This window comes from Pseudomonas sp. Pseusp9 (assembly GCF_059491265.1).
The window spans coordinates 5,222,214-5,451,302 of the sequence record NZ_CP168500.1 but is presented as its reverse complement, the minus strand read 5'-3'; the positions used below and the strand labels follow the sequence as shown (position 1 = coordinate 5,451,302).

At 59.9% G+C, this 229,089-nt stretch carries 193 protein-coding genes and 1 other RNA gene (2 of these 194 running past the window's edge); 99 read left to right on the top strand and 95 right to left on the bottom strand.

What is annotated here, in order from left to right; translation table 11 throughout:
* The 4 genes from ACEN8E_RS24750 to ACEN8E_RS24735 all read left to right on the top strand — a co-directional run.
* On the top strand, positions 1-320 hold the end of the coding sequence (locus tag ACEN8E_RS24750; protein WP_429365854.1) for a cytochrome b. 892 nt of this gene lie to the left of the window's left edge; only the last 320 of its 1,212 coding nucleotides appear in the window; its start codon lies beyond the left edge, outside the window; it ends in the stop codon at positions 318-320.
* Complete coding sequence (locus ACEN8E_RS24745) at positions 320-1,102, top strand: cytochrome c1 (RefSeq protein ID WP_495590234.1); 783 nt, start codon at positions 320-322, stop codon at positions 1,100-1,102. The genes ACEN8E_RS24750 and ACEN8E_RS24745 overlap by 1 nt, the downstream gene beginning before the upstream one ends.
* 150 nt (positions 1,103-1,252) lie before the next feature.
* The gene (locus tag ACEN8E_RS24740; RefSeq protein WP_495590233.1) at positions 1,253-1,870 is read left to right on the top strand and encodes a glutathione S-transferase N-terminal domain-containing protein; all 618 of its coding nucleotides are present in this window, start codon (positions 1,253-1,255) and stop codon (positions 1,868-1,870) included.
* 16 nt (positions 1,871-1,886) lie between these two features.
* Positions 1,887-2,300, top strand: coding sequence for a ClpXP protease specificity-enhancing factor (locus ACEN8E_RS24735; protein WP_495590232.1), 414 nt, complete (start codon positions 1,887-1,889; stop codon positions 2,298-2,300).
* 157 nt (positions 2,301-2,457) lie between these two features.
* Here the strand turns inward: ACEN8E_RS24735 and ACEN8E_RS24730 are convergent, their stop codons facing one another.
* The 4 genes from ACEN8E_RS24730 to ACEN8E_RS24715 form a co-directional block, all read right to left on the bottom strand.
* A complete protein-coding gene (locus ACEN8E_RS24730; protein ID WP_495590231.1) occupies positions 2,458-3,036 on the bottom strand; it encodes a BON domain-containing protein in 579 nt (192 codons plus the stop codon).
* On the bottom strand, positions 3,033-3,626 hold the full coding sequence (locus tag ACEN8E_RS24725; RefSeq protein ID WP_007972584.1) for a phosphoheptose isomerase: 594 nt from the start codon (positions 3,624-3,626) through the stop codon (positions 3,033-3,035). The genes ACEN8E_RS24730 and ACEN8E_RS24725 overlap by 4 nt, the downstream gene beginning before the upstream one ends.
* A gap of 104 nt (positions 3,627-3,730) precedes the next feature.
* Positions 3,731-4,093 (bottom strand): YraN family protein, encoded by a 363-nt coding sequence (locus ACEN8E_RS24720; RefSeq protein ID WP_495593391.1) that lies wholly within the window; start codon positions 4,091-4,093, stop codon positions 3,731-3,733.
* Positions 4,093-5,904: a penicillin-binding protein activator gene (locus tag ACEN8E_RS24715; RefSeq protein WP_495590230.1), complete on the bottom strand. Its 1,812-nt coding sequence runs from the start codon at positions 5,902-5,904 to the stop codon at positions 4,093-4,095. The genes ACEN8E_RS24720 and ACEN8E_RS24715 overlap by 1 nt, the downstream gene beginning before the upstream one ends.
* A gap of 177 nt (positions 5,905-6,081) precedes the next feature.
* On the opposite strand from ACEN8E_RS24715, the gene rsmI reads away from it, so the two are divergent.
* The 18 genes from rsmI (at position 6,082) to lpxC (ending at position 25,649) form a co-directional block, all read left to right on the top strand.
* Positions 6,082-6,987, top strand: a complete 906-nt coding sequence (rsmI, locus tag ACEN8E_RS24710) for a 16S rRNA (cytidine(1402)-2'-O)-methyltransferase (RefSeq protein ID WP_495590229.1) — start codon at positions 6,082-6,084, stop codon at positions 6,985-6,987.
* A 76-nt stretch (positions 6,988-7,063) separates the two neighbouring features.
* Positions 7,064-7,417: RNase P RNA component class A (rnpB, locus tag ACEN8E_RS24705), an RNA gene on the top strand.
* A gap of 401 nt (positions 7,418-7,818) precedes the next feature.
* Positions 7,819-8,274 carry a division/cell wall cluster transcriptional repressor MraZ gene (mraZ, locus tag ACEN8E_RS24700; RefSeq protein WP_007917012.1) on the top strand — a complete coding sequence of 152 codons (456 nt, stop codon included), beginning with the start codon at positions 7,819-7,821 and terminating at the stop codon, positions 8,272-8,274.
* Positions 8,271-9,218, top strand: coding sequence for a 16S rRNA (cytosine(1402)-N(4))-methyltransferase RsmH (gene rsmH, locus ACEN8E_RS24695; RefSeq protein WP_495590228.1), 948 nt, complete (start codon positions 8,271-8,273; stop codon positions 9,216-9,218). The genes mraZ and rsmH overlap by 4 nt, the downstream gene beginning before the upstream one ends.
* On the top strand, positions 9,215-9,508 hold the full coding sequence (gene ftsL / locus ACEN8E_RS24690; RefSeq protein WP_008016694.1) for a cell division protein FtsL: 294 nt from the start codon (positions 9,215-9,217) through the stop codon (positions 9,506-9,508). Before rsmH ends, ftsL begins: the two co-directional genes overlap by 4 nt.
* Positions 9,508-11,247 carry a peptidoglycan D,D-transpeptidase FtsI family protein gene (locus ACEN8E_RS24685; RefSeq protein WP_495593390.1) on the top strand — a complete coding sequence of 580 codons (1,740 nt, stop codon included), beginning with the start codon at positions 9,508-9,510 and terminating at the stop codon, positions 11,245-11,247. The genes ftsL and ACEN8E_RS24685 overlap by 1 nt, the downstream gene beginning before the upstream one ends.
* Positions 11,247-12,710: a UDP-N-acetylmuramoyl-L-alanyl-D-glutamate--2,6-diaminopimelate ligase gene (locus ACEN8E_RS24680; protein ID WP_495590227.1), complete on the top strand. Its 1,464-nt coding sequence runs from the start codon at positions 11,247-11,249 to the stop codon at positions 12,708-12,710. The genes ACEN8E_RS24685 and ACEN8E_RS24680 overlap by 1 nt, the downstream gene beginning before the upstream one ends.
* Positions 12,703-14,070, top strand: a complete 1,368-nt coding sequence (locus ACEN8E_RS24675) for a UDP-N-acetylmuramoyl-tripeptide--D-alanyl-D-alanine ligase (protein ID WP_495590226.1) — start codon at positions 12,703-12,705, stop codon at positions 14,068-14,070. Before ACEN8E_RS24680 ends, ACEN8E_RS24675 begins: the two co-directional genes overlap by 8 nt.
* Complete coding sequence (mraY, locus tag ACEN8E_RS24670) at positions 14,070-15,152, top strand: phospho-N-acetylmuramoyl-pentapeptide-transferase (RefSeq protein ID WP_007998264.1); 1,083 nt, start codon at positions 14,070-14,072, stop codon at positions 15,150-15,152. The genes ACEN8E_RS24675 and mraY overlap by 1 nt, the downstream gene beginning before the upstream one ends.
* A 6-nt stretch (positions 15,153-15,158) precedes the next feature.
* Positions 15,159-16,505: a UDP-N-acetylmuramoyl-L-alanine--D-glutamate ligase gene (murD, locus tag ACEN8E_RS24665; protein ID WP_495590225.1), complete on the top strand. Its 1,347-nt coding sequence runs from the start codon at positions 15,159-15,161 to the stop codon at positions 16,503-16,505.
* The gene (gene ftsW, locus ACEN8E_RS24660) at positions 16,502-17,719 is read left to right on the top strand and encodes a putative lipid II flippase FtsW (protein WP_495590224.1); all 1,218 of its coding nucleotides are present in this window, start codon (positions 16,502-16,504) and stop codon (positions 17,717-17,719) included. The genes murD and ftsW overlap by 4 nt, the downstream gene beginning before the upstream one ends.
* Positions 17,709-18,779: an undecaprenyldiphospho-muramoylpentapeptide beta-N-acetylglucosaminyltransferase gene (gene murG, locus ACEN8E_RS24655; protein ID WP_495590223.1), complete on the top strand. Its 1,071-nt coding sequence runs from the start codon at positions 17,709-17,711 to the stop codon at positions 18,777-18,779. The genes ftsW and murG overlap by 11 nt, the downstream gene beginning before the upstream one ends.
* A complete protein-coding gene (gene murC / locus ACEN8E_RS24650; protein ID WP_008016705.1) occupies positions 18,772-20,232 on the top strand; it encodes a UDP-N-acetylmuramate--L-alanine ligase in 1,461 nt (486 codons plus the stop codon). The genes murG and murC overlap by 8 nt, the downstream gene beginning before the upstream one ends.
* Positions 20,229-21,212, top strand: a complete 984-nt coding sequence (locus ACEN8E_RS24645; protein ID WP_495590222.1) for a D-alanine--D-alanine ligase — start codon at positions 20,229-20,231, stop codon at positions 21,210-21,212. The genes murC and ACEN8E_RS24645 overlap by 4 nt, the downstream gene beginning before the upstream one ends.
* Before the next feature lie 4 nt (positions 21,213-21,216).
* Positions 21,217-22,083, top strand: a complete 867-nt coding sequence (locus ACEN8E_RS24640) for a cell division protein FtsQ/DivIB (protein ID WP_495590221.1) — start codon at positions 21,217-21,219, stop codon at positions 22,081-22,083.
* Positions 22,084-22,098: 15 nt separating this feature from the next.
* Positions 22,099-23,358 (top strand): cell division protein FtsA, encoded by a 1,260-nt coding sequence (ftsA, locus tag ACEN8E_RS24635; RefSeq protein WP_007989901.1) that lies wholly within the window; start codon positions 22,099-22,101, stop codon positions 23,356-23,358.
* A 73-nt stretch (positions 23,359-23,431) separates the two neighbouring features.
* On the top strand, positions 23,432-24,625 hold the full coding sequence (ftsZ, locus tag ACEN8E_RS24630) for a cell division protein FtsZ (protein WP_057397991.1): 1,194 nt from the start codon (positions 23,432-23,434) through the stop codon (positions 24,623-24,625).
* Positions 24,626-24,737: 112 nt separating this feature from the next.
* Positions 24,738-25,649: a UDP-3-O-acyl-N-acetylglucosamine deacetylase gene (gene lpxC, locus ACEN8E_RS24625; protein ID WP_008016709.1), complete on the top strand. Its 912-nt coding sequence runs from the start codon at positions 24,738-24,740 to the stop codon at positions 25,647-25,649.
* Between the two features lie 174 nt (positions 25,650-25,823).
* On the opposite strand, the gene ACEN8E_RS24620 is transcribed toward lpxC, so the two are convergent.
* The 7 genes from ACEN8E_RS24620 to ACEN8E_RS24590 form a co-directional block, all read right to left on the bottom strand.
* On the bottom strand, positions 25,824-27,326 hold the full coding sequence (locus tag ACEN8E_RS24620; RefSeq protein WP_495590220.1) for a sensor domain-containing diguanylate cyclase: 1,503 nt from the start codon (positions 27,324-27,326) through the stop codon (positions 25,824-25,826).
* A 247-nt stretch (positions 27,327-27,573) separates the two neighbouring features.
* Positions 27,574-27,798, bottom strand: a complete 225-nt coding sequence (locus ACEN8E_RS24615; protein WP_495593389.1) for a hypothetical protein — start codon at positions 27,796-27,798, stop codon at positions 27,574-27,576.
* A gap of 246 nt (positions 27,799-28,044) precedes the next feature.
* Positions 28,045-29,409, bottom strand: a complete 1,365-nt coding sequence (locus tag ACEN8E_RS24610) for a heavy metal sensor histidine kinase (RefSeq protein ID WP_495590219.1) — start codon at positions 29,407-29,409, stop codon at positions 28,045-28,047.
* A complete protein-coding gene (locus ACEN8E_RS24605) occupies positions 29,399-30,076 on the bottom strand; it encodes a heavy metal response regulator transcription factor (protein WP_007972618.1) in 678 nt (225 codons plus the stop codon). The genes ACEN8E_RS24610 and ACEN8E_RS24605 overlap by 11 nt, the downstream gene beginning before the upstream one ends.
* A 9-nt stretch (positions 30,077-30,085) precedes the next feature.
* Positions 30,086-33,187 (bottom strand): multidrug efflux RND transporter permease subunit, encoded by a 3,102-nt coding sequence (locus tag ACEN8E_RS24600; protein ID WP_495590218.1) that lies wholly within the window; start codon positions 33,185-33,187, stop codon positions 30,086-30,088.
* Entirely contained in the window at positions 33,184-34,344 is a 1,161-nt protein-coding gene (locus ACEN8E_RS24595; protein ID WP_495590217.1) for an efflux RND transporter periplasmic adaptor subunit, read from the bottom strand. The genes ACEN8E_RS24600 and ACEN8E_RS24595 overlap by 4 nt, the downstream gene beginning before the upstream one ends.
* Positions 34,345-35,244: 900 nt before the next feature.
* Positions 35,245-36,213 (bottom strand): LysR family transcriptional regulator, encoded by a 969-nt coding sequence (locus tag ACEN8E_RS24590; protein ID WP_495590216.1) that lies wholly within the window; start codon positions 36,211-36,213, stop codon positions 35,245-35,247.
* A gap of 181 nt (positions 36,214-36,394) precedes the next feature.
* On the opposite strand from ACEN8E_RS24590, the gene ACEN8E_RS24585 reads away from it, so the two are divergent.
* The 4 genes from ACEN8E_RS24585 (at position 36,395) to ACEN8E_RS24570 (ending at position 41,316) form a co-directional block, all read left to right on the top strand.
* Entirely contained in the window at positions 36,395-37,894 is a 1,500-nt protein-coding gene (locus tag ACEN8E_RS24585) for an efflux transporter outer membrane subunit (protein WP_495590215.1), read from the top strand.
* A gap of 139 nt (positions 37,895-38,033) precedes the next feature.
* A complete protein-coding gene (locus ACEN8E_RS24580; RefSeq protein WP_495590214.1) occupies positions 38,034-40,238 on the top strand; it encodes an FUSC family protein in 2,205 nt (734 codons plus the stop codon).
* Complete coding sequence (locus ACEN8E_RS24575; RefSeq protein WP_495590213.1) at positions 40,228-40,428, top strand: DUF1656 domain-containing protein; 201 nt, start codon at positions 40,228-40,230, stop codon at positions 40,426-40,428. Before ACEN8E_RS24580 ends, ACEN8E_RS24575 begins: the two co-directional genes overlap by 11 nt.
* A 24-nt stretch (positions 40,429-40,452) precedes the next feature.
* The gene (locus ACEN8E_RS24570; protein ID WP_046041943.1) at positions 40,453-41,316 is read left to right on the top strand and encodes an efflux RND transporter periplasmic adaptor subunit; all 864 of its coding nucleotides are present in this window, start codon (positions 40,453-40,455) and stop codon (positions 41,314-41,316) included.
* Positions 41,317-41,430: 114 nt separating this feature from the next.
* Here the strand turns inward: ACEN8E_RS24570 and ACEN8E_RS24565 are convergent, their stop codons facing one another.
* The 3 genes from ACEN8E_RS24565 to ACEN8E_RS24555 all read right to left on the bottom strand — a co-directional run bounded on the left by ACEN8E_RS24565 (position 41,431) and on the right by ACEN8E_RS24555 (position 43,264).
* Positions 41,431-41,820: a DUF4440 domain-containing protein gene (locus ACEN8E_RS24565; protein WP_495590212.1), complete on the bottom strand. Its 390-nt coding sequence runs from the start codon at positions 41,818-41,820 to the stop codon at positions 41,431-41,433.
* A gap of 121 nt (positions 41,821-41,941) precedes the next feature.
* Complete coding sequence (locus ACEN8E_RS24560; protein WP_495590211.1) at positions 41,942-42,766, bottom strand: SDR family oxidoreductase; 825 nt, start codon at positions 42,764-42,766, stop codon at positions 41,942-41,944.
* Positions 42,767-42,799: 33 nt separating this feature from the next.
* Positions 42,800-43,264 carry a hypothetical protein gene (locus ACEN8E_RS24555; RefSeq protein ID WP_007998302.1) on the bottom strand — a complete coding sequence of 155 codons (465 nt, stop codon included), beginning with the start codon at positions 43,262-43,264 and terminating at the stop codon, positions 42,800-42,802.
* A gap of 251 nt (positions 43,265-43,515) precedes the next feature.
* On the opposite strand from ACEN8E_RS24555, the gene ACEN8E_RS24550 reads away from it, so the two are divergent.
* Positions 43,516-46,134 carry an RHS repeat domain-containing protein gene (locus ACEN8E_RS24550; protein ID WP_495590210.1) on the top strand — a complete coding sequence of 873 codons (2,619 nt, stop codon included), beginning with the start codon at positions 43,516-43,518 and terminating at the stop codon, positions 46,132-46,134.
* Between the two features lie 99 nt (positions 46,135-46,233).
* Here the strand turns inward: ACEN8E_RS24550 and ACEN8E_RS24545 are convergent, their stop codons facing one another.
* The 13 genes from ACEN8E_RS24545 to yaaA form a co-directional block, all read right to left on the bottom strand.
* Positions 46,234-47,685: a mannose-1-phosphate guanylyltransferase/mannose-6-phosphate isomerase gene (locus ACEN8E_RS24545; protein WP_495590209.1), complete on the bottom strand. Its 1,452-nt coding sequence runs from the start codon at positions 47,683-47,685 to the stop codon at positions 46,234-46,236.
* Positions 47,686-47,899: 214 nt separating this feature from the next.
* Positions 47,900-48,556, bottom strand: coding sequence for an alginate O-acetyltransferase AlgF (locus ACEN8E_RS24540; RefSeq protein WP_495590208.1), 657 nt, complete (start codon positions 48,554-48,556; stop codon positions 47,900-47,902).
* Positions 48,557-48,570: 14 nt separating this feature from the next.
* Positions 48,571-49,743: an alginate O-acetyltransferase gene (locus ACEN8E_RS24535; RefSeq protein WP_495590207.1), complete on the bottom strand. Its 1,173-nt coding sequence runs from the start codon at positions 49,741-49,743 to the stop codon at positions 48,571-48,573.
* A gap of 11 nt (positions 49,744-49,754) precedes the next feature.
* Positions 49,755-51,320, bottom strand: coding sequence for an MBOAT family O-acyltransferase (locus ACEN8E_RS24530; protein WP_495590206.1), 1,566 nt, complete (start codon positions 51,318-51,320; stop codon positions 49,755-49,757).
* A 194-nt stretch (positions 51,321-51,514) separates the two neighbouring features.
* The gene (locus tag ACEN8E_RS24525) at positions 51,515-52,639 is read right to left on the bottom strand and encodes a mannuronate-specific alginate lyase (RefSeq protein ID WP_495590205.1); all 1,125 of its coding nucleotides are present in this window, start codon (positions 52,637-52,639) and stop codon (positions 51,515-51,517) included.
* Positions 52,640-52,647: 8 nt separating this feature from the next.
* Positions 52,648-54,096: an alginate O-acetyltransferase gene (locus ACEN8E_RS24520; protein WP_495590204.1), complete on the bottom strand. Its 1,449-nt coding sequence runs from the start codon at positions 54,094-54,096 to the stop codon at positions 52,648-52,650.
* A 10-nt stretch (positions 54,097-54,106) separates the two neighbouring features.
* Positions 54,107-55,684: a mannuronan 5-epimerase AlgG gene (gene algG, locus ACEN8E_RS24515; RefSeq protein WP_495590203.1), complete on the bottom strand. Its 1,578-nt coding sequence runs from the start codon at positions 55,682-55,684 to the stop codon at positions 54,107-54,109.
* 26 nt (positions 55,685-55,710) lie between these two features.
* Positions 55,711-57,192, bottom strand: a complete 1,482-nt coding sequence (locus ACEN8E_RS24510) for an alginate export family protein (RefSeq protein WP_495590202.1) — start codon at positions 57,190-57,192, stop codon at positions 55,711-55,713.
* Entirely contained in the window at positions 57,189-58,697 is a 1,509-nt protein-coding gene (gene algK, locus ACEN8E_RS24505; protein ID WP_495590201.1) for an alginate biosynthesis TPR repeat lipoprotein AlgK, read from the bottom strand. Before algK ends, ACEN8E_RS24510 begins: the two co-directional genes overlap by 4 nt.
* Positions 58,698-58,706: 9 nt before the next feature.
* Complete coding sequence (locus tag ACEN8E_RS24500; RefSeq protein WP_495590200.1) at positions 58,707-59,876, bottom strand: PilZ domain-containing protein; 1,170 nt, start codon at positions 59,874-59,876, stop codon at positions 58,707-58,709.
* Positions 59,877-59,912: 36 nt separating this feature from the next.
* A complete protein-coding gene (gene alg8 / locus ACEN8E_RS24495) occupies positions 59,913-61,394 on the bottom strand; it encodes a mannuronan synthase (protein WP_495590199.1) in 1,482 nt (493 codons plus the stop codon).
* Positions 61,395-61,489: 95 nt separating this feature from the next.
* A complete protein-coding gene (locus ACEN8E_RS24490; protein WP_102671021.1) occupies positions 61,490-62,806 on the bottom strand; it encodes a nucleotide sugar dehydrogenase in 1,317 nt (438 codons plus the stop codon).
* A gap of 811 nt (positions 62,807-63,617) precedes the next feature.
* Entirely contained in the window at positions 63,618-64,397 is a 780-nt protein-coding gene (gene yaaA, locus ACEN8E_RS24485; RefSeq protein WP_495590198.1) for a peroxide stress protein YaaA, read from the bottom strand.
* A gap of 268 nt (positions 64,398-64,665) precedes the next feature.
* Between yaaA and ACEN8E_RS24480 the strand changes: the two genes are divergently transcribed.
* The 6 genes from ACEN8E_RS24480 to ACEN8E_RS24455 all read left to right on the top strand — a co-directional run bounded on the left by ACEN8E_RS24480 (position 64,666) and on the right by ACEN8E_RS24455 (position 69,993).
* Positions 64,666-65,790, top strand: a complete 1,125-nt coding sequence (locus tag ACEN8E_RS24480) for a polysaccharide deacetylase family protein (protein WP_495590197.1) — start codon at positions 64,666-64,668, stop codon at positions 65,788-65,790.
* 336 nt (positions 65,791-66,126) lie between these two features.
* Positions 66,127-67,521: a PhoH family protein gene (locus tag ACEN8E_RS24475; protein ID WP_477776982.1), complete on the top strand. Its 1,395-nt coding sequence runs from the start codon at positions 66,127-66,129 to the stop codon at positions 67,519-67,521.
* Between the two features lie 246 nt (positions 67,522-67,767).
* Positions 67,768-68,241, top strand: coding sequence for a cyclic pyranopterin monophosphate synthase MoaC (gene moaC, locus ACEN8E_RS24470; RefSeq protein WP_007972660.1), 474 nt, complete (start codon positions 67,768-67,770; stop codon positions 68,239-68,241).
* Positions 68,238-68,480, top strand: a complete 243-nt coding sequence (gene moaD, locus ACEN8E_RS24465) for a molybdopterin converting factor subunit 1 (protein WP_008018597.1) — start codon at positions 68,238-68,240, stop codon at positions 68,478-68,480. Before moaC ends, moaD begins: the two co-directional genes overlap by 4 nt.
* A 3-nt stretch (positions 68,481-68,483) precedes the next feature.
* Positions 68,484-68,936, top strand: coding sequence for a molybdopterin synthase catalytic subunit MoaE (gene moaE / locus ACEN8E_RS24460; protein ID WP_007989960.1), 453 nt, complete (start codon positions 68,484-68,486; stop codon positions 68,934-68,936).
* Between the two features lie 280 nt (positions 68,937-69,216).
* Complete coding sequence (locus tag ACEN8E_RS24455; RefSeq protein ID WP_495590196.1) at positions 69,217-69,993, top strand: ABC transporter substrate-binding protein; 777 nt, start codon at positions 69,217-69,219, stop codon at positions 69,991-69,993.
* A gap of 116 nt (positions 69,994-70,109) precedes the next feature.
* Here ACEN8E_RS24455 and ACEN8E_RS24450 read toward each other — a convergent pair whose 3' ends face one another.
* The 5 genes from ACEN8E_RS24450 to ACEN8E_RS24430 all read right to left on the bottom strand — a co-directional run bounded on the left by ACEN8E_RS24450 (position 70,110) and on the right by ACEN8E_RS24430 (position 75,420).
* Positions 70,110-70,751 (bottom strand): helix-turn-helix transcriptional regulator, encoded by a 642-nt coding sequence (locus ACEN8E_RS24450; RefSeq protein ID WP_495590195.1) that lies wholly within the window; start codon positions 70,749-70,751, stop codon positions 70,110-70,112.
* Between the two features lie 84 nt (positions 70,752-70,835).
* Positions 70,836-71,969, bottom strand: a complete 1,134-nt coding sequence (locus ACEN8E_RS24445) for an NAD(P)/FAD-dependent oxidoreductase (protein ID WP_495590194.1) — start codon at positions 71,967-71,969, stop codon at positions 70,836-70,838.
* Positions 71,970-72,107: 138 nt separating this feature from the next.
* The gene (locus ACEN8E_RS24440; protein ID WP_495590193.1) at positions 72,108-73,052 is read right to left on the bottom strand and encodes an ornithine cyclodeaminase family protein; all 945 of its coding nucleotides are present in this window, start codon (positions 73,050-73,052) and stop codon (positions 72,108-72,110) included.
* 122 nt (positions 73,053-73,174) lie between these two features.
* On the bottom strand, positions 73,175-74,665 hold the full coding sequence (rhlB, locus tag ACEN8E_RS24435; RefSeq protein ID WP_495590192.1) for an ATP-dependent RNA helicase RhlB: 1,491 nt from the start codon (positions 74,663-74,665) through the stop codon (positions 73,175-73,177).
* A 98-nt stretch (positions 74,666-74,763) separates the two neighbouring features.
* Complete coding sequence (locus ACEN8E_RS24430) at positions 74,764-75,420, bottom strand: alpha/beta hydrolase (protein ID WP_495590191.1); 657 nt, start codon at positions 75,418-75,420, stop codon at positions 74,764-74,766.
* A gap of 469 nt (positions 75,421-75,889) precedes the next feature.
* Between ACEN8E_RS24430 and ACEN8E_RS24425 the strand changes: the two genes are divergently transcribed.
* The 6 genes from ACEN8E_RS24425 (at position 75,890) to ACEN8E_RS24400 (ending at position 82,274) form a co-directional block, all read left to right on the top strand.
* Entirely contained in the window at positions 75,890-76,921 is a 1,032-nt protein-coding gene (locus ACEN8E_RS24425) for an amino acid ABC transporter substrate-binding protein (protein ID WP_495590190.1), read from the top strand.
* 65 nt (positions 76,922-76,986) lie between these two features.
* Positions 76,987-78,168, top strand: coding sequence for an amino acid ABC transporter permease (locus ACEN8E_RS24420; RefSeq protein WP_495590189.1), 1,182 nt, complete (start codon positions 76,987-76,989; stop codon positions 78,166-78,168).
* A 10-nt stretch (positions 78,169-78,178) separates the two neighbouring features.
* Entirely contained in the window at positions 78,179-79,276 is a 1,098-nt protein-coding gene (locus tag ACEN8E_RS24415; protein WP_495590188.1) for an amino acid ABC transporter permease, read from the top strand.
* 30 nt (positions 79,277-79,306) lie between these two features.
* On the top strand, positions 79,307-80,071 hold the full coding sequence (locus tag ACEN8E_RS24410; protein WP_057396720.1) for an amino acid ABC transporter ATP-binding protein: 765 nt from the start codon (positions 79,307-79,309) through the stop codon (positions 80,069-80,071).
* Positions 80,072-80,320: 249 nt separating this feature from the next.
* Positions 80,321-80,980, top strand: a complete 660-nt coding sequence (locus ACEN8E_RS24405; RefSeq protein WP_495590187.1) for a FadR/GntR family transcriptional regulator — start codon at positions 80,321-80,323, stop codon at positions 80,978-80,980.
* Positions 80,970-82,274, top strand: coding sequence for a CynX/NimT family MFS transporter (locus ACEN8E_RS24400; RefSeq protein WP_495590186.1), 1,305 nt, complete (start codon positions 80,970-80,972; stop codon positions 82,272-82,274). The genes ACEN8E_RS24405 and ACEN8E_RS24400 overlap by 11 nt, the downstream gene beginning before the upstream one ends.
* Before the next feature lie 13 nt (positions 82,275-82,287).
* Here ACEN8E_RS24400 and ACEN8E_RS24395 read toward each other — a convergent pair whose 3' ends face one another.
* The 5 genes from ACEN8E_RS24395 to ACEN8E_RS24375 all read right to left on the bottom strand — a co-directional run bounded on the left by ACEN8E_RS24395 (position 82,288) and on the right by ACEN8E_RS24375 (position 88,226).
* Positions 82,288-82,938 carry a DUF1120 domain-containing protein gene (locus tag ACEN8E_RS24395; protein ID WP_495590185.1) on the bottom strand — a complete coding sequence of 217 codons (651 nt, stop codon included), beginning with the start codon at positions 82,936-82,938 and terminating at the stop codon, positions 82,288-82,290.
* A gap of 82 nt (positions 82,939-83,020) precedes the next feature.
* A complete protein-coding gene (locus ACEN8E_RS24390; protein WP_495590184.1) occupies positions 83,021-83,635 on the bottom strand; it encodes a DUF1120 domain-containing protein in 615 nt (204 codons plus the stop codon).
* 85 nt (positions 83,636-83,720) lie between these two features.
* Positions 83,721-84,863, bottom strand: a complete 1,143-nt coding sequence (locus ACEN8E_RS24385) for a DUF1120 domain-containing protein (protein WP_495590183.1) — start codon at positions 84,861-84,863, stop codon at positions 83,721-83,723.
* 10 nt (positions 84,864-84,873) lie between these two features.
* Positions 84,874-87,357 carry a fimbria/pilus outer membrane usher protein gene (locus ACEN8E_RS24380; RefSeq protein WP_495590182.1) on the bottom strand — a complete coding sequence of 828 codons (2,484 nt, stop codon included), beginning with the start codon at positions 87,355-87,357 and terminating at the stop codon, positions 84,874-84,876.
* A gap of 140 nt (positions 87,358-87,497) precedes the next feature.
* On the bottom strand, positions 87,498-88,226 hold the full coding sequence (locus ACEN8E_RS24375; RefSeq protein WP_495590181.1) for a fimbria/pilus chaperone family protein: 729 nt from the start codon (positions 88,224-88,226) through the stop codon (positions 87,498-87,500).
* Between the two features lie 471 nt (positions 88,227-88,697).
* On the opposite strand from ACEN8E_RS24375, the gene ACEN8E_RS24370 reads away from it, so the two are divergent.
* The 4 genes from ACEN8E_RS24370 (at position 88,698) to ACEN8E_RS24355 (ending at position 91,300) form a co-directional block, all read left to right on the top strand.
* A complete protein-coding gene (locus ACEN8E_RS24370) occupies positions 88,698-89,324 on the top strand; it encodes a response regulator (RefSeq protein ID WP_495590180.1) in 627 nt (208 codons plus the stop codon).
* A gap of 120 nt (positions 89,325-89,444) precedes the next feature.
* Positions 89,445-89,915, top strand: coding sequence for a nuclear transport factor 2 family protein (locus ACEN8E_RS24365; RefSeq protein WP_495590179.1), 471 nt, complete (start codon positions 89,445-89,447; stop codon positions 89,913-89,915).
* A 40-nt stretch (positions 89,916-89,955) separates the two neighbouring features.
* Positions 89,956-90,276, top strand: a complete 321-nt coding sequence (locus tag ACEN8E_RS24360; RefSeq protein WP_495590178.1) for a GIY-YIG nuclease family protein — start codon at positions 89,956-89,958, stop codon at positions 90,274-90,276.
* Between the two features lie 88 nt (positions 90,277-90,364).
* Positions 90,365-91,300, top strand: a complete 936-nt coding sequence (locus ACEN8E_RS24355) for a glutathione S-transferase family protein (RefSeq protein ID WP_495590177.1) — start codon at positions 90,365-90,367, stop codon at positions 91,298-91,300.
* Positions 91,301-91,316: 16 nt separating this feature from the next.
* On the opposite strand, the gene ACEN8E_RS24350 is transcribed toward ACEN8E_RS24355, so the two are convergent.
* Together ACEN8E_RS24350 and yejK are read right to left on the bottom strand one after the other, a co-directional pair.
* On the bottom strand, positions 91,317-91,667 hold the full coding sequence (locus ACEN8E_RS24350) for a glutaredoxin family protein (protein ID WP_495590176.1): 351 nt from the start codon (positions 91,665-91,667) through the stop codon (positions 91,317-91,319).
* Positions 91,667-92,671 carry a nucleoid-associated protein YejK gene (gene yejK / locus ACEN8E_RS24345; protein WP_495590175.1) on the bottom strand — a complete coding sequence of 335 codons (1,005 nt, stop codon included), beginning with the start codon at positions 92,669-92,671 and terminating at the stop codon, positions 91,667-91,669. The genes ACEN8E_RS24350 and yejK overlap by 1 nt, the downstream gene beginning before the upstream one ends.
* Positions 92,672-93,067: 396 nt before the next feature.
* On the opposite strand from yejK, the gene ACEN8E_RS24340 reads away from it, so the two are divergent.
* Together ACEN8E_RS24340 and ACEN8E_RS24335 are read left to right on the top strand one after the other, a co-directional pair.
* Positions 93,068-93,349, top strand: coding sequence for an HU family DNA-binding protein (locus tag ACEN8E_RS24340; protein WP_007905514.1), 282 nt, complete (start codon positions 93,068-93,070; stop codon positions 93,347-93,349).
* A gap of 303 nt (positions 93,350-93,652) precedes the next feature.
* Positions 93,653-94,090 (top strand): DUF3757 domain-containing protein, encoded by a 438-nt coding sequence (locus ACEN8E_RS24335; protein ID WP_495590174.1) that lies wholly within the window; start codon positions 93,653-93,655, stop codon positions 94,088-94,090.
* A 156-nt stretch (positions 94,091-94,246) separates the two neighbouring features.
* On the opposite strand, the gene rlmF is transcribed toward ACEN8E_RS24335, so the two are convergent.
* The 6 genes from rlmF to ACEN8E_RS24305 form a co-directional block, all read right to left on the bottom strand.
* Complete coding sequence (gene rlmF / locus ACEN8E_RS24330; RefSeq protein ID WP_495590173.1) at positions 94,247-95,317, bottom strand: 23S rRNA (adenine(1618)-N(6))-methyltransferase RlmF; 1,071 nt, start codon at positions 95,315-95,317, stop codon at positions 94,247-94,249.
* 191 nt (positions 95,318-95,508) lie between these two features.
* Positions 95,509-98,355: a valine--tRNA ligase gene (locus tag ACEN8E_RS24325; RefSeq protein WP_495590172.1), complete on the bottom strand. Its 2,847-nt coding sequence runs from the start codon at positions 98,353-98,355 to the stop codon at positions 95,509-95,511.
* A gap of 182 nt (positions 98,356-98,537) precedes the next feature.
* Complete coding sequence (locus tag ACEN8E_RS24320) at positions 98,538-99,500, bottom strand: IS110 family transposase (RefSeq protein WP_495589505.1); 963 nt, start codon at positions 99,498-99,500, stop codon at positions 98,538-98,540.
* Between the two features lie 229 nt (positions 99,501-99,729).
* Positions 99,730-101,046 (bottom strand): MFS transporter, encoded by a 1,317-nt coding sequence (locus ACEN8E_RS24315; protein WP_495590171.1) that lies wholly within the window; start codon positions 101,044-101,046, stop codon positions 99,730-99,732.
* Positions 101,047-101,306: 260 nt separating this feature from the next.
* Positions 101,307-102,539 (bottom strand): transporter associated domain-containing protein, encoded by a 1,233-nt coding sequence (locus tag ACEN8E_RS24310; RefSeq protein WP_495590170.1) that lies wholly within the window; start codon positions 102,537-102,539, stop codon positions 101,307-101,309.
* Between the two features lie 12 nt (positions 102,540-102,551).
* Positions 102,552-103,364, bottom strand: a complete 813-nt coding sequence (locus ACEN8E_RS24305; RefSeq protein WP_495590169.1) for a cytochrome C assembly family protein — start codon at positions 103,362-103,364, stop codon at positions 102,552-102,554.
* A gap of 210 nt (positions 103,365-103,574) precedes the next feature.
* On the opposite strand from ACEN8E_RS24305, the gene ffh reads away from it, so the two are divergent.
* The 5 genes from ffh to rplS all read left to right on the top strand — a co-directional run bounded on the left by ffh (position 103,575) and on the right by rplS (position 107,145).
* Positions 103,575-104,951, top strand: coding sequence for a signal recognition particle protein (ffh, locus tag ACEN8E_RS24300; protein ID WP_495590168.1), 1,377 nt, complete (start codon positions 103,575-103,577; stop codon positions 104,949-104,951).
* A 249-nt stretch (positions 104,952-105,200) separates the two neighbouring features.
* Positions 105,201-105,452, top strand: coding sequence for a 30S ribosomal protein S16 (rpsP, locus tag ACEN8E_RS24295; protein WP_007972721.1), 252 nt, complete (start codon positions 105,201-105,203; stop codon positions 105,450-105,452).
* A 5-nt stretch (positions 105,453-105,457) separates the two neighbouring features.
* Positions 105,458-105,994, top strand: a complete 537-nt coding sequence (gene rimM / locus ACEN8E_RS24290; protein ID WP_429365792.1) for a ribosome maturation factor RimM — start codon at positions 105,458-105,460, stop codon at positions 105,992-105,994.
* Positions 105,995-105,996: 2 nt separating this feature from the next.
* The gene (gene trmD / locus ACEN8E_RS24285) at positions 105,997-106,749 is read left to right on the top strand and encodes a tRNA (guanosine(37)-N1)-methyltransferase TrmD (protein ID WP_007897583.1); all 753 of its coding nucleotides are present in this window, start codon (positions 105,997-105,999) and stop codon (positions 106,747-106,749) included.
* Between the two features lie 45 nt (positions 106,750-106,794).
* A complete protein-coding gene (rplS, locus tag ACEN8E_RS24280; protein WP_008018567.1) occupies positions 106,795-107,145 on the top strand; it encodes a 50S ribosomal protein L19 in 351 nt (116 codons plus the stop codon).
* A 186-nt stretch (positions 107,146-107,331) separates the two neighbouring features.
* Here the strand turns inward: rplS and ACEN8E_RS24275 are convergent, their stop codons facing one another.
* A complete protein-coding gene (locus ACEN8E_RS24275; protein ID WP_495590167.1) occupies positions 107,332-109,143 on the bottom strand; it encodes a cation:proton antiporter in 1,812 nt (603 codons plus the stop codon).
* 107 nt (positions 109,144-109,250) lie between these two features.
* Here ACEN8E_RS24275 and xerD point away from each other — a divergent pair, with 107 nt between their 5' ends.
* The 6 genes from xerD (at position 109,251) to ACEN8E_RS24245 (ending at position 115,978) form a co-directional block, all read left to right on the top strand.
* Entirely contained in the window at positions 109,251-110,147 is an 897-nt protein-coding gene (gene xerD, locus ACEN8E_RS24270) for a site-specific tyrosine recombinase XerD (protein WP_495590166.1), read from the top strand.
* A 262-nt stretch (positions 110,148-110,409) separates the two neighbouring features.
* Complete coding sequence (gene dsbC / locus ACEN8E_RS24265; RefSeq protein WP_495590165.1) at positions 110,410-111,141, top strand: bifunctional protein-disulfide isomerase/oxidoreductase DsbC; 732 nt, start codon at positions 110,410-110,412, stop codon at positions 111,139-111,141.
* Positions 111,142-111,273: 132 nt separating this feature from the next.
* The gene (locus tag ACEN8E_RS24260) at positions 111,274-112,578 is read left to right on the top strand and encodes a homoserine dehydrogenase (RefSeq protein WP_085715854.1); all 1,305 of its coding nucleotides are present in this window, start codon (positions 111,274-111,276) and stop codon (positions 112,576-112,578) included.
* Positions 112,579-112,644: 66 nt separating this feature from the next.
* Positions 112,645-114,054 carry a threonine synthase gene (gene thrC / locus ACEN8E_RS24255; RefSeq protein ID WP_495590164.1) on the top strand — a complete coding sequence of 470 codons (1,410 nt, stop codon included), beginning with the start codon at positions 112,645-112,647 and terminating at the stop codon, positions 114,052-114,054.
* A gap of 119 nt (positions 114,055-114,173) precedes the next feature.
* Positions 114,174-115,529 carry a transporter substrate-binding domain-containing protein gene (locus ACEN8E_RS24250; RefSeq protein WP_495590163.1) on the top strand — a complete coding sequence of 452 codons (1,356 nt, stop codon included), beginning with the start codon at positions 114,174-114,176 and terminating at the stop codon, positions 115,527-115,529.
* 161 nt (positions 115,530-115,690) lie between these two features.
* Entirely contained in the window at positions 115,691-115,978 is a 288-nt protein-coding gene (locus ACEN8E_RS24245; RefSeq protein WP_495590162.1) for a DUF3509 domain-containing protein, read from the top strand.
* A 170-nt stretch (positions 115,979-116,148) separates the two neighbouring features.
* Here ACEN8E_RS24245 and ACEN8E_RS24240 read toward each other — a convergent pair whose 3' ends face one another.
* Positions 116,149-117,114, bottom strand: a complete 966-nt coding sequence (locus ACEN8E_RS24240) for a TIGR02285 family protein (RefSeq protein ID WP_495590161.1) — start codon at positions 117,112-117,114, stop codon at positions 116,149-116,151.
* A complete protein-coding gene (locus ACEN8E_RS24235) occupies positions 117,068-118,267 on the bottom strand; it encodes a CaiB/BaiF CoA transferase family protein (protein ID WP_495590160.1) in 1,200 nt (399 codons plus the stop codon). The genes ACEN8E_RS24240 and ACEN8E_RS24235 overlap by 47 nt, the downstream gene beginning before the upstream one ends.
* Before the next feature lie 147 nt (positions 118,268-118,414).
* Between ACEN8E_RS24235 and ACEN8E_RS24230 the strand changes: the two genes are divergently transcribed.
* The 3 genes from ACEN8E_RS24230 (at position 118,415) to ACEN8E_RS24220 (ending at position 122,121) form a co-directional block, all read left to right on the top strand.
* Entirely contained in the window at positions 118,415-118,957 is a 543-nt protein-coding gene (locus tag ACEN8E_RS24230) for a YaeQ family protein (RefSeq protein WP_007971297.1), read from the top strand.
* 69 nt (positions 118,958-119,026) lie between these two features.
* Positions 119,027-120,736: a single-stranded-DNA-specific exonuclease RecJ gene (gene recJ, locus ACEN8E_RS24225; RefSeq protein ID WP_495590159.1), complete on the top strand. Its 1,710-nt coding sequence runs from the start codon at positions 119,027-119,029 to the stop codon at positions 120,734-120,736.
* Between the two features lie 278 nt (positions 120,737-121,014).
* Positions 121,015-122,121 carry an NADH:flavin oxidoreductase/NADH oxidase gene (locus ACEN8E_RS24220; RefSeq protein ID WP_495590158.1) on the top strand — a complete coding sequence of 369 codons (1,107 nt, stop codon included), beginning with the start codon at positions 121,015-121,017 and terminating at the stop codon, positions 122,119-122,121.
* 67 nt (positions 122,122-122,188) lie between these two features.
* On the opposite strand, the gene glpD is transcribed toward ACEN8E_RS24220, so the two are convergent.
* The 4 genes from glpD to ACEN8E_RS24200 all read right to left on the bottom strand — a co-directional run bounded on the left by glpD (position 122,189) and on the right by ACEN8E_RS24200 (position 127,305).
* On the bottom strand, positions 122,189-123,727 hold the full coding sequence (gene glpD, locus ACEN8E_RS24215; RefSeq protein WP_495590157.1) for a glycerol-3-phosphate dehydrogenase: 1,539 nt from the start codon (positions 123,725-123,727) through the stop codon (positions 122,189-122,191).
* Positions 123,728-124,022: 295 nt separating this feature from the next.
* Entirely contained in the window at positions 124,023-124,778 is a 756-nt protein-coding gene (locus tag ACEN8E_RS24210; RefSeq protein WP_007971301.1) for a DeoR/GlpR family transcriptional regulator, read from the bottom strand.
* A gap of 95 nt (positions 124,779-124,873) precedes the next feature.
* On the bottom strand, positions 124,874-126,379 hold the full coding sequence (gene glpK, locus ACEN8E_RS24205) for a glycerol kinase GlpK (protein WP_495590156.1): 1,506 nt from the start codon (positions 126,377-126,379) through the stop codon (positions 124,874-124,876).
* Between the two features lie 74 nt (positions 126,380-126,453).
* The gene (locus ACEN8E_RS24200) at positions 126,454-127,305 is read right to left on the bottom strand and encodes an MIP/aquaporin family protein (protein WP_495590155.1); all 852 of its coding nucleotides are present in this window, start codon (positions 127,303-127,305) and stop codon (positions 126,454-126,456) included.
* A 346-nt stretch (positions 127,306-127,651) separates the two neighbouring features.
* Between ACEN8E_RS24200 and ybaK the strand changes: the two genes are divergently transcribed.
* A complete protein-coding gene (ybaK, locus tag ACEN8E_RS24195; RefSeq protein ID WP_495590154.1) occupies positions 127,652-128,122 on the top strand; it encodes a Cys-tRNA(Pro) deacylase in 471 nt (156 codons plus the stop codon).
* 106 nt (positions 128,123-128,228) lie between these two features.
* A complete protein-coding gene (locus ACEN8E_RS24190) occupies positions 128,229-129,011 on the top strand; it encodes a PhzF family phenazine biosynthesis protein (RefSeq protein WP_495590153.1) in 783 nt (260 codons plus the stop codon).
* Positions 129,012-129,127: 116 nt separating this feature from the next.
* On the opposite strand, the gene ACEN8E_RS24185 is transcribed toward ACEN8E_RS24190, so the two are convergent.
* Positions 129,128-130,237 (bottom strand): ABC transporter ATP-binding protein, encoded by a 1,110-nt coding sequence (locus ACEN8E_RS24185; protein ID WP_495590152.1) that lies wholly within the window; start codon positions 130,235-130,237, stop codon positions 129,128-129,130.
* Positions 130,234-131,154, bottom strand: coding sequence for an ornithine carbamoyltransferase (argF, locus tag ACEN8E_RS24180; RefSeq protein WP_495590151.1), 921 nt, complete (start codon positions 131,152-131,154; stop codon positions 130,234-130,236). The genes ACEN8E_RS24185 and argF overlap by 4 nt, the downstream gene beginning before the upstream one ends.
* A gap of 630 nt (positions 131,155-131,784) precedes the next feature.
* Here argF and ACEN8E_RS24175 point away from each other — a divergent pair.
* Complete coding sequence (locus tag ACEN8E_RS24175; protein ID WP_495590150.1) at positions 131,785-133,893, top strand: molybdopterin oxidoreductase family protein; 2,109 nt, start codon at positions 131,785-131,787, stop codon at positions 133,891-133,893.
* A gap of 97 nt (positions 133,894-133,990) precedes the next feature.
* A complete protein-coding gene (grxD, locus tag ACEN8E_RS24170; protein WP_008018545.1) occupies positions 133,991-134,329 on the top strand; it encodes a Grx4 family monothiol glutaredoxin in 339 nt (112 codons plus the stop codon).
* Between the two features lie 193 nt (positions 134,330-134,522).
* On the opposite strand, the gene bfr is transcribed toward grxD, so the two are convergent.
* Together bfr and ACEN8E_RS24160 are read right to left on the bottom strand one after the other, a co-directional pair.
* Positions 134,523-134,999 (bottom strand): bacterioferritin, encoded by a 477-nt coding sequence (bfr, locus tag ACEN8E_RS24165; protein ID WP_007997488.1) that lies wholly within the window; start codon positions 134,997-134,999, stop codon positions 134,523-134,525.
* Positions 135,000-135,197: 198 nt separating this feature from the next.
* Positions 135,198-135,416: a bacterioferritin-associated ferredoxin gene (locus ACEN8E_RS24160; protein WP_421139367.1), complete on the bottom strand. Its 219-nt coding sequence runs from the start codon at positions 135,414-135,416 to the stop codon at positions 135,198-135,200.
* 313 nt (positions 135,417-135,729) lie between these two features.
* On the opposite strand from ACEN8E_RS24160, the gene ACEN8E_RS24155 reads away from it, so the two are divergent.
* Positions 135,730-136,332: a peroxiredoxin gene (locus tag ACEN8E_RS24155; RefSeq protein ID WP_007971324.1), complete on the top strand. Its 603-nt coding sequence runs from the start codon at positions 135,730-135,732 to the stop codon at positions 136,330-136,332.
* A gap of 192 nt (positions 136,333-136,524) precedes the next feature.
* Here the strand turns inward: ACEN8E_RS24155 and rnt are convergent, their stop codons facing one another.
* Positions 136,525-137,202 (bottom strand): ribonuclease T, encoded by a 678-nt coding sequence (gene rnt / locus ACEN8E_RS24150; protein ID WP_111279785.1) that lies wholly within the window; start codon positions 137,200-137,202, stop codon positions 136,525-136,527.
* Entirely contained in the window at positions 137,199-138,245 is a 1,047-nt protein-coding gene (gene pyrC / locus ACEN8E_RS24145; RefSeq protein WP_495590149.1) for a dihydroorotase, read from the bottom strand. Before pyrC ends, rnt begins: the two co-directional genes overlap by 4 nt.
* A gap of 159 nt (positions 138,246-138,404) precedes the next feature.
* Between pyrC and ACEN8E_RS24140 the strand changes: the two genes are divergently transcribed.
* Positions 138,405-139,310, top strand: coding sequence for a flagellar protein MotY (locus ACEN8E_RS24140; RefSeq protein ID WP_495590148.1), 906 nt, complete (start codon positions 138,405-138,407; stop codon positions 139,308-139,310).
* A 129-nt stretch (positions 139,311-139,439) separates the two neighbouring features.
* A complete protein-coding gene (locus tag ACEN8E_RS24135) occupies positions 139,440-140,657 on the top strand; it encodes an argininosuccinate synthase (RefSeq protein WP_007985864.1) in 1,218 nt (405 codons plus the stop codon).
* A 149-nt stretch (positions 140,658-140,806) separates the two neighbouring features.
* On the opposite strand, the gene ACEN8E_RS24130 is transcribed toward ACEN8E_RS24135, so the two are convergent.
* On the bottom strand, positions 140,807-141,517 hold the full coding sequence (locus ACEN8E_RS24130) for a hypothetical protein (RefSeq protein ID WP_495590147.1): 711 nt from the start codon (positions 141,515-141,517) through the stop codon (positions 140,807-140,809).
* Between the two features lie 530 nt (positions 141,518-142,047).
* On the opposite strand from ACEN8E_RS24130, the gene ACEN8E_RS24125 reads away from it, so the two are divergent.
* On the top strand, positions 142,048-142,674 hold the full coding sequence (locus tag ACEN8E_RS24125) for a response regulator transcription factor (RefSeq protein ID WP_056726139.1): 627 nt from the start codon (positions 142,048-142,050) through the stop codon (positions 142,672-142,674).
* An 81-nt stretch (positions 142,675-142,755) separates the two neighbouring features.
* Here ACEN8E_RS24125 and ACEN8E_RS24120 read toward each other — a convergent pair whose 3' ends face one another.
* From ACEN8E_RS24120 to metG, 8 genes are all read right to left on the bottom strand, one after another.
* Positions 142,756-142,935 (bottom strand): PA3496 family putative envelope integrity protein, encoded by a 180-nt coding sequence (locus tag ACEN8E_RS24120; protein ID WP_007972325.1) that lies wholly within the window; start codon positions 142,933-142,935, stop codon positions 142,756-142,758.
* Between the two features lie 106 nt (positions 142,936-143,041).
* Positions 143,042-143,680 carry an endonuclease III gene (gene nth, locus ACEN8E_RS24115; RefSeq protein ID WP_007985859.1) on the bottom strand — a complete coding sequence of 213 codons (639 nt, stop codon included), beginning with the start codon at positions 143,678-143,680 and terminating at the stop codon, positions 143,042-143,044.
* 25 nt (positions 143,681-143,705) lie between these two features.
* Positions 143,706-144,290 carry an Rnf-Nqr domain containing protein gene (locus ACEN8E_RS24110; protein ID WP_495590146.1) on the bottom strand — a complete coding sequence of 195 codons (585 nt, stop codon included), beginning with the start codon at positions 144,288-144,290 and terminating at the stop codon, positions 143,706-143,708.
* Positions 144,283-144,894 carry an RnfABCDGE type electron transport complex subunit G gene (locus ACEN8E_RS24105; protein WP_495590145.1) on the bottom strand — a complete coding sequence of 204 codons (612 nt, stop codon included), beginning with the start codon at positions 144,892-144,894 and terminating at the stop codon, positions 144,283-144,285. The genes ACEN8E_RS24110 and ACEN8E_RS24105 overlap by 8 nt, the downstream gene beginning before the upstream one ends.
* The gene (locus tag ACEN8E_RS24100; protein WP_495590144.1) at positions 144,891-145,877 is read right to left on the bottom strand and encodes an RnfABCDGE type electron transport complex subunit D; all 987 of its coding nucleotides are present in this window, start codon (positions 145,875-145,877) and stop codon (positions 144,891-144,893) included. The genes ACEN8E_RS24105 and ACEN8E_RS24100 overlap by 4 nt, the downstream gene beginning before the upstream one ends.
* Entirely contained in the window at positions 145,864-146,877 is a 1,014-nt protein-coding gene (rsxB, locus tag ACEN8E_RS24095; protein WP_495590143.1) for an electron transport complex subunit RsxB, read from the bottom strand. Before rsxB ends, ACEN8E_RS24100 begins: the two co-directional genes overlap by 14 nt.
* Positions 146,874-147,443 carry an electron transport complex protein RnfA gene (locus ACEN8E_RS24090; protein ID WP_495590142.1) on the bottom strand — a complete coding sequence of 190 codons (570 nt, stop codon included), beginning with the start codon at positions 147,441-147,443 and terminating at the stop codon, positions 146,874-146,876. The genes rsxB and ACEN8E_RS24090 overlap by 4 nt, the downstream gene beginning before the upstream one ends.
* Positions 147,444-147,683: 240 nt before the next feature.
* Positions 147,684-149,735 (bottom strand): methionine--tRNA ligase, encoded by a 2,052-nt coding sequence (gene metG / locus ACEN8E_RS24085; protein ID WP_495590141.1) that lies wholly within the window; start codon positions 149,733-149,735, stop codon positions 147,684-147,686.
* Positions 149,736-149,918: 183 nt separating this feature from the next.
* Between metG and apbC the strand changes: the two genes are divergently transcribed.
* Entirely contained in the window at positions 149,919-151,013 is a 1,095-nt protein-coding gene (gene apbC / locus ACEN8E_RS24080; RefSeq protein WP_008018529.1) for an iron-sulfur cluster carrier protein ApbC, read from the top strand.
* Between the two features lie 128 nt (positions 151,014-151,141).
* On the opposite strand, the gene ACEN8E_RS24075 is transcribed toward apbC, so the two are convergent.
* On the bottom strand, positions 151,142-151,900 hold the full coding sequence (locus ACEN8E_RS24075) for an SDR family oxidoreductase (RefSeq protein WP_495590140.1): 759 nt from the start codon (positions 151,898-151,900) through the stop codon (positions 151,142-151,144).
* Positions 151,901-152,064: 164 nt separating this feature from the next.
* Here ACEN8E_RS24075 and ACEN8E_RS24070 point away from each other — a divergent pair, with 164 nt between their 5' ends.
* The 4 genes from ACEN8E_RS24070 to groL all read left to right on the top strand — a co-directional run bounded on the left by ACEN8E_RS24070 (position 152,065) and on the right by groL (position 155,577).
* On the top strand, positions 152,065-152,796 hold the full coding sequence (locus tag ACEN8E_RS24070) for a HugZ family pyridoxamine 5'-phosphate oxidase (RefSeq protein ID WP_495590139.1): 732 nt from the start codon (positions 152,065-152,067) through the stop codon (positions 152,794-152,796).
* A 66-nt stretch (positions 152,797-152,862) separates the two neighbouring features.
* Positions 152,863-153,339, top strand: a complete 477-nt coding sequence (locus tag ACEN8E_RS24065) for an FxsA family protein (protein WP_057396774.1) — start codon at positions 152,863-152,865, stop codon at positions 153,337-153,339.
* Positions 153,340-153,587: 248 nt separating this feature from the next.
* Positions 153,588-153,881 carry a co-chaperone GroES gene (locus ACEN8E_RS24060; protein ID WP_007985847.1) on the top strand — a complete coding sequence of 98 codons (294 nt, stop codon included), beginning with the start codon at positions 153,588-153,590 and terminating at the stop codon, positions 153,879-153,881.
* 49 nt (positions 153,882-153,930) lie between these two features.
* Positions 153,931-155,577, top strand: coding sequence for a chaperonin GroEL (gene groL, locus ACEN8E_RS24055; protein WP_495590138.1), 1,647 nt, complete (start codon positions 153,931-153,933; stop codon positions 155,575-155,577).
* A 130-nt stretch (positions 155,578-155,707) separates the two neighbouring features.
* Here groL and ACEN8E_RS24050 read toward each other — a convergent pair whose 3' ends face one another.
* Positions 155,708-156,451 carry a phosphatase PAP2 family protein gene (locus ACEN8E_RS24050; RefSeq protein ID WP_495590137.1) on the bottom strand — a complete coding sequence of 248 codons (744 nt, stop codon included), beginning with the start codon at positions 156,449-156,451 and terminating at the stop codon, positions 155,708-155,710.
* Positions 156,452-156,505: 54 nt separating this feature from the next.
* Positions 156,506-158,455, bottom strand: a complete 1,950-nt coding sequence (locus ACEN8E_RS24045; RefSeq protein ID WP_495590136.1) for an LTA synthase family protein — start codon at positions 158,453-158,455, stop codon at positions 156,506-156,508.
* A 201-nt stretch (positions 158,456-158,656) separates the two neighbouring features.
* Here ACEN8E_RS24045 and colR point away from each other — a divergent pair, with 201 nt between their 5' ends.
* From colR to ACEN8E_RS24020, 5 genes are all read left to right on the top strand, one after another.
* Positions 158,657-159,340: a two-component system response regulator ColR gene (gene colR / locus ACEN8E_RS24040; RefSeq protein ID WP_007985839.1), complete on the top strand. Its 684-nt coding sequence runs from the start codon at positions 158,657-158,659 to the stop codon at positions 159,338-159,340.
* On the top strand, positions 159,330-160,604 hold the full coding sequence (locus ACEN8E_RS24035) for a sensor histidine kinase (protein WP_495590135.1): 1,275 nt from the start codon (positions 159,330-159,332) through the stop codon (positions 160,602-160,604). Before colR ends, ACEN8E_RS24035 begins: the two co-directional genes overlap by 11 nt.
* A gap of 154 nt (positions 160,605-160,758) precedes the next feature.
* Positions 160,759-161,427, top strand: a complete 669-nt coding sequence (locus ACEN8E_RS24030) for a class I SAM-dependent methyltransferase (RefSeq protein ID WP_495593388.1) — start codon at positions 160,759-160,761, stop codon at positions 161,425-161,427.
* 4 nt (positions 161,428-161,431) lie between these two features.
* Positions 161,432-162,145 carry a lipopolysaccharide kinase InaA family protein gene (locus ACEN8E_RS24025; protein ID WP_495590134.1) on the top strand — a complete coding sequence of 238 codons (714 nt, stop codon included), beginning with the start codon at positions 161,432-161,434 and terminating at the stop codon, positions 162,143-162,145.
* A 2-nt stretch (positions 162,146-162,147) separates the two neighbouring features.
* On the top strand, positions 162,148-162,375 hold the full coding sequence (locus ACEN8E_RS24020) for a hypothetical protein (protein WP_322614718.1): 228 nt from the start codon (positions 162,148-162,150) through the stop codon (positions 162,373-162,375).
* Between the two features lie 199 nt (positions 162,376-162,574).
* Here the strand turns inward: ACEN8E_RS24020 and ACEN8E_RS24015 are convergent, their stop codons facing one another.
* The 10 genes from ACEN8E_RS24015 to ACEN8E_RS23970 form a co-directional block, all read right to left on the bottom strand.
* Positions 162,575-165,601, bottom strand: coding sequence for a multidrug efflux RND transporter permease subunit (locus tag ACEN8E_RS24015; protein WP_495590133.1), 3,027 nt, complete (start codon positions 165,599-165,601; stop codon positions 162,575-162,577).
* A 13-nt stretch (positions 165,602-165,614) separates the two neighbouring features.
* Positions 165,615-166,763 (bottom strand): efflux RND transporter periplasmic adaptor subunit, encoded by a 1,149-nt coding sequence (locus ACEN8E_RS24010; RefSeq protein WP_495590132.1) that lies wholly within the window; start codon positions 166,761-166,763, stop codon positions 165,615-165,617.
* Positions 166,764-166,964: 201 nt separating this feature from the next.
* Complete coding sequence (locus tag ACEN8E_RS24005; RefSeq protein WP_495590131.1) at positions 166,965-168,065, bottom strand: DUF1513 domain-containing protein; 1,101 nt, start codon at positions 168,063-168,065, stop codon at positions 166,965-166,967.
* A 14-nt stretch (positions 168,066-168,079) separates the two neighbouring features.
* Positions 168,080-169,144: an imelysin family protein gene (locus tag ACEN8E_RS24000; RefSeq protein ID WP_495590130.1), complete on the bottom strand. Its 1,065-nt coding sequence runs from the start codon at positions 169,142-169,144 to the stop codon at positions 168,080-168,082.
* 27 nt (positions 169,145-169,171) lie between these two features.
* Positions 169,172-170,599, bottom strand: a complete 1,428-nt coding sequence (locus ACEN8E_RS23995) for a di-heme oxidoreductase family protein (protein WP_495590129.1) — start codon at positions 170,597-170,599, stop codon at positions 169,172-169,174.
* Positions 170,600-170,874: 275 nt separating this feature from the next.
* Positions 170,875-172,230 (bottom strand): imelysin family protein, encoded by a 1,356-nt coding sequence (locus ACEN8E_RS23990; protein WP_495590128.1) that lies wholly within the window; start codon positions 172,228-172,230, stop codon positions 170,875-170,877.
* Between the two features lie 259 nt (positions 172,231-172,489).
* A complete protein-coding gene (locus ACEN8E_RS23985; protein WP_495590127.1) occupies positions 172,490-174,541 on the bottom strand; it encodes a putative bifunctional diguanylate cyclase/phosphodiesterase in 2,052 nt (683 codons plus the stop codon).
* Between the two features lie 841 nt (positions 174,542-175,382).
* Positions 175,383-175,979, bottom strand: a complete 597-nt coding sequence (locus ACEN8E_RS23980; RefSeq protein WP_008022038.1) for a superoxide dismutase — start codon at positions 175,977-175,979, stop codon at positions 175,383-175,385.
* Between the two features lie 164 nt (positions 175,980-176,143).
* Positions 176,144-176,746: a LysE/ArgO family amino acid transporter gene (locus tag ACEN8E_RS23975; protein WP_111279814.1), complete on the bottom strand. Its 603-nt coding sequence runs from the start codon at positions 176,744-176,746 to the stop codon at positions 176,144-176,146.
* A gap of 6 nt (positions 176,747-176,752) precedes the next feature.
* Entirely contained in the window at positions 176,753-177,154 is a 402-nt protein-coding gene (locus ACEN8E_RS23970) for an ACT domain-containing protein (RefSeq protein WP_495590126.1), read from the bottom strand.
* A gap of 96 nt (positions 177,155-177,250) precedes the next feature.
* Between ACEN8E_RS23970 and ACEN8E_RS23965 the strand changes: the two genes are divergently transcribed.
* From ACEN8E_RS23965 to ACEN8E_RS23955, 3 genes are all read left to right on the top strand, one after another.
* On the top strand, positions 177,251-178,144 hold the full coding sequence (locus tag ACEN8E_RS23965; RefSeq protein ID WP_495590125.1) for a LysR family transcriptional regulator ArgP: 894 nt from the start codon (positions 177,251-177,253) through the stop codon (positions 178,142-178,144).
* Between the two features lie 54 nt (positions 178,145-178,198).
* On the top strand, positions 178,199-179,191 hold the full coding sequence (locus ACEN8E_RS23960) for an NAD-dependent epimerase/dehydratase family protein (RefSeq protein ID WP_495590124.1): 993 nt from the start codon (positions 178,199-178,201) through the stop codon (positions 179,189-179,191).
* Between the two features lie 116 nt (positions 179,192-179,307).
* Positions 179,308-180,180, top strand: a complete 873-nt coding sequence (locus ACEN8E_RS23955) for an ATPase (RefSeq protein WP_495590123.1) — start codon at positions 179,308-179,310, stop codon at positions 180,178-180,180.
* 210 nt (positions 180,181-180,390) lie between these two features.
* Here the strand turns inward: ACEN8E_RS23955 and ACEN8E_RS23950 are convergent, their stop codons facing one another.
* Together ACEN8E_RS23950 and pobA are read right to left on the bottom strand one after the other, a co-directional pair.
* A complete protein-coding gene (locus tag ACEN8E_RS23950; protein WP_495590122.1) occupies positions 180,391-181,908 on the bottom strand; it encodes an MDR family MFS transporter in 1,518 nt (505 codons plus the stop codon).
* Positions 181,909-181,985: 77 nt separating this feature from the next.
* On the bottom strand, positions 181,986-183,179 hold the full coding sequence (gene pobA, locus ACEN8E_RS23945) for a 4-hydroxybenzoate 3-monooxygenase (protein ID WP_495590121.1): 1,194 nt from the start codon (positions 183,177-183,179) through the stop codon (positions 181,986-181,988).
* Positions 183,180-183,360: 181 nt separating this feature from the next.
* On the opposite strand from pobA, the gene ACEN8E_RS23940 reads away from it, so the two are divergent.
* Positions 183,361-184,257, top strand: a complete 897-nt coding sequence (locus ACEN8E_RS23940) for a helix-turn-helix domain-containing protein (RefSeq protein ID WP_495590120.1) — start codon at positions 183,361-183,363, stop codon at positions 184,255-184,257.
* Between the two features lie 9 nt (positions 184,258-184,266).
* On the opposite strand, the gene ACEN8E_RS23935 is transcribed toward ACEN8E_RS23940, so the two are convergent.
* Both ACEN8E_RS23935 and ACEN8E_RS23930 read right to left on the bottom strand, forming a co-directional pair.
* Positions 184,267-184,443 (bottom strand): hypothetical protein, encoded by a 177-nt coding sequence (locus ACEN8E_RS23935; RefSeq protein ID WP_172901564.1) that lies wholly within the window; start codon positions 184,441-184,443, stop codon positions 184,267-184,269.
* 216 nt (positions 184,444-184,659) lie between these two features.
* Complete coding sequence (locus ACEN8E_RS23930) at positions 184,660-185,565, bottom strand: LysR family transcriptional regulator (protein ID WP_495590119.1); 906 nt, start codon at positions 185,563-185,565, stop codon at positions 184,660-184,662.
* A 225-nt stretch (positions 185,566-185,790) separates the two neighbouring features.
* Here ACEN8E_RS23930 and ACEN8E_RS23925 point away from each other — a divergent pair, with 225 nt between their 5' ends.
* Together ACEN8E_RS23925 and ACEN8E_RS23920 are read left to right on the top strand one after the other, a co-directional pair.
* Entirely contained in the window at positions 185,791-186,669 is an 879-nt protein-coding gene (locus tag ACEN8E_RS23925; protein ID WP_495590118.1) for an MBL fold metallo-hydrolase, read from the top strand.
* Positions 186,670-186,702: 33 nt separating this feature from the next.
* Positions 186,703-187,317 carry an NAD(P)-dependent oxidoreductase gene (locus ACEN8E_RS23920; RefSeq protein WP_495590117.1) on the top strand — a complete coding sequence of 205 codons (615 nt, stop codon included), beginning with the start codon at positions 186,703-186,705 and terminating at the stop codon, positions 187,315-187,317.
* Positions 187,318-187,440: 123 nt separating this feature from the next.
* On the opposite strand, the gene ACEN8E_RS23915 is transcribed toward ACEN8E_RS23920, so the two are convergent.
* Positions 187,441-188,322 carry a LysR substrate-binding domain-containing protein gene (locus tag ACEN8E_RS23915; protein WP_495590116.1) on the bottom strand — a complete coding sequence of 294 codons (882 nt, stop codon included), beginning with the start codon at positions 188,320-188,322 and terminating at the stop codon, positions 187,441-187,443.
* Between the two features lie 159 nt (positions 188,323-188,481).
* Between ACEN8E_RS23915 and ACEN8E_RS23910 the strand changes: the two genes are divergently transcribed.
* From ACEN8E_RS23910 to ACEN8E_RS23885, 6 genes are all read left to right on the top strand, one after another.
* Complete coding sequence (locus ACEN8E_RS23910) at positions 188,482-190,119, top strand: 5-guanidino-2-oxopentanoate decarboxylase (protein WP_495590115.1); 1,638 nt, start codon at positions 188,482-188,484, stop codon at positions 190,117-190,119.
* Positions 190,116-191,564 (top strand): aldehyde dehydrogenase family protein, encoded by a 1,449-nt coding sequence (locus tag ACEN8E_RS23905; protein WP_495590114.1) that lies wholly within the window; start codon positions 190,116-190,118, stop codon positions 191,562-191,564. Before ACEN8E_RS23910 ends, ACEN8E_RS23905 begins: the two co-directional genes overlap by 4 nt.
* Positions 191,565-191,860: 296 nt before the next feature.
* The gene (locus ACEN8E_RS23900; RefSeq protein WP_495590113.1) at positions 191,861-192,964 is read left to right on the top strand and encodes an extracellular solute-binding protein; all 1,104 of its coding nucleotides are present in this window, start codon (positions 191,861-191,863) and stop codon (positions 192,962-192,964) included.
* A gap of 192 nt (positions 192,965-193,156) precedes the next feature.
* Positions 193,157-194,065: an ABC transporter permease gene (locus ACEN8E_RS23895; RefSeq protein WP_429365733.1), complete on the top strand. Its 909-nt coding sequence runs from the start codon at positions 193,157-193,159 to the stop codon at positions 194,063-194,065.
* Positions 194,062-194,910 (top strand): ABC transporter permease, encoded by an 849-nt coding sequence (locus ACEN8E_RS23890; protein ID WP_495590112.1) that lies wholly within the window; start codon positions 194,062-194,064, stop codon positions 194,908-194,910. The genes ACEN8E_RS23895 and ACEN8E_RS23890 overlap by 4 nt, the downstream gene beginning before the upstream one ends.
* A 157-nt stretch (positions 194,911-195,067) precedes the next feature.
* Complete coding sequence (locus ACEN8E_RS23885; RefSeq protein WP_495590111.1) at positions 195,068-196,123, top strand: ABC transporter ATP-binding protein; 1,056 nt, start codon at positions 195,068-195,070, stop codon at positions 196,121-196,123.
* Positions 196,124-196,254: 131 nt separating this feature from the next.
* On the opposite strand, the gene ACEN8E_RS23880 is transcribed toward ACEN8E_RS23885, so the two are convergent.
* Positions 196,255-197,184, bottom strand: coding sequence for an AraC family transcriptional regulator (locus tag ACEN8E_RS23880; protein WP_495590110.1), 930 nt, complete (start codon positions 197,182-197,184; stop codon positions 196,255-196,257).
* Positions 197,185-197,523: 339 nt separating this feature from the next.
* Between ACEN8E_RS23880 and ACEN8E_RS23875 the strand changes: the two genes are divergently transcribed.
* Together ACEN8E_RS23875 and ACEN8E_RS23870 are read left to right on the top strand one after the other, a co-directional pair.
* Positions 197,524-197,877 carry a putative quinol monooxygenase gene (locus ACEN8E_RS23875; protein WP_495590109.1) on the top strand — a complete coding sequence of 118 codons (354 nt, stop codon included), beginning with the start codon at positions 197,524-197,526 and terminating at the stop codon, positions 197,875-197,877.
* Positions 197,878-197,918: 41 nt separating this feature from the next.
* Complete coding sequence (locus ACEN8E_RS23870; RefSeq protein WP_429365729.1) at positions 197,919-198,149, top strand: hypothetical protein; 231 nt, start codon at positions 197,919-197,921, stop codon at positions 198,147-198,149.
* On the opposite strand, the gene ACEN8E_RS23865 is transcribed toward ACEN8E_RS23870, so the two are convergent.
* Together ACEN8E_RS23865 and ACEN8E_RS23860 are read right to left on the bottom strand one after the other, a co-directional pair.
* Positions 198,150-198,779, bottom strand: a complete 630-nt coding sequence (locus ACEN8E_RS23865; protein WP_495590108.1) for a flavin reductase family protein — start codon at positions 198,777-198,779, stop codon at positions 198,150-198,152.
* A gap of 227 nt (positions 198,780-199,006) precedes the next feature.
* Complete coding sequence (locus ACEN8E_RS23860) at positions 199,007-199,198, bottom strand: hypothetical protein (protein ID WP_495590107.1); 192 nt, start codon at positions 199,196-199,198, stop codon at positions 199,007-199,009.
* A 335-nt stretch (positions 199,199-199,533) separates the two neighbouring features.
* On the opposite strand from ACEN8E_RS23860, the gene ACEN8E_RS23855 reads away from it, so the two are divergent.
* Positions 199,534-200,289 (top strand): COG4705 family protein, encoded by a 756-nt coding sequence (locus ACEN8E_RS23855; RefSeq protein ID WP_429365726.1) that lies wholly within the window; start codon positions 199,534-199,536, stop codon positions 200,287-200,289.
* A gap of 119 nt (positions 200,290-200,408) precedes the next feature.
* On the opposite strand, the gene ACEN8E_RS23850 is transcribed toward ACEN8E_RS23855, so the two are convergent.
* From ACEN8E_RS23850 to ACEN8E_RS23825, 6 genes are all read right to left on the bottom strand, one after another.
* Positions 200,409-201,728, bottom strand: a complete 1,320-nt coding sequence (locus ACEN8E_RS23850) for an MFS transporter (protein WP_413425228.1) — start codon at positions 201,726-201,728, stop codon at positions 200,409-200,411.
* A 301-nt stretch (positions 201,729-202,029) separates the two neighbouring features.
* On the bottom strand, positions 202,030-203,364 hold the full coding sequence (locus ACEN8E_RS23845; protein WP_495590106.1) for a sigma-54-dependent transcriptional regulator: 1,335 nt from the start codon (positions 203,362-203,364) through the stop codon (positions 202,030-202,032).
* A complete protein-coding gene (locus ACEN8E_RS23840) occupies positions 203,358-205,124 on the bottom strand; it encodes a sensor histidine kinase (RefSeq protein WP_495593387.1) in 1,767 nt (588 codons plus the stop codon). The genes ACEN8E_RS23845 and ACEN8E_RS23840 overlap by 7 nt, the downstream gene beginning before the upstream one ends.
* 99 nt (positions 205,125-205,223) lie before the next feature.
* The gene (locus ACEN8E_RS23835) at positions 205,224-207,716 is read right to left on the bottom strand and encodes an RHS repeat-associated core domain-containing protein (RefSeq protein ID WP_495593386.1); all 2,493 of its coding nucleotides are present in this window, start codon (positions 207,714-207,716) and stop codon (positions 205,224-205,226) included.
* 227 nt (positions 207,717-207,943) lie between these two features.
* Complete coding sequence (locus tag ACEN8E_RS23830) at positions 207,944-212,578, bottom strand: SpvB/TcaC N-terminal domain-containing protein (protein WP_495590105.1); 4,635 nt, start codon at positions 212,576-212,578, stop codon at positions 207,944-207,946.
* A 208-nt stretch (positions 212,579-212,786) separates the two neighbouring features.
* On the bottom strand, positions 212,787-214,310 hold the full coding sequence (locus ACEN8E_RS23825) for a fumarate hydratase (RefSeq protein WP_085714470.1): 1,524 nt from the start codon (positions 214,308-214,310) through the stop codon (positions 212,787-212,789).
* 290 nt (positions 214,311-214,600) lie between these two features.
* On the opposite strand from ACEN8E_RS23825, the gene ACEN8E_RS23820 reads away from it, so the two are divergent.
* The 3 genes from ACEN8E_RS23820 to ACEN8E_RS23810 are packed head-to-tail and all read left to right on the top strand — an operon-like array spanning position 214,601 to position 217,413.
* Positions 214,601-215,707 carry a GGDEF domain-containing protein gene (locus ACEN8E_RS23820; protein ID WP_495590104.1) on the top strand — a complete coding sequence of 369 codons (1,107 nt, stop codon included), beginning with the start codon at positions 214,601-214,603 and terminating at the stop codon, positions 215,705-215,707.
* Positions 215,700-216,635, top strand: a complete 936-nt coding sequence (locus ACEN8E_RS23815) for an iron-sulfur-binding ferredoxin reductase (RefSeq protein WP_495590103.1) — start codon at positions 215,700-215,702, stop codon at positions 216,633-216,635. The genes ACEN8E_RS23820 and ACEN8E_RS23815 overlap by 8 nt, the downstream gene beginning before the upstream one ends.
* Positions 216,636-216,663: 28 nt before the next feature.
* Complete coding sequence (locus tag ACEN8E_RS23810; RefSeq protein WP_495590102.1) at positions 216,664-217,413, top strand: enoyl-CoA hydratase-related protein; 750 nt, start codon at positions 216,664-216,666, stop codon at positions 217,411-217,413.
* 190 nt (positions 217,414-217,603) lie between these two features.
* Here ACEN8E_RS23810 and pyk read toward each other — a convergent pair whose 3' ends face one another.
* Complete coding sequence (gene pyk, locus ACEN8E_RS23805; protein ID WP_008023720.1) at positions 217,604-219,055, bottom strand: pyruvate kinase; 1,452 nt, start codon at positions 219,053-219,055, stop codon at positions 217,604-217,606.
* Between the two features lie 191 nt (positions 219,056-219,246).
* Here pyk and ACEN8E_RS23800 point away from each other — a divergent pair, with 191 nt between their 5' ends.
* From ACEN8E_RS23800 to ACEN8E_RS23785, 4 genes are all read left to right on the top strand, one after another.
* The gene (locus ACEN8E_RS23800; protein ID WP_495590101.1) at positions 219,247-219,630 is read left to right on the top strand and encodes a tetratricopeptide repeat protein; all 384 of its coding nucleotides are present in this window, start codon (positions 219,247-219,249) and stop codon (positions 219,628-219,630) included.
* A 232-nt stretch (positions 219,631-219,862) separates the two neighbouring features.
* The gene (locus tag ACEN8E_RS23795; RefSeq protein ID WP_495590100.1) at positions 219,863-220,222 is read left to right on the top strand and encodes a PilZ domain-containing protein; all 360 of its coding nucleotides are present in this window, start codon (positions 219,863-219,865) and stop codon (positions 220,220-220,222) included.
* A gap of 775 nt (positions 220,223-220,997) precedes the next feature.
* The gene (locus tag ACEN8E_RS23790; RefSeq protein ID WP_495590099.1) at positions 220,998-226,181 is read left to right on the top strand and encodes a Tc toxin subunit A; all 5,184 of its coding nucleotides are present in this window, start codon (positions 220,998-221,000) and stop codon (positions 226,179-226,181) included.
* A 102-nt stretch (positions 226,182-226,283) separates the two neighbouring features.
* Positions 226,284-229,089, top strand: partial view of a Tc toxin subunit A-related protein gene (locus tag ACEN8E_RS23785; RefSeq protein ID WP_495590098.1) — the 5' portion only. It continues 1,790 nt past the right edge of the window; the window shows 2,806 of its 4,596 coding nt (coding positions 1-2,806); its start codon is at positions 226,284-226,286; its stop codon lies off the right edge, out of view.

Below are 229,089 nucleotides of genomic sequence, written 5' to 3'. Positions count from 1 at the left end.
CCATCTTGCGTGCGATTCCCGACAAGCTCCTGGGTGTGATCGCCATGGGCGCAGCGATTGCCGTGCTGTTCGTCCTGCCATGGCTGGACCGTAGCCCGGTCAAGTCGATGCGCTACAAGGGCTGGCTGAGCAAGATCTGGCTCTGGGTGTTCTGCATCGCGTTCGTGATCCTGGGCGTGCTGGGCGTGCTGGCCCCAACCCCTGAGCGTACGTTGCTGTCGCAGGTATGTACCTTCCTGTACTTCGCCTACTTCATTCTGATGCCGTTCTACACCAGGCTCGAGAAGACCAAACCGGTTCCGGAAAGGGTGACTGGCTGATGAAAAAACTATTTGCTGTATTGATGCTTGCTGCGCTGCCAGTGTTCGCTTTCGCAGCAGAACACGGTGGCCCCGAGCTGGAAAAAGTCGACATCGACGTTTCCGATAAAGCAGCCATGCAGGATGGCGCACGTACGTTCTCCAACTACTGCATGGGTTGCCACAGTGCCAAGTTCCAGCGCTACGAGCGTGTTGCCGACGACCTGGGCATTCCCCATGAGCTGATGATGGAGAAGCTGATGTTCACCGGCGCCAAGATTGGCGACCACATGAGCATCGGCATGCAACCGGCGGACGCCAAGGCATGGTTCGGCGCGGCGCCACCGGACCTGACCCTGGTTGCCCGTGTTCGCGGTACTGACTGGCTCTACGGTTACCTGAGGTCGTTCTACGAAGATCCGGCGCGTCCATGGGGTGTGAACAACAAGGTCTTCCCGAACGTGGGTATGCCTAACGTCCTGGCCGGCCTGCAAGGTCGTCAGGTGGTTGGTTGCAAACAGGTTCAGATTGTCGAAGACGGCAAGAAGCAATATGACCCTCTGACCGGTACGGCGCTGACTCATGAAGCGTGCGATCAGTTGACCATCCTGCCGAAAAGCGGTGCCCTGACTGCAGAGCAGTTCGATGAGAAGGTCAAGAATCTGGTAACCTTCCTGGCTTACTCGGCTAACCCGGTTAAGCTGCAACATCAGCGCATCGGTACATACGTATTGCTGTACCTGGCGTTCTTCTTCGTATTCGCTTACCTGCTCAAGCGCGAATACTGGAAAGACGTGCACTGATAAAGCTTCAAGCTATTGCTGTTAATCGCGCGCGCCCAAGGGCGCCTCTGAGGATGTAGCGAAACTGGTGATCCAGTCGTTACGGGAGGCGCCCTCTGGGCGCGCTCGTTTTTCCGCGTTCGATTATTTCTACAAGCGAGGAGGATCGCCATGGGCGTGACCAATCGGTTGGCCTGTTACTCCGACCCCGCCGACCACTATTCCCACCGAGTGCGCATCGTACTGGCAGAGAAGGGTGTCAGCGCCGAGATCATTTACGTGGAAGCTGGACGCCAGCCACCTAAACTGATTGAAGTGAACCCTTACGGCAGCTTGCCCACCCTGGTCGATCGCGACCTGGCGTTGTGGGAGTCGACTGTGGTGATGGAATATCTGGATGAGCGTTACCCGCACCCGCCGCTGCTGCCGGTTTATCCTGTGGCGCGTGCCAATAGTCGCCTGCTGATGCACCGCATTCAGCGTGACTGGTGTGGTCTGGTGGATCTGATTCTGGATTCGCGGACCAAGGAGGCGGCCCGTGCCGTGGCCCGCAAAGAGTTGCGCGAAAGTCTGACGGGTGTGTCGCCGCTGTTCGCCGACAAACCGTTTTTCCTCAGTGAGGAACAAAGTCTGGTGGACTGCTGCCTACTGCCAATACTCTGGCGATTGCCGATTATGGGTATAGAACTGCCGCGGCCGGCCAAGCCGCTGCTTGATTATATGGAGCGCCAGTTTGCGCGTGAGGCTTTCCAGGCGAGTCTGTCTGGTGTCGAACGCGACATGCGCTGAGGCTTAAGGAGCCGCTATGAACTCCAGTCGACCTTATCTGGTCCGCGCGCTCTATGAGTGGATTGTGGACAATGATTGCACCCCGCACATGCTGGTCAATTCCGAGTACCCGTCGGTACAGGTGCCACAGGGGTTTGCCAGTGACGGGCAGATCGTCCTGAACGTATCGCCGCAAGCCGTGCGTCACTTGCACATGGATAACGAGGCGGTCACTTTCGAGGGGCGCTTTGGTGGCGTGCCGCACACCCTTTACGTGCCAATCGCTTCGATCTTGGGTATCTACGCCCGGGAGAATGGTCAGGGCATGGTGTTTGATCTGGAATCGCCGATGGGCGAGGACGATGAGATCGAACCGGATGACGATCTTCCACCACCGGACAGCGAGCCGCCGCGTCCGAGCGGTCGCCCGAGTTTGAAGGTGGTGAAATAAAAAAAAGGGTGATCCGCAAGGGTCACCCTTTTTTATTCCACCACCTTCAAACGATGTAGGAGCGAGCCTGCTCGCGATGGACGTTAACGATGACGCGTGCAGTCTGAATAAACGCGGTGTCATTGCGTTTTTCGCGAGCAAGCTCGCTCCTACAGGGTCAGTCGATGTATTCGAACAATTTCACAATCTTCTGCACACCGGAAACCCCTTGCACCAGGTTGGTCGCCTGCGCGGCTTCCTGTTTGGTCAGCAGGCCCAGCATGTAGACAATGCCGTTTTCAGTGACGACCTTGATGCGCGAACCAGGGATGTTCGCATCGGCGAGCATCTGGGTCTTGATCTTGGTGGTCAGCCAGGTGTCGTTCTGGCGTGCCAGCAACGAGGAGGGTGGCAGGACTTGCAGTTCGTTGTGCACCTGCTTCACGCGCTGGACCGCGGCAGCGGCCTGTTCGGCCTTGGCCTTGAGATCTGCGCGTGGCGTTTGCCCGGCAAGCAGCACGACACCGTTGAAGCTGGTGACGACGATGTGTGAATCCTTGTCCAGGGCCGGGTCGGCCTTGGCGACGTTCACGCCAACCTTGGTGTCGATCAGAGAGTCGTCGATCTTGCTGCCCAGTGTGCGAGTACCGCGGTCATCTTCAATCGGCGCCTCACGGCTGGCCGTCACTACCGAGGTGCAGCCGCTGATGCCGAGGCACAGGGTCAAGGCCAACAGGCCAAGGCGATTAGGGGTCATTCTTCACTCCCGAACAATTGGCTGTCGATCAAATCGCATAGGCAATGGATCGCCAGCAGGTGGACTTCTTGAATACGAGCGGTGACGTTGGCCGGTACGCGAATCTCGACGTCCTCGGGCAACAGCAGCGACGCCATGCCGCCGCCATCACGACCCGTTAATGCTACGACAATCATTTCGCGATCATGTGCGGCCTGGATCGCCTGAATTATGTTGGCCGAGTTGCCGCTGGTGGAGATAGCCAGCAGCACATCGCCCGGTTGGCCGAGTGCGCGGATCTGCTTGGAGAAGATTTCGTTGTAGCTGTAGTCGTTGGCGATCGAGGTGATCGTCGAGCTGTCGGTCGTCAGGGCGATGGCCGGCAGGCTCGGGCGTTCGCGCTCAAAGCGGTTGAGCAGCTCGGACGAGAAGTGCTGGGCGTCGCCGGCAGAGCCGCCGTTGCCACAGGAAAGCATTTTGCCTTCGTTGAGCAGGGCGTTGACCATGACCTGGCTGGCTTGCTCGATGTGCGGTGCAAGTACTTCCATCGCCTGTTGCTTGGTGTCGATACTGGCCTGAAAAAGCTGGCGAATTCGGGATTGCATGTCCATCTGTGTGACCTTAATTAGCGCGGCTGTTCGGCACGTGAATGTGCAGCCCGCAAAGCAAAGAGCAAAAGTGTTGGGTGATAGTGTCCGGTTCGCAATGCCGGCAATCAGCCGTCGAAGGCATTCTGTAGCCAGTTCAACTGATCGAGGTTGCTGTCGATGGCAATCACGTCGAAGCGGCAAGGGGAATTGGCCCAGCGCGACTCGCACTGAAGAAAATACTGCGCGGCGAAAATCAGTTTTTGCCGTTTACGCTCATCGATGCTATCGAGCGCGCCACCCCATTGAGTGTTTTTTCGGTAACGGACTTCAACGAATACTACTGTATCGCCATCTAGCATGACCAGATCAAGCTCGCCGCGTTTACACAACCAGTTCTGCGCCAGCAGGCGCAGACCCTGTTGTTGAAGATGCTCGAGCGCATGGCGCTCGGCATCCTTACCGCTTTGCCGGCGTGACCTGTCGGGCATCAGCGAGCGGTGTCCGGCAGGCGCTGAACCTGGCCATTGGCGAATTGGGCCCATGGCAACTGGCGCACGACACGCTGGCTCTGAGTCATGCCAAGGCTGCCCGATTCACCGTCGATTCGGCTGTTCGGCAGAGACTTGAGTTGGCCCAGGCGTGGTGCCAGTCGATAAGCATCCACGCCCATGGCATACAGACGACCCAGGCTGCCGGCGGCTTGTGGCCACTGGGCGGTGACCTGGCGGCGCAGTGGGTCGTTGGCGTCCAGCAACCATGGCGTCTCGCAGAAGCGGATGCCATTCATGTCGTTGTACTGGTTGACGTCACCGCTGGCACTGAACACGTGGGAGGTGGCGTAGACCGGAACATCACCAGCGTACTGGAAGTTCAGGGTCGGTTTGATCTGCTGGGCCTGTTGCGGTGTTGCTGCCAGGAAGATGAACTCGATGTCCTGGCGGCGCGATGGCTGGGCTGCTACTTGCGAGCCAACCGTGCTTTGCAGGCTCTTGGCGCGACCTTCGCTCTGACGCAGCTGGAACATGTCGGCAATCTGCTGGGCCAATTGGACCGGCTGATCGACGCGTTCAGTGGCGACGATGCTGCCGCCATTGGCTTGCCAGTCCTGGCTGAACGCCTTGAGCACGCGGTCGCCCCATTCGCCTTTCGGCACCATGATGGCTGCGCGATGCAGGCCGTCGGCACGAGCGCGGCGCGACACTTCGCGGGCTTCGTCTTCAGCGGCCAGGCCAAACTGGAACAGCTGCGCCGGGCCTTGATCGCCTTCGCTGTAGTTCAGCGCCAGCGTGGTGATCGGCAATTGCGGACGAGTGCTCAGCTGTTTGACCAGCGGCTTCTCCAGCGGTCCTACGACCAGTTGCACGCCATCGGCCTGGGCCTTGCGGTAGAACTCGTCCATGGAGGTCAGGTGCGAGCTGTCATAAAACTCGATGGCAGGTGGTTTCTGCCCGGCCTGTTGTGCCTGGTAGTGAGCGGCCATGAAACCGTCGCGCAGTGCTTTGCCGACCGAGGCCAAGGGGCCATCCTGAGGCAGCAGCAGGGCGATCTTGTTCAGGGGCTGGCTGGCCAGTTCCTTGAGTTGGGTCAGTGGCTGCGGCAATTGAAGGGCGGCCGGGTGCTTCGGATGCTGCGCACGCCAGTTATCGATGGCGGCCTGCTGCTGCTCAAGGGTGCCGGCGGATTTCACGGCCAGCGCCAGGGCCATCCAGCCGCCGAGGTCGTCGGTGGTGTTCGGCTGCAACTGGTCGGTCGGCAGCGAAGCGATCAGGGCCCAGATGGCTTCGTGGTTCTTGCTCGCGGCTTCACCTTTGAGCATCGGGGCAATGAAAATGCGCTCGCGAGCAGCGGCGAGGGTCTGGCCATCGGCTTCCAGTGCGCGGGCGTGAACGGTGCCGGTGCGCACCTGTTGCTCTACCGGCAGTTCGCTCAAGCGCTGCAGGCTTGGATGGCTCAAGGCCGTCAGCGCTGCCTTGGGCTGATTGCGGGTCATGGCCAGTTCAGCCGCCAGAGTGTTGGCGAAAACCTGTTGGCCCGGCTTGAGCTGCTCGATCGGAACCTGTTGCAGGATTTGCGCGGACTGGCCGGCATTGCCCTGGTGATAGGCCAGGTCGGCAGCGCTCAAGCGCAGCAGGGCGGCATCTTCCGGTGATTTGCTTTGGGCGGCCTTCGCAAGCAGTTGCTCGATACTGGCGTCCGGTGTCCGTGGAAGTTCGCCAAGGCTGGAGGAGGGCGAGCTGGCGCAAGCCGCCAGCAAGGCAGCGAGGCAGAGGGCAGATAACAGCCGCAGGCAAGCGATCATGTAAGCGTTCCTGATACTCGATCAAATTAGCGTGGAATTGTACCCAAGCACTGGCCGGGGCGCGATGTTAGTGGCGTGAATCGATCAATTTAGCTGGTGAAAATGTTGCGCCAGTGCGCAAACGGTCGGCGATACCTCGATTGCTTGCGCGTATCGTGTGTCTCGCTACGCGCTACAATGGCGACTTTTACCGATCATGAGGTGTGCGCTTTGACTGCTCCAGGTGCTTTGAATTCCGCTGCTGGCTCGCTTTATGTGGTGGCGACGCCCATCGGCAACCTGGATGACATCAGTGCGCGGGCGCTGAAGATTCTGCGTGAAGTGGCATTGATCGCCGCGGAAGACACCCGTCATTCCCAGCGTTTGATGCAACACTTCGGCATTTCGACACCATTGGCAGCCTGCCATGAGCATAACGAAAGGGATGAAGGTAGTCGTTTTATCACTCGTCTGCTTGCCGGTGACAATGTGGCGTTGATCTCCGACGCCGGGACGCCGCTGATTTCCGATCCGGGCTATCACCTGGTGCGGCAGGCTCGGGCCGCGGGTATTGATGTGGTGCCGGTTCCGGGTGCCTGCGCATTGATCGCAGCATTGTCCGCGGCGGGGCTGCCTTCCGACCGATTCATTTTCGAAGGTTTCCTGCCGGCCAAGGCGGTGGGGCGGCGGGTGCGCCTGGAGCAGGTAAAGGAAGAGCCTCGCACCTTGATCTTCTATGAGGCTCCCCATCGCATTCTGGAATGCCTGCAAGACATGGAACTGGTGTTCGGCCCCGAGCGCCCGGCGCTGCTTGCCCGTGAGTTGACCAAGACGTTTGAAACGCTCAAGGGGCTGCCGCTGGCTGAGTTGCGCGAATTCGTCGAGTCGGACAGCAATCAGCAGCGCGGCGAGTGCGTGGTGTTGGTGGCGGGCTGGTCTGCCCCCGAGGAGGAGGGCGCCGTCAGCAGCGAGGCGATGCGCATCCTCAACCTGTTGCTCGAAGAGATGCCGCTCAAGCGGGCGGCGGCTTTGGCGGCGCAAATCACCGGCGAACGAAAGAATGTGCTGTACCAGATTGCCCTGGATAAACAGAAAGCCGAGTAAAAACCCGACGCACAGGCGTGCTGAAGGGCGCTTGGCGCTTGTTCTTCGGGCGCTCTGCCGGTAACCTTCGCGGCGGAGAGTCGATCGGACAGTCGCTGCCCTCTATGAAAATTAGGGGGGGGAGGAAAGTCCGGGCTCCATAGGGCGAAGTGCCAGGTAATGCCTGGGAGGCGTGAGCCTACGGAAAGTGCCACAGAAAATAACCGCCTAAGCGCTTCGGCGCCGGTAAGGGTGAAAAGGTGCGGTAAGAGCGCACCGCACGTCTGGTAACAGTTCGTGGCTAGGTAAACCCCACTTGGAGCAAGACCAAATAGGGTCCCAAGGCGTGGCCCGCGCTGGGACCGGGTAGGTTGCTAAAGATGTCCAGTGATGGCCATCGTAGACGAATGACTGTTCAAGACAGAACCCGGCTTACAGATCGACTCTCCACCTTTTTTCACCCCTCTGCTTAAATTGTTGAGCAGGGTGCTGGTGGTAGCAATGAGCCCGTAATTGGGGTGGTCGCATAAACTCCGCATAGTAGCCATTTCCCTCCTTGCACAATCGTCAGCAGAACCTCTTTTGTAATACCGAAAAAATCTTACTCTTAATAAATTACTTTAACTTCCGAATGCAGCCTCCTGTGCTGATTCAAGTTATCGGGCAGTTTCATCTGCTGGATTCTCGTTGCCCCTCCGTTAATGCTCCTAAATCTCAGTTCTGTAAGGGTTTTCCTTTGATCCGCGCCTTGACGGTGTGGTGGGCGCATTCCTATAGTGTGCGCAAGTGGCGGAAAGTGGCATGAAGTGGGTTTTTTGAACTCAAAACGCTAGAATTTGGAGAAACGCTGACGTGTTTCGCGGAGCCAACGCTATCAGTCTCGATGCAAAGGGCCGTCTCGCCATGCCGAGCCGGTACCGTGACGAGCTCGATTCGCGTAGTTCCGGTCAATTGATCGTAACAATTGATGCCGTTGATCCTTGTTTGTGTGTTTATCCGCTCGATGAGTGGGAAATAATTGAAACCAAACTGCGCGCACTGCCTTCGCTTCGCGAAGAGAACCGCCGCCTGCAACGTTTACTGATTGGTAATGCCGTCGACCTCGAGCTCGATGGCAGTGGTCGTTTCCTGGTTCCGCCGCGTCTTCGTGAATATGCCAAGTTGGATAAGCGCGCGATGTTGGTAGGCCAGCTGAACAAGTTCCAATTGTGGGACGAGGATGCCTGGAACGCGGTTTCTGCCGCTGACCTGGCTGCTATTCAACAACCGGGCGCCATGCCTGACGAACTGCGTGATTTGATCCTGTGACTATTGATAGCGGCTTTAACCACATCACCGTACTGCTTGACGAAGCCGTCGAGGCTCTCGCCGTACGTCCTGATGGCTGCTATCTGGACGGCACGTTCGGACGCGGCGGGCACAGCCGGTTGATCCTCAGCCAACTCGGCCCCGATGGCCGGTTGCTCGGATTCGATAAAGATCCACAAGCGATTGCCACCGGGCAGACGCTAGCGGCCGAAGACGGCCGCTTTGTCGTTGTGCAGCGCAGCTTTGCCGAGCTTGGTTCGGAAGTCGCCGAGCGCGGTCTGGCCGGCAAGGTCAGCGGCGTTCTGCTGGATCTTGGCGTGTCCTCGCCACAGCTTGACGACCCTGAGCGCGGTTTCAGTTTCCTGAATGATGGTCCGCTGGACATGCGCATGGATCCGTCCCGTGGCATCAGCGCTGCCGAATTCGTCAACACCGCACCCGTGGAAGAAATCGCCCGCGTGTTCAAGGAATACGGCGAAGAGCGTTTCTCCGGTCGCATGGCCCGTGCCGTGGTCGAACGTCGCGACATCAAGCCATTCGAGCGCACCGGTGACCTGGCAGAAGTCCTGAAAGTCGCCAACCCTGCGTGGGAAAAGGGCAAGAACCCTGCAACCCGTGCTTTCCAGGGATTGCGTATTCACGTCAACAACGAACTGGGTGATCTGGAGGCCGGCCTCGAAGCCGCGCTGGAATGCCTGGAAGTGGGCGGTCGTCTGGTGGTGATCAGCTTCCATTCGCTGGAAGACCGCATCGTCAAACTGTTCATGCGCAAGCTGGTGAAAGGCGAAGCCGACAACCTGCCGCGCAACCTGCCGGTTCGGCACGTCGCCTTCGAACCGAAAATCAAAGTCCATGGCAAAGCGCAGACGGCCTCCGACGCCGAACTCAAAGCCAACCCACGTTCCCGTAGCGCTGTCATGCGTGTGGCGGAGAAGCTGCGGTGAGCAAGCTTTTCGCCAAGCCTTTGCCCGGCGGAAGCTTCTTCATGCTGCTGCTGTTTGTTGCCGTGCTCGTTTCGGCCATCGGCGTGTCTTATAGCGCCCACTGGAATCGCCAGTTATTGAATACGCTGTACAACGAATTGAGCGTGCGCGACAAGGCGCAAGCCGAGTGGGGCCGGTTGATTCTGGAGCAGAGTACCTGGACCGCCCACAGTCGTATCGAAGTGCTGGCCACCGAACAATTGAAAATGCACATACCCGGTGCCGCTGACGTGAAAATGGTGGCGCCATGATGAAACTCGAAGGTGCACTCTTTCCTTGGCGGTTCCGCGTGGTCCTGGGTTTGCTCGGCGTCATGGTGGTCGCGATTGCCTGGCGTATCATCGACCTGCAAGTCGTCGACCGTGACTTCCTTAAAGGTCAGGGCGATGCGCGCAGTGTCCGTCATATTCCGATTCCGGCTCACCGTGGTCTGATCACCGACCGTAACGGCGAGCCTCTGGCCGTCAGTACCCCGGTGACCACGCTGTGGGCCAACGCCAAAGAAATGCAGCTGGAGAAAGACAAGTGGCCAGCACTGGCTGCAGCGCTGGGGCAAGACCCCAAGGCCCTGACCGAGCGGCTTGAAGCCCAGGCCAACAAAGAATTCATCTACCTGGTGCGCGGGCTGACGCCGGAGCAGGGGCAAGCCGTGCTCGACCTGAAGGTGCCGGGTGTCTACGGCATCGAAGAGTTCCGGCGCTTTTATCCTGCCGGCGAAGTCACCGCTCATATGGTCGGGTTTACCGATATCGACGATCACGGTCGTGAAGGTGTCGAGCTGGCCTACGACGAGTGGCTGGCCGGGGTCCCTGGCAAGCGTCAGGTGATCAAGGACCGGCGCGGCCGGCTGATCAAGGATGTCCAGGTCACCAAAAACGCCAAGGCCGGCAAGCCCTTGGCGTTGTCCATTGATCTGCGCCTGCAATACCTGGCCAACCGCGAATTGCGCAACGCGATCATCGAGAACGGCGCCAAGGCCGGCAGCCTGGTGATCATGGATGTGAAGACCGGCGAGATTCTCGCGATGGTCAACCAGCCGACCTACAACCCGAACAACCGTCGCAACCTGCAGCCGGCGATGATGCGTAACCGCGCAATGATCGACGTGTTCGAACCCGGTTCGACCATGAAAGCGATCTCGATGAGCGCCGCGATCGAAACCGGCCGCTGGAAACCAAGCGACACGGTCGAGGTGTATCCGGGCTCGTTGCAGATCGGCAAGTACACCATCAAGGACGTATCCAAGACCGAAGGCCCGGTGCTCGACCTGACCGGCATTCTGATCAACTCCAGTAACGTCGGCATGAGCAAGGTCGCCTTCGACATCGGCGGCGAAACGATTTTCCGCCTGGCGCAGAAAGTCGGCCTCGGCCAGGACACCGGTCTGGGCTTCCCGGGCGAGCGCGTCGGCAACCTGCCGAACTACCGCGAATGGCGCAAGGCGGAAACCGCCACGCTGTCCTATGGCTACGGTATCTCCGTGACCGCGATCCAGTTGGTCCACGCCTTCTCGGCCCTGGCCAACAACGGTCGCCTCGCACCTTTGACGTTGATCAAGACCGACAAAGCGCCGCAAACCACCCAGGTGTTGCCGGAGGCCGTCGCGAAAACCATGCAAGGCATGTTGCAGCAAGTGATCGAGGCCCCGCGCGGTGTGTTCCGTGCGCAAGTGCCGGCGTATCACGTGGGCGGCAAGTCTGGTACTGCGCGTAAAACATCGGTTGGTACCAAGGGGTACGCCGAGAACTCCTATCGTTCGCTGTTCGCCGGTTTCGGCCCGATGAGCGATCCGCGTTACGCCATCGTGGTCGTCATCGATGAGCCGACCAAGGCCGGTTACTTCGGTGGCCTGGTTTCCGCGCCGGTGTTCAGCCGCGTGATGTCGGGCACCCTGCGCCTGATGAACATCACGCCGGACAACCTGCCACCTACTCAACAAGCGAACGCTACACCGGTCGTTCCGCTGAAAGCCAATGGAGGGCGCGGCTGATGTCTCTGAGCCTGAACAAGATTTTCCCTCACGCCGGCCACGATCTGCTGATTCGCGAGCTCGCCCTGGACAGCCGCAATGTGCGCGCAGGTGATCTGTTCCTCGCCGTGCCTGGCGGGAAGTTCGATGGGCGTGCGCACATTGCCGACGCCTTGCAACGCGGTGCTGCTGCAGTGGCCTATGAAGTCGAAGGCGTCACGGTCCTGCCGATCACTGAAGTGCCGCTGATTCCGGTCAAGGGGCTGGCGGCCCAGTTGTCGGACATCGCCGGGCGTTTTTATGGCGAGCCGAGTCATCACCTGAATCTGGTGGGTGTCACCGGTACCAACGGCAAGACCAGCGTGACCCAACTGGTCGCCCAGGCACTGGACCTGCTTGGCCAGCACTGCGGCCTGGTCGGCACGCTCGGTTGCGGTTTCTATGGCGCGCTGGAAAGCGGCCTGCATACCACGCCGAATCCGATTGCCATGCAAGCCACCCTGGCGGACCTGAAAAAGGCCGGGGCCAAAGCCGTGGCGATGGAAGTTTCTTCCCATGGCCTGGACCAGGGCCGTGTGACGGCATTGGCCTTCGATGTGGCGGTGATGACCAACCTGTCCCGCGATCACCTGGATTACCACGGCACCATGCAGGCCTATGGCGAAGCCAAGGCCAGGCTGTTTGCCTGGAATGATTTGAAATGCCGCGTGGTCAATCTCGACGACGGGTTCGGCAGGCAATTGGCCGCGGACAAGCGCGAGTCGCGACTGATCACCTATAGCCTGGAAGATTCCAGTGCCTACCTGTATTGCCGCCAGGCGCAATTCGACGACGAAGGCGTGCGCGCCACGCTGGTCACGCCGCAGGGCGAGCATCTGTTGCGTAGCGCTTTGCTCGGTCGCTTCAACCTGAGCAATGTCCTGGCGGCGGTCGGCGCGTTGCTCGGTCTGGATTACGCCCTTGACGAAATCCTCCAGGTGCTGCCGAAGCTCGAAGGCCCGGCCGGTCGCATGCAGCGTCTGGGTGGTGGCTCGCAGCCGTTGGTGGTGGTCGATTACGCCCACACCCCGGATGCCCTGGAAAAAGTGCTGCTGGCTCTGCGCCCACACGCCAAAGGCAAGCTGCTATGCCTGTTCGGCTGTGGCGGTGACCGTGATCGCGGCAAGCGTCCGCTGATGGCAGAGGTGGTCGAGCGTCTGGCCGATCGCGTGCTGGTCACCGATGACAATCCGCGTACGGAAGACCCCTCGGTGATTTTCGATGACATCCGAGCCGGTTTCACCGCTGTGGATAAAGTGGAGTTCGTTGCCGGTCGCGGTCAGGCGATTGCCCGCTTGATCGCCAGTGCCTCGGTGGATGACGTGATTGTCCTGGCCGGTAAAGGTCACGAGGACTATCAGGAAATCAACGGCGAGCGTCATGCCTTTTCCGATCTGGTCGAGGCTGATCGCGCCTTGACCGCGTGGGAGGTGGCCCATGCTTGAGGCCTTGAAACTGAGCGAGCTGGTTGGCGTGCTGAGTGCTCGCCTGGTGTCCACCGATGCCAGCTTCGACGGCGTCAGCATCGACAGTCGCGCGATCAAGCCGGGCCAACTGTTCATTGCCCTGGCCGGTCCGCGTTTTGACGGTCATGACTACCTGAATGAAGTCGCCGCCAAAGGTGCAGTCGCCGCATTGGTCGAGCGCGAAGTCGCCGATAGCACCTTGCCGCAATTGCTGGTCAAGGACGCCCGCCAGGCTCTCGGCCAGTTGGGCGCGCTGAATCGTGCGGCGTTCACCAAGCCTGTCGCCGCCGTCACCGGTTCCAGCGGCAAGACCACGGTCAAGGAAATGCTCGCAAGCATCCTGCGTACCCGCGGTTCGGTACTGGCGACCCGTGGCAACCTGAACAACGACCTCGGCGTGCCGCTGACCCTGCTCGAACTCGCCCCGGAACACGACGCGGCGGTGATCGAGTTGGGCGCATCGCGTCTGGGTGAAATCGCTTACACCGTTGGGCTGACCAAGCCACATGTGGCGATCCTCAACAACGCAGGAACCGCCCACGTAGGCGAGTTCGGCGGGCCGGAGAAAATCGTCGAGGCCAAGGGCGAAATCATCGAAGGGCTGGCGGCCGATGGCGTCGCCGTGCTCAATCTCGATGACAAGGCGTTTGGTATCTGGAAAGCCCGCGCAGGCGCCCGCAAGGTGCTGACGTTCGCCCTGAGCAACACTCAGGCGGATTTCCACGCCAGTGACCTGGCCACCGATGCCCGTGGTTGCCCGGCGTTCAATCTGCACAGCGCTGAAGGTGTGGAGCGCGTTCAACTGAATCTGCTCGGCACCCATAACGTCGCCAATGCCATGGCCGCCGCGGCGGCCGCTCATGCTCTGGGTGTGTCGCTGTTGGGCATCGCTACCGGCCTGGGCGCGGTGCAACCGGTCAAGGGGCGCACCGTAGCGCAATTGGCCAGCAACGGCATGCGCGTGATCGATGACACTTACAACGCGAACCCCACCTCCATGTGCGCTGCCGTTGATATACTGGCCGGCTTTTCCGGTCGCACCGTCCTGGTGCTCGGAGATATCGGCGAGTTGGGCGATTGGGCGGAGCAGGGGCACCGCGACGTGGGCGCGTACGCCCGTGGCAAGGTTTCTGCGCTGTACGCCGTCGGGCCAATGATGGCTCACGCCGTGAACGCATTCGGTCCTCAGGCTTTTCACTTCAGCACGCAGGCTGAACTGATCAAGGCCCTGGACGCCGAGCAAGACACAAACACCACCATTTTGATCAAGGGGTCGCGCAGCGCTGCGATGGAAAACGTCGTCGCCGCCTTGTGCGAGTCCAGTCTGGAGAAACATTAATGCTGCTGCTGCTAGCGGAGTATCTGCAACAGTTCTACAAAGGCTTCGCGGTCTTCCAGTACCTGACCCTGCGCGGGATTCTTGGTGTACTGACCGCGCTGGTCTTGTCGCTGTGCTATGGCCCCTGGATGATCCGCACGTTGCAGAACCGTCAGATCGGTCAATCCGTTCGCAACGACGGCCCGCAGTCGCACCTGTCCAAGTCGGGTACACCGACCATGGGTGGCGCGCTGATCCTGTCCTCCATCGGTGTCAGCACCCTGCTCTGGGCTGACCTGAGCAACCGTTACGTCTGGGTCGTACTGCTGGTGACCTTGCTGTTCGGCGCCATCGGCTGGGTCGACGACTACCGCAAGGTCATCGAGAAAAACTCCCGTGGCCTGCCAAGTCGCTGGAAGTATTTCTGGCAGTCGGTATTTGGCCTGGGCGCAGCGATCTTCCTGTATGTGACTGCCGCCACTCCAGTGGAAACCACGCTGATCCTGCCGATGCTCAAGGACTACAGCATTCCGCTGGGCGCAGGTTTCATCGTCCTGACCTATTTCGTGATTGTCGGTTCGAGCAATGCGGTCAACCTGACCGACGGCCTCGATGGCCTGGCGATCATGCCGACAGTGATGGTGGGCGGCGGCCTGGGCATTTTCTGCTACCTGTCGGGTAACGTGAAATTCGCCGAATACCTGCTGATTCCTTACGTACCGGGCGCGGGCGAATTGATCGTGTTCTGTGGTGCCCTGATCGGTGCGGGCCTTGGTTTCCTCTGGTTCAACACCTATCCGGCACAAGTCTTCATGGGCGACGTCGGCGCACTGGCGCTGGGCGCGGCCCTGGGCACCATCGCGGTGATTGTCCGTCAGGAAATCGTCCTGTTCATCATGGGCGGCGTGTTCGTGATGGAAACCCTGTCCGTGGTCATTCAGGTCGCCTCTTTCAAACTGACCGGTCGCCGCGTATTCCGCATGGCGCCCATTCACCACCACTTTGAACTCAAGGGCTGGCCCGAGCCACGCGTGATCGTCCGTTTCTGGATCATCACCGTGATTCTCGTGCTGATTGGCCTTGCCACCCTGAAGCTGAGGTAGAAATTCGTGTCTCTGATCGCTTCTGACCACTTCCGCATCGTTGTCGGCCTCGGCAAGAGCGGCATGTCCCTGGTTCGCTTCCTGGCGAACCGGGGCGTGGCGTTTGCGGTGGCCGATACGCGGGAAAATCCACCGGAACTGGCCACGCTCAAGCGTGACTATCCGCACGTGGAAGTGCGTTGTGGCGAGCTGGACGTCGAGTTCCTGTGCCGTGCCGATGAGCTCTACGTGAGCCCCGGCCTGGCCCTGGCGACCCCGGCCCTGCAGGCCGCCGCCGCCCGTGGCGTGAAACTGTCCGGCGACATCGAGCTGTTCGCGCGTAACGCGAAGGCGCCGATCGTGGCCATCAGCGGCTCCAACGCGAAAAGCACCGTCACCACCCTGGTCGGCGAAATGGCGGCTGCGGCCGGCAAGCGCGTCGCGGTGGGCGGCAACCTCGGCACCCCGGCGCTGGATCTGCTCAGTGACGACGTCGAGCTGTACGTGATGGAACTGTCGAGCTTCCAGCTGGAAACCACCGACCAGCTCAACGCCGAAGTGGCGACCGTGCTCAACATCAGCGAAGACCACATGGATCGCTACAGCGGTCTGCCGGCCTATCACCTGGCCAAACACCGAATCTTCCGTGGCGCGAAACAGTTCGTGGTCAATCGTCAGGATGCGCTGACCCGTCCGCTGGTCGGCGAGGGCCAGCCGTGCTGGACCTTCGGCCTGAACAAACCGGATTTCAAAGCCTTCGGCATCCGTGAAGAAGATGGCGAGAAATACCTGGCCTTCGAGTTCCAGAACCTGATGTCAGTGCGCGAGTTGAAGATTCGCGGCGCCCATAACCAGTCCAACGCCCTCGCGGCCCTGGCCCTGGGTCATGCCGTCGGCCTGCCGTTCGATGCCATGCTGTCGAGTCTGCGCACCTTCGCCGGCCTCGAGCATCGCTGCCAATGGGTCCGTGACCTCGATGGCGTGGGTTACTACAACGATTCCAAGGCCACCAACGTCGGTGCCGCGCTGGCCGCCATCGAAGGTCTGGGTGCGGACATCGAGGGCAAGGTCGTGCTGATCGCCGGTGGCGACGGCAAGGGTGCGGAGTTCAAGGACCTGCGGGCTCCGGTAGCGGCCAACTGCCGCGCCGTGGTGCTGATGGGCCGCGACTCCGACAAGATCGGCGAGGCCATCGGCGACGCCGTGCCGATGATCCGCGCCGGCTCCCTGATCGAAGCGGTCGAGCAGTGCCGCGCCGCCGCGCAACCGGGCGACGTGGTGCTGCTGTCGCCAGCCTGCGCCAGTTTCGACATGTTCAAGAACTACGAAGACCGTGGTCACCAGTTCGTCCAAGCCGTGGAGGATCTGGCATGAGCCTGAGAGGCATCATCAAACCGTACCCGTCGCCGATCATCACCGGGCGCGGTATCGACCTCGATTTCCCGATGCTCGCCGGTTGCCTGACGTTGCTCGGCCTGGGGCTGATCATGATTGCCTCGGCATCGACCGAAGTGGCGGCCGTGCAGTCGGGCAGCGCCTTGTACTACATGATTCGCCACCTTATCTACGTGGTGCTGGGCCTGGGTGCCTGCATCGTCACCATGATGATCCCGATTGCCACCTGGCAACGCCTGGGCTGGCTGATGCTGCTGGGTGCATTCGGTTTGCTGGTGATGGTGATCGTTCCGGGAATCGGCCGTGAGGTTAACGGCTCGATGCGCTGGATCGGCTTCAGTTTCTTCAACGTCCAGCCTTCCGAGATCGCCAAGGTGTTCGTGGTGATCTACCTCGCCGGTTATCTGGTGCGTCGCCAGAAAGAAGTGCGGGAAAGCTGGATGGGCTTTTTCAAGCCGTTCATCGTGCTGCTGCCGATGGCGGGCCTGCTGCTGATGGAGCCGGACTTCGGTGCCACCGTCGTGATGATGGGGGCGGCGGCGGCGATGCTGTTCCTTGGCGGCGTCGGGCTGTTCCGTTTTTCCCTGATGGTGGTCCTGGCTGTCGGAGCGGTGGTGCTGTTGATTCAAATGCAGCCGTATCGAATGGCGCGTCTGACCAACTTTGCCGATCCATGGGCGGACCAGTTCGGTGCCGGCTATCAGTTGTCCCAGGCATTGATCGCTTTCGGTCGGGGCGAATGGCTGGGCGTTGGCCTGGGCAACAGCGTACAGAAACAGTTCTACCTGCCGGAAGCCCACACCGACTTCGTGTTCTCGGTGCTGGCCGAAGAGTTGGGTGCCGTGGGTTCGCTGTGCACCGTGGCACTGTTCGTCTTCGTGTGTATTCGTGGCATGTACATCGGTTTGTGGGCTGAAAAGGCCAAGCAGTTTTTCGCCGCTTACGTCGCCTACGGCTTGTCGTTCCTGTGGATTGGTCAATTCCTGATCAACATCGGCGTGAACGTAGGCTTGTTGCCAACCAAGGGGCTGACCCTGCCGTTCCTCAGTTATGGCGGCAGTTCGCTGGTTATTTGCTGCGCCTGTCTCGGCTTGTTGCTGCGCATCGAGTGGGAAAGTCGAACCCACCTGGGCAGCGAAGAGATGGAGTTCCATGAAAGCGACTTCGCCGAGGAGCCGAACCATGGGCGCTAACGTGATGATCATGGCCGGCGGTACCGGTGGCCACGTGTTTCCGGCGCTGGCCTGTGCCCGGGAATTCCAGGCACGCGGCTACACCGTGCACTGGCTTGGCACTCCGCGTGGCATCGAGAACGACCTGGTGCCGGCGGCCGGTATCGAGCTGCACCGGATCAATGCCAGCGGTCTGCGCGGCAAGGGCAAGCTGTCGCTGCTCAAGGCACCGTTCATGTTGTTCAAGTCGGTCTGGCAGGCACGAGCGATCATTCGCCGTCTGCAACCGGTCTGCGTCGTGGGCTTTGGTGGTTTTGTGACCGGTCCTGGTGGTGTTGCGGCCAAACTGGCCGGTGTGCCGGTGATCGTTCACGAGCAGAACGCCGTGGCCGGTACCGCCAATCGGTTGCTGGTGCCGTTGGCCGCCCGAGTCTGTGAAGCGTTCCCCGACACCTTTACCCTGTCGGGCAGCCGCCGGACCACCGGTAATCCGGTGCGCAGCGAGCTGTTCCTCGAGACATCGCGACCTGCCCTGGCCGGTCGCAAGGCGCGTTTGCTGATTCTGGGCGGAAGCCTGGGCGCAGAACCGTTGAACAAGTTGCTGCCTGAAGCCCTGTCGCAAGTCGCTGCCGATTTGCGTCCGGAAGTGTTCCATCAGGCTGGCAAAAACCACGATGAAGTGACTGCAGAGCGCTATCGCGCGGCTGGCGTCGAGGCGCAGGTGCAGCCTTTCATCAAAGACATGGCCCAAGCCTATGGCTGGGCCGACCTGGTGGTCTGTCGCGCAGGCGCGCTGACCATCAGTGAACTGGCCGCCGCCGGTCTGCCCTCGATGCTGGTGCCTTTGCCTCACGCCATCGACGATCACCAGACCCGCAACGCCGAATATTTGGCCCGTGAAGGCGCAGCCTTCCTGATGCCGCAAAGAACGACTGGCGCAGCGGATCTTGCCGCTCGCCTGACAGAGGTCCTGATGCAACCACAACGACTCAACGAAATGGCTGCCGCGGCACGCCGCCTCGCCAAACCCGATGCCACCCGTAACGTGGTCGACAGCTGCCTGGAGGTGGCCCATGGTTGAGAGTCAGAAAGCCATGCCACAACCGGAAATGCGCCGTATCCGTCGCATCCACTTCGTCGGTATCGGCGGTGTGGGCATGTGCGGGATTGCCGAAGTGTTGCTGAACCTGGGTTATGCGGTGTCGGGTTCCGACCTCAAGGCTTCGCCTGTGACTGAACGCCTGGAGTCCTTCGGGGCGCAGATCTTCATCGGCCACCGTGCCGAGAACGCCGCTGCCGCCGACGTGCTGGTGGTGTCGAGTGCCGTGAACACGTCCAACCCGGAAGTCGCTACCGCGCTGGAGCGCCGTATTCCGGTGGTGCCGCGGGCAGAGATGCTGGCTGAGCTGATGCGTTATCGCCACGGTATCGCCGTTGCCGGTACCCACGGCAAAACCACCACCACCAGCCTGATCGCTTCGGTGTTCGCGGCCGGTGGCCTGGACCCGACGTTCGTCATCGGTGGCCGCCTGAATGCTGCGGGTACCAATGCCCAGCTTGGCACCAGCCGCTACCTGATTGCCGAAGCCGACGAGAGCGACGCCAGCTTCCTGCACTTGCAGCCGCTGGTGGCCGTGGTCACCAACATCGACGCCGATCACATGGCGACCTACGACGGTGACTTCAACAAACTGAAGAAAACCTTCGTCGAGTTCCTGCACAACCTGCCGTTCTACGGTCTGGCGGTGGTGTGCCTGGACGATCCGGTGGTGCGTGAAATCCTGCCATTGGTCAAGCGCCCGACAGTCACCTATGGCTTCGGCGAAGACTGCGACGTGCGTGCCATCAATGTACGCCAGCAAGGCATGCAGACCTTCTTCACCGTGCTGCGCCCCGACCGCGAGCCGCTGGATGTTTCGGTCAACATGCCGGGTAACCACAACGTATTGAACGCTCTGGCAACCATCTGCATTGCCACCGACGAAGGCGTCAGCGATGAAGCCATCGTCCAGGGCCTGTCCGGGTTCCAGGGTGTCGGCCGACGCTTCCAGGTCTACGGCGAACTGCCGGTGGACGGCGGCAATGTGATGCTGGTCGACGACTACGGTCACCACCCGACGGAAGTCGCGGCCGTGATCAAGGCCGTACGCGGTGGCTGGCCGGAGCGCCGCCTGGTGATGGTCTACCAGCCGCACCGTTACAGCCGCACCCGTGACCTGTACGACGATTTCGTCAATGTGCTGGCCGACGCCAACGTACTGCTGCTGATGGAAGTCTATCCGGCCGGCGAAGAGCCGATTCCGGGTGCCGACAGCCGCAAGCTGTGCAACAGCATCCGCCAGCGTGGCCAACTCGACCCGATCTACATCGAGCGTGGTGTCGACCTCGCGCCAGTGGTCAAGCCGCTGCTGCGCGCTGGCGACATCCTTTTGTGCCAGGGCGCCGGTGATATCGGCGGTCTCGCACCGAAACTGCTGAAGAGTGAGTTGTTCGCCGGGGCTGTTGCCGCGCCGGAGAAGGGGACATTGAAATGACTGCTGCCTACGCCAACCTGGTCTCCACGATCGCGCCGAAAGATTTCGGCCGCGTCGCCGTGCTGTTCGGCGGCAAGAGTGCCGAGCGTGAAGTCTCCCTGAAGTCGGGCAACGCCGTTCTCGACGCGCTGCTAAGCGCCGGTGTGGACGCATTCGGCCTCGACGTGGGCGATGACCTGCTGCAGCGGCTGTTGAGCGAAAAAATCGACCGCGCCTTCATCATCCTTCACGGTCGTGGCGGTGAGGACGGCAGCATGCAGGGCCTGCTCGAATGCCTGGGCATTCCGTACACCGGCAGTGGCATCCTGGCCTCGGCCCTGGCCATGGACAAACTGCGCACCAAGCAGGTCTGGCACAGCCTGGGCATTCCGACGCCACGTCACGCGGTCCTGTGCAGCGAGGCCGATTGTATTTCGGCGGCGACGGAACTGGGCTTCCCTTTGATCGTCAAACCGGCCCATGAAGGTTCAAGTATCGGGATGGCCAAAGTGATTTCTGCGTCCGAGTTGATCGACGCATGGAAAGCGGCCAGTACCTACGATTCGCAAGTGTTGGTCGAGCAATGGATCCACGGTCCGGAGTTCACCATCGCCACCCTGCGTGACCAGGTGTTGCCACCGATTGCCCTGGGCACGACGCACAGCTTCTACGACTACGACGCCAAGTACATCGCCAACGATACCCAGTACCGCATTCCGTGCGGACTGGACAGCGCCAAGGAACAGGAACTCATGGACCTCACGGCGAAAGCCTGTGAAGCGTTGGGTATCGCCGGTTGGGGTAGGGCAGACGTGATGCAGGACGCCGATGGACAGTTCTGGTTCCTGGAAGTCAACACTGCACCGGGCATGACCGATCACAGCCTGGTGCCGATGGCGGCCCGTGCCGCCGGTCTGGATTTCCAGCAACTGGTTCTGGCCATTCTGGCCGAGAGCGTTGCCGGCAACACTGCCGGTAACCAAGAGTCGACGAGAGGTTAAGGCCATGCAAGGCGCTCAGCTCAGACATCAGCCACCCGCACCCGGCCGCAAGCCGGTGCCACGGGGTGCCAGCCGAATGGTGGCCAAAGAGCCGATGTCCGTGCGCCTGCCGAAAGCCAATTTCGGCTTTCTGAAAAGCCTGTTCTGGCCGGTAGTGCTGGTGGCTTTGGGGTTCGGTACGTACGAAGGCGCGACACGGTTGTTGCCGTATGCCGACCGGCCGATCACCAGGATCAACGTGCAGGGCGACTTGAGTTACATCAGCCAGCAAGCGGTGCAGCAGCGGATCGCTCCGTACGTGGCGTCGAGCTTCTTCACCATCGACCTGGCGAGCATGCGCACCGAGCTGGAAACGATGCCATGGATTGCCCATGCCGAAGTGCGCAGGGTGTGGCCGGATCAGGTGGTGATCCGCCTGGAAGAACAACTGCCGGTGGCCCGTTGGGGCGACGAATCGCTGTTGAACAACCAGGGGCAGGCTTTTACGCCGCGTGAGCTGGCGAATTACGAACACTTGCCTCAACTGTTCGGCCCACAGCGGGCCCAGCAGCAAGTGATGCAGCAATACCAGGTATTGAGCCAGATGCTCAGGCCGCTGGGCTTCTCGATTGCGCGCCTGGAGTTGCGTGATCGCGGCAGCTGGTTCCTGACCACCGGCCCCGGCAGTGCCGGCCCGGGTATCGAACTGCTGCTGGGACGCGGCAACCAGGTGGAAAAGATGCGCCGCTTCATTGCCATCTATGACAAGACGCTCAAAGAACAGATTACGAACATTGCGCGCATCGATCTGCGCTACGCCAACGGCCTCGCCGTTGGCTGGCGGGAACCTGTAGCGCCTACGACAGCCCAACCCGCTGTCGCGAAGAATTAAGAGAGGCAGGACCCCATGGCAAACGTGCAAAGCGGCAAAATGATCGTCGGTCTCGATATCGGCACCTCCAAGGTGGTGGCGCTGGTGGGCGAGGTCGCGGACGACGGCACGCTGGAAATCGTCGGGATCGGCACCCATCCGTCCCGAGGTCTGAAAAAAGGCGTGGTGGTGAACATCGAGTCCACCGTGCAATCGATCCAGCGCGCGATCGAAGAAGCGCAGCTGATGGCTGGTTGCCGCATTCACTCGGCGTTCGTCGGCGTGGCTGGCAATCACATCCGCAGCCTGAACTCCCACGGCATCGTGGCGATTCGTGATCGCGAAGTCAGCTCGGCGGACCTTGAGCGCGTGCTCGATGCGGCCCAGGCCGTGGCGATCCCGGCTGACCAGCGCGTGCTGCACACCCTGCCGCAGGACTACGTGATCGATAACCAGGAAGGCGTCCGCGAGCCGCTGGGCATGTCCGGTGTGCGTCTGGAGGCCAAGGTCCACGTGGTCACCTGCGCCGTCAACGCCGCACAGAACATTGAAAAGTGCGTGCGTCGCTGCGGTCTGGAAATCGACGACATCATTCTCGAACAGCTGGCTTCCGCGTACTCGGTGCTGACCGATGACGAGAAAGAGCTGGGTGTGTGCCTGGTGGACATCGGTGGCGGAACCACCGACATCGCGATCTTCACCGAAGGCGCGATTCGTCACACCGCAGTGATCCCGATTGCCGGCGACCAGGTGACCAACGACATCGCCATGGCGTTGCGCACTCCGACCCAGTACGCCGAAGAAATCAAGATTCGCTACGCCTGCGCCCTGGCCAAGCTGGCCGGTGCCGGTGAAACCATCAAGGTGCCAAGCGTTGGCGACCGTCCGCCGCGCGAGCTGTCCCGCCAGGCCCTGGCCGAAGTGGTCGAGCCGCGCTACGACGAACTGTTCACGCTGATCCAGGCCGAGCTGCGCCGCAGCGGCTACGAAGACCTGATCCCGGCCGGCATTGTGCTGACCGGCGGTACGTCGAAGATGGAAGGCGCTACCGAACTGGCCGAGGAAATTTTCCACATGCCGGTCCGCCTGGGCGTGCCTCATGGCGTGAAAGGTCTGGATGACGTAGTACGCAACCCGATCTATTCCACCGGCGTCGGCCTGTTGATGTACGGCCTGCAGAAGCAGTCCGACGGCATCTCGTTCTCGGGCATCGGCAGCCGCGACAGCTACAGCAACGAAGAGCCACAGGCTCCGCTGCTGGACCGCCTGAAGAAGTGGGTCCAGGGCAATTTCTGAAGATTTACCGCTACACCGTTACACCGAAGCACGCAGTAGGCGAAAAAACTAGAGAATGTAAAGGAGAGGGAAAATGTTCGAACTCGTAGACAACATCCCCGCAAGCCCGGTAATCAAAGTTATCGGTGTCGGCGGTGGCGGCGGCAACGCTGTCAACCACATGGTCAAGAGCAACATCGAAGGCGTCGAGTTCATCTGCGCCAACACCGATGCTCAAGCGCTGAAAAACATTGGCGCGCGCACCATCCTGCAACTGGGCACCGGCGTGACCAAGGGCCTGGGCGCTGGCGCCAACCCTGAAGTCGGCCGTCAAGCCGCTCTGGAAGACCGTGAGCGCATTGCCGAAGTGCTGGCCGGCACCAACATGGTGTTCATCACCACTGGCATGGGCGGCGGTACCGGTACCGGTGCTGCGCCGATCATCGCCGAAGTGGCCAAGGAAATGGGCATCCTCACCGTTGCGGTGGTGACCCGTCCGTTCCCGTTCGAAGGCCGCAAGCGCATGCAGATCGCCGATGAAGGCATCCGCATGCTCTCCGAAAGCGTTGACTCGTTGATCACCATTCCCAACGAGAAGCTGCTGACCATCCTCGGTAAAGACGCAAGCCTGCTGTCGGCTTTCGCCAAGGCTGACGACGTACTGGCCGGTGCCGTTCGCGGTATCTCCGACATCATCAAGCGTCCGGGCATGATCAACGTCGACTTCGCCGACGTGCGTACCGTGATGAGCGAGATGGGCATGGCGATGATGGGCACTGGCTGCGCAAGCGGTCCGAACCGTGCACGCGAAGCCACCGAAGCGGCCATTCGCAACCCGCTGCTGGAAGACGTGAACCTGCAAGGCGCTCGCGGCATCCTGGTGAACATTACCGCCGGTCCGGATCTGTCCCTGGGTGAATACTCCGACGTGGGTAGCATCATCGAGGCATTCGCCTCCGAGCACGCGATGGTCAAGGTCGGTACCGTTATCGATCCGGACATGCGCGACGAGCTGCACGTGACTGTAGTTGCCACAGGTTTAGGCGCTAAAATCGAGAAGCCTGTGAAGGTCATCGACAACACCGTCCACACCTCGATGGCTGCACAGCCACAACAGCAGGCCCCTGTTCGTCAGGAAGCTCCAGCGGTGAACTACCGTGACCTGGACCGTCCGACCGTCATGCGCAACCAGGCCCAGGCCGGTGCTGCGGCTGCCGCGAAGATGAATCCGCAAGATGACCTGGATTACCTGGACATCCCGGCTTTCCTGCGTCGACAGGCCGATTGATGAAATGTATCAGGGGTATTCGGGTGATTGGTGTTCAGCAAAGGTCTGGTCTGCTATCATCGCCAGCCTTTGTTGATACCAGTTCGCAATTTGCGCTGAAGCGGCCCATGCCATGATTAAACAACGCACCCTGAAGAATATTATCCGTGCCACAGGTGTCGGCCTGCACTCCGGGGAGAAGGTCTACCTGACCCTCAAGCCAGCGCCTGTCGACACCGGCATTGTGTTTTGTCGCGCCGACCTCGATCCCGTGGTGCAGATTCCTGCCCGCGCGGAAAACGTTGGTGAAACCACTATGTCGACCACGCTGGTTAACGGTGACGTCAAAGTGGACACGGTAGAGCACCTGCTCTCGGCCATGGCAGGCCTGGGCATCGATAACGCCTACGTCGAGCTCTCCGCGTCCGAAGTTCCGATCATGGATGGTAGCGCCGGACCTTTCGTATTCCTGATTCAATCGGCTGGCCTGGAAGAACAGGACGCCGCCAAGAAGTTCATCCGCATCCTGCGTGAAGTGACAGTGGAAGATGGCGACAAGCGCGCTACTTTCGTCCCTTTCGACGGGTTCAAGGTGAGCTTCGAGATCGATTTCGATCACCCGGTTTTCCGTGACCGCACACAAAGTGCAAGCGTGGATTTTTCCAGCACTTCGTTTGTAAAAGAAGTCAGCCGCGCCCGTACCTTTGGTTTCATGAGTGACATCGAGTACCTGCGCAAGCACAACCTCGCACTCGGCGGCAGTGTTGAAAACGCAATTGTGGTCGACGCCGATGGCGTACTGAACGAAGACGGCCTTCGCTATGAAGACGAATTCGTGAAGCACAAGATTCTCGATGCAATTGGTGACCTTTACCTGCTGGGCAATAGCCTGATTGGTGAGTTCAAGGGCTTCAAGTCCGGCCACGCACTGAACAACCAGCTGCTGCGCAAGTTGATTGAGCAGACAGATGCCTGGGAAGTCGTGACGTTCGAAGACGCCAGCACTGCACCGATCTCTTACATGCGCCCGGTTGCGGCCGTGTAAGCAAAAAACCTCTCTAGTTTTTAAAGGCTGCCTTCGGGTGGCCTTTTTTTATGCCCTGATTTCTATGGTGGCAGTGACGGCCTCTTCACGGGCAAGCCCGCTCCCACAGGAGGGGCGCGGTCAATTGTGGGAGCGAGCCTGCTCGCGAAGGCGCCGGCCCATCCAGTAAAAATCCTATTTGGCGCACACCACCCGATTACGCCCCCCATCCTTGGCCTGATACAACGCCTTGTCCGCACTGAACAGCAATTGCTCCAGGTTGATATCGCTGGCCACCGTCCAGGTGGCAATGCCGATACTGACGCTCATCGGCGGCTCACCCGGATCCACCAATGGCAGTTTTTGCACCGCCCCACGGATATGTTCGGCGATCTGCCGCGCGCCTTCACTGCCGGTTTCGGCCAGAATCACCGAAAACTCTTCGCCCCCATAGCGCGCCACCAGGTCTGCGGGGCGATGGACATTGGCGCGGATGACCTCGGCCAATGCCCGCAAGGCGTCGTCGCCGGCCTGATGCCCGTGCCGGTCATTGAAGGCCTTGAAATGGTCGGCATCGATCATCAGCAAAGACAACGGCTTGCCGCTGCGCTGCGCGCGAAACCATTCATGGCGCAGGGTCTGGTCAAGGGATCGACGGTTGGCCACACCGGTCAAGGCGTCAGTGGCCGCCAGTTGCGCCAGTTCCTGTTCGGCATGTTGGCGCAGGCGCAGCTCTCGGCAGAGCAGCCAGGTCAGCCAGAACAAACCGATGCACAACACCCCGGTAGCACCGCTGATCACATAGGCCGTGCGGCTCCAGGTGGCGAACACTTCATCGATGGAAAGGGCCACGATGACGGTCAGCGGCAAATTGCCGACCCGGGAAAAGGTGTACAGGCGCCGTTGATGGTCGACGCTCGACACGCTTTCGAAGGTACCGTTGCGCTCCTGCAGCATGCGTACGACGTTGGGACGGTTGGAGAAGCTTTTGCCGATGGAGTTTTGTTCCCGGTACGGTTTCTGCGCCAGGAGAATCCCGTCATTGTTGATGATGGCCAGCGTACTGCCGGTGCCGATGTCGAGGCTGTTGAACAGCTGATCGAAGTAACTCATGCGCATCGACGCCACCGCGACCCCCAGAAACTCACCCGTGGGTGAGGAAATGCGTCGGCTGAAACTGATGCGCCATTCGTCGCTGTCATCGCAATCGCAGCGCGGCTTGAACGGTCGGCTGATGAACATGCCGGTGTCGTGATTGGAAACATGGGCCAGGAAATAGTCGCGATCAGCGAAGTTGCCCGGTTTCGGTTCGATCAACGATGAGTCGGCCAGCACATCGCCGTGCTTGTCCAGCAGCAGGATGTCGCCTTTGTAGCGCGCGGTGGTGGAGCGGTCGAACAGCACCAGATGACGGATCTGTGGCGATACCTGTTTCAGGTCGTCCCGTTGGGCGGCGGCGATCAGGCCCTGCAAGGTCAAATCATAGAGCTCGACCGTACGCAGGACATCAGCATCGATCAGTTGCGCAATGGTGGTTGCACTGCGTGTGGCGGTCTGCTGGGCGTAAGTGTGTTCGCGGATCAGCAGGAACGTGACGATGCACAGGATCGAGATGACTGTCAGGGTGCTGCCGAAGATCACCATGATCTGGGGTCGCCCGGGCGGGCCTTGAATAGGTCGGGTGCGGCTTGCGGTCATAGGGCTGACGTCTGCTGGATGGACGTAATAAGCGTAGTTGCATAAACGTAGCAGCCGAGTGAATCGCTTCCGTTGTTTGAAGGATTGATCATTGACGTGGGTGTCAGTGTCTTTCGTTGCAGGGATTGCAATGAAAGTTGAGTCGCCACGATAAAAAAAAGCCGCTGACAGCAGCGGCTTTAAGACAACTTTTCGAAGGGAAGAGCCGATGAAAAGTGTCGAGGGAAACAGGCGTGACAGGTATGGGTCAGCTGTCTTTTTCGGCCCCTGGCTGGGCCTGGGTGCTGGATGCTTGCGGGGCTTGGGCGTCTTGCGCAGCCTTGGCCGTCATCTCGATCTGATGCTCTTCGAACGCCGCAGAGCGTGCGGCGTTATGCGCGACGAAAGTCTGCGATTCTTCCGCCATCGCCAATGGCGACAGGAACAAAGAGGACAAAACGAAAGCGCTGGCAATACCCATACTGTTGGACATCTTTAAAACCTTCTTGCTTGGCAAGTGCTGTTTGGTGCGGGCAAAGATAAGGATCTTGAGCGAGGGGAAAAAGAGCGGATTCATGAAAGGACTGTTGCGGCAACAGCAATAGTTGTTTGGCCACATATTTGTATGCAGCCGCACCTCATGTGGGAGCGAGCCTGCTCGCGAAAGCAACACCTCGGTCCTTGAGTTGCACCGGGTTGCCTGATTCGCGAGCAGGCTCGCTCCTACAAAGGAAAGGGATCAGACGGGCAGATGAATCCCGAATGTATTCATCCCGTGGTCGCTGCGCACGAACACATCGCCGCCATGCATCAATGCAATCGCCTTGACGATGGCCAGCCCCAAACCGTGATTGTTGCCGCTGTTGCTGCGCGAAGCATCGACCCGATAGAAGCGCTCGAACAGCCGTGGCAGGTGTTCACGGGCAATCGGCGAACCGGGGTTGGCGACGCCGATGCTGACCTGGTGTTCTTCGGCTTCAATGTGCACTTGAATCACCTGCCCGGGCGCGGTGTGCTGTACCGCATTGTTCAGCAGGTTGATTAGCGCCCGGCGCAGATGGGCGATCTCGATGCGTACCTGTGCGTCACCACTGACCTCGACCTGGACCTGAGCGTCTTCGAGAATGAAATCCAGATACTCCAGGGTCGTGGCCACCTCTTCGGCCAGCGAGGTAGAGGTGAGTTTGGTCGCCTTGCTGCCCTGGTCGGCGCTGGCGAGGAACAGCATGTCGTTGATGATCGAACGCAGTCGCTCAAGCTCTTCGAGGTTCGATTGCAGCACTTCGAAGTAATGCTCGGCGGAGCGTCCGCGGGTCAATGCGACCTGGGTCTGGCCGATCAGGTTGGTCAGCGGTGAGCGCAGTTCGTGGGCGACGTCGGCATTGAACGATTCAAGGCGCGAGTAGGCTTGCTCGACCCGTTCCAGGGTCGAGTTGAACGAGCTGACGAATTGATCAAGTTCCGGCGGTAAGGGTGACAATCGCAAGCGCCCCGAGCGCAATGGCGGGGCCAGGCGCTGGGCTTCCGCGGACAGTTTGATCAGCGGCTTGAGACCGATCCGCGCCACCCAATAACCCAGAGCCGAAGCCAGCAGCACGCCGACAATCGCCAGACTGATCAGCGCGATCAGCAATTGATGCTGGGTATGGAAAAACGTTTCGGTATCGATGGCGATCATGAAGCGCAGCGGTGGTCGCTGGTCCTTGGCCGGGAACTCGCTGACCAGCACTTTCAGCGGATAGGGGTGATCCGCCAGCTGCATGTCGCGCGTGCCCAGCGGCCCTTGAGCAAAGGCGCGGACCTGCGGGGTCAGGTTGCCGTATTCGTAGTGCGGATCACCGCTGATGATCCAGAAACTGATGCGCTTGTCTTCTTCGCTCAGCAGATTGAGCTTGTTGTTGATCTTCACCCAATGCTCGGGCGTGCCGTAACGGCCGACCGTGGATTCGAGCACGCTGTAGCGCGCATCGAGTTCAGCTTCGGGTAACAGGCCCAAGCCTTTATCCACCTGTTGATAAAGTGCCCAGCCGATCAACAGGAACACCAATAACGCCACCAGGGTGAACATCCCGCTTAGGCGTAGCGCGATCGAGTTACTGGACACCACGGCTCTCCAGCACATAACCCATGCCGCGAATGGTGTGCAGCAGTTTCTCTTCGAACGGCCCGTCGAGCTTGGCCCGCAGGCGTTTGATCGCGACTTCGACGACGTTGGCGTCACTGTCGAAATTGATGTCCCAGACCATTTCGGCGATGGCGGTTTTCGAGAGAATTTCGCCCTGGCGGCGGGCCAGCACACTGAGCAGCGAGAACTCCTTGGCGGTCAGGTCCAGCCGTGTGCCGCCACGAGTAGCCTTGCGGCTGATCAAATCTATCCACAGGTCGGCGATGCTCACTTGCACCGGTTCATGACCGCCGCTACGGCGGGTCAGCGCTTGGAGGCGTGCCACCAGTTCAAGGAAGGAAAACGGTTTGCCCAGATAGTCATCGGCGCCGTCACGCAGGCCCCTGATGCGATCTTCCACACGCTCGCGGGCGGTGAGCATGATCACCGGGGTTTGCTTGCGCGCACGCAAGGCGCGCAACACGCCGAAGCCATCGAGGCCCGGCAACATCACGTCGAGGACGATCACCGCGTAGTCGCTCTCCAGCGCCAGGTGCAGACCTTCGACCCCGTCCCGCGCCAGATCCACGGTGTAACCCTGTTCCGTCAGACCGCGGTGCAGATAATCCGCGGTTTTTTCCTCGTCTTCGATAATCAGAACGCGCATGACCCTGCCTCAGTCTGTACTCGCCAGCGCTGGCACTGGCGAAGGTTTGGGCCTGTGAAACAACCGCTCCAGCCACAAGTATATGACCGGCGTGGTGAACAGCGTCAGGGCCTGGCTCACCAGCAAGCCGCCGACTACCGCGATCCCCAGGGGTTGGCGCAACTCGGCCCCGGTGCCGAAGCCGAGCATCAGCGGCAGGGCGCCGAGCAGGGCGGCGAGGGTGGTCATGATGATCGGCCGGAACCGCGTGAGACAGGCCTTGAAGATCGCTTCTTCAGGCGACAATCCAGCATTGCGCTGCGCTTCGAGGGCGAAGTCGATCATCAGGATGCCGTTTTTCTTGACGATACCGATCAACAGCACCAGGCCGATCAAGGCCATGATCGAAAAGTCCTGGCCGCAAATCCACAGCATGATCACCGCACCGAGGCCCGCCGAGGGCAAGGTGGAAATGATCGTCAGCGGATGGACGAAGCTCTCGTAGAGCACGCCGAGAATGATGTACACCGCCACCAGCGCCGCGAGAATCAGCCACGGCTGGCTGGCCAGAGAACTCTGGAACGCCTGGGCCGCGCCCTGGAAATTGCCGCTGATGGCGCTTGGCATGCCGATGTCGGCCTTGGCCTGGTTGAGCATGATCACCGCATCGCCCAACGCCACGCCCGGTGCCAGGTTGAACGACAGGTTGGCGGCCGGGAACATGCCGTCATGGGCGATGGACAGCGGGCCGACGGTTGGCGCATCGAACTTGGCCAGGGCTGACAACGGCACCATTTCCCCGCTCAGGGGCGAGCGCAGGTAGAAATAGTTGAGGCTTTCGGCCTTGCCGCGCTGTTTGGTGTCCAGCTCCAGAATTACGTTGTACTGATTGACCTGGGTCTGGAATTCGTTGATCTGGCGCTGGCCGAATGCATCGTACAGGGCTTCATCGACGTCGCTGGCGGTCAGGCCGAAACGCGCCGCCGCGCTGCGGTCGATGCTGATGTGGGTAATGCTGCCGCCCAGTTGCAAATCGTTGGAAATGTCGCGGAACGCCGGGTTGGCGCGCAGTTTTTCCGTCAGGCGCTGGGTCCAGGTGCTGAGTGTGCCGCCGTCGTTGCTCTTGAGTACGTATTGGTACTGTGCACGGCTTGGGCCGGAACTGAGGTTGATGTCCTGGCCGGCGCGCAGGTACAGGACGATGCCCGGTACTTTCATCAGTTGCGGACGAATCCGGTCGATGAACTGACTGGCCGAGACATCGCGGTCGCTGCGTTTTTTCAGGGTGATCCAGAAGCGGCCGTTGGCGATGGTCTGGTTGCTGCCGGAAACTCCGACCGAGTGCGAGAACGTTTCCACCGCAGGGTCGGCGGCGACGATTTCCGCCATTGCCAGGTGTTTTTTCACCATGTCGCCGTAGGAAATGTCGGCAGCGGCTTCGGTGGTGCCGAGGACGAAACCGGTGTCCTGGATCGGGAAGAAACCTTTCGGGATCAGAATGTACCCGGCAACGGCCAGGCCCAGTGACAGGCAGAACACGCCGATCATCAAGCGTTGATGGGCGAGGGCGTGGCGCAGGCCTTTTTCGTACCATGCCAGCAGACGCTCGCCAAAACCCGGTTTGTCGTGGGCATGATGCACCGGCGCGCGCATGAACAGCGCGGCCATGGTCGGTGCCAGGGTCAGTGACACCACTACGGAAATCAGGATGGTCGAGGTGGCGGTCAGGGCGAATTCCTTGAACAGCCGCCCGACCACGCCACCCATGAACAGCAGCGGAATGAACGCAGCCACCAGCGAAAAGCTGATCGAGACAACGGTGAAGCCGATCTCGCCCGCGCCCTTGATCGCCGCTTCGCGCATGCCGTCGCCGGCCTCCAGGTGCCGGTGAATGTTTTCCACCACCACGATCGCGTCGTCGACCACAAAGCCCACGGCCACCACGATCGCCACCAGCGTCAGGTTGTTCAGGCTGAATCCCATGACGTACATCAGCGCAAAGCTGGCGGTCAGCGAAACTCCCAGCACCGCCGAGACGATCAAGGTTGCCGACAACTGGCGCAGGAACAGCGCCATCACCGCCACCACCAGCATGATTGCAATCAGCAGGGTGATTTCCACTTCATGCAGCGAGGCACGGATGGTCTGGGTGCGGTCGATCAGTGTCTTGACCTGCACCGAGGCGGGGAGCATCGCTTCCAGCGCCGGCAAGGCGGCCTGGATGCGGTCCACGGTTTCGACGATGTTGGCCCCCGGCTGGCGGAAAATCACCAGGTTGACCCCCGGTTGCGTGCCCGCCCAAGCCTGGACGTAGGCATCTTCCGAACCGTTGACGACTTTGGCGACGTCGCGCAGATGAACCGGTGCGCCGTTCTTGTAGGAAACAATCAGCTGGCTGTAGTCCTCCGGGTGGAACAACTGGTCGTTGGTGGACAGGGTCGAGATGCTCGACTCCCCGTACAGCGCACCCTTGGCCAGGTTGAGGCTGGTCTGCTGGATCGCCAGGCGGATGTCGGCAAGGGTCAGGCCGATGGCCGCGAGTTTGTCCGCCGAAACCTGGACGCGGATCGCCGGACGCTGCTGACCGGTGATGGCGATCTGGCCTACACCGTCGACCTGACTGAGCTGACGGGACAACAGGGTTTCCGTCAGGTCGCTGAGCTCCGGGCCGGGCATCTGCGAGGAATTGACGCTGAGGATCAGCACCGGGCTGTCGGCCGGGTTGACCTTGCGCCAGGTTGGCAGGTTCGGCATGTCCTTGGGCAGCTTGCCCGCGGCAGTATTGATCGCCGCCTGCACTTCCTGGGCGGCAGTGTCGATGCTCTTGTCGAGGGTGAATTGCAGGGTCAGGTTGGTCGAGCCCAGTGCACTGCTCGAGGTCATCTGGGTCACGCCGGGAATGGCGCTGAATTGCACTTCAAGGGGCGTGGCCACCGAGGAAGCCATGGTTTCCGGGCTGGCGCCGGGCAGTTGCGCGGCGACCTGAATGGTCGGGAACTCTGCCTCCGGCAATGGCGCTACCGGCAGGCGCGGAAACGCGATGACGCCCAGCAGCACCAGGGCGAACGTCAGCAAGACCGTGGCCACCGGGTGGTCGATGCACCAGGCGGATACCGAACCGTGGCCCTTCATTGCTCCGCCTCCGATTGCACCACTTGCGACGGCTCGGTCAGCACCTGCACCGTTGAACCCGGTTTGAGCCGCGACTGACCATCGCTGACCAGTACATCACCCGGATTAACGCCTTTGATGATGTCCTGGCCACTGCCTTGATAGACCATCTGCACCTGCACGGCTTCGACTTTGTCGCCATTGACCCGGTACACGAAGTGCTGGTCCAGGCCGCGTTGTACGACGGTTGGCGGTACCACCAACGCATTTTTGTCCAGGGCTGTCTGAATCTTTACCGTCACCAGCAGGCCCGGCCACAGCTTCTGCCCCGGATTGTCGAATTCGGCCTTGGCGCGGATGGTGCCGGTGTTGGCGTTGATCTGGTTGTCGATCAGGGTCAGGTGACCTTCGCCGAGCAGGTTGCCGGTTTCGCCGTCGGTGTCGGCGCCGATGTAGGCCTTGACCTGGGCGTGCTGCGGGTCGTTGATCAGGCCCTGCAAGGTCGGCAGCATTTGCTGCGGCAGGGAAAATTCCACGGATATGGGGTCGATCTGGGTCACGGTGAACAGGCCCTGGACGTCGCTCATGCGCAGGAAGTTGCCTTCGTCGACTGTCCGAATACCGACACGACCGCTGACCGGGGAGTGTATTTGTGTGTAGGAAAGCTGTACCTCAGCGGAATCAATCGAGGCCTGGTTGCCTTGGGCGGTGGCCTTGAGTTGATTGACCAGAGCCTGTTGCTGATCGTAGGTCTGCTTGGACACCCCGTCGTCGACGCTGAGCAGTTTGTAGCGCTTGAGGTTGACCAGCGCCACTTGCAGTTGCGCCTGGTTTTCGCCCAGTTGTGCCCGGGCCTGGTCGAGACTGGCGCGGATCGACCGGTCGTCGATGGTGGCCAGCAGATCACCTTTTTTCACCAGTTGGCCTTCCTTGACCATGATTTTGGTGAGTATGCCGTCGATTTGTGGGCGGACCACGACGCTGTGCAGGGACAGCACCGAACCGATGCCGCTGACGTAGCGCGGCACGTCTTTTTCGGCGACAGCGACCACTCGCACGGGGATGGCGCTGGGGGCGGCGAGCTTGGCCTTGGCCGGTTTGGCGGCATACCACAGGCCCAGCGCTGCCAGGAAAATCAGAAGGGCGACGAGCAGGGCGGGTTTTTTCTGGATTCGCATGCGAGTGGGGCGCCGGGGCTGGGTGGTCGGTAGGTCGGTGGGTATTTTCCTTTATAAACCTGTTTGACGGTCAGGAGGGTGACGGCTAACTGACGGCGCTGTCAGTTTGGCTTTGGCGGCCTCTGGGCCGGCCATGTTCTTGGTTGACTGTGTACATATCCGTTGCTGCGGTAACGGCCACTTAGGGTTTCGCCCTGACGGCGACTCACTTTTTTTAACAAGCGCCTCAAAAAAAGTAAGCAAAAAAAGCGCTCGCCCCGAACGTCCGGCCCCTCGCTTGGGCTCGGGGTTCCTTCGCTCCGGCATTCATCCGGGGGCATTGCCCTCCGGTCGGCTTCGCGCGACCTACATGCAATGTGTGCGGCTTCGCCGCACGGCGCTGCGCGCCAGTCCCCGGATGAACACCTCCACTCAGCCTGCCGAGGGGGCGGGTGGATCAAGATCAAAAGCGGCAGGCGAGCTAACGCTCGGCCTGTGGCGTGGTGAAAAGCGTGGGTGTACGCCGATCTGCTTTTGCTCTTCTGTGGGAGCGGGCTTGCCCGTGATGGTCGTCAACGATGACGCGGGCTGTCTGAATGCCCGCGGTGTCCCGGCGTTTTTCGCGAGCAGGCTCGCTCCTACAGCGGGATGCGTTCATCTGTGGTCAGGTCGGCTGTCAGGCCGCCTCGCTTTTGCTTTGGCTTTTGCGGTACACGCCCCCTCGAGAGGCTTCGTTCCGGTTCTGCGTAGTGGGCAACCCGGCATGGATGCCGGGTTAGCCGCGTACGGCCAGGGATGGCCGATCGCGGCGGGCCCTGTAGGAGCGAGCTTGCTCGCGATAAACGACAGAACACCGCGGGGTGTCAGGCTGCCAGCGTCATCGTTGACGACCATCGCGAGCAAGCTCGCTCCTACAAAGGCTCAGTTCGCCACCCGAACCCCACCCAGGCTCCCACTCAATTCATACGCTGCCAATTCCGCCTGATGCGCGGCCAGCAATTCCGGCAACGATCCACGCAAATACTCGACCCAGGTCTTGATCTTCGCGTCCAGGTACTGGCGCGACGGGTAGATGGCGTACAGGTTCAGTTCCTGCGAGCGGTATTTGGGCATCATGCGCACCAGCGTACCGTTGCGCAGGCCTTCTATCGCGGCGTACAGCGGCAGGACGCCAACGCCCATGCCGCTGATGATCGCGGATTTCATCGCGTCGGCGGAGTTCACCAGAAACGGTGAGCTGTTGATGGTGACCATTTCCTGGCCTTCAGGGCCGTCGAAGGCCCACTTCTCCAGCGGAATCACCGGGCTGACCAGGCGCAGGCAGGCGTGGTTGAGCAGGTCGCTGGGTTTTTGTGCGCAGCCGTTGGCTTTGACGTAGGCCGGCGAGGCGCAAACGATGCTGTAGGTGATGCCCAGGCGCTGGGAGACGAACCCCGAATCCGGCAGTTCGCGGGCGAGGACGATGGACACGTCGTAACCCTCGTCGAGCAGGTCCGGCACGCGGTTGGCCATGGTCAGGTCGAAGGTCACGTCCGGATGGGTCTTGCGGTAGCGGGCGATGGCGTCGATCACGAAGTGCTGGCCGATGCCGGTCATGGTGTGCACTTTCAGTTGCCCGGCCGGGCGTGCGTGGGCGTCGCTGGCCTCGGCTTCGGCTTCTTCGACGTAGGCCAGGATCTGTTCGCAGCGCAACAGGTAACGCTTGCCGGCTTCGGTCAGAGCGATGCGGCGGGTCGTTCGGTTGAGCAGCCGGGTTTGCAGATGGGCTTCCAGGTTGGAGACCGCGCGCGAGACGTTGGCCGTGGTGGTGTCCAGTTGTACGGCGGCGGCGGTGAAGCTGCCGGCTTCGGCCACGTAACTGAAGGCGCGCATGTTTTGCAAAGTGTCCATGGGGTGCTCTCGGGTGCGATGGCAAATTGTGACACGAAGTTTCAGGGGCGGTGACCCCCTACCTACGGATTATCTCGTTAACGGTAACAAAGATTCACAGGAATCCCAGCTTATCGCCCTTCAGGCCGCCCCATAGAATTGCGCTCACCTCAAGAACACCCCACCTCAGGAAATCGCAGCAGTGCCGCGTCGCATCAGCAGAGCGCTTCAGCCGCTCAGTGTTTTGGCTTTAACCCTGGCAATCAGCGGCTGCATCGGAACCGGAGGTATTGCCCCGCAGGACAAGGCGCTGGAGGCCAATTCGCTGGCCACCGACGAAGCGATCCAGAGTGCCGCGCAAGACGCGCACTGGCCCACCGCGCAATGGTGGCAGGCCTATGGGGACCCGCAACTGAACCGCTGGATCGACCTCGCCCTGCAAGGCAGCCCGAGCCTGGCGATGGCCGCTGCCCGGGTACGTCAAGCCAGGTCCATGGCCGGTGTGGCGGAAGCGGCCGAGTCGCTGCAGATCAATGGCGAGTCCACCCTCAAGCGTCACAACTGGCCTACCGACCAGTTCTATGGCCCCGGTGAGCTGGCCAACAGCACCACCTGGGACAACAACGCCGCGCTGGGTTTCAGTTATGCCCTCGACCTCTGGGGCCGCGAAAGCAATGCCACCGAGCGCGCCGTGGACATGGCGCACATGACCGTCGCCGAGGCTCGTCAGGCCCAGCTCGAATTGCAGGACAACATCGTCCGGGTCTACATCGAGCTTTCGCTGCATTACGCACAACGGGACATCGTCGAGGCGACCCTGAAGCAGCAACAGCAGATTCTCGATCTGGCACAGAAGCGCCTGAATGGTGGCATCGGTACCCATTTCGAAGTCAGCCAGGCTGAAACACCGTTGCCGGAAACCCATCGCCAGATCGATGCCCTCGACGAAGAAATCGCCTTGAGCCGCAACCAGCTCGCGGCCCTCGCCGGCAAGGGACCGGGGGAAGGCGCGCAGTTGCAGCGGCCGACGCTGTCGCTGGCTGCACCACTGAAACTGCCGTCTGCGCTGCCGGCGCAATTGCTCGGGCAGCGCCCGGACGTGGTCGCCAGCCGCTGGCAAGTGGCGGCGCAGGCGCGGGGCATCGACGTCGCCCATGCCGGTTTCTACCCCAACGTCGACCTGGTCGGCAGCCTCGGCTACATGGCCACCGGTGGCGGGGCGCTGGAGTTCCTGACCGGCAAGAAGCTCAACTACAGCGTGGGTCCGGCGATTTCGTTGCCGATCTTCGATGGCGGACGTTTGCGCGCTGAGTTGGGCGAAGCCTCGGCCGGTTATGACATCGCCGTGGCCAAGTACAACCAGACCCTGGTCAATGCCCTGAAAAACATCTCTGACCAGTTGATCCGCCGCGAGTCCATGGACAAGCAGCAGGCATTCGCCGCCGAGTCGGTGGCCACTGCGCAGAAGACCTACGACATCGCCATGATCGCCTACCAGCGCGGCCTGACCGATTACCTCAACGTGCTCAACGCCCAGACCCTGCTGTTCAAGCAGCAGCAAGTGCAGCAGCAGGTTCAGGCAGCGCGCTTGAGCGCCCACGCGGAGCTGGTGACGGCGTTGGGTGGTGGTTTGGGCGCGGGTAACGATGTACCGAACGCCGAACAGACTCAAGTGCCGAAAACCCCGAGCCTTTTGCGTTGAATACAAGACCTGTGGGAGCGAGCCTGCTCGCGAAGGCGGTGTGTCAGATGACATTTGTGCCGCCTGACACTCCCTCTTCGCGAGCAGGCTCGCTCCCACAGGTTCCGGCTCTTCATTGAATTTCACCGAGCAGGATTTCATGACTCCCTTGCCCGCACCCTTGCGCTGGCTGTATTCCCTGGAATGGCGCCGGGGTTTCTTCGACTGGGCACGCAGCGACGGCGTGACCTGGGTCTACATTTTCAAGGTGCTGTTCGCGGCATTCCTGACGTTATGGCTGGCCATGCGCCTGGAGTTGCCGCAACCGCGCACGGCGATGATCACCGTGTTCATCGTCATGCAGCCGCAAAGCGGCCACGTGTTCGCCAAGAGCTTCTATCGTTTTCTCGGCACCCTGGCCGGGTCTTCGGTGATGGTCGCGTTGATTGCGCTGTTTGCGCAGAACACTGAACTGTTCCTTGGTTCGCTGGCGATCTGGGTCGGTATCTGCACGGCCGGCGCCGCCCGCTGCCGCAACTTCCGCGCCTACGGCTTCGTCCTCGCCGGATACACCGCGGCGATGGTCGGCTTGCCCGCGCTGGCTCATCCGGAGGGGGCGTTCATGGCGGCGGTCTGGCGGGTGCTGGAAATCTCGCTGGGCATTCTCTGTTCGACCCTGATCAGTGCCGCCATCCTGCCGCAATCGGCTAGCGCGGCGATGCGTAATGCCTTGTATCAGCGCTTTGGCGTGTTCGCCCTGTTCGTCACCGATGGCTTGCGCGGACGCAGCCGGCGTGAGGCATTCGAGGCCGGTAACGTGCGTTTCATCGCCGAAGCCGTGGGCCTGGAAGGCTTGCGCAGCGTCACTGTTTTTGAAGACCCGCACATGCGTCGGCGCAATGGCCGGCTCAGTCGCCTGAACAGCGAGTTCATGGGCATAACCACACGCTTCAATGCCTTGCACCAGTTGCTCGAACGCTTGCGCAGCAGTGCGGCGGACACCGTGGTGGCAGCTATCAAGCCGGGTCTGCAGGACCTTGCCGAGGTGCTCGACGGCTTCAGCGGTCGTGCCCTGACCAGCGCCGATGCGGCGCGTCTGGTCACGGTGCTGAGCGCCTACAAGGAAGGCTTGCCGGCGCGAGTGCGCTGTCTGCGGGCAGCGTTCCAGCAGAGCGAGCCGAGCGATGCCGAACAACTGGATTTCCACACCGCTTACGAGCTGCTCTATCGCTTTGTCGACGACCTGCACGGTTATGCACAGACCCACGCATCCCTGGCCGATCACAGTCACGAACGGGAGCGCTGGGACGAGCCGTTCACACCGCAAACCAACTGGATGGCCGCGGCAGCATCGGGGATACGCGCAGCATTCATCCTGGTGGTATTGGGCAGCTATTGGGTGGCGACCGCCTGGCCGAGCGGGGCGACCATGACCCTGATCGCCGCCGCGACCGTGGGCTTGTCCGCCGCCACCCCGAACCCGAAACGCATGGCCTTTCAGATGGCGTGCGGGACATTGCTCGGGGCGCTGATCGGCTTCGTCGAGATGTTTTTCATTTTCCCGTGGATCGACGGATTTCCGTTGCTGTGCGTGATGCTCGCACCGGTGATCGTACTGGGCTCGTTCCTGACGTCGCGGCCGCAATACGTCGGTGTCGGCCTGGGCTTGCTGATCTTTTTCAGCACCGGCTCGGTACCGGACAACCTCACGGTCTACAACCCCTACACCTTCATCAACGACTACATCGCCATGGTGCTCGGCATGCTGGTGTGCGCAGCGGCAGGGGCGATCATTCTGCCGCCCAACAGCCGCTGGTTGTGGCGCCGTCTGGAGCAGGACCTGCGCGCTCAGGTGGTGTACGCCATCAGCGGCAAGCTCAAGGGGCTGGCGTCGAGTTTCGAAAGCCGCACCCGCGATCTGGTGCATCAGGCCTACGGCTTCGCGGCCGGTCAACCGCAAGTGCAGCGGGGCTTGCTGCGCTGGATGTTCGTGGTGCTGGAAGTCGGCCACGCGATCATCGAGTTGCGTAAGGAGCAGGCGATACTGCCGGTGCATCCGGCCTATGCCGAATCCCAGCCATGGCGTCAGGCGATCCGGGTGATGGGGCGCGCGCTGGTGCGGCTGTTCCTGCAACCGAACGGCAGCAACCTCGAGCGCGCACTGATCGCCGTCGATCACGCGATCAGTCGTGTGCAGTCCACCGACGAACCCTTCGCCCCACACTTCGATACCTCGGCGTTGCGCCGGGTGAAGAGCTACCTGCACTTCATCCGCACCTCTCTGCTCGATCCGCAATCACCGCTCGCCGGCTACGTGAACGCCAGTGCCAGCGGCAAGCCACAAGGACTTGAACATGCCTCGTGAAATCGCCTTCCACGGCGTGTACATGCCGACCATGACCCTGATGTTTTTCATTGCGGCGGCACTTGCCTGGGCACTGGACCGCTTCCTCTCCGGGTTCGACCTGTACCGCTTCTTCTGGCACCCGGCGTTACTGCGCCTGAGTCTGTTTACCTGTCTGTTCGGTGCCATCGCGCTGACTGTCTACCGTTGACTCTCTATCACTGAGAATGCCCCGATGAAAAAGTTTTTCAGCCTGCTCGCGACCCTGTTGGTGCTGGCCCTCGCGCTGTGGATCGGCCGCTCCTTGTGGGAGCACTACATGAACACGCCGTGGACCCGTGACGGCCGCGTGCGGGCCGACATCATCAACGTCGCCGCCGACGTCACTGGCGAAGTGGTGGAGGTGCCGGTGCGCGACAACCAATTGGTGAAGAAGGGTGATTTGCTGATGCAGATCGACCCCGAGCACTACCGTCTCGCGGTGAAACAGGCGCAAAGCCTGGTGGCATCGCGCAAGGCGACCTGGGAGATGCGCAAGGTCAATGCCCATCGCCGCGCCGATATGGACAACCTGGTGATCTCCCGGGAAAACCGCGACGACGCCAGCAATCTCGCCGACTCGGCCCTGGCCGATTACCAGCAGGCCCAGGCGCAACTGGAAGCCGCCGAGCTCAACCTGAAACGCACTGAAGTGCGCGCGGCGGTGGACGGCTACGTCACCAACCTCAACGTGCATCGCGGCGACTACGCGCGCATCGGCGAGGCGAAAATGGCCGTGGTCGACATGAACTCGTTCTGGGTCTACGGCTTCTTCGAAGAAACCAAGCTGCCCCACGTGCGCGTGGGCGATAAGGCCGACATGCAACTGATGAGCGGCGAAGTGCTCAAGGGTCACGTGGAAAGCATCTCGCGTGGCATCTACGACCGCGACAACCCGGAAAGCCGCGAGCTGATAGCCGACGTCAACCCGACCTTCAACTGGGTACGCCTGGCGCAACGGGTGCCGGTGCGCATTCACATCGATGAAGTGCCGGAGGGCGTGTTGTTGGCGGCGGGGATTACCTGCACGGTGGTGGTCAAGCAAGGCGATGGTGCTTAACGCATTCCCTGTAGGAGCGAGCCTGCTCGCGAAAAACCTGAGAGCGTCGCGTGCTTTCTGAATGCCTGCGTTATCGTTGACGTCCATCGCGAGCAGGCTCGCTCCTACAGTTGATCAGCAAAACGTCTCCTGCAAATGCCGCCAAAGGATCTTGCCATCCACCTGCTCGAACACCACGGTCGAGCGACGATCCGAGTGCAGCCCGGTCGCATCGGTCTGTTGCTCGCGGTAACTCACGGTCGCGCCACCGTCGTGCAGCGCGATGCCACGCAACTCGCTGAGCTCGATGCGAAAACCTAGCTTCTTGCCGCCCGCCAATGTGAACAATTCATTCAGCGCGGCAAAATCCAGCACCCGACCGAGCGGCGAGACCATGGAAAACTGCGGTGAAAAACGTGTCAGCAGGTGTTCGAGTTCGGAGACGTTCTGTTCTTCGGCCAGCCATTGTTCGATGGCCACGTGGGCCTGGATCACTTCGTCGAAGTATTCGGTGTAGTCGGTCATTGTGCTGGTACCTGAAATTTTGTAGTGACTGTGCGGGCCTATTCGCGAGCAGGCTCGCTCCCACAGGGAGACGTATTTTAAATGTGGGAGCGAGCCTGCTCGCGAAGGTGTCTACGCGGTCTCAGAGCTGCCCACGTAGCCCGAACCGCTTCATCAATCCGGATTCGAGCAAACCCTTGGGCAGCAAGCTTGCCATCAGCGGCAACGCCCGACTGCCATTGCCCAGACGAAGCAACCGCGGCGGTTTGGCCTGCTGCACAGCCTTGAGCAATCCGGCGGCAAACTCACTGGCCGGAGTCGGCTTGTCCTGGGAAGCCCTGGCCCGGGCACGTATGCCTTCGCGCAGCGGAAACCACGGCGATTGTTCACTGATCAGTTGCTCGGCTTCGTGGCCGGCATTTTTGGCGAAACAGGAAGCGATGGCTCCCGGCTGGACTTCCATGACCCGCACGCCGAACGGCGCCAGTTCCATGCGCAAGGCATCGCTCAAGGCATGCACGGCAGCCTTCGAGGCACAGTAGGCGCCGGCAAAGGGCGTGACCAGTACGCCAGACACGCTACCGATATTCACCACCAGCCCCTTGGCCCGACGCAGCACCGGGAACAAGGCGCGGGTGACGCCGACGATGGCGAACACATTGGTTTCGAACTGGCGCTGCATGGCCGGTACACCACCATCGAGCAGCGGCCCCATGGCGCCATACCCTGCGTTGTTGACCAGCACATCGAGGCCACCGCGATCCTGGTTGATGCGCTCGCTCAACTGCTCAAGGGCAATACCATCGTTTACGTCAAGTTGCACGGCGATAAATCCGGCAGCGCTCAGCATGGCGACATCTTCGGCCCTGCGCGCACTGGCCCAGACTTCATAGCCGGCAGCTTTGAACGCGTCGGCCAAGGCGCGGCCAATGCCGCTGGAACAACCGGTAATCAACGCAACGGGCATGGCGCATTCCTTGTGCAAATAGTGGGGGAGAGATCAGTCGGAAAAACTACCCTGCAATCGCTCGGCGCGAAACTCCAGGGTTTCCGGACGGTAGCCGGGGCGCAATGGCGGCAGTGGCAAGCAGTCTTCCCAGTTGCCACCGGCCTGCAATTCGCCGGGGCCGCGATAACGCGGGGCAGTGTATTGATTATCGGCCAGGTTCACCGTGTCGCCCGGTGCATAAGCCGCGACCCGCCAGCGCAGTTCCGTCAGCGGCACGTCATTGCCGTTGTTCAGGGTCAATTGCAAGGGACGGTCGGCGGGGCATTGCTGCGGCGCGTAACTGATGCGCAACTCCAGGCGTTGCAGTTGCTTGAGTTCGCGGTGGTCCATCCAGATGACCCAGGTCGCGACAATGCCCAGGCCCACGGCGGCGGCCATGGAAACAGGCAAGGCCTTGGCCGGATAGCGCAGCAACAGGATCAGCCAGGTGATGACCAGCAAGACGCCGATGAACATGACGTAGATCTCGGGAATAGAGAGGGTCATCCTACCTAAGCGCGGGTAGGGTTGGCGATGGGCGGGGTGTACCGATGGTACGGGAGACCATCTGTCGGCACTGTAATTTTTGACAGTAGCCGGGCACTTGATCGACAGGCTTACATGAGGGGAGAGATTCCGGAGCGGCTACTGTGCCAGCGACCCTTGCAATCCACCGCCACACCCCGAGCCTGACAGCAAGAGACCCTCGTGGGTTACCGGTCCGTGCAGTGGGTTACTGGCGTGACAGCGACGGCGTGCCCCCTCAGGCACGAGTCAACCGCACGGCCCATGATGGGGCGGGGCGCGCGATTGCGCAGTGGGACCCGCGGTTGTTTCTGGACACTTCGGCACCGGCCAATCTGCAAACGACTTATACCTTGTCCGGCGCAGTGTTGAGTACGGACAGCGTCGATGCCGGGAGGCGTGTGGCGCTGTTGGGTGAGGCAGGGCAATCGCTTCATGCCTGGGATAGCCGGGGTTCGCAGCGCTGGATGCGGTATGACACCCTGTTGCGCCCGTTATCGGTGTTCGAGCAGGCGGTGGATGGTGACGCGATTTGCACGGAGCGCTTGGGTTACGGCGCGAGCGATCAGGCTTCTGCCGAGCGCAACCAATGCGGGCAATTGATTCGCCATGATGATCCGGCGGGCACGCAGTTATTTACCAAGTTTGGATTGCACGGCGCCGGGTTGGAGCAGACGCGGCATTTTCTGAAGGCATTGTCGCTGCCGGACTGGCCCGAGCCGGTGGCGGATCGCGAGTTGCTGTTGGAGGCGGGGGAGGGTGCCATCACCCGTTCGCACTTCAATGCATTGGGCGAGGACTCCCGGCAAACCGATGCCAAAGGCCACCGTCAGTTATTCAACCAGACCCTCGACGGCCAGTTGCGTGAGGCTGGCCTGCAACTCAACGGTACATCCACGCCAAAGACCCTGGTCAGCGCCATCGACTACAACGCCCACGGCCAGACCGGGCGGGAAGTCGCCGGCAATGGCGTGATCACCACGCTGGAATACGACGCGCAAAATGGCCGCCTGACCCGCCTCCGGGCTCAACGCGGCAACGCAGTCCTGCAAGATCTGCGCTACGCCTACGACGCGGTAGGCAATGTGCTGAGCATCGAGGATGCCGCGCAGCCGATTCGCTACTTCGCCAACCGGCGCATCGAACCGGTCAATCGCTACTCCTACGACAGCCTTTCCCAACTGATCGAAGCCACCGGCTGGGAAGCGGGCGGCCCTAACAAAGGCCCAGGCTTTTCGACCTTCGACGACCCGGCGCCCCGCGCGAATTACCGCCAGACCTATCGCTACGACGCAGGCGGCAATCTTCTGGAGCTGACTCACGACGGTCCGCAAAGCCATGGCCATCGGCTGGTCGCGACGGCGCACAGCAACCGTTGTCTGCCGGTGCTGGAAGGCGTGGAACCGGACGAAGACGACTTCCGTCGAGGCTTCGACGGCAACGGCAATCTACTCAACCTGCAACCGGGGCAGGCCTTGGCGTGGGACCTGCGCAATCAGTTGTGTGAAGTGCGACCGGTCGAGCGAGAGTCCGGCATCGATGACCGCGAACGTTATGTCTACGGCGCTGACGGCATGCGGGTGCGCAAAGTTCGCGAAACCCAATCCAATGCCCGGACACTGCTTGCTGAAACCCGCTATCTGCCAAACCTGGAGCTGCGCAACCACAGCGGCACGGGCGAAGTGTTGCAGGTGATCAGCGTGCAGGCCGGGCGCAGCAGTGTGCGGGTGCTGCATTGGGAGTCCAAACCGCCGGAAGGCATGGGCAATGATCAATACCGCTACCACCTGAATGATCATCTGGGCACCTGTACCCTGGAGCTTGATGAGGTCGGCGACGTGATCAGCCAGGAGCGTTATCACCCGTATGGCACTACCGCGTGGTTCGCCGGACGCGGGGAGGTTGAGGCGAGTTACAGAACGGTGCGTTATTCGGGGAAAGAGCGGGATGCGACGGGACTTTATTATTATGGGTTCAGGTATTACCTAGCGGCACGGCAGCGGTGGTTGAACCCGGATCCGGCGGGTGATGTAGATGGAAGCAATCGCTTTAAAGCATTATTGAATAGCCCTCTTCGTTTTTTTGATGAAGATGGTTTAATGGCCAAGGAGGCTCTTGTTAATGTCGCTGAGTATGTTGGTTTGGAAACGATAGCTTCATCGTCCGTGAATGCAAAAGTAGTACCGAGTTTTGAGAACGTCGCGGTGAAGGAAGGCGAAAAACGCCATTCTGGAATTAAGGAGGGTGGTGCGTCTGTTGATGATGCGAGTGTAAAGACTAATGGTATGTTGAACCGGAAAGTCAAAGGTTTATCTATCGAAGCAAACGAAAATATTCTAGTTATGGAGAACTATCGTCAGTTTGTAGGTGTTATGTCTGTGAAAAATAAACGAATAGATATCGCTATCTCTTCGCAATTGGGCTTGCCTGGGTCGGACGTTGAGAAACAGTTACCTAAAGGTGTTACCTACAAGGTCGGCCCTAAAAGCCCAATCTTTTCATTTGCACTTGAAGCTTTGCATTCTGTTGGTAAAAGGGCAGATAACACCGAATTGGATTTCACAGGCCACGCGATGATGGTCAAAATTCTTTCCGGAGAAGAGAAAAACTATATAGGCTTTTCCGGAGTAAAACGGTCGGATAATGTGATACGCCTGAAATGGACCTCAAGAACACTCAATCCGGAACACGCATCGTTCATGTCGAAGTATCATTTTGGTAATCCGGGGGTCGAGCAACGAGATTATGTGCTTTCGAAAAAATATCAGGACGTTGTAGTCAAGTATTTTGAGCGGTCTGGTTATTCAATAATTAGAGATTGAATGACTCAAGATTTTAGTAAGGAAAACTAAAGCCCCCGTTCAACCCACTGCGGATAGGGAACGCAATGAGCTGAATGGGGGCTGTTTTTTGATAAACGCTTACTGCGCGATGGTCTTCACCGAAACCCCACGCTCAACCGGCGTAGACCGCCCATAGATATCTTCAAACCGCTCGATATCGTCCTCCCCCAGATAACTCCCCGACTGCACCTCGATGATCTCCAGCGGAATCTTCCCCGGGTTACGCAGGCGATGCACCGAAGCAATCGGAATGTAGGTCGACTGGTTCTCGGTCAGCAGGAACACGTTCTCGTCACAGGTCACCTCGGCGGTGCCGCTGACGACGATCCAGTGTTCGGCGCGGTGGTGGTGCATCTGCAGTGACAGGCACGCGCCCGGTTTGACCGAGATGTGCTTGACCTGGAAGCGACCGCCCATGTCCACCGAGTCGTAGGAGCCCCACGGACGGTAGACTTCGCAGTGGTTCTGGGTTTCGCTGCGGCCCTGTTCGTTGAGGGTGTTGACCATCTGTTTGACGCCTTGGACCTTGTCCTTGTGGGCGATCATCATGGCGTCCTTGGTTTCGACCACGACGATGTTTTCCAGGCCGATCACCGACACCAGTTTGCCGTTGCCGTGGATCATGCAATTGCGGCTGTCCTGGATCACCACGTCGCCTTTGCTGACGTTGCCGTTGGCGTCCTTTTCATTGACTTCCCACAGCGACGACCAGCAGCCGACATCGCTCCAGCCGGCGGTCAGCGGCACGACGCAGGCGCGTCGGGTTTTTTCCATTACCGAGTAGTCGATGGAATTGTCCGGGCAGCAGGCGAAGGTGGCTTCGTCGAGGGTGATGGTGTCGGCATCCTGCTTGCTGCGTTCCAGGGTCAGCAGGCAGGTGTCGTAGATGTCCGGATCGTGCTTTTTCAGCTCTTCCAGGAAGCGGCTGGCGCGGAACAGGAACATGCCGCTGTTCCAGAAGTAACCACCGGACTGGACGAACTCGGTGGCGCGCTTCACGTCGGGTTTTTCGACGAAGTGCGAGACGCGGCTGACGCCTTCAGGCAGCAGCGAGTCGTTGGTCGACTTGATGTAGCCATAACCGGTTTCCGGCTTGGTGGCCGGCACGCCGAACAGCACCATTTCGCCGTTCTCGGCAGCGACGGTGGCCAGGGCCAGGGCGCGTTGCAGGGCTTTCTGGTCTTCCAGCACGTGGTCGGCCGGCAGTACCAGCATCAGTTCGTCGCGACCTTCGTTGACCAGCATCATCGCGGTCAGGGCCACGGCCGGCGCGGTGTTGCGACCGAACGGCTCCATCAGGATGCGCTGGGTTTCCAGTTTGTGCGCGGCCAACTGTTCGTTGACGATGAAGCGGTGGTCCTTGTTGCAGACCACGATAGGCGTGTCCATACCTTCGAACACCAGGCGCTCCAGGGTTTGCTGGAACAGTGTGTGCTCGCCGGTCAGGGCCAGGAACTGTTTAGGGAACTGCTTACGGGAAAGCGGCCAAAGACGTGAGCCGCTACCACCTGACAAGATCACCGGAATCATGTTGTTACTCCTTGAATATCGATTGGTTAGAGCTACTGCGTTCTGTCGTTTCACTCTTGTTTTTGTTCCGTGTCCAAATTGACGACCCGTATCACTGTGGGAGCGAGCCTGCTCGCGAAGGCGTTGTATCAGTCGACATCAATGTTGAATGTCAGACCGTTTTCGCGAGCAGGCTCGCTCCCACAGGGGGTTATGCATCAACTTGGAAAATTGATCAGCGCGTCGACACCGGGCGCTTCACCCAGACCGGCGACAGGCTGCTGCCGTTGCCGGTGACGTACAGCACCGCGGCTTCACCGCGTTCCAGGGCGACCGGTTTCACGTCGCCGACTTTGGTTGCGCCGTCATAGAGCGCCAGGCTGACTTTGACCGGGTTGATTTCACGCTCGCCACGGCCCTTGGCGGCCACGTTCGGCACGACGTCGGTCTTGCCGTCGGCGGTTTTCAGGGTCAGCGTCTTGTCGCTGAGGTTCTGTACGCGTACCAGGGACTTCTGCTTGTTCTTGAACGGCGGCTCCTCGATCAGTTGCGGTGCGCCGCTGGCGTTGTTGACCAGGGTGTAATAGTGGTCGCCGGCCAGTTTCACCGGCAGGGTCTGGCTACCGACCTTGGCGCTGTAGTCGCCACCCGGCATGAAGCTGAAGTCACTGCTGGATAGTGGCGCGACGTCGCTCAGGTTGGTGCTGCCGACGGTGGCGCTGACTTCGGCGTTGCTGGCGTTGTAGATGCGCACGAAGGTCGAGCCTTTCGGTGCGGTCGGGCCGTAGAGTGCGGCGTCGCCACCGGCGAAGGCCTGTATCGACAGCACGCTGAGGCCGGCAACCAGGGCAAGGCTTTTAGCGAGACGACGCGGAGTTGTAGTGAAAGTCATGGTGTACCTCTCTTTCAGTTTTGCGCCCGGTCGGGCGTCTCGGATTTGTTGATGGCTACGTTTTGTTGGCGCGCGCCGGCTTGTTTAAGCTCTGCGACCCACTGTGGGTCGGCGTCGCCGATTTCGTTGTTCACGGGCAGATATCGTTCAGGGAACTCCCAGATCAGCACCTGTGGCGGGCTGTTCTTGAAGGCATCGCTTTTCAGGTAGCTGAGCATCGGCAGAATCGGGCCATGGCCGTCTTCGGCGTAATTGACCACGTCGCTGTGCAGGGCTTGCTTGAGCGCACCGACGAAGTTCCAGGTGGGGTTGGCGCTGTAGCTGGTGCCGATCAGGGCCACCGGCACTTCGGTGTTGGCGAAAAGAGCATCGTCACCGGCCGGCTGGTCATCGGCTGCCACGGTGTTGCGCTTTTGCAGTGACTCTTGCGCCGGCATCAGGTTTTCGAACAGCGGGTCCAGCGGCAGGAACAGACGCAGGTCGCCCTTGTGGGTGATTTTCTCCGCAGGTTCGGTGACGAAGCGCTGTGGCTCGCCGCTCAGCGGGAACTTGTCGGCGATGGTCTGGGCCAGGCGGTTGGCGGCGATTTCGGCGCCTTCCGGGGTCCAGTGAGTATCGGTGCGCAGGAACACTTGCTGGCCATTCTGTTTGGCCTGTTGCAGTGGGCCGAGCAGGTCAGGGGCGGGAATCCGGTCGGCGGCCAGGCGCTGATGGAAGTCCTTGTAGAGGTTGGCGTGAATGCTTGCCGGCTTCACCTCACCGAGGTGTTCCGGGTACAGGCGCACCTTGGCTGGCACCACGGCCATGACCAGTTGCACGCCTTTTTCCTTCAGGGTCTGGCGCACGCCTTCGACCAGTGCGTAGTTGCCTTGCAGGTTCAGCTCTTCGTTGACCACCGGGTGGAATTCTTCATCGCTGTACAACCACTGGTCGCGGCCGAGCACCACGCCCGGACGACCTTCGTTGAACAGTTTGAAGTCCAGCGCGGCCCAAAGATTGGTGCCCAGGCGCTTGATCGGGAACTCGTCGTCGTAGTGGGTTTCCACGGCTTTGGTCCAGCGACCGTTGAGCACCGTCGCGTCGGCGTTGGTGCTGAAGCCGAAGAAGCTGCGCACCGACCACAGACCGAGCACCAGCAGGGTCACCAGGAACAGCGCGATGTAGAAGATACGTAATGAGCGGGTCATGGTCAGATCCCTCAGAACTGGAAGTAAAGGAACGGCGAGAAGCTTTGCGCCGAGAGTTTGAGAATCGAGGCGATGAACAGCAGCAGCACCAGCGCACGCATCACGTAGCGCGACCAGTCAGCGGTCCAGTAGGCCGGTTGCACCTGGGCTTCGACGCCGACGGTGTAGCCAGGCTGATGGATGCTCGCCGGGTTATCCCCAGGCACGGCCTTGATCGTTCCCGCTGTCGCGGCGGCCGGGCCGTCGGCGTCGACGTTCACGGCAGGCTTGGTCTTGACCGGTGGCTGATTGGTGTAGAAGTCGCGCAGGCCGAAGAACGCCAAAGTCACGTAGGCCACGATCAGCGTTGCCACTTGCAGACCGGTGAGGCTGGCCTGATTGAGTTCCGACAGCGACCAGTCGCCAAAGCTGAACATCGCGCCGTACATGCGTCCGGCGACGTGCAGGTTTTCCGCACGGAAGATCACCCAGCCCATCACCACCAGCAGGAAGGTCAGCACCCAGCGGATCGGGTTGAAACTGCGTGGCGAGGTGTTCAGGCCAATGGCTTTTTCAATGGCCAGCCAGCTGCCGTGCCAGGCACCCCAGACGATGTAGGTGATGTTCGCGCCGTGCCACAGACCACCGAGCAGCATGGTCAGGAACAGGTTGCGATAGGTCATCAGCGTGCCTTTACGGTTACCGCCCAGGGTGATGTACAGGTAGTCACGCAACCAGGTCGACAGGCTGATGTGCCAGCGCCGCCAGAACTCGGTGATCGACTGGCTGACATACGGCTGCTTGAAGTTTTCCATGAAGCGGAAACCCATCATCAGGCCCAGGCCGATGGCCATGTCGCTGTAACCGGAGAAGTCGAAATACAACTGCGCGGTGTACGCCAGCGCGCCGAGCCAGGCATCGCCCGTGGTCGGGTTTTGCAGGGCGAAGCAGTGGTCGGCCACGACGGCCAGGGTGTCGGCGATGAAGACTTTCTTGATGAAACCCTGCATGAACCGCGTGCATCCCTCGGAGAATTTGTCGAGGGTGTGGGTGCGGTTGTTGAACTGGTCGGCCAGGTCGCGAAAACGCAACACGGGACCTGCGATCAGGTGCGGGAAGATCGCCACGAACGCCGCGAAGTCGATCAGGTTGCGGGTCGCCGGGGTGTCGCCACGGTAGACGTCGATGATGTAGCTGATGGACTCGAAGATGTAGAACGAGATCCCGATCGGCAGCAGCACGTGGGTCAGGATGAAAGGTTCCAGGCCAACCGAGGTCATCATCGCGTTGATGCTGTCGACGCCGAAGTTGGCGTACTTGAAGTAGCCGAGGATGCACAGGTCGACGGCCACGCCGAGCAGCAGCCAACGCTGCGCCGGTTTGGTCCTGACCCCGGCGGCACCGACTTTCAGGCCGATCCAGTAGTTCCACAGCGTGACGCCGGCGAACAGCGCGAGGAAGTCCACACGCCACCAGGCGTAGAACACGTAGCTGGCAATCAGCAGCAGCAAATTGCGATAGCGTTGCCCGCTCAGGTAGTACAAGCCGAGAAAGATCGGCAAGAACAAAAACAGGAACACGTTGGACGAGAAAACCATCCCGATCTCTCCTTGTTTGAATCAACAGTCAAGGGCCAACGGCCCCCCCAAACCCCCCATCAAATCTGAGGGGCAAACATCACTTCACTGTGGGAGCGAGCCTGCTTGCGAAAGCGGTATGTCAGTCGACACTTTTGGTGAATGTCAGACTGCATTCGCGAGCAGGCTCGCTCCCACAGGGGATTGCATTTGTTCTATGAGCCTTTGTTGCCTTTTTCATTGGCCGGGTCGTAGACCTTGGTCAGGTCACCGCCGAGGCGGAAGGTCTTGAACGGCTGCATCTGGTGTTTCTTCGCCAGCACCTCGGGCGAGCAGCTGTAGAGCGAGCAGTACGGTTCGAGCCAGGCGAATTTCATGTCCTCTTTCAGGTCGGTCATGTCCTGTTCCTTGCCGTTCTTCTTCTCGAACTGGTCCGGGTCTTTCACCCCGGACAGCACCCGGTCACCCAGGCGTTTGAGCGCACCATTGTTTTCCTGGCGCAGGTCCACGCCGTTGACCTGGGCGAAACTGGCGATCATCGCCAGTGGCGGCAGGGCGTAGTTGTGGTAAGCCAGGGCCCGCTGCTGGCGCTTGAGTTCGTTGGGCAGGTAGCCGTCGGCGTCGACCTGGTTGGCGCCGACCTTGAATTCCTTCACCGCCCAGTCGAACAGGTCGCGGCGGTTGGTGGCGACGGAGGTGGCCATCACCGACCAGGCGGCCCAGTACGAGTGGTTGTTGGTCTGGTCGAGCGGCAGGTTGTCCCAGTCGCTGACCACCTGATCGGCCATCCTGCTGAACCAGGCTTCGATCAACTGCGCTTGCTGTTGATGGGTGGCCAGCGGATGGGAGTCGGAAAACTTCAGGCGGATATAGGCCGAAGCCATGCTGCCCAATGCCCATTTGCGCATCGACTTGCCGGTGTGGTTGAAGTCTTTGGACATCAGCGCGTCGGCCTGGGCCCAGGCGGTCAACCAGTCGAGCGTGCACTCCAGCTGTTCCGGGCGACCGTCACGCATGAACTGCATCACGCGCTTGCTGGTGCCGCGCTCGATTTTGGTGATGTCGGCGGTGCTCTCGCGGAAGGCTTTTTCCGACTGCACGTTCAGGGTCGCGCGGGCCTTGTCCGAACCTTCGTACTTGCTGCGAAATTGCAACGAGCCGGTGTACGGCGTCGGCATCGCATCGCAGCCTTCGCTTTTGTCGCCCGTCTTGAATTTATCCACAGGCGCAAAATAGCCCTGGGGTGGACGCAGTGGCGCAGCCGCTTGCGTGGCCCCGGCGAACATCGCCAGGCTCAGGAGCGTCGGTGCCAACAGTGTTGAAAAATTCGGATAGCGCATGGCAGACCTCATTGCCCGACCGAAGCAGTACGCTGCTCGGCACCCGGGAATACGTTGCGTTTGCAGATTTTCGCTTCGACTTTCCGAGGCGCGGCACCGGCTTCGGGGCCCTGGACTTCAACGGCCAGCAAGTTCTGCGAGGCCCAGTCTTCATCCGTGCGCAACTCGAAAGCGAAACGCCCGTCAGTCTCGGAGGTTTCCGGTTTGTCGATCTTGATGTCCTCGTGGCGACCGTTCATGTACCAGAGGGTGGCTTGCAGGGTTTTCACCGACGTGTCGGCGAAGCGGATGTCGACCTGGTGGCTGCTGTTGCGCAGGTCCATGTTCTTGCTGTTGACCATCAACTCGTTTTTGCCCGGCTTGAGCGTGGCGCTGCCGGACATCTGCGCATCCTTGCCTTCGCAACCGTTGTCCAGCAACGCCATCATCTGGCGGTAGATGGTTTCCTGGTCGAGGCGGTACAGCGGCGAGAATTCCCAGATGAGAATTTTCGGCGGGTTCTTCTGGAACTCGTCGCTGCCCAGGTACTGCAGCATCGAACCTTCCAGGCCGCCGCCGGGGAATGCCACGTTGAGGATGTCGGCACCGATGGCTTCTTCGAGGAACCCGGCGAAGTTGTAGTTCTTGCCGCTGTGGGAGGTGCCCACCAGGGTGATTTGCGGATTGCCGGAATCACCGAACAGATCGCCATCGCCCGCTTCGCCCTTCGGTTCGGTGGTGAACTGATCCATGTACTGGATCGCGTAGCTGGTGCCACAGAGTTGACCGGCCATGTTGTGCAGGGTTCCGGTCTTGCCCATGCGCCCCGACTTTTTGGTCTCGAATTCGCGCTTGGGAATGTCGGCGAATTCAGGCATCTGCTTGACCTTCTCGGCGACGATTTTCGCCGTGCGCTGGGCACCGTACGGCGTCCAGTGCTGGTCGCCACGGAAGTAGAAATCGTGGGCGGGCAGGGTGTCGGGCAACGACTCGTTGGTCAGCGGCGAAAGGTCCGGGACGACATAGCCCATCTGCGCGAAACGACCGAGCATGGTCTTGTAGTTCTGCAGCGCCTTGTCGAAGTTGAAGCTGGCTTTCTCCGCCGGGTTGAGCTTGTTGCGGTTCACCAGGCCACGGGTCGGCTGGTACACGATGACCAGTTCCACGCCTTTGCTCTTGAACGCATCGTGCAGTTGTTTCATGCGCTTGTAGCCGGCGGGCGTGGTGTCGAATTCGGTGCGCAGGTCTTCCTGGGTGCGGAACAGCCAGTCGCCCTGGGCCTGTACCAGCGTGGTGAAGTTCTGCTGATAACGGGTGGTGTAGTTCTTTGCGTCGTGGGCGGCCGGGCACAGGCTGCAGCACGGTTCGGCACTGAACTTCGGGGCCTGGACTTCATCGGCACGCGCGCCACCGCTGGCGGCGAGAATGCCGGCGGTCAGAGCCGACAGGCTGAGTAATTTGATCAAGTGTGGGTGCATAAGATTGTCCTCAGTCCCGCATTTCGGTCTGGCGTTCGACAGGGTCGATCAGCACGGCTTTCTGCTGGCGCACCAGCAGGTCGAGAATTTCATCCTGGCGATCGCCAAGGATGCCGGTGAAGCTGATGCCGCTGGATTTGGTCGGTGCGAGCATCGATACGCGATACAGCTCGACACTCAGCGGCGAGTCGATGGACAGCGGCCCGCTGCCGTTGGCCGCCAGTTCACCACCGACCACGATCAGCGATACCTGGGCGTCGAACGGGTCGAGCTTGATGTCACGGTCGGTGTTGCTCAGGTCCTTGATGTGCCCGTAGACGCCGGTCAGGCCGTTGGCCATGGCGACGTTTTCGTACAGGCGAATGTTCACGCTGTTACGAATGCGGATGCCGTGGCGCTTGTTGCTCAGCACACGGTTGCCCCACAACAGGTTGTCGGCACTCTCGTAGAGGGTGATGCCGTCGGTGTGGTTCTGGTAGATCTCGTTGTGGGCGATCAGGTTGTTCACGCTGTTACGGTCGATCACCAGCCCCGAGAGGTGGTTGTCGTAGCTGCGGTTGTTGAAGATGAAGCTGTCGTTGACCTCACGGGAAATAATGATCCCGTGCTTCTTCTTGGTCCCGAACACCGTGTTGTCGGCAATGATCAGACCGTGGGAACGGTCGTGCGGGTCGATGCCGTAGACGATGTTGTCTTTGTAGGTGTTGCCCTTGACCACGAAATCGCGGGTTTCATAGCAGTAGAAGCCGTACCACATGTCCGAGAATTCGGAGCCGACGATCCAGCCGGTCGGTTCAGGACGCTTGAGCACCTTGGCCATGTTCGGCGTGTACTGGGAAATACTCACGCCATAGGACTTACTGTTGGCGTAGCCGAAACTGGCGATCTTGCTGTTGGCGATGTAAGTCTCGGTGCCGCCCCAGGCGAGCAGGAACGGACGGAATTCCTTCGGCGAGTTGAATGTCGCCGGGCCGTTGTCCTTCTCGCGCCAGCCGGTGATCCTGGTGTCGCGCACGAACAGTTGGCCGTCGTTGACCAGGAACGAACCGGCTTCTTGGGACAGGCGCAGCTCCTGGGTCTGCTTGTCGATTTCGAGGATGCCGTGGCGACCGACCACGATCGGCAACTTCGCCAGGTAAACCCCAGGTGCGGTTTCGATGACGTACTTGGGTTGCTTCTTCGCCAGGTCCTTGAGGTTCATGTAGCCGTCGTCGACGAAGATCGCCTGCGGGATGCCGTGCTGGCGCACCACCCACTCGGCCATCTTGTTGTCGCCGCCGATGAAGTCCTTCAGGGCGTCTTCCTGCATCATCCGGCGCACGCTGATTTTACCGGCCTTGCTGCGCACGATTTTCGCGGCGACGGCCTCGGCGGTGTAGCCCGACAGGTCCGGCAGCTTCGGCGTGGCCAGTTCCAGCGGCTCGGTCGGTGCGCTGCTGACGGTGTAGGTCTTGGCCTGTTGCAGTTCCTTGGCGATGGTGGCCGCGTGTGCCGGTTTGGCCGGCTCTACATTGGCGAAGCCGGCCGAGCTTGCCAGCAGCATCGCGCCGGCCAACAAGGTGAGCGAACCTCGCTTCGAATTGTTCATGTCGGGCACTCCCTTCGCGGCTTGCATCAGAAGCGCCAGATCACGTCGATGAACGCGCGGTGCATATACGAATCGACTTCCTTGCCGTAGGCATCGCCCGGCTTGAACACACCGCCGCGGAAACGCACCAGGGCCGAAGGCTCATCGATGGACTGGCTCAGCGCCGCCGGCAACAGGCCTTGCTTGAAGTACTTGGTGACCACCAGGTCCATCTCCTGACCGAGGTCTTTCTCGCCATCGTTCAGCGGCAGCGAAGTGCTGGAGAGGATCGCGCCGGTGACGTCGTCGGTGTTGTTCTCGACCGCGTTGATGCCGTTGTTGCCGATCGGTTTGTTGCCGTCGACGCGCCAGAATTTGTGGTAGATAAGGCTGGCGTCGTATTCGTCGTTGAGCATCCACGAACCGAACAGCGTGGCGGTCTGCATGTTGCTCATTTCGCCACGGAAGGCCTCACCGAAACGGTGTACCCGCGAGCGGGTGCCGGTGTAGTTCGAGCGATTGCTTTCCAGGCCGTTCTGTTGGTACTCGGCGCTGGCGCGGGCATAGGCGGCACCGACTTGCCATTGCGGGTCGAGGCGCAAACGCACGCCGACATCGGTGGCCCAGCCGTTGAGGTCTTCACCGCGCTTGGCTTCAGCCGGCGGCGTGCCATCGGCGTTCAGTGGGTTGACCGTGTCGGTGTCGCCGCGCATGCCGGTGATGCTGCCCCAGTAGTTGACGGTGTTGGTGTTGCGCCAGTTGTAGGCATCACTGTCGGCGGTCAGGCCGATCCAGCTGATGTCGCCGTTCTGTTTCTTGTCCAGCGAATCAGCCGGTACACCTGGCTCCGGGAAGTCGAGCTTGCCGTTGTCATGGGTGTGATGACCGCGAATGCCGACCCAGTTACCGGGTGTCCACTGGTATGCGGCATCGGCGTAGGCGTGCAGGCGATCCTTGTCTTTGGGCGCCAGCTCGGTCAGATCGGTGCGGTACTCGCTGAAGCGTTCGGCGATACCGACGTTGGCCCGCAGCAAGGTGGTGTCGAAGGTCCAGTTCAGGGCTTCGATGTTGGTGTCGCGCCATTGACCGTCGTCGTTGCGCAGGCGCTGGCGACCGAACTTGAGGATCTCGCCGGGGTAGGGCGTGAAGCCGCTGTAGCCGACCCAGAACTCACGCATGGCCAGGTAGTTTTTCTTGGCCTTGCGATCACCGTTGTCGGTGGTCTGGGTACCGTCGGACTGTTGCAGGGTATCGGTCTCGATGATGTCGGTGGACGTCACCGCCTGACCCATGGCGTAGGCACTCCACGCGCCGCTTTCGCCATAGACCCACGGACGCAGGTCGAGGCCGACGCCATTGACGTCGCCACCAGGAGCGGTGCCCAGATCACTGTCGTCTTCGGATTGGCCGGTGATTTTCACTTCGAGGCCGAAGTTCTTGGTTTCAGTGATCGCAGCAAGCGTCGGGCAGGACCAGATCAGCGCGAATGTCAGGCCAATGCCGGCCTTCATGAATGGATTGAGCTTCATAGGGATTCCTCGCCGTCTTCGTCTTGCAGGGCTTTGAGTTCCGGCGTGTTCGGGCTCAGGGCACCGCGCACGGCCTGTTCTTGTTTCAACAGGCGTTGGGCCTCGGCCAGCCGGTCAGGCGGCAGTTGCGTTTGGAGTGTTTGCGCAAGCTCGGTGGCTTGCGGCGTGTTCTGGGCCAGAGCCAGTTGGCTGAAGACATAGGCGTTGAGCGGGTCAGGCTTGGTGCCCTTGCCTTGGGAAAACAGTTGGGCGATGGCGAAGTCGGCGCTGTTCTGGCCGTTGCGCGCAGCGGTCAACAGATGGTCGAGCGCTTTCTGCGGGTAGACCTTGCCCAGGTAGCCACGGCGGTAGATCTGGCCGAGGTAGTAATCGGCGGCGACTTCGCGGCCGACGGCTTTCTGGAAGTGCGCTTCGGCGACCTTGGCGTCGGCCGGCACCAGTTTGCCTTCGTAGTAGAGCTTGCCCAGCAACAGTTCGGCGCGAGGCTGGTCGGCGGCGCGACCGTTGTCCAGGTACTTCATCATCTGGTCGACGTCGCCCAGTTCGGGGAAATCGTAGAGCAGTTGCGCAAGGGAGACCCACGAGGCCGGGTAACCCGGTGCGATCGGTTCGAGCAGCGACTGTGCGGTTTTCTCGTCGGTCTTGCCCAGGGACGAATCAGCGAGCACGCGGGCGACGCTGTCGACGCGCTGCGCCGAAACAGTGCCGCGAGCGTGAGCCGCTTGCAGCTGTTTGATCAGCTCGGCCTGTAGCTCAGGCTTGGCCTGTTTCTGATAGACCGTGGCCAGCTCGACGTAGCAGATGTCGTTGGTGTTGAGCGCGGCCTTGCAGATTCTTTCCACGTCATCCAGATGCTGGTCATAGGTGCCCTGGGTGCGATAGAGCAGCACTTGCGCCAGACCGGCTTCCGGTTTGTTCTCGGCGCGCCATTGGCTGATTTGCTGTTGCGCATTCACGTTGGGAAAACTGTGCGGGTATTGCAGGTACAGCATTGCCAGCGGGATCAGCGTGTTGCCTTCGCCCGCGGCAGTGGCTTTTTTCAACAGGGTTTCGGCTTCGTGATGCTCGGCTTCCGTGGAGCCGGGCTTGGCCACCAGCAGGCGACCGAGGCGTGCCTGGGCGCGCGGCGAAACGCTGGCCGCGGCGCGGTAAGTCGCCTCGGCCTGTTTCATCTGCGCCGGGTCACGGCTGTCGACCTGGATGTCGGCCAGGCCGACCTGGGCTTCGCTGTAGCCCAGGTCTGCCAGTTGCCGGTAGTTCTGCGCCGCGGTGACGGTATCACCGCGCTTGAGCGCTTCGTTGGCCAGGCGCTGGTCGGGCAGGCCGGCGCAGCCGGCCAGGCTCACCGCCAAGGCAATGGCACACAGAGACCCCATGTGGGAGCGAGCCTGCTCGCGAAGCAGGCGACTCGGTGTATCAGACTGACCGCGCTGATCCCTTCGCGAGCAGGCTCGCTCCCACAGGGATTGTGGTGTTCTGAAGTTTGGTGGAGTCGTCACAGGCATGTCCTCCGGTTACAGACCAACAGCCATGGCTTTGTCGATCAGCCAGTTCAGGTTCGGGCCTCGGTCGCTGCTCACTTCCACCGGACGACCGGCGAGGGAGCTGTCCAGGGTTTCGTCCGGCTGGATCAGCACGCGGATGTCGGAGGACAGGTCGGCGCTTTTCAGGCTGGTGCTGCTGACGATCTTGCCGGTGCGAGAGTGGTCTTCGCCGGCGATCTGGAAGCGCACCGAAGTACCCGGGCGCACGTCGCTGAACTGGCGATAGGAGAAGCGCGCTTCTACGTTGGCTTCACTGTTGCGCGGCACCAGCTGGAAGATCACGTCACCCTTGCTGGCGTACTGACCGTTGGCGACCATTTGCTGGGCCACGGTGCAGTCGCAAGGCGAGGTCAGGGTGCCGGTCATTTGTTTGCCGAACAGCTCTTCAACCTTGGCCGGTTGCAGTTGGTCTTCGTCCAGGTGGCCCTTGAGCACGTCGAGCATGCTGGTGCTGAAGGTCGCCAGCGGTGCGCCTTTGGCGGCTACGCCGTCGGTTTTTATCAGGCTCTGCACGGTACCGTCGCGAGGCATGGTGATGTTCACGCCAGGCACACTGACCAGGCCGGCCTGGGCGTGGCTGACGAAGTACATGCCGTACACCGATTTGAAAACAAAACCGAACGCCGCCAGGCCAACTACGAAGACCCCCAGGCTGAAGGTCACGGCTTTCATGCGCCCGAACGCGGTCATGCCATGGCCACCGTCCTTGACCTTGCGCGCCTTGGTGAAGTTGTCGCGTTGCAGGGTCGCGAGCATTTCACCCACGCTGACGATGTCGCCGGCCAGGTGCGAAGTGATCAGGTGGCGCAGGGTCGAGATGTCCCGTGGCTCCAGGTTCTGGAACTGGCAGCCGGCGCGTCCGGTCTCGCGATCGAAAGAGCGGACCTGCAACTCGACGTCCATGGCCAGGCCGAGGTTGTCGATGACGAATTGCAGGCGGGCCTTGTACACGTCACCCATTTTCAGCGGCAATTGACCGGCGTTGAACGCCAGGCCACCGGCGGACAGGTCGATCACCCGGGCTTCGACCGGTGTCCGGTCAGGGCCGAAGAAGCGCAACTTGGCCGGGATTTTCACTCGGGCGTGTTGGCGCTGGGCTTCGGATTCGTGCACTACGTTGGCGTTGACGGCGGTATTCATAAGGGCGATTTCCTGGTTAATTCAATAAGGGGGCGGTCAGACCATCAACAGCAGCACGGCGACAAAAATGCTGCCGGCAGAGAAGGTCATGGCCCGAGACGACCAGGTGTTGAACCAACGTTGAAAGCTGGCGAGATCACGGGTCAGAGAAGTGGGTTGGCGGGTCCAGGACTGTTGGTCGAGGCGGAAGAACACGTAGATCTTCACCAGCGCGCCGACGATCTGGTTGTAATAGAGAATCGCCGGGTAGGCCGGGCCGATCCGGTGTCCGGAGCACGACAGCAACAAGGTCAGGATGAACCGGGTGATGCCGATCCACAGCAGGTACACCAGGATGAACGCGGTGCCGTACTTGAAGCTGGCGATCAGTGCCACGGTCAGGCCCAGCAGCGAAGTCCACATCGACACGCGCTGGTCGAACAGCACCACCGATGTGAACACGCCGAGGCGTTTGATCCCCAGGCCCAGGGCACGGGAGTTCTGCCGCAGGTTGTTGCCGTACCAGCGGAACATCAGCTTGCGGCTGGCCTTGATGAAGCTCTTTTCCGGCGGGTGTTCAACGGTGTTGATCGCCGCGTCGGGCACGTAGAACGTGTCGTAGCCCAGGCGCATCAGGCTGAACCAGCTCGACTTGTCATCGCCGGTGAGGAACTTGAAGCGACCCAGGCGCCAGTGTTGCAGCGAGTCACTTTCCACGTCGGCGATGAAGTCCGGGTTGGTGACCACGGTGGCGCGGAATACCGACATGCGGCCGGTCATGGTCAGCACGCGCTTGGACAAGGCCATCGAGCACATGTTGATGTGGCGCTGGGCGAAACGCAGCTTGTGCCATTCGCTCATGATGTAGCCGCCGCGCACTTCGCAGAACTCGTTGGTGGTCAGGCCGCCGACATTGCCGAACAGCTGGAACCAGGGCACGGTCTTGCGCACCACGCCTTCGCCGAGCACGGTGTCGCCATCGATCACGGCCACCACGGCACGGTCGTCCGGCAGGTGACGGGAGATGGCGCGGAAGCCGTAGGCCAGGCCATCGCGTTTGCCGGTGCCGGGAATGCGCACGAAGTCGAGCTTGACCCGGGACGGCGGGTTCATCCGGTTCCACAGGCTTTTCACCAGCAGTTCATCGGACATTTCCACGATGGAGCAGACCACGGTGGTCGGCAGGTCGCAGTCGATGGCTTCGCGGATCACCGAGCTGTAGACCTGTGCAGTGGTCAGGGCGTCGATGCGGAAACTGGTGACCATCAGAAACACGTGGGACGGGTCAGCCGCTTTACCCAGCTTGCGCACTTTGCGCCGCAGGTACGGGTAGACGATGTACAGAAAAATCATGCCGCGCACAAAGTGGGTGGCACCCATCGAGTAGCGCCAGATACCCACGGCGCCAATCAGGAAAATGAAGTCCTTCGACTCGGAGTCGAACGTGGACACGGGCAACGCCATGGCGAGGCCCATCAGTAAACTCAGGTAGAACAGCCAACCGGCGGCCTGGAGTAGGCCGTGTTTTAGCCTGTGCATAATCGGAATCCTTAAGTCAGTTGCAAGCCCCAAGCTTCAAGCCCCAAGCGAGGAGCTTTGAACTTGCGGCTTGGAGCTTGAAGCTTGCGGCTGCCTTACCAGCAGATACCTTCGGCGCGGCCAGTGGTGCTGGTGGCCTTGGACATGAAGCCGACCAGGTCGATCACTTGCTTGCCGTGCGGAACTTCCTGCACCAGCGCGCGGAATTTCTCGTCGCGGTTGCCGAGGATGATCACGTCGGAGTTGTTGATCACCGCGTCGAAATCGGAGTTCAGCAAGGACGAGACGTGAGGGATCTTCGACTCGATGTAGTCCTTGTTGGCACCGTGAACGCGGGCGTACTCGACGTTGCTGTCGTAGATGCTCAGGTCATAGCCCTTGCCGATCAGCATTTCCGCCAGGTCAACCAACGGGCTTTCGCGCAGGTCGTCGGTGCCAGCCTTGAAGCTCAGGCCCAGCAGGGCGACTTTGCGTTTGTCGTGGCTGGAAACGATGTCGAAAGCGTTCTGTACCTGGGATTCGTTGCTGCGCATCAGCGAGTTGAGCAACGGCGCTTCCACGTCCAGGGAACCGGCGCGGTAGGTCAGGGCGCGCACGTCTTTTGGCAGGCACGAGCCGCCGAAGGCGAAGCCCGGGCGCATGTAGTACTGGGACAGGTTGAGGGTCTTGTCCTGGCAGACCACGTCCATCACTTCGCGACCGTCGACGCCAACTGCCTTGGCGATGTTGCCGATTTCGTTGGCGAAGGTGACCTTGGTGGCGTGCCACACGTTGCAGGTGTACTTGATCATCTCGGCGACCGCGATGTCCTTGCGGATGATCGGTGCGTCGAGCTCTTCGTACAGCGATTGCAGAACGTCGCCGGACGCCTTGTCGAACTCGCCGATGACGGTCATTGGCGGCTGGTCGTAGTCGGCGATGGCGGTGCTTTCGCGCAGGAACTCAGGGTTCACGGCCACGCCGAAATCAACACCGGCCTTCTTGCCGGAGCAGTCTTCGAGAATCGGGATGACCACGTTGGCCACGGTACCCGGCAGCACGGTGCTGCGTACGACGATGGTGTGGCGGGTGGTCTTGTCACGCAGGACGAAACCGATTTCGCGGCATACCGCCTCGATGTAGTTCAGCTCCAGGTCGCCGTTCTTTTTGCTCGGCGTGCCCACGCAGATCATCGACAGGTCGGTGTCGCGAATCGCCTCGGCGAAGTTGGTGGTGCCACGCAGGCGACCGGTCTGGATGCCCTGGGCCAGAAGTTCGCCCAGGCCGGGTTCAACAATCGGCGATTTGCCGGCATTGATCATGTCGATCTTGTCTTTGGCCACATCGACGCCAACGACGTCATGACCCCGTGCAGACAGGCAACCGGCACATACTGCGCCGACGTAACCCAAACCGAAAATGCTGATGCGCATCGCAATTACCTCTGTATTGATCAAGCCATTAGATGGCCGGAGTTAATGGTGTTCAGCGGTGATAGTGCACTCGCAAGTACGCCTTACAGGCGCAACGATGCCGTGTGCTGGCATATAAGTTACGAGTGTCTAAATAAATGCACTCAAGGTGTGCGCAACTAGGCCTTGTTGTTATGAATTGCCCTGTTATGCAGCCGATCCTCTTTTCAAAAAGGTGCAGGTGCAAAGGTCTTGCACGCTTGATCTCAGGCCGAAAGCCCGTGGATCAAGCGGTTGGGTGCTCGGGGGAGCACGTCTATAGGGGCGCTGCCTTGGCCTTGTAGGGGATAGTCATATCGCGTTATCTCCTGTCCGCTTGCTGTTGTCCAAATCAGTGATTAGTCGGCACAAGTTATTATTACAACTTCGCTACACGAATCGCTTATCTGCGTAAGTTATCTCGTACAGGCTCGGCGAGATTCGTTACCGGTGGTATGAGCGGCGCGTTTGGACATAGTTCCAGTCCGCCCATCGTGAAAACTGAAATTTTTTGAAATATTGAGAAAGATGGCACTGCTCTCAAACTGATAGCACTTGCCGTTTCGCCCTTTATATATAGGCGGATAATTGGGGCGGATAGTTTTTTGCCACTACTGCTAAAAAAAGTCAGTGCCACTACGCAAAAAAATGATTGAAGTCGAGTGAAACTAAAGTTAGAAAACGCATAGATGTATTTTTGGCGCCAAAGAAATGGCGAAATGGCGGGGGAAGGCTGAAGTGAATCAAGGGTCGACGCACGAGGGTTGTAGAGGTCGTGCGCCGACTGGATGCATCACTCTGGTGCGTGATCGCGCAGGAACACCAGATTGTCCGGTTTGGATTGTTCGGCGCTGTAGCGATAGCCTTGAACGTCGAATTGCATGAGGGCCGCCGGATCGTTGATGCGTTCTTCGATGACGAAGCGGCTCATCATGCCGCGGGCCTTTTTCGCGTAGAAGCTGATGATCTTGTACTGGCCGTTCTTCAGGTCCTTGAACTCGGTGTTGATGATGCGTGCGTTCAAGGCGTTGCGTTTGACCGCCGAGAAGTACTCGTTGGACGCCAGGTTGAGCAGCACGTCATCGCCTTGATCAGCCAAGGCTTCGTTCAGCCATTCGCTGATGCGTGTACCCCAGAAAGCATACAGGTCCTTGCCCCGGGCGTTGGCCAGCCTGGTACCCATTTCCAGGCGATAGGGTTGCATCAGGTCCAGCGGGCGCAGCAGTCCGTACAGGCCGGACAACATGCGCAAATGTTGCTGGGCATAGTCGAAATCGGCTTCGCTGAAGGTTTGCGCATCCAGGCCGGTGTACACGTCGCCCTTGAATGCCAGCAGCGCCTGCTTGGCATTTTCCGGGGTGAACGCGGGCGTCCAGCTGCCGAAACGCGCGGCGTTGAGCCCGCCAATCTTGTCGGAAACGTGCATCAATTCGCTGATCTGCGACGGGGACAACTCGCGCAATTGCAGGATCAACTCCTGGGAATGGTCGAGGTACTGCGGCTGGGTGAAGCGCTGGGTCGCCGGCGGTGTTTCATAGTCGAGGGTCTTGGCGGGTGAAATCACCATCAGCATGAAGTCGTCTCCTTTAATCGTGGTGGCGATTCTAGGGGGTTGTTCGTGTTGACTCCAGCTATGGCGTCCATAGGTGATGGCCGGTGGCCTTGCACCAAACCCTGTGGGAGCGAGCCTGCTCGCGAAAGCGATCTACCTGCTGGCATTGTTGAGGTTGACACACCGCATTCGCGAGCAGGCTCGCTCCCACAGTAGTTTGGCGGTTGCAGCGGGAATCCGGGGCGGATCAGCTATAGTGCCGCGCGGGTTTTGTTATGGAGACATCCCATTGCGTATCGCTTTTCTCATCTCGATCTGGCTACTGAGCTTTGGCGCTATCGCGGCACCGGGCGATGTGGCGACGCTCGATCGCAGCACCTGGCCGGAAAAGCTCGGTAACCCGACGCTGTTCGACGTGGCGTCGAGGGCCGAGATCCTCATGTTTTCCAGTGTCCTGTTGGCCAGCGAGTCGCTGGATGAACCCGCCCTGGCCCAGCGCCTGGGCCTGCGCACGATCAATCTGGAGTCGGTCAACCGGGTTCGCCAGCGCATGTGGCAACGACTGCTGACCAACTACAACTACGCCCAACAGAGTTGCGACCAGGACGCCTCTTTCTGTTTTCTGGTCGAGGACATGCCCACCCTGCGCGAGCAGGCCACCAGGTTCCAGGTCAGTACAGACAGCTACTACATCAAGTGGGCCGAGCCGAGCCGTGTGTTCCACACCCAGTACCTGGACGAACAGTTGCGCAAGGCCGCTTTGTTCCCGCAAACCAGCAGCGAAGTCGATCGTTTTGGCGACTATGAGCACACTGGCGACGAGATGCATGATCGGCTGTTTCTGCTGACTTTCGACAGCGCCGCCAACGCCGCGCCGGACAATACGGCCTGGGTCACCGAGTACCTGCGCAAGTCGAACATGAACGGCACATTCTTCGTTCTTGGCAAGGACATCCAGGCCCGTTTGGCCGAACATTCGGTGAGTAACCTGCAAGCGACCTACTCGACCCAGTGCATCGGCGTACAGGGCTGGGAGTTCCGGTCCCACAGCCACTGGCAGGACTGGCAGGACTCGGTGCGCCGCAGCGCCGAACTGGTCAAGAGCAAGCTGCCGGAGAACTACGTGCCACTGTTCCGTCCGCCCGATGGTCAGCGCCGTTCCGATGCCGAAGGCTTCTTCAGGACCCAGGGTTTGCAAGTAGCGCTATGGGACATCGACGCCCAGGACGGCGCCGGCAAACTCAAGGGCAACCAGAGTGCGCAACGGGTGCTGAGCCTGATGCTGCTGTGGCGGCATGGGGTGATCAATTTCAATGCGAAGCAGGATGGCGTGAAAACGGCGTTGCCGTGGCTGGTGACGCAAACGGCGCCGGTCGGGATCGGCTGGGAAGACTGTCAGGACGCGTTTCGCTGAAAGCGGCGAAAGCCCGTAAACATTGGGGATGGAGCGATTTCAAGCGAGATTTTACTGCAGGTTGATCTCCGACTGTAAACGGGTGATGTCAGTCCGCCAAGTGTTATTGGTCATTCTGAAAAATAAACTTCAAAAAAGCGTCAAAGTACTTTTTTCTGTCACACGTTTTGGAGTATTACGAAGACAGACCGCCGAAACCTGCAACACAGGTGGCGTCTTCCAAGACCCCGCATGTATGCAGAACACTTGAGTCCCCGCAGGTGTATTCGGCAGTCACTTCGAGGCGCAGCACCGTCAGGGTATTGCGTCGACTGGCTCCCACAAAGGTGACCGAGTATGGATGATCACGGACGTAGCTCTTCTTCCAACCAGCCAATCCTTTATGTACTCGATACCAACGTATTGATTCACGATCCAAACGCGCTGCTCAACTTCGAAGAACACCACGTCGCGATCCCGATGACCGTGCTTGAAGAGCTCGACAAGCTCAAGAGCGGGCATCACAGCGTTGCCGCAGAATGCCGCCAGGCCATCCGCCTGATCGACAAGACCCTGGGCGATGCCTCTCCCGAGGACGTCGAGCAGGGTGTGCCGATCCAGCGTGGCAAAAGCGGACCCAAGGGTTTGCTGTCAATTCTGATGAGCAGGCATGCCGAGCCGAACCTGATTCTGCCCGAGCACCTCAATGACAACAAAATCATCAACCAACTGATCGACCTGCACGCGCGCGACCCGAAGAAGCCCGTAGTGCTGGTCACCAAAGACATCAACATGCGCCTCAAGGCGCGCGCCTGCGGGATCGCGGCCGAGGACTACAGCACCGACCAACTGGTCGACGACGTGTCCTTGCTGCCCAATGGCTACCACAACATGACCGGCTCTTTCTGGGACCGCGTGAGCAAGGTCGAAACCCGTCAGGACCATGGCCGCACCTGGCATCAGGTGCAGTTGATCGACAACCTGCCGGCGGTGCACATCAATGAATTCATCATTGATGAGCAGGGCTTTGTCGGCTGGATCAAGGAGATTGAAGAAGACCGTTTGCTGATTCTCGACTTGCACCAGGAACCGCTGCTGCACCAGGAGGCCTGGGGCCTGAAGCCGCGTGATATCTATCAGAGCCTGGCGTTGTACGCCTTGCTCGATCCGGACATTCACCTGGTCAACCTGTCGGGTGCCGCAGGTTCGGGTAAAACCATCCTGGCGCTGGCTGCCGCGATTGAGCAGACCATGGTCAGCAAGCGCTATCGCCGCATCATCGCCACCCGTAGCGTGCAGGGCCTGGACCAGGAAATCGGCTTCCTGCCCGGCACCGAAGCGGAAAAAATGGAGCCGTGGCTGGGCGCCATCACCGACAACCTCGAAGCCTTGCACATGGATGACGAAAGCACCCATGGCAGCGTCGACTACATCCTCAGCAAAGTGCCGTTGCAGTTCAAATCCCTCAACTACATCCGGGGCCGCAGCTTCCAGCAGAGCCTGATCCTGATCGACGAATGCCAGAACCTCACGCCGCACCAGATGAAAACCATCATCACCCGTGCCGGCGCCGGTTCCAAAGTGGTGTGCCTGGGCAACCTGGCGCAGATCGATACCCCTTACCTGTCCGCGACCAGCTCCGGGCTGACCTACCTCACTGAACGCTTCAAGGACTTCCCGAACGGGGTGCACATCACCCTGCAAGGGGTGCCACGTTCGATCCTGGCCGAATACGCCGAATCGCATCTGTAACTGTCCACTGGAACCGGGCGGCTTCACAGCCGCCCGGTTTTTTGTGCCCGACACAAAACCCTTGTAGGAGCGAGCCTGCTCGCGATGGACGTCAACGATAACGCGTGCTGTCTGAATGACCGCGTTGTCCCTGCGTTTTTCGCGAGCAGGCTCGCTCCTACAGGGGGATTGTGTGACCCGATAATCGTGCGTGCGAAAAATTGACCCGCAGGTTTACAATCGATGCTCCTGATCAGGAGTAATCCCGTGCTGACTCATCTCGATTCCCAAGGTCGCGCCAACATGGTCGACGTCACTGAAAAAGCCGTGACATTCCGTGAGGCGACGGCCCAAGCGCTGGTGCGCATGCTGCCCGAGACCCTGCAGATGATCGTCAGCGGCGGTCACCCCAAGGGTGATGTGTTTGCCGTGGCGCGCATTGCCGGTATCCAGGCGGCGAAGAAAACCAGCGATCTGATTCCCCTGTGCCATCCGCTGATGCTGACCGGCGTCAAGGTCGAGCTCAGTGCCGAAGGCGATGACTCGGTGCGTATCGTGGCGCGCTGCAAGCTGTCCGGGCAGACCGGTGTCGAAATGGAAGCCCTGACCGCGGCCAGCGTTGCCGCGTTGACCATCTACGACATGTGCAAGGCCGTGGACCGCGGCATGACCATCGAAAGCGTGCGTCTGCTGGAGAAGGTCGGCGGCAAGAGCGGACATTTCCAGGCGGAGCAGCCATGAACGTGACCGTGAAGTTTTTCGCCCGTTATCGTGAAGCGCTGGGGCTGGACTCGGTGAAGGTCCAGGGCGATTTCGCCACCGTCGATGACGTTCGCGCATTGTTGGCCCAGCGCGACGGTGCCGAAGTATTGAGCGAGCAGAACCTGATGTGCGCCCGTAATGAAGACCTCTGCCAGCTCGACGAGCCGGTAAGCGATGGCGATGAAGTGGCATTCTTTCCGACCGTGACCGGAGGCTGAGGCATGGCGATTCGCGTGCAATCCACTGCATTCGACCCGGGGGCCGAAGTCAACGCCATGCACGATGCCAATGTCGGCGTCGGCGCGGTGGTGAGTTTTGTCGGTTACGTGCGCGACTTCAATGACGGCCTCGACGTGGCCGGGATGTTCCTCGAGCACTATCCGGGCATGACTGAAAAAGCCCTTGGCAAGATTGCCATCGAGGCCGAACAACGCTGGCCGTTGCTCAAGCTGGAAGTGTTGCATCGCATCGGCGCCCTGGAACCGGGCGAGCCGATTGTCTTCGTTGGCGCGGCCAGCGCCCATCGACAGGCGGCATTCGACGCCTGTGCCTTTGTCATGGATTACCTGAAAACCCGCGCACCGTTCTGGAAGAAAGAAAACACCAGCGACGGGCCGCGTTGGGTCGAAGGGCGTGACAGTGATCATGCGGCTGCGGATCGCTGGAAGCAGTAGATCCTGCGGCGTTTTCAAGTAAGTCTTCGCGAGCAGGCTCGCTCCCACAGGGGAATGCGGTCAGCTGTGGGAGCGAGCCTGCTCGCGAAGGCGTCATCGGCAACAGCAAAAATCCTGCTGATTCACCACCCGACCATCGGCCGGCACGGGCTGCATTTGCCTCATTGACGGACAATACATAAAAGTCCAGTATGGAATTATAAGTACAAAAAAAGGTCTCCACCCGTTTCAGCTTTTTCTTCTGTCTTGCCAAACCAACAACAACCGCGAGAAAACGAACATGAAGAAGTTCCCCCTCATCACCGGTCTGGCCCTGAGCCTGTTGGCGTGCAGCAGCGTGTTCGCCGCCGAGAAAACCCTGCGCATCGGCATCGAAGCCGCATACCCACCGTTCGCCTCGAAAACCGACAAAGGCGAAATCGTCGGTTTCGACTATGACATCGGCAACGCCCTGTGCGCGCAGATGAAGGCCAAGTGTGTGTGGGTCGAAGGCGAGTTCGACGGTCTGATTCCTTCCCTGAAGGTGAAGAAAATCGACATGGCGCTGTCGTCCATGACCATCAACGAAGACCGCAAGAAGTCGGTGGACTTCACTCACAAGTACTATTTCACCTCGTCGCGCGTGGTCATGAAGGACGGCGCGGTGGTGGATGACCAGTACGCCAGTCTCAAGGGCAAGACCGTCGGCGTGCAGCGCGCCACCACCACCGACCGTTACGCCACCGAGGTGTTCGAGCCCAAGGGCATCAACGTCAAGCGCTACAGCAACAATGAAGAAATCTACATGGACCTGGCAGCCGGTCGCCTCGACGCGATTTTCGCCGACACCATTCCGCTCAATGACTTCCTGTCGATGCCGCGTGGCCAGGGTTATGCCTTTGTCGGGCCGGAGCTCAAAGATCCGAAGTATGTGGGCGAGGGTGCCGGGATTGCCGTGCGCAAGGGCAATACCGAACTGGTCAGCGAGCTGAACACGGCCATTGATGGCATTCGTGCCAGTGGTGAGTACCAGAAGATTTCCGAGAAGTACTTCAAGTCCGACATTTACGGCGACTGATCAATCGCCTTCGCGAGCAGGCTCGCTCCCACAGGGGATTTGTGAACGCAGCAGATCAAATGTGGGAGCGAGCCTGCTCGCGAAGAGGCCCGCCCAGTCAGTGAGAATCTCAGGGTCTAGCCCTTCAACTCCTTCAAATGCTTGTACACCGTCGCCCGGCCCATGTTCAGCACATTGGCTACGTAGTTCGAGGCGCTTTTGCCCTTGAACGCGCCTTCGGCGTGCAATGCCAGCACCAGCTCACGTTTGTGATCGCGGGTCAGCAGGTTCAGGCTCAGCTGGCGCTCCCGCAGCCAGGCGTGGAGGAAGGTGTTGATCCGCTCCTGCCAGTCATCGCGGAACAGTGCATCCGGTTGCGGGATCAGCTTGGTCGGCGACAGGAACAGATCCAGGGCGGCCTTGGCATTCTCGAACAGCGAAATATTCAGGTTGATGCACAGCACGGCCAGCGGATGCCCCTCGCTGTCGCGCAGGACGGTGCTGAGGCTGCGAATCTTCTGGCCATCCCAATTGAGCTTTTCGTACGGCCCGATGTTTCGTTCGCTGACATCGTCGCTGAGCATGTCTTCCAGCGCCGAGTCGTCACCGATTTCCCGCTTGGACAGGTTGTTGGCGATGTAGTCGACCCTTTGCGTGCGCAGGTCGTGCAGCACCACTTCGGCATGGGGGAAAAACAACGTGGCGATGGCGTCGGCGATCGCGTGGAAGTTATCCAGGGACGTGTCGTCCAGGGCCGAGTCTTTTTCGGGGGCGTTCATTTGATGGAACTCCAGGCAGCGTCAACGCCCCAGCAAAGGGGCGCTGAAAGTGTGCCGTAATCGTGTGGGCACGTCACCTGAGGATCAGGATCGGCCGAGGCGGGCAGGGGAGAGCATTTCGGCGTTCAGGCCGAAACGGCCGAGCGACTCGGGCAACGCCGCGCCGCGCACCAGTGCCGCGCTGGCCTGGCCCATGGCCGGCGAAGTCTGGATGCCATAACCACCTTGCGCCGCGACCCAGAACAGCCCCGGCACCTGTGGATCGAAGCCGGACAGCAGGTCGCCGTCGCTGACGAAGCTGCGCAGGCCGGCCCAGGTCCGGGTCGGGCGGCGAATGGTCAGGGTCGTGGCCTCTTCGATCTGGTAGATGCCCATGGCAATGTCCAGCTCTTCGGGCTGCACATCGTGGGGTTCGACCGGGTCGGCGTTGGCCGGCGAGCCGAGAAACATCCCGGCGTCGGGTTTCATGTAGAAGGATTCGTCGAGGCTGACCAGCATCGGCCAATGGTGGGCGTCCACCCCCTCCGGGCCGGCGAAGATGAACGCGGTACGGCGTTTCGGTTGCAGGCCCAGCGGCTGCGCGCCGGCCAGTTCGCCGATCTTGTCGGCCCAGGCGCCGGCGGCGTTGATGATGACCGGGGCGCTGAACGTCTGGGTGCCGGTCTGGACCTGCCATACACCTTGGCCGTCGCGGCTCAGGCTGACGACTTCGCTGTCGGTATGCACTTCACCCTGGTTGCGACGGATGCCGCGCAGGTATCCCTGGTGCAGGGCATCGGTGTCGATGTCGCTGGCGGTCGGGTCGTAGATGGCGCCGTGGACCTTTTCCCGGCGCAGGATCGGCATCAGCGCGCAAGCTTCGTCGACACCGAGCAATTGCATCTCTGGCACCGTGGTTTTTGCGCTCTGGTACTGCCGGTTCAATTCGTCCGGGTCACCGGTGAGGTCCACGGTCATTTCGCCGCGCGGGGTCAGCAGCGGGTGTTCGCAGAAACCGCTGGGCGGGTTGTCGAAAAAGTCCCGGCTGGCCAGGGTCAGCGCCCGCACTTGTGGGGTGCCATAGGCTGCGGTGTACAGCGCAGCCGACCGGCCGGTGGAGTGATAGGCCGGATGGGATTCGCGTTCGAGCACGATCACGCGGCCGTGCTGCGACAGCCAGAAACCGGTGGAAGCACCGGCAATCCCGCCGCCGATGATGATGAAATCTGCCTGGCTCATGAACGTCTCCTGATAACGCGCGATGCCAATGGTTCGGTACCTTGTAGGAGCGAGCTTGCTCGCGATGGTGTGTCAGTCGACACAGTGGTGCCTGATCCACCATCGCGAGCAGGCTCGCTCCTACAGGGGATTGTGGTGTTAGTGAGATAGGCGATAGATGGCATTGGCCAGCGCAATGTCTTCCAGACCCAGGCCGATGGAACGGAAGAACACGTGACGGTCGTAGTCGGGGCGCTGCACCTTCTCGCTGAGCAAATCGGGCAGGTCGCCGACAATCGCGCTCCTGTCCCAGCCGTGCCGTTCGGCGGCGATCAGCATTTCGCCGGCCGAGCCCGGAGTGGTCAGACGATAGTCGCAGAACACCTGCATGTCATTGAGGCTCTGCGGCGGCACTTCGTGGGCACGCGGCGCGTTGGTGCTGATGGAGGTGATCAGCGCCGGTTTGCGCAAGCTCGATGGATCGATCACCGGCCCGGCGGACGAGGTGCAGAGCATGATCACGTCTGCGTCCTGTACGGCAGCTTCGCGGCTGTCGACGACGTTCAGGCGTGGCTCGATGTTTTTCAGCAGGCTCACGGTTTCGGCATCTTCGTGCAGGCTCGGCGAGTACAGGCTGATGCTCTGCCAGTCGCGCAGGTCTTTCACGTAATGCAGGTGCGCCTGGGCCACTTTGCCGCTGCCGATGATGGCCAGGCGATTGGCTGTGGGCGGTGCGAGGGCATCGACCGCCACGGCGGTGGTTGCGGCGGTGCGGGCCGTGGTCAGTTCTCCGGCATCGCACAGCAACAGCGGCTGCCCGCTCTGCATCGACATCAGCAGCGTCCACGCCGTCACCAGTGGCCCCTGTTCACGGACGATGTATGGCGAAGTCTTGATCCCGTACACGCCGTCTTCGGCCAGCACGCCCAGGTAATTGATGAAGTCGCCGGCGCCCTGCGGGAACTCCACCAGTTGCTGCGCCGGTTGCACCGCTTGCCCGGCGGCCAGGTCGCGGAACAGCTTGCGCAGGATCTGCGGCACATCGACTTGCGCCAGATACTCGCGGGCCTGGGCTTGGGTGATCACTTGGGGCGTGCTGGACATGGTCGGCTCCGGGATTCGGTTTAAACTAATTTGTCTATTATGGACTTTTAGTTCTATTGAGCAATATCCGGGCAAAAAAAAGCGCAGCCCGTTTCCGGCTGCGCTTGTTCGTGCAACGTCACTCAGTGTGGACGTTTGCGCTCAACCGCCCGCAACAGATGCGTCGGCGGTGTTTCACAGCTGATCTTGCGCCCCAGCTTTTCCTCGATGGACGGTAGCTGGTAGGAGTCGTCTTCACCGGCAAAGCTGATGGACACACCGTCGGCGCCGGCACGCCCGGTACGGCCGATGCGGTGCACGTAGTCATCCGGCACTTCCGGCAGGGTGAAGTTGATCACGTGGCTGATGCCGTCGATGTGGATGCCGCGCCCGGCCACGTCGGTGGCGACCAGCACGCGAATCTTGCCTTCGCGGAAGCCTTCCAGGGTCTTGATGCGCTTGTGCTGCGGCACGTCGCCGGACAGTTGCGCGGCGTTGATGCCGTCGCGCACCAGGCGTTCTTCGATGCGCCGCACTTCATCCTTGCGGTTGGCGAAGACGATGACCCGCTCCCAACCGTTGTCGTTGACCAGGTTGTAGAGCAGTTTGTATTTGTCGGCCGCGGCCACCGCGTAGATGTGCTGCTCGACGTTTTCGTTGGCCACGTTCTGCGACTCGATCTCGACGATCGACGGGTCGGTGGTCCATTGCTTGGCCAGGTTCATCACGTCTTCGGTGAAGGTCGCGGAGAACAGCAGCGTCTGACGCTCGGACTTCGGTGGCGTCTGGCGAATGATCTGGCGCACTTGCGGGATGAAGCCCATGTCGAGCATGCGGTCGGCTTCGTCCAGCACCATCACTTCGACCATGTCCAGATGCACGTCGCCGCGCTGGTTGAAGTCCAGCAGGCGGCCCGGCGTGGCCACGAGGATGTCGCAGTGGCGGGCTTCGAGGTGCTTGAGCTGCTTGTCGAAGTCCATGCCGCCGACGAACGTCATGACGTTGAGGCCGGTGTACTTGGTCAGGTCGGCGGCGTCCTTGGCGATCTGCACCACCAGTTCGCGGGTCGGCGCAATGATCAGCGCCCGTGGCTCACCCATGTAGCGCTCTTTCGGCGGCGGGGTCTGCAGCAACTGGGTGATGATCGAGATCAGGAACGCAGCGGTCTTGCCGGTGCCGGTCTGGGCGCGGCCGATGGCATCTTTGCCCGCCAGGGTAAAGCCCAGCACCTGTGCCTGGATCGGTGTGCAATACGGGAAGCCAAGGTCCTGGATGGCGTGCATCAGTTCAGGGGCGAGCTTGAAATCGTGGAAGCGGGTTTTGCCTTCCTGGGGTTCGACGACGAAGTCTTCGAGTTTCCATGGGATGACCGGTGCCTTGGGCTTGGGTTCGCGGCGCGGTTTGGCGGGTTTCGGCGTGTCGCTGCGCGGCTGCTCCGGGGTTGTGATCGCCACAGGCAGGGCAGCGGTTGCGGTCTTCGGCTCGTGCCTGGGTGCCGTCGTGTTGGCGGCTCGTTCAGGCTGATTACCGTCGGTGCGGTGGCCGGGAGCATGAGACGGGGCGCTGGGGACTGGCGCGAGTTGCTCAGTCTCGCTTTTACCGAACATTTTCTTGAGTGCTTTGAGCACGGTCATCTCATCAATTGGTTAAGGAATGTACGCCGGGCAGTGTAATGCAAGAATCGGGCGCGGCGTAGAGGGATGGATCAAAGGGCGCTTTTAATCCTGAATGCTTAACGCAAGCGCTCGGTGAGCCAGGTGCCGATGTCGCGAATTTCTTCGGGTAACACTTCGTGACCCATTGGGTACTCCTGCCATGTCACGGTGACACCACGCTGCTTCAAATGCTCGTAGGCGCTGCGTCCCATCGAGTTTTGCACCACATCGTCAAACTGGCCGTGCATCGACAGCACCGGAATGCGCTGCTGGCTCGCGGACAGTTCCAATTTGTCGCTGAAGGTGGGTGCATAAGTAGAAAGGGCAACTACGCCACCCAGTGGTCCCTGCCATTTCAGAAACGCGGTATGGAACACCACGGCTCCGCCTTGGGAAAAACCGGCCAGGAAAATCCGCGAGGCGTCTATTCCGATAGCTCGCTGGGTGTCGATCAGCTTGATGATCCTGTCGGACGACTCTTCCAGTTGCTCGCGGTTGATCGCCCGTGCCGGACTCATGGCCAATATGTCGTACCAGCTCGGCATCTCGTAGCCGCCATTGATAGTGACAGCACAGGTGGGGGCCTGAGGGAGAACAAAGCGGGTGCTCAGCAAGGTTTCCTGCAGCGCTTCGGCCACCGGCAGGAAGTCGTAGCGATCGGCGCCCAGGCCGTGCAGCCAGATGACGCAGGCGTCTGCGGGCTTTACGGGTTCAAGAATCAGGGGCTCGGTCATGTCTGCTCCAAAATTGTGCGTGCGCGCTCATTAAGTGCGTGATCCAAGTGCGCGTCGGGTTGATCCGTTAAGAAGATGTCGCAAGGTTACAAGTTTCGCTATTGACCTGTCTCGCAAGTGCCTCGGGAAGAGGTCTGGTACGGGCTTTGCTATGGAAAAGCCTGTACGAAAAATCCCACGTCTGTCGGTAACACTATCAGGCCATTGTTGGCAGTGGGATAGCAAAAAAATTCCGGTGATGGATGTTCGCCAAAGGCCGCTACGGGCTTCGCGAACGTGAAAGGGCTACAGCCCGTTCGGCCGACTGGTGAGGGTGAGTTTTCCATGATGTGGATTTTCTCCTACTAGACTCATAGCTAACGTCTTACGTCGGTTGACCCCAAAACAAGCCAACACGGGTCGACTACGCCTCAAAAGGGTGCGACAGGACTCACGCTCCGACACAACAAGAGCAAAACTGGAGGTTTGAATGAAGATGTTGAAATCCACTCTGGCTATCGTGACTGCAGCCGCAGTACTCGGTGTCAGCGGGTTTGCCCAGGCGGGCGCAACCCTGGATGCAGTGATGAAGAAAGGTTTCGTGCAGTGTGGCGTCAGCGATGGCCTGCCAGGCTTCTCGGTTCCGGATTCCACCGGCAAGATCGTGGGTATCGATGCTGACTACTGCCGTGCAGTAGCGGCTGCTGTCTTCGGCGACGCGACCAAGGTCAAGTTCAGCCAGTTGAACGCCAAGGAGCGCTTCACCGCGCTGCAATCCGGCGAAATCGACATCCTGTCGCGCAACACCACCATGACCAGCTCCCGTGACGCGGGCATGGGCCTGAAGTTTCCAGGCTTCATCACCTACTACGACGGCATCGGCTTCCTGGTTAACAACAAGCTGGGCGTGAAAAGCGCTAAAGAACTGGACGGTGCAACCATCTGCATCCAGGCCGGTACCACTACCGAGCTGAACGTTTCCGACTACTTCCGCGGCAACGGCCTGAAGTACACCCCGATCACCTTCGATACCTCCGACGAAAGCGCCAAGTCGCTGGAATCCGGTCGTTGCGACGTACTGACCTCCGACAAATCCCAGCTGTTCGCCCAGCGCAGTAAGCTGGCTTCGCCGAAGGACTACGTGGTTCTGCCGGAAACCATTTCCAAGGAACCTCTGGGCCCGGTCGTGCGTAATGGCGACGACGAGTGGCTGGCCGTCGTGCGCTGGACTGGCTACGCCATGCTCAACGCTGAAGAAGCCGGCATCACTTCGAAGAACGTCGAAGCCGAAGCCAAGGGCACCAAGAACCCTGACGTTGCCCGCTTGCTGGGTACAGACGGTGAATACGGCAAAGACCTGAAAGTGAAGAAAGACTGGGTCGTGCAGATCGTCAAGCAAGTAGGCAACTACGGCGAAGTGTTCGAGAAAAACCTCGGAAAGAGCACTCCGCTGGAAATCGACCGCGGGCTGAACGCTCTGTGGAACGCTGGCGGCATTCAATACGCACCACCAGTGCGCTGATGGTTCTGTCACCCGGCGGGCCAACCGCCGGGTGATGTTCTGTTCCATTATTTCCGGGGCACTTCATGCAAAATTCAATCGGCGCACCAAAGCAGAGGCTCAGCCTCAGCGATCCGAAAGTGCGTGCGTGGCTATTCCAGATCATCACCATTGTCGCGGTGGTCTCGATGGGCTGGTATCTGTTCGATAACACGCAGACCAACCTTCAGCACCGGGGCATTACCTCGGGCTTCAGTTTTCTGGAGCGCAGTGCCGGTTTCGGCATCGCTCAACACCTGATCGACTACACCGAAGCGGACACTTACGCCCGGGTGTTTGTCATCGGCCTGCTCAACACCTTGCTGGTGACCTTCATCGGCGTGATCCTGGCGACGATCCTCGGCTTCATCGTCGGCGTGGCACGGCTGTCGAAGAACTGGATCATCGCCAAGCTGGCGACGGTTTACGTCGAAGTCTTCCGCAACATTCCGCCATTGCTGCAGATCCTGTTCTGGTACTTCGCGGTGTTCCTGACCATGCCGGGGCCGCGCAACAGCCATAACTTCGGCGACACCTTCTTCGTCAGCGCCCGCGGCCTGAACATGCCCGCCGCGCAGATGGCGGACGGTTTCTGGCCGTTCGTAGCCAGCATCGTGGTGGCCATCGTCGCCATCGTGCTGATGAGCCGCTGGGCCACCAAGCGCTTCGAAGAGACGGGTGTACCGTTCCACAAGTTCTGGGTCGGCCTCGCGCTGTTCCTGGTGATCCCGGCCTTGTGCGCACTGATCTTCGGCGCACCGCTGCATTGGGAGATGCCAAAGCTGCAAGGTTTCAACTTCGTCGGCGGCTGGGTGCTGATCCCGGAGCTGCTGGCGCTGACATTGGCCCTCACCGTGTACACCGCCGCGTTCATCGCCGAGATCGTGCGTTCGGGCATCAAGTCGGTCAGCCATGGCCAGACCGAGGCGGCGCATTCCCTCGGCCTGCGCAACGGTCCGACCCTGCGCAAGGTGATCATCCCGCAAGCCCTGCGCGTGATCATTCCACCGCTGACCAGCCAATACCTGAACCTGGCGAAGAACTCTTCGCTGGCGGCCGGTATCGGTTATCCGGAAATGGTCTCGCTGTTCGCCGGCACCGTGCTCAACCAGACCGGCCAGGCGATCGAGGTGATTGCCATCACCATGAGCGTGTACCTGGCGATCAGTATCAGCATTTCCTTGCTGATGAACTGGTACAACAAGCGCATTGCGCTGATCGAGCGGTAAGGAAAAGCGCATGAGTACTCATACTTTCAAACCTGACATGCCTCCACCGAGCAGAAGCATCGGTGTGGTGGCGTGGATGCGCGCGAACATGTTCTCCAGCTGGCTCAACACCCTGCTGACCCTGTTTGCGTTCTATCTCATCTACCTGGTGGTACCGCCGATCCTGAACTGGGCCATCCTCGACGCCAACTGGGTGGGCACGACTCGCGCCGACTGCACCCAGTCAGGCGCCTGCTGGGTGTTCATCCAGCAGCGTTTCGGCCAGTTCATGTATGGCTATTACCCGCCGGAACTGCGCTGGCGCGTGGACCTGACGGTGTGGTTGGCGATTGTCGGCGTGGCACCGTTGTTCATCTCGCGCTTTCACCATAAAGCGGTGTACGGGCTGGGCTTCCTGGTGCTGTACCCGATCTTTGCCTACTTCCTGTTGCATGGCGGCATCTTCGGCCTGACCAACGTGGCGACCAGCCAGTGGGGCGGCCTGATGCTGACCCTGGTGATCGCCACCGTCGGCATCGCCGGTGCGCTGCCGCTGGGGATTATCCTGGCCCTGGGTCGTCGTTCGAACATGCCGGCGATTCGCGTGGTCTGCGTGACCTTCATCGAGTTCTGGCGCGGCGTGCCGTTGATCACGGTGCTGTTCATGTCCTCGGTGATGCTGCCGCTGTTCCTGCCCGAAGGCATGAACTTCGACAAGCTGCTGCGGGCTCTGATCGGCGTGATCCTGTTCCAGTCGGCCTACGTGGCCGAAGTGGTGCGTGGTGGTCTGCAAGCGATTCCCAAAGGTCAGTACGAAGCGGCTGCCGCGATGGGCCTGGGCTACTGGCGCAGCATGGGCCTGGTGATCCTGCCGCAAGCCCTGAAGCTGGTGATCCCCGGCATCGTCAACACCTTCATCGCGCTGTTCAAGGACACCAGCCTTGTGATCATCATCGGCCTGTTCGACCTGCTCAACAGTGTCAAGCAAGCCGCTGCCGACCCGAAATGGCTGGGCATGGCCACCGAAGGCTATGTGTTCGCCGCCCTGGTGTTCTGGATTTTCTGTTTTGGTATGTCGCGCTATTCCATGCATCTGGAACGCAAGCTCGACACTGGCCACAAGCGCTGAAGCGCCGTACCTAATTTAGGAAGTTCTTTTATGAGCGAAGCAATCAAACAGCCTGTGGGCCCTGAAGGCATTATTCAGATGCAGGGCGTGAACAAGTGGTACGGCCAGTTCCACGTGTTGAAAGATATCAATCTGAACGTCAAGCAGGGCGAACGTATCGTTCTGTGCGGGCCGTCGGGTTCGGGCAAGTCCACCACCATCCGCTGCCTCAACCGTCTGGAAGAACACCAGCAGGGCCGCATCGTGGTCGATGGCACGGAGCTGACCAACGACCTCAAGCAGATCGAAGCGATCCGCCGTGAAGTCGGCATGGTGTTCCAGCACTTCAACCTGTTCCCGCACCTGACCATTTTGCAAAACTGCACCCTGGCGCCGATGTGGGTGCGCAAGATGCCCAAGCGCAAGGCCGAGGAAATTGCCATGCACTACCTGGAACGCGTACGCATTCCGGAGCAGGCGCATAAATACCCGGGGCAACTGTCCGGTGGTCAGCAACAGCGTGTGGCGATTGCCCGCGCGCTGTGCATGAAGCCGAAAATCATGCTGTTCGACGAGCCGACCTCGGCACTCGACCCGGAGATGGTGAAAGAGGTGCTGGACACCATGATCGGCCTGGCCGAAGACGGCATGACCATGCTTTGCGTAACCCACGAAATGGGCTTTGCCCGCACCGTGGCCAACCGCGTGATCTTCATGGACAAGGGTGAAATCGTCGAACAGGCCGCGCCGAACGACTTCTTCGATAAACCGCAAAACGAGCGCACCAAGCTGTTCCTGAGCCAGATCCTGCATTGATCGACCCCAGGCAATGAAATAAACCCGGACATGTTCCGGGTTTATTTTTGCCCGCAAAAAACATACCCCCTGTAGGAGCGAGCCTGCTCGCGATGGGCTTGAGAGCACCGCGGGGTACCTGCCGAACAGCGTTATCGTTGACGTCCATCGCGAGCAGGCTCGCTCCTACAGGGATCAGTTGCTCTCTTGGGTGAAGCTGACTAACATGTCAGAAAATTCATCCTATGATTGGATGAGAGGGCGAATTCCATGTCAGAAATCTCTCCATTGGTAAAACGATCCCTGGTCGATCAGGCCCTGGACCAGTTGCGCCTGCGGATCAACCAGGGCGTTTGGGTCGTGGGCCAGCGTCTGCCCACCGAGCCTGAGTTGTCCGCCGAGCTGGGCATCAGCCGCAACACCGTGCGCGAAGCCATGCGGGTGTTGGCGTTTTCCGGGTTGATCGAGATCCGCCAGGGCGACGGCAGTTACCTGCGGGCGGTGGTCGATCCGCTCGATACCTTGAAGGCACTGTCGCGCTGCTCTCTTGAGCAGGCCCGGGAAACCCGGCATATCCTTGAAGTCGAGGCGATCGGCCTGGCAGCCATGCGCCGCACCGATGAAGACCTGGTGGCTTTGCGCGAGGCGCTGGGTGTCAGCGGTAGTCACTACCACGGCGATCTCGATACCTACATCGCCTGCGATCTGGTGTTCCACCGTCGTTTGGTGGACGCCGCGCACAACCCGACCCTCAGCGAGTTGTATCGCTATTTCTCCAGCATCATCGGCGCGCAATTGCGCCAGACCCTGAGCATCGTCCCGCGCCGCCAGGAAGTGTTCGACCTGCACATCGAGTTGCTCGATGCCGTCGAACAGCGCGACCCGGAGCGGGCCAAAGCCCTGTCGAGGCAGTTGATCAATGAACCTTGAAACCGAGAAGTCCATGCACCGCGGTGATTTATCCACAGCGCAAAAACGTTCGGCAGAGCTGGACGAGCTGCTGATCGACGCCGAGGCCGATGACGAGCAGGTCCAGCAAGCTCACCCGGTTCTGCGCCGGCCGTGGCTGTTGCTGCTGGGCCTGATTCTGGTGGCACTGAACCTGCGCCCGGCGCTGTCGAGCATGGCGCCGATGCTCAGCGAGGTCTCGAAGTCCCTCGGCTTGTCGGCGTCCACGGCGGGATTGCTGACCACGTTGCCGGTGCTTTGCCTTGGCCTGTTTGCGCCGTTGGCGCCGGTGCTGGCGCGCCGCTTCGGAGCCGAGCGGGTAGTGCTGGGCATTCTTCTGACCCTGGCTGGCGGGATCATCCTGCGCAGTTCGTTCGGTGAGATCGGCCTGTTTGCCGGAAGTGTGCTCGCCGGTGCCAGTATCGGCGTGATCGGTGTGCTGCTGCCAGGCATCGTCAAGCGCGATTTCCCGAAACAGGCCGGGACCATGACCGGCGTCTACACCATGGCCCTGTGCCTGGGCGCAGCGATGGCGGCGGGTGCGACCGTGCCCCTCAGTGAGCATTTCGACAAGAGCTGGGCGCTGGGCCTTGGTTTTTGGGTTATCCCTGCGTTGGCGGCGGCAGTGTTCTGGCTGCCGCAAGTCGGCCAGAAGCACGGCGCGCACAACGTCGCCTATCGCGTTCGCGGCTTGCTGCGTGACCCGCTGGCCTGGCAAGTGACCTTGTACATGGGCCTGCAATCGTCCCTGGCCTACATCGTGTTCGGCTGGTTGCCATCGATTCTGATCGGGCGCGGCCTGACCCCGACCCAGGCCGGGCTGGTGCTGTCGGGCTCGGTGATCGTGCAATTGGTCAGCTCGCTCGCGGCACCCTGGCTGGCGACCCGTGGCAAGGACCAGCGGCTGGCGATCGTGATCGTGATGGTGCTGACCCTCGGCGGCTTGTTCGGTTGCCTGTATGCGCCGATCGAAGGCTTGTGGGGCTGGGCAATTGTGCTGGGGCTGGGGCAGGGCGCCACGTTCAGCCTGGCATTGACGCTGATTGTGCTGCGCTCGCGGGACTCCCACGTCGCGGCGAACCTGTCGGGCATGGCCCAGGGCTTCGGTTACACCCTGGCGTCCATGGGGCCGTTTGCGGTTGGCATCGTGCATGACTGGACCGGCGGCTGGACGGCTGTGGGCTGGATCTTCGGCGTGATCGGCCTGGGTGCGATCGTCGCCGGCCTCGGTGCCGGGCGGGCGCTGTATGTGCAGGTCGGCAGTGAGAAAATCTGATCGCGGCGCACGCCTATAAGTAGAGAACCTCCAGGGTCGCGGAGCCGTCGAGTGTTGCATCGTCACTCAAGTCCAGGGTTGAGGTGGGGGCAATGACCGTGACGAGCGTGACCCGACTGCTCAGGTTCTGAATTGCGACAGGACCTGCGGTGCTGCCCGCCACATCGGTGAAGCCCAGATAGCTTTGGGCGCCAATCGGTATGGGGCTCGAACTGGATGTACTCCATGCCCGCCCCTGAGTGGTGGAATCGGTTCGGTACACTTGAGGCAGAGCGTCCACCACGGTACTGGCGGGATCGAAGTGCAGTGAATACAGGCCGATCCTGTTGCCGCTGCGGTCGTACTCCAGGCCGTAATAGATCTCACTGTTGGTGATGGCCGAACCTTCCCGGTTGTCCCGCATGATCAAGGCGAAACGGGCAGGTGCGGTGCAACTGATGTTGAGGATCAGGGATTCGTCACGCAGTTGCGTCCGTTTGTCGACGTTCAGGTCCTGCCGAGAGATTTTTCCGTAGTCGACAATGCCGTTGCTGGAAAAAGTCGGGGTGCAGGCGATCGGGGTGATGGTGCCGTTGACAGCCAGATCAGCGGTAGACGCTGCCATGGTGTAAGTCGTCGTGCTCATCAACAGCGTTGCGCTCAGGGCTATAGGGATACGCTTCATCGGTAAATTCCTTTTTCAGAAGAAGGTACGGGTGCTGAACCGCCCGTTCATACGGACATCGAACGGTTCAGCGCCTTGGTCCTTAGAGGTATTTCACTTCGAACGTCGCGGAGCCATCAATGGTGACTTCGTCGGTCAGGGTCAGCGACTCGGCTTTGGCGATCCAGGTCTCGACGTTAAAATCAAAGGTGACAGCTTGTGCATCAATCGGTGCGGTGCCACCAACAGTGGCAACGGACAAGAGATATCCCGCTTGAGCATCGGCAGCTTTCACCCAGGTTGATCCGCCGTCATTTGATTTGATTGCATCCAGCACAGTTGCCTCGTCTTTGACTTGCATGACTTTGGGGTAAAAGTAGCCCAACTTTTCTTGCTTATCGGTCAGACCCAGGCCAAACCAATCACCAATTGATGTGCCGGCTTTATTGTCAATTGGATTCACTGCAAACTTCGTTTTTGCATCGCAGTTCACAGTCAATTGAAGTGGGTTAGTGCCGATCAGTGTGTTTTTGGTTTGATCAAGGTCTCCTGACGAGGTCTTGCCCAGATCAATGACACCGCCGCCGGAGAAGCTCGGCGTGCAAGCGACTGGCGTGATGAGGCCCTTGACCGTCAGATCAGTGCTCGACGCTGCGAGCGCAAAAGGAGCGGCGCTGATCAGCGCCGTTGTGGTGAGTGCTGCGAAGTACTTTTTCATGGGTGAAACTCCTTGCTACTGTTGTTGACCTTGAATGCCCCGGGGTGCGTGATTGCACCTCGAGTTCAACAAGGCAGGGTGGGTGTTACGGGTAAAGCAATTCGATCGTCGCCGAGCCATCGAGGTGAACGGCGCTGCTCAGGTCCAGGCTCGTGGTGGGAGCAATGACCGCATCGACCGTAACCATGGTCGTGAGGTTCTGGATCGAGGCCGGCCCTGCGGTGCTGGCGGCGCTGTCGGTAAAGCCCAGGTAGCTTTTCCGGGCGATTGGTATGGGGTTCGAACTGGAGCTGCTCCAAGCCACGCCCTGGGTGGTGGAGTCGGTTCGATACACGCGGGTAAAGCTGTCCGCACTGGCATTGGAGGGGTCGACATTCAGTGAGTACAGGCCAATCTTGTTGCTGCGGTTATCCAGACCCAGCCCGTAGTAAATCTCGCTGTTGACCGTCGCGGTGCCGGCGCGGTTGTCATGCATGACCAGGGCAAATTGCGTCGGGGCGTCACAGCCAACCCGCAAGGTCAAATCCTTGGAAGGCAATCGGGTGCCTTTGTCGGGGTTGAGGTCGTTTATCGATAACCGACCGAAATCCACCAGGCCGCCATTGGACAGTTCCACCTTGCACGCGGCGGGCGCGAAACTGGCGCGCAGGGTTATCTCCCTGGAGCGGCCCGTAGCGACTGCGTCGAACAGACCGGTGGTTTCCCAGACAACGGCGTCACGTACCTGCAACGTTTTTTCCGGTGCCCAGGCTGTCAGTTCCAGTTGTGCCGAAAGACTTTGACCTTGCACGGCCACGCCGCCCCGAACCGGAACGATCGCCTGCTGCGGTCGCCAAAGCAGGCTCGAAGCGGCCTCTTCGGGTACCTGGCCGACGGCGGAAATCAGTCCCAGGTCCACCGGTTGACCATCGAGTACGGCGTCACCCAGGCGCACCGCATAGCTGCCGTGTTCGGCAAAGCGAAAGCGCTCGGCGGTCGCAGCCATGGCGCGGTAGAACAGGGTCATGTCAGTGGGGTGTGGGCAGTTCAGGTTCAGACTCAGGTGGCGCTCGCCCAGGGTTCGCTCTGCGGGGGTATTGCCGCGTATTGTCCGATTGATCAAGCCGTAATCGAGCACCGGCTGACTCAGGGTGAGCTGGCATTCATTGGTGAGCGCCCAGGCCTGAGGCGCAAGTCCGCTCAACATCAGCGTGACGAGTGTTAACAGCAAAGGGTGGGGCAGCTTCATAGGGTCATCCTTAAAGAGTCCGGCACTGGGCGGCGGCGGTCTCGTAATACACCTGGGCATTGGCCTTGGCCGGCAGTTCGAAACGCAGCTCGCAGCGCTCCAGCCCCGGTGCGGTTATCCACAGGTCGCGGGTGTCCAGGGCGTTGGGCAGAAACACCAACCCACCTTCTTGAGCGAGCGTGACGAACTCACCGTTTGCAGTGCTTACCGTCGCGCCACGGGGCAGGGGAGCACCGTTGTCGGTGGTGACTTTGAGCAAGGCACGACGGGTCAACGTGACACCGAATTCGACCTTGTCGACGGCCCCGCGCCCGGCGGAAACCACGGCCAGTCCGTTGTTGATATCGAGGTTGCGTGGCAGCGAGCGGGTGTCGACTTCTACCCGGCTGCGACCATAGGCGTTCACGTGAGGAACCACGGCGTGACCTTGCCAATCGGTCCAGACCGGACCGCTGGGGGTCGAGACTTTGATGGCGCTTGCATCACCTACCGAGAGCAGCGCGAAGGTGTCTCGCACGGGGTACGGCGATAGCGTCAAGCCGTCTCCGTGCAGCACAGCGCCGCCGCGTGCGCCAATCTGGTAACTGGAGTGTTCGGCATCGGAGCGGGTGTAGCTCAGGTCCAATTGGCTGTAGCGCGGCAGCAGGGAAACCCCTGCCGAGGACTGCACCTGTTTGTCTCGTGTGTCGTGCTCAACACCGACCCGGTAACTCAGCTGGTCGTTGATCTGTTCGTTCAAGCCGACACCGCTGCGGTATTCGCCAGCGGAACTGCGTACCCAAGTGCGCGCCCGACGGCTTTCACCCAGTGGAATACTGAAACTCAGGTAAACGCTGTCGTCGCTGCGTTGGGTGCCGCTGACTTGCCATTGCGCCGTGGCCGACACCGACACATCGCCGATCCGGGTGCCCCAGGACGCCAGGGCGCGGCTGCTGTTCTGGCCGTCGAATGTCGTTGAGCGATTGAAGCCGCTGCTGAACGCGCCAAGCCCTGGGTGTGACCAGGCCAGCGACAGGCTCTGCTGATCGCGGTAGCGCGACTGGCCGCGCTCCGCTTGAGTATCGAACACGGCCTCCGACAGTTCGCGATAGCCGAAGGTCCGGTACGCAGTTCCGGCATTGATCGACCACTGTTCACTCAATCGTTGTGAAATGTTCAGGTCGGCCTGAAGCCCTCTGTCGGCTTGGTGGGTGCTGGTGTCGGTCGCTTGCAGGGTGGTCTGGATCTGTGTGTCGGGCCCTGGCAACACACTCAGGCCTGCGCCCGCGCCACGGTAGTCGGCGGCGCCCGTGGCGCCGGTGCTGAGCAGGACATTCGGCTTGAGTGCACCGCTCCAGCCACCGCTGATCACCCAGGGCTCGCCGCTCTGTGCCGCGCCGAGACTACGTACCTGGCCAGCGGCCAACGAAAAGCCGGGAGCCGGCAGACCAACGCCGAGCATGGCGACGGGGACCGTGAAGCGTTGCTCGCTGCCATCCGCCTCCTTTACGGTGACTTCAACATCGGAGCGACTGTCGAGCCGGCGTACGTTGCCAAGGGAAAACGGTCCTGCCGGCACCACTGTCGAGTGGATCAGCGAACCGTTCTGGCGAATTTCAACCTGAGCCTGGCTATGTGCGATCCCTTCGATCGGATTGCTTTGGCCTTCGACCTGGAGCGCCTGCTCGGTCATGACCTGCACACCGGTGATCTGCGCGCCAGCCAGTACCGGGTTGTAGAGATTGATCTGACCCGCCTGGAGCACCGTCTCATGGCTGGCAAAGGTGCGCTGGGCGTAAGCCGCCAGGTGAGTGGTGCTGGATACATCGTTCTGCCAGGTTTGTACCTGACGACTGCGCACAATCCAGTCGCCGGCATTGAAACCGACTTCGGTGTTGGCGGAGAGGTAGCGGTTCGATTGACTGCCGTATTGGCTGTGAAGGCTATTGACGTCGTAGTTGAGCAAGCCGGCGATACCTCCGGTCTGGTAACCAGAGATATCCCGGACCGCAGGACGTATCGCCTGGGTGGGCACTATCAATGACAGGCCGAGGTTGGCCGGGTCCTGTTTGATTTCGGCTTGCGGCCAGGTGGCGAGTAAATCGAAACAGCCTTTGCCGTTGGCCGGAGTTGGGGGCACGCTCAGGTTTGCCGCGTCAAGCAGGGTGCGGTCAGCGCACAAGTTGCCTTCCTGGTCGAACGTGACGTCCACCCTGCCACGACGCAGGCCATTGACTGTGAGGGTGATCGGATGTCGGCCAGCGGTGAAGCTCGGAGCTGCCAGCAGCAGGGTTGCGAGATTGGGGTCGATACCGCGTTGGCTCAGCATGTTCTGGTCAAACGAAGTCAGCAGCGAAGCAGCATTGAGGTCTTCAGCATTGGCTTCGAGGCCTATCAGCACGTTGCTCAGCAGCAACACCATGCCGGTCCGGACTCGCGACAGGTGTGGGGGCATGCTGGCCGGCCGAATCGCAGGCATGGCTTCGCCATCACGGTATTTCAATACGGTGTTCATGAGGTTCACTTGGGTTATGCCTGGCCGCCGGCTTGATCCGCCACGGCTTGCGTCACGCATTTGGCGACGGCAAAACAGGCCGTCAAATTGAAATGTCGATGCCTGCTTTTCCCTGCACGGCGCTATCGTTAGTGTCGGTTCTAGGGGGTGAGTTGCGCGTCATAGGGCGGCACGGCAAAGCCATAGACGGTCGCGGGATGAATTCGAACCTGGGAGGCAGCCTTTATGGGGACAGGGACGCTGATGCGATCACCGGGCAGCACGTAGGTTCGCGGCAGCGTGGCGCCGCTCCCGGAAGGCAGCAGTTGTACTTCCTGAGCCAGGCGTACGACATAGGGTGTTTCATTGCGTACGCTCAGTTGACCATCCTGCAGCGACCATTTCAGGTCGGTCCATGGTGTGCGGTTCGGCGCCAGGCCTGCGGGGTGAAGGATGACAGGCAAATTCTGGCGCACCGTCACACCCACACGGGCATGCCCGGCCGCGGGAGCAGATTTGCCTTGGGGGATGCCTTCAAAAATCACCCGCTTCAAACGCTGGGTGAGCAGGGGCTTTTCTGATTGCAGGATAAAGCGCACCAGCTGTGTCCCGGAGGTTTCAACACGTGCCAAGGGGGGCGTCACGAACACCAATGGCTCGGTGTCTTCGGGAATGTCTTCAATGGTGACGTGTAGCAGTGCCAGGTTGGCGTCTGTGTTGGTCACGGATACAGCGGTTTCCCCGTTGGCTTCATTGACGATGACCACGGACGTATCGGGCACCATGCCGTCGGCTTGGACCTGTGTGGCCAAAAACAGAGCGCATGCACCGATAACCGTAGGGGGCAATCGGCGCCCCTGTTTCAATAATATTGTCTTGATGTCTCTCATGGAAATTCCCGGATAAAAGACCGTTGGAGTGGCTCGCGATACAGGCAACGCAAGGATTCCGTGAGCAGGAATGCAGTGCGCAGGGGCATCGGTGTCGTGTTCATGTATTCGATAGTCAGGCACTGAGCGAGCGCAGCTCTGTACGGATACGACGGACTGTTTGGCAGGCCACAACTTAGCGAGCAGGTAAGGCGGGAGGAATGCAACTAATACGAAAAGAGAGAGGGCGTGTATGAAAGAGTGTTGCGGACTACATAGGTTTTCTAACGGGGGAGTCCTTTGGTTGTAGTCCTCCGGCGTAGTCTTTATCGCACTGCAATGTAGGGATTATCTATTTGTCAGATGGGCAAAGAGTTAGCCCATTGAATACATTGAGGATGCGACGTAAGAGGCTGTTTCGGGGCGTTGTGGAAGGGGTAAGAACGGCGCTATTTTCCGCGCCTTAGCGCCACAAGCAGGAGGTATCCCACAATGCGAGTCATTATTGCTGACGACCATTCCGTCGTTCGTGTCGGGCTGCGCATACTCGTCAACGCCAGTCGGCGATGCGTGATCGTCGGCGAGGCCGACAGTGCCGACAGCCTGATGAATCTGCTTTCAAGCACGTCCTGCGACCTGTTGATCACTGACTTCTCCATGCCGGGAGGGCAGCAGGCCGATGGTTTGACAATGTTGAGTACGATTCAACGCCATCATCCGGCGTTGCCGATCATTCTGGTGACGATGTTTACCAGTGTGGCGACGGCGAGGGCTGCGCTGGCTAAAGGGGTGATGGCTATCGTGGCCAAAACCGCATCAGCGACTGAGCTGCCCCTGGCAATCAATGCGGTGCGGGAAGGGCGCCACTACCTCAGCGAGTCCCTGCACATGCTGTTGGCCAATACCCGCGATCAGTTGCACGAATCGCCACTGTCAGCCAAGGAACACGAAGTGGTTCGAATGCTCGCCAGTGGCATGACCGTCAGCGAAATCGCCATTCAATTCAACCGAAGCGTGTCGACCATCAGCAAACAAAAGAGCATGGCCATGCACCGGCTGGGTATTTCCACGGACGTCGATCTTTTTTCCTACGCCCGGGACAGCGGAATGTCGCACTGAAATGACGTGAATAGTCATCGCGTTATTTTCGTCATGAATGGCGATAGTGTTCGATACGTTTGCAGACTATCGTGCAGGCAATCTTTCGAAGCCACTATGCCTATCCAGGGGAGCCCGCAAATGAGCGAAGCCCATAGCACCTTGATCACCCGTTTCTACCAGGCGTTCCAGCGCCTGGATCCCGAAGCCATGGCCGCTTGCTACACCGATGATGTGGTGTTCAGTGACCCTGCGTTCGGCGAGCTTCGTGGTCGCGATGCCGGTGACATGTGGCGCATGCTGACCACTCGGGCCAAGGACTTTTCCCTGACCTTCGATCAAGTTCGCGCCGACGAGCGCAGCGGTAGTGCCCATTGGGTCGCGACCTATCTGTTCAGCCAGACCGGCAATATCGTGGTCAACGATATACAGGCGCGCTTTGTCTTCCGTGACGGCAAGATTTGCGAGCACCACGACAGTTTCGATCTGTGGGCCTGGTCGCGTCAGGCCCTGGGTTTCAAGGGCTTGCTGCTGGGCTGGACGCCGCTGGTTAGAACCGCTGTCCGCACGCAGGCATTGAAGGGCCTGAAGGCATTCCAGGCCAGTCGCTGATAAGATCGCAGCTTGTTTTCCTGCAAACCCTGAATGCTACGTGATCACCCTCAGCGAAAGCCCTGTCGACGCCGAAACCCCCGCGAACAAAACCTGGTTCGTCTACCTCGTTCGCGCGGCCAACGGTTCGCTCTATTGCGGGATCAGCGATGATCCCGTGCGCCGCTTCGCCAAGCATCAAAGCGGCAAGGGCGCACGATTCTTTCTTTCCAGCCCTGCCATGGCCCTGGTCTACACCGAACGCTGTCGCGACAAAAGCGATGCGTTGCGTCAGGAACGGCTGATCAAAAAGCTCAAGAAGAGCGCAAAGGAATGCCTGGTGGCGAGCGTAGCGAGCGCCGCCCCTGACTTATCACTCTGACTGATCGGTTCCCATCAGGTGGATCTGTAGGCTGCCAGGTGATTGCGCGCTAAGCTGCGAATTCATGATCCCTGCGGCGGAGCCGAGCATGTCCGAGTTGATTCTGCATCATTACCCGACGTCCCCCTTTGCCGAGAAGGCCCGCCTGCTGCTGGGCTTCAAGGGCTTGTCCTGGCGTTCGGTGAATATCTCGCCAGTGATGCCCAAGCCGGATCTCACGGCGTTGACCGGTGGCTACCGCAAGACCCCTGTGTTACAGGTCGGTGCGGATATTTATTGCGATACGGCATTGATTGCCCGGCGACTGGAGCAGGAAAAAACCTTGCCGGCATTTTTTCCGGAAGGTCAGGAAATGATCACCGCGACGTTTGCAGCCTGGGCCGACTCTGTGGTGTTCCAGCACGCGGTCAGCCTGGTGTTCCAGCCGGAATCGATAACGGTGCGCTTTGGCAATTTGTCGCCGGAAGCGATCAAGGCGTTTATATCCGATCGCGCCGGGTTGTTCAGTGGTGGGAGTGCGACCAAATTGGCCGTCGAGCAGGCCAAACATCAGTGGCCAACAATCATGTCGCGGCTGGAGTTACAGTTGCAGCGCGAAGAGGGTGATTTCCTGTTCGGTGAGCCGTCGATTGCCGACTTTGCCCTGGCTCATTGCCTCTGGTTTCTCAAGGCCACGCCGGTCACTGCGCCGCTGGTCGATGCGTATCCGGCGGTCAGTGCGTGGCATGCGCGAGTGCTGGGCTTCGGTCACGGTGCATCCAGCGAGATGACGTCCGAGGAGGCTCTGGCAGTGGCGCGTGCGTCCACGCCAGCTGCATTGCCGGATGAGCAGTTCGTCGATCCCAATGGGTTCACGGCGGGTCAACAGGTGGTCATCGCGGCCACGGACTACGGCGTTGATCCGGTGGCGGGGGAACTACTGTTTGCCGGCCGCGAAGAGCTGATTGTACGGCGCGAGGACGAGCGTGGCGGTGTGGTGCATGTGCACTTCCCGCGGCTTGGTTTCCGGATCGAAGCTGTCTGATGATCCTTTGTAGGGGTTACTTCAAGGCAGCAAGGATCGCATCCGGGTCATACCCGCGAATCAGTGTTCCGTTCACATCGATAATTGGAATGCCGCCACCGCCCAGCGCCTGATAGTCCTTGCGCGCGACGGCGTCTTTCTCGATATCGAATGCCTTGTACGGAATGCCTTTCTGATCGAGAAAACGCCGGGTCAGCTTGCAGTAACCACACCATTCGGTGGCGTAGAGCACGACGTTGGCCTGCGCTTGCGTCTGTGCGGGCACGACTTGCGAAGGGTTGAAGACCCGCTCGATCTTGCCCCAGTTCTGGTAAGCCACGACCACCAGCAGGATCAGCAGGAATTTTTTCAGTACGCCGCCGAGCATCAGTTGCGACGCTTCAGCTGATCGGTGAGCGAAGTGGGCAGGCCCTTGATGATCAGCGTACCGGCTTCTTCGTCGTACTCGATCTTCGAGCCCAACAGGTGTGCTTCGAAACTGATCGACAGGCCCTCGGCGCGTCCGGTGAATCGGCGGAACTGGTTCAGAGTGCGTTTATCGGCCGGGATTTCCGGCGAGAGGCCGTAATCCTTGTTGCGGATGTGATCGTAGAAGGCCTTGGGGCGTTCTTCGTCGATCAGCCCCGACAGCTCTTCCAGGCCCATTGGCTCTCCGAGCTTGGCCTGGCTGCTGGCGTAATCCACCAGGGTCTTGGTCTTCTCGCGGGCGTCGTCTTCCGGCAGGTCTTCGCTTTCGACGAAATCACTGAAGGCCTTGAGCAGGGTGCGGGTTTCACCGGGGCCGTCGACGCCTTCCTGACAGCCAATGAAGTCACGGAAATACTCTGAAACCTTTTTGCCGTTCTTGCCTTTGATAAACGAAATGTACTGCTTGGACTGTTTATTGTTCTGCCATTCGGAAACGTTGATCCGCGCCGCCAGGTGCAATTGGCCCAGGTCCAGGTGACGGGACGGGGTCACGTCCAGTTCATCGGTCACCGCCACACCTTCGCTGTGGTGCAGCAGGGCGATGGCCAGGTAGTCGGTCATGCCTTGCTGATAGTGTGCGAACAGCACGTGGCCGCCGACTGACAGGTTCGACTCTTCCATCAGTTTTTGCAGATGCTCGACCGCTACGCGGCTGAACGCAGTGAAATCCTGACCGCCATCGAGGTATTCCTTCAGCCAGCCGCTGAACGGGAACGCGCCGGATTCCGGGTGGAACAGGCCCCAGGCTTTACCCTGTTTGGCGTTATAGCTTTCATTGAGGTCGGCGAGCATGTTCTCGATGGCCACGGACTCGGTCAGTTCAGAGTCACGGGCGTGGAGAACTGCGGGTGTGCCGTCGGGTTTTTTGTCGATCAGGTGGACGATGCAATGACGGATCGGCATGGGCTTCTCGGCTGAATGAAGAGAGGAGGGCGTGCTCCCCCGAAAAAGCGCTCAGTGTACCGCAACCGCTGGTTTTGGCGCGGTGCGAAGGGCAAATGCCGGGCGACCGACGGCGCTTATGCGTTTTTTTCCTGTTTTAGCGCAATAAAGCTGACCAAATGGGTAGCTAGAGGCGGATATTTCCACGCCTGTGTGCTAGCTTTGCCCGGTCTTGCGCGAAGTCACTGCGTTAAGCGTGCAGTCAGCATTTGTCAGGTCGAACCAAACCCTGATTTCGGTATCTATAACCCCGATCCCGAGGTTATTTGGCCGAGGGTGCCAGATCCAGAAGATCGGGCTCGATGGCTGACATTGCACTCTGCAATCCATATGAATTTGATAGGGAAGGAACACTAAATGGCTCTTACTAAAGACCAACTGATCGCCGACATCGCTGAAGCTATCGACGCGCCGAAAACCACCGCGCGTAACGCTCTGGACCAACTGGGCCAAATCGTTGCCGATCAGCTGGAAAACGGCGGCGAAATCACTCTGCCAGGTATCGGCAAGCTGAAAGTGACTGAGCGCCCTGCCCGTACTGGCCGTAACCCTTCGACTGGCGCTGCCATCGAAATCGCTGCCAAGAAAGTGATCAAGCTGGTTGTGGCCAAAGGCCTGACCGACGCTGTCAACAAGTAAGACTTGTTAAAAAAAACCGTGCACCGGAGCGATCCGGGCACGGTTTTTTTGTGCGCGTTGTAACGGTTTTCGCAAGGTAAATTGTTGGAATAACCCATTTGTTTCAAAGTAGTCGTTACCCGCGCGCCTGACAGGGATAGCCGTTGGTGCGGAATAATACTTTTCTCTCTGTATATAACGAACGCTCCTACAGAACTGATAGTTGAGTGTGCGCCTTGGGTCGGTAGTATCAATAAGGCGCAGCGCTTGGCATTGCGTAAAAGCCAAAACCAAATTTCAGTTGCTTGTTACAGGGACGTTTTCATGAAAGTTAAACTGTTGTCGATGTGCGTATCGTTTCTGGTGTCCGGCCAGGTATTGGCAAGTGTTACCGAGTACTGCCCAAGCCCTTCTGACATCAAGGAGCTGGCGACTGGTACCTATAAAGCCCCGACGGCAAGTGGAGACGGGGAATGGTACGGTGTTTCGCAAACCGGGCGTGGTCCGGCAGGTCAGTTCGAGCTGGCTATATTCGCACCTCGCATGGCGGCCAAAGGCGGCGCTGTTGCCGGTGAAATACTGCGTTGTGGTTACAAGCTGCAACATGGAGGCGAGCTGGATATGAGATACAAACGAGAAGGAACTATCGTAACGATTGACACTAATGGGCCATGGGGAGAATGGCTTGGTCAGTATTACTGCGATAGCAAGGAAGCGCGTGCCTGTGCTTTCAAAGAGATTGTTCGTGCAACAAAGCGCTGAAGCGGAGATGTCTGAACTTTCCTGTTCTTGAAGTTACCCGCAAAGGCCAGGCACTTTGTGATTACAGATCCGAGTGTCAATGTTAGCCGTTAAGGCTTGTTAAAAAAGCCGTGTACAGGAGTCATCCCGGCACGGCTTTTTTGTGCGTTTGACTTCTTACTCGGTTGCAGGCTTCGACCATCGTGCCTGACGCCAGGCCTGTTGCTGTGCTTTGGTCTGGAAGGTCCAGGCGACGAAGCGGCTCTGCTTCTGTCCCTGACCCATTTCCACCACCTGACTGTCCAGCGCGCCGGCCTTGTTCAGAGCGGTCTGGATCACCGGCAGGTTCGACGCCTTCGACACCAGCGTGCTGAACCACAACACCTGCTGCCCGACTTGCACACTCTCGCTGATCAGTTGCGTGACGAAACGCACTTCCCCGCCCTCACACCACAATTCCGCCGCTTGGCCGCCAAAGTTCAGCACCGGCAGCTTGCGTTTCGGATCGGCCTTGCCCAGGGCTCGCCATTTGCGCGTGCTGCCCCGCGTGGCCTCGTCCAGCGAGGCGTGGAATGGCGGGTTGCACATGGTCAGGTCGAATCGCTCTGCGCTCTCCAGCAGGCCTGTGAGGATCTGCTTGGGGTTGCTCTGCTGGCGTACCTGGATCGCTTTGTTCAGGCCGTTGGACTGAATGATCGCCTTCGCCGCGGCAATAGCGGTTGCATCGATATCGGAACCAAGGAACTGCCAGCGATAGTCGCTGTAGCCGATCAGCGGATACACGCAGTTGGCACCCATGCCGATATCCAGCACCTTCACGGCGGCGCCACGAGGGATCGCGCCGTCATTGCCACTGGCCAGCAGGTCGGCGAGGAAGTGCACGTAATCGGCACGGCCTGGCACCGGGGGGCACAGGTAGTCGGCCGGAATATCCCAGTGAGCGATGCCATAGAACGACTTGAGCAACGCCCGGTTGAACACCCGCACGGCTTCCGGACTGGCGAAGTCGATGCTTTCCTTGCCATACGGGTTGATGATCACGAACTTCTTCAGTTCCGGGGAGCTTTTGATCAGCGCCGGAAAGTCGTAGCGACCCTGATGGCGATTGCGCGGGTGCAGGCTGGCCTTTTCCTTCGGGGCGACGGCCGTTGCCGGGGTCTTCGGGGCAGGCTTTTTGCGCGCTGGCTTGGGGGGCGGGGGGCGGTCATGGCAGAGGTCGATTCGGGTATGGCTGAAAGTGGCGGGCATTGTCCCACATCTGTGGTGCAACACCGATCAAATGTGGGAGCGAGCCTGCTCGCGATAGCGGTGGGTCAGTGAATGGCGATGGCGACTGGCATACCGCAATCGCGAGCAGGCTCACTCCTACAGGGGATGTTGGAGTTCTGGAATAAAAAAGGGAGGCCGCATGGGCCTCCCTCTTTCAGTGCGATTTGCCCTTACAAGCTGGCAATCCGCGCATGCTGCTCGGCCAGCTTGCCCAGGGCCTGTTCGGCCTCGGCCAGTTTGGCGCGTTCCTTGTCGATGACTTCGGCCGGGGCCTTGTCAACGAACCCGGCGTTGGACAGCTTGCCACCGACACGTTGCACTTCACCTTGCAGACGCTGGATTTCCTTGTCCAGACGCGCCAGTTCCGCACCTTTGTCGATCAAGCCAGCCATCGGCACCAGCACTTCCATCTCGCCGACCAGTGCGGTGGCGGACAGCGGTGCTTCTTCGCCAGCCGCCAGCACGGTGATCGATTCCAGGCGCGCCAGCTTCTTCAGCAGGGCTTCATTCTCGGTCAGGCGACGCTGATCTTCGGCGCTGACGTTCTTCAGGAACAACGGCAGCGGTTTGCCCGGGCCGATGTTCATTTCGCCACGGATGTTACGGGTGCCGAGCATCAGGCCCTTGAGCCATTCGATGTCATCTTCGGCGGCCTGATCGATGCGTGCTTCGTTGGCCACAGGCCAAGGTTGCAGCATGATCGTCTTGCCTTCGATACCGGCCAGCGGCGCGATGCGCTGCCAGATTTCTTCGGTGATGAACGGCATGAACGGGTGCGCCAGACGCAGGGCGACTTCCAGTACGCGCACCAGGGTGCGACGGGTGCCGCGCTGGCGTTCGACCGGTGCGTTTTCGTCCCACAGCACAGGCTTGGACAGCTCCAGGTACCAGTCGCAATACTGGTTCCAGATGAACTCGTACAAGGCTTGCGCAGCCAGGTCGAAACGGAACTGGTCGAGCTGGCGGGTCACTTCGGCTTCGGTGCGTTGTAGTTGCGAAATGATCCAGCGATCAGCCAGGGACAGCTCGTAGGCTTCGCCGTTCTGGCCGCAGTCTTCGCCCTTGTCCAGCACGTAGCGCGCCGCGTTCCAGATCTTGTTGCAGAAGTTGCGATAGCCTTCGACGCGGCCCATGTCGAACTTGATGTCACGACCGGTGGACGCCAGCGAACAGAAGGTGAAGCGCAGGGCGTCGGTGCCGTAGCTGGCGATGCCTTCGGCGAACTCGTCGCGGGTCTGCTTCTCGATCTTCTTCGCCAGTTTCGGCTGCATCAGGCCGGAAGTACGCTTCTGTACCAGCTCTTCCAGCTCGATGCCGTCGATGATGTCCAGCGGGTCCAGGACGTTGCCCTTGGACTTGGACATCTTCTGGCCCTGGCCGTCACGCACCAGACCATGCACGTACACCGTCTTGAATGGAACCTGCGGCGTGCCATCTTCGTTTTTCACCAAATGCATGGTGAGCATGATCATCCGGGCAACCCAGAAGAAAATGATGTCGAAGCCGGTCACCAGTACGTCGGTGGAGTGGAATTTCTTCAGGAATTCGGTTTTTTCCGGCCAGCCGAGGGTGGAGAACGTCCACAGGCCCGAGCTGAACCAGGTGTCGAGAACGTCGTTGTCCTGCTGCAGCGCGATGTCCGGGCCGATGTTGTGCTTGGCCCGCACTTCGGCTTCGTCGCGACCGACGTAGACCTTGCCCGACTCGTCGTACCAGGCCGGAATCCGGTGGCCCCACCACAGCTGACGGCTGATGCACCAATCCTGGATGTCGCGCATCCACGAGAAGTACATGTTTTCGTACTGTTTTGGCACGAACTGGATACGGCCGTCTTCAACGGCTGCAATCGCAGGCTCGGCCAAAGGCTTGGTGGACACGTACCACTGGTCGGTCAGCCATGGCTCGATGACGGTGCCGGAACGGTCGCCTTTCGGTACTTTCAGGGCGTGATCGTCAACGCTGACCAGCAGGCCGGCGGCGTCGAACGCGGCCACGATCTGCTTGCGGGCTTCGAAGCGGTCGAGACCGGCGTATTCGGCCGGGATCTTGCCGTCGATGGTGTCGTTCAGCGTGCCGTCGAGGTTGAACACCTGGCAAGCCGGCAGGATCGTTGCGTTCTTGTCGAAGATGTTCAGCAGCGGCAGGTTGTGACGCTTGCCGACTTCGTAGTCGTTGAAGTCGTGGGCCGGGGTGATTTTCACGCAGCCGGTGCCGAATTCAGGATCGCAGTAATCGTCGGCAATGATCGGGATGCGGCGGCCGACCAGCGGCAGCTCGACAAATTTGCCGATCAGGGCTTTGTAGCGATCATCGTTCGGGTTAACGGCCACGGCGGAGTCGCCGAGCATGGTTTCCGGGCGAGTGGTCGCGACGATCAGGAAATCGTTGCCTTCAGCGGTCTTGGCGCCGTCGGCCAGCGGGTATTTCAGGTTCCACAGGAAACCTTTTTCGTCGTGGTTTTCCACTTCGAGGTCGGAAATCGCCGTGTGCAGCTTGGTGTCCCAGTTCACCAGGCGCTTGCCGCGGTAGATCAGGCCGTCTTCGTGCAAACGGACGAAGGCTTCCTTGACGGCTTCCGAGAGGCCGTCGTCCATGGTGAAGCGCTCGCGGCTCCAGTCAACGGACGAGCCGAGGCGACGGATCTGACGGCTGATGTTGCCGCCGGATTCATCCTTCCACTCCCAGACTTTCTCGAGGAATTTCTCGCGACCCAGGTCGTGGCGGCTCTGGCCCTTGGCTTCGAGCTGACGCTCCACCAGCATCTGCGTGGCGATACCGGCGTGGTCGGTGCCCGGTTGCCACAGGGTGTTGCGACCCTGCATGCGGCGGAAACGGATCAGGGCGTCCATGATCGCGTTGTTGAAGCCATGCCCCATGTGCAGGCTGCCGGTGACGTTCGGCGGCGGGATCATGATGGTGTAGGACTCGCCCGCGCCTTGCGGGGCGAAGTAATTCTCTGACTCCCAGGTGTTGTACCAGGAAGTTTCAATGGCGTGCGGCTGGTAGGTCTTATCCATGCGCGGCGGGACCCTATTGGCATTTATTCAGGAAAAGCCGGGAAGTATAGCGGGGATGAGCGTTTGCGCGTAGAGCGAGGTGACAATGGGCAGGGGAAAAGTTGTGATGGGTGAGTTGTCAGTGAGGGCCCCTTCGCGAGCAGGCTCGCTCCCACAGGGATATGCGATCACTGTGGGAGATTCTATGTTGCAGGGGAACCCTGCAGCCTTAAATTTGGCTGGTATTCGCTCTGATTTTTCATGAGGGCGAATGCCACCCGACAGAGCTTGCGGGCGAGGATGACCAGAGCCTGAGTTCTGGCCAGGCCTCTTGCCAAGTAAGACTCATAGAGCGGTTTCCAGACGGGAGACCGGCAAGCCGCCATTGCTGCATTGTGCGCAAGACGCCGCAGCTCCCCATCGCCTTTTTTGCTCAAGTGGCGCGGGCTGTGCTTCTTTCCTGAGTCCTTCGGCCTCAGGTCCATTCCCAAAAAGGCAATAAACGCATCGGCACTGGCGAATTGACCACGCATAAAAGTGGCTGCCAGACCCGTGGCCGTGAGCTCGCCAATCCCTTCAATCGCTTGGCAACGTCTGATGTTTTCGGTGATCCCGGCCTCTTGGCTGGCTTTGCGCAGCAATTTCTGAATAGCCTGATCAGTCTGTTTGAAGTGCTCCAGCTCTTGGGCCAGAAGGTCTTTGAGAAGGGGCTCACTCGACCAGCTCAGCATGATGCTAACCCGGGCTTTCATCAGTTCTGCACGTTTGTTGAGGAGGCTTTTCAACACGGTGTAGAGCTTCGGAGGTGGATTCCAGATGCGAAGCCGATCCTGCTCACTGGTCAGGTAACGTGCCAGCAAACGCGCATCACAGGGGTCGGTTTTTGCTCGCTGGCCAATGCTTTCGCGGTAGTGGCTCACCCGATAAGGGTCCACAACGTAAACTCGGTGCCCCATGCCATGGGCCAGTTCAGCGGTATCCAGGTGGTAGAGACTGGTGGCTTCCAAGGCAATCGAGCTTTGCGCCGGCAGGGATTTGAGCCAGCGCCCAATAGCTGTGCGATCGTTGTTGATGAACTGAGTGATTTTCAGATCTTCGCGGTAAACGACGATTTCTGCCTTGGCCACATCGACACCAACCACCGTTGGCGAGGTAAGGATTGTCATGACGAATCCTCGGAGCTAGGGTTTAAGTGCTTGTCGGGGTCTACCGTAGCGCTGGCTTGCCTCTATCGTCGGTATTAACCGATGAATTCCTTATCGGCGCTTTAGGTAGAAAGGGCGGAACGAGAAGTCTCCCACGGTCCGTACTGGCTAGAGTCGGAATCGAGCTTTTAGTCCCGCCCACCCCTTCAAGTCTAAACATACAAGCGAGCCTGCTCGCGATGACAATGTGTCAGGCAACCTGATTCAAATCGTTATGCCGTGTTTCCTTCAGGCACAACACCGCCAGCAGGCTCAACACCGCAGCGCCGGACACGTAGCCGCCGACATAACCCAAACCACCCATCGCCACCAGTTTCTGCGCAAAAAACGGCGCCGCCGAAGCGCCGACGATACCACCCAGGTTATAGGCCGCCGAGGCACCGGTATAGCGCACGTGGGTGGGGAACAGCTCTGGCAGCAGGGCACCCATTGGCGCAAACGTCACGCCCATCAGAAACAGTTCGATGCACAGGAACAATGCCACGCTCCAGGTCGAGCCCTGGGTCAGCAGCGGCTCCATGAGAAAGCCGGACAGGATCGCCAGTACGCCACCGATGATCAGCACCGGCTTGCGCCCGTAACGGTCGCTGGCCCAGGCCGACAGCGGGGTGGCGGCCGCCATGAACAGCACCGCAAAGCACAGCAGGCCGAGGAAGGTTTCGCGGCTGTAGCCGAGCGTTGCCACGCCGTAACTCAGGGAAAACACGGTGGAGATATAGAACAGCGCGTAGCACACGACCATCGCGCCGGCGCCCAGCAACACAGGGGCCCAGTATTGACCGAACAGCTCGAACAGCGGGATCTTCACCCGCTCCTGGCGCGCCACGGCGTTGGCGAACACCGGGGTTTCATGCAGCTTGAGGCGCACGTACAGGCCGACCATCACCAGTGCGGCGCTGAGCAGGAACGGAATACGCCAGCCCCAGGAGCGGAACTGTTCATCGTCCAGTACCACGGCCAATGTCAGGAACAGGCCGTTGGCCGCCAGAAAGCCAATGGAAGGACCCAGTTGCGGAAACATGCCGAACCACGCGCGTTTGCCTTTCGGCGCGTTCTCCGTGGCCAGCAATGCCGCACCACCCCATTCACCGCCGAGCCCCAGGCCCTGGCCGAAGCGCAGGACGCAAAGCAGGATCGGTGCCCAGGCGCCAATGCTGTTGTAACCGGGCAGCACACCGATCAGCGTGGTGCACACGCCCATCAGCAGCAGCGAGGCGACCAGGGTCGATTTGCGCCCGATACGGTCGCCAAAGTGGCCGAAAAGCGCCGAACCCAAGGGGCGTGCAAGGAAGGCGATGCCGAATGTGAGAAATGCCGAAAGCATCTGGGCGGTGCCGGATGTCTGCGGAAAGAACACCGGACCGATCACCAGCGCGGCGGCGGTGGCATAGACATAGAAGTCGTAGAACTCGATGGCGGTGCCGATGAAGCTTGCAGTGGCCACGCGGGTGGCGGAGTTCGTCGGTTGCGCAGGTGTGGAGTTGCTGTAAGTCGTGCTGGTCGTCATGCGGTTATCCCTGACTGTCATGTGCTCCAGTGGAGCGAATTATTATGGTCGAGAACCCAGGGATGTGGGTGGAGGCACGGTCGCTGTTCAAGGTGGGAACAGTCGTCGGTTGGTTGCGGGCTTTGCTGGTGGACAGGCCGGAAGCTGCGAAGTGCGGGGTAAGCACGGGGCCGGCGAGGCTTGGGTAAGCGCTTCGATTATAGGAAGGTGGCTAACGATCGAACAAGAGGCCTGGCGAACACAGGGATTAGTGTCAGGTTTTAGATAACGACAGGCATCGAGCTGGTTTGCCAGATCAGCACCCGCGTGACACGGTTGTCCTCGGTCTGGAGAATTTCCAGGCGATAGCGACCGATCTTCAGGCACACCGCGCTTTCGGGAATGGTTTCCAGCGCCTCGGTGACCAGGCCGTTCAGGGTTTTCGGGCCATCGCTGGGCAGGTGCCAGCCGAGACTCTTGTTCAGCTCGCGAATGGACGCGGCTCCGTCGATCACCAGGCGTCCGTCGGCTTGCGGATGAATGTGCGGGTTGTCCAGACTGTGCTGGCTTTCGAACTCGCCGACGATTTCTTCAAGAATGTCTTCCAGGGTGACGATGCCCAGCACTTCGCCGTATTCATCGACCACCATGCCCAGGCGCCGCTGCTGCTTGTGGAAGTTGAGCAGTTGCAATTGCAACGGGGTACTTTCCGGTACGAAGTACGGCTCGTGACTGGCCGCCAGCAACGCTTCCCTGGTCAGGCTCGCGTCGGGCAGCAAGTGCAGGATATGCCGGGTGTTGAGGACGGCTTCGACCTGGTTGATATCGCTGTGGAACACCGGCAGGCGGGTGTGCTTGTTGTGGCGCAATTGTTCGATGATTTCTTCGATAGGGTCATCGAGGTTGATGCCGTCCACGTCACTGCGCGGTACCAGGATGTCATTGACCGTGATGTTGTCCAGCGCGTGGATGCCTGGCAGCGGGTGAGGGCGGGTTACGGCTTCCTGGGGGGGGTGCCGCTCTGTCAGCGTTTCGTCCTCACTTTGTTGCACCACTTTGGCTTTACGGGCAAGTGGTCGCATCAGCAACTGACTGATGCTGTTGAGCAGCCATGCCGCGGGATAGATGACTTTCAGCGGTACGCGCAACAGATTGTTGCCCTGGGCCAGGATCGCATCCGGATAGCGGGTGGCGAGTGCCCGTGGCAAATAGTCGGAAAACACCAGCAAAATGGCGCCCGCTCCAAGGCAGGCGATCCACGGGCCGTTCTCGGTCCAGGTGAAAATGGCCAGCAAGGTGCTGATGACCACCACGAGTGCACGGCAGAGAGTGTTGCAAAAAATCAGGCTGGCAATCGGGAAGCTGAGTTTCGCCACCGGTTTGTCGCTGGAACGCGTTGCGGTGCGCTGGGCCAGTAAATGCTGGTGCGCAGCTTCGATGGCGGTAAACAGCCCCGACCATAGAATCAGCAGGGTCACTACCGCGAGCATCGGCCCTATGGGCAAGTCGTCCATTAATGCCGCCCGTCAGATGTGCAGGATGTATTCACGAACCAGTTTGCTGCCGAAATACGCCAGCATCAGCAAGCAAAAACCGGCCAGGGTCCAGCGAATGGCTTTGTGCCCGCGCCAGCCGAGGCGATTGCGCCCCCACAGCAGTACGCTGAAAACGATCCAGGCCAGGCAGGCCAGCAGGGTTTTGTGCACCAGATGCTGGGCGAACAGGTTTTCCACGAACAGCCAGCCGGAGATCAGCGACAGCGACAGCAGCGTCCAGCCGGCCCAGAGGAAGCCGAACAGCAGGCTTTCCATGGTTTGCAGCGGCGGGAAGTTCTTGATCAACCCGGACGGGTGCTTGTGCTTGAGCTGGTGGTCTTGAACCAGCAGCAGCAAGGCCTGGAACACCGCGATGGTGAACATGCCGTAGGCAAGAATCGAGAGCAGGATGTGGGCGAGGATACCCGGCTCCTCATCGATGACCTGCACCGTACCGGCCGGCGCAAAGTGCGCCAGCAACACGGTCAAGGCCCCCAGCGGGAACAGCAGGACCAGCAGGTTCTCCACCGGAATCCGCGAGCAGGCCAGCAGGGTCAATGCGATGACCGCCACGGCAATCAGGCTGGCGGCGGTGAAGAAGTCCAGGCCCAGGCCGGTCGGGGTCAGCAGGTGGGAGAGCAGGCTGGCGCCGTGGGTCAATACGGCGAGCACGCCAAGTATGACCAGCAGGCGTTTGTTGGCCTTGGCACCGGAAGCCAGGCGAGTGCCCTGATAGATGGTCGCAGCGGCATACAAGCAGGCGGCGGCGAGGGTAGTAAGCAAGCTGGGTGACAAGGGGAGCATAAATCCTGTTAGGCAAGCCCGAAAGTCGCTGAGTTTGGCATAGAACCCCCGCTACACGAAAGACCACGCAACCCGACAGCGAGGTGTCCGCCAGCCACAGTCTTCGCTATAATCCGCGACCTGCCCACGCCGCAGGCTCGCCGAGCACACGTTTAGTCCGGTCCGGGCCGCCATTATCCCGGTCTACACAGGGCCTGAAAGGATCGCGCAATGTTTGAAAACTTAACCGACCGTCTCTCGCAGACGCTGCGCCATGTCACCGGCAAGGCCAAGCTGACTGAAGACAACATCAAAGACACCCTGCGCGAAGTGCGCATGGCGTTGCTCGAAGCCGACGTCGCCCTGCCGGTGGTCAAGGACTTCGTCAATTCGGTCAAGGAACGTGCCGTCGGTACCGAGGTGTCGCGCAGCCTGACGCCGGGCCAGGCCTTCGTGAAGATCGTCCAGGCCGAACTCGAAAGCCTGATGGGCGCGGCCAACGAAGACCTGAACCTGAGTGCCGTTCCACCCGCCGTCATCCTGATGGCCGGTTTGCAGGGCGCGGGTAAGACCACCACCGCCGGCAAACTCGCGCGCTTCCTTAAAGAGCGCAAGAAGAAGTCGGTCATGGTGGTGTCCGCCGACGTTTACCGTCCGGCGGCGATCAAGCAGCTGGAAACCCTGGCCAGCGACATCGGCGTGACGTTCTTCCCGTCGGACCTGAGCCAGAAGCCGGTCGACATCGCCAACGCGGCTATCAAGGAAGCAAAACTCAAATTCATCGACGTGGTCATCGTCGATACCGCCGGTCGCCTGCACATCGATGAAGAGATGATGGGCGAGATCAAGGCACTGCATGCCGCGATCAACCCGATCGAAACCCTGTTCGTGGTCGACGCCATGACCGGCCAGGACGCCGCCAACACGGCCAAGGCCTTCGGCGATGCATTGCCGCTGACCGGTGTGATCCTGACCAAGGTCGACGGCGACGCCCGTGGCGGTGCCGCTCTGTCGGTGCGTGCCATCACCGGCAAGCCGATCAAGTTCATCGGTATGGGCGAGAAGAGCGAAGCGCTCGATCCCTTCCATCCTGAGCGTATCGCCTCGCGCATCCTCGGCATGGGTGACGTGCTCAGCCTGATCGAGCAGGCCGAAGCGACGCTCGACAAGGACAAAGCCGACAAGCTTGCTAAAAAGTTGAAGAAGGGCAAAGGCTTCGACCTCGAAGACTTCCGCGATCAGCTGCAACAAATGAAGAACATGGGCGGCCTCGGCGGGCTCATGGACAAGCTGCCGAACATGGGTGGCGTGAATCTGGCGCAGATGGGCAACGCCCAGGGCGCGGCAGAAAAGCAATTCAAGCAGATGGAAGCCATCATCAACTCGATGACCCCGGCCGAGCGCCGCGACCCTGAAATGATCAGCGGTTCGCGCAAGCGTCGGATCGCCATGGGTTCCGGCACCCAGGTGCAGGACATCGGCCGCTTGATCAAGCAGCACAAGCAGATGCAGAAAATGATGAAGAAGTTCTCTGCGAAAGGCGGAATGGCCAAGATGATGCGCGGCATGGGCGGAATGTTGCCCGGCGGCGGCATGCCAAAGATCTGAAAGAACTCGCCGGTCGTCGTACCGGCGCAGTCCCGCAAGGAGGCGGGATCTCCAGTAAACCCGCGCTTGGCGGGAGCTGACCGGCCGTTTTCAACGACGGCTCTATAGCCAATCTGGATGGCACGGTGACAGGTGTCGGAAAAAGGCATTTGCAAAAGTCCGGATATTCCTTAGAATATGCGGCCTTTCGGGCACCCATGCCCGCTGTGCATTTAGATTTGCAGCACCGACTACAGGAACGATGTTCACATGCTAACAATCCGTCTTGCCCTTGGCGGCTCCAAAAAGCGCCCGTTTTACCACTTGACCGTAACCGACAGCCGCAACCCGCGCGACGGTTCGCACAAGGAACAGGTTGGCTACTTCAACCCTGTTGCTCGTGGTCAGGAAGTTCGTCTGTCCGTGAACCAAGAGCGCGTAGCCTACTGGCTGAGCGTTGGTGCACAACCTTCTGAGCGCGTTGCTCAGTTGTTGAAGGAATCTGCCAAGGCTGCGGCCTGAGCAATATGAACGCGACGCCAGCCATTGCTGATGATTTGATCGTTATCGGCAAGATTTATTCTGTTCACGGCGTTCGCGGCGAAGTGAAGGTGTATTCCTTTACTGATCCGATCAAGAACCTGCTGGATTACAAAACCTGGACGCTCAAGCGTGACGGCAATGTAAGGCAGGTAGAGCTGGTCAGCGGACGCGGGAACGACAAGTTCCTGGTCGCAAAGCTCAAGGGTCTCGATGATCGCGAAGAAGCTCGTCTTCTGGCCGGTTATGAGATCTGCGTGCCGCGCAACCTGTTCCCTGAACTGACCGACGGCGAGTACTACTGGTACCAGCTGGAAGGTCTCAAGGTCATCGACACTCTCGGACAACTGTTCGGGAAAATCGATCACCTGCTGGAGACCGGCTCGAACGATGTCATGGTGGTCAAGCCTTGCGCTGGCAGCCTGGATGATCGCGAACGCCTGTTGCCCTATACGGAGCAATGCGTGTTGGCCGTCGACCTGGCGGCAGGCGAGATGAAGGTGGACTGGGACGCGGATTTCTAAGCGTGGCTAACTTGCGCGTAGAAGTGATCAGTCTGTTTCCCGAGATGTTCTCCGCCATCAGCGAGTACGGCATCACCAGTCGTGCGGTGAAACAGGGGCTCTTGCAGCTCACCTGTTGGAATCCGCGAGACTACACGACGGATCGACATCACACTGTGGACGATCGCCCGTTTGGCGGTGGTCCGGGCATGGTGATGAAGATCAAGCCCCTGGAAGATGCTCTGGTTCAGGCCAAGGCAGCAGCCGGGGAGGCGGCGAAGGTAATTTACCTGTCCCCCCAAGGCCGTCAACTGACTCAGTCGGCGGTACGCGAGTTGGCGAATCTGGATGCATTGATCCTGATTGCCGGCCGCTATGAAGGCATTGACGAGCGTTTTATTGATGCTCATGTCGATGAAGAGTGGTCGATTGGCGACTATGTATTGTCTGGCGGCGAGCTGCCGGCGATGGTCCTGATCGATGCGGTTACACGACTGCTGCCTGGAGCTTTAGGGCATGCGGACTCCGCCGAGGAAGATTCCTTTACGGATGGTTTGCTGGATTGCCCGCACTACACCCGACCGGAGGTGTATGCGGATCAGCGTGTTCCCGACGTATTGCTAAGTGGCAATCACGCGCACATCCGGCGTTGGCGTTTACAGCAGTCCCTTGGTCGGACCTTTGAACGACGCGCCGATCTTCTGGAAAGCCGCTCGCTTTCTGGAGAAGAGAAGAAGCTGCTCGAGGAATATATCCGCGAGCGGGACGATAGTTAACAACGTATCGATGGTAGATCCGACGATTTACCTTAGGAGCACAGCATGACTAACAAAATCATCCTTGCACTCGAAGCAGAGCAGATGACCAAAGAGATCCCTCCCTTTGCCCCGGGCGACACCATTGTCGTTCAGGTGAAAGTGAAGGAAGGCGACCGTTCGCGTCTGCAAGCGTTCGAAGGTGTTGTTATCGCCAAGCGTAACCGCGGCGTAAACAGTGCATTCACCGTTCGTAAAATCTCCAACGGTGTTGGCGTAGAGCGTACTTTCCAGACCTACAGCCCGCAAATCGACAGCATGGCTGTCAAGCGTCGCGGTGACGTACGTAAAGCCAAGCTGTACTACCTGCGTGACCTGTCGGGTAAAGCAGCTCGCATCAAGGAAAAACTGGTTTAAGTCCAGCTTCCGATGCAAAAAAAGCAGCCTGCGGGCTGCTTTTTTGTTGCCTGTAATTTATTCCTGGGCACATGACCTGATCGTGCCCTTCGCGAGCAGGCTCGCTCCCACACAAGCTCTTTGACGAGCCGAAAGTTTGTGCTCGCTGGAAATCTCCTGTGGGAGCGAGCCTGCTCGCGATGCGATTTAGCCGACGCCAACAGTCTCCGGCTGAATCAACGCCAGCAGTGTCCATCCGGCAGCAGGTTTCAGCGAGCTGTCCGGTGTCACCACGTGCACCCAACCGCTCTCATCACGCACGAACAGCAAGGTTGCACGCTCGCCATGCAGCGCACGGTAGTCGTCCCAACTGAAGCCATCGGTCAAAGTCGTGCTGTATAGCTCGGTACCCTGGCTCAATTGGCTGGCGAGTTTGGCGTAGGTCAGCGCTTCGCTGCCCAGTTGATTGCCGCGATGCTCCAGGCTGGTGCGGTGCTTGTCGGTGCGGCGGCTTTCCTGGCCGCTGGCCAGGCCGAACATGCGCTGATGGCCCAGTTCATGACGAAAGCGCATCAGCGCCAGGGTATTCATCTCACCGGAGGGGGACAGTGCCAGCAAATGCCCGAGGCCGACCAGGTCCAGGTGCGCATCGGCATGTTGCGACGCCGGGTTGCCGAAATAGGTCGGCAAACCTTCCATTCGGGCTGCACGAATGTTCTCCCAGCTCGAATCCGTCAGCAGCACCCGGCTGCCCAGTTGTTGCAGCGCCTTGCCCAGCGTGCGCGCGGGTCCGTTGGCACCGATGATCAGGAAACCGCTCGGTGCCGGTTCCGCCACCTTCAGCAGGCGTGCCAGCGGTCGTGCTGTCGCGCTTTGCAACACGACCGTACCGATGATTACCGCAAAGGTGAGCGGCACGAGCAGCAGTGCCCCCTGATGACCAGTCTCATGCAAGCGGATGGCGAAGATTGCCGACACCGCCGCTGCCACGATGCCCCTCGGGGCAATCCATGCCAGCAGGGCCCGCTCGCGCCAACTCAGGCTGGAGCCCGCCGTGCACAGCAGCACATTCAAAGGTCGGGCGACGAACTGAATGACCAGCAGCAAAATCAGCACCAGGGGCCCGAGGCCGATCATGGCATTCAGGTCCAGCCGTGCCGCCAGCAGAATGAACAGGCCGGAGATCAGCAGCACGCTGAGGTTCTCCTTGAAATGCAGGATGTGCCGCACGTCCACGCCTTTCATGTTGGCCAGCCACATGCCCATCAAGGTCACGGCCAGCAATCCGGATTCATGGGTAACCTCGTTGGAGGCAATGAAAATGCCCAGGACTGCCGCGAGCGCCGCCAGGTTGTGCAGGTATTCCGGCAACCACTGGCGACGAATCAGGGTGCCGAGCAACCAGCCGCCCAAAACACCGAACAAGCTGCCGCACACAATCACGCCGCCGAAGGTCAGCAGGCTTTCCTTGAAGCCGTTGCCTTCGGTGCTGGCAATGATGAAGCTATAGACGACCACAGCCAGCAGGGCGCCGATGGGGTCGATGACAATGCCTTCCCAGCGCAGGATGTTGGCAATCGAGGCTTTCGGGCGCACAACGCGCAGCATCGGCACGATCACGGTCGGTCCGGTCACCAGGGTCAGGCTGCCGAACAGGATGGCCAGCATCCAGTCGAAACCCAGCAGCCAGTGAGTGGCGACGGCAATCACCGCCCAAGTGGATAGGGCGCCAATCGTGACAAGGCGGTGGACGACGCTGCCGATTTCGCGCCACTCGGACAAATGCAGGGTCAGGCTGCCTTCGAACAGGATCAGTGCCACCGCCAGGGATACCAGCGGCATCAACAGTGGCCCGAACATTTCCTGCGGGTCGAGCAAGTGCAACCCTGGGCCAGCCAGGATGCCGGTCAACAACAGGAAAAGTATCGCTGGCAGTTTCAGGCGCCAGGCCAGCCATTGGCAAAGCAGCGCCGCTGCGCCTATCCCGCCAAATACCAATAAAATCTGCTGCTCGCTCATTGCTGCTCCCTGTTCCTTGAATTGGCGGCCTGTGAAAGACTAGCGGCCGATTCCATGCCTGTTTTTAATTTTGTGCGCAGTCTCGAGACTGTGTGATTTGAGTGCCCATGCCTGCCATCGATCACCCGCTGATAGACCAATTTCTCGACGCCTTGTGGCTGGAGAAAGGTCTTTCCGATAACACCCGCGATGCCTATCGCAGTGACCTCACGCTGTTCAACGGCTGGCTACAGGACAAAGGGCTGGAGCTGGTCAATGCCGGGCGCGAGTTGATTCTTGATCACCTGGCCTGGCGCCTGGAGCAAAACTACAAGCCTCGCTCCACCGCGCGATTTCTCTCGGGGGTGCGTGGCTTCTATCGCTATCTGTTGCGGGAAAAGATGATCGCTGTCGACCCAACGTTACGGGTCGATATGCCGCAGCTCGGCAGACCGCTGCCCAAATCCTTGTCGGAGGCCGATGTGGAAGCGCTGTTGAAGGCGCCTGATTTGAGCGAAGCCATCGGACAGCGCGACCGCGCCATGCTTGAAGTGCTTTACGCCTGTGGTCTGCGGGTGACGGAGCTGATCAGCCTGACGCTGGAGCAGGTCAATTTGCGCCAAGGCGTATTGCGAGTGATGGGCAAGGGCAGCAAGGAGCGACTGGTCCCGATGGGCGAGGAGGCGATTGTCTGGGTCGAACGCTACATGCGTGATGCCCGCAGTGAGCTGCTTGGCGGGCGTCCCAGCGACGTATTGTTCCCCAGTCAGCGTGGCGAACAGATGACCCGTCAGACCTTCTGGCACCGGATCAAGCACCAGGCCAGGGTGGCCGGGATCGGCAAGTCGTTGTCGCCGCACACGCTGCGCCATGCCTTCGCCACGCACCTGCTCAACCACGGCGCCGACCTGCGGGTGGTGCAGATGCTGCTGGGGCACAGCGATCTGTCGACGACCCAGATCTACACCCACGTTGCCCGTGCGCGCTTGCAGGATCTGCATGCCAGACACCACCCCAGAGGCTGACCGTAAACCCCTTGTAGGAGCGAGCCTGCTCGCGATGATCTCAAGAGCGCCGCGTTAAACCAGTCAGCACGCATTATCGTTAACGACCATCGCGAGCAGGCTCGCTCCTACAGAAAGCATTCGCCAATGCCTTGTATCACCGGCATTCGGCCCCACGAACCTTATGTGATAGGCTTGACCGGTTTGCACGATGGGCGGTTATGACCCGGTGTCTTGGCACGGGCGTTCTGATCGTCCCATATGTTCGCCTTCAGGAGTTCTCATGCGTCTGACCCAGATTTTCGCCGCCGCAGCCATTGCGTTGGTCAGCAGCTTTGCCGTCGCCGATGACGCGGCCGACAAAGCCATTCGTAAAAGCCTGGAAAACCTCCAGCTCGAAGTGCCGGTGGAAAGCATCACCGCCAGCCCGTTGCCAGGCCTGTACGAAGTCAAGCTCAAGGGCAGCCGTGTGCTGTACGCCAGTGCCGACGGCCAGTACGTGGTCCAGGGCTATCTGTTCGATCTCAAGGACGGCAAGCCGGTCAACCTGACCGAGAAGACCGAGCGCCTGGGCATCGCCAAACTGATCAACGACATCCCGGTTGCCGAAACCGTGATCTACCCGGCCATTGGCGAAACCAAGTCGCACATCACCGTATTCACCGACACCACCTGCCCGTACTGCCACAAGCTGCACGCCGAAGTGCCTGAGCTGAACAAGCGCGGCATCGAAGTGCGCTACGTTGCGTTCCCGCGCCAGGGTCTGGGCTCGCCGGGAGACGAACAGCTGCAGGCGGTGTGGTGCTCGAAAGACAAGAAAGCGGCCATGGACAAAATGGTCGACGGCAAGGAAATCAAGGCCGCCAAGTGCGATAACCCGGTTTCCAAACAGTTTGCACTCGGCCAGTCGATCGGCGTGAACGGCACACCGGCCATCGTTTTGGCCGACGGTCAGGTCATTCCGGGCTACCAGCCTGCGCCACAAGTCGCCAAACTGGCGCTGGGCGCGAAGTAAATTCGCATCGTCACGGCAAGCCTTGACGATCATGGTCCGGCAGCGACATCGCCGGGCCATCAATAGAGAGCCGCGAGCCTGCGGTTGTTTTCACGGCCGGCCTCGAGTCGGCCGTTTTATGGGGAGTTCACAGTGAAACCGGTCAAAGTAGGCATCTGTGGGTTAGGAACCGTCGGTGGCGGTACCTTCAACGTACTTCAGCGCAACGCCGAGGAAATTGCTCGTCGTGCCGGGCGTGGGATCGAAGTGGCACAAATTGCCATTCGCACGCCAAAGCCTCAGTTCCAAACGACCGGTATTGCGATTACCACCGATGTCTTCGAAGTGGCCACGAACCCTGAGATCGACATCGTCATAGAGCTGATGGGCGGCTACACCGTTGCCCGTGAGCTGGTACTCAAGGCCATCGAGAATGGCAAGCATGTGGTCACCGCGAACAAGGCGCTTATCGCCGTTCACGGTAATGAAATTTTCGCCAAGGCCCGCGAGAAGGGCGTGATCGTTGCGTTCGAAGCGGCGGTGGCCGGTGGTATTCCGGTGATCAAGGCGATCCGCGAAGGCCTGTCCGCCAACCGCATCAACTGGGTGGCCGGCATCATCAACGGCACCGGCAACTTCATCCTGACGGAAATGCGCGAGAAGGGTCGCACCTTCGAAGACGTATTGGCCGAAGCCCAGGCCCTGGGTTACGCCGAAGCCGATCCAACTTTCGACGTTGAAGGTATCGATGCCGCTCACAAGCTGACGATCCTGGCCTCCATCGCGTTCGGCATCCCGCTGCAATTCGACAAGGCCTACACCGAAGGCATCACCAAACTGACCACCGCTGACGTGAACTACGCCGAAGCGCTGGGCTACCGCATCAAGCACCTGGGCGTGGCGCGCAGCACCGCGGCCGGTATCGAGCTGCGCGTGCACCCGACGCTGATCCCGGCCGATCGCCTGATCGCCAACGTCAATGGCGTGATGAACGCAGTGATGGTCAACGGCGATGCTGCCGGTTCGACCCTGTTCTACGGTGCCGGTGCCGGTATGGAGCCGACCGCTTCGTCGGTGATCGCCGACCTGGTGGACGTGGTCCGCGCCATGACTTCCGACCCGGAAAACCGCGTACCGCACCTGGCGTTCCAGCCGGATTCGCTGTCGGCTCACCCGATCCTGCCGATCGAAGCCTGTGAAAGCGCCTACTACCTGCGTATTCAGGCCAAGGACCATCCAGGCGTATTGGCTCAGGTCGCGAGCATCCTTTCGGAGCGCGGCATCAACATCGAGTCGATCATGCAGAAGGAAGCCGAGGAGCACGACGGTCTTGTGCCGATGATCCTGCTGACTCACCGCGTGCTGGAACAGCACATCAATGATGCCATCGCTGCTTTGGAAGCCTTGGCGGGTGTGGTCGGTCCGGTCGTGCGGATTCGTGTCGAGCACCTGAACTAAGTCGTTATCGTTCACCGGGCCCGTGCGCGGGCCCGGCTTTACGAACACTGTCCATTGGAGTCAGTCATGCGTTACATCAGTACCCGCGGCCAGGCACCGGCCCTGAATTTCGAAGACGTCCTGCTGGCAGGCCTTGCCTCCGACGGCGGTCTGTACGTCCCGGAAAACCTGCCACGTTTCACCCAGGAAGAAATTGCTTCCTGGACCGGCCTGCCGTATCACGAACTGGCTTTTCGCGTCATGCGCCCGTTCGTCACCGGCAGCATTCCGGATGCCGATTTCAAAAAGATTCTTGAAGAAACCTACGGCGTGTTCGCCCACAACGCCGTCGCGCCGCTGCGTCAGCTGAACGGCAACGAATGGGTGCTGGAGCTGTTCCACGGCCCGACCCTGGCGTTCAAGGACTTCGCCCTGCAACTGCTCGGTCGTCTGCTCGACTATGTGCTGGAAAAGCGTGGCGAGCGCGTGGTGATTGTCGGCGCCACCTCCGGTGACACCGGTTCGGCCGCCATCGAAGGCTGCAAGCACTGCGAAAACGTCGACATCTTCATCCTGCACCCGCACAACCGTGTGTCCGAAGTGCAGCGTCGGCAGATGACCACCATTTTCGGTGAGAACATCCACAACATCGCCATCGAAGGCAACTTCGATGACTGCCAGGAAATGGTCAAGGCGAGTTTCGCCGACCAGGGTTTCCTCAAGGGCACTCGCCTGGTCGCCGTGAACTCGATCAACTGGGCGCGGATCATGGCCCAGATCGTTTACTACTTCCACGCAGCCCTGCAGTTGGGCGGCCCGGCGCGTTCGGTGTCGTTCTCGGTGCCGACCGGCAACTTCGGCGACATCTTCGCCGGTTACCTGGCGCGCAACATGGGCCTGCCGATCAACCAGTTGATCGTCGCCACCAACCGCAACGACATCCTGCACCGCTTCATGAGCGGCAACCAGTACGTCAAGGAAACCCTGCACGCCACGCTGTCGCCGTCGATGGACATCATGGTGTCGTCGAACTTCGAACGCCTGCTGTTCGACCTGCATGGTCGCAATGGCGCGGCAATCGCCGGGCTGATGGATTCGTTCAAGCAGGGCGGCGGTTTCAGTGTCGAGCAGGAGCGCTGGACCGAAGCCCGCAAGTTGTTCGATTCGCTGGCCGTGGATGACGCACAAACCTGCGAAACCATCGCCGAAGTCTATGAGCAGACCGGCGAAGTGCTGGATCCGCACACTGCCATCGGCGTGAAAGCCGCGCGGGAATGCCGCCGTAGCCTGGACATTCCAATGGTGATCCTGGGCACTGCCCACCCGGTCAAATTCCCGGATGCCGTGGAAAAAGCCGGTGTAGGAAAAGCTCTCGAACTGCCCGTACATCTTTCTGATTTGTTTGAACGAGACGAACGTTGCACCGTATTGCCAAATGACCTGAAGGCCGTGCAGGCCTTTGTCAGTCAGCATGGCAACCGTGGTAAGCCGCTGTAATCGGTCACCGCTGTTACATTTTGAAGCCCGTCTCCTGACGGGCTTTTTCATTTCTGCATGCACACTTGTCGTGTTATCGCCGCGAAAGGACAGGCGAGTGGATTACCAAGGACGTGGGAATGCTCTTTACAAGTGTGTTCAAGCCGGTCGCGCGCTGGCTGATGTTATTCGGCATTCTGGGAGTCACCGAATGGGCAGGGGCGAGCCCGGCATCGATTCAGGAGCGTGGGAAGTCTGTTGCTCGTTCAATGGTCGTGCTGGATGACCAGGAGTCGCAGTGGATGGCGAGCCATCCACAGGTCGTGGTCACGGCGCTGGAATACCCGTTGTACCTGTTCAAGGATGAGCAGGGCCAATGGACGGGCTTGAACAGTGACCTGCTCAAGCGCATCAGTGACATGACCGGGTTGCAGTTCGTTTACGAAGAGTCTTTTTCCACCGATCAGATGCTGGCGCACCTGGAAAGCGACGCAGCGGATATGAGCACGACCTTGTCAATGAATGACGAGCGCAAGGCGTTTCTCGACTTCAGCCATGCGTTCGGCGGTGCGGGATGGGTCTTTGTCGGGCGGGCCGGGGCACCGACGGTGCAGTCGCTGGAGGAACTGGCGGGGCGAGTACTGGTGCTGCCGACCCGGCATGCACTGGAAGCAATGATCCGGCGTGATTATCCGTCTATCGAATTGCATTCGGTTAAAACCTACGCCGAAGCCCGTGCCTGGGTTGAAAGCGGCGAAGCCTACGCCACCATCGAAAACGAAATCGGCGCCCGGCTTTTTCCGTCGGGCCGGCTGCAGATCGGGGCTGTGGTGCCGGGCAAATGGGATGCGGATTATCTGGCAGTGCGTAAAGGTCAGCCGCAGTTGCTGAGTATCCTCAATAAGGCGCTTGAGGCGTTTCCTGAACAGGAATTGCGCAGCCTTCGCCTGAAGTGGTTCGGTGGCGCCACCACGCTACAGGCGCCCGGCGTCTGGCAGCGATTTGACCAGTGGGTCTGCTGGGGCATGTTTGTGGTCAGCCTGTTCGGCCTGTTGTCCCTGCTCTGGAATCGGCGGTTGGCGGTGGTGGTCAGGCAACGGGTCGAGGCCCAAAGGGATCTGAGCGATCAGCTCGCATTCCAGCATGCACTGATGGATGCCATGCCTGACCCGATGTTTGTCCGTGATCTGCAGGGGCGTTTGATCATGTGCAACAAAAGCTATGAGGACGCCTTGTCGACGCGATTTGACCGGATGCAGGGGCGGCAGTTGATCGAAGTCGACGTCATGCCCAGGCAAACCGCGGAACTGCTGCATGCCGAATTTCTGGTGCAGTTGAGTACGCGAAGGACACGCTTCTTCGAGCGCCAATTGCTGTTCAAGGACGGTGTCAGGGATATCTACCAGTGGACAGTGCCGTTTTACACGGCCGATGGCGAGCTGCGTGGATTGTTGGGAGGCTGGGCCGATATCGCCCGGCGTACCCGACAGACGTGATGCTGGCGTTTTTTCTCTGTCATGTTTGCCGTGCATGCTCTCCTGACCGAGCCGCAGGTTCGCTTGCGGTCGGTATCCAGAACTTTCTTCTCGGGCCAGTGGTCATCTGTTGCAGGCATGCCCCAGGCACGTTGTTTTCGGACTATTGAGTGGTGATCGGGATGGAAAGTATCAGTCTGTTGCTCGGTGAGGCACTGAGCCCGTATCAGGTCATATTGAGCCCGTCAGGTACTCGTGGCGAATGCCGGGTGACCCTGAAGAATGCTATCGGCGAGACCGTGGTCGAGCGTGAGTTCAATCAGGCCCAGTTGAATGACAAACGCCTGCTGACGGACGTGGTCGACGGTTTGCATCGCGATGTGCTGATCGCTGAAGGACGTCTGGAGCCTTGTGTCATTGCGGCATTGCGCAATGCAGCGCAGGACAAGCTTCTGGCCAGCCGCAATTGAACGGAATTTTGTGGGAACCTTCCCGCGCCCAGGTCAGTCAGACTTTTTAACAGCAGGATCAAGCATTGTGCTCCGGTGCTTGTAGCTTGCTGCTACTGGTCTCCAGGCAGACCACGTTTAACCTCGGGTCGTCTCCCCACTTCCCGGGGTTTCTTTTTGCCCGGGATTTGTCATGGCTGCGCCAGATTGTCGAAAAACGCCTTGGTGTCTTTCAGGTAATCACTGCGGCTTTGCGGATCCAGCCAGGCGGCGTAGGCCTCATCAAGCTGTTCGCGGGGAAGGGTGCGCAATACCTGGTTGATCTCGACAATGGCCTGCCGGCCCTTTGGCGTATCTGTACAGCCGATGTAGCCAGACAGGTATTTGCCCGTGCCGCGAATCGGATAGAACTGCAGCTCATCCTCGGCGATGCCTTGCTGTGAGGCCTGGTAGCGAATTTCCGGGCGATAGCCCAACAGCAGACGCAAGCGTCCCAGGCGCTGCATTTGCAGCAGGCTGCCCAGGGCGTCGTTGCCGTAATGAGGGGTCAGCGAGTCTGCCGGCGCTTGCTTGAGCAGCCCGTCCAGGTATTCGCCGTAATTGCGCTCGGCAATAATCCCCAGTTTTTCGCTACCGCTGGCAAGCAGCGCTGCCAGGTCCACTTCGCCGTCCTTGATAAAGGGGGCCAGCACCTTTTGGTCAACGCGCCGCACGGCGAGGCCATTGCTCATGGCACGGAAGACCGGGATGGAGAAGGCGATCCACTGTTCCCGTTCCTTGCTCCAGTTCAGCGCGGCATCGCAGACCAGGGTCGGTTCGTGAAGCATTTGCAATCCACGCGCGCGATTGACCCTCATCACACTGTGTTGGTATTGCGGCATGCCGGCAATCAACAGGGGAAGCAATTGATCGATAACGCCCTGGCCCTTTTTGGGGCCGTCGAAAATCGTCAGCGGCGGCAGGTCGCGCTTGAGCCAGATCAGGCTTTCCCCGGGTTGCGCCAGGGCTGACGGGAGCGGTTCAAGGAGCAAGAGAATCGCCAGTAAACACAGCGGCCATCCGCCGTGCGAGGGGCGATGTCTATTGGGCCATGCAGGCAGGCGCCCCAGTTCAGATGGCTCCGTCTTTGCGCAACTGTGCGATCTGTGTCGCGTCATAGCCAAGTTCCTGGAGTACCTGTGCGTTGTGCTCACCCAGTTGTGGCCCGACCCATTCACATTCACCGGGTGTCTCTGAGAGTTTCGGCACAATGCCCGGCATCTTGAAGTCTTTGCCATCCGGCAGTCTGGCTTGCAGGAACATTTCCCGCGCCAGGTACTGAGGGTCATTGAACATGTCTTCGGCACTGAAGATCCGGCTGGCCGGCACGTCGGCCTGATTGAGCAGCGCCAGCACGCTGTCCAGCGGCAACGAGTTGACCCAGCGATCGATGACGCCATAAATCTCGTCGCGTCGGGCATCGCGGCCATCGTTGCTGGCCAGCAGGGGGTCGTTGGCCAGGTCTTCCCGGCCAATGATCAGCATGAAGCGTTTGAAAATCGCGTCGCCATTGGCGCCGATCTGCACGTGCTTGCCATCGGCACTGGTGTGGATCGAGGACGGGGTGATGCCCGGCATGATATTGCCCGTGCGTTCGCGAATGAAGCCGAACACATCGAACTCCGGGACCATGCTTTCCATCATCGCGAAGATGGCTTCATAAAGCGCCACGTCCACCACTTGCCCCTGGCCGCCGTTGACCTCGCGATGACGCAGGGCCATCAGTGCGCCGATCACACCCCAGAGCGCAGCAATCGAGTCGCCGATGGAAATGCCGGTGCGCACGGGTGGCCGGTCTTCGAAGCCGGTGATGTAGCGCAGGCCGCCCATGGATTCACCAACAGCACCGAAGCCCGGCTGATCTTTCATGGGGCCGGTCTGGCCGAAACCCGACAGCCGCACCATGACCAGTTTCGGGTTCAGCGCGTGCAGGACTTCCCAGCCCAGGCCGAGCTTTTCCAGGACCCCGGGGCGAAAATTCTCGATCAGGATGTCCGCTTCACTGAGCAGCTGTTTCAGGATCGCCAGGCCATCCGGGTGTTTCAGGTTCAGGGTCAGGGATTTCTTGTTACGCGCCTGAACGAACCACCACAGCGAGGTGCCTTCATACAACTTGCGCCATTTGCGCAATGGATCACCGCCGTCCGGGGATTCGATCTTGATCACATCGGCACCGAACTCGGCGCAAATGCGCGAAGCAAACGGGCCGGCAATCAAGGTGCCCAATTCGATGACTTTCAGACCGGAAAGCGGTTTGGCGGTGAACGGCATACGAAATCCTGTAGGGCAAGGGATGAGCGAATACAGCGTTTTAACATAGCCGACTGTCAGACGCTTCAGGTCGATCACCTTCAATTCGTGGAATACCTTGCGCATCGGTTAGACTTGCCGCCTTTCCTCGTATCAAGAAGCCCGTTCATGGCCCAGCCGTCCACGACCTACAAGTTTGAACTGAACCTTACCGACCTCGACCGCAGCGTCTACGAGAGCGTAAAGCAGACCATTGCCCGTCACCCTTCGGAAACCGAAGAGCGCATGACCGTGCGCCTGTTGGCCTACGCCCTTTGGTACAACGAGCAGCTGTCGTTCGGCCGTGGTCTGTCGGAAGTGGATGAACCTGCCTTGTGGGAAAAAAGCCTGGATGACCGCGTCCTGCACTGGATCGAAGTCGGCCAGCCGGATGCCGAGCGCCTGACCTGGTGCTCGCGCCGCACTGAGCGTACCAGCCTGCTGGCCTATGGCAGCCTGCGCGTGTGGGAAGGCAAAGTGGTGCCGGCGGTGAAAAACCTGAAAAACGTCAACATCGCCGCTGTACCTCAGGAAGTCCTGGAAACCCTGGCCAAGGACATGCCACGCGTTATCAAGTGGGACGTAATGATCAGTGAAGGGACGATTTTCGTCACCGACGACCGTGGTCAGCACGAAGTCCAGTTGCAGTGGCTGGCCGGTGAGCGCGGCTGATTTTTCGCCGCTGCATTAGCGTGTCACCCGGTTTTATCCTACGTATTGAAGAGAAGCATCTTTCACCCCATGCGCATTGAACCTCGCCTGCTGCCCGACACCCTGCCATTCCTCGGTGATATCCCGCCGCTGCTGACCCGCCTGTATGCGGCGCGGGGCGTGCAATCCGAGGCAGAACTGGACAAGAGCCTGGCGCGGTTGATTCCGTTCCAGCAGCTCAAGGGCATCGATGCCGCTGTGGATCTATTGGTGACGGCGCTCGAACAACGCCAGCGCATTCTGATCGTCGGCGACTTCGATGCCGACGGCGCGACAGCCAGTACCGTGGGCACGCTGGGCCTGCGTTTGCTGGGTGCGGCGCATGTCGATTACCTGGTGCCGAACCGTTTTGACTACGGTTACGGCCTGACACCGGAGATCGTCGCGGTCGCGCTTGAGCGTCAGCCTCATTTGCTGATCACCGTCGACAACGGCATCTCTAGCGTCGAAGGTGTGGCCGCGGCGAAAAAGGCCGGGCTCAAGGTGCTTGTTACCGACCACCACTTGCCCGGTGACGAGTTGCCGTTGGCTGACGCCATCGTCAATCCGAACCAGCCCGGTTGCGAGTTTCCGAGCAAGGCGCTGGCTGGTGTCGGGGTGATTTTCTACGTGCTGATGGCCCTGCGTGCGCGGTTGCGCGAGTTGGGCTGGTACACCAGCAAGCCGCAGCCGAATATCGGCGAATTGCTCGATCTGGTGGCCTTGGGCAGCGTGGCCGACGTGGTGCCGCTGGATGCCAACAACCGGATTCTGGTGCATCAGGGGCTGGAACGGATTCGCGCCGGACGTGCCCGACCGGGGATCAAGGCGATCCTCGAAGTGGCCAAGCGCGATCATGCGCGTATCACCTCCACCGACCTGGGTTTCATTGTCGGCCCGCGCCTGAACGCCGCAGGGCGTCTGGATGATATGAGCCTGGGCATCGAATGCCTGCTGACCGAAGACGCAGGTCTTGCCCGTGAGATGGCTGCTCAACTGGACGGCATGAACCAGGATCGCAAAACCATCGAGCAGGGCATGCAGCGCGAAGCGCTGGCGCAACTCAAGGATCTGCCGGTGGAGTCGATGCCGTTCGGTTTGTGCCTGTTCGATCCCGAGTGGCACCAGGGTGTCATCGGTATCCTTGCGTCACGGATGAAAGAGCGCTATTTCCGCCCGACCATCGCCTTTGCCGATGCCGGAGACGGTCTGCTCAAAGGCTCGGGGCGTTCGGTCCAGGGCTTTCACATCCGCGACGCCCTGAGCGTGGTGGCGGCGCAGCATCCGAATCTGATCACCAAGTACGGCGGCCACGCGATGGCGGCCGGCCTGACGCTGCCGGAGGCGAACTTCCCCTTGTTCGCCGAAGCCTTTGACGCTGAAGTGCGCCGGCAACTGCGCGAAGAAGACCTGACTGGTCGCCTGCTGTCGGACGGCACCCTGGCGGTGGAAGAGTTTCACCTGGAGCTGGCCCGCGCCCTGCGGCATGCCGGCCCTTGGGGGCAACACTTCCCGGAGCCGTTGTTTCATGGGGTGTTCCGGTTGGTCGAGCAGCGGGTGGTGGGCGAACGGCACCTCAAAGTGGTGCTGAAAAGTGAATGTGGTTCGGTGAAACTCGATGGCATTGCCTTCGGGATCGACCGCGACATCTGGCCGAATCCCACCATCAAGTGGGTGGAACTGGCCTACAAACTCGACCTCAATGAGTTTCGTGGCAACGAGACGGTTCAACTGATGATTGCCCACATCGAACCGCGTTGAATCCGGCACCTGTAGGAGCGAGCTCGCTCGCGATGGACGTGAACGATGGCGCTGGGGACCTGATACCCCGCGGTGTCCTGTCGTCCATCGCGAGCGAGCTCGCTCCTACAAGGGGCGACATCCCCTGATGTCGACTAGGCTCTAAGCACTGCTTGATTATCCTTGTGACGTCTTGTCAATTTTTTTGCCCGCGGGGGCGGGTGTTGTACCTTTTTCCTGTCACTCGTCGACTATTCAAACAGAACCTGGAGCCTGCCCACTGATACGAGAGGTGCCCCATGAGTCTGCTGCTTGAACCCTTTACCCTTCGCCAATTGACCCTGCCCAACCGCATCGCCGTTTCGCCGATGTGCCAGTACTCCAGCGTCGATGGCCTGGCCAATGACTGGCACCTGGTCCACCTCGGCAGCCGCGCTGTCGGCGGGGCCGGGCTGGTATTTACCGAGGCTACGGCAGTCACCGCCGACGGACGAATCACGGCTCAGGACCTCGGTCTGTGGAATGACGAGCAGATCGAACCCTTGCAACGCATCACCCGCTTCATCAACGCCCAGGGCGCCATTGCTGGCATTCAACTGGCCCATGCCGGACGCAAGGCCAGCACCCACCGGCCGTGGCTCGGCAAGCATGGCAGCGTCAAACCCGACGATGGCGGCTGGGTGCCGGTCGGCCCTTCACCGATTGCGTTCGATCCACAGCACACCCAGCCCAGACAACTCGATGAAGGCGAGATCGCCAAGGTGATCCAGGCCTTTGTCGATGCGGCAAAGCGCTCGCTGACGGCCGGTTTCAAGGTGGTCGAGGTGCACGCCGCCCATGGTTACCTGCTGCATCAGTTCTTGTCGCCCTTGAGCAATCAGCGCCGCGATCAATATGGCGGTTCGTTCGAAAATCGCATTCGGCTGGTGCTGCAGGTCACTGAAGCGGTGCGTGCGGTGTGGCCTGAAGAATTGCCGGTGTTTGTCCGGGTCTCGGCCACCGACTGGGTGGAGGACGGCTGGAACCCCGATGAAACCGTGGAGCTCGCGCGTCGCCTCAAAGTCCTCGGTGTGGATCTGATCGACGTTTCGTCGGGCGGGACCGCGGTGAATGCCGAGATTCCCACCGGGCCGGGTTACCAGACCCGCTTCGCCGAGCGTGTGCGCAAGGAGTCGGGCATGTCCACCGGCACGGTTGGCATGATCACCGAACCGGCCCAGGCCGAGCACATCCTGCGCACCTGTCAGGCGGACATCATCTTCCTGGCCCGCGAGTTGTTGCGCGATCCGTACTGGGCGCTGCATGCAGATGACGATCTGGGCGGGCACAAGGCCGTGTGGCCGGCGCAGTATCAACGGGCGACTCACCGAGAGCAGCCGATTCACGAATCGGATTTGCGCGACTGAAACCCATAGATACGAAAAAGCCCCTGGATCGTGAGACCCAGGGGCTTTTATTCATGCCGGCGACCGATCAGGCCGCTTCGATCTTGCTGCGGTTCTGTTCGACCTGGTTCAGATAGCCCTTGAGCTTTTCCTGTTCGGCCACTGTCGTGAACAAACCCAGCTTGCTGCGCCGCCAGAGGATGTCGTGGGCGCTGGTGGCCCATTCTTCGCTGCACAGATAGTCCACTTCACGGGTGTAGAGACCGCCGCCGATGTGCTCGCCCAAATCGCTGAGGTCCTGTACGCCTTCGAGCATGCGCCAGGTACGGCTGCCGTAGGTGGTGGCCCAGCGGCGAGCGATCTCGGTCGGAATCCAGTCGAATTGGTCGCGGATACGCGAGCTCAAGGCTTGCGGAGTAGTCATGCCTTCACCGCCCGGCAGCGTGGCGCTGGCGGTCCAGCTTGGCTGGATGTGCTTGAAGTATGGTGCCAGTTGCGCCAGTGCCGACTCGGCCAGTTTGCGATAGGTAGTGAGCTTGCCGCCGAACACCGAGAGCAGCGGGGCTTCTTCGCCGGTGCCGGATAGCGCCAGGGTGTAATCGCGGGTCACGGCCGAGGGGTTGTCGGATTCGTCGTTGCACAGTGGGCGCACCCCGGAATAACTGTGCAGGATATCGTCGCGGCTGATCTGCTTTTTGAAATGGGCATTGACCACGTTCAACAGGTAGTCGGTTTCGCCATCGGTGATCGCAACGGCTGCCGGATCGCCTGTGTACTCGCGGTCCGTGGTGCCGATCAGGGTGAACTGATTCAGGTACGGAATAGTGAACACGATGCGCTGATCTTCATTTTGCAGGATGTGCGCGTGTTCGCCTTCGTACAGTTTCGGTACGATCAGGTGGCTGCCCTGAATCAGACGGATGCCATAAGGCGACTCCATCTTCAGGTCGTCCCGAATGAACTTGGCGACCCAAGGGCCAGCCGCGTTGACCAATGCCTTGGCGCGGATCGAAAACAGGCTGCCATCGGCGCGTTCCAGGTGCAGGTGCCACAGGCCCTTGGTACGACGCGCGCTGACGCAGCGGGTCTGGGTGTGAATGTGGGCACCTTTTTCCCGGGCGGCCATGGCGTTCAATACCACCAGGCGCGCATCGTCGACCCAGCAATCGGAGTATTCGAAGCCCTTGGTAATCTCGCTTTTGAGCGCGCTATCGGGGCCGAACTTCAGGCTTTTCGAACCTTCGAGCTGCTCGCGTTTGCCCAGGTTGTCATAGAGGAACAGGCCGGCGCGGATCATCCAGGCCGGGCGCAAGTGCGGGCGGTGCGGCAACACGAAACGCATTTGCTTGACGATGTGGGGGGCCTTGGCCAACAGCACTTCGCGTTCAGCCAGGGCTTCACGCACCAGGCGGAATTCGTAATGTTCGAGATAACGCAGGCCACCGTGAATCAGTTTGCTGCTGGCCGATGAAGTGTGGCTGGCCAGGTCATCCTTTTCACAAAGGAACACCGACAGACCGCGGCCGGCGGCATCCGCTGCGATCCCCACGCCATTGATCCCGCCACCGATGACGGCGATATCGTAGACCTCGGCGAGAGGAGGCGTGGGCAAGGTGGAAGTGGGCATCGGCTAGGCCTCGGAATTCTTTGAAGTTTTGTATTTGAATTCGAACATTAATGTTCATTTGCGAAAATACTAGCCCATAAAGACGCGCACAGCCAGTCGGCTTCGATTGAAAATACTCATCGAAGGGCCGTTAAAAGAAAATTTACGAACATTTAGAGGTGCGGCATGGCACAAGAGAGTGGTGCAACGTAGATCGCTTTCGCGAGCAGGCTCGCTCCCACAAGGGAGGCTCAGGGCCTGTGGGAGCGAGCCTGCTCGCGAAGGCGTCAGTACCGACGATGGAAATCCAGGGCGGTTAAACGACTTCCAGCCGAACCTTGTGCTGGTTCAACAGCTGCGCCAGCGCCGGGGAGGGCTGCTGATCGGTGACGAGACAATCGACCAGGCTGATCGGCCCCAGGCGAATCATGGCATTGCGTCCGAACTTGCTGGAATCGGCCGCGAGGATCACCTGCCGGGCATTGGCGATGATCGCCTGGGATACCCGCACTTCCTGATAGTCGAAGTCCAGCAGACTGCCGTCTTCATCGATGCCGCTGATGCCGACCAAGGCGAAATCGACCTTGAACTGGTTGATGAAGTCGACACTGGCCTGACCCACCACACCACCGTCACGCCGTACGTTGCCACCAGTCAGCAGCACGTCGAAATCGTCCTTGGCGCTGAGCATCGATGCCACATGCAGGTTGTTGGTGATGATCTTCAGGTGACTGTGGTTGAGCAGTGCCCGGGCGATGGATTCGGTGGTCGTGCCGATGTTGATGAACAACGAGGCATGGTCGGGAATCTGCGCGGCGATGGCTTCGCCGATACGCTGTTTCTCATCGCGCATCTGATCGGCGCGCATGGCGTAGGCAGTGTTTTCGACACTTGAGTCGTAAGCCGCGCCGCCGTGGTAGCGACGCAACAAATTGGCTTCCGCGAGCTGATTGATATCGCGGCGGATGGTCTGCGGGGTAACGACGAACAGCGTGGCCATTTCCTCGATGCTGACATAGCCGCGTTCGCGAACCAGTTCGAGGATTTGTTGCTGACGGGGAGGCAGATTCATGGGGCGTCCTTTGGGCTGCCGTGCAAAATTTGCCCATGATGCCGCAGGAATCCACTCCCTACCAGTTACATGCAGATACCAGTCTGTGTCCTGGCTTATTCAGCCTCGTCTTCAGCCGCCCAATCGCGGGTACGACTGACGGCTTTTTTCCAGCCGGCGTAAAGTTTTTCCTTCGTCGTTTCATCCAGCGCCGGCTCGAACTGGCGCTCGATCACCGCCTTGCCACGCAGCTCCTCCAGGCTCCCCCAGAAGCCACAGGCCAGGCCTGCCAGGTAAGCGGCGCCGAGTGCCGTGGTTTCGCGCATTTGCGGGCGCTCGACCTGGGTGCCGAGGATGTCGGCCTGAAATTGCATGAGGAAGTTGTTCGCGACTGCGCCACCGTCCACGCGCAGGGCTTTGAGGCGTTCCCCGGAATCCTGCTGCATGGCGTCGAGCACGTCGCGGGTCTGGTAGGCAATTGATTCCAGGGTTGCGCGAATGATGTGGTCCACACGCACGCCGCGGGTCAGGCCGAACAATGCACCACGGGCGTACGGGTCCCAGTAGGGTGCGCCAAGTCCGGTGAAAGCCGGCACCAGATACACGCCGTTGCTGTCCTTGACCTTATTGGCAAAGTATTCGGTGTCGTGGGCGTCGTTGATGATCTTCAGTTCGTCACGCAACCATTGCACGGTGGAACCGCCGTTGAATACCGCGCCTTCCAGCGCGTAGGCCACTTCGCCACGCGGGCCGCAGGCGATGGTGGTCAGCATGCCGTGTCGGGATTTCACTGCTTTGTCGCCGGTGTTCATCAGCAGGAAGCAGCCGGTGCCATAGGTGTTTTTCGCTTGGCCTGGCTCGACGCACATCTGGCCGAACAAGGCGGCTTGCTGGTCGCCGGCAATACCGCCAATGGCAATGCCGCTTTTGGTGTGACCATAAATTTGCGACGAGGATTTCACTTCCGGCAGCATTTCGCGCGGAATATCCAGCACCTCCAGCATCTTCGCATCCCACTCCAGGGTATGGATGTTGAAGAGCATGGTGCGCGAGGCGTTGGTGTAGTCGGTGACGTGGACCTTGCCGCCGGTAAACTTCCAGATCAGCCAGCTGTCGACCGTGCCGAACAGCAACTCGCCGTTGCGCGCGCGTTCGCGGCTGCCTTCGACGTTGTCGAGGATCCACTTGAGTTTGGTACCGGAGAAATACGGGTCCGTGACCAGGCCGGTGGTTTCGCTGATGTATTGCTCGTGGCCATCGCGTTTGAGCTGCTGGCAGATCTCGGTGCTGCGGCGGCACTGCCAGACGATTGCGTTGTAGATCGGGCGGCCGGTGTTCTTGTCCCACACCACGGTGGTTTCGCGCTGGTTGGTGATGCCGATGGCGGCGACCTGGTCATGATGCAGGCCAGCTTGTGCCAGGGCCTCGACCATCACGGCGCTTTGCGTGGCGAAGATCTCCATCGGGTCATGCTCGACCCAACCGGCTTGCGGGTAATGCTGCGCGAACTCCCGTTGGGCGGTGCAGACCACGTTCGCATCGCGGTCGAAAATGATCGCGCGGGAGCTGGTCGTACCCTGATCGAGGGCAATGATGTAGTTCTTATTCTGTGTGTCGGTCATGTCGATTGCCTTGGGCGAAAGAAGGGGGTGAGGTCTGGCGCGTGATCAAAGGACAGGGGCACGCGCCAACGGTATCAGGAAGTTCTCGGTTTGCCGTCGATGGCCGGTATTGCTTCCTTTGTAGCAGGTGTGGCGTTTGGCAGATGACGGGCAATCAGCCCGCGATAGGCCGCCGCGCCGAGGCAGGCACCGACAATCGGTGCGAAAACCGGAATCAGGAAGTACGGAATGTCGCGGCCGCCAGTGAAGGAAATTTCACCCCACCCGGCGAAGAAAGTCATCAGTTTGGGGCCGAAGTCTCGTGCTGGGTTCATGGCAAAACCGGTCAGCGGTCCCATCGAGCTGCCGATCACCGCAATCAGCAGGCCGATCAGCAGCGGCGCCAACGGACCTTTGGGCAGTCCGTTGTTGTCGTCAGTCAGGGACATGATCACGCCCATCAGGATGGCCGTAATGATCACCTCGACCAGAAATGCCTGGGCGGTGGTCAACACAGGGTTCGGGAAGGTGGAGAACACGGAGGCCAGTTCAAGGCTGGCTTGAGTGCCGCGAATCATGTGCTGCGTTTGTTCGAATTCGAAGAACAGATTGCTGTAGAGCGTGTAAACCAACAGCGCTCCACAGAAGGCCCCCGCCACTTGGGCCAGTACATAGAAAGGCAATTTACGCTTTTCGAAGTCCGCAAAAATGCTCAGGGCAATGCTCACGGCAGGGTTCAGGTGAGCCCCGGAAACCCCGGCGGTGAGGTAGATCGCCATGCTGACGCCGACGCCCCAGATGATGCTGATTTCCCACAAGCCAAAACTGGCACCCGCGACTTTGAGCGCGGCAACACAACCTGTACCAAAGAAGATCAGCAGCGCCGTACCCAGAAACTCGGCCATGCATTGGCTCGAGAGCGACGGTTGTTGTAAAGCAGTTGTCATTGAAACCTCAATTATTTTTGTTGTCTGGCGCTTTTTTCCATCAGGTCGAAGCGCGGTTTTCGCCGAGACAAGACCCATCCTGGTCGCGGTTTACTGTCAGGTGCTGCGGTAGGACATTTCGTGCAGTTTCAGAAACGAAAAAATATAGACAAGAAACGCTACTGTCAAAGGTCGAAAGTGAACCATCAGTCATAAATAAACTATTCGTCGCATGAATGAACAAGTCGTTCGGCAAGGGGATGGCCAGGCGATAGCGTTATGGATGAGCTGCCGTAGAGCCTTTTAACGATCAATGTCCTAGAATCCGGCGCAGTATTTTTCTTCTGCCGCCCTGTCTGGAGCTGCCATGACCCCCGCATTGGATTTGTTGAAAAAGGTTCGGGCCGAACATCGCGTACACAGTTACGAACATGACCCGAAGGCTGCCTCCTACGGGCTTGAGGCAGCGGAAAAACTCGGGCTCGATCCGGCACAGGTGTTCAAGACGTTGCTGGCGGCCAGCGAAAAAGGCGAGTTGCTGGTGGCTGTGGTGCCGGTTGTCGGCAGCCTGGACTTGAAAGGGTTGGCCCATGCCGCCGGCGTGAAAAAGGTTGAAATGGCCGATCCGGCGGCAGCGCAGCGCTCCACTGGCTATCTGTTGGGCGGGATCAGTCCGCTGGGGCAGAAAAAGCGGTTGCGTACGTTCATTGATAATTCGGCCCAAGCCTTCGCCAGCATTTTTGTCAGTGCGGGTCGGCGTGGACTGGAAGTTGAACTGGCACCGGCCGTGCTGGCCGAACACACCCAGGCGAAGTTTGCCGATATCGGCCGTGCATGACCGTTGGAGTTTGCGCGGCGCTGTATGGTGAAAATCAGTCAGCTCTGTGACTGGTGCCAGTTCGACCGGCGCTGCATGCTCAGCGATCTGACAAAGGGAGAAGGTTATGCAACTGGAGTTCCATCAGGTCGACGCGTTCAGCCATCAGCCATTCAGCGGCAACCCGGCGATGGTCTATCGACTCGATACCTGGCTTGCCGATGAATTGATGCAAAAAATTGCTGCCGAACACAACCTCGCCGAAACGGCGTTTGTCGTGCGCGAAGGGCATGGCTGGCACATCCGCTGGTTCACCCCGACCACCGAGGTACCCTTGTGCGGTCATGCGACGCTGGCTAGCGCCTTTGTGTTGTTTGAGATCTACAAGGAATCCGTCGAGCGACTGGACTTTATCTGCAAATCCGGCCCGTTGAGCGTAACGCGTGAAGGTGATCGCCTGTGGCTGGATTTCCCGTCGATCATCCCCACGGAAATCGGCGTGACCCTGGATGTCGAACGCGCCCTCGGCGTTGAGGCTGTCGATGTGCTGGGCTCGAATGAGTTGTTTGTGGTGCTGGAGTCCGAGCAGGCGGTGCTTGACTGCAAACCGGACATGGTGGCCCTGGCAAAATTGCCGTGGCTGGGCGCCATCGTGACGGCGCGAGGCAACCAACACGATTTCGTGTCCCGTTATTTCGCACCGGCGATCGGCATCAACGAAGATCCGGTCACCGGATCGACCCACTGCAGCCTGATTCCGTACTGGTCGAAGCGTTTGGGCAAGCCGAGCCTGACGGCGTGTCAGCGCTCGACGCGAGGAGGGGAGTTGTTCTGCCGGCTGGAAGGTGATCGGGTGAAGATCGGCGGGAATGCGACGCTCGTGGCGAGCGGAACGCTGATGCTGGGTTGAGTCCGGTTCAATGTGGGAGCGAGCCTGCTCGCGAATGCGGACTGACAGTCAGCATAACAATTGGCTGACACGCCGCTTTCGCGAGCAGGCTCGCTCCCACAATTGTTTCGTGTGTATCAGTTGGCCGTGCTGTAGCGCCGGACACCTGATTCAACGGCAGGGATCTGAGCTGCCGTGCTGCCTGACGCCTGGAACAGCACCAGATGTTCAGCCGCGACACGAATACCTACATCCGCCCCAACCTGACAATCGACATGGCTCGGGAAGATCGATTCCAGTTGTGCGCCTGTCGGCAGCTGCAAGCGATACAGGGTCGATGCACCCAGGAAAGTCTTGCCGGCGATTCGCGCCTTCAATGCGCTGTCCGGTGCATGGACGATATCGTCCGGGCGCAGCAGTACGTCCACGGCACCACCGACCGGCCAGGTGTAGGCCCGGTTGCCGCGCAACTCACCCAGCTCGGTTAGCACCGATTCGGGGCTACTCAATTGACCGCGAATGAAATAGCCCTGGCCGATGAAGCTGGCCACAAAGGGCGTCAATGGTTCGTGGTAGAGGTTGTAGGGCGTATCCCACTGTTCCAGTCGACCTTCCTTGAACACGCCAACGTGGTCACTGACCGCGAAGGCTTCTTCCTGATCGTGTGTCACCAGAATCGCGCTGGTGCCACGGGCCTTGAGGATGTCGCGTACTTCGTGGCTGAGCTTGCGGCGCAATTCGCCATCGAGGTTGGAGAACGGCTCATCGAGCAATAGCAGTTGTGGATCCGGCGCCAATGCACGGGCCAGGGCGACACGTTGCTGCTGCCCGCCGGAAAGTTCATGGGGGAAGCGTTTGCCGAGGTTCTTCAGGTTGACCAGTTCCAGCAGCTCTTCGGTAACACGATCCTTTTGCGGGTGCTTGCGAATACCGAAGGTGATGTTGTCGGCCACGCTCAAATGCGGGAACAGCGCGTAGTCCTGGAACACCATGCCGATGCGACGTTTCTCCGGGGCGAGGGTGAAACCGGCGCTGGAGATGGTCTCGCCAGCCAGCTGGATTTCGCCTTCATGTACCGGTTCGAAGCCGGCAATCGCCCGCAGTGTGGTGGTTTTGCCACAACCGGAAGAGCCCAGCAGGCAACCGATGTCGCCAGCGTTCAAATGCAGGTTCAGGTTCTGCACCACACGTTGGTCCTGGTAGCCGCAGGCAAGGTTGCGCAGGTTAAGCAGTAATGGCTGGCTCATGCGTGGTGGTACGAAGGCGGAACGAGAAATTCGAGCAAGGCTTTTTGCGCATGCAGACGGTTTTCGGCTTGATCCCAGGCCACCGAGCGCGGGTCGTCGAGCAGGTCGACGCTGATTTCCTCGCCACGGTGCGCCGGCAGGCAATGCATGAACAGCACGTCTTCAGCCGCCAGGTCGAGCAGGGCACGGTTGACCTGGTACGGTGCGAACAGCTTCAGGCGTTTGGCGGTTTCCTCTTCCTGGCCCATGGAGGTCCAGACGTCGGTGCTCACCAGGTGTGCACCACGCACGGCATCTTTCGGGTCGCGAACGATGGTGACCCGATCGCCGGCCCTGGCCACGAATTCAGGATTGGGCTCGTAGCCTTCCGGGCAGGCAACGCGCAACTGGAAGTCGAACTGGATCGCCGCTTCTATATAGCTGTTGCACATGTTGTTGCCGTCGCCGATCCAGGCCACGGTCTTGCCCTGGATGGAGCCACGGTGTTCGAGGTAAGTCTGCATGTCCGCCAGCAACTGGCACGGGTGCAGGTCATCGGACAGGCCGTTGATCACCGGTACGCGGGAGTTGGCGGCGAATTCGGTCAGGTTGCTGTGGGCAAAGGTACGGATCATCACCGCGTCGAGCATGCTCGACATGACGATGGCGCAGTCGCCGATCGGCTCGCCACGGCCCAGTTGAGTATCGCGTGGCGACAGGAAGATCGCCTGGCCGCCGAGCTGGATCATGCCGGCCTCGAAGGAGATCCGGGTGCGGGTCGAGGACTTCTCGAAAATCATCCCCAGGACGCGGTTTTTCAGAGGCTCGAACAGTACGCCGCGGTTACGCAGGTCCTTGAGCTCAACGCCTCGACGGATCACGCTGACCAGCTCTTCGGGCGTGCAATCCATCAGGGAGAGAAAGTGCCTTGCGCTCATCATTGACTACCTTTTTGCTACAAACCGCAGATGCTCAAAGCCTTGTTTGACGGAACAACGGGCGAGACCTGCGGCGTAAGCCGCACGGGGCGACGAAATAGGGGAAGGCGCGATCTTATAATTAAATGTCGCGTCTTACCAATAGGGCTACAGTTTTTAGGGAGTTTCAGAGGTGCTACGGGTTCACCGAGGTAGCGCTTTTGAAGCCTGTTTCCTGATAGCAGCGGCTCATTTGTACACCGGCCTCTCCGGGCTTGGCAATCATGCGGGACGGTAATGGTGTGCTGGCAGTCGGTATCCGACCTGTCATTCCTGGTCTTGAGTGGCGTGTCGCCAGTCTGAAATATTTGCGAATGCAAAGTGCCGGGATATAAATAAGTCCCGAGCGGCGCAGGAAGCTTCCCGATGGAATCGAAAGTACAACTGTTAATGGAACGACTGGACCTCGCGGCAAACTCGCTGACCCACCTCACCGCTTCGAAGACGACCAAACCGAACCGGGGCGGTCATCGGCTGGCCTGATAACCTTCGATTCACAAGACGAACGTCGCTGGCATGGTGGCGGGGCTGGCGCCATAGTTTTGTTTCCGCGGCCATTGTTGCCCGCCCATGACAAGACAGAGACTGGCCATGACCAAGACTCTCCATCACCGTGCGTGCCATTTGTGCGAAGCCATCTGTGGCCTGACCATCGAAACCACCGAGGTCGAACGCGGTAACGTCCAGATCACCTCGATCAAGGGCGACCCCCAGGATACGTTCAGCCGCGGGCACATCTGCCCCAAGGCCGTGGCGTTGCAAGACATCCAGAACGATCCGGATCGCCTGCATCAGCCCATGCAGCGGGTGGGGAATGAGTGGCAGCCCATCGAGTGGGACGCGGCATTCAATCTGATCGCCGAACGCCTCGCCGCCATTCAGGCGCACCATGGGCAAAACGCCGTGGCGGTCTACCAAGGCAACCCCAGTGTGCACAATTACGGGCTGATGACCCACAGCAATTACTTCCTTGGCCTGCTGAAAACCCGCAACCGGTTTTCCGCTACGTCGGTCGATCAATTACCCCATCACCTGACCAGTCATTTGATGTACGGCCACGGGTTGTTGCTGCCAATCCCGGACATCGATCACACTGATTTCATGCTGATACTGGGCGGTAATCCACTGGCTTCGAACGGCAGCATCATGACCGTGCCGGATGTGGAAAAACGTTTGAAGGCGATACAGGCCAGGGGTGGCAAAGTGGTGGTGGTCGACCCGCGCCGCAGTGAAACGGCGGCCATTGCCGATCAGCATCTGTTCGTGCGCCCGGGTGGTGATGCGGCGCTGTTGTTCGGGCTGCTCAACACCTTGTTCGCTGAAGGTCTGGCCCGCGACAGCCATCTGCCGGTTGACGGTCTGGAGGAGGTGCGGGTAGCCGTCGCGCCGTTCACCGCCGAGGCCATGAGCCCGTTGTGCGCCGTACCGGCCGAACAGATCCGCCAATTGGCGCGGGACTTCGCCGCGGCACCGAGTGCAGTCTGCTATGGCCGCATGGGCGTCTCGACCCAGGCCTTCGGTACGCTGTGCCACTGGGTGGTGCAATTGATCAATCTGGTCACCGGCAACCTCGATCGCGTGGGGGGTGCCTTGTGCACCGAACCGGCGGTGGACCTGGTGGCGACGACTTCGGGCGGGCATTTCAATCTGTGGCAGAGCCGGGTTTCCGGACGCCCGGAGTACGCCGGAGAGCTCCCGGTTTCAGCGCTGGCCGAAGAGATGCTCACCGAAGGGGAAGGGCAAGTCCGCGCGTTGATCACCGTGGCAGGCAATCCGGTGCTGTCCACGCCCAACGGACGAAAGCTCGAACAGGCACTGGACGGGCTGGAGTTCATGGTCAGTATCGACTTGTACATCAATGAAACCACGCGTTACGCCGACCTGATCCTGCCGTCCACATCGGCGCTGGAAAACGACCATTACGACACCACATTCAACCTGTTCGCAGTGCGCAATGTCAGTCGTTTCAACCGCGCCATCCTCGCCAAACCCGCAGGTGCATTGCACGATTGGGAGATCTTCGTCGGGCTGGCCAAGGCATTTGCCGCCAGGACCGGCAAGGAGTTGAAGCCCACCATCGCTCCGGCGCAAATGATCGATCGCGGCCTGCGCATGGGGCTGTACGGCGACACTTCAGAGCACAAGCTGTCGCTGGCAACGTTGTTCGATCATCCCCACGGTGTTGATCTGGGAGCGCTCAAGCCTAACCTGGCGCCACGTCTGAATACGGCCAATCAACGTATCCAGGCCGCGCCTGCGGTGATTCTCGCCGACCTGGCACGCTTCGCCGCCCTGCGGGCACCGGCCGCCGACGAGTTGTTGATGATTGGTCGCCGGCATGTACGCAGCAACAACTCATGGATGCATAACTACCATCGGTTGGTGAAAGGCAAGCCTCGTCACCAGTTGCTGATGCATCCGGACGATCTGGCCAGTCGCGGGCTCAGTGACGGGCAGCGCGTGCGGGTCAGTTCGCGGGTCGGCGTGATTGAGGTCGAAGTGCTTGGCAGCCTGGACATGATGAAAGGCGTGGTCAGCCTGCCTCACGGCTGGGGTCATGCGCGGCCGGGCGTGCAAATGTCGATTGCCAGCAGTCAGCCGGGCTCCAGTGCCAACGACCTGACCGACGAATGCCAGATTGACGAATTGTCGGGAAATGCCGCGCTCAATGGCGTGCCGGTGACCGTGGCCGCCGCATGAATCATACTGACGGAGAGACCGAGCAGGGCGCTCGGCTTTCCGTTACAATGCGCCACCGTGCCGACCCATGAGTCGGAAAGTTCAGCCGAGGTGCTCCATGGATATCATCGAAACGATTAAAGAGCAGATTGCCAACAACACCATTCTGCTTTACATGAAAGGCTCGCCGAATGCCCCGCAGTGCGGCTTCTCCGCGAAAGCTGCACAGGCCGTGATGGCGTGTGGTGAAAAGTTTGCGTACGTGGACATCCTGCAGAACCCGGAAATCCGCGCCAACCTGCCAAAATACGCCAACTGGCCAACCTTCCCACAGCTATGGGTTGCCGGTGAACTGGTCGGCGGTAGCGACATCATGACCGAGATGTCGGCTGATGGTTCGTTGCAGGCGCTGATCAAGGAAGCCGCTGCCAAAGCCGCTGCCAAGACTGAAGCCTGATCTGCTTTTGTGGGAGCGAGCCTGCTCGCGAATGCAGTCTGCCAGTCACTGTGAAGTTGACTGATATGACGCCTTCGCGAGCAGGCTCGCTCCCACAGGGATTTCGGCCAGTGCAGAAATCCGGGCAATAAAAAGCCCCGCCACTCGAAAGAGGGCGGGGCTTTTTAATGCCTCGAGATTAATGGCGTAGAACTTACTCGTCTTCGCCCATCTGCGATTGCAGGTAGTTCTCGATCCCGATCTTGTCGATCAGGCCCAACTGGGTTTCCAGCCAGTCGATATGTTCTTCTTCGGACTCGAGGATATCTTCAAGCAGCTCACGGCTACCGAAGTCACCGACTGTTTCGCAATGAGCGATAGCCACCTTGAGATCCGCGTGACCAATGCGTTCGATACGCAGGTCGCACTCGAGCATTTCCTTGGTGTGTTCGCCGATGTGCAGCTTGCCCAGGTCCTGGACGTTCGGCAGGCCTTCAAGGAACAGGATGCGCTTGATCAGCTTGTCCGCGTGCTTCATCTCGTCGATGGATTCGTGGTACTCGTGCTTGCCGAGTTTATTCAGGCCCCAATCTTCATACATGCGCGCATGCAGGAAATATTGATTGATCGCGACCAGTTCATTGGCAAGGATCTTGTTGAGATGCTGGATGACTGTAACGTCGCCTTTCATGATGGGGTCCTGCCCTTTATTAGCTGTCAATAGAGCAGAGTTTGAGCCGCGTATTTAATAGTGTCAAACCTAAGTTATTGAAACTTATATGAAAATTAATCGGAATAAGAATGTTTGTGTTCCGCGTCTAGAGCATAACTAGTTGATTTTGAGGCATAAAAAAACCGGACATTTGTCCGGTTCTTTGAAATTCGATATTCAAGCGGCTGTAAATTCTACTGGATATGGAATTGCGGCCTGGGCCGTTTGCAGTTTTGTCAGGGTCTCGCGGACCACTTCCTTGGCGAGGCAGGCACATTTGCCGCATTGGCTGGCAACGCCCGTGGCTACGCGGACTTCCTTGTAGCTGCAGCATCCTTCATAGATCGCATCGCGGATTTGACCGTCGGTGACGCCAGTGCAGAGGCAAACATACATAAGGAAGGTCCGTCGCTGATTGTGACTCAATTGCGATGGATCTTAATGTTAACGAGAATGATTGTCAAAGTGGTTTCAGAACACTTTTCGTCATAAGCAGGTATGGCTGACGAACGGTCTGTCTGGCAAGTCGGGAGGCGCAAAACCTGTTGAGGATTTCATCGTACAGGGAAAAAACAGCTAAGCCAGCTCAAACACGCGGTGTATGATGACCGGTCTTTTGCGACCGGGGATCGTGTCACAGGGCTGTCGCCTCAGGGTGGCAGGCTGATGCGAACCCTGTTTCTCACGCTATTACACCAGGAGATATCCAATGAGCGTACTCGTAGGCAAACAAGCCCCTGACTTCACCGTACCGGCCGTACTCGGCAATGGCGAGATCGTTGACAGCTTCACCCTGTCTTCGGCGATCAAAGGCAAATACGGCCTGGTGTTCTTCTACCCGCTGGACTTCACCTTCGTTTGCCCGTCCGAGCTGATCGCTCTGGACAACCGCATGTCCGAATTCAAGGCACGCAACGTTGAAGTGGTCGCTGTGTCGATCGACTCGCACTTCACCCACAACGCCTGGCGCAACACTCCAGTAAACAACGGCGGTATCGGTGAAGTTCGCTACACCATGGCTGCCGACATCAAGCAGGAAATCATGAAGGCCTACGACGTTCAGTCCGCTGACGGCGTGGCTTTCCGTGGCGCGTTCCTGATCGACGACAAAGGCGTTGTCCGCTCGCAGATCATCAACGACCTGCCGCTGGGCCGTAACATGGAAGAGCTGCTGCGTCTGGTCGACGCCCTGCAATTCCACGAAGAGCACGGCGAAGTCTGCCCTGCCAACTGGAAGAAAGGCGACAAAGGCATGAACGCTTCGCCAGAAGGCGTTGCGGCTTACCTGACCGAGCACGCTGCCGCTCTGTAAGGCACACGCTCCAGCTACAAAAAAACCGGCCACAAGGCCGGTTTTTTTATGCGCGGAATAAACCTGGAACTCTGTACCTCTGTACCTCTGTAGGAGCGAGCTCGCGATGGATTCAAGAACGCCGCGGGGTGCCAGGCTTTCCGCGTTATTGTTGACCACCATCGCAAGCAAGCTCGCTCCTACAAAGAACAATCAATCGTCGAAGTCTTCCCAGCCACCCATTTGTTTCCAGCGATTGACGATGCCGCAGAACAGCTCTGCCGTCTTCTCGGTGTCATACCGGGCCGAGTGAGCCTCACGACCGTCGAAGTCGATGTCCGCTGCCTGGCAGGCCTTGGCCAGCACGGTTTGGCCATACGCGAGGCCTGCGAGTGTGGCGGTATCGAAACTGGAGAACGGATGAAACGGGTTGCGCTTCATGTCCAGACGCGCAACCGCCGCATTCAGGAAGCCCAGGTCGAAGCTGCTGTTATGCCCGACCAGGATCGCTCGTTTGCAGCCATTGGCCTTGAGGGCCTTGCGCACGCCACGGAAGATATCATTCAGGGCCGACTCTTCACTCACAGCCATGCGCAGCGGGTGATCGAGCTTGATCCCGGTGAACTCCAGGGCCGCGGCTTCGATGTTCGCGCCTTCGAATGGCTCGACACGGAAGAAGTAGGTGTGATCCGGGTAAACAAAACCCTTTTCATCCATGGCGATGGTGGTCGCGGCGATTTCCAGCAGGGCGTCGGTGGCCGAGTTGAAACCACCGGTTTCTACGTCGACGACAACCGGCAGGTAACCGCGAAACCGCGCGGCCATCGGATGACGGGAACCGCCTCCGCCGCCGTTGCCTTCCAGTTCGTCATCGAAATGGTCTTCACTCACGCGTGTTCCTCCAGCAGGCGCCAGCGCAGTTTTTCACCGGCGCGCAGCGGGATAACGGTCAGCTCGCCAAACGGCAGGCTGGCAGGGGCGGTCCATTCTTCGCGGACCAGGGTGATGCGATCGGTGTTGGCCGGCAGGCCATAGAACCGCGGGCCGTTGAGGCTGGCGAAGGCCTCGAGCTTGTCCAGCGCATTACGCTGTTCGAAGGCTTCGGCGTACATCTCGATGGCTGCAAAGGCGGTGTAGCAACCGGCGCAGCCGCAGGCCGCTTCCTTGGCGTGCTGGGCGTGGGGCGCCGAGTCGGTGCCGAGGAAGAACTTCTCGCTGCCGCTGGTGGCAGCGTCGAGCAGGGCCCCCTGGTGGGTATTGCGCTTGAGGATCGGCAGGCAATAGAAGTGCGGCCGAATCCCGCCCACCAGCATGTGGTTGCGGTTGTACAGCAGGTGGTGAGCGGTGATGGTCGCGCCGACGTTGGCCGGGGCCGAGTTGACGAACTGCACGGCGTCAGCGGTGGTGATGTGTTCGAACACCACTTTGAGGGTCGGGAAACGCTCGACCACACGGCGCATGTGCTCATCGATGAAGATTTTTTCGCGGTCGAATACATCGACATCGCCACGGGTGACTTCACCGTGAATCAGCAACGGCATCCCGACTTCGGCCATGGCCTCGAGTGCAGGGAAAATCTTGTCGATGCTGGTAACACCAGAGTCCGAGTTGGTGGTCGCGCCGGCCGGGTACAACTTGGCGGCGTACACGAATCCGCTGGCCTTGGCCTCGCGAATTTCCTCGGGTTGGGTGCGGTCGGTCAGGTACAGGACCATCAGCGGCTCGAACGTGCTGCCGGCCGGGCGGGCAGCGAGAATCCGCTGGCGATAGCCGTCGGCTTCGGCCGCGTTGCGCACTGGCGGAACCAGGTTGGGCATGATGATGGCGCGGCCAAAGGTGCGCGCGACATCCGCGACGGTATTGGTCAACACGGCACCATCGCGAAGATGAATGTGCCAGTCGTCGGGACGCAGCAGGGTCAGGCGGTCGGACATGAGGGGATTCCAGGCGGGTCAAACTCAGGGGAATGCTACCGGAAAAGACTCTTGCAGGCACTCGCTATCAAGTTTTACGGGATGCTTCCGATATCCAACAGGTATGCCGTTAACATGTGTGTGTCGGTCTTTTAGCTGTAGAAGCCAGTGGAGCCTCCCGTGCGCCAGCGTTATTTAGCCTTGCTCAGTGTGTTTGCCAGCCTTCCCGCGATGGCGCTCACTTTCCAGACCCGTCTGGAGAGCATTGAGTGGACGGTTGAAGGTGACAAGTTCGAATGCCGCCTGGCTCAGCCGATTACCGACTTCGGTTCGGGCGAGTTCGTGCGTCGTGCTGGCGAGCAGGCGATTTTTCGTCTGAAAACCTATAACCCGATGATCGGCGGCGGTTCGGCGACGTTGCTGGCCGCTGCGGCACCGTGGCAACCGGGGCGTGAGGATATCAATCTGGGCACAGTGAAAATCGGTAGCGGCAACGTGTTGTTCAACAGTTCACAGGTTCAGGCCGGACGTCTGATCAGCGGATTGATGGACGGTCGCAGCCCGGTGGTTCGCCACTCCTCGGGGGAAGGCCGGGTGTCGGAAGTGCGCTTGCTGCCGGTCAGGTTCACCAATGCGTTTGCCGATTACCAAAGCTGCGTGGCCAAACTGTTGCCGCAGAACTTCGAGCAGGTCAAGCAATCCGAAGTCGGCTTCCCCGGCGGTGGAATCGAGCTCGACAGCGCCGCGAAGGCCAGGCTGCAGGTGATGCTGGAGTACATGAAGGCCGATCCGACGGTCAATCACATCGAACTCGACGGTCACTCCGACAACAGCGGCAACCGCCTGACCAACCGCGACCTGTCGCGACGCCGGGCCCTGGCAGTCATGGAGTTCTTCAAGGCCAACGGCATCCAGGAGTCGCAAATCACCCTGCGCTTCCATGGCGAACGTTATCCGCTAGCGCCTAATACCAACAATGCCAACCGCGCGAAGAACCGACGGGTAGCGGTACGCCTGGAGCGTGGAGCGCCTGCGGAACAAGTTGCCCCTCAAACAACGAAAGCGGCCACTTCGGCAACGTCCTGACTCTTCGGTCATCGTCGCTCTCTCGACATATTCTGTCGCTTCGTCGTCATAAGCTGTCGCGCCACTGTAAATTATTCTGCATGAGCGGTAGACTTCCCGGCTTTCCGTAGAACCCCGTGGAGTGATGGCATGGCGGACGTAAACAAGGTCGTTCTGGCGTATTCCGGCGGCCTGGACACTTCGGTGATCCTCAAGTGGCTGCAGGATACTTATAACTGTGAAGTCGTGACCTTCACCGCTGACCTGGGTCAGGGCGAAGAGGTCGAACCTGCACGCGCCAAGGCTCAGGCCATGGGTGTCAAAGAGATCTACATCGACGACTTGCGCGAAGAGTTCGTGCGCGATTTCGTTTTCCCGATGTTCCGCGCCAACACCGTTTACGAAGGCGAGTACCTGCTGGGTACTTCCATCGCTCGTCCGCTGATCGCCAAGCGCCTGATCGAAATCGCCAACGAAACCGGTGCAGACGCCATTTCCCATGGCGCCACCGGCAAGGGTAACGACCAGGTTCGTTTTGAACTCGGCGCCTACGCCTTGAAGCCAGGTGTGAAAGTGATTGCTCCCTGGCGCGAATGGGACCTGCTGTCCCGTGAAAAGCTGATGGATTACGCCGATAAGCACGCGATCCCGATCGAGCGCCACGGCAAGAAGAAATCCCCGTACTCCATGGATGCCAACCTGCTGCACATCTCCTATGAAGGCGGCGTGCTGGAAGACACCTGGACCGAGCACGAAGAAGACATGTGGCGCTGGACCGTTTCCCCGGAAAACGCACCAGACAAGCCGCAGTACCTGGAACTGACCTACCGCAACGGCGACATCGTCGCGCTGGACGGCGTCGAGATGACCCCGGCTACCGTGCTGGCGACCCTGAACCGTATCGGTGGCGAACATGGCATCGGCCGTCTCGACATCGTCGAGAACCGCTACGTGGGCATGAAATCCCGTGGCTGCTACGAAACTCCGGGTGGCACCATCATGCTGCGCGCCCACCGTGCGATCGAATCGATCACCCTGGACCGCGAAGTGGCTCACCTCAAGGACGAGCTGATGCCCAAGTACGCCAGCCTGATCTACACCGGCTACTGGTGGAGCCCTGAGCGTCTGATGCTGCAGCAGATGATCGATGCATCCCAGGTCAACGTGAACGGCGTAGTGCGCCTGAAACTGTACAAGGGCAATGTGATCGTCACTGGCCGCAAGTCCGACGATTCGCTGTTCGACGCCAACATCGCGACCTTCGAAGAAGATGGCGGCGCGTACAACCAGGCGGATGCCGCGGGCTTCATCAAGCTCAATGCCCTGCGCATGCGCATTGCGGCGAACAAAGGCCGGAAGCTGTTCTGAGTCCTTTGACATCGTGATGAGAACCTGACCTCGTCCAGGACGAGGTCAGGCACCTGAAAATGGGGGGTGACGCCAGTTACTACGTTGTCAGGTGTTCTTGTTGCCGCTGACGATTTCCTGCATATCTCCTTCCAATAGTCTTTCTTGGCCTACACGTTGTTGTTTGCCGGCTGTCCGGTTTGATCAATGATCGTCAACCTGTGCGAGTCCAGATTGTAGGCAACATGAACGGCGGCACAGTGCTTCCTGGTCTGCCTTGAATGTTTAAGCGCACTGGCTTTGAGCAAAGTCTCCGAAACGGCACAAGTGACAAACAGAATCACATACGCCGTCTTTTCCCGTGGCCTCTGGATGGTTTCCAGCAGCGCTGCAAATTCGATCTCCTTGCTTATCCAGCGTGCATCAATGATGCACAGGTCTTTTACAAGCTCCGGCAATTGAAGTTGATGCTGGACAAAAACAGTGGATTGCAGACCAATCTCCGTTGGCGGGTCCTGTGCACCGCAGGGTGTCCGGGCTGAGTGCCGGTCATTCGTTGACGTTTCCGGAACGTGATTTTCAGGCACTTTTGCAGACGATTTTTTTTCCGCGCGTCCAGCATCATCCATGACCCTCATGAAATGTTTTCCCTTTTCAAAGTCGGACGGCGCATACAGTGATCGGTAGTTGAAGTTGAGTGTCGCGAAAAAAAGTAAAAGTAAATAAAACGGAAAGCTGATCAGAAACCAGACATAGAGTTCTCTTTCTTCTTGATCAAGGAAGGGTAGAGAAACAGCTGCCGAAGTTTCAGAGAGCGCTGCGAATATCGCGATAATTGTCATTGGGTTGGTGATTCGTTTTTTGTCATGTTCTGTGTTCATACTATATTGTCTTTTCTCGAATGGTTTGTGAGGTTGGTTTGAAGGGGTGAATATTTAGTATTTTTCATTGTTTTTTTGTTTTGGTAAGTGCTTTCATTTCCTGTTGTGTTGTTTTTCGGTTTTTGAATGCGGGTGGTATTTTAATGATTGCTCAAGAAAATTTATTTGCTGTAAGAGTAATTGGATGCTTGGTGTGTGATATTTCCGGTGTGACTGTTGAGTGAGTAAATATCAGTTACGCTTTAACGGGGGAGTAGAGACTTATGTTTGTCAGGACGCGGCCGTTCGGGCCGGTTCTCGGAAAAATCTGGTCGTAAATCGATAGAGACGACTGCTGGAAAGTGCAACACACTGACGCTGATACAGTTTTCAATTCATTCCGTTCGAGGGATTTTTGTAGGAGGAATCCGTGTTGTTTGTAGGGGATGTCTCTTGGTGCCGGTGGCTGGAAGGGGCGACATGCCATGGGTGAAACGACTAGGCTATTGTGCGGGCTCTAAAAATTCGAACAGCGAAAATTGGACTTGCCCATGAATAAAGTGCTGATCGTGGATGATCACCCCGTCATTCGTCTTGCGGTACGTATGCTAATGGAGCGTCATGGCTACGAAGTTATTGCAGAAACCGATAATGGTGTGGATGCACTGCAACTGGCCCGTGAACTTATGCCGGATATTGTCATTCTGGATATCGGGATTCCGAAACTGGACGGGTTGGAAGTCATCGCGCGTTTGTCTTCGGCCTCAATGCCGATGAAAGTCCTGATTTTGACTTCCCAGGCGCCGGGGCATTTTTCCATGCGTTGCATGCAATCCGGTGCGGCCGGTTATGTTTGCAAGCAACAAGACCTGACGGAGTTGCTCAGTGCAATAAAGGCCGTATTGTCAGGCTACAGTTACTTTCCCAATCAAGCCTTGCATACCGTGCGTTGCAGTTTGGGGAACGCCAGTGAGGCCGATATGGTTGATCGATTGTCGGGGCGGGAAATGATGGTCTTGCAACAGTTGGCCAGAGGAAAGACCAATAAGGAGATTGCCGATGGAATGTTTCTCAGCAATAAAACGGTCAGTACTTACAAGACCCGTCTGTTGCTGAAACTGAATGCAAGGTCTCTGGTCGATTTGATCGAGCTGGCACAACGCAATGGTCTGGTGTGATGACGTAACCGTACGATCAAGGGGTGTCTGCGGGAGTATGGCACCTAGAAAAAAGCCTCCGTTTCGGGAGGCTTTCAGGTGTCATAAGTCAAAATCGTAATCGGCCAATTGCTTTTGCAGTCGGCGCTCCTCCAGCAGATTGTCGATGGTGCGGCGCTTGCTCAGATTAGTTTTCGCTACTTCAACCACCGGCTCGGCGTCATCGGTTTCGGCGGTGGTGAAGTCGTCTTCTACGTCCAATTGCTCTTTGCCAGTACTCATTTAGTTACTCCAGGCTAAGAAGGCCTTTGGGGCTCCTTATATCGACAATCTCCCGGCGGGTAAAAAAGATTTTTTCAATCGACAATCCAGTAATCCCAATAGCGCCTCAATCGTCGGAGGTCTTGTGCTTGTATTCGCACAAGTCCTCGATCCGGCAGCTTCCGCATCGCGGCTTGCGGGCGAGGCAAACATAGCGGCCGTGAAGGATCAGCCAGTGATGGGAGTCGAGCAGGTACTCCTTGGGCACGAATTTCATCAGTTTTTTCTCGACTTCCACCACATTCTTGCCGGGAGCAATGCCGGTACGGTTGCTGACCCTGAAAATATGCGTGTCGACGGCCATGGTCAGCTGACGGAACGCAGTATTGAGCACCACGTTGGCGGTTTTACGGCCGACGCCGGGCAGCGCTTCCAGCTCTTCGCGGGTTTGTGGCACTTCACCGGCGTGACGCTCGACCAGCAAGCGGCAGGTTTCGATCACGTTTTTCGCCTTGCTGTTGTACAGACCGATGGTCTTGATGTACTCCGACAGTCCCTCTACGCCCAGGGCATGGATCGCTGCCGGGGTATTGGCGACCGGGAACAGCCTGGCTGTGGCCTTGTTGACCCCGACATCGGTCGACTGCGCCGAGAGAATCACGGCAATCAGCAATTCGAACGGTGAGGAATAGGCCAGCTCGGTTTTTGGCTCCGGGTTGTCCTCGTGCAGTCTGCGGAATATTTCCAGACGTTTTGCGGCATTCATGGGCGGTGCGTTTCCTCGACGGCAATCAATGTGTGGAAGTGGGGCGCCAAGCCTGCCAGGCGGCGATCAGCAGCCCGAGCAGAATGAATCCGCCAGGGACCGATGTCGCCAGGCGCAGACCGCCATCTGTCACCAGCACCCAGCCTTGCCAGTCAGTTTGCGTTGCGCCGGACAGCCACGATAGATGGTTTCCAAGCGTTCCGTTACCGATGAGTTCGCGCAGCAGGCCCAGCGCGATCATGAGTGTGGCAAACAGACCATCGAGTCGCAGGCGTTGGCGCCAGTCGCGCTGAAAGTACCCAGTGTGTTCCAGTGCTACGCATTGCAAAGCGATCAAGGTGCCATAAAGCCCCAGATGCTGTTGCCATTGCAGCGACCAGGCCTGCGCCATGAGTTCCGCGCAACTGGTGAGCGTGGCCGCCAACAGGATGCTGGCCAGCAGGCGAGTCGCCGGGACCAGTCGGGATCGCAAGGGCCCCATTGCCAGACTGAACAATCGGGTCACCGCCATGAACATCAGGCACAGGCCAAGTGCGGCCATCAGCGAGTGGGTGGCGCCGATCAGTGGCGTCAGCATCAAGGCGTTGCGCAGAGTCGATGAGTTATCCATGGGCAGGAGTTCCGAGCAGTGGTTGCCGATGTTCATCGAAGTAGCGCAATGCATCGTGGACCGCATTGATCACTGCTCTTGAGGTGATGGTCGCGCCTGCGATCTGATCGAACTGCCCCTGATCCTTTTTCAGCGCCCAGCCGCTGTCACCAGGTTCTGTTCGGGATTTGCCGGAAAAGACCTGAAGCCAGGTATTGGGCCAGTCGGCGATCCGTGCTCCCAGTCCTGGTGTTTCCGACTGCATGAGGGTTTTGACGCCCAGCAACCTGCCATTGGCGTCGATAGCGATCAACAGGTCGATGGCGCCAACGTAGCCAAGGGTTTGACTGCGCAGTAACACCGCGACAGGCTGATCGGCCCGGGTCGCCAGATAACCACCCAGCAAGGTGCTGTTGGTCAGAACGGTTGTTTCGAACTTGATGGGGTGTTCGAGCGGCTGATTGTCGTAGCTGTCTGACGGGATCAGGTCGAGCAGGTTGCGGCTGTCGATCAGGCGCTGTTCGGCTGCAATGCGCGGCGCGCTGCCGAGCTGCACGAAGTACGTCACGCCAAAGCCCAATGCGGCCAAAAGCACTACAAGCGCGATGCTTGATGTCCGGCTCATGGCGCCTCCGGCTGTTGTCTGGCCGCCACGAACCGCTCCAGCGCCGGCACACACAGGTTCATCAACAGCACGGCGAAGGCGATACCGTCCGGATAGCCGCCCCAGGTACGAATCAGATAAGTCAGTAGCCCGACGCCAGCGCCGAACAGCAGCCGTGCGCCGGGGCTTCTGGCGCCGGACACCGGTTCGGTGATGACGAAAAACGCCCCCAGCATGGTCGCGCCGGTCAGCAGATGAAACAGTGGAGAGCCATGGGAGTCCGAGCCCGACCCGTTCCAGCACAGCAGGCTGATGATGAACAGGCTGGCGAGCATGCCGACGGGGGCATGCCAGCTGATCACCCTTCGTTGCAGGAGAAAAACCCCACCCGCCACAAACGCCAGGTTCATCCATTCCACCCCCCGGCCGCCAAAGTGGCCGAATGCCGGGTTGCCGGCAAACAACTCATCCATGGTCAGGCTTTTGTTGATCCGCAGACTGTCCAGTGCCGTGGCCTGCACCCATGCATCCGGTGTATGGCCGACACCAAACACTTGCTGCAAACCACTCAGCAGGTCCATGCCATGGGACGATGGCCAGAGGGTTATTGGTTGGGGAAAGGTCACCAGCACCAGGGCAAAACCGAGCATCGCCGGATTGAAGGGGTTCGAGCCGACGCCACCATACAAGTGCTTGCCAAACACCATCGCAAAAGCGGCAGCACTGAGGGGCAGCCACCATGGGCAGTAAGGCGGCAACGCCAGAGCCAGCAATGCGGCACTGACCAGCGCGCTGCCGTCACTCAGGGTTGGCCTCAGCGGTCGCTTGCGCCATGACACGACAGCGGCCTCAGCGGCCAGCGCAGCAGCTGCCGCCAGAACCAGGTTGATCAACACACCCCAACCGTACAGCCAGAATGCCACGAGCATTCCCGGTAGCGTGGCCAGTAGCACCAGTTTCATCGCCTGTTGCAGGCGATCATCCACTGCTTCAAGGGCTGGCATGGGCGTCCACCTGGCGTTCGGCTTCGCCGAGTGCGCGCTCCAGGGCTTCGATCTGTTCCGCTGGTGCTTCGTTGGCCTGAGCCTTCTTGAGTTCGGCGCGGCGCATGGCCAACTGGATCTTGGCCCGTTTCAGATCGGCATCATTTGGCGATGCAGTGGCGACCGTCGGCGCAGGGGCTGGTGGGGTGGCGCTTTCCAGTTGCGCCAGGTTTTGTTCGGCGGCTTCGAACTGCTGTTGCAAGACGATCAGCTGCGATTGCTGTTCGAAGGTCGGTGGATGTCCGAAGGCCTTCAGCGATTTGTGCAGTTGCGCCCGACTCATCGCCACATCGATTTTTGCCTTTTTCAGCGCGGCATCGGCATTGGCGGCTTTCTGTGCGCGAACTCGCTCGAGGGCGGCCTGCACCGGGTCGACTGCCGCTTCGGCTGGTTGTGCGGCCCGCTGTCGGGCCAGGCGCTCGGCGACTTTCTGTTGCTCCTCACGCTGCAAGCGGGCATTGCGTTGTTCGAAGCGGTGTCGTGCGTGATCGCGCTTGAGGGTGCGGGCCTGCCTTGCCTGCGGTGTAAGGGCCAGGCCCCCGACAACGGGCAGTACCGTGTCCGGTGGCAGTGGGCGCATTTCGATGCAGTCCACCGGGCACGGCGCCACGCAGAGGTCGCAACCGGTGCACTCATCGATGATCACTGTGTGCATCAGTTTGGCCGCACCGACGATGGCATCGACCGGGCAGGCCTGAATGCACTTGGTGCAACCAATGCACTCGGCTTCGCGGATATAGGCGATCTGCGCGGGTGCCGAGCCGCGAGTGATGTCCAGTTCCAGCACCGGCACCTTCAGCAACTCGGCCAGGGCCGCGATGGTTTCGTTGCCGCCCGGTGGACACTTGTTGATCGCCTCACCGCTGGCGATGCCTTCGGCGTACGGTTTGCACCCGGGGTGGCCGCACTTGCCACATTGGGTTTGCGGCAAGAGTGCGTCGATGCGTTGAATCAGACTCATGTTTTGATCAGTCCGCTGAATCCGAGAAAGGCCACTGCGATCAGGCCGGCACCAATCAGGTCGATCGGCAAGCCGCGAAAGGGCAGGGGAACATCGTTGTCGGCCGTGCGTTCACGCAAGTCAGTGAACAGGCTCAACACCAGCCAGAAGCCCAGCCCTGCGCCGAGGCTCAAGGCTGTGGCGTGAAAGAAGCCTTTTTCCTCCTGGGCATTGAACAAGGCCACGCCGAGTATGCCGGCATTGCCCAGCAACAACGGCCATAGGCCCTCGAATGGTAGTGTCGAAAACACCCGAGCCAGCCACTTCAGCAGTGGGCTGATCAGCAGCACGCTCAATGGCAGAAACACAAACAGACGCAGCGCCGTCAATTGCAGCGGCACCAGCAGCCAGTGATAAAGCGCGTAGCCGAGCATGCCCACGACCAGCATCAGGCATGTCGTCGCAATGCCCAAGGCATGGACCTGACGGCGCTGGCCGGCCAACAGCGGATCCACACCCAATGGCCAGTGCAACACGAGGTTGTTGATCAGGGCGGTGCTGATGAGCGTAAGCAGGATTTCGGTCATTGTTCGTGCCGGCAGGAACGGTAGTTTTTTGTAGGAGCGAGCTCGCTCGCGATGGACTCAAGGGCGCTGCGTTCAACCGATGGACACGCATAATCGTTAACGACCATCGCGAGCGAGCTCGCTCCTACAGGAGATGGTCTAAAAAGCTTAGGCATTATCCGGCAAGGCGGGAGGGTGGGCCAGACATGAAAATCCCACAGTCACGCCAGGCACGACTGTGGGATCGATTTACCGCAGACCTTACTTGATGCGCTGGCCCGGCTTGGCGCCGCTGTCAGGGCTGAGCAGGTAGATCTCTTCTCCGCCAGGGCCGGCCGCCATCACCATGCCCTCGGAGATGCCGAATTTCATTTTCCGAGGCTTGAGGTTGGCGATCATCATGGTCAGTCGACCGTTGAGCTTGGACGGGTCCGGGTAGGCGCTCTTGATCCCGGAGAATACGTTGCGTTGCTCGTCACCGATGTCCAGGGTCAGGCGCAACAGCTTGTCGGCGCCTTCCACGTGTTCAGCCTTGACGATCAGCGCGACGCGCAAATCGACTGCCGCGAAGGTGTCGAACTCGATTTCCGGCGACAGCGGATCCTTGGCCAGTTCGCCATTGCCGGCAGGTTGCGCTTCGCCGGTATCGGTCTGGCTGGCGGTCAGGTCTTCTTTCGAAGCGTCGGTCATGGCTTGCACCTTGACCGGGTCGATACGGGTCATCAGCGGCTTGAACTCGTTCAACTGGTGATTGGCGAGCAAGGTCGCGTGGTCGTTCCAGGTCAGCGGCGCGACATTCAGGAACGCCTCGGCATCGGCTGCCAGCAGTGGCAGGACTGGCTTGAGGAAAATCACCAACTGGCGGAACAGGTTGACGCCGGTGGCGCAGATGGCCTGGACTTCATCCTGCTTGCCTTCCTGTTTATTCAACGACCACGGCGCCTTGTCGGCGATCCAGGCGTTGGCGCGGTCGGCCAGGCCCATGATCTCGCGCATGGCGCGGGCGAAGTCGCGGGCCTCATAGGCGTCGGCAATGCCTGGCGCGGCGGCCAGGAATGCTTCGGTCAACTCTGGCGCGGCGTTGGTGTCGACCATCACGCCGGCATTGCCTTTGTGAATGAACCCGGCACAACGGCTGGCAATGTTGACGACCTTGCCCACCAGGTCGGAGTTGACCTTCTGCACGAAGTCTTCAAGGTTCAGGTCGAGGTCATCGACGCCACGGCCCAGCTTGGAGGCGTAGTAGTAGCGCAGGTATTCCGGCGACAGGTGATCCAGGTAAGTGCGGGCCTTGATGAAGGTGCCGCGGGACTTGGACATCTTCTGGCCATTGACGGTCAGGTAGCCGTGCACGTTGATCCCGGTCGGCTTGCGGTAGCCGGCGCCTTCGAGCATGGCTGGCCAGAACAGGGCGTGGAAATTGACGATGTCCTTGCCGATGAAGTGGTACAGCTCGGCGGTGGAGTCCTTGCCCCAGAACGCGTCGAAGTCCAGCTCCGGCGTACGGTTGCACAGGTTCTTGAAGCTCGCCATGTAGCCGATCGGCGCATCGAGCCACACGTAGAAGTACTTGCCCGGCTCGTCGGGAATCTCGAAACCGAAATACGGCGCATCGCGGGAGATGTCCCACTGTTGCAGGCCGGCGTCCAGCCATTCGGCGATCTTGTTGGCCACGGCATCCTGCAGGGTGCCGCTACGGGTCCAGGTCTGCAGCATGGCCTGGAAATCCGGCAGCTTGAAGAAGAAGTGCTGGGAGTCCTTGAGCACCGGGGTGGCGCCGGAGATCGCCGACTTCGGATCCTTCAGGTCAGTTGGTGCGTAAGTCGCGCCGCATTTTTCGCAGTTGTCGCCGTACTGGTCTTCGGTGCCGCATTTCGGGCAGGTGCCCTTGATGAAGCGGTCGGCCAGGAACATTTTCTTTTCCGGGTCGAAATACTGGGTGATCGAGCGCTGGGCGATGTGCCCGGCGTCACGCAGCTTCAGGTAGATCTGGCTCGACAGCTCACGGTTTTCTTCGGCGTGAGTGGAGTGGAAGTTGTCGAAGTCCACCAGGAACTCGGCAAAGTCGGCGCTGTGTTCAGCCTGGACGTTGGCGATCAGTTGTTCCGGGGTGATGCCTTCCTTTTCCGCGCGCAGCATGATGGCCGAACCGTGGGCGTCGTCGGCGCAGACATAGATGCATTGATTGCCGCGGTGCTTCTGGAAGCGCACCCACATATCGGTCTGGATGTATTCCAGCATATGGCCGAGGTGAATCGAACCATTGGCATAGGGCAGGGCGCTGGTGACGAGGATCTTGCGTGGCTCGGACATGGGGCTCGGCTACTTGATGAAACGGAGGTCGGCCACTATAAAGCGCCGGCGCATATTTTTCACCCCATGAGCCTGTTTCATTGGATGAGTAACGGGTCGATGCAATCTTTTGTGCATCCCGTCGAACGCTCAGAACAGGTACGATAGCCTTCATCTTTTCCAGTCCTGTTTTCGGAGTTGCCCATGAGCGCCGTCAATCGCGCAGCGGTGGAAGCCGTCCTTCGCCAATACACCGACCCTTACCTGAACCAGGATCCGGTCAGCGCCGGGTGCGTGCGCAACATCGAGATCCAGGGCGACCGCGTCAGCGTTCAGCTCGAATTGGGTTACGCCGCCGGCCTGTTCAAGAGTGGCTGGGCGCAGATGCTGGAAATGGCCATTCAGGGGCTCGATGGCGTGGCAAGTGCCCGTGTCGAGATCACCAGCGTGATTGCCGCACACAAGGCCCAGGCACAGGTTCCGGGGCTGGCCAACGTCAAGAACGTGGTGGCCGTGGCGTCCGGCAAGGGTGGCGTGGGCAAGTCCACCACGGCGGCCAACCTGGCCCTGGCCCTGGCCCGCGAAGGCGCCAAGGTCGGGATTCTCGATGCGGACATCTACGGCCCGAGCCAGGGCATCATGTTCGGCATACCGGAGCGCACCCGTCCCGAGGTCAAGGATCAGAAATGGTTCGTCCCGCTCAAGTCCCATGGCGTGGAAGTGATGTCCATGGCGTTCCTCACCGATGACAACACGCCGATGGTCTGGCGTGGTCCGATGGTCTCCGGCGCCTTGCTGCAATTGGTGACCCAGACGGCGTGGGGCGATCTGGACTACCTGGTCATCGACATGCCGCCAGGCACCGGTGACATCCAGCTGACCCTGGCGCAGAAAGTGCCGGTGGCTGGTGCGGTCATCGTTACCACCCCGCAGGACCTGGCATTGCTGGACGCGCGCAAGGGCGTGGAAATGTTCCGCAAGGTCAACATTCCGGTGCTGGGCGTGGTGGAAAACATGGCCGTGCACATCTGCTCCAATTGCGGACATGCCGAGCATCTGTTCGGTGAGGGTGGTGGCGTGAAGCTGGCCAACCAGTATGGCGTCGAGTTGCTGGCCTCGTTGCCGCTGTCGATGGTCATCCGCGAACAGGCCGATGGCGGCAAGCCAACGGTGATCGCCGAGCCTGACAGCCAGATCGCCATGGTCTACCAGGAACTGGCCCGCCATGTCGGCGCGCGGATCGTGTTGCAGGAAGCGTTGACGCCGGCGATGCCGAACATCAGCATCAGCGACGATTGATCATCTGAATCATTGTCCTCTGTGGGAGCGAGCCTGCTCGCGAAAGCGGTAGATCAGTCAACTTAACTGTTGAATGAAAAATCGCATTCGCGAGCAGGCTCGCTCCCACATGGGTTTTGTATCAGGTTTTAGATCCGCAACCCGCCATCCATCTCCAGAATCCGGCCGGTGTAGTAGTCGTTCTCGAAGATGTACGCCGCCGAGTGAGCGATCTCTTCAGGTTTGCCCATGCGCTTGAGCGGGATTCCGGCAGTCATTTTTTCCAGTGCTTCAGGCTTCATGCCCAGGGTCATTTCGGTTTCGATGAAGCCCGGTGCAATGCCGGCTACGCGAATGCCGTAGCGCGCCAGTTCCTTGGCCCAGGTCACGGTCGCCGCAGCGACACCGGCCTTGGCCGCCGAGTAGTTGGTCTGACCGACGTTGCCAGCACGGGAAATCGACGAGATATTGATGATCGCGCCGGCGTTTTTCAGCTCGACCATCTTCGCCGCGACTTCACGGGTGCACAGGAACACGCCGGTCAGGTTGACGTCGATGACTGCCTGCCACTGGGCCAGGCTCATTTTGGTCATTTCGCCATCCTTCACCTTGAGCAACAGGCCGTCACGCAGGATCCCGGCATTGTTGATCAAGCCATGGATCGCGCCGAAGTCTTCAGCGACCTGGGCAACCATGTGAGTCACTTGCTCTTCGTTGGCCACGTTGCACAGGTAGGCACGGGCCTCGACACCCTGGGCCTTGCAGGCCGCAACGGCGGCGTCGAGTTTTTCCTGGTTCAGGTCCACCAGCGCGAGTTTCGCGCCCTTGCCTGCGAAATACTCGGCCATGGAACGGCCCAAACCCTGGCAACCGCCAGTGATAATGATTACTTTGTCAGTGAGTTGCATTCGCATGCCCCCGGTAGCAGGTCTGAGTGGTTTCCTTGTAGAGAGCCTCTCGATCTGCGCCTGACATGGCCCGGCTGCACATGAGAACTGCCCCGATGGCGTGCTGGGACTTTCACCAGCAGCTCGTCCGTTTTTCTGACGGATTCTATTTAAGGAGTCATAAATTGAGCGTTGAAGCAGCTAAGCATGCACGAGAATTGCTTCTCAAGGAATACCGTGGAGTGCTCTCGACGCACTCCAAATCGATGCCCGGTTTCCCGTTCGGCTCCGTGGTTCCGTACTGCCTGGACGAGCTGGGCCGGCCGCTGATCCTGATCAGCCGCATCGCCCAGCACACCCACAATTTGCAGAAAGACCCGAAATGCTCGCTGTTCGTGGGCGAGCGTGGCGCCGAAGATGTCCAGGCCGTTGGGCGACTGACCTATCTGGCCGAAGCCCAGCAGCTCGAAGACGAAGCCGCCATCGAAGCCGCCTCTGAGCGTTACTACCGCTACTTCCCGGAGTCGCAGGGTTATCACAAGGCCCACGATTTCGACTTCTGGGTGCTCAAGCCTGTACGCCATCGTTACATCGGCGGTTTTGGCGCGATTCACTGGGTCAACGACCTGACCCTGGCCAACCCTTTCGCCGGCAAGGTTGAACTGAGCATGGTCGAGCACATGAACGCCGATCACGCCAAGGCCATCGCCCATTACGTGGAGCTGGCCGGGTTGCCGGCAAACGTGCCGGCGCAAATGGCCGGTATCGACGCCGAAGGCATGCACCTGCGCATCGGTCAAAGCCTGTACTGGTTGCCGTTTCAAGCGCCTTGTAATACGCCGACACAAGTCCGGCAGGCCTTGGTTTCTCTGGCTCACGCCGAACATTGGCCGAAAAATGAAGTGGCCGACGCTTGAATTCACGAAACGGCGACGTCATCTAAGGTGAACTGGCAAGGCATTCTTGCGTTGAGGAACCATTTGATGCGCCCTTTTTTGTTGCTCTTTCTGCTGTTTCCGGTGTTGGAGCTGTTCGTATTCGTCAAGGTGGCAGGGTCCATCGGGTTTTTCCCGGCCCTGCTGCTGATCATTCTCGGCTCGATGTTCGGTGTGTTCGTGCTGCGCATCGCCGGCCTGGCCACGGCCCTGCGTGCCCGTGAAAGCCTGAGCCGCGGCGAGCTGCCGGCCCAGACTATGCTTGAAGGCCTGATGCTGGCATTGGCCGGTGGCTTGTTGATTCTTCCGGGTTTCATCAGTGATGTGATCGGCCTGCTCATGCTGCTGCCGTTCAGTCGCCGCCTGCTGGCGGGTAAAATGCGCCAGCGCGCCGAAGAGCAGGCCATGCGTCAGCGAGCGTTCGCCGACGACCTGCAGGCACGCGGCGGTCCAGCCCCCCGCGAGCCACTGGGGCGTGAGCCGACAGTGATCGAAGGTGAGTTCGAACACCGCGATACCAAGTAATGGCACTCCGCTCACGGCACCTTCGGGTGCCGTGTTCGTTTGCGGAGCATCGACCTGAAAAAATTTCGATCGCCGCCCTTGTAATAAGCTTATGCGCCCTTATGTAACGGTCACCGCAAGGTTTCTGGCGAACACGCCAGACAGACTTCCGCGGTTCGCTTGACGAGCCGCAACCGGCTACGCCGGCCTTTGTTAAACCCGCCGGGACTACACCGGCCGATGAAAACCACAATTAGGAGAGATCGACAATGAAGCTTCGTCCTCTGCATGACCGCGTCGTCATCCGTCGCAGCGAAGAAGAAAAGAAAACCGCTGGCGGTATCGTCCTGCCAGGTTCGGCTGCTGAAAAAGCCAACAGCGGCGAAATCCTCGCTGTAGGCACCGGCCGCGTACTGGAAAACGGTGAAGTGCGTGCACTGTCCGTGAAAGTGGGCGACAAGGTTGTGTTCGGTCCTTACTCCGGCAGCAACACTGTGAAAGTCGACGGCGAAGACCTGCTGGTAATGAGCGAGAACGAAATCCTCGCTGTTATCGAAGGCTGATTACCCGCTCATTTTCCCGCTACTTCAAAGTATTTAAGGAATATCGATCATGGCTGCTAAAGAAGTTAAATTCGGCGATTCCGCCCGCAAGAAAATGCTCACCGGTGTCAACGTCCTGGCTGACGCAGTAAAAGCGACCCTGGGCCCGAAAGGCCGTAACGTGATCATCGAGAAGAGCTTCGGCGCTCCGACCATCACCAAGGACGGCGTTTCCGTCGCCAAAGAAATCGAACTGGAAGACCGTTTCGAAAACATGGGCGCGCAGCTGGTCAAAGACGTTGCCTCCCGTGCCAACGATGACGCAGGCGACGGTACCACCACCGCTACCGTTCTGGCTCAATCGATCGTCAACGAAGGCTTGAAAGCCGTCGCTGCCGGCATGAACCCGATGGATCTGAAGCGCGGTATCGACAAAGCGACCATCGCGATCGTCAAAGAGCTGAAGGCCCTGTCCAAGCCATGCGCTGACACCAAGGCAATCGCTCAGGTAGGTACCATCTCCGCCAACTCCGACAACTCCATCGGCGACATCATTGCCGAAGCCATGGAAAAAGTCGGTAAAGAAGGCGTGATCACCGTTGAAGAAGGCTCGGGCCTGGAAAACGAACTGTCGGTTGTTGAAGGCATGCAGTTCGACCGTGGCTACCTGTCCCCGTACTTCGTCAACAAGCCAGAGACCATGGTCGCTGAGCTGGACGGCCCGCTGATCCTGCTGGTCGACAAAAAGATCTCGAACATCCGCGAAATGCTGCCAGTCCTGGAAGCCGTTGCCAAAGCCGGCCGCCCACTGCTGATCGTGGCCGAAGACGTTGAAGGCGAAGCCCTGGCGACTCTGGTTGTGAACAACATGCGTGGCATCGTCAAAGTCGCAGCCGTCAAGGCTCCAGGCTTCGGCGACCGTCGCAAGGCCATGCTGCAGGACATCGCCGTTCTGACCGGCGGTACCGTTATCTCCGAAGAGATCGGCCTGAGCCTGGAAAGCACCACCCTGGAACACCTGGGTAACGCCAAGCGCGTGACCCTGTCCAAGGAAAACACCATCATCGTTGACGGTGCTGGCGTACAGGGCGACATCGAAGCACGCATCGCCCAGATCCGTGCCCAGGTTGCCGAGACTTCCTCCGACTACGACCGTGAAAAACTGCAAGAGCGTCTGGCCAAGCTGTCCGGCGGCGTTGCAGTGATCAAGGTTGGCGCTGGTTCCGAAGTTGAAATGAAAGAGAAGAAAGCCCGCGTTGAAGACGCCCTGCACGCTACCCGTGCAGCCGTTGAAGAAGGCGTGGTACCTGGCGGTGGCGTGGCCCTGATCCGTGCTCTGGAAGCACTGACCGAACTGAAAGGCGACAACGCCGATCAGGACGTAGGTATCGCTGTGCTGCGTCGCGCTGTTGAAGCGCCGCTGCGCCAGATCGTTGCCAACTCCGGCGATGAGCCAAGCGTAGTGGTCGACAAGGTCAAGAACGGCGAAGGCAGCTTCGGCTACAACGCTGCAACTGGCGAATACGGCGACATGATCGAAATGGGCATCCTGGACCCAACCAAGGTCACCCGTTCGGCTCTGCAAGCTGCAGCCTCGATCGGCGGTCTGATCCTGACCACCGAAGCAGCGGTAGCTGACGCACCGAAGAAAGAAGGTGCAGCTGGCGGCGGTATGCCAGACATGGGCGGTATGGGCGGCATGGGCGGCATGATGTAATCCAGCCTTACCCCTGTACGAAAAAACCCCGTCTGCGCAAGCAGGCGGGGTTTTTTATTGCCTGGATTCAGATGGTCACATCGATCCATTGTGGGAGCGGGTTTGCTCGCTCCCACATTTGAACTGTGATTCAGGCGCTGGCAGGTACTGCTTTTGCCTCGCGTTGAGCCTTCAACGCCGGTCGATACAGAACGCAGTAATACGACCCCAGACAAATCAGCCAGCAGAACACCGCCGTCCACACGTTGTGCGAAAAGAAGTGCGCGCCCTGCATCATCCGCCCGATGGAGAACACCGAGCCGAGGGCGAAGGCGAAGACGAACGCTGCGCGAGCCATGCGCGGGCGACGGTCGCGCAATACGAAAAACAGGGCAAACAGGGTGAAACCGGTGGCTGCATGGCCGCCGGGCCAGCAACGTCCCGGTTTATCGGTGTGCGGGCGAGGGCTCAGCAATTCGCTGTAGGTCTCGTGACCGCCGAATTGCTCAAGGCTCCACGGGCACTGCACCGCAGTCACTGCTTTCATGGGCGTGACAAAGGAAGTCGCCAGGCCCAGGGATAGCACCAGGCAACCCAGTTCACGCTTCAACGGTTTGAGCCTGGTCATGAAAAACGAAGCGACGTAGCCGAAAATGGCGAACACCGAAAATGCAATGACTACCTGCTTGGCGCGGGTATGCAGGATGTTTTCCAGGAAGTAACTGTGTCGTCCGATGAAGTCACCCGCGACCGGGTCGTAGAACAGCTTGGCAAGGTCCATGTCCAGTGAGCTCAGTTCGAGCAACACCAGAGCGATCGCCGCAACGGCGGGAACCCCCAGGCACACCCAGAAGTTGAGCGGGCGAGGGGCAGGGCGGACAGCAGTTGATGACATGGTGGATCCTGAACAAAGGAAAAAGCCCCGGGGCATCAGCCCGGGGCGATTCGGTTAACGATCGCCGACTTGACCGGCACCCTCCTTGGGCGCCTTCCAGCCAAGCAGCTGTTGCTTGAAGCCATAACTGGCGGTTTGGTAATAGGTGATTGCGCGGGTAATCAGCGGGTCACTGGCGCTGGACCGGGACTCGCGACTTTCAGTCAGCGCGTCATCGTGACGACGCAAGCCCTGGCGTGGGCTCAAGATCGCCAGGTCTTTGCCGTCGAACAACCCCAGGTGCTGGTAGTTACCGAGCACCACGCGTGGAGGCAGCGGATTGTCCTGCAACAGGTTACGGCCAAAGAACGTCGATTCATAATCCAGATTGAGCAAACCCAGCAACGTTGGCGCCAGATCGATCTGGCTGGCCAATTGTGCAGTTTCCCGGGCTTCGATCAACTTGGGCGCATAGATGAACAGCGGAATCTGATAGTTGGCGACGGGCAAGTCTTCCTTACCGGCGCTGCCAGCGGTGTGGTCGGCGACAAAGACGAAGATTGTATTGTCAAACCAGGGTTTTTGCCGCGCCTGATCGAGAAACTGACCGATGGCGTAGTCGGTGTATTTCACCGCGCCGTCACGGCCGTTGCCCGACTTGATGTCGATCCGGTTGTCCGGGTAGGTGTAAGGGCGATGGTTGGACGTCGTCATCAGTTGCAGCAGGAATGGCTGCTGCCGGGCGTAGTCGGCATCGGCCAGTTTCAGTGTCTGCTTGTAGAGATCTTCGTCGGCCATGCCCCAGGCATTCTTGAAGTGAATCTCCGACTCTTCGACGCTGCTCTGGTCTACAACGCGATAACCGTTGCCGCTGAAGAACGCATTCATGTTGTCGAAGTAACCGCGGCCACCGTAGACAAACACACTGTCGTAGCCGACGGCATTGAGTTGCTGGCCAAGGCTGGCAAAGCCGCTTTCACGACCGACGCGCTTGACGATCGAGCGACCGGGTGTCGGTGGGATCGCCAGGGTGATGGCTTCCAGGCCGCGGTCGGTGCGGGTGCCGGTGGCGTAGAAATTGTTGAAATACAGGCTCTGCTTGCGCAAGGCATCAAGGTTGGGCGTCAGGTTACGGGTGTCACCGTTGCTGCCCATGTACTTGGCGCTGAAGCTTTCAATGGTGACCAGCACGATATTGGGCTTGCGCAGTGCGCCCGGATTATCGATCTGCCGGCGAATGTCCTGCGGGTCCTCACCTACGAAGCGGGCATTGGGTTCTGCCAGTTCGGCGCGAATCTGTTGGGCAACCACGGCCGATGGCAGTGTGCTGTAGAACTGCGGGTAGTCCAGTTCGTTGTTGCGGAATGCCGCGAAGAATTGATACGGGCCATTGCTCGCCAGTTCGTTCTGATAGGCGTTGCCGCCCTGGGCGCGCGGAGAGTCCTGGCTGAGCAGTTGCATGCTCAGGCCGGCGACGATCAACAAACCGAGTGCATTCAGCAAGCGCCCACGCAGCGGCGGCAACGGTGCATCGAGTGCAGCGTTGAAGGGTTTGCGCAATACAAAACTCAGGACCACAGCCAGCACGGCGAGGATGCTCAGCAGTGTGCCGATCGGGTACGATTCGAGCAGGTTGTTCAGTACTTCGTCGGAATACACCAGGTAATCGACGGCGATGAAGTTGAAGCGCACGCCGAACTCATCCCAGAACAGCCACTCGGCCACTGAAGTGAATAACATCGCGAACAGACTGACCGTCAGCAGCCCCTGAAGGAACCAGCGATGACCACGCGTGCGCCACAGGCCCGGCGGACACAGCAACAGGTAGAGGCCCATGGGCAGCGCGGCGTAGGCAATGAAGCCCAGGTCGTAAATCAGGCCGATGCCGAACACCGACAGGGAGCCGCTTCCGGCCTCATCCAGATGCGTGAGGAGCAGGACTGTTCGAGTCAGAAAAAATATCGCCAGCCAGGCGCCGGTCACCAGCAGTAAAAAGCGCATGGGGGCCGTCTTCAAATAGTCCATTTTTTGTATTCCTTATTATCAAGCGCGTGTGAGTCTCGGCTGACCGCTGTAGTCAGCGCGTGAATCGATAGTGAAAAACTTGTTAATCATACCTTTTGGTTGATCGAATTGATTCACCCCTGGCTTCCCCTAGCCGTAGGCCACACTTGGCCTTAAGCTGCGCGGGCCATGACGGCCGTTACTGTGTACGGAGAGATACCCATGCGAATTCTATTGGTTGAAGACAACCGCGATATCCTGGCCAACCTGGCCGATTACCTGGGGCTCAAAGGTTATACCGTGGATTGCGCGCAGGATGGTCTGTCTGGCCTGCATCTGGCGGCCACCGAGCACTACGATTTGATCGTGCTCGATATCATGTTGCCCGGCATCGATGGCTACACCTTGTGCAAGCGTCTGCGCGAAGATGCCCGCCGCGAAACGCCAGTGATCATGCTCACGGCCCGTGATCAACTGGATGACCGTCTGCAAGGCTTCAAGTCGGGTGCCGATGATTACCTGATCAAACCGTTTGCCCTGTCTGAACTGGCGGCCCGTATCGAAGCGGTCATGCGCCGGACCCAGGGCGGCGGGCGACGGACCCTGCAGGTCGGCGACCTGAGCTATGACCTCGACACCCTGGAAGTCACCCGCGAAGGCCGGTTGCTGAAACTCAACCCGGTCGGCCTGAAGTTGCTGGCCGTGTTGATGCAGAAAAGCCCTCATGTGCTGCGCCGTGAAATTCTTGAAGAAGCGCTGTGGGGGGACGACTGCCCGGACAGCGACAGCCTGCGCAGCCATGTCCACCAATTGCGCCAGGTGATCGACAAACCGTTCGCCAAGCCTTTGCTGCAAACCGTGCACGGTGTGGGGTATCGCTTGGCCGAGGGCCGTGATGGAGTTTAAGCAGAGTCTTGCTCAACGAATCATCATTGCCTTTGCGCTGATGAGCGCACTGGTGGCCGGTGCCTTTGCCATGGGCATCGTGGCGACCGTGCACCTGGTGGAAGAAAAGCTGATTTCGGCAGGTCTGGGCGGCGATTTGCAGCGCCTGTTGCTGATGGACAATGTCGCGGACTGGAGCCATCGACCCGAACCGGACCAATTGTTCTACTTCAGCGGCGGACGGGGTGATTTCAGCTTGCCCAAGGATCTGCGGCACCTGGAGCCGGGGTTCCACGAAGTGTTCCGTGAAAACCTGTCGTACCACGCCATGGTCGAAATCGTCGACGGCCGACGTTACGTGCTGTTGCAGGACCAGAGCGACTTCGAAGAGCGTGAGCGGGTGCTGTTTGCCGTGGTGCTGGTGGGTTTCGTACTGAGCCTTGCGCTGGCAGTGTTTCTCGGCAGAGTCCTGGCACGCAAGGTCATGGCGCCAGTGGTGCGGCTGGCCCGCCAGGTACGCCATCGTGATCAACTGCTGGGTTTGGCTCCTCCTTTGGCTCCGGATTATGCCGCCGACGAAGTGGGCGAATTGGCCGTGGCCTTCGACGCCACCCTCGGGCGCTTGCGTCAGGCCCTGACCCGCGAGCGGTTGTTCACCAGCGACGTCAGTCACGAATTGCGTACCCCCCTGATGATATTGGCCAGTTCCTGCGAGTTGCTGCTGGAAAACCCTGGTATCGATCAGCGCGGTCGCGCTCAGGTCGAGCGCATTGCCCGGGCATGTGAAGAAATGCGTGAGCTGGTGCAAACCTTCCTGATGCTGGCCCGTGCCCAGCGTGAAGATGCCAGCATGTCGCCACAGCAGTCCCTGAGCCAGGTAGCCGAGGGTCTGCTCGGCCTGTGGCGCGAGCCCATTGAAAGCAAAGGGTTGAAGCTGATCTTCGAACCGGGCGAGCCTGAGGCCAAGGGCTACAATGCGACCTTCTTGCACGCGGTAATGGGTAACTTGCTGCGCAACGCCCTGCATTACACCGAACAGGGCTTTATCCGCCTCACGCTGACCGGCACGGGCTTTCTGGTCGAAGACAGTGGTGTGGGCATTCCCGAGGAAAAGCGCGAGGCGATGTTCGAGCCGTTCGTTCGGGGCACTGAAAAGCGCGGGGAAGGCTTGGGGCTTGGGCTTTCACTGGTGCAGCGGATCTGTGAAAACCAGGGCTGGAGCGTCAGCCTGACTACCATGGAGCCCAATGGTTGTCGTTTTCAGGTGGAGTTGTCCCGAACCTGATCCGTTGAGTCAAGCATCCAGCAAACGCTATCAACTCTGTAAAGGCTTGTAATACTTCCGGGTTTCCCGTAATGAAATTTTCACAAGTGGATCACCTGTCACCGACACCGCGAAACCTAAGGTAGGTGCTATCAGAGGTTCAGGAGACGTGATGATGGACGGCCCGATCAAGCTCGATTTTTCCGAAAAGTACGACGATCAGCACGCTCAACGCTATTTGCGCAAACACCAGGAGAGTCTCGGCCGTCGACTGTCCCATTGGCGCGACGAGCAACTGGCGCGCAAGGCGCTGGCCCTGGCTGGCGAACCTGGTCTGGTCCTCGACTTGCCGTGCGGTGCAGGGCGTTTCTGGCCCTTGCTGGCGGAAAAAACCAACCGCGTGATCATTGGCGCCGATAATTCGAAGTCCATGCTGAAGATCGCAACCCAGGCGCAACCAGCCGACGTGGTGAAACGGGTACAACCCTTGCACACTTCTGCATTCGACATCGCCTTGCCGAACAACGCTGTCGACAGCATTTTTTGCATGCGCTTGCTCCACCACATCGGTGAAGCCGAGCATCGCATGGCTATTTTTCGCGAATTCGAGCGAGTTACCCGTGACAGTGTGATCCTTTCTCTGTGGGTCGACGGCAACTTCAAGGCCTGGAAACGCAAGCGTTCGGAGAAAACCCGTGGGCAGGAAGGTTACCAAAACCGCTTTGTGTTACCGGCCGCTACCGTAGAGAAGGAATTTGAGCAGGCGGGTTTCCGTATCCAGGAACAACTGGACTTTTTGCCGCTCTATGCCATGTGGCGAGTTTACGTATTACGCAAGAGGTAACAGGATGGCAGTGCAGTGTGCAGCAGAAACGGAAGTCGCTCCCCAGGATCGCTTCGATTGTTTTTGGAATCAGCGCGGTGAATGGGTAGAAGAACCTAACGTCCGTCGCGGCGGGGAAAGCGGCGTTCAACGAGTGATGGGCAGCGATGGTCAACTGCTCTACGTCAAGCGTCAGACCGGGCATATCCATCGTAGCTGGCAGCACCCTTTCGGGCGGCCGACCGTACTGCGCGAGAGTGCTGCACTCAACGGTGTGACCGCGCTTGGCGTACGGGTTCCGCATATCGTTTTCTGCGGCGCACAGCGTGATCCTGTGCACAAATGGCGTGCCTTGCTGGTCACCAGGTCGCTGGACGGCTTCGAGGAAATCGAACACTGGTACGCCGGAGGCGGTCGTGAACGTCATGGTGAAGCCATACACGACCGCGTGCTCAAGGACCTGGCTGAGAACCTGGCGCGCATGCACAAGGGCCGCTGGCAGCACGGTTGCATCTACGTCAAGCACGTATTCGTTCGCGTGGCCGGTGAGGGCGAGTCGGCCAAGGTCGAAGTTGCCCTGATCGATCTGGAGAAATGCCGACAGCGTTTGACCGCTCATCGCGCAGCTACCCATGACATGAAGCAATTGCGTCGCCACTCGTCGTTCGGCGAGGCAGACTGGAAAAAGCTCGTCTACTTTTATGAAACGGCGTTTGGCAGCGCTATCAAGGGTTTATAGCGATGAAACTCGAAATTGCACGAGGTTTGTTTCTGGTAGGAGCCTTGGCAGTTGCATCGATCGCGATGGCAGCCTGGGAGCAACCGCGCCCCCAGGTTCTCAGCTCGATAAACGCAGAAGAACATTGTCCGTTGCCACGAGTTGCCAAGGCATCCGTGGCCACTCGACCGGATCATGATTTGTTACTGTTCATGTTCGGACTTTCTCAGGGATTGAGGCCGCAGAATTGAACCGATTGAAGCCCAAATGAAAGGCCTCGCTGATGCGAGGCCTTTTTTTGCCTTTGGAAATCTACCGGAGTGCATAGGGCCACTGTGGGAGCGAGCCTGCTCGCGAATGCGATGTATCGGTCAACATCCCTGTTGAATGGTAAGCCGTCTTCGCGAGCAGGCTCCTCCCACAGATTCATCTCCTATAGGTTGTTCCGCATCAGCGCTTATCCGGTTTGGCCAGCAACGTGTAGATGCAGGGCAACACAAACAGGGTGAACAGTGTGCCGATCGACATGCCCGTCGCGATGACCGTGCCGATGTCGAAGCGGCTGACCGCGCCCGCACCGCTGGCGATGATCAATGGCACCATGCCGAATACCATCGCCGCGGTGGTCATCAGCACCGGCCGCAGGCGGATGGCCGCCGCTTCCTCCACGGCCTCCCGTGCCGTCAGGCCCTTGTCCTTGCGTAGCTGGTTGGCGAACTCGACGATCAGAATGCCATGTTTGCTGATCAGTCCGATCAACGTCACCAGCCCGACCTGAGTGTAGATGTTCATGCTCGACCAGCCCAGGAACAGCGGAATCAAGGCACCGCAGATAGACAGCGGTACGGTGACCAGGATCACCAGCGGGTCGCGGAAGCTTTCGAACTGGGCCGCCAGTACCAGGAAAATCACCGCCAGTGCCAGGGCAAAGGTGACCCACAGGGCACTGCCTTCCTGAACGTATTGCCTCGATGCGGCGGCGTAGTCGAAGGCAAAACCGGCAGGTGCCTCTTCCCGGGCGATCTGGCTCACAAGGTCGACGGCTTCCCCCATGCTCACCATCGGCACTCCGGACAGGGTGGCCGAGTTGAGTTGCTGGAACTGGTTCAGCTGTCGCGGTCGAGCCCGGTCAGAGACGGTGATCAGGGTCGACAGCGCCAACAGTTCGCCCTTGGCGTTTTTCACGTAGTAATTGTTCAGCCAGTGCGGATTGTCGCGAAACGGCCGTTCGACCTGGGCAATGACTTTGTAGCTGCGACCTTCAATAGTGAAACGGTTGATCTCGGCTTCACCCAGCAGGGTTGCCAGGGTGCCCCCCAGGTCCTGCATGGAAACCCCCATCTGCGCAGCCTTGGCGCGGTCGATATCCACCACCACTTCCGGCTTGTCGAAGGCCAGGTCAACGTGGACAAAGGCAAACTTGCCGGATTCCATCGCCCGTTTTTTTACCCGGTCGGCCACCTGCAGCAGCAACTCGTAATCGTTGGCGGAGTTGATGACGAACTGGAAAGGCAGGCCTTCGCCGGTGCCCGGCAGGGAGGGCAGGTTGAAGCCGAAAATCTGCAACCCGGGGATCTTTTCCAGTTTGGCCTGAACGTCGGGCAGGATCGACATTTGCGTGCGGCTGCGCTCGTTCCACGGCTTGAGCAGGAAACCGCCGATGCCTGATTGCACGCCGTTGAAACCATTGATCTGGAACGACGAGTAGTACTCGGGAAACGCCTTGAAGATCGAGACGAACTCGTCGGTGTAGGTGTTCAGGTAATCGAGGTTGGTTGGTTGCGGGGCGTTGGCGATCATGAAAATGATGCCCTGGTCTTCATCCGGTGCCAGCTCCGACTTGGTGAATTTGAGAAAGACCGGAATCAGGCACAACACGATCACCGCGAACACCAGCACCACGGGGCGGGTGCTGAGGGTGCCGTGTAGCATGCTCTGGTAGCGGCGCTTGAGGCCTTCGAAAATCAGGTCCAGGCGATGGGCCAGGCCACTGGGGTTCTCATCGTGGCGCAGCAGGAATGCACACATCATCGGCGACAGGGTCAGGGCGATGATTCCGGAAATCACCACCGCGCCGGCCAGGGTCAGGGCGAACTCCTTGAACAGCGCCCCGGTCAGGCCGGTCAGGAAGCCGATCGGCGCATACACTGCCGCCAGGGTGATGGTCATCGAGACCACCGGCATGGCGATTTCCCGGGCGCCTTCAATGGCGGCGTCCAGCGGTGTCTTGCCTTCCTCGATGTGGCGGTGAATGTTTTCCACCACCACGATGGCGTCGTCCACCACCAGGCCGATGGCCAGTACCATCGCCAGCAGGGTGAGCAGGTTGATGGAGTACCCCATCATCTGCATGAAGAACATGACGCCGATCATCGACAGCGGGATGGTCACCACCGGGATCACCACCGAACGCAGGGCGCCTAGGAACAGGAACACCACCACGATCACGATCAGCACCGCTTCGAACAGGGTTTTCACCACTTCGTCGATCGAGGCCTGGATGAACCGGGTGGCGTCATAGGCGATTTCACCCTTGAGATTCGGCGGTAGCTGGGCCTCGAGTTCCGGCATGATCTTGCGCACTTCCTTGATCACATCCAGCGGGTTGGCGCCGGGCGTCGCCTTGATGCCGATGTACACCGAAGGGGTGCCACCGAACGAGCTGATGGTGTCGTAGTTTTCCGCACCCATTTCCACCCGCGCCACGTCCCGCAGCAGCACGCGGCTGTCGCCATCGATCTTGAGCGGAACGGCCCCGAAGGCTTCGGCGGACTTGAGTTCGGTATTGGCGTTGATGCTGGTGACCACGTATTCGCCTTTCACTTCACCCGCGGCCGAGAGGAAATTGTACTGGCGCACCGCGTTGGTCACATCGCTGGCACTGAGGCCGAAACCCGCGAGCTTCGCAGGGTCCAGCCACAGGCGCATGGCAAATACCTGGTTGCCGAGGATCTCGGCTTCGGCCATGCCGGGCAAGGTCGCCAGTTTCGGCTGGATCACCCGTGACAGGTAATCGGTAATCTGCGGGTTGTTCAATTCCTTGCTGAAGAAGCTCATGTACATCAGTACTGACGCATCGGCAGATTGCTTGCTCAGCACCGGGTCTTCAGCATCCTGGGGCAGCTTGCTCTTGACCTCGTTGGCCTTGGCCAGCAGTTCGGTAAACAGACGGTCGCTGTTGGAACCGACGCGTGCGTAGATCGAGATCACCGAAAAGTTCTGGCGACTCACCGAGGTCATGTAGTCGATGCCCTCGGCGCTCGCCAGGCTTTGCTGCAGCGGTTGCGTGATATAGCCCTGGATGGTCTCGGCGTTGGCCCCGGGGTAGGCGGTGGTCACCGTGATCAGGGCGTTTTCCATTTGCGGGTACTGGCGCAGCGGCAGTTTGCCCCAGGCCTGGAAGCCCAGCAGCACAATCAGCAGGCTGACCACGGTTGCGAGGACCGGGCGGCGGATGAACGGGTCGGTAAATGCCATGGGGATTCCTTGATCAGTCCGCGCGTGGCGGGCTGCTCTGCTCAGCCAGGGTCTTGTCATCGCTGATGGCAATGTGTGCGCCGTTGTCCAGTTTGAGCTGGCCGGCGGTCACCACTTTATCGCCGCTCTGCACACCTTTGGTGACCATCACCAGCCCGTCGCGGCGTTCGCCGGTTTCGACAAAACGCCGTTCGGCGATCAGCACCGGCTGGCCCTTGTCATCCATTTGCGGGCTGCCATCTTCGGCCTTCTTGGGTACGGCCACATACACCGAGTTGCCGTAGAGCGTGTAGGTAATCGCGCTTTCCGGTACCACGATGCGCGGCTGCGGGTCGGGCATGAGCACCTGGAGGCTGGCAAACATGCCGGGCAGCAACTTGCCATCGGGGTTGGCCAGGGTGGCGCGAACCTGCACGTTACGGGTGCTGTTCTCGACCTTGGGGTTGATTGCACTGATGGTGGCGGGGTACTCCAGGGTCGGATACGCCGCGACAGTGACCTGCACTGGCTGGCCGAGGGCAATCCTGGGCACCGACTGCTCGGGCACGAAAAAGTCGACATACAGGCTACTGAGGTCTTGCAGGGTGGCAATCATGGTGCCGGTGGCCACATAGTCGCCAACGTCCACCTGGCGAATGCCGATGGTGCCGGTGAACGGCGCGATGATGCGTTTTTTCTCGAGCGCAGCCCTGAGCTGATTGACCGTGGCCCTGCTCTTTTTCAGGACCGCCGAGAGCCGGTCGAACTCACCTTTGGAAATCGCCTGGCTGCCCACCAGCTGGCTGCCTCGGTTGAAGTCCACCTGGGCCAGCCCGAGGTCGGCCAGGGCGGTTTCGAGCAAGGCACTTTCCACGGCACTGTCGAGCCGGACGATGGGTTGACCGGCCTTGACCTTCTGCCCTGACTCGAACTGGACGTCAATGACGGTGCCATCGGTCTCCAGGCTCAGGTCCACGCCTTGCAATGCCTTGAGCGTGCCAACGGTAGGCAGGCGGGCTTGCCATGGGCGTTCGGCGGCGGTGGCCACGGCAACGCTGATGGCCGGCCTGGGTGCTGCGTAGCCTTGAACCATCGTGTAGATCGAGAAGGCTTTGTAGGCGGCCAGAACCAGCACAATCAGTAGAACAACACCCAACATGATCAGCATGCGGCGACGCAGCATATTCCAGTTCCTTGGAGGAAATCAGGTGAGACAGCGGGGCACATTACCGGGAGTGTAGAGGGTAATCCAACTGCCGTTTTTACAGGTTGTGATGTATTAGAGGGGGGAAAGCCTGAAAAAAGTCGTCGCCTTGAGCCGCACCTGCCGGGTGTCCGTCATCCCGATACAGGCGCGGCCCAGGGCGGCGAATTTTTCAATGATTCAGGCCATCAGATGCAGATGGTTGTCCCAGAGCCCTGCGGGTAGCTCCAGCGGTTTTGCAACAAGAGTTGTCTGGCGGCATTCGTAGTAGCGGCAGCGCCCCTGACCCGAGGTCACGACAAAACCGTCGGCCACGGCACCGACCCCGGCGCAATCGGGCAGTGGTGCATCCAGGCGTACTTCACCGCTGTCCAGGTCCCAGATGAAAAAACGGTTGCCCCGCGGTGCCGTCAAAGCCACCAGACGCAAGTCGCTGTGTATCGCGACACTGGCGGTGTAGTGCCCCATGGCCTGCAACTGGTGCTCGGGTACCGGGAACGCGACGAAAGGCTGACCGGGACGCTTGATCGCCAACAGCTCCGACGATTCGTGGGCCGCACCCATGAACTGCTGGCTGGCGACGATGGTGCCGTCGCTGGCGATGGCCAGATGGCGCACGCTGTTCATCTGCTGGGCGAGGGTTTCCTTGCTCAGCAGGGTGCCGTCGCGCTGCATCAGCACCAGGCTCGGTTCCATGGCGTTGAGGTTCATCTCCACCCGGCTTTCGGCCTCGGTGCGAATCCCGCCGTTGGCCACCACCAGGGTTTCGCCGTCGGGCATCCATGACACCTGGTGCGGCCCGAGGCCGTGGGTGGAAACTTCACCGCTGTGCACCAGCCGTTCGCCTTCGAACTGATACACACCGAGCAGTCCGCGCCCCGGATCGGTGGTGTCGTTTTCGGTGGCGTACAGCCGGTCGCCGCTGTGGTGAATGACCGCGTGCCCGTAGAAGTGCCGGTTTGGCTGTGACACCACGGTTTGCAGGAGCGCCCCGTTGCGCAGGTCGATCAGGTAGCTCTCGGTACCCGGACGGCGGGCGACAAACAGCGCAATCGGCTGTGTCGGATGGTTGACGATGTCGTGGCAACGCTGGCCGACCCGGGTGGCGAACACCTGGGTGCCGTCCAGTCGATAACCGACGGCGTAATGCTGGCCATCGGTATCGTCCCGTGCCGAAAGCAACAACGGACTCCTGTCCTTTTGCTTGAACAGCTTCCAGCCGCCCAGTGTCACCGCACCCAGCAACAAACTACCTAATGTCAGAACCTGGCGCCGCAGCATGGAACTCGCCCTCATCAGTCACCGTCGTTGGCGTTGAAGCCCAGTTGGATGCCCAGCGCCTTGGCCAGATCAGCCTCGTGCAGACGATGTACAACGTTGAGGCTTTCGTACAGGTCGTTGAGCTGCTGGCGACCGGCGTCGTCACCGAGCATTTCGGTCAGCGAACGCTGGTTGCCGGCGAACAGTTTCAGTGAGGCGGCATAGGCCGCATCGATCTTGTCGGCCAACGGTTTCTGCTCGCTCGGCAACAGGCTGCGCAGGCCTTTGTTATCCACACCTTCCCAGACGGTTTTGGCGGCCGCGAGGCTGGCTTCGAGGCTGGTCAGGGAGGACTGGCTACGCCATGCATCGGCCTGGAACGGCTGCGGAACGCCCTTGGTCTGGCGACCCATCGGCGTGCCGAGTTTTTTCTTCAGGGTGTCGATGGCCGTGACTTGCACGCGCAGCAGATCGGCGATCGCTTCGTGGGAGTCGGCATAGCGCTGGTTCGGGAACTTGCTCATTTGCGCGAGCATGCCGTCGGTATTGTTCCAGGTTTGCAGAATCTCTTCGGCCAGTTGCTTCTGGCGTTCGCCAATCGCGACCAACAGCGGGCAGTACCTGGCCTTCTGTTCAGCGTTGGCGACGTCAGGCTTGCTGTCGAACAGAATGTATTCGTAGGCCGAGAGACCCTGTACCACAACGCTGGACTTGGCCAGTGCGGCGGCATCGATCTGCGGCTGGGCGGTGACCAGTTGTTCGACCTGACGGCCGACCAGGTTTTTCTTGTCCGGCCAGAACTGTACTTGCCACGAACGGTTGCCTTCGGCCAACGGCCCGATCAGCAATGGTTGCAGTTCGGCCCAGGCTTTTTGCGCGTGCAGGAAATCGGCACGGGCGGTTTCCAGGGTTTCCTTGCCTTCGCAGTAGGCGAGGGCGCTGACCGCCAATTGACGGTCGGCTTCAACCCAGCGGGTGTAGGTCGGCAGGATCACCGATTTGGCGATGGCCGCCGACGTGACCGCTTGCGGGTCCTGGGGCGAGCAGGCGCCCAGGGCGAGTGCGGCAAGGCTGGTGAACAACAATTTGGGACGGAACATGTCGGGCTCCCGCGAGTGGAATGCGTGTTAAAGGGAATTCAGGAACGCCAGCAACGCGGTGCGCTGCTCGGCATTGAAAGACAAAACCTGTTGCTGCGCCGCCGTTGCTTCGCCGCCATGCCAGAGCACGGCTTCGAGCAGATTGCGGGCGCGGCCGTCGTGCAGGAACTGGGTATGGCCGCTGACCGCCTGTGTCAGGCCGATGCCCCACAACGGCGGGGTACGCCATTGGCGGCCGCTGGCCTGGAATTCGGTGCGGTTGTCCGCCAGGCCGTCGCCCATGTCATGCAGCAGCAAATCGCTGTACGGGCGAATCACTTGATTGGCCAGTTCGGGTTCGGCGGCGTTGGCGGCGGTGGTGTATTTCGGTGTGTGACAGGACTGGCAACCGGCCTGGTAAAACAGGGTCTTGCCGGCCAGCACTTCAGGGGCGTTGACGTCACGACGGGCCGGGACGGCGAGGTTGCGGCTGTAGAACAGCACCAGGCGCAGGATGTTATCGCTGACTTCCGGCTCGCCATTCGGGCCGTTGCCACTGGGTGCCTGCTTGCAGGCAATTTGCGCGTCCGTGCAGTCATCAAAGGGTCTCAGGCTGGTCGTGAGGCCCATGTCACCGGAAAACGCGTGAACATTCTGTTGATTGAGGTTTGGTTGTCCGGCTTTCCAGCCAAATCTTCCCAAAACGGTCTTTTGCCGAGCATCGTCCCACACCTGGTTAGGACGCCCGCTGATGCCGTTGTTCGCCCTGGCCTGTGCCTCGGCGTTGGCCAGGATCGCCTCATCGGGAATCGCCTCTAGCAGGCCCAGGCCAATCATCGGCGGTGCCACACGCGCCGAGAAACGCGTGTCGGGGTGCATCGGGCCATAGCCCAGTTGGGTGATGTTCAGGCTTGGCTGGCGCAGCTCGACTTCGGTGCCGTCCTTGAAACGCACCGGCACGGCGGTGTAATCGACCCGCACTTTGCCTTCGGGGGCCACACCGGGCACGGCCATGTCCTGGAACTGACCGCCGTAGACGGGCTCCGGCACCACGCCGAGCTGTTCGATGACCTTGGCATATGCCGGGGCGTCGGGAATCGACAGGCGTACCAGCATCGACACGGCATTCACATCGTTCGGGGTCGGCGGATGGCCGCGGCCGTCCTTGATGTGGCAACCCTGGCAGGCATTGGTGTTGAACAGTGGGCCGAGGCCATCGCGAGCGGTCGTCGTCGACGGGGCGATTACCCAGGGGCTGCGGAAGAAACTGTTGCCGACGCTGAAATCCACACGCCGAGACGGCGGCAGATTCGCCGAGGGCATCGAAAACGCGTTCTGATCGGTCTTGCGCACCGTCGCACTGCCGCCGGAGCGGGTTTCACCGGGTTCAGCCCGGGTGAATTTCGGGGCGTCATCGCAGGCACTCAGGCCCAGGGCCAGAAACAGTGCGGACAAGCGAAGAGGCAGCGGGGGCATCAGACATCCTGCAAGACGAGCAAAACAAGGGCGCAAAGTCTAACAGGGGATACGAATTTGAATAAGAGGAATTATCGTTTGCTTGATGCGGGGCAGGCATTTTGGTTTACGCATAACCCTGTAGGAGTGAGCCTGCTCGCGATGGCGGTGTGTCATCCAACGTTGTTGCGACTGGCACGCCCCCATCGCGAGCAGGCTCGCTCCTACAGTGGTCAGTGTTCCGGCCAACAAAAAAGGCGACCCGCAGGTCGCCTTTTTCATTCAGCCAGCGTTGATCAGAATTCGTGATCAGCGTTGTCCGGGTTCAGGTCGTTGATGCCCAGTTTGCCAGCGGCGGCTTCGATCGAACCGGTCTGCTTGACCAGCGACGCAATGGCGTCACGGACGATCTGGTTGCCCGCGGTGTTGCCGGCAGCGATCAACTGGTCGTAGTGCTCACCCTTGTTGGCGTGATCGACCATCAGCTGGATCTTGGCTTCGGTGGCGGCCAGGTCGGCTTTCAGCGCGGTGTCGGCAGCCGGGTCGGCTTTGGCCACCAGGGACGACAGGCTGGCGCCGGTCATTTTGCTGCCGTCGACACGGGTGTATTCACCCAGGTACACGTTACGAATGCCCTTGGCATCGTAGAAGTGCGAGTTGTGGGTGTTGTCGCTGAAGCAATCCTGTTCGTCTTCCGGGGAGTTGGCTTCCAGGGAAACCTTCATGCGCTCGCCCGCCAGTTCGCCCAGGGACAGGCTGCCCATGCCGAACAGCATTTTGCGCAGGCCGGACTCAGCCGGTTCCGCTTCCAGGGTGGCGCGGTAGTTGTCGGCCACGTTCGGTTTCCAGTTACCGACCATTTCTTCCAGGTCGCTGACCAGCAGTTGGGTCACGGACTTCAGGTAGGCACGACGACGGTCGTTGTGGCCGCCGGTAGCGCCTTTGCCTTCCAGGTAGTCCGAAGCCGGACGGTTGCCGGCGCCAGGGCCGGTGCCGTTCAGGTCCTGGCCCCAGAGCAGGAATTCGATGGCGTGGTAGCCGGTGGCGACGTTGGCCTCGGAACCGCCCAGCTCGTTCAGGCTGGCGAGTTTTTCCGGGGTGATGTCTTTGACATCGACCTTGTCTTCGCCGATCTGCACTTCAGTGTTGGCGATGATGTTGGCGGTGGCACCCGGGTTGCCCAAGGCGTGTTCGTAGGATTTGTCGACGTAGTCGATCAGGCCTTCGTCCAGCGGCCAGGAGTTCAACTGACCTTCCCAGTCATCAATGATGGTGTTGCCGAAGCGGAACACTTCGCTCTGCAGGTAAGGCACGCGAGCTGCAACCCAGGCGGCCTTGGCGGCTTTCAGGGTGTCGGCGTTCGGCTTGGCGAGGAAAGCGTCGATGGCGGTTTGCAGGGTCTTCGCGGTGGATTCGGCATCGCTGTAGACGGCGAAAACCATGTCGGCGTAGTGAGCGACAACGGCTTTGCCGGCGGCTTCGTCGACTTTACCGGCAGCGGCAGGCGCAGCGGCTGGAGCAGCCGGGGCAGCCGCAGTGCTGGCAGCTGGCGCAGGCGCGGCAGCTTTTTCTTTGTCTTTGCCTTCGCCGCAACCGGCGAGGGAAATAGCGATGGCCAACAGACTGGCGGTAGCCAGAGGCATACGAATCATGGCGAACATCCTGCTTCGATAGAGGGTGGAGTCGTGCTATGCGCACGCAAAACTGCGACATAATGCAAATCTTTCGCATTATGTGTAAAGGGTTGTACCTGGAAATATTTCTTATTCACAGAACGCGGGTCGCAACTCTGTAGGAGCGAGCTCGCTCGCGATGAACCTGAGAACAACGCGCTCATCCATAATGAGCGCGTTATCGTTCACGACCATCGCGAGCAAGCTCGCTCCTACAAAAAACAGGGTTGCGTTTTTTTTACAAAATAGCGGCGTTACTGCGTTGGGCCTGCTTCAGGTAAACGCCCAGTTCCCGTGCCGGCAACGGCTTGCTGTAGTGATAACCCTGACCTTCGTGGCAGCCTTCGGAAATGATGTAGGCCTCTTGCTCGGCGGTTTCCACGCCTTCGGCGATCACCTGCATGCCCAGGCTCTTGCCCAGCTGGATGATGGCGCGAACGATGGTCGCATCGTCGTCGTCATCGAGCAGGTCCTGAACGAAGCTCTTGTCGATCTTGATCTTGTCCAGTGGCAGGCTCTTGAGATAGCTCAAGGATGAATAGCCGGTTCCGAAGTCATCGATGGCGATCAGCGCACCGGAGCGACGCAGGCTGAGCAGGTGCTGGGCCGCCGTGCTGATGTCTTCCATCAGGCCGGTTTCGGTGACTTCCAGCTCCAGGCTACGTGGCGGCAGGCGGTACATCTGCAGCAGGTTGTTGACCACCCGTGGCAATTCGGCGTGGTGCAATTGAACCGTGGACAGGTTTACCGCCATGCGCAGGTCGCTGAAGCCCTGGTCATGCCACTCGCGTAGTTGTTTGCAGGCCTGGTCCAGCACCCATTCGCCGATGGCAATGATGGTGCCGTTCTGTTCGGCCAGCGGGATGAACAGGTCTGGCGGCACCAGGCCGTGTTCGGGATGTTGCCAGCGAATCAGGGCTTCGACGCCCACCACGCGGTTGTCGCGGTAGCTGATCTGCGGCTGGTAGACGAGGTAGAACTGATTGCGGATCAGGGCATCGCGCAGGTCTTTTTCCAGTTCGCGGCGGCGACGCATTTCGGTGTCGACGCTGGCGATATAGAACTGATAGCGATTGCGCGAGCGGGTCTTGGCCAGCGTCATGGTCTGCTCGGCCTTTTGCAGCAACTTCTCGGTGCTGTTGCCGTCCTCGGGGAACAGGGTGATGCCGATGGTGGCGCGCAGGCGGATCTCCTGATGATCGAGGGCGAACGCCGCTTCCAGATCATCGAGAATGCTTTGCGCCAGCTCGGCGGCTTCGTAGGGTTGCTCGATATCCGCCTGGACCAGGGCGAACTGGTCGCCACCGAGGCGGGCGAGGGCGCCCAGGCGACCGCTGTGGCCGCGCAGGCGGTCGGCCAGGGCCAGCAGCAACTGGTCGCCGGTCTGGTAGCTGAACTGCTCGTTGATGCCCTTGAAGTCATCGAGGCCGACGCACAATACCGCGACCCGGCGCTGCAGCCTGCCGGCGTCGATGAGGATCTTGTCCAGTTGCTGCTGCAATTGCTGGCGGTTGGGCAGCCCGGTCAGGAAATCGTATTGGGACATGCGCAACAGGCTGTTTTCCGCTTCGTGGCGCAGATGGGTATTGCGTTCGATGGATTCGAGCAATTGGTTGGCGGTGTTGATCCAGATACCCAGTTCGTTTTTCTCGTGGCCCTTGAGCAGCGGAATCTTGTGTTCGCTGGGACGGTCCGGATTGATCTCCGTGAGGTGCTCGATGATCCGTGACAGCGGCTTGGTCAGCAGCCAGTGATAGACCAGATACAACACCAGCCCCATGGCGAGCGCGCGCAGTACCCCGGAGATGAAGATGATCACCGAGCTGATAATGAACCCCTGACCATAGGTGGCGGTATCGAGGGTGATGCTCAGGTCGCCGTAATACTCGCTGTAAGGCCCGCGACCGACCAGTTGGGTGGTGAAGGTGCGTTCCTTGCCAAGAATCAGGTCGGTCAGCCAGCGACTGTTGGAGTGCTGCAGCTCGCGGGATTTTTGCGCGAGCATGGCTTCGTTGGGGTGGCCGATGGAGGCCTGGCGCACGGCGTCGTCCTGAAACAGGCCTTCGATCACCTGCATGCCCATTTCCCGGTCCAGGCTGTAGACGGCCTGGGTCGAGGGGTCGCGAAACATGTCGAGGATGCGCTCGGCATCGCCGGCAACGGCCTGGCGTGTTTTATAGGCATCGAACACGATCTGCGCGCAGCTCAAGACCACGCCGACGATCAATGCCGACAGGAGTACGACCCGGAGCAACTTCACCGACAAGCTGTTCTTGAGTTCCAGCTTCAAAGGGTTATTCCTTGTTCCGTGCGGGTAGCATCAAGTTGCCATGAGTATTGGCAATCCCGTGATGGCAGTCAAAGGGACAATCATCCTTGAGGGATTTTGCCTGCAGCTTGGCCGATTTGCAGTTGTCCTGGCGAGTTTGCCTATTAGCACTGTGTCGGTTGTCGAGTCCTTCAACTTGAGGGGCGGGGTGGAGATATTTTCCTTTTGATTGATGTTAGTCGGCAGTGGCGGTGGGGCAAGGGGCTGGAGGCTGGTTTCATCTTGGGATATTGGCTTCGTGCGGGTTTGGGTGGGGTACATATCCGTTTTTTTGGTAACGGCGACTGATGGTTTCGCCCTTACGGCGACTCACTTTTTTTACAAGCGCCTAAAAAAAGTAAGCAAAAAAACGCTCGGGTATGACTCGCCCCAAACGTACGGCCCCTCGCCAAGGCTCGGGGTTCCTTCGCTCCGGCATTCATCCGGGGGCATTGCCCTCCGGTCGGCTGCGCGCGACCTACATGCAATGGGTTCGACTGCGTCGAACGGCGCTGCGCGCCAGTCCCCGGATGAACACCTCCACTCAGCCTGCCGAGGGGGCGGGTGGATCAAGATCAAGAGCGGCAGGCGAGCTAACGCTCGGCCCTGTAGGAGCGAGCCTGCTCGCGATGGACGTCAACGATGACGCGGGCTGTCGAAATCCCCGCGGTGTCCCGGCGTTTTTCGCGAGCAGGCTCGCTCCCACTGGCTCGGTGGTGACCTGTAGGAGCGAGCCTGCTCGCGAAGGGGCCCTGCCGAACGCTGAGAATCCCGGGCAATAAAAAACCCGGCACAAAGCCGGGTTTTTTGACTGGCATCGAGCTTAAGCGGTGAAGGTTTTGCCTTCGAACTGCTCAGCCACGAACTTCCAGTTGACCAGGTTCCAGAACGCTTCGACGTACTTCGGACGCAGGTTGCGGTAGTCGATGTAGTAAGCGTGTTCCCAGACATCGCAGGTCAGCAGCGGGGTGTCGCCGTTGGTCAGCGGGTTGCCGGCGCCGATGGTGCTGGCCAGGGCCAGGGAACCGTCAGCCTTCTTCACCAGCCAGCCCCAACCGGAACCGAAGGTGCCGATGGACGTCTTGCTGAACTCTTCCTTGAACTTGTCGAACGAACCGAAAGCCGCGTTGATGGCTTCAGCCAGTGCGCCGGTTGGTTGACCGCCAGCGTTTGGCGCCAGGCAGTTCCAGTAGAAAGTGTGGTTCCAGACCTGAGCGGCGTTGTTGAAGATACCGCCCGAGGAAGTCTTGACGATTTCTTCCAGGGTCTTGCCTTCGAACTCGGTGCCTGGCACCAGGTTGTTCAGGTTCACGACGTAGGTGTTGTGGTGCTTGTCGTGGTGAAACTCCAGGGTTTCCTTGGAGATGTGCGGCTGCAGGGCATCGTGTGCGTAAGGCAGCGGCGGCAATTCGAAAGCCATGATGGTTCTCCTAGTCAGGTCAGTTGCGGTGAGCGCAAGGCCGATCACGGGCGGCCAGACAAGCGCCGGGGAGTTTGTACTCTTTGCGGCGCAGGGAGTCGGATCATAGCACCGGGGGGGCGGCATAACCACGCAACAACTGTGTGGAATAGAGGTTGTGCGTGTCAGATGGCCGCGATCAACTGGAGCGCTACGGCAAACATCATCACCGCCACCAACAGATCGAGAATTCGCCAGGTACTTGGGCGGGCGAGCCACGGTGCCAGCCATGCGGCACCGAGCGCCAGGGTGAAGAACCACAGCAGCGAGGCACTGGCCGCGCCGACGACATAAGCGCCTGGCTCGGTCTGTTGTGCGCCGAGGGAGCCGATCAGCAAAACGGTGTCCAGATAGACGTGCGGGTTGAGCAATGTCACCGCCAGCGCACTGAGCATTACCGCCCGCAGCGAGCGTACGGTCTGGCTTTCGCCCTGCTCAAGGCTCTGTTTCGAAAAGGCCCGGCGCAGTGCCTGGCTGCCGTACCACAACAGAAACGCTGCGCCGCCCCAGCGGGCAATCGCCAACAGTGTCGGATTCTGTGCCAGTACCGTCGCCAGGCCAAATACTCCGGCCGCCACCAACAGGGCGTCGCAAGCCACGCAGAGTGCCGCAACCGGCAGGTGATGTTCACGCCGCAGGCTTTGCGCCAGGACAAACGCATTCTGGGTGCCGATCGCCATGATCAGGCCGAAGGCCACGAGCAGCCCGTTCACATAACTTTGCCACATGACGTTTTACTCCGCGTTGGCTGCCAGATCCCGCAACACCTGCAGGGCACGGTCGGCGTCGGCCTGGCCGACAAACAAATGGTCGTGGTAGTAGCCGGCAATCACGTTGCAGCTGATGCCGGCGTTGCCCAATGCCGTGGCGAACGCGGCGGTCAGGCCGACCGCTTCGAGGGCCGAATGCACGTTCAAGGTGATCCAGGCGGCGATGTAGTCGAAGCTGAACCCGGCTTTTTCGGCGTGGGAGCGTTCGAGAATCACCGTCAGGCCTTCCTGTTCGCGGAAGCTGCCGACAATTTCCAGATCCGCAGGCAATTTGCCGTCGCGCAGGGTGCAGAACACGTATTCGCCGGCATTGAGTTGCGGGCTCATGCTGCGCAGCAGCGTTGCCAATGAAGTTTCGCCAGCCATGTGGGTGATCCTTGTTCAAGAGTTCTTGCTGGTCATTGTCCTTGTGAAGCCTGTATAAGAAAAACAAATCATGCTGATCGCTCATTAGGAAAACTGATGTTCGACTATAAATTGCTTTCCGCCCTGGCCGCCGTGGTTGAACAGGCCGGTTTTGAACGGGCGGCCCAGGTGCTGGGCCTGTCGCAATCGGCGATTTCCCAGCGCATCAAGTTGCTGGAAGCACGGGTTGGCCAACCGGTGCTTGTACGGGCCACGCCGCCAACGCCGACGGAAATCGGTCGACGCTTGCTCAACCACGTGCAACAGGTGCGCTTGCTGGAGCGGGATCTGCAAAGCCTGGTGCCGGCGCTGGATGAAGAGGGCCTGCCGGAGCGCCTGCGGATCGCCCTGAATGCCGACAGCCTGGCCACTTGGTGGGCGCAAGCCGTGGGGGCGTTTTGCGCGGAGCAGCATCTGTTGATGGACCTGGTGGTCGAAGACCAGACCGTTGGCCTCAAGCGCATGCGCGCCGGTGAAGTGGCGGCCTGTGTCTGCGCCAGCGAGCGTCCGGTGGCGGGCGCACGCAGCGTGCTGCTGGGGGCGATGCGTTACCGTGCGCTGGCCAGTCCCGCCTTTATTGCCCGGCATTTTCCGCAAGGCGTACGTGCCGACCAGTTGGCCCGAAGCCCGGCGTTGGTATTTGGCCCGGACGATTTCCTGCAGCATCGTTATCTGGCGTCCCTCGGCGTCGAGGGTGGTTTCGAACACCATTTATGCCCGTCGTCGGAAGGCTTTATCCGTCTGACGGAAGCCGGGTTGGGCTGGGGCCTGGTTCCGGAACTGCAGGTACGCGAGCAACTTGAAAGGGGCGTATTGCAGGAGTTGCTGCCAGATAAGCCAATCGATGTGCCTCTGTACTGGCATCATTGGCGTAATGGCGGACAGTTGCTGGGGCTGCTCACCGATCAATTGGTCAGCGCATCGAAGCAATGGCTGGTGCCCTTGGACTGACGCGTAGCGTCAAGACCTCACGTAATACGCAAAACGAAATATTCGGAGCAATTCATGAAGATTCTGGTTACCGGCGCAAGCGGCTTCATCGGCGGGCGCTTTGCGCGTTTTGCCCTGGAGCAGGGCCTGGACGTGCGGGTCAACGGTCGCCGGGCCGAAAGTGTGGAACATCTGGTACGCCGCGGAGCCGAGTTCATCCAGGGCGATTTGAGCGACCCGGAACTGGCACGCGAACTGTGTTCGGATGTCGAGGCCGTGGTGCATTGCGCCGGAGCCGTCGGTTTATGGGGGCGTTATCAGGATTTCCATCAGGGCAACGTCCAGGTCACCGAGAACGTGGTCGAAGCCTGCCTGAAACAACGGGTTCGGCGGCTGGTGCATTTGTCGTCGCCGTCGATCTACTTCGATGGTCGCGATCACCTGGGCCTGACCGAAGAGCAGGTGCCCAAGCGCTTCAAACACCCTTATGCCGCCACCAAGTACCTGGCCGAGCAAAAAGTCTTCGGTGCCCAGGAGTTCGGTCTGGAAACCCTGGCCCTGCGCCCGCGTTTCGTCACCGGGGCTGGCGACATGAGCATCTTCCCGCGCCTGTTGAACATGCAGCGCAAGGGGCGTCTGGCGATCATCGGCAACGGTCTGAACAAAGTCGATTTCACCAGTGTGCAAAACCTCAACGAGGCGTTGCTCAGCGGTTTGCTGGCCAGCGGTTCCGCGCTGGGCAAGGCTTACAACATCAGCAACGGCACGCCGGTTCCGTTGTGGGACGTGGTCAATTACGTCATGCGCAATATGGAAGTCCCACAGGTCACCCGCTACCGTTCCTACGGCCTGGCTTACAGCGTGGCAGCGCTCAATGAGGGGGTGTGCAAGTTGTGGCCGGGGCGTCCCGAACCGACGCTGTCGCGTCTGGGCATGCAGGTCATGAACAAAAATTTCACCCTGGACATCAGCCGCGCCCGGCATTATCTGGATTACGATCCCAAGGTCAGCCTCTGGACCTCGCTCGATGAATTCTGTGGCTGGTGGAAGGCTCAGGATGTTCGCTGACGTTCGCTTGATCCCCCCTACTGAACCGGATACAGGGCTTCAGGGTCAATGGTTACGGCTGTGGGGTTTATACTGCGCGGCATAAAGCCATTATGTGATTGACTAAGGTTGACTCAATGTCCATGCGTAACGATGCCAACGACGACTTCGATGATGTCCCGAGCCTGCGTGCAGACGTTCTCGATGACGATTTTCCGCCCACTGCCCGCACGGTCGTGCATTCGCGCACGGCGCCGGTGGTGAAGGTCAAGGCGGCGGGCACCGGTGCCCTGTGGGCATTGGTCGGGGCGTTGTTCTTCGCTTTTGCGGGCCTGGCCTGGTGGAGCTTTCAGCAGATTTCGCTGATGGAACAGCAACTGGTGGCGACCCAGGAGAGCTTTGCGCGAATCAGTGAAGAGGCGGCAGGGCGCCTGCAGGATATTTCCGGAAAGGTTGTTGCCAGCCAGACCAGTGTCACCACCGACAGCGAGGCCTTGAAGCTGCAAATCCGCCAGCTGGAAAGCAAACTCCAGGACCAGAACGCCCAGCAGCAAGGTGTCGCCGGCCAGGCCTCGGACCTGGACAAACGTCTGGCGCAAATGACCGCACAATCCACAGAACTGGACAAACGCCTGGCGCAGTTGACGGCCCAGAACAACGAACATCAGACGGCCAATACTCAGTTGCAGGCCCAGGTCAAAGCCTTGAACGCTGAATTGGCCGCCCTGAAAAGTGCCCCGTCCGACTCGGAAAAGCTCGATGCACAACTGAAGAGCCTGGGTGCCGATATCACCGCACTGAAGAAACAAGGCAACCCGAGCGCTGCCATCGAGCGTCTCGAGCAGGACATGATCGTGCTCAAGAGCGAGCAGGACAACCGTCCAGCGGTCACACAGGGCTCGAGCAATACCGCCGAGTTCGATGCGTTCCGCAGCCAGGTCACCCGCAACATCAATACCCTTCAGGCGCAGATCCAGAACCTTCAGCAGCAACTGCGCGCCCGGCAGTAATGTAGAGCGCAAGCAAGTCGACTATCAGCGCGTCGGCCAGGAGGACTCTGAGGAAGGTCGGGTACTTTCTGGTGGCGGTCGGGTATTACAGCCCTTGAATCGTAGTGACTCTCAGATCGCCTTCGCGAGCAAGCCCGCTCCCACATTAGACCGAGCACGCGGTCTAATGTGGGAGCGGGCTTGCTCGCGAATACAGGCGACGCGGTCTACCTAGCGAACCTTGTCCTCGCGCCCGCGCAACAACATGTTCGGCATGGCAATCGCTGCCGCCAGCCCCAGCAGCGACACCACCGCGCTGACCGTCAGCAAGTGCCGGAACGTCAACAGCAACTCGGCACGCAAGGCGTTCTGCGCATCACCCGGTGCGGCGTTCAAACCGTCGAGCAGCACATTGCCTGAACTGCCCTCGACGATCAGCGGCGAGCCGGCCAGGTGCGCAAAACTTGAGTCCTGCAGCAACGCCAACAGCAGCGCCGACATCAATGCCACCCCCACGGCACCACCTAGCGAACGAAAGAGGTTGGTGGTGCTGGTGGCGACGCCGATGTCCCGCTGGTCCACCGAGTTCTGCGTGCCGACCAATGACGTCGGGAACTGCATGCCGGATGATATCCCGCAGAGCAACATGAACAGGCTGCTCACGACGAATGCCTGCGGCGGGCTGAACGCCATGCCAAGTATCGCGATGGGCATCAAGGCAGCACCGCTGAGGATCATCGGCTTGTATCGTCCGGTCACGGAAGTACGGCGGCCGGCGAAATACGCGCCAATCGGCAAGCCCATGGCCAGCGGCAACAGATGCAGGGCGGCACTGTCGGCACCGGCGCCGGTCACGCTCTGGAAGCGCAATGGCATCAGCACAATCAGCGAAATGGCCTGGAAACTGGTGAAAAAAATCGTGCACCAGCACAGGATCGCATTGCGGTTGGCGAACAGGTGCATGGGCAGCAAGGGCTCCCGTGCCCGCCGCTCGTGAACGACAAACAGCCCCAGCACCAGCACTGCGCACGCGAGCAACGCCAGTACTTCGGCGCTACGCCAGGAGTGCCCCTGGCCGACCTGCGTGATACCCAGCAACAAGGCGGTCAGCCCGATGATCATCAACACGGTGCCAAGGTAATCGATGATCGGTTTGCGTTGCGGAATCGGCAGGCCCACCAGCGTGCGATAGGCCACCAGCCAGGCGCCCAGGCCCAGCGGAAGGTTGATCAGGAACACCCAGCGCCAGGACAGGTATTCGGTCATGTAGCCGCCGAGCACCGGGCCGGCCACGCTGGCCACCGCGTACATGCTGCTGAAATAGCCCTGATAGCGGCCGCGTTCCCGTGGCGGCACGATGTCACCGATGATCGCCTGGCTCACCGAAATCATCCCGCCGGCCCCGATGCCCTGGAAGATTCGCGCCAGAACCAGTTGCTCCATGCTCTGTGCCATGCCGCAAAAGAGCGACGCCAGGGTGAACAAACCCATACCGAACAGCATCAGCTTGCGCCGCCCGTACAGGTCGCCCAATTTGCCGTAGATCGGCACCGCCACGGTCATGGCCACCATGTAGCCGGAAATTACCCAGGCCAACAGGCTGACGTCCTTGAACTGCGCGGAAATGGCCGGCATCGAAACGGCGACGATGGTCTGGTCCAGCGCCCCGAGAAAGATCGCCAGCATCAGGGCGATCAGCACGCTGCGGATGGCGGGTTTGGGCGTTTCAGGCTGGTGGAGATTGGTCACGGGAAACCTGTGGGCAGTGATTGACCCGCAGGGAGCAAGGCGAGCGGGGATGCTCGCCAGTGTAAGTCGATAGCAAGCTATTCGATAGTCTCGTATGGAAGCCCGACGTAATTTTCCGCAATGGTCTTGCGACCCGCTTCAGAGCCGATGAAGTACTCCAGTTCCGATTCGGCAATGCGCTGGCTGAAGGCATCGTTGTCGTCGAAACGGTGCAGCATCGAAGTCATCCACCAGGAAAACCGCTCAGCCTTCCACACCCTGCGCAGGCAAATTTCGGAGTACTTCTCCAGCAAATCGACGCGATCCTCGCGGTAAACCCTGAGCAGAATGTTGAACAGGGTACTGACGTCACTGGCTGCCAGGTTCAAGCCCTTGGCACCAGTGGGCGGGACGATGTGCGCGGCATCGCCGACCAGGAACATTCGCCCGTACTGCATCGGTTCGACCACGAAGCTGCGCAGCGGCGCGATGCTCTTTTCGATGGATGGCCCCGTGACCAGTCTGTCCGCCAACGCTTGCGGCAAGCGCGACTTGAGTTCGTCCCAGAAGCGTTGGTCCGACCAGTTTTCGACATGGTCGCTGGTGGGTACCTGCAGGTAATAACGGGTGCGTGTCGATGAGCGCATGCTGCACAGGGCGAAACCGCGCTCATGGCGGGCGTAGACCAGCTCATCGTGGACCGGCGGGGTATCGGCCAGAATCCCCAGCCAGCCGAAGGGATAGATCCGTTCGAAGATTTTCAGCCTGTCGGCGGGAATCGATTGCCGCGCCACCCCATGGAAGCCGTCGCAACCGGCGATGTAGTCGCAATCGACTCGCCAGGTCTCACCGTCCTTTTCAAAAGTGACAAACGCTTCATCGGTTTTCAGGCCGTGGGGGACGACATTTTCGGCTTGATAAATCGTCTGCGCGCCGGCCTCCCGACGAGCGGCCATCAGGTCGCGGGTGACTTCGGTCTGGCCGTAGATCATCACGCTTTTGCCATCCGTCAGGGCGTGCAGATCGATGTGCACCCGGCGCCCGTCGAGGGCCAGTTCGAAGCCGCCATGCACCAGTCCCTCGGCGTCCATGCGCTGGTTTACACCGGCCTGACGCAACAGCTCTACCATGCCTTGCTCAAGCACGCCGGCGCGGATTCGGCCGAGTACATAGTCCGGGGTCTGACGTTCTAGAATGAGGGTGTCGATGCCGGCGTTGTGCAGCAATTGGCCGAGCAACAAGCCTGATGGGCCGGCACCAATGATGGCGACCTGGGTTTTCAACGTTTTCATTGTTTTTATGGCTCGCAAGCTTCACGCGACCAGGGCCGGTGAATGATTTTTATGGATCGAGTGCTTGCATTTTTCCCTTGCGAGTCTGTCAATTGAAGGTGAAAACTGAGTCGATAGCTGTACATTCTGCCAATCGGTGCGATTATCGCCCGTCATCTACTCCGAGGCCTGGATTGAAGTGATGAACAAGCCTGACATGCCTTCGATTCCGGTGTTCAAGCTCTACGGTGAAAGCCTGGATTGGCCGACCCCGGACTTGCTGCACTGTGAAACCATTTCCAAACGCAGTAGCGAACATCATTGGGAAATCAAACCCCATCGTCACGCTGATTTGTGCCAGTTGCTCTTCGTATTCAAAGGTCAGGCAGAGCTTGAAATCGAAGGCAGACGCACGCAACTGGTGGAACCGGTCATCCAGATCCTGCCACCGCTGTCGGTGCACGGCTTTCGCTTTGGCGAAGACGTGGAGGGTTTTGTCGTGACCCTGGCTGCACCGCTGATCGCCCACCTGCAGATGCAGCTGGGACAATCGGTCAATGCCCTGGCCCAGGCTGAAAGCTACTCGGCAGGCAATGACGCCGAGTACCTCAACAGCCTGTTCAGTGCCTTGCAGGATGAATACAACGGTCATCAACCGGCGCGGGAAATGCTCATGCATTCGCTGGTCAGCGTGATTGTGGTGTGGGTCAGCCGCCAGGTGATCCAGCGTCGCACCGCCATGGCGCGACCGCAGCGGGCCCAGGAGTACCTCAACGGTTTTATTCAATTGGTGGAAGAGACCTATCGCCAGCACGTCAAGGTCGAGGACCTGGCGCACCGGCTGGGGATTTCCGTGTCGCACCTCAACGGTACCTGTCGTGAGCTGGCAGGGCAGCCGGCGTTGCAGATCGTGCACGAACGGCAGTTGCTGGAGGCCAAGCGTTTGCTGACCTACACCAGCATGACCATTTATGAAATGTCCGACGTGTTGGGGTTTTCCGATCCGACCAACTTCACGCGCCTGTTCCGGCGTCGTGTGGGGATTTCACCCAAGGCGTTCCGCGACCGCTTGAAGGCCGATCAGGACAACGAAGCCTGACCCCCTTCGTTACCGGAGGGCGTTGAGGGTGGCGTTGTGGGGAATGCAGCGCTCGAAGTTGCAGCTCGCGTAATCCCGGGGCAGGTTGCGCAGTTGCTCGACGCGCCAGGCGGCAGCGCCATACAACCCGAGCGTGACTGCACAGGTGATGAAGATCGCAAGGTATCTTCGTGTCTTGATGTTCATGGCGTTGACCTCTGAACGAATACCTTTCGGTATTACTTTGAGCATAGGTCAGCGCCGGTGAGTTGCCAGCAAGCCGGGTTTGGCAATTGAAGCGGTATTCAAAACACTGATGACCCCTGTGGGAGCGGGCTTGCCCGCGATGGCGTCAGGTCAGTCGACAACAGTGCTGAGTGATTAACCGCTATCGCGGGCAAGCCCGCTCCCACAGAATCCTGCTCAAAGACCCACATCCCACTCCGGTTCTTGCGGAAATCTAAGCACCAGAAAATCCAACAGGCTGCGCAATGCCGCCGGCATGTGCTTGCGCGAGGCATACACGGCATACACGTTCATTTGCCGGGGTTCGGCCGTGGGCAGCAGGCGAATCAGTTCGCCGCTGTGGATGTGCACGCCGGCCTGGTACGTGGGCAGCATCGCCACCCCGGCACCGGCGATTGTTGCGCGCAACAGCGTGCTGGCCTCGTTGGCGCTGATGTTGCCCTGCACCGGTACTGAAACCTGTTCGCCGTCCTGCTCGAAATGCCAGAGGCTTTTGCCGAAGTAGGAATGGGTCAGGCAGTTGTGCAGGCTCAGGTCCTCGACCCGTTGCGGTGCCGGGTGCTCGCGCAGGTAAGCGGGGGAAGCGCAGATCACCGAGCGGCAAACCGTCAGGCGACGGGCGATCAGGTTCGGGTCCAGGTCGTTGCTGGTGCGGATCGCCAGGTCGATGCGCTCATCCACCAGGTTCACGGTGCGATCGAGCATCTGCATGTCGATGCTGACGCCGGGGTAGCGTCGCACATAGGCGGCCATGGCATCGGCCAGTTGCGCCTGGCCGAATGAGGTGCTGACGCTGATCCGCAGCAAACCGCGCGGTGCGTCATCCGGTTCGCTGACGGCGGCTTGCATGTCGGTGGACAAGTCGAGCATCTGCCGGCAGCGCGGCAGGATCTCATTGCCGGCGGCGGTCAGGCTCAATTTGCGCGTGGTGCGGTGCATCAGGCGCGCACCGACCCAGTCTTCCAGTTCCGCCAGATACCGCGACACCACCGGCCGTGACAGCTCCAGATGATCGGCGGCGGCCGACTGGCTGCCGAGGTCGACCACCGTGACGAACACACGCATTGCTTGAAGACGATCCATGATTTGCCCGCTTTCAGAAACAAACTATGTTCAAGCATCGCATTTTTTGTACTGAGTCAGGCAACTAAGCTCTGTTCCTCTGTGTAGGAGCGAGCCTGCTCGCGATGGTCGTTAACGATAACGCGGGATACCGGTTATACGCGGCGGCGTCGAGTCCATCGCGAGCAGGCTCGCTCCTACAAAAAGGCATTCGCCAATCAAGGCATTCGGGCAACGGAGCAACAGATGATCGGATTCACCCTTCTCAAGCGTGTATTACTGGCAAGCGCTACCCTCGGTTTCGCCGCCCATGCAGCCGCCTCGACCCTGACGCTGGATGTCTACAACCCCGGTGAAAAAGCCATCTTCCCGGTGACCTCGGTGCTGGTCAGCGGCGAAAAGGAAGCGATTCTGGTGGATGCGCAATTTGGCAAGTCCCAGGCCGAACAGGTGGTGGAGAAAATCCGCGCCAGCGGCAAGCAGCTGACCACCATCTACATCAGTCACGGTGATCCGGACTACTACTTCGGCCTCGACACCCTGACGGCCGCGTTCCCCAAGGCCAGGGTCCTTGCTTCACAGCCGACCGTTGACCACATCAAGCACACCGTCGACGGCAAGCTGGCATTCTGGGGCCCGAAAATGGGGGCCGATGTGCCGGCCAAAACCATCGTGCCGGACGTGCTCAAGGGCGACAGCCTGATCCTCGAAGGGCAGAAGCTGCAGGTGGTGGGGCTTGAGGGTCCGCAGCCGGATCGCAGCTTCGTGTGGATTCCATCGATCAAGGCCGTAGTCGGCGGTGTCGTGGTAGCGCAAAACATCCACGTATGGATGGCAGACACCCAAACGCCACAATCCCACGCCGATTGGTTGGCTACGCTGCATTCCATTGAAACCCTGAAACCGCAGACCGTGGTACCGGGTCATTACTTGGGCGCCAGCACGGGTTCATTGGCCTCTGTGCAGTTCACCGCCGTTTACATCAAGGCCTTTGATGAAGAAACGGCCAAGGCCAAGGATTCTGCCGCGCTGATCGCCGCGATGAAAAAACGCTTCCCGACCCTGGGTGACGAAAGCTCTCTTGAGCTGAGTGCCAAGGTCGCGAAGGGCGAGATGAAGTGGTAACCCATTGAGCTACCCAACCTGTTGGAGAATGTCATGAGCAAAATCGCAATCATCGGGGCCACCGGTCGTGCCGGTAGCCAATTGCTGGAAGAGGCCCTGCGTCGTGGCCACAGCGTCACTGCCATCGCCCGCGACACGTCGAAGATCGGTCAGCGTAACGGTGTGGTCAGCAAAAATGTCGATGCCCTTGATGCCGCTGCCCTGCAAGCCGCCGTCGCCGGTCATGATGTGGTGATCAGCGCGGCGCATTTCGCCACCCTGCCAGCCAGTGCCGTGATCGGGCCTGTGCAGAACGCCGGGGTCAAGCGCCTGCTGGTGGTAGGCGGCGCCGGCTCGTTGTTGTTGCCGGACGGTACCCGGGTGATCGACAGCCAAGGCTTCCCGGCAGAATACAAGGCCGAAGCGGGTGCCGGTGCTGTGTTTCTGGAAGTCCTGCGTCAGGAAAAGCAACTGGACTGGACTTTTCTGTCGCCGTCGGCGGAGTTTGTCGAGGGTGAGCGTACGGGCAAGTTCCGCATCGGCAAGGACGATTTGCTGGTGAGCAGCGCAGGGCGCAGTTGGATCACGTTCGCCGATTACGCGATTGCGATGCTCGATGAAGTGGAAGCACCGAAGCATTCGCAGCAACGGTTTACTGTCGGGTATTGAGGTCACTGATCTCCTGTAGGAGCGAGCTTGCTCGCGATGATCGCCAACGATAACGCTGGGAACCTGATACCCCGCGGAGTTCTCAGGTTCATCGCGAGTAAACTCGCTCCTACAGGGTATTGTTCAGCGGCTTTGCGCCTGCTCCACCAGCCAACCCATCAATTCACGCAACCTCGGCGAAGGCCCGGGTTTTTCGGGGAACACCAGGTAATACGCCAGCCCCGTTGTCACCTTCAATTCGAATGGCATGACCAGCCGCCCGGCGTTCAGGTCATCGCCGATCAGCGACCAGTCGCCAATCGCCACCCCCGTTCCCTGGGACGCCATCGACATCGCCAGGTCCAGTGTTTCGAAATGCTGGCCCTTGCCTACATTGCTCAACTGTACGTCCGCGGCTTTCAGCCAGGCCTTCCAGTCCCGTTCATCGCGGGTCGGGTGCAACAGCAGGTGTTGTTGCAGATCGGCCGGAGTCTGCAGGGGCATGGGGCCTTCGAGCATCGGCCTGGAACACACCGGCGTGAGTTGTTCATCGAAGAGTTTCTGCGACATCAATGAATCGTCCGGCGGCGGGCCGTACATCACCGCCGCATCGAACTGTTCGCGATGAAAATCCACGCCGTGCTTGACCGTGGTGGTCAGCTCCACCGGCACGTCCGGGCGCTCTCTTTGCCATTGCAACAGGCGCGGCAGCAACCAGCGCATGACGCAGGTCGGCGCCTTGAGTTGCAGGGTTTCGCGCTTTTTGCCGATCTGCTCCACCGCCTCGTCGATCAGGCCGAAAATCTGCTGCACCCGTGGCAGCCATTCCCGTCCTTCGGCGGTCAGGTCCAGGCCTCGCGCCTGACGGACGAACAGCTCATAACCCAGAAAATCTTCCAGCCCGGCGATCTGCCGACTCACCGCGCCCTGGGTGATAAACAGCTGTTCGGCAGCCCGGGTGAAATTGCAGCACTGCGCGGTAATCAGGAATGTGTGCAGCGCCGGCAGGGGAGGCAGTCGTTTCATTGGGATCCAAGGTATGACGTGAGGACATGGCTAGTATGACTTTTTATCCATTGTTGCGGCTACGTGTCGCCCGTTCCAATGAGGCCATTCCCGGGCCTGCGAATCCATCATAAACACAGCGCATGCCCGGCGTCTCAAACGAACAAGAAGGGCAAAGACATGGCGACGTGCGGCGAAGTATTGGTCAAGTTACTCGAAAACTACGGAGTCGAGCAGGTGTTCGGCATTCCGGGGGTTCATACCGTGGAGTTGTATCGCGGGCTGGCCCGTTCGAGCATCAACCACGTCACGCCGCGCCATGAACAGGGCGCCGGTTTCATGGCCGACGGCTACGCCCGCACCAGCGGCAAACCTGGCGTGTGCTTCATCATCACCGGCCCAGGCATGACCAACATCACCACCGCGATGGGCCAGGCCTACGCCGATTCGATCCCGATGCTGGTGATCTCCAGCGTGCAATCGCGCAGCCAGTTGGGCGGCGGTCGCGGCAAGCTGCATGAGCTGCCGAACCAGGGCGCATTGTGCGCTGGTGTCGCGGCATTCTCCCACACCCTGATGTCGGCGTCGGAATTACCAGGCGTGCTGGCTCGCGCCTTTGCCCTGTTCCAGGCCGGCCGCCCGCGTCCGGTACACATTGAGATTCCACTGGATGTGTTGGTTGAAGACGCTGACGACCTGCTCACCAGCCTGCCGGTCAACGTCGACCGCGCCGGTGCTTCGCCGAGCGCCGTGTCGCGCATGACCGATTTGCTGGCCGGCGCCAAGCGCCCGCTGATTCTCGCCGGCGGCGGTGCAATCGACGCGGCGGCCGAGCTGACCGAGCTGGCCGAGCTGCTGGACGCACCGGTAGCCCTGACCATCAATGCCAAGGGCATGCTCGCCTCCGGCCACCCGCTGCTGATCGGTTCGACCCAGAGCCTGGTCGCCACCCGTGCGCTGGTCGCCGAGGCCGATGTGGTATTGGCCATCGGCACCGAACTGGCCGAGACCGACTACGACGTGACCTTCGCCGGTGGCTTCGAGATTCCGGGCCAGTTGCTGCGCATCGACATCGACCCGGACCAGACTGTGCGCAACTACCCGCCGCACGTGGCCTTGGTCGCCGACTCGCGCAATGCCGCCCAGGCCTTGCTCAGCGCCTTGTCGCACAAATCCCTGGCCGAGCGCCGCAACGATTGGGGGCAAGTACGCGCCGCTCGTCTGCGTGAAGACCTGGCTGCTACCTGGGACGCACCGACCCTGGCCCAGACCCGTTTCCTGGAAACCGTGCTGCACGAGCTGCCGGACGCTGTGTTCGTCGGCGATTCGACCCAGCCGGTGTACACCGGCAACCTGACGTTCAATCCGGAGCGTCCGCGTCGCTGGTTCAACTCGTCCACCGGTTACGGCACCCTCGGTTATGCCTTGCCGGCGGCGATTGGCGCCTGGCTCGGCGGCAGCGCTGAAAGCGGCAGTCGCCCGCCGGTGGTATGCCTGATCGGCGACGGCGGCCTGCAATTCACCCTGCCGGAACTGGCCAGTGCCGTTGAAGCGCGTACCCCGGTGATCGTGCTGCTGTGGAATAACCAGGGCTACGAAGAGATCAAGAAGTACATGGTCAACCGCGCCATCGAGCCGGTCGGCGTGGATATCTACACCCCGGACTTTATTGGTGTGGCCAAGGCATTGGGTTGCGCGGCCGAAGCCGTCAGCAGTGTCGAGCAATTGCGCGGCGCATTGTGCGTGGCCACCGATCGCCAGGGCCCGACCCTGATTGAAATCGATCAGACCGAATGGATGAAGGCGGTGTCGAAATGAGTTTCCCGACTACCCTGGATGGCTTGTACATCAATGGCCAATGGTCGGCCGGCAATGAACACCTGCGCGTGATCAATCCGGCGACCGAAGCCCTGTTGACCACGGTGAACGGTGGTGATGAACACGCGGTCGATCAAGCCGTGAGCGCGGCGACCCAGGCGTTCGCCGTCTGGTCGAAAACTACGGGCGCCGAACGCGGCGCGATCCTGCGCAAAATCGCCGCGGGCGTGCAGGCCAATCGCGAAAAACTGATGCACCTGCAGTCGAGCAACAACGGCAAGCCGCAGTTCGAAGCCGCGATCGACGTCGATGACGTGATCGCCACGTTCGAGTATTACGCCGGTCTGGCCGAAGGCCTGGACGCGAAACAGGACAGCGCAGTAGAGCTGCCGAGCGATGACTTCAGCGCTCGGCTGCGTCGTGAACCCTGCGGTGTAGTTGGCCTGATCGTGCCGTGGAACTTCCCGATGGTCACCACCGCGTGGAAACTCGCCCCGGCCCTGGCCGCCGGTTGCTGCGTGGTGCTCAAGCCTTCGGAAGTGACGCCGCTGCCGGAACTGGAACTGGCGACGATTATTGCCCAGGCCGGCTTGCCTGCCGGTGTCTTCAACCTGGTGTGCGGCACCGGCCTGGCCGTTGGCGCTCCGCTGTCGGCTGACCCGCGCATCGCCAAGGTGTCGTTCACCGGCAGCAATGCGGTCGGCGTGCAGGTCATGCAGCGTGCGGCGGAAACCGTCAAGGGCGTGAGCCTGGAACTGGGCGGCAAATCTTCGCTGCTGGTGCTGGCCGATGCCGATATCGACCTGGCGGTGGAAGTGGCTTGCGGCGGTGGTTTCTTCAACGCCGGGCAAATGTGTTCCGCCACCAGCCGCGTGCTGGTCGCCAATGAGCTGGCCGACGAGTTTCTGACCCGCGTGAAGGCCCGTGCCGAAGCGATTCGCGTGGCCGACCCGTTCGACCCGAACGTGGAAATGGGCGCCCTGGTCAATCAGGCGCAGTACCAGCGCGTGCTCGGTCACATCGACCGTGGTTTGAGTGCCGGCGCCAAGCTGGTTTGCGGCGGCAATCGCCCGGCCGATCTGCCGCGCGGATATTTTTTGCAGCCGACAGTCTTCACCGAAGTGCCCCTCGACAGTGCGCTGTGGAATGAAGAGATTTTCGGCCCGGTGATCTGCGTACGCCGTTTCGCCTCTGAAGCCGAGGCGATTGCCCTGGCCAACGACAGCCAGTTTGGCCTGGTCGCCAGTGTGGTGACGCGCAATGCCGAGACCGCCGACCGCGTCGCCAACGCTTTGCAGGCGGGGCTTGTGTGGATCAACGCGCCGCAGGTGATCTTCCCGCAGACCGCCTGGGGCGGCTACAAGCAGAGCAGCATCGGCCGTGAATTGGGGCCGTGGGGCTTGCAGGCTTTCCAGGAAATCAAACACGTGATTCGGGCCGTCTGAAGGCCCTCTCCTGTAGGAGCGAGCCTGCTCGCGATGGACGTCAACGATAACGCGGGGAGTCAGACAGCCCGCGTCGTTCATGCATCATTCGCGAGCAAGCTCGCTCCTGCATGAGGCATGCGCTGACGTCATGGCTTCAATGAGTTTTTATCGATAGTCAGGTGTTTTACACGACCTCAGGATGAACTCGCCGGCTCAGCCAGGCCCCCGAAAACACAGGGGCTAAAGCTGATCCAGCCGCGCGGATGCAACAGTTTCGACCAGCCTCATACCTACAAAAACAAAGGGAGTCCGTAATGGGCGAGCATGATCTGAACAGACGTCAATTCATCAAGACCGTGGGCGTAGCCTCGGTTGCAGCAGCGGCCATGAGCATGCCGTTCATCAAGGCCAATGCCAGCGATACACGATTTGCCGGCAAGACCCTGCGTTTGCTGACCTGGTCCGATGACACCGGCCTGGCTGCGCTGCGCAACATCGCCGCGACTTTCGAAGACAAGTACGGCTGCAAGGTCATCGCTGACCGCACCGGCAGTACTTCGGAAATGGTCGCCAAGCTCAAGGCCGGTGGTGATCGTCCGCAATACGACATCATCACCCTGGCAGGCGTCGGCGCCGAAGGTCTGGCCGCCGCCAACCTGCTGGAAAAACCCGACCTCAACCGCATTCCCAACCTCGTCGATGTACCGGAGAAGTATCGCACCGGCGCCAATGGCCACGGTATCGGTTACCTGCTGTGGTGCAACAGCCTGGTCTACAGCACCCGTAGCCAGAAAGAAGCCCCGACCAGCTACGCGGCCCTGTGGGACCCGGAACTGGCCCCGAACATCTTCCTGCCGCCGCCGAACTGGACCGAGGCCATGGACCTGATCATCATCGCCGCCAAACTGGCCGGTGGTGACGAGCACAACATCGAACCGGGCTTCAAGAAGCTCGCCGAGCTGAAAGATCGCGTGGTGACACTGGGTGAGAACCCGAACCAGATCGCCGAGCTGTTCCGCACCGGCTCCCTGGACATGGGCGGTCTGTACGCTCCAGCGTTCTTCCCGAAACAGATCCGCGATCCGAACTATGGCCTGAGCGCTACATTCGGCATGAAGGAAGGTTTCTACACCGACCTGATGCAGTCGGTAATGCCGAAGAACCGTCCGGGCGACACCGACATGGCCTACGCCTTCATCAACCACTCTCTGGACCCACTGGTGCAGGGCAAGATGGCTGAAGACATCTACAACGGCCCGGTCAACGCCAAGGCGATCATCTCCGCCGAAGCACGCAAGAGCCCGTATATCCTCACGCCGGAGCAGATTGCCGAGAAGGCGATCATGCACGACAACGCCTTCCTGGCGACTGTGCATGACCAATGGATTCGTCGTTACACGGAAATCTTTTCTTCCTGATCGAGTGACGCGCCCAGGATCTTCAAGCACTGAAGATCCCCTGTGGGAGCGAGCCTGCTCGCGAATGCGTCAGCACATTCAGTATGGATGTGACTGACACACCGCTTTCGCGAGCAGGCTCGCTCCCACAAGGGGGATGTGTCTGGAGGCCTGGAGTTTGTCAGCTGCTTTCCATTGACGAGACCCTTTGCTATGGAACACCAACCTCTGACCCATCCGGTGAGTGCCGCCCCCGTGCGCGCTGCTCAGGGTGTTTCGCCAACGACGCGGGCCTGGCTTTTTCTCTCGCCGTCGATGCTGTTTCTTGGCGTACTGATTGCCGCCAGCCTGCTGGTACTGCGCATGAGCGTGGGCACCAAGGGCGCGGAATGGTCCGGCTTCAGCCTGGCCAGCTACGCCCAGTTGCTGGAACCCTATTACCTCAAATCGCTGATGCTGACCCTGCGCCTGGCGCTGATCAGCGCGGTGATCGCAGTGATTCTGGCGATCCCGGTGGCCTACACCATGTCGCGGCTGACCTCGCCGTTCGTGCGACGGATCTTCCTTGCGGCAGTGTTGCTGCCATTGCTGGTCAACTTGCTGCTGCAAAGCTACGGCTGGCTGGTGATCCTCGGTCCTGGCGGCATGCTCAACCAGACCCTGATGGGCCTGGGGCTGATCAAGCGCCCGATCATGCTGTTGTACAACCAGAACGGTGTATTGATGGGCCTGGTGCAAACCGCCTTCCCGCTGGCCGTGTTGCCGATTGCCAGCGCCATGCGCGGTGTCGCTCGCAGTTACGAAGAAGCTGCCGCCACTCTGGGTGCGAGTCGCTTGCAGGTGTTCCGCCAAGTGGTATTGCCGATGAGTCTGCCGGGGATCATTACCGGTGCGACCCTGGTGTTCGCCTACAACGCCAGCAGTTTCGTGGTGCCGCTGCTGCTCGGTGGCCGGCGCGTGCCGATGCTGGCGGTGATGGTGCACGACCAGATCGCCCCGCTGATGAACTGGCCCGCCGCATCGGCTGCCGGTGTGGTGCTGATCGTCACCACCCTGGCGATCATGACCCTGTCCGAATACATCACTGGCCGTCGTCGTCGCATGCTGGAGGCTTCGCAATGAGTACCCTGATCAAGAAGCGCCAGTCGCTGTTGCCGGGTGAAACCGGCAAGTTTGCCGGCATCCTCTCGGGCTTCATCCTGCTGTTGGCGGTGTTGCCGATCCTGACCATGATCGTGATGTCGTTCAGCGGCGCGTCGAACCTCGACTTCCCGCCGAGCAGCTACAGCCTGCAATGGTACAAAGCCGCCTGGCACACCTTTGTGTCGCCGGACGCCAGCGACGTCCTGAGCCTCGGCCAGGCCATGACCACCAGCCTGCTGGTGTCGTGCCTGACCATGGTCTTCGCCACGCTGATCGCGGTACCGGCGGCCTACGCGCTGACCCGTTGCGAGTTCCGCGGCAAGGCCGTGGCGCTGCAGCTGATGTCGTTGCCACTGGTGTTCCCGATGGTGGTGTTGGGCCTGGCATTGCTGCTGGTGTTCGACAGCCTGCCATTCCACATGACCACCTCGCGCCTGGTGATTGCCCACGTGATCCTCGCACTGCCGTTCGTGGTGAAGAACTGCACGGCGGCGATGCTCTCCATTGGCAGCGAAGTCGAAGAGGCCGCGCAGATGCTCGGTGCTTCACCGCTGCGGGCGATTGTCGATGTGGTGGTGCCGTTGATGAAGTCGGGAATCCTGGCGGGCATGCTGCTGGCGTTCATCGTCTCGTTCAACGAGTTCACCGTGACCTACTTCCTCTACACCATCGATGTGATGACCGTGCCGATCTGGATGTACAGCCGCACCGTGTCTTCGCTCGACCCAACCGTATTTTCGTTTGCCGTGCTGATCGTGCTGATCGACTTCGTCCTGATCTGGGCGCTGGAGAAGTTAGTCGGCGAAGGTGGCGTTTCGTTCTAGCTTCTGCCCGGAGGTGCCTGCGCTCGATCATGCTGCGTTAAAAGTCAGCTCAGAATGCTCATTGACTAAAGTCAACTCCGCTTCTTCGCAGACTTTTGCCTTGCCTGATCATCGCTCGGCGACCTCCAGACAGAACCTTATTTTTGAGGTGATTCTTATGTCTGGTCTGATTCTGGAAAACGTCGAGAAACATTACGGCTCGGCCTGCGCGGTAACGGATGTGAACCTGCATTTGCCCGAGGGCAAACTGGTGTGTTTCCTCGGCCCTTCGGGCTGTGGCAAAACCACGTTGCTGCGCATGATTGCCGGCCTTGAAACCCTGACCGGCGGCGAGATCCGCCTGGACGGTGAAGACATCGGCAACACCCCGGCGCACCTGCGCAACTTCGGCATGGTGTTCCAGTCCCTGGCTCTGTTCCCGCACATGACCGTGGGCGAGAACATCGCCTATCCGCTGAAACTGCGCGGGGTCAGCAAGGCCGATCAGCAGAAGCGGGTGGTGGAATTGCTGGAACTGATCCAGCTGCAACCGATGATCAATCGCCCTGTGGCCAAGCTGTCCGGTGGCCAGCGTCAGCGCGTGGCGATTGCCCGGGCGATTGCCTCGCACCCGAAAATCCTCTTGCTCGACGAACCGTTGTCGGCGCTGGACGCCAAGCTGCGCGAGTCGATGCAGGTGGAAATCCGTCAACTGCAACAACGCCTGAACATCACCACCATCATGGTGACCCACGACCAGCGCGAGGCCATGACCATGGCCGATATCGTGGTGGTGCTGGGTGAGCATCGGGTGCAGCAAGTGGGCACGCCGATTGAAATCTACCGGCACCCGGCCAACGAGTTCGTCGCCGATTTCATCGGCTCGGGCAACATCTTCCCGGCCACGGCGCTGGGCAACGGCAAGGTCAGCCTGCCAGGTGGCGATGCGCTGCAAGTGCCGATCTGTACCAGCATTGCGGCCGGGGAGAAGTTGAAGATGCTGATTCGCCCGGAAGACCTGCAACTGTCTGCACCGCAGGCAACCGCGGGCAACCGTTTGCTGGGCAAGGTGACGTTCGTGCGCGATATCGGCGCGACCATCGAGACCACGGTCGAGTGTTCCGGGGTGTCGTTTACCGCGCTGAGCACGCCGTGCCAGGGCTTCGGCCTGAGCATCGGGCATCCGGTGTCGGTGACGTTGCCGGCGGAGGCTTGCCGGGTACTCGGGGCCTGATCCGGATTTGATGTTGGCCTTGCTGGCCCTTTCGCGAGCAGGCTCGCTCCCACAATGGATTGGTGTACACAAGACCACTGTGGGAGCGAGCCTGCTCGCGAAGAGGCCGGTAAAGCCAGCACTAATCTCAGCTAAACACTCAGCCGCAACCGCGCCAGATCCCGCAAAGGCGGCGCACCGAACAGCCGGCTGTACTCCCGGCTGAACTGCGAAGGGCTTTCATAGCCGACGCGATACCCCGCCGCCGAAGCCTCCAACCCTTCGGCCAGCATCAGCCGCCGCGCTTCCTGCAGGCGAAGCTGCTTTTGATATTGCAATGGACTCATCGCCGTCATCGCCTTGAAGCGGTGATGCAAGGTCGACACGCTCAGGTTCACTTCTTTCGCCAGATCATCGATGCGCAACGGCTGCTCGAAATTGCCGTTGAGCCATTTGATCGCCTGGCTGATGCGATGGCTCTGACTGTTGGCGATGGCGATTTCGTACAGCCGATGCCCCTGTTTGCTGCGCAACAACCGATAGAGGATCTCCCGGCGAATCAGCGGCGCGAGCATGGCGATGTCTTTGGGCGTGTCCAGTAACCGGGCCAGACGCAGCACCGCATCAAGCATGGCGGTGTCGAGCCGTTCGACATACAGCCCGCGCCCGGTCGGCCGGGTGGGCACACCGAGGGGGCCGGCGTCGGCGATCAATGCAGTGATTTCCGCCGGGTCGATGTCCAGGCGCAAGGCCAGGATCGGTTCCTCGGCCGAGACATCCACCACCCGTCCACTCAGCGGCATCGAGACCGAGACCACCAGGTAGTTCAACGGGTCGTAGTTGAAGTACTCGTTGGCCAACTGAACTTCCTTGCGCCCCTGGGCCATGATGCACAGCGCCGGTTGCGCGAGCACCGGGGCGAACTCGTGGGACTGGCTGTGGCGTGACATGAACAGCGAGCCGATGGCCGTGGCATAACTGCCATCTTCGGCGGTGTTACGGCGAATGATCGCGGCCAGTTCTGCACGCTGCTTTTCCATGTCGGTGTCCAGCGGGGCTTGAAAGTGATCGAGCGACGACATGCGCGGCATCCTCGGCAAGGCAGGGTGGGAATGGGGCAAAGCATAAGTTTGTGCAAGTGACAGCGGTAGACACATCCTGCCGGATGCTTGCCTGATTCTGCCTGGGCTCGACCGGTGGTGTTAACACTAGAGCCTTGCGCCGGAAAAACTTGCTTGAAACTCGTATGGCAGAACCGTGACAGGGTTTTATCGCTTGTTACAGGCTTTCCATGCAGTTTCGCAGGATTGTGCAACGCGCCGGCAGGAATCGACTAACGAGACCGGCGTCGCGGCCCTTAACCTTTGATCCTGTCGCAGCCCGTCCCCCGGCTGCCACGCGACTCCCCGGGAGGGTTGAACATGTCCAAGCAGATCCCCGTCAGTCATATGGCCTTCGTTCGAGCGCGCGCCGGGCGCTCTGCGGAACTCGGTGTGCGCCTCAGTGCCCTGATCGAACCGTCCCGCGCAGCGCCAGGCTGCCTGAGCTTTGCCTTGCAGCATTCGCAGTGTGATCCGGATCTGTGGCTGGTGTTCGGTTTCTGGAGCAATCAACAGGCGATGACCGCGTACTTCAGCACGCCGGCGATGGAGGTTTTTGCCGAGCTGGTGCAGGACCTGGTGGTCAACAGTCTGGATTTCCACACCTTCAGGGATGTGTCGGCGGCACAGGCCCTCGGTCAGTCCGGCGCGGCGGTACACAAACTGGCCGGTTGAGGGTTTAATGACCGCATTCTCAACCAGCCAGGACTCGCGACATGGCACGTAAAGCCTTTGAACACTTTGAAGCTGTTTCCGCTGTAGTACCGGGCGAGGGTGGTTACCACGCCGCTATCGCCGTCAAAGCGCTGGGTGGTTCCGGCGCACCGCGTTTTCACAAAGTGCTGGAAGGCCAGGTCTTCAAGACCGCCCACGAGGCCGATGATGCGGCCGCCAAGGAGCTGACCCGCCTCAAGGACGTCAGAGAAAATACCGACCTGCTCTGGTGATCACTTCACCGCCCCCGGGCGGTACATCTTGAACAACGCCTCAGGCCCCAGCTGGAAATAATCCGCCGGCCCGCCGCCGCGCAGAATCGGTTCTGCCGCGGCGGTGTCGTATATCCCGTCCTTCAGCAGCCATTTGGCGATATGCACGGCGACCACTTCGCCGAGGATCAGCCAACTCGGCACCACATTGCCGTCCGCCCGTTGCAACTGAATGATCTGCGTGACCTTGCACTCGAACGACACCGGGCTTTCGGCCACTCGTGGCACCTGAATGACCTTCGAGGCAACGGGTGTCAGTCCGGCCAGTTCGAATTCGTTGACCAAAGGCCCGACCATGGCGCAGCTCTGGTTCATCTGCTCGGCCAGCGGCCGCGTGGCCAGGTTCCAGGCGAACTCACCGGTCTGTTCGATGTTGTTCAGGCTGTCTTTACGCCCGATGCTGGAAAAACCAATGATCGGCGGAACGTAGTTGAAGGCGGTGAAGAAGCTGTAGGGCGCCAGGTTCAGGCGGCCCTCGGCATCTTGTGAAGAGATCCAGCCGATGGGGCGTGGACCGACGATGGCGTTGAACGGATCGTGGGGCAGGCCGTGGCCGTTGGCGGGTTCGTAGAAGTGGATGTCATCGGGCATCGGGGAGAGTTTCCGGAGCGGGCGGGAGACGCTCATGGTGCAAGCACGCGCCGCAGATTTCCAGCCCGGTTTCTCCCTCTGTAGGAGCGAGCTTGCTCGCGATGGTCGTTAACGATTACGCGTGTTCCCTGGTTGAACGCGGCGCGCTTGAGTCCATCGTCGGATCGCCGCCCGGAGCAAACTCGCTCCTACAGGGGGGAGGCCGGGCTGTGAATCTCCCTCCACGATCAGCCGATACTTTCAGCCGTACCGGTTTTATCGAAACCGTCGGCAGCATAGGCGCCCGAGTGGCTACGTTCGATGGCGGCGCTGGCACCGGAACCGAAAGAGGCCGAACCGGTTTTGTCGTAGCCGTCGGCCGCGAAGGTATTGGCAGCCAGTACGGAAAGAACGAGGGCAAGGATCAGTTTGGTTTTCATGGCGGTAACTCCCGTTTCGTTGGCGTTTTGTGCAATAAAAACTGCGACGCCAGATAATTCGATTTAATTTCGCAAATACATCCTGATAGTGATCGATTAATTAGATGTTAAGGCCGTCAGGCTTTTTCGCTTTCAATGACGAGTGAGCACTTCGCAATGAATCGATCAGGCAATCAAAGGTTGGGCGGCGAGCATTAACGCGTGATTAATCGGCTCTTTTGCCGGCGTGACAGATTTTTCATAAAGCCCTTACCCATTTTTCACTGCTGCATCGCCAATCTGCGCGCCGGCCGAACCAAGATTCGGCCGTCATGACCATTGGAGTTCTACCCTCGATGAATAAACTTCCTCAAATCACCCTGGCGTTCTGGGTGATGAAAATCTGCGCGACGACCCTGGGGGAAACCGCGGGGGATCTGCTGTCGATGACCCTCAATGTCGGTTATGCCATCAGCTCGCTGATCCTGATCAGCGTGTTCGTACTGACATTGGTGACGCAACTGATGTCGAAAACCTACAAGCCAGTGCTGTACTGGATCGTGATTCTGTCGACCAGCACGGCCGGCACCACCATGTCGGACTTCATGGACCGCACCTTGGAGCTGGGTTATGCCACCGGTTCGATGATCCTGATTGCGATTCTGTTGGGGATCTTTGCGGCCTGGCGCCTGAGCGGCGATTCGCTGAACGTGACCAAGGTCCAGACGTTCCGTGGCGAGATGTTCTACTGGATGGCGATTCTGTTTTCCAACACCTTGGGTACGGCGCTGGGCGATTACCTGGCCGATGATTCGGGCTTGGGTTTTGCCGGCGGTGCGTTGCTGATCGGTTCGACCATCGCAGTGGTGGTGCTACTGAAGTACTTCACGAAAATTTCGTCGGTCGTGCTGTTCTGGGTGGCGTTCGTGCTGACGCGACCTTTCGGTGCAACCCTGGGCGACTTCCTGACCAAACCCCATGAAAAGGGTGGGCTGGACTTCGGCACCATCGGCTCGTCGCTGGTGTTGGCGGGGATTCTGGTGGTGATGATTGCCGGGGCTTCTGTTGCACAGAAAAAGTTTGGCAAGCCACAGGTTGCCGAGTTGACCTGATACCGAGGCGAGCCCATCGCGAGCAGGCTCGCTCCCACAGATATCGTGCAGACCTTGTGGGAGCGAGCCTGCTCGCGATGGGGCTCTATCAGTCACTATTGCAGTGACGGTCAATCCGATCAGTCAGTGACGATCCGCGAATGCTTGCGGGTGTCTTTCATGGTGACGTACACCAGCAACGACACGGCAATACACGCGGTGACATACCAGTAGTAACCGGTTTCCATGCCGATGCTCTTGAACCACAGCGCGATGTATTCGGCGGTGCCGCCGAAGATCGATACGGTCAGTGCGTACGGCAGGCCCACGCCCAGAGCGCGGATTTCGGTGGGGAACAGTTCTGCTTTCACCACGGCGTTGATCGAGGTGTAGCCGCTGACGATGATCAACGCCGCCATGATCAGGAAGAACGCGCCCCACCAGGTCGTAACGGTGTGCAGGGTGGTGAGGATCGGCACGGTGAACAGGGTTCCCAGGATGCCGAAGGCAATCAGGATCGGCCGGCGACCGATTTTATCCGACAGCCCGCCGATGACCGGTTGCAGGCACATGAACAGGAACAGTGTGGCGGCGGAAATGGTGGTGGAGTCGGAAATGCTCATGCCGACGGTGTTCACCAGGTATTTCTGCATGTACGTGGTGTAGGTGTAGAACGCCAGGGTACCGCCCATGGTCAGGCCGACCACGGTCATCAGTTCCTTGGGGTGACGCAGCAAGGTGCGCATCGCGCTTTCCTTGGCTTTTTCCTTCTTGGTGAACGACTCGGTCTCTTCCATGCCGCGACGCAGGTACAACGCAACCACGGCACACAGCGCGCCGATGGCGAACGGGATGCGCCAGCCCCAGGCATAGAGCTCTTCGGTGGTCAGCAGTTGTTGCAGCACGATCAGCACCGCCAGGGCGATGAGCTGGCCGGAAATCAGCGTCACGTACTGGAAGCTGGAGTAGAAGCCGCGACGCTCCTTGGTTGCCATCTCGCTGAGGTAAGTGGCGGAGGTGCCGTATTCGCCGCCCACCGACAGGCCTTGCAGCAAGCGTGCGAACACCAGCAGGATCGGCGCGCCGATGCCGATGACTTCGTAGCTCGGGCTCAAGGCGATCAGCAACGAGCCGAAGCACATCAGGTACACCGAGGCCATCAGGGCCTTTTTGCGCCCGACCTTGTCGGCATACAGACCCATCAGCCAGCCACCGATCGGACGCATCAGGAAGCCCACGGCGAAAATCGCGGCGGTGTTGAGCAGTTGGGCGGTGGTGTCGCCTTTGGGGAAGAAGGTCTTGGCGAAGTACAGGGAGAAGGCGGCGTAGACGTACCAGTCGTACCACTCGACCATGTTGCCGACAGAACCGCTGAAGATCGATTTGATGCGGCTGGAAGTGGTTCTTTCTTTGGCCGGCACGGCAGCCGACCCAAGCGGCAGGGAGTTGGAGTTATCCATTGAAGGATCCTTCATTTAATTGTTTTTGTGGAGCGCGATGAAACGCAGCCTGTCTGGGCTATAGCAGGAGCTGTGCCAACGGGGAGAGGGCCGGTTTAGAGGGGGGAGGGTGTTTGGATGAGCGGAAATCCGCTTATAAAAGTTTGGTGGTGAGCGGAAAGTTGCTTATCTGGCGGTGTATTTGTATTGCCTTTGCGGGCCTCTTCGCGAGCAGGCTCGCTCCCACAAGGGATCGGTGTCCACAAAACCAATGTGGGAGCGAGCCTGCTCGCGATGGGGCCAGAACAGGCACTGCAAAAACTCAGCTATCTGGCAGGAACATCTCCCGACTCAACCCATGCCGCTGCATCTTTTCATTGAAGGTCCGGCGCGGCAGTTGCAGTTCTTCGAGCACCGCTTTCACGTCGCCCTTGTGCCGGGTCAATGCTGCGCGCAGGCATTGCGCCTCGAACGCTTCCTGCTGCGCCGCCAGTGACTGACCGGGCTCGATGCCAAAGGGCTCCGGCTCGCCGAGCCCCAATACCTGACGTTCGGCGACGTTCGCCAGTTCGCGCACATTGCCCGGCCAGTCGTGGCTCAATAGATGGCTCAACTGTGGGCCGCTCAACGGCGGCAAGGTCCGTCCCAGGCGTTCGGCGGCGTTGCGGGCGAACGACTCGTAGAGCAACGGGATGTCCTCGCGCCGGTCGCGCAGCGGCGGCAAGCGCAGCTCGGCGACGTTCAAGCGATAGGCCAGGTCTTCGCGAAAACGTCCGGCCCGTGCTTCGTCGAGCAGGTCCGGTTTGGTCGCGGCAATGATGCGCAAGTCCACGCGGATGCTTTGGTTCGATCCCAGCCGCTCAAGCTTTTGCTCCTGCAACACCCGCAGCAACTTCACCTGCTGGGCCAGCGGCATGCTTTCGATTTCATCGAGAAACAGCGTGCCGCCGTCGGCGTACTCCAGTTTGCCAATGCGCTTGCCGGACGCCCCGGTAAACGCGCCGCTCTCGTGACCGAACAGCTCGGCCTCGAACAATTGCTCGGGGATGGCCGCGCAGTTGAGTGCGACAAAGGGCTTGTCGGCCCGCGACCCGAAGTCGTGCAGGCAACGCGCAACCAGTTCCTTGCCACTGCCGGTTTCACCGCGAATCAGCACGTTGACCGGCAGTGCTGCCAGATCCAGCACCTGCCGCCGCAAGGTCTGCAAACCCCGGGACACACCGAGCAGCGTGGCGTCGAGTCTGGCGCGGTTGTCCGCCTGTTCGTGCAGTGTGCGGTTTTCCAGCACCAGCCGACGCTTGTCGAGGGCGCGGCGCAGGCTGCCGAGCAGGGTTTCCGGGCTGAAGGGTTTTTCGAGGAAGTCGTAGGCACCGTCGCGCATGGCCTCGACGGCCATCGGCACATCGCCGTGGCCGGTCAACAGGATCACCGGCAAATCGGTGTCCCGGCGTTGCACTTCGGCCAACAGTTCCAGGCCGGTCATGCCGGGCATGCGCACATCGCTGAGAATCACCCCGGCAAAGTGCCTGGGCAATTGCGCCAGGCATTCATCGGCGCGGCTGAACAGCTGTACCTCGAAACCCGACAGGCTCAACCACTGCTCGACGGCACTGCGGATGCTGCTTTCGTCGTCGACCACCATCACTGAGTTCAGCATGTTTCATGCACCTCCAGGTCGATGGGCAAAGTCACGGTAAACACGGCACCTTTGTCATGATTGGCAGCACTCAGGCGCCCGCCGGATTCGTGAACGATGGCAAACGATACGGCCAGACCGATGCCCAGGCCATCGCCCACCGGTTTGGTGGTGAAGAACGGATCGAAGACCTTGGACAGGTTCTCTTCGGCGATACCGCCACCGTTGTCGATCACGCTCAGGCGCCACAATTGCTCGTCGGCTTCGAGGCGGATTTCCAGGCGTTTGCAGGGTTTGTCCTGCATCGCGTCGAGGGCGTTGCGCAGCAGATTGATCAGCACCTGTTCCAGGCGAATCGCATCGCCGCGCACCCAGGCCGGGCGGGTCAGGTGCAGCACCGTACTGACCTGTTCGTCGCGCAACCTTGTGTCGAGCAGTTGCAGCGACTGGTCCACCACCGTTGCCAGGTCCAGACGTTCGCGCAGACCACTGGGGCTTTTGCGGGCGAAGGTTTTCAGGTGACCGGTGAGGGCCGCCATGCGCGTGAGCATTTCATCCACCGGTCTGAGCGCCTTGTAGGCGTCGTCGACGCGGCCGTGGTCGAGCAGCAGGCGCAGGGTTGCCAGCTGCATGCGCTGGGCGGTGAGCGGCTGGTTGATTTCATGCGCAAGGGCGGCGGACATTTGCCCCAGTGCCGCGAGTTTGGCCGACTGCACCAGACCCTCCTGGGCGGTCTTCAGGTCGCGCGTCCGTTCTTCTACAAGCTGTTCGAGTTCTTCACGACTGCGCTGACGCAGTTTGGCCAGGCGCCAGCGCTGGTTGAGAAACAGCAGCAGGAACACCAGGGTCAGCCATAACCCGGCCGCGGCGAGTGCCGCGTTGCGGCTGTCTTCGAAGGCGACTTGCGGGCGACGCAGCAGGTGCAGGGTCCAGCCCTCGGTACTCAGCGGCAAGGACTCCCACAGGTAATCCGCCTTGCCGTCCGGACCATCGACACGAGCCAGGTCACTGTTGTCGTCGAAGCGCCGCAACGATTGAAACTCAAGCGGCGTCAGGGGCTGCTTGTCGTACTGGCGGGTGGTCTTGAGTTCGGCATGATCGCTGTCGCCGAGCGGCTTGAGCAGGCGATAGCGCCAGCCCGGCTGGTTGGCGATGAAAATGATCCCCCGTGCGTCGCTGACCAGCAGGGTGTCGCTGCCCTGGCGCCACTCGCGTTCCAGTTCGGGAAATTCCAGTTTCACCACCATGGCGCCGAGGAACTGGCCACCGTCATCGCTGACTGCGCTGGAAAGGAAGTAACCGGGAATCCCGCTGGTCACGCCTACCGCATAAAAACGCCCGGTGCCCTGGGTGCGAGTCTGGTTGAAGTAAGGGCGGAACGCGTAGTTGTGACCGACATAACTGCTGGGCAGGCGCCAGTTGCTGGCCGCGATGGCCAGGCCGTTGCGGTCGAGCAATTCCAGGGTCGAGGATTGGGCGGCGCCGTTGATCTTTTCCAGTTTGCGGTTCAATGCATCCTGCTGCCCGGGGCTCACCGTACCCCTGAGCGCCGAGCGCAGCTCCGGGTCCAGCGCCAGCACGGCGGGCAGGGCACGGTAACGTTCGATCAAGGTATGCAGGGACGTGGCGTACAGAGCCAATTGCTGATTGGCGCGGGCGGCGTCTTCGACCATTGACTGGCGCACGGCGTGGCGCATGGCCAGGGTCGCGGCAATGGCGGCGCCGGCGATGATCAACAGGGTGTAGAGCGCCAGGCGCAGGGTTCTGGAGGTCGGGAGCATCGAACGGAAATCGGACAAAAGATAAGAGGCGCAAGATAGCATGCGGACTATCTTGCGCCAGATCTCATCTCACTGCGCCATGGTGAATATCTTGAGCTTTCAACGATTTATATTGCGGCGCATTTGTTTCACTTCATCTGCCAGTTTCCCCAACGGAACAACCGGGATCCTGGAGTTATTCAGGTCATCATGGCTCAGGTGTGCTTCATGCATTCTATTGGCCTCTCCGGTCTGGTTAGATGGACTGTCACCAGGATATGCGTTGAGATGTTCAACCATTATCGAGTTATTCAGCACCATGTTTTCAAGTAGGGAAACGCCACTTACGTTATTGGCGTCGATTTCATAGAAGTAATATGGATGGCCCCCTTGGGCCGCATAGAAAATGGCTCCCTCGAGTGTCTCTGCGACAATCAAGGTTTCACCGCTGATCATTTTGCTAACCGCAGTGAATTCATCTGAAGCTTTGAATCCATCCCGTAGTACCTCTTCAGGGCCACGCCGGTCTGCGCGGTATACCTTGCCACCAAAATCGGTTCTTTCCAGAAGGTTCCTGCTGTTCCAGTAGTGAGTGGGTCGATAGGGGGCTGCATTCAGGATTTCTAGCACCGTATTTTGGTCATCGGTTGGCGCAGGTGGGCTGGCAGGGCTGTTTGCAGAGTCCGGGCTGGACTCACTCGGTGGATGATCGCTTTCGGGCGAGCCTTGATAATCCATTGATTCATCACGGTCTTGCCCTGAGCGCCGCAAGTCAATCGGTGGCGGGCCATAGGTCGCTCTCAAGTCAGGTTCGACCATTACAAATTCGTCCAGGAATTCATCATCGTATGGTTGCCACATATGCCCATCAGGGTCGATCCTGCAGATTGGGTTGTTTCCACAGAATCGATACAGGTTCAGGCCGTTAATCGAGCCAATCGGATCCGGATTTACCCACCGTCCCAGCCACCCCGCGTAATACCGGGCACCATAGTAATCAAGCCCGCTGGCATCCCGCTCCTTGCCCGAATACCGAATGGTCTTGTAATCGGCATCGACCTTCGAGCGGGCAGCCCGCCACGCCGTACCACCATAGGGGTAGTAACCCTCGTGACTGATGACGGCGGCCTGTTGATCCAGCTCAAGACAACTGGAGCCCAGGTGATCTTCGATGCTGTAGCGCACTTGATTGTTATCGATACCGTCCGGTTGTCCCTTGACCCAATGCAGGCACCGCACGCTGCCACGGGCCAGTTGGACGTCAATGACCTGAAACTCTTCGCGCTCACCGGCGGTGCGCACTTCCAGACCCGGGAGGTAGTGGACAATATCCTGATGGGTCACAGTGCGGGCCTGTCGAGTGTTGAACTTGACGACCCGCTCTCCGGCAGCGTTGTAGCGATACCATTCCCCATCATTCACCCCGCCTGGGCGATGGACGGTGGTGACACTTTGCAATTGGTTGCGCGCATCCCAGGTCATCGGTTGGGCGCCTGACGCCAGGTATTGCAAGTTGCCGTTTGCATCGAATTGACGGCTGAAGTCGGGAGCGTCCTCACCCTCATTCCATGGCAAGACACGGTTGCTCTGTGGATCGACGTACATTCGGCGACTGAACGGATTCTTGTCACTTTCATGACGCAACAACGTCCGGTTGCCGCCAGGGTCGTATTCGTAATATTCGGTGTAGTTGAGCAATCGGGCGGGATCGATGGGGCTGGGGATATTCAGCTCCGGCAATCCCGGTGTTTGCCCCGCATCCGCGGTTTTACGACCCTTGGCACTGGTCAGTTGGTAGAGGCTGTCGTAGGTATAGGTGTTCTGCGCAACCACGCGCTGATTGTCGAAATAGCTGTCCGCCTGTGTGTGATCGACCAGCCGGAGGATGTTGCCGACCGGGTCGTACTCGTAACTCATCTCCTGCAAGCGCTGGTGTGTCGAGGTGGTCGCGGTCAGGCGTTCCAGTCGACCGTCTGCAGGCTGGTAGCTGGCAATGCTGGTGACGTTGTTGCCGGCAACCTGACTGAGCAATCGTCCAGCGGCATCGTAGTCGGCAGCTTTGAGCAACGGCTGCGATGCCCGGCCTTTGAGCTTCAGGTTGATACGTTGCAGTTGCCCGGCGCGGTCGAAGTGGAGTTGTCGCAGATGGCCGCTGGCATCGATCTGTTCCAGCACTTCACCTGACGGGCCATATTGATGTTGGCTGGTGTAGCCTGCGCCGGGTTGTAGCAATGCGTCGCGATCAGCCTCTGTCGCCGGCCAGTTGGCTGACAGGTCCGCCTGATCCGGCAGGAAACGCCGGGTCTGGCGGATCAATCCGCCATTCAGGGCGATTTGCCTGAGCCACAGCGTACCGGCCGAATCGTCATGACGGATCAAACTCCCGCACTGGTTACGCTCGGCGAATTCAGCGGAGTTGTCGGCATACGTCAAGCGTTCGACGGTGCGCAGGTCCATACCCAAGGCGTATTCATGGAGAGCGACTGGCCGGCGCAGTTCGTCGTACTCGTTCTGCCAATGACTGCCTCGGCCATCCCATTGTTCGAGCACTTGTCCGGCTTCACTCGTCAGGCTCAGGCGCCATCCGGCATCGACGCTGTCAGTCAACAGCACCGCGCCCGACAGGCTGTAAAGCGCTGTCTGGTTCGGCCGGGTTGCAGTTGAAGAAAACCGTGGGTCGCGTTGTGCCACTAACCGCCCGGCAGCGTCATTTTGCTGAGTGGTGATTCGCGCAGCGGGGTGGTCAGACTCCACTGCACGAAGGTAAGCCACTTGCCGTAGCGCTATGCCACGACCGTCGGTTGCAGCCAGCACTGGCGTCTGGCGATGGATGTTTGCATTCAATGGAGTGTCCAGATGGACCGCCGTTGTTCGGGTGGCGGATCAAACAGGTCGTTCTCGTCAAACGCAATGGTGTACCAGGTGCGGTAGCGTTGTTCCCGGCGCAACGGTTTTTCTTGCGGTGGATTGCCCTGCAACATTTTTTTCGCCAGCACAGTGTGTGTCGGCCGGCCGGCGGCATCGAAGAACTGCTGGTCGTGGTAGCCCGACTCGCGGATCGAGGCGTCGTTGATGTAGCGGTAGGCGCTGGCGAAGTAGGGGCGATAGATCCGCACGGTTTCGCCTTTATTGTTGTACTCGACCCGTTCGCTGACCCGCCAGCGCCGGGCCGCCTGTTCTTCTTTGGGGCGGCCGTTTTCGTCGGGTTCAAGTTCGCCTTTGTCATTGACCATCCAGGCCAGGCCAGGTTCGACCTCCTGCTTGGTTTGCAGGGAGCGTCCGAAGCCATCCCAGCAGGCGATGGCCGCGCGGATTTGCAGCTCCGGATCACCGGGATAGCGGTCAGCCTGCAAGGTGACGACATGCACCGGTTCGCGATGTGCGTCGTCGAGGTATTGCTGAAGCTGCCGTTCGTTCGCGGAAGGATTCTGCAGGCCTTCAAGGTGTACACGAGCCCGGCTGCAGAGATGGCCATCGGGCAATACGAAACCTTCGGCGCGGGCCCAGGTCAGCCAGGGCACGGGCGCTGCCGGGGGGATTTTGCCCATCCAGCTGAAGGGCGCAGAGAAGGTGGCCGTGGCGTAGTTGCCGATGGCTTTGTTCTTGTCGGCGATAGCGCCTGCCGGGGTGCGGTCCTCCGGTGGCTGGTAACCGCTGAGCGGATAGAAACCGACCTCGACGCCCAGTTCCGTGCCGTAGAAACTGGTCACCAGCACCTCGCCGAACGCGTTGTAGCGAGCCTCCTGGGTATTTTGATTGGGGTCGATGATGCCTGCTGGCAGGAACGACCGGTAGTCGATATCGAGGATGCTTGTGGTGCAGCCATCCGGCAGCGTGACGGCGGTACTCAGGCACCAGTGCTCGTCATACGCGACAGAGGTGATGCCATGGCTCTTGGTCTGCTGGAATTTTTCAACGTTATAGAACCCTTCCGGTCCGTGGTAAGTCGGGAAGCTTTTACGTACCGACCACAGGTAGCTCTTGGCATCGGTCGGGTCTACGGGGTCACCCGCTGGAGCAACCGGCAGGAACAGATCCATGATGTGGTAGCCGACTTCAGGTGATTCGAGTTTCTCCTTGAGGTTGAACGGCATGTTGCCGTTTTCATCCTTGAGCTTGTCGTAGGCGCTCAGGGCGGTGGCATCCAGTTCGGCGGTTTCGGTGTAGTCGGGCAGGGCGGTGAAGATCAATGCATCCGGGTCCAGTAACTCGCCGGTGGCCGGGTCCTGATAACGTTGCAGCGACAAACCGGTCAGCACCGCTTTGCCTGCCCAGGCTCCTTCGTCGACGGCCCACTCAAGGAACTTCTCATGGTGGATGTCGACAGGTTTGAGTTGGTCCTTTTCCAGGACCAGTGCATTGCCGCGCTGGCGATAGGGCAGACCCAGGCGCCAGCCGTCAGTGTTTTCCAAATGGCAATACCCGGCTTTCGCCTCGCTCAGATACCAGCATTGTTGCGCTTCGTCGTGGGCGTCCAGCCACCATTTGTTTTCATAGTCTTCATCGCTTTCATCACCGGGCTGATCGACTCGGAAGGGCGGATTGTCCTTGGCGGTTTTACGCCGGGCATAGTGCACGACAAAGCCGTGGGTCAGGCTGCCGAACTTGTCCCACTCCAGGTTGATCGTGTGCTGGACCAGCGGGTCGTCGGCGAGTGCTTTTTCGTACTGGTAAGCGATGCTTTCCAGTGCCAGTGACTGCAACACGGCGTAGGGGTGATGTTTGCCTTTGGGGCGCAACTGGCGAATGAGAAAGCGGTTCTCCTGCACGGTGTAGGGCACAGCCGTTGCGGGATCATCGTCAGCGGCAAAAACCTCTGAGCGCAACACGGAGCCGCTGAGGGTGCGGGCCATCTCGCGGGCGAGTTCCTCATCGGGCTCGATCACTCGTCCCGCCGCGTCGCTGAGGTGGTACTCGTGCAACAGGGTTGGGCGCAAGTCAACGGCGTCGGTGTCCCTCCGATAGTAACTATCGTCACGCATGTCTACGGCTTTACCCGTGTGAAACCAGGTTTTACTCAGGATCGGCGCGGTGAAGCCAGGGTTCGAACGCTCCGCTACCGAAGCCTCGGTATCGGTTTGCAGCAACAGGCCAAAACCACGGAACTCACGTTCGAAACTGTCGTAGAAACCCTGGCGGTAAGTGAAGCCCTGGGTCAGTCGATTGCCGGTGATTTCATCGAGCTGGGTCTGCTGGCTGACCAGGTGCATGGCAAACGGCAGGTGCGAAACCGGGGCTTTGCCGGCCGCGATCAACTCGGCTTTTTCGTCCAGCCATTCCTGGGCCGAACTGCGGTAACTCACTCCCGTCACGGCGCCCATATTGTTGTGGCTGGCACTCACCAGATACGGCTTGGCGCTGACGAAATCGTAGCGCCAGTGCCGGGGTTCCATGTGTGGTACGGTCAGGATCAGACTGGAACAGCCCAGCCCCTGCAGGTCGGCGATGCTCACCTGGCAGAAGCGGTCGTAACGCACGCCTTGCGGCCACGGCATTTTCACCGAGGCCTGATTGAAGCCTTCGCCGCCGCGGTTCATGAACACCCGGAAACCGTCGGACTCCAGATAGATCAGGTCCACGGCACCCGAGCCGTCCAGGTCCGCGAGTCGCACCCGAGACGCATCGAATTCGGCATAGTCGAAGGGCAGGTCGCAGAGCACGAAACCTTTGCCGAACTTTCCATGACCCAGATTCGGCCAGCATTTGACTTCGTTGTGGCGGATGCGGATCAAGTGTTGGGTCGCGCTGCCCAATGGATCGCTGAAGGCCACCAGCTCAGTCTGGGTACTGCTCAAAAGGGGTAGCGAGTCGTCGTCGTGAGGGACATTGGCCCCTTGGCTGAACCCGATTGCACGACGGCTTGAATACAGCCGCACGCTACGCGGGCCGATCAAGGCCAGGTCGGTCAGACCGTCACCCACCAGGCCAGCCAATTGTGCCCCGGGATGAAAAAACTCCGAGGGAAACGCTGCATAGGCTACAAATCTCGACCAGCTTCGGTCGGGATTGAGGGTGAAGAACCCGGACAGGCCAGGCCGGGCGATCACCCAGTCGAGCTTGCCGTCGCCGGTCAAGTCGCTCAGTGACTGGCGAATCGGTTTGCTGCTATCGGCCACGGGAATGCCGGGCAGCAGCTCCCAGTCGCCATAACTCACGTCATTGCCGCCGCTGGCGGCGCGCAGCGGTTCGCGGTAGTACCAGGCTTTTTCACTGCTGAACAGCACGCCGGGCATGCCTTCGCCGTACAAGTCCACCAGTTGATAACGCTGGCCGTCGTTGAGGCCCGGCATTTCGGGGAACTCGCTGTAACCCTCGCGCTGCGGATCGAGTTCAAACGGGTTGTAAAAAAACTCCATGGGCGGGCGACTTTCCATCTGTCCCTGATTGTCATAGGCCTGGATGTGCGCGGCGGTCAGATGGTTGTATCCCAGCGGACTCTCGCGGTGCTCAAGCAGCAGGCGCTGGACCAGCACCGGCTCGCTGCCCAGTTCTTCGGCGAAATGATGAAACATCAGGACTTGACGGCACAGGCGCCGGGAGCCAAATTCAAAACCGTAGGCGTAGTTCCAGAAGGGATCCTTACGCGGTGCTCCCCACTCGCCACGCTCTATACCGGGCAGGTCGTAATCCGGAACTTGCGTCAAGTCGGCACTGCGTTCGCCGTAGTCAAACAGCAGATGGAAATGCCAGGCCACGTTTTTCCAGCCATCGACCTTCCATGCATACAGGTTGGCGCTGGCCTGAGCATTACCGTACAGAACCCGACGCAGGTAACGCTGGCTGCGATAGTCGCGAAACTGCGGGGCGGCCGGCGCTTCGACTTCCGCCTGGTACAGGTACACCACATGTTCGCCGCGCAGGTTCAGGCTTTCATCGATCAGCCACACACCGACGCGGGACTTGTCGGTCGGATCGGCCCGGCGTGACGCCCCGGTTTTACCGTAACAGTGCAGGCTGCCGTCGGCACCGTGGATCAACCAGAATCCCGCCGGATTGTCCGCATCGCCCTCTCTGGTCCAGTGTTCGATCAAATCGAAAGCGCCTTCGACCCGGGGCCAGTAGCGCACGACCTGGTGCAGGCCGATCTGAACGCCGTTGTACTCGGACACCGCCCTGGAGATCAGTTTGCCGTCGTCACTCTTCTCGGGCATCCACACGTCTCCACCGGGGCCAACCACCTGATCGTTGCCATCGTACTTCGGCACGCCTTTGGTGGTGCGCAGGGTGATCGCATTGGTGGTCAGGCGCCAACCGATGCCAAACGGACTGTTACCGACATCGCTGCTGTAACCCAGGCCCAGGGCCGGGACCATGTCACGATTAGGCGCCTTGCTGATGGGCAGCGGCAGTTCCAGCGACGCCGCACCAGTGGTGCCCACACCGCCCCAGCCCTTGCCGATACTCTGGATGGCGCCGCCGCCTTTGGGGAGGGCGGGAGCGTTGATTTCGAGGGTGCCCTGCTGTTCAGTCGCCATGGGAGTGTCCGCCGTGACAGATAATGCATTGAGTGCGTTCAAGCTATCAGCGGCACAGACGGCTGTAACCTGTCAGATCTGACAGGTCAACCGGTTTTTTTTAGAACAAACGATGCTTGAGTTTCAGCTTTCGATGGCTTTTTATCAGGCGAAAAAAAACCGGTCTGCAGTTGCCCGCAGACCGGTTCTTATTGAACGCTGTCAGTGCTTATTGCACTTCCACCGCCAGGCTTTCACTGATCTTTTTCTGCCAGATGGCAGGACCGGTGATGTGTACGGACTCGCCCTTGCTGTCGACCGCAACGGTGACCGGCATGTCCTTGACTTCGAACTCGTAGATCGCTTCCATGCCCAGTTCGGCGAACGCCAGCACCTTGGACTTCTTGATCGCCTGGGCGACCAGGTAAGCGGCGCCGCCGACGGCCATCAGGTACACGGCCTTGCTGTCCTTGATCGCTTCGATCGCGGTCGGGCCGCGCTCGGACTTGCCGATCATGCCCAGCAGGCCAGTCTGCTCGAGGATCTGACGGGTGAACTTGTCCATTCGCGTCGCGGTGGTAGGGCCAGCGGGGCCAACCACTTCGTCACCGACCGGATCGACCGGGCCAACGTAGTAGATGAAGCGACCCTTGAGGTCAACCGGCAGGGTTTCGCCCTTGTTCAGCATCTCGACCATGCGCTTGTGCGCGGCGTCGCGACCGGTCAGCATCTTGCCGTTGAGCAGGACGGTTTCGCCCGGCTTCCAGCTCTGCACTTCTTCCGGGGTCAGGGTGTCGAGGTTGACGCGACGGGCCGACGGGCCGGCTTCCCAGACGATTTCCGGGTAGGCGTCCAAAGGTGGCGCTTCCAGCGAGGCCGGGCCGGAACCGTCGAGCACGAAGTGCGCGTGACGGGTGGCGGCGCAGTTCGGGATCATGCACACCGGCAGCGAGGCGGCGTGGGTCGGGTAGTCCATGATCTTCACGTCGAGCACGGTGGTCAGGCCACCGAGGCCCTGGGCGCCGATGCCCAGCTGGTTGACCTTCTCGAACAGCTCCAGGCGCATTTCTTCAATGCGGTTCTGCGGGCCACGGGCTTTGAGCTCGTGAATGTCGATGGACTCCATCAACACTTCCTTGGCCATTACCGCAGCTTTCTCGGCGGTGCCGCCGATGCCGATGCCGAGCATGCCCGGTGGGCACCAGCCGGCACCCATGGTCGGAACAGTTTTCAGAACCCAGTCGACGATCGAGTCGGACGGGTTGAGCATGGCCATCTTCGACTTGTTCTCGGAACCGCCGCCCTTGGCCGCCACGTCCACTTCCACGGTGTTACCCGGAACGATGGAGTAGTGGATAACGGCCGGGGTGTTGTCCTTGGTGTTCTTGCGAGCACCCGCCGGGTCGGCGAGGATCGAGGCACGCAGGACGTTTTCCGGCAGGTTGTAGGCGCGACGTACGCCTTCGTTGATCATGTCGTCCAGACCCATGGTGGCGCCATCCCAGCGCACGTCCATGCCGACACGGACAAACACGGTGACGATCCCGGTGTCCTGGCAGATCGGGCGGTGGCCGGTGGCACACATGCGCGAGTTGATCAGGATCTGTGCCATCGAGTCGCGGGCCGCTGGCGATTCTTCGCGCAGGTAGGCCTCGTGCATCGCCTGGATGAAATCCACGGGGTGGTAGTAGGAAATGAACTGCAGGGCGTCGGCAACGCTCTGAATCAGGTCGTCTTGCTTGATCACGGTCATGAGTCGCGCTCCTCTAAAAGACGGGAACATTCAATTAAGGTGCTTGCAGCTTGGGTGCATCGGTCGGTTGCAAGCACCTTTCAAGGCACGCCGGGCATGCTGGCGCGACGCTAAAAAGGCGCGGCAGTATACCGCGCCTCGCGCACTGGCACACGTGCCGACAGTCAATCGTTGGTCGCATAGGGGCATACCGAAAATCGATGGTCATTTATCGGCCGCGCCACTAAAGTGACATACGGTCTGTAGAGTAGGACGCTCTGTCAGTCTCCTTTCATTTGGTGAATCAACGATTGACCCATAACGCCATCCAGCGCCTGTTGCTCAAACGTTTCGCCCTGGCGGCCGGCACCTATGTCCTGGCATTGCTGTTGCTGTGGCTGGCGTTTTTTACCGGCCACTACGACGCGCCGCTTTCCAGTGTCGTCATCGGCAGCGTACTGGTAGTGACCAGCCAGGCCGTCCTGTTCGCGATGTTCTACCGCGGCTACAACCTGCGCTTCGCCGACCCCAGCCTGACCGAGGCGCAAGTGTTGCTGGGGCTGGGCTGGCAAACCTGGCTGATCGCCCATCTGGACGAAGCCCGGGGCGCGTTTCTGGTGTTCTACGTGCTGATCCTGCTGTTCGGCCTGTTCCATCTGTCGCGCCGGTCTTTTGTACGATGTGCGTTGCTGGTGTTTTGCAGCTTCAGTGCGATCACGTTGTGGGAGGGCTACCACTTCCAGCCGCCAGACCCGGCCATGGCGGTATTGCAGGTCTGCGTGCTGTTCATCGTGCTGGTGTGGCTGGTGCTGTATGCCCGCCATGTCCAGGCCTCGCGACAGCGTATGCGTCAGCGGCGTTTTGCGTTGCAGGCGCACCAGGACACGTTGCGCGGGATGATGCGTCAGCTCGAAGACCTGGTGGCCACCGACGAGCTGACCGGCCTGTTCAATCGCCGGCATTTCCTTCGCCTGGCTTCCCGCGAGTTGAAAGCCATGGACGCGGGTGTCATGCATGGCCTGGCGTTGATCGACCTTGACCATTTCAAGCGCATCAACGACCTGCACGGCCATGCCGCCGGCGATCAGGTGCTGCAAGCCTTTGCCGGCGTTGCCACCGCATGCCTGCGCGACGGTGACGTTCTGGCTCGCTATGGCGGCGAGGAGTTCGTGCTGCTGCTGCCCGATTGTGATGCCGACAGTCTGACTTCGTGCTGCGAACGGCTGCGCATCGCATTCACCGATGTCGAGTTGATCGGGCTGAATGTGCGCAACCTGAGCCTGTCCGCCGGCATGACCCTGCTGGAACCGGGCGACGACCTCGATGATGCCCTGCAACAGGCCGATCAGGCGCTCTATCGCGCCAAACGTGATGGCCGCAACCGATGCGCGGCAGCGTGGGAGAACGTCGATGCCTGAACTGCGGGTCGGCGAGCGCCGCTGGTCGGTGGCGGCGGGCAGCAACCTGCTCGATGCGCTGAATCAGAACGGCGTGCCTGTGCCTTACAGTTGCCGCGCCGGCAGTTGCCATGCGTGCCTGGTGCAGTGTGTACAGGGCCTGCCGAGTGACAGCCGCCCGGATGCCCTGAGTGCTCAGCAGCGTGAGCAAGGCTGGCGGCTGGCGTGCCAGTGCCAGGTGGTCGAGGACTTGCAGGTGCATGCCTTCGACCCGCAGCTCGATGGCCATCCCGCCGAGGTCGCGGCAGTCGATTGGCTGAGCGCCACGGTGCTGCGCTTGCGGGTGATCCCGCAGCGCCCATTGCGCTATGGCGCCGGTCAGCACCTGGTGCTGTGGGCCGGTAGCGTGGCGCGGCCGTACTCCCTCGCCAGTCTGCCGCAGGAAGACCGTTTTCTGGAGTTTCATCTCGATTGCCGCAAGCCGGGGGAATTCAGCGATGCCGCCAGGCAATTGTGCATCGGTGATCCGATTCGTCTCGGCGAACTGCGCGGCGGCGCCTTGCATTACGACCCTGACTGGCACACCCGGCCGTTGTGGCTGATGGCGGCCGGGACCGGGTTGGGGCCGTTGTTTGGCGTATTGCGCGAAGCGCTGCGCCACGATCATCAGGGCGCCATCCGCGTCATTCACCTGGCCCATGATGCCGATGAACACTACCTGGCCAAACCTCTGCAAGCCATGGCCGCCAGCCGTCCGAACTTGAATGTCGAACTGTGGACCCCGGCCGAGTTGCCAGCGGCTTTGGCGCAACTGCGCCTTGTTTCGCGGCAAACCCTGGCCTTACTCTGCGGAGCCCCCGACAGTGTCGACGCCTTCGCCCGGCGCCTGTACCTGGCGGGATTGCCGCGCAATCAACTACTGGCCGATGTGTTCCTGCCCCGTGGTTGAGCGCTGACTTTCAGACGCGAGACCTGCCATGACCGATGCCATCCAAGTAGAACGCGAACGCGGCCTGTTGACCCTGCGCCTGAATCGCCCGGACAAGAAAAACGCCCTGACCCGCGCCATGTACAGCCACCTGGCCGAAGCGTTGAAACAGGCCGACAGCGACCCCGAGATCAACGCCGTGCTGATCACCGGCTCCGCCGAATGCTTCACCGCCGGCAATGACATCGCCGATTTCATCCAGCAACCGCCGAGCGGCCTCGACAGCCCGGTGTTCCAGTTCATGCTCAGCCTGCTTGAATGCCACAAACCGGTGATCGCCGCCGTGGCTGGAGCGGCAGTGGGCATTGGCACGACGATGTTGCTGCATTGCGATCTGGTGTATGTCAGCCGGGATGCGCGGTTGCGCATGCCGTTCGTCAACCTGGGGTTATGCCCTGAGTTTGGTTCCAGCCTGCTCCTGCCGCGCTTGGTCGGGCATGCCAAAGCGGCGGAACTGTTGCTGCTCGGTGAGGGTTTCACTGGTGAACAGGCTGCTGCGTGGGGCATTGCGTCCGAGGTGCTGGGCAGTGGCGAAGAGGCCTTGGCCAAGGCACGGGAGATGGCGCTGCGCTTCGATGGCCTGCCTCCGGAAGCGGTGCGTATCAGCAAGCAATTGATGAGGGCACCGGACCGCGAGTTGTTGCGCAAGGTGATCGAAGAGGAGGGGGCGTTGTTCACCCAGCGGTTGCGTTCGCCGGAAGCACTGGCGGCGTTGACGGGGTTCATCAAGCGGCATTGAGTTTTTCGCTGACTGTACCGGCCTCATCGCGGGCAAGCCCGCTCCCACAGGGATTGGGATTCACCGCAAAAACGGTGGGAGCGGGCTTGCCCGCGATGGGGCCAGACGAGGCGATACATCTTCCGGATCAAAAAGCAAAAAGCCCCGCCATTCACATGGCGGGGCTTTTGTTTTTCGAACAACCGGTCACTCAGACCATCGGGTCGCCAACGTGCAGGATCTTCATGCCGTTGGTGCCACCGGTGGTGTGGTAGCTGTCGCCCTTGGTCAGAATGACCCAATCGCCTTTCTCCACGACGCCGCGCTTGACCAGCTCGTCGATCGCCTTCTGGCTGACTTCGTTCGGTGCCAGCGAAGCCGGATCGAACGGGATGGTGTACACGCCACGGAACATCGCCGCGCGAGCCTGGGCTTCGCGGTGCGGGGTGAACGCGTAGATCGGCACCGAGGAACGGATGCGCGACATGATCAGAGGGGTATAGCCACTTTCGGTCAGGGCGATGATCGCTTTCACGCCCGGGAAGTGGTTGGCGGTGTACATGGTCGCCAGCGCGATGCTTTCGTCGCAGCGCTGGAATTCCTTGCCAATGCGGTGGCTGGAGGTCTTGCTGGTCGGGTGCTTTTCAGCGCCGACGCAGATACGCGCCATGGCCTGAACGGCTTCCAGCGGGTACAGGCCAGCGGCACTTTCGGCCGAGAGCATCACGGCGTCGGTGTAGTCGAGCACGGCGTTGGCCACGTCGGACACTTCGGCGCGGGTCGGCATCGGGTTCTGGATCATCGACTCCATCATCTGGGTCGCAACGATCACTGCCTTGTTGTGGCGGCGTGCGTGCAGAATGATCTTCTTCTGGATGCCCACCAGCTCGGCGTCGCCGATTTCCACACCGAGGTCGCCACGGGCAACCATCACCGCGTCGGACGCCTTGATCAGGCCGTCGAGGGTTTCGTCATCGGCCACGGCTTCGGCGCGTTCGATCTTCGCCACCAGCCAGGCGGTGCCGCCGGCTTCGTCGCGCAGTTGACGGGCGTATTCCATGTCGGCAGCGTCACGCGGGAAGGACACCGCGAGGTAGTCGACTTCCATTTCCGCAGCGAGCTTGATGTCCGCCTTGTCTTTTTCAGTCAGGGCCGGAGCGGTCAGGCCGCCACCTCGACGGTTGATGCCTTTGTGGTCGGACAGCGGGCCGCCGATGGTCACAGTGCAGTTCAGTTCGGTGGCCGTGGCGGTATCGACGCGCATCACCACGCGACCGTCGTCGAGCAGCAGCTCGTCGCCCACGCCGCAGTCCTTGACCAGGTCCGGGTAGTCGATGCCGACCACTTGCTGATTGCCTTCGGTCAGAGGATGGCTGGTGGAGAAGGTGAATTGATCCCCGATCTTCAGCTCGATCTTCTTGTTGGCGAATTTGGCGATACGGATTTTCGGGCCTTGCAGGTCACCCAGCAGGGCGACGAAGCGACCGTGCTTGGCCGCAAGGTCACGCACCAGCTTCGCGCGAGCCTTGTGCTCGTCGGGGGTGCCGTGGGAGAAGTTCAGGCGGGCGACGTCCAGGCCAGCCAGGATCAGCTGTTCGAGAACTTCCGGCGAGTTACTGGCCGGGCCAAGGGTGGCGACGATTTTGGTACGACGGACGGACATGCAAAGACTCCTGAGTTCAAGCGCTGAGTGAGGCTACTATGCTCCGAAGGTGTAGTCATTGTTCGTTTGCACTACTTTTTTGTGAAGAATCTGGCGAATGCCTTCTTTATTGAATCAGGCAACTTCTCGCTTCCAAATGCTGAAGATTTCCGACCATGGGTCGATACAGGGTTCAAGACAGGAGATCCCCCATGCGATTCGTGCTCATTGCCGCCCTTGCCATCAGCGCCCTCAGCACCACGGGCTGTACCCGTTGGTCGATGAACCATCATTTGAACAATGCCTACAGCGCCTATGACCGGGGCAATTGCGAGCAAGTGATGCTCGAGTTGTCCAAGGTCGAACGCGACAGCCGTGCGCGGCCTTACGTGTGGCCGGAAGTGTCGATGATGCGCGGCCAGTGTCTGGAGCGGCAAAAGATGTTTATCGACGCGGCCCAGACCTACCAGTTCATTATTGCCGCGTATCCGCAAAGCGAATATGCCTACCGCGCCCACGCCCGCCTGGAAACCTTGCAGAGCCTGGGCCACTACCCGATGCGCAGTGCAGCGGCGGTTAAACCGACGCAGTTCTGATGGCAGCAACCCTCTGATCGCTGGATCACCGGCAGTGGTGAGCTATAGTCGAAGAAACCGGTTCTGCAGCCTTGCCTCTGAACCGGGGCAACACCTGTGACCGGCTCAAGCAAGACTCTGCGCTTCAACGACTGGCGCACCGGAAGCGGGGAGAGCGGGCAACGACTCATGCATACCCGTTCCGAAGCAGTAGTGCGGCTCTGCTTAAGAGCCTTGCATAGCGAAACTTCACATGTTCACCGACCGCCGGATTCAGCGGCATCAACTGCCGTACTTCCTGAAAGTCTTCAACGGCACCACCGACAAACCCATCGGTTTTCTGGGCAACGTCTCTGAAGACGGGCTGATGCTGATCAGCCAGCTGCCGATGATGATCGGTGCGGACTTCAACCTGCGCCTGAAAATTCCCGCCAGCGAAGGTGGCCAGCGGATCATCGACCTGCAAGCCTGTTGCCTGTGGTGCCATGAAGACGTAACCCCTCAACATTACGACGCCGGGTTCAGCCTGCAACGGGCACCGCCGGAGTATGGGCAATTGGTGGAGGCGTTGAGGCGGTATTTCAGTTTTCAGCCGTTGCCGGCTTCGGCTTGAAGCATTCACCAGCTCATAGGTTCAATGGGGCATGTGACACGGCTTGTGATCCATCACGGGAGTAGCGGCAGACGCCATTCGTCTGGACTGTCAGATTTTACAGCTAGGCGCGATTTCCTATCTTCGTTAAACAGGACTGCATCAATGCTCATTGAAGGTGCAGAAAGCCATGGTCATTAAATCGCAAGCGGCAGATGAGTCGACTCCACTCAGTGAAAGAGCCGGCCCCTCGATACCGCTATCTCCCGTCGGAGGGGGCGCCTACACGTCCCCGGTGACTTTTGCAGGAACCAACCACTACGTCACCGTTACGGGATGGAAAGCCTATGTCGACGGGGAATTCAAACCGAGGGGGCCGGAGCATAAGAAAGTCGAGATGAAATATAACAACAGAGATTTTTCCTTTGGCGTCAATGTAACACCCGGCCCCTGCTATGTGAGTACGCGCTATTTCCGAATAAATGCAGGTGGAACCGATACTGAGACTTCGGATTGGTACGACACCGATTGGTTTTATGTACTAACCCCCCCTCGAACTGTTGCAGCGTAAACCTCTCGCTGAGGGCGTCGTGACTTCACTTGATGCCGGCGCCTTTGGCTGCTTCTACTTACCTTCGATTTATGCGCGGGAGTGCGCTCGTATCGTTGGATCTCCTAGCCTTCCCTAAAACACTTACCGTTCGTCTGCACTGTTATTTGTGACAGGTGTATGGCTCCTGCCTTTCCTCTAAAACGGTTCTACGAAGTCATCAACGGTTGTTGCAGGAGACGCCGCATGAACAATGACACCCGCCCCTCAGCGTTATCCCAGCTGTTCGACTCGACAATCGGTCCTGATTGGAAAGCCGGTTCGGTTCAAGGCCTGCACTTCATCGAAGAGAGCGGCTCGGTCCTGCAAGTGGTGAAGATGGGACATCAAGGTTTGATGGAGTCATTTGGCTTGTCCAGCCATGAAGCCGGCATTCTGCTGGATAAGGCCAACAGCGTTCTGGTCCATCTGGCGCGGCAGTATCGCAACCATCGATTGACCCGCCATACGCCGCGCAATCCATTGCATGAAACCGGTATTCACGCATTGGTGGATGGCCCTGATTATCACCGCTTGTTCTCACCTGCCTGGGGCAACACCACCCCGGTGGGTAGCCTGGATGCCAATGATTCGCCCGCCGCTTATTTTGTGGAGTTGTTCCGAAAGGCCCTCGACCTGGAGAAGCGCCAGGACAGCGGTAGCAACAAAAAAATAAAGCTGGAAGTTCGGCGTCCCGATTTCGCGACGCGTGAGATCAATCCGCAAATGGCCTATCGGGTTACGCCCACGGTGGTGCTTGTCAACGAAGTGTTTGACCAAATCATTGGCAGGCATGGCCTTGAGAAAGAAGACGCGGTTGATGATCAGTTGCTCAACGCACGATACCCAATGATGACATTGCCGTTCGAGTGGTACCAGGAGCAATGGGACTACGTGCTCAAGCAAAGCGAACTGTCGCTGGGGGATGTGGTGCGTATTGCCGATCCGGACTCCCCGTACTTCAAGCAGCCCGGGGCTCACAGCGCTCGTTCGGATTTCGCCATGCGCCAGGCCAGCGGCCTTGGGCCCGCCATGCAGGCGCTGCTGCTGGAGGATCGTTACAGGTTCGCTGCGGTTTCGCAGAGCGCTGAATCGAGGCCGCGGATAGACCCTCGCACGGGACGTATCGACGCTGACCCACAGCTCACCAATGAGCAGTTTTTTCAAAAGAATTTCGGTGCGAGCTACGAGGAATTACAAGATGTGGTGAAGTTCTGCACCCACACCTCGATCGATTCAGACGTGCTGGCTAGCCTGCTGTCGATAGAGCGCTACGCGCCCACCCTTTCTCCCAACGTGGTCGGCATCCCTGAACCGACGCCAAAGGAGTACGGCTCGGTGTATATCAATGCTGATGGAAGTGAGGGGGCAATCGGCGTAACACAGACTGGCAAGGACGAAACAGAGAGAAAGCTGAGCAACGCAGGCAAAGGCCGGTTCGATCTGATCAACCGCATGCTTCGTCTGGCACGGCGCATTGAGCTGCCGTATGACGAATGTGATCGTTTGGTGATTGCCGCCATACGTGCGGAGCGACGCACCCTGAGCAAGGAAGAGGCGGCGAAGCAGTCGGAAGTTCAACCCTACAAAATAAGCGGCAACACCCTGAAGGCCATCGGGCTCTTTCAGGAATTTCGTCGGCACTACAATTGCACTGCCGAGGATTTTGCGGCACTGATCGACGAGATGAGCGTGTTTTCCCGGGGGGAGAAAAACTCTCAGTTTGACCGTGTCTTCAATGGCCAGTCGTTGTTCGAAACACCGCTTCGGCTTGACGGCAGCACTTTCGCCATTCACCCGCAAACCGAGATTGATCGGCGCACGGTCGATCAGATTTGCAGTGGCCTGGGCATCAACCTGGAAACCTGGCGATATGTGGCGCGGGTCGTCGCTGAATGCTACGACCTGCGCGGTGAACTGACGCGCAGCCTGCCGATTGTTTCGAGTCTGTACCGGCTTGTCAGGCTGGCTTCTTTTTGCCGCATCACCACCATCGAGTTGGCGGCGTTGCTGGAAACCATGAGCCCCAATGGTAGCGATTGGTTACGCGAGCTTTTGGGGGCGCCCCGAATTGGAAATTACCGGACATTCGCCAAGGCCGATGTACTGAATGTGTTGCATGCGGTGCATTCATGCATGGAATGGTGCCGCGAAAACGATCTTGATGTGATATGGCTTGTTCAGCATGTGGCCCCTGTTGTGGTGCCGGTGGTCGCTTCGGAGGCAGAGCTGACGTTGTTGCACGAACTGAGCAAGCGTCTGGAGCCGACCCGGTTAAGTGAAGAGGCATTGTTGGGAGCAGGGGTTCCGCCGCTTGCCGTCAATCTGGGCAGTGACTGGTTAACCTTGCTGGACCAGTTGGTGGATGAAAAAGGGCTGGTTCTCGATGGTCATGCGGCTGATGAAGGCACTTATGAAGCCTTTGCCAAGGGTGAGATCGATGGCGCGGTCGAGTTGGCGAAAATTGATGCCACTCAGGCTGAACGGGTAAAAGCCACGATACTGGCCTTACTCCTGCAGGCGCGGGCTGCGCAGAGTGCGGTAGTGCAGGAAAGCCTGTCGGTTTACCTCAATATTGCCCAGGACCTGACGTTGGTCGTTCTGCGATGGGTCGAGTCGGGAGGGGTGTACTTACTTCTCAACGAAACCATGCGCGTTCTGGGGACGGGAACAGTGGACCAGCCTGGTATCAAGGTTGGTGACGACATTCTCAAAGTGCTGGCGCATCTGGTACGGCGCACCGCTGTTGTGAAAAAACTGGCACTCAGTTCGGCGATGTTGACCACGCTCACCACGCAGGAACATTGGCGCTGGTTTGGCCTGCGGCAAATCGAAGAACTGACCCTCAATACCTTCTATCTGTTGACGATCTACGGTCGGGCAGTGGTGCACACTGAGGAGCCGGCCGAGAAACTGTTGGCGTATTTGAAACTGGTGAATGAACTACCCGCCCAGTTGACTCCGGAAGACCTTCGTCTTATTCGTGATGCCGCGGCGAGTTCGCTGGCGCAGGCACTCAAGTGGGGGATCAAGGAAGTTCTTGAGTGCGCAGACTACCTGGCCCCCGAGAAGCCGCTGATTCGTGAGTTGTCCCAGCTCGACTTCGTGATTCGTGCACGGGGGTTTGCGGCGAAGACCGGCCTGGACGCCAATGCCATCCTGACACTGGGTGCGCTCACGCCGGAGAGTGATGTCATTAGCTGCCGCCAGGCGGCCGAACATGCGTTGCAATGCCTCTCCGAGTCAGCCATTCAGAGCAAAGCCCAGGAGTTTGGTGAAGTCGGGCAAAGCGTGGCAGGCAGCATGACCCTCTCTGCCAATCGGCTGATCTGCAATGCGCCGGGTGAGTATTCGGTGGTCGAGGTCACGCTAAGGGATTTCCAGAACGAGCCGTTGGCCAACATCACCGTGACCTGGGAGTGCGAACGTAGTGGTTTGCAGGATCTGGAGTCGGTGACTGACCAAATGGGCCGCGCCAGTGCACGGTTCAAGGCTGGCAGCTGGATGGGGCTGGCCACGGTCGTGGCTCGTTATGGTCTTGGGCAACGGATCTACGCAGAGCCGATCTTGATCGACTGTGATGAAGAAACGCTCGACTACTCTTCTGATGACACCACATCTCCGCCGTTCGAAGAGAAGCTGGCCGGTGATCTCGAGTTCCTTGAGTTGCAAGTCAGGTTGGTTGATGGATTCGATAACTATGCGATCGACCGACCTATTCGCTGGGGATGCACCGCAGGCCACCTGGATCCGGTGGTGTCTTATACCGACAAGGACGGCTTTGCCCGCACCCGCGTACGCAGCCGCTCACCCGAGAGCAACCTCAGCGTGACGGCGCAATACGCCGACAAGGACCTCATCAGGTTCCAGAACATCAAGTTCGTCGATCGGCCACGCATCACTGTACTGGAGGCTGTTTCGCCGGCGGTGGCCGGGTTGGCCCTGAAACTGCGTTGCAGGGTCATCGGGCTGGACGGTCGTCCTTTCGAAGGCGCCACCGTGAACTGGCTTCAAGGGGCGACGGCACTTCCAGCCAGTATTACCGACGAGAACGGCGAAGCCGTATGCACGGCGGCCAGTGCTGTTGCCGGTGCCGCTGTATTCAAGGCAACCGTCACCGGCAGCAGCATGGCGCTGGAACTCGATGTGGCCAGTGGTGCGGTGATTCATGGGCAGTCGGCTGACTATCTGCTGCCCGTGGCCGGGTCTGACCGTCCCAGCTTGCTATGGGTCGAGGTCCGGGAAACGCCTGCCAACGACGCCCGGCCAATTGCGCGGTATCCGATTGTCTGGAGTGTCGCTTCTGATGCCGATGAAGTACCGGAATCCGTGCTGGTGCTCACGGATGCCAAAGGCCGTTCGACCTTCCCGTTCCTGGCCGACAAGCCCGGTACTTACACGGTGACTGCCAGCGAGCAGGGTGGCACAACTTCGCGGACTTTCGAACTTCAAGTGGTCGAGCCGTTGCAGTGGGAAATCAAGCTGATCGACATCACCGGCGCCCCGGTCGAGGAATCGATTGCACCGAATCAGACGCTGAGCTTTGTACGCGGTTGTCGCTACCGACTGGAACTTACTCCGCAAACGGACCTGGATCTCACCGGCGCCCGGGCAGCTCTGGGTTGGAGCGGTGCGTTCTCCGCCAAAGCCATGGGGATGGCGTTCATCCCGCTGACCGGTGCTTACGTTGAGGTGGCCGGTAAAACCATGAGCTGGGACATCGATTGCGCGAACCTGCGCAGTGGTGATTTCGAATTGACCTGGCTGTGCAACAGGGTTGATCAGACGCTGGTGTTGAAAGGGCAGTTGATGTCTGGTCCGCCAGTGATTCAGCACCCCTTGCCCGACGCGGTAGTCGAGACGCAGATGGTAATTGGCGGACGGGGGGCGGCTGCAGACACCATTCAGATATTTATCGGTAAGGATTTGCCCTATCGAGCCCAGACCCGGGTCGACGGACAGGGGCAATGGAGTATCCAACTGCCGCAGCCGCAAGCAGCAGGTAAGTGCGTCCTGTCCATCAAACAAATATCTCCGGACGGCGCGGAGTTTTGGGCGCCGGATGTTTCCGTGACTGTGCAAGCAAACGTAATCGTCCCCCCCACAATTCTGTCGCCCGCCCAAAGAACCAAGGTTGCTCCGAACCCGTTGATTGTCGGATTTGGACGGCCGGGTACACGGATCAAAGTGATGAATAGTAGCAATAGCGCGATTGTTTATATTGATGGCATTGTGCCGCCAAATGGCCGGTGGGGGTTCACGGCCTCGGAAATGCAGGAAGCACAGACCTATGCCATTGGCGGCATGTTGTATGGCAATAACGAGCAATCCAAATGGGGTTTCCATGGCTATTCATTTGAAGTCGTAGTTAATCCGCCATCGCCAGAATAAGACACCTGTCCAGGCACTGGTTTCGACCAAAAGTGCTGAAAAATATCAAGGCCAACCCTGCAAATATGACAACGGGGTGACCGCCATGAAAGGAGAATTGCGATGAACAAACCCGTTATCGGAGCATTGGCCGAGCGTCGTCGTAGTGCGTTGGTGGATTACTACCGCAGCCATATCGCCAAGGCCCAGGATCAACGTCGTGAGCAGCCGCTGAATCTGACGACCATCGATGACGTCCAACAGTATTTGCTGATGGACACCCAGGTGACCGCCAAGGTCGATACGTCGCCATTGGCCGAGGCGATTGCCTGCCTGCAACGGTACCTGGGACGAATCTATTCGAAGATGGAGCCCGGCTACAGCGAGAAATTTAACGAAGATGAGCTGGAGTACTGGCACAAGCGCCTGAGCAACATCAGCGACTGGGCGGGTTACCAGATGCTTGCGGACTATCCGGAAAACTACATTTCTCCGGGGTTGCGCCTGAAAAAAACCAAGTCATTCATCGATCTTGAAAACAACCTGTCCCAGGCCCGAATCAGCGATGCGTCGGTGCAGGCAGCCCTTTATGAGCATCTGGGTAAATTCGAAAAGGTCTGCAATTTGCGGCTGATTTCCGCTTTCATCGACAGCACTGATCAGTCTTCTAGCGAGCCCGCCGTACCGACCTTCAAGAACACGCATTACTACTTTATCGGCCGCCAGACCGAGCAACCTTACTCCTACTTCTGGCGCAAGGTCCGGGTGCACATCAACGACAACAACAAGGACCTGGACTATCTCAACCCCGCCGGCTGGAGCGAGTGGGAGGAGTTGATTCTGCCCGCCGGCCTCGAAGTCCTGGCGGTGCGCCCCGTGGTGTTTGGCGGTCGGTTGAGCCTCGTTTACATCGAAGGGGAGCAAGCCAAGGATGAGAAGGACAAGGACGGCAACGTTACCAAGCCCGGCGCCTGGACCGTGGAGGCCAAGTTGTCCTGGCTTGGATTGAATGGGATCTGGTCGACGCCTGTCAGTTTGTGCAAGGAAGAGTTTGCCGTTCTGCACAAAGACTCCATGCGGCTGTTAGCGGTCACGGTCACCGGGCCTCGCAAGGATATCGACGACTGGCTTGCCGTGAGCTTCACTTCTCTCGACGCCGCACCGCAGGTGCAAGCCTGGCGAGATGACACCGCGCCGGGCTGGCTGTTTGCCTGTGTGGATGCCTATTTCCAGCCACAACCGGTCAGGGTCGCCACGCTGCAGAGCTGGACGAGCGGGCGATTCAAGGACCAGCGGTTGTTGCAGCACAAAGTCACGCGCGACGAGTACGCAGCGTTGAATCGGGTACTGCGTGCACCGGCGAGTGGTGGAACCATTGAAGGGGACCTGAGTGGCACACTGGGGCTGAATATCAATGTCAGCAGCCGACTGGACGAGCAGGGCGTCATTCAGAATCACCTGCAGGCTCAAGGCCTGTGCCAGGCCAAAAGGAGCGATTTCGACTTGAAGGAAATTGTCCTGCTTTCCAGGCATACCTTTGGCGGCTCACTGGCCTTTTTCGAGATCTCATACGCTGGACCTTCGTCGATTCTATTGACCTGCCATCTGCAATTGCCCGCCATGAAAGTCGAGTTGCTGTTCAAGGATCTGACAGAACGGGAGTCTGTACTGGGAGTGATTCAACCCAATGAGTTTTCTTCCGCGGACGGCTGGGCGCGGGCGACGAAAGTCATTGAGTTGACACAGGCGGATCTGGAGCAGTTAGCGCTCAGAAGGCCTGACGAAGCATTCAGTGGTGCCGGCTTTTCGATTCGTGCCGCAGAAACGTCGGTCCGATTCAACCAGGCGGTGAACAAGATTTCGGTCAACGTAAAACCGCAGCCCATCAGTTTCGGATTGAAATTGTTCGATGGAAACACGCAACTCAAGGCGCAGGATTTCGCCTTCGACCTGGAGCATTGGTACGCCTCGGGCTGGGTGGACTATAAGTGGCAAGGGAATCCCGCCGGCAAGACGCTGAGCGTTTCCTGGGGCGATGATAAGGGTACTCGGGGACGTGACCGGTACGACATCACCGTCAATCAGGCGCCAACAACCGCCAGCTTGCCGTTGCTTGACACCCAGGATTCCGGTGCGCAGTTCCTCGACTTGCAGGCATTGGGTTTGTCCAGGTTACGCTGGGTGCGCCTCAACTCGCCGTTCGGGCCAGTCCTGAAGTCGAAAGTGGCGGTGTCGATTGATGAGCTGCTCTCGTGGGATACCCAGCACAGCCTTGAGCCCGCTCCTCAAAGTGTCGTGGGCGACTTTGCGTCGGTGCCAATGGATTTTTCTGGCGCCCATGGGGTTTTCTATTGGGAGTTGTTCTTCCATCTGCCGTTCCTGATCGCTCATCGGTTGTGCGAAGAACGCAACTATCTGGAATCCCAGCACTGGTTTCATTACCTCTTCGATCCACAGAACGAGCGCGTCAAAGGCCTTCCGGTTGATGAGGCGCATTGGCGCTGCCGGCCTTTGCTCGAGCCCGGTTATGCTGGTGCAGAAGCCGACAATCTGGTGGACCCGGATTCCATGGCGTACGCGTGCCCTGTCATCTATCGCAAAACCATCTTCATGGGGTACGTGCGCTGCATCCTCGCCTATGCCGATTCGCGGTATCGTCGCTTGACCCGGGACGATCTGGTGGCCGCCAAGTTGTTGTATGAACGGGCACTGGCATTGCTCGGCCCCAAGCCGGATACCGCGCCCATGAGCCATTGGGTTCCGAAATCGGTGAGCGATATCCTTAATCCAGCAACGAAGCGTGGCCCTTCGAAACTGGAGCTGTTCGAGCACTCTGCCGACGTCAGTGTGGCGAACCTGCCTGAGCGCGTGGTGGGTACGCCGCAGTTGGCAGGACTTGATCTGGATGAGTTTCGTCCGGCTGCCAACG

What these genes read in the sequence shown, in the direction of transcription:
- ACEN8E_RS24275 (WP_495590167.1), bottom strand. Translation starts at nt 109,143, where the DNA reads ATGAGCGAGCAGCAGATTTTATTGGTATTTGGCGGGATAGGCGCAGCG.
- ACEN8E_RS24725 (WP_007972584.1), bottom strand. Translation starts at nt 3,626, where the DNA reads ATGGACATGCAATCCCGAATTCGCCAGCTTTTTCAGGCCAGTATCGAC.
- ACEN8E_RS23830 (WP_495590105.1), bottom strand. Translation starts at nt 212,578, where the DNA reads ATGGCGACTGAACAGCAGGGCACCCTCGAAATCAACGCTCCCGCCCTC.
- ftsZ (WP_057397991.1), top strand. Translation starts at nt 23,432, where the DNA reads ATGTTCGAACTCGTAGACAACATCCCCGCAAGCCCGGTAATCAAAGTT.
- ACEN8E_RS24220 (WP_495590158.1), top strand. Translation starts at nt 121,015, where the DNA reads ATGAGTCTGCTGCTTGAACCCTTTACCCTTCGCCAATTGACCCTGCCC.
- ACEN8E_RS24400 (WP_495590186.1), top strand. Translation starts at nt 80,970, where the DNA reads ATGAACCTTGAAACCGAGAAGTCCATGCACCGCGGTGATTTATCCACA.
- ACEN8E_RS24685 (WP_495593390.1), top strand. Translation starts at nt 9,508, where the DNA reads ATGAAACTCGAAGGTGCACTCTTTCCTTGGCGGTTCCGCGTGGTCCTG.
- yejK (WP_495590175.1), bottom strand. Translation starts at nt 92,671, where the DNA reads ATGCCGATCCGTCATTGCATCGTCCACCTGATCGACAAAAAACCCGAC.
- dsbC (WP_495590165.1), top strand. Translation starts at nt 110,410, where the DNA reads ATGCGTCTGACCCAGATTTTCGCCGCCGCAGCCATTGCGTTGGTCAGC.
- argF (WP_495590151.1), bottom strand. Translation starts at nt 131,154, where the DNA reads ATGAGCGCAAGGCACTTTCTCTCCCTGATGGATTGCACGCCCGAAGAG.
- ACEN8E_RS24185 (WP_495590152.1), bottom strand. Translation starts at nt 130,237, where the DNA reads ATGAGCCAGCCATTACTGCTTAACCTGCGCAACCTTGCCTGCGGCTAC.
- ACEN8E_RS24015 (WP_495590133.1), bottom strand. Translation starts at nt 165,601, where the DNA reads ATGGCATTTACCGACCCGTTCATCCGCCGCCCGGTCCTCGCAACCGTG.
- ACEN8E_RS23960 (WP_495590124.1), top strand. Translation starts at nt 178,199, where the DNA reads ATGAAGATTCTGGTTACCGGCGCAAGCGGCTTCATCGGCGGGCGCTTT.
- nth (WP_007985859.1), bottom strand. Translation starts at nt 143,680, where the DNA reads ATGAATGCCGCAAAACGTCTGGAAATATTCCGCAGACTGCACGAGGAC.
- ACEN8E_RS23970 (WP_495590126.1), bottom strand. Translation starts at nt 177,154, where the DNA reads ATGGCTGGCGAAACTTCATTGGCAACGCTGCTGCGCAGCATGAGCCCG.
- ACEN8E_RS24595 (WP_495590217.1), bottom strand. Translation starts at nt 34,344, where the DNA reads ATGCGAATCCAGAAAAAACCCGCCCTGCTCGTCGCCCTTCTGATTTTC.
- ACEN8E_RS24420 (WP_495590189.1), top strand. Translation starts at nt 76,987, where the DNA reads ATGCAAAATTCAATCGGCGCACCAAAGCAGAGGCTCAGCCTCAGCGAT.
- ACEN8E_RS24440 (WP_495590193.1), bottom strand. Translation starts at nt 73,052, where the DNA reads ATGTCCAGCACGCCCCAAGTGATCACCCAAGCCCAGGCCCGCGAGTAT.
- ACEN8E_RS24390 (WP_495590184.1), bottom strand. Translation starts at nt 83,635, where the DNA reads ATGAAAAAGTACTTCGCAGCACTCACCACAACGGCGCTGATCAGCGCC.
- glpK (WP_495590156.1), bottom strand. Translation starts at nt 126,379, where the DNA reads ATGACCGACACACAGAATAAGAACTACATCATTGCCCTCGATCAGGGT.
- ACEN8E_RS24375 (WP_495590181.1), bottom strand. Translation starts at nt 88,226, where the DNA reads ATGAGAGACATCAAGACAATATTATTGAAACAGGGGCGCCGATTGCCC.
- ACEN8E_RS23845 (WP_495590106.1), bottom strand. Translation starts at nt 203,364, where the DNA reads ATGCTGAACTCAGTGATGGTGGTCGACGACGAAAGCAGCATCCGCAGT.
- ACEN8E_RS23795 (WP_495590100.1), top strand. Translation starts at nt 219,863, where the DNA reads ATGTTCACCGACCGCCGGATTCAGCGGCATCAACTGCCGTACTTCCTG.
- ACEN8E_RS24310 (WP_495590170.1), bottom strand. Translation starts at nt 102,539, where the DNA reads ATGGACGACTTGCCCATAGGGCCGATGCTCGCGGTAGTGACCCTGCTG.
- ACEN8E_RS23965 (WP_495590125.1), top strand. Translation starts at nt 177,251, where the DNA reads ATGTTCGACTATAAATTGCTTTCCGCCCTGGCCGCCGTGGTTGAACAG.
- ACEN8E_RS24430 (WP_495590191.1), bottom strand. Translation starts at nt 75,420, where the DNA reads ATGACCGAGCCCCTGATTCTTGAACCCGTAAAGCCCGCAGACGCCTGC.
- ACEN8E_RS24745 (WP_495590234.1), top strand. Translation starts at nt 320, where the DNA reads ATGAAAAAACTATTTGCTGTATTGATGCTTGCTGCGCTGCCAGTGTTC.
- algG (WP_495590203.1), bottom strand. Translation starts at nt 55,684, where the DNA reads ATGAACAATTCGAAGCGAGGTTCGCTCACCTTGTTGGCCGGCGCGATG.
- ACEN8E_RS23940 (WP_495590120.1), top strand. Translation starts at nt 183,361, where the DNA reads ATGAACAAGCCTGACATGCCTTCGATTCCGGTGTTCAAGCTCTACGGT.
- ACEN8E_RS24490 (WP_102671021.1), bottom strand. Translation starts at nt 62,806, where the DNA reads ATGCGCATCAGCATTTTCGGTTTGGGTTACGTCGGCGCAGTATGTGCC.
- ACEN8E_RS24110 (WP_495590146.1), bottom strand. Translation starts at nt 144,290, where the DNA reads ATGGATAACTCATCGACTCTGCGCAACGCCTTGATGCTGACGCCACTG.
- moaD (WP_008018597.1), top strand. Translation starts at nt 68,238, where the DNA reads ATGAACGTGACCGTGAAGTTTTTCGCCCGTTATCGTGAAGCGCTGGGG.
- mraY (WP_007998264.1), top strand. Translation starts at nt 14,070, where the DNA reads ATGCTGCTGCTGCTAGCGGAGTATCTGCAACAGTTCTACAAAGGCTTC.
- ACEN8E_RS23955 (WP_495590123.1), top strand. Translation starts at nt 179,308, where the DNA reads ATGTCCATGCGTAACGATGCCAACGACGACTTCGATGATGTCCCGAGC.
- ACEN8E_RS24025 (WP_495590134.1), top strand. Translation starts at nt 161,432, where the DNA reads ATGGCAGTGCAGTGTGCAGCAGAAACGGAAGTCGCTCCCCAGGATCGC.
- ACEN8E_RS24605 (WP_007972618.1), bottom strand. Translation starts at nt 30,076, where the DNA reads ATGCGCGTTCTGATTATCGAAGACGAGGAAAAAACCGCGGATTATCTG.
- rsxB (WP_495590143.1), bottom strand. Translation starts at nt 146,877, where the DNA reads ATGAGTCTGATTCAACGCATCGACGCACTCTTGCCGCAAACCCAATGT.
- ACEN8E_RS24555 (WP_007998302.1), bottom strand. Translation starts at nt 43,264, where the DNA reads ATGTTCATCGGCGTCTTGCTGGTCATCACCTGGCTGATCCTGTTGCTG.
- ACEN8E_RS24350 (WP_495590176.1), bottom strand. Translation starts at nt 91,667, where the DNA reads ATGCTCGGCGGCGTACTGAAAAAATTCCTGCTGATCCTGCTGGTGGTC.
- xerD (WP_495590166.1), top strand. Translation starts at nt 109,251, where the DNA reads ATGCCTGCCATCGATCACCCGCTGATAGACCAATTTCTCGACGCCTTG.
- ACEN8E_RS24130 (WP_495590147.1), bottom strand. Translation starts at nt 141,517, where the DNA reads ATGAACACAGAACATGACAAAAAACGAATCACCAACCCAATGACAATT.
- ftsW (WP_495590224.1), top strand. Translation starts at nt 16,502, where the DNA reads ATGAGCCTGAGAGGCATCATCAAACCGTACCCGTCGCCGATCATCACC.
- apbC (WP_008018529.1), top strand. Translation starts at nt 149,919, where the DNA reads ATGAGCGCCGTCAATCGCGCAGCGGTGGAAGCCGTCCTTCGCCAATAC.
- ACEN8E_RS24175 (WP_495590150.1), top strand. Translation starts at nt 131,785, where the DNA reads ATGACCAAGACTCTCCATCACCGTGCGTGCCATTTGTGCGAAGCCATC.
- ACEN8E_RS24680 (WP_495590227.1), top strand. Translation starts at nt 11,247, where the DNA reads ATGTCTCTGAGCCTGAACAAGATTTTCCCTCACGCCGGCCACGATCTG.
- ACEN8E_RS24065 (WP_057396774.1), top strand. Translation starts at nt 152,863, where the DNA reads ATGCGCCCTTTTTTGTTGCTCTTTCTGCTGTTTCCGGTGTTGGAGCTG.
- ACEN8E_RS24250 (WP_495590163.1), top strand. Translation starts at nt 114,174, where the DNA reads ATGCTCTTTACAAGTGTGTTCAAGCCGGTCGCGCGCTGGCTGATGTTA.
- ybaK (WP_495590154.1), top strand. Translation starts at nt 127,652, where the DNA reads ATGACCCCCGCATTGGATTTGTTGAAAAAGGTTCGGGCCGAACATCGC.
- ACEN8E_RS24235 (WP_495590160.1), bottom strand. Translation starts at nt 118,267, where the DNA reads ATGCCGTTCACCGCCAAACCGCTTTCCGGTCTGAAAGTCATCGAATTG.
- ACEN8E_RS23980 (WP_008022038.1), bottom strand. Translation starts at nt 175,979, where the DNA reads ATGGCTTTCGAATTGCCGCCGCTGCCTTACGCACACGATGCCCTGCAG.
- ACEN8E_RS23810 (WP_495590102.1), top strand. Translation starts at nt 216,664, where the DNA reads ATGACCGATGCCATCCAAGTAGAACGCGAACGCGGCCTGTTGACCCTG.
- ACEN8E_RS24160 (WP_421139367.1), bottom strand. Translation starts at nt 135,416, where the DNA reads ATGTATGTTTGCCTCTGCACTGGCGTCACCGACGGTCAAATCCGCGAT.
- ACEN8E_RS24020 (WP_322614718.1), top strand. Translation starts at nt 162,148, where the DNA reads ATGAAACTCGAAATTGCACGAGGTTTGTTTCTGGTAGGAGCCTTGGCA.
- moaE (WP_007989960.1), top strand. Translation starts at nt 68,484, where the DNA reads ATGGCGATTCGCGTGCAATCCACTGCATTCGACCCGGGGGCCGAAGTC.
- ffh (WP_495590168.1), top strand. Translation starts at nt 103,575, where the DNA reads ATGTTTGAAAACTTAACCGACCGTCTCTCGCAGACGCTGCGCCATGTC.
- ACEN8E_RS24405 (WP_495590187.1), top strand. Translation starts at nt 80,321, where the DNA reads ATGTCAGAAATCTCTCCATTGGTAAAACGATCCCTGGTCGATCAGGCC.
- ACEN8E_RS23870 (WP_429365729.1), top strand. Translation starts at nt 197,919, where the DNA reads ATGGCACGTAAAGCCTTTGAACACTTTGAAGCTGTTTCCGCTGTAGTA.
- ACEN8E_RS23815 (WP_495590103.1), top strand. Translation starts at nt 215,700, where the DNA reads ATGCCTGAACTGCGGGTCGGCGAGCGCCGCTGGTCGGTGGCGGCGGGC.
- ACEN8E_RS24590 (WP_495590216.1), bottom strand. Translation starts at nt 36,213, where the DNA reads ATGGACACTTTGCAAAACATGCGCGCCTTCAGTTACGTGGCCGAAGCC.
- murG (WP_495590223.1), top strand. Translation starts at nt 17,709, where the DNA reads ATGGGCGCTAACGTGATGATCATGGCCGGCGGTACCGGTGGCCACGTG.
- rlmF (WP_495590173.1), bottom strand. Translation starts at nt 95,317, where the DNA reads ATGCCCGCCACTTTCAGCCATACCCGAATCGACCTCTGCCATGACCGC.
- ACEN8E_RS24100 (WP_495590144.1), bottom strand. Translation starts at nt 145,877, where the DNA reads ATGCCAGCCCTTGAAGCAGTGGATGATCGCCTGCAACAGGCGATGAAA.
- bfr (WP_007997488.1), bottom strand. Translation starts at nt 134,999, where the DNA reads ATGAAAGGCGACGTTACAGTCATCCAGCATCTCAACAAGATCCTTGCC.
- ACEN8E_RS24730 (WP_495590231.1), bottom strand. Translation starts at nt 3,036, where the DNA reads ATGACCCCTAATCGCCTTGGCCTGTTGGCCTTGACCCTGTGCCTCGGC.
- ACEN8E_RS24520 (WP_495590204.1), bottom strand. Translation starts at nt 54,096, where the DNA reads ATGCACCCACACTTGATCAAATTACTCAGCCTGTCGGCTCTGACCGCC.
- ACEN8E_RS23855 (WP_429365726.1), top strand. Translation starts at nt 199,534, where the DNA reads ATGAATAAACTTCCTCAAATCACCCTGGCGTTCTGGGTGATGAAAATC.
- ACEN8E_RS24135 (WP_007985864.1), top strand. Translation starts at nt 139,440, where the DNA reads ATGGCGGACGTAAACAAGGTCGTTCTGGCGTATTCCGGCGGCCTGGAC.
- ACEN8E_RS24385 (WP_495590183.1), bottom strand. Translation starts at nt 84,863, where the DNA reads ATGAAGCTGCCCCACCCTTTGCTGTTAACACTCGTCACGCTGATGTTG.
- ACEN8E_RS24720 (WP_495593391.1), bottom strand. Translation starts at nt 4,093, where the DNA reads ATGCCCGACAGGTCACGCCGGCAAAGCGGTAAGGATGCCGAGCGCCAT.
- ACEN8E_RS24735 (WP_495590232.1), top strand. Translation starts at nt 1,887, where the DNA reads ATGAACTCCAGTCGACCTTATCTGGTCCGCGCGCTCTATGAGTGGATT.
- ACEN8E_RS23840 (WP_495593387.1), bottom strand. Translation starts at nt 205,124, where the DNA reads ATGCTCCCGACCTCCAGAACCCTGCGCCTGGCGCTCTACACCCTGTTG.
- ACEN8E_RS24030 (WP_495593388.1), top strand. Translation starts at nt 160,759, where the DNA reads ATGGACGGCCCGATCAAGCTCGATTTTTCCGAAAAGTACGACGATCAG.
- alg8 (WP_495590199.1), bottom strand. Translation starts at nt 61,394, where the DNA reads ATGCACAGGCTAAAACACGGCCTACTCCAGGCCGCCGGTTGGCTGTTC.
- ACEN8E_RS24510 (WP_495590202.1), bottom strand. Translation starts at nt 57,192, where the DNA reads ATGAAGCTCAATCCATTCATGAAGGCCGGCATTGGCCTGACATTCGCG.
- ACEN8E_RS24000 (WP_495590130.1), bottom strand. Translation starts at nt 169,144, where the DNA reads ATGTTCCGTCCCAAATTGTTGTTCACCAGCCTTGCCGCACTCGCCCTG.
- ACEN8E_RS24315 (WP_495590171.1), bottom strand. Translation starts at nt 101,046, where the DNA reads ATGACGACCAGCACGACTTACAGCAACTCCACACCTGCGCAACCGACG.
- ACEN8E_RS23935 (WP_172901564.1), bottom strand. Translation starts at nt 184,443, where the DNA reads ATGAACATCAAGACACGAAGATACCTTGCGATCTTCATCACCTGTGCA.
- ACEN8E_RS23885 (WP_495590111.1), top strand. Translation starts at nt 195,068, where the DNA reads ATGTCTGGTCTGATTCTGGAAAACGTCGAGAAACATTACGGCTCGGCC.
- colR (WP_007985839.1), top strand. Translation starts at nt 158,657, where the DNA reads ATGCGAATTCTATTGGTTGAAGACAACCGCGATATCCTGGCCAACCTG.
- groL (WP_495590138.1), top strand. Translation starts at nt 153,931, where the DNA reads ATGGCTGCTAAAGAAGTTAAATTCGGCGATTCCGCCCGCAAGAAAATG.
- ACEN8E_RS23875 (WP_495590109.1), top strand. Translation starts at nt 197,524, where the DNA reads ATGTCCAAGCAGATCCCCGTCAGTCATATGGCCTTCGTTCGAGCGCGC.
- ACEN8E_RS24535 (WP_495590207.1), bottom strand. Translation starts at nt 49,743, where the DNA reads ATGACCCGCTCATTACGTATCTTCTACATCGCGCTGTTCCTGGTGACC.
- ACEN8E_RS24245 (WP_495590162.1), top strand. Translation starts at nt 115,691, where the DNA reads ATGGAAAGTATCAGTCTGTTGCTCGGTGAGGCACTGAGCCCGTATCAG.
- ACEN8E_RS23930 (WP_495590119.1), bottom strand. Translation starts at nt 185,565, where the DNA reads ATGGATCGTCTTCAAGCAATGCGTGTGTTCGTCACGGTGGTCGACCTC.
- ACEN8E_RS23925 (WP_495590118.1), top strand. Translation starts at nt 185,791, where the DNA reads ATGATCGGATTCACCCTTCTCAAGCGTGTATTACTGGCAAGCGCTACC.
- ACEN8E_RS24545 (WP_495590209.1), bottom strand. Translation starts at nt 47,685, where the DNA reads ATGATTCCGGTGATCTTGTCAGGTGGTAGCGGCTCACGTCTTTGGCCG.
- ACEN8E_RS24455 (WP_495590196.1), top strand. Translation starts at nt 69,217, where the DNA reads ATGAAGAAGTTCCCCCTCATCACCGGTCTGGCCCTGAGCCTGTTGGCG.
- ACEN8E_RS24200 (WP_495590155.1), bottom strand. Translation starts at nt 127,305, where the DNA reads ATGACAACTGCTTTACAACAACCGTCGCTCTCGAGCCAATGCATGGCC.
- ACEN8E_RS24335 (WP_495590174.1), top strand. Translation starts at nt 93,653, where the DNA reads ATGAAAGTTAAACTGTTGTCGATGTGCGTATCGTTTCTGGTGTCCGGC.
- ACEN8E_RS24365 (WP_495590179.1), top strand. Translation starts at nt 89,445, where the DNA reads ATGAGCGAAGCCCATAGCACCTTGATCACCCGTTTCTACCAGGCGTTC.
- ACEN8E_RS23995 (WP_495590129.1), bottom strand. Translation starts at nt 170,599, where the DNA reads ATGCCCCCGCTGCCTCTTCGCTTGTCCGCACTGTTTCTGGCCCTGGGC.
- ACEN8E_RS24575 (WP_495590213.1), top strand. Translation starts at nt 40,228, where the DNA reads ATGCCTCGTGAAATCGCCTTCCACGGCGTGTACATGCCGACCATGACC.
- ACEN8E_RS24320 (WP_495589505.1), bottom strand. Translation starts at nt 99,500, where the DNA reads ATGACAATCCTTACCTCGCCAACGGTGGTTGGTGTCGATGTGGCCAAG.
- ACEN8E_RS23920 (WP_495590117.1), top strand. Translation starts at nt 186,703, where the DNA reads ATGAGCAAAATCGCAATCATCGGGGCCACCGGTCGTGCCGGTAGCCAA.
- ACEN8E_RS24415 (WP_495590188.1), top strand. Translation starts at nt 78,179, where the DNA reads ATGAGTACTCATACTTTCAAACCTGACATGCCTCCACCGAGCAGAAGC.
- ACEN8E_RS24035 (WP_495590135.1), top strand. Translation starts at nt 159,330, where the DNA reads ATGGAGTTTAAGCAGAGTCTTGCTCAACGAATCATCATTGCCTTTGCG.
- ACEN8E_RS24580 (WP_495590214.1), top strand. Translation starts at nt 38,034, where the DNA reads ATGACTCCCTTGCCCGCACCCTTGCGCTGGCTGTATTCCCTGGAATGG.
- ACEN8E_RS24380 (WP_495590182.1), bottom strand. Translation starts at nt 87,357, where the DNA reads ATGAACACCGTATTGAAATACCGTGATGGCGAAGCCATGCCTGCGATT.
- ACEN8E_RS23915 (WP_495590116.1), bottom strand. Translation starts at nt 188,322, where the DNA reads ATGAAACGACTGCCTCCCCTGCCGGCGCTGCACACATTCCTGATTACC.
- ACEN8E_RS24645 (WP_495590222.1), top strand. Translation starts at nt 20,229, where the DNA reads ATGACTGCTGCCTACGCCAACCTGGTCTCCACGATCGCGCCGAAAGAT.
- recJ (WP_495590159.1), top strand. Translation starts at nt 119,027, where the DNA reads ATGCGCATTGAACCTCGCCTGCTGCCCGACACCCTGCCATTCCTCGGT.
- ACEN8E_RS24570 (WP_046041943.1), top strand. Translation starts at nt 40,453, where the DNA reads ATGAAAAAGTTTTTCAGCCTGCTCGCGACCCTGTTGGTGCTGGCCCTC.
- ACEN8E_RS23790 (WP_495590099.1), top strand. Translation starts at nt 220,998, where the DNA reads ATGAACAATGACACCCGCCCCTCAGCGTTATCCCAGCTGTTCGACTCG.
- ACEN8E_RS24305 (WP_495590169.1), bottom strand. Translation starts at nt 103,364, where the DNA reads ATGCTCCCCTTGTCACCCAGCTTGCTTACTACCCTCGCCGCCGCCTGC.
- ACEN8E_RS23900 (WP_495590113.1), top strand. Translation starts at nt 191,861, where the DNA reads ATGGGCGAGCATGATCTGAACAGACGTCAATTCATCAAGACCGTGGGC.
- ACEN8E_RS24155 (WP_007971324.1), top strand. Translation starts at nt 135,730, where the DNA reads ATGAGCGTACTCGTAGGCAAACAAGCCCCTGACTTCACCGTACCGGCC.
- ACEN8E_RS24560 (WP_495590211.1), bottom strand. Translation starts at nt 42,766, where the DNA reads ATGCCCGTTGCGTTGATTACCGGTTGTTCCAGCGGCATTGGCCGCGCC.
- ACEN8E_RS24425 (WP_495590190.1), top strand. Translation starts at nt 75,890, where the DNA reads ATGAAGATGTTGAAATCCACTCTGGCTATCGTGACTGCAGCCGCAGTA.
- ACEN8E_RS24615 (WP_495593389.1), bottom strand. Translation starts at nt 27,798, where the DNA reads ATGTCCAACAGTATGGGTATTGCCAGCGCTTTCGTTTTGTCCTCTTTG.
- ACEN8E_RS24240 (WP_495590161.1), bottom strand. Translation starts at nt 117,114, where the DNA reads ATGACGCGACACAGATCGCACAGTTGCGCAAAGACGGAGCCATCTGAA.
- rplS (WP_008018567.1), top strand. Translation starts at nt 106,795, where the DNA reads ATGACTAACAAAATCATCCTTGCACTCGAAGCAGAGCAGATGACCAAA.
- ACEN8E_RS24395 (WP_495590185.1), bottom strand. Translation starts at nt 82,938, where the DNA reads ATGAAGCGTATCCCTATAGCCCTGAGCGCAACGCTGTTGATGAGCACG.
- ACEN8E_RS24620 (WP_495590220.1), bottom strand. Translation starts at nt 27,326, where the DNA reads ATGACCGCAAGCCGCACCCGACCTATTCAAGGCCCGCCCGGGCGACCC.
- ACEN8E_RS24090 (WP_495590142.1), bottom strand. Translation starts at nt 147,443, where the DNA reads ATGACCGAAATCCTGCTTACGCTCATCAGCACCGCCCTGATCAACAAC.
- grxD (WP_008018545.1), top strand. Translation starts at nt 133,991, where the DNA reads ATGGATATCATCGAAACGATTAAAGAGCAGATTGCCAACAACACCATT.
- ACEN8E_RS24500 (WP_495590200.1), bottom strand. Translation starts at nt 59,876, where the DNA reads ATGAATACCGCCGTCAACGCCAACGTAGTGCACGAATCCGAAGCCCAG.
- algK (WP_495590201.1), bottom strand. Translation starts at nt 58,697, where the DNA reads ATGCCTGTGACGACTCCACCAAACTTCAGAACACCACAATCCCTGTGG.
- murC (WP_008016705.1), top strand. Translation starts at nt 18,772, where the DNA reads ATGGTTGAGAGTCAGAAAGCCATGCCACAACCGGAAATGCGCCGTATC.
- rimM (WP_429365792.1), top strand. Translation starts at nt 105,458, where the DNA reads ATGAACGCGACGCCAGCCATTGCTGATGATTTGATCGTTATCGGCAAG.
- ACEN8E_RS24120 (WP_007972325.1), bottom strand. Translation starts at nt 142,935, where the DNA reads ATGAGTACTGGCAAAGAGCAATTGGACGTAGAAGACGACTTCACCACC.
- ACEN8E_RS23990 (WP_495590128.1), bottom strand. Translation starts at nt 172,230, where the DNA reads ATGATTCGTATGCCTCTGGCTACCGCCAGTCTGTTGGCCATCGCTATT.
- lpxC (WP_008016709.1), top strand. Translation starts at nt 24,738, where the DNA reads ATGATTAAACAACGCACCCTGAAGAATATTATCCGTGCCACAGGTGTC.
- rhlB (WP_495590192.1), bottom strand. Translation starts at nt 74,665, where the DNA reads ATGACCGTGCTCAAAGCACTCAAGAAAATGTTCGGTAAAAGCGAGACT.
- ACEN8E_RS23975 (WP_111279814.1), bottom strand. Translation starts at nt 176,746, where the DNA reads ATGTGGCAAAGTTATGTGAACGGGCTGCTCGTGGCCTTCGGCCTGATC.
- ACEN8E_RS24010 (WP_495590132.1), bottom strand. Translation starts at nt 166,763, where the DNA reads ATGCTGCGTCGCCGCATGCTGATCATGTTGGGTGTTGTTCTACTGATT.
- thrC (WP_495590164.1), top strand. Translation starts at nt 112,645, where the DNA reads ATGCGTTACATCAGTACCCGCGGCCAGGCACCGGCCCTGAATTTCGAA.
- ACEN8E_RS23800 (WP_495590101.1), top strand. Translation starts at nt 219,247, where the DNA reads ATGCGATTCGTGCTCATTGCCGCCCTTGCCATCAGCGCCCTCAGCACC.
- ACEN8E_RS24410 (WP_057396720.1), top strand. Translation starts at nt 79,307, where the DNA reads ATGAGCGAAGCAATCAAACAGCCTGTGGGCCCTGAAGGCATTATTCAG.
- ACEN8E_RS24005 (WP_495590131.1), bottom strand. Translation starts at nt 168,065, where the DNA reads ATGCTGCGGCGCCAGGTTCTGACATTAGGTAGTTTGTTGCTGGGTGCG.
- ACEN8E_RS24325 (WP_495590172.1), bottom strand. Translation starts at nt 98,355, where the DNA reads ATGGATAAGACCTACCAGCCGCACGCCATTGAAACTTCCTGGTACAAC.
- rsmI (WP_495590229.1), top strand. Translation starts at nt 6,082, where the DNA reads ATGGCGACTTTTACCGATCATGAGGTGTGCGCTTTGACTGCTCCAGGT.
- ACEN8E_RS23865 (WP_495590108.1), bottom strand. Translation starts at nt 198,779, where the DNA reads ATGCCCGATGACATCCACTTCTACGAACCCGCCAACGGCCACGGCCTG.
- glpD (WP_495590157.1), bottom strand. Translation starts at nt 123,727, where the DNA reads ATGCCCACTTCCACCTTGCCCACGCCTCCTCTCGCCGAGGTCTACGAT.
- ACEN8E_RS24125 (WP_056726139.1), top strand. Translation starts at nt 142,048, where the DNA reads ATGAATAAAGTGCTGATCGTGGATGATCACCCCGTCATTCGTCTTGCG.
- ACEN8E_RS23910 (WP_495590115.1), top strand. Translation starts at nt 188,482, where the DNA reads ATGGCGACGTGCGGCGAAGTATTGGTCAAGTTACTCGAAAACTACGGA.
- yaaA (WP_495590198.1), bottom strand. Translation starts at nt 64,397, where the DNA reads ATGCTGATGGTGATTTCACCCGCCAAGACCCTCGACTATGAAACACCG.
- ACEN8E_RS24525 (WP_495590205.1), bottom strand. Translation starts at nt 52,639, where the DNA reads ATGCGCTATCCGAATTTTTCAACACTGTTGGCACCGACGCTCCTGAGC.
- ACEN8E_RS24530 (WP_495590206.1), bottom strand. Translation starts at nt 51,320, where the DNA reads ATGGTTTTCTCGTCCAACGTGTTCCTGTTTTTGTTCTTGCCGATCTTT.
- ACEN8E_RS24475 (WP_477776982.1), top strand. Translation starts at nt 66,127, where the DNA reads ATGGATGATCACGGACGTAGCTCTTCTTCCAACCAGCCAATCCTTTAT.
- ACEN8E_RS24045 (WP_495590136.1), bottom strand. Translation starts at nt 158,455, where the DNA reads ATGGACTATTTGAAGACGGCCCCCATGCGCTTTTTACTGCTGGTGACC.
- pobA (WP_495590121.1), bottom strand. Translation starts at nt 183,179, where the DNA reads ATGAAAACGTTGAAAACCCAGGTCGCCATCATTGGTGCCGGCCCATCA.
- rpsP (WP_007972721.1), top strand. Translation starts at nt 105,201, where the DNA reads ATGCTAACAATCCGTCTTGCCCTTGGCGGCTCCAAAAAGCGCCCGTTT.
- ACEN8E_RS23895 (WP_429365733.1), top strand. Translation starts at nt 193,157, where the DNA reads ATGGAACACCAACCTCTGACCCATCCGGTGAGTGCCGCCCCCGTGCGC.
- pyrC (WP_495590149.1), bottom strand. Translation starts at nt 138,245, where the DNA reads ATGTCCGACCGCCTGACCCTGCTGCGTCCCGACGACTGGCACATTCAT.
- ftsA (WP_007989901.1), top strand. Translation starts at nt 22,099, where the DNA reads ATGGCAAACGTGCAAAGCGGCAAAATGATCGTCGGTCTCGATATCGGC.
- ACEN8E_RS23850 (WP_413425228.1), bottom strand. Translation starts at nt 201,728, where the DNA reads ATGGATAACTCCAACTCCCTGCCGCTTGGGTCGGCTGCCGTGCCGGCC.
- metG (WP_495590141.1), bottom strand. Translation starts at nt 149,735, where the DNA reads ATGTCCGAGCCACGCAAGATCCTCGTCACCAGCGCCCTGCCCTATGCC.
- ACEN8E_RS24450 (WP_495590195.1), bottom strand. Translation starts at nt 70,751, where the DNA reads ATGAACGCCCCCGAAAAAGACTCGGCCCTGGACGACACGTCCCTGGAT.
- ACEN8E_RS24105 (WP_495590145.1), bottom strand. Translation starts at nt 144,894, where the DNA reads ATGAGCCGGACATCAAGCATCGCGCTTGTAGTGCTTTTGGCCGCATTG.
- ACEN8E_RS24340 (WP_007905514.1), top strand. Translation starts at nt 93,068, where the DNA reads ATGGCTCTTACTAAAGACCAACTGATCGCCGACATCGCTGAAGCTATC.
- ACEN8E_RS24740 (WP_495590233.1), top strand. Translation starts at nt 1,253, where the DNA reads ATGGGCGTGACCAATCGGTTGGCCTGTTACTCCGACCCCGCCGACCAC.
- ACEN8E_RS24075 (WP_495590140.1), bottom strand. Translation starts at nt 151,900, where the DNA reads ATGCAACTCACTGACAAAGTAATCATTATCACTGGCGGTTGCCAGGGT.
- ACEN8E_RS24370 (WP_495590180.1), top strand. Translation starts at nt 88,698, where the DNA reads ATGCGAGTCATTATTGCTGACGACCATTCCGTCGTTCGTGTCGGGCTG.
- ACEN8E_RS24355 (WP_495590177.1), top strand. Translation starts at nt 90,365, where the DNA reads ATGTCCGAGTTGATTCTGCATCATTACCCGACGTCCCCCTTTGCCGAG.
- ACEN8E_RS24060 (WP_007985847.1), top strand. Translation starts at nt 153,588, where the DNA reads ATGAAGCTTCGTCCTCTGCATGACCGCGTCGTCATCCGTCGCAGCGAA.
- ACEN8E_RS24715 (WP_495590230.1), bottom strand. Translation starts at nt 5,904, where the DNA reads ATGATCGCTTGCCTGCGGCTGTTATCTGCCCTCTGCCTCGCTGCCTTG.
- ACEN8E_RS24640 (WP_495590221.1), top strand. Translation starts at nt 21,217, where the DNA reads ATGCAAGGCGCTCAGCTCAGACATCAGCCACCCGCACCCGGCCGCAAG.
- ACEN8E_RS24050 (WP_495590137.1), bottom strand. Translation starts at nt 156,451, where the DNA reads ATGTCATCAACTGCTGTCCGCCCTGCCCCTCGCCCGCTCAACTTCTGG.
- ACEN8E_RS24230 (WP_007971297.1), top strand. Translation starts at nt 118,415, where the DNA reads ATGGCCCAGCCGTCCACGACCTACAAGTTTGAACTGAACCTTACCGAC.
- ACEN8E_RS23890 (WP_495590112.1), top strand. Translation starts at nt 194,062, where the DNA reads ATGAGTACCCTGATCAAGAAGCGCCAGTCGCTGTTGCCGGGTGAAACC.
- ACEN8E_RS24190 (WP_495590153.1), top strand. Translation starts at nt 128,229, where the DNA reads ATGCAACTGGAGTTCCATCAGGTCGACGCGTTCAGCCATCAGCCATTC.
- ACEN8E_RS23905 (WP_495590114.1), top strand. Translation starts at nt 190,116, where the DNA reads ATGAGTTTCCCGACTACCCTGGATGGCTTGTACATCAATGGCCAATGG.
- pyk (WP_008023720.1), bottom strand. Translation starts at nt 219,055, where the DNA reads ATGTCCGTCCGTCGTACCAAAATCGTCGCCACCCTTGGCCCGGCCAGT.
- ACEN8E_RS24675 (WP_495590226.1), top strand. Translation starts at nt 12,703, where the DNA reads ATGCTTGAGGCCTTGAAACTGAGCGAGCTGGTTGGCGTGCTGAGTGCT.
- ACEN8E_RS23860 (WP_495590107.1), bottom strand. Translation starts at nt 199,198, where the DNA reads ATGAAAACCAAACTGATCCTTGCCCTCGTTCTTTCCGTACTGGCTGCC.
- ACEN8E_RS24210 (WP_007971301.1), bottom strand. Translation starts at nt 124,778, where the DNA reads ATGAATCTGCCTCCCCGTCAGCAACAAATCCTCGAACTGGTTCGCGAA.
- ACEN8E_RS24445 (WP_495590194.1), bottom strand. Translation starts at nt 71,969, where the DNA reads ATGAGCCAGGCAGATTTCATCATCATCGGCGGCGGGATTGCCGGTGCT.
- ACEN8E_RS24565 (WP_495590212.1), bottom strand. Translation starts at nt 41,820, where the DNA reads ATGACCGACTACACCGAATACTTCGACGAAGTGATCCAGGCCCACGTG.
- ACEN8E_RS23880 (WP_495590110.1), bottom strand. Translation starts at nt 197,184, where the DNA reads ATGTCGTCGCTCGATCACTTTCAAGCCCCGCTGGACACCGACATGGAA.
- ACEN8E_RS24540 (WP_495590208.1), bottom strand. Translation starts at nt 48,556, where the DNA reads ATGACTTTCACTACAACTCCGCGTCGTCTCGCTAAAAGCCTTGCCCTG.
- ACEN8E_RS24600 (WP_495590218.1), bottom strand. Translation starts at nt 33,187, where the DNA reads ATGAAGGGCCACGGTTCGGTATCCGCCTGGTGCATCGACCACCCGGTG.
- ACEN8E_RS23825 (WP_085714470.1), bottom strand. Translation starts at nt 214,310, where the DNA reads ATGACCGTGATCAAGCAAGACGACCTGATTCAGAGCGTTGCCGACGCC.